The sequence below is a fragment of the Acidovorax sp. JHL-3 genome, from assembly GCF_000526295.1.
Lineage (GTDB): Bacteria > Pseudomonadota > Gammaproteobacteria > Burkholderiales > Burkholderiaceae_C > Acidovorax > Acidovorax defluvii.
Genome location: NZ_JAFU01000001.1, coordinates 2211405 through 2442090, shown reverse-complemented (window position 1 = coordinate 2442090; position 230686 = coordinate 2211405). Strand labels below are relative to the sequence as shown.

The following is a 230686-nucleotide window of genomic DNA, read 5'->3' as shown; positions in this document are numbered from 1 at the left end:
TGGCGCGCCTTCGCCCCCACGGCCGCGCACCCCACGATCGACGCACTGGCCGCCAGCGCGCCCGATCTCATCCCGGCCAGCCTGTTGCGCACCAGTGCCTACCTCACGCACCCGGTGTTCAACACCCACCACAGTGAGACCGGCATGCTGCGCTACATCCGCCAGTTGTCCGACAAAGACCTGGCGCTGGACCGCACCATGATCCCGCTGGGCAGTTGCACCATGAAGCTCAACGCCACCAGCGAGATGATCCCCATCACCTGGCCCGAGTTTGCCAACGTGCACCCCTTTGCCCCGGCCAACCAATTGCAGGGCTACAAGGAACTGGACGAGCAACTGCGCGCCTGGCTGTGCCAGGCCACGGGTTACGCCGGTATCAGCCTGCAGCCCAACGCCGGTTCCCAGGGCGAATACGCCGGCCTGCTGGCCATCAAGGCCTACCACGAAGCCCAGGGGCACAGCCACCGCAACATCTGCCTGATCCCCAGCAGCGCGCACGGCACCAACCCCGCCAGCGCCCAGATGGTGGGCATGCAGGTGGTGGTGACCCAATGCGACTCCAACGGCAACGTGGACATGGCGGACCTGCAGGCCCAGTGCGAAAAGCACAGCCAGAATCTCGCCTGCGTGATGATCACCTACCCCAGCACCCACGGCGTGTTCGAGACGCAGGTGAAAGAGCTGTGCCAGCTTGTACACAGCCATGGCGGCCGCGTGTATGTGGACGGCGCCAACATGAACGCCCTGGTGGGCGTGGCCGCGCCCGGCGAGTTTGGCGGCGACGTCAGCCACCTGAACCTGCACAAGACCTTCTGCATCCCGCACGGCGGCGGCGGCCCCGGCGTCGGTCCGGTGTGCGTGGTGGAAGACCTGGTGCCCTATCTGCCGGGCCATGCCACCGCCGGCAATGCCTCAAAAGTAGGAGCTGTCAGCGCAGCCCCGCTGGGCAATGCGGCCGTTTTGCCCATCAGCTGGATGTACATCCGCATGATGGGCGCCGAGGGCCTGCAGGCCGCCACCGAAGCAGCCATCTTGAGCGCCAACTACATCAGCGCGCGCCTCAAAGACCACTACCCCACGCTGTACGCATCCGCCAACGGCCATGTGGCGCACGAATGCATCCTGGACCTGCGCGGCCTGAAGGAAACCAGCGGCGTGATGGCCGAGGACGTGGCCAAGCGCCTCATCGACTACGGCTTCCACGCCCCCACGCTCTCCTTCCCCGTGCCCAACACGCTGATGGTGGAGCCCACCGAGAGCGAGACGCTGTTCGAGATCGACCGCTTCATCGACGCGATGATCGCCATCCGGGGTGAAATCCGCCAGATCGAATCCGGTGCTTGGCCGCAGGACAACAACCCGCTAAAGAACGCCCCCCACACCGCCGAGAGCCTGCTGGGTGCCGAGTGGAGCCGCCCGTACAGCCGCGAAGCCGCCGCCTACCCCGTGGCTGCTCTGCGCGGCAACAAATACTGGTCGCCCGTCGGCCGCGTGGACAACGTCTACGGCGACCGCAACCTGTTCTGCAGTTGCGTGCCGGTGAGCGAACTGGCGTAAAGCGCACTGATGCAGCGCTGTAATGGCGCTGCCCATTAAAGCAAAGGCCCGGTGACGGGCCTTTGTGCTTTACAGCGCATCGAGCGGGCTGAGCACGCCGCGCCCGCCCTTGTTGAGCACATGCGTATAAATCATGGTGGTGCTCACATCGGCATGGCCCAGCAGCTCTTGCACCGTGCGAATGTCGTAGCCCGCCTGCAGCAAATGCGTGGCAAATGAATGGCGCAACACATGCGGACTCACCGGCTTGTCGATCTGCGCCAGCTTGGCCGCCTCGCGCACTGCGCGTTGCACCGACTCGGGGTACACATGGTGGCGCCGCTCCAGCAAAGCGCCCGTCACAGCGTCGGGGCGCGGATCCACAGAGCGCACCGGCGACGGAAACACCCATTGCCAGGCCCAGCTGCGGTCCGCATGGGCGTACTTCACCGCCAGCGCATGCGGCAAATGCACACGGCCAAAACCCGCCTCCACATCCTTTTCGTGCAACGCCCGCGCCTTCTGCAATTGCTGCTGCAAAGGGCCGATCAGGTTTTCGGGCAACACGGTGATGCGGTCTTTATTACCTTTGCCTTCGCGAATCACAATCTCGCGCCGGGCAAACTCCACATCCTTGACGCGCAGGCGCAGCGCCTCCAGCAAACGCATACCCGTGCCATACAGCAACTGCGCAATCAGCCCGGTGGTGCCCTGCATGTGCAACAGCAAAGTGCGCACCTCGGTGGCCGTCAATACCGCCGGCAGGCGTCTGGGCGTTTTGGCCTGCACCACATCGTCCAGCCAGGGCAAATCCACACCCAGCACCTGCTTGTACAAATACAAAATCGCCGCCTTGGCCTGGTTCTGGGTTGATGCAGATACCTGGCGCTGCAACGCCAAATGTGTCAAAAATGCTTCTACCTCCGCCGCACCCATCTCTTGCGGGTGGCGCTTTCCGTGAAACAGAATAAAGCGCCGCGCCCAATCGACATAAGCCGTTTCGGTGCGAATGCTGTAATGGCGCGTGCGCAGATGATCACGCAAACGATCCAAAAGTTTGGGCGCTGGGGCGCCGCCCGGACCGGCAGACGCGGTGGGTGCAGCACGATCGGAAGACGATTTCATCCGGAAAATTTTAGGTTTGCCTAAACGGCATCACCTGGGTACTATCCCTATGTACCAATGGATACATCTTGTTTTGGCAGACCAACTTGCTTACGATGGCTGTCGTCTAAATCTAGTTAGCTTGCGAAAAACCTGCTTTATTTAGCCCCATGTTTTATTCATCGGTATTTACCTTCTCAAGCGTTTATTCGTTGGGTTTTGGGTTTCTCGCCGGGCTGCGCCTTTTGGTGCTGCGCCAGTTCTCAGCTTTTTTGCCAGCAGTGCGCCGCCTCCGTGGCGCAGTGCTTTTTCGCGGTTTGCGCTCGTCGTCAATCTGGGGCTTCCCGTTTTGGTTTCTGGGTCTAACCGGGCAGTCAAGCCGACCCGCCTTCGGCGGGCGGCTTACTTTCGTTCGTTAGCCTGCGAAAAACCCGCTTTATTTAGTCCCATGTTTTATTCACCGGCGTTTATCTTCTCAAGCGGTTATCTGCTGGGTTTTTGCCGTGTGCCGGGCTTCGCCTTTTGGCGCTGCGCCAGTTTTCAGCTTTTTTGCCAGCAGTGCGCCGCCTCCGTGGCGCAGTGCTTTTTCCCGGTTTGCGCCCGTCGTCAATCTGGGGCTTCCCGTTTTGGTTTCTGGGTCTAACCGGGCAGTCAAGCCGACCCGCCTTCGGCGGGCGGCTTACTTTCGTTCGTTAGACGATCTGGAGGGAGACATGTTCTTGCGCACCGCCTGCGCCACTCTTCTGGCGACGACTGCAAGTCTTTCGTTTGCTCAATCGCTCGCGGGACGAAACAGCCTGATTGGCGTCGTCACAGAGAGTTCGGACGCGGACAAGCTGAAGACCCAGATGACCTTTGTTGATTTGGACAAGCAGGTCGTCACCGTTGTCTGGCCTAGCGGGCATCAATACAAGATGTCCAAGACCTTTGACTCCAAAGGCATCGTGGTGCTCCAGTTCGTCGGAGAAATGACGGGGAGTACTGACACGATTCACCTCGACATTGCAAACTCGCGATTCCTGCTGGTGTCAGTCGTTGCGTCGGAGGTTCTTGGGACGCGCAATCCGTTGACCGTAAGTACCAGCCGAGGAGCGCTCAAGTGACAGTCAGCGAAGCAGCTAACCAGTCATTCCAGCGGACCGCCTACGGCGGCCGCTGAACTCAATCGTTAGTCCTACCACCCGCTTTATGCGCGCAGCCACTTGTTCCAGCGCTCAGCCCTGTTCCAAGGCCTTTCAAGCCTTTTTGGCCTCCAGCGCTTGTGTAGCAAGCGCCACCAGCTATCATTCTTGCAGCGCTGCGCCGCTTTCGTGGCCCAGCGCTTTTTCGTGGGCTGCGCCCTTGTCCAAGTCCGGCCGCTCCCTTTTGGCCTTCGGGTCTAACTCTGCGCCCAAGCGGACCCGCATTCTGCGGGCCGCTTACCTTGTCCGTTAGGCCCCAACATCGCGTGCGTGCCAAATTATGGAATTCAAACCAAGATCATTCACCAATTTTAGCGACGCCAAGACATACGCACAACTCTGCGCATTCTTGATCCGAAGGCCAGTTGAAATTTGTCGCGAAGAATATGGATGGGGAGTTATCGACCCGTTCGTAAGCATTGGGGTTCGCACCGAACTAGCTTTGCTCGCATTGATAACGGTCACGGCAGATGTCCGAGCAATCTTTGGCTACCCTGTCTGCTGGTCAGAAGTAAAGGATCTTCCTTTGCGCTGGACTAGAGAAAACTACCTGACAAACGCTCATGCTGCGCTGAATTCCATAGAGTCGAGCGTAAAGTACATTGCACAAAAAAACTATCCCCCATTATTTTTCACCAAAAAAGAATATGAACAATTAATTTCGGCTGTAAAAACCGCAGAAGAGGAAAACTCATACTACGAATCCTTGGTTGAAGACCCAAACTACCTAGAAGACCTAAAACATGCGAACCGAGCTGCATATGCGACTGAGGTGGCAGAATTTTCAGATAGTCCAGAAGAGTTTCACGCAATAATGAGCGATTATGACGAGGGACACGCATGAGGGAATTCCCACAAGACATTCAAATTTTCCTGGAACCAATCCTTGCTGAAGGGCATCAAGTTTGGCTTGTTGGCTCCCGCGCAAACAAAACCGCCCACCAGAATTCAGACTGGGATTTTATAATAATTGCCAATGAGAAATTACTAAAGGCACTATCAGGAACTCCAAATCCTGGTAATATTGATGCGCTAATAGTAACTGACGGCGATAGCTTCGTTTGTCCATGGAAAAGGCCAATTGATGGCGCAACAAAATCTGGCAGTCTTTCAACTTGGCAATGGAAAATCACATCAGAAAATTCAGCATCCTACGTCGGCTCAAAGGCAATAGATGGGTGGAATTTCGAACGCAACGAGATAGCTGTACGCATACCAAGCTCAGAACTCATGCCAGCAATTACTTACTAAATTCTGGCGTATTTATTTTGAAAAATCTCCTGACTGATTATTCAACAGGACGTCCACCCGCTTTGCGAGTCCCCGCCTGTTAACGCTGGCATTATTCGATTAGAATCACAAATTATTTAGCCCCATGTTTTATTCACTGGCGCTTACCTTTTCAATCGGTTATTTTTTGGTTTTTTGGTTTCTCGCCGGGCTTCGCCTTGAGACTTTGTGCCAGTTCAAGCGTTTTTGGGCTCTATCCCTTGTACAGCTTGCGCTAGTAGCTATCATTTTCAAGCAGTGCGTCGTTTCCGTGACGCACTGCTTTTTCGCAGTGTGCGCTTGTCGTCAATTTCGGGTTTCCCGTTGTGGTTTCTGGGTCTAACTGTGCAGTCAAGCCGACCCGGCTTCGGCGGGCGGCTTACTTTCGTTCGTTAGACATCGCCAAACGCCTATGTCACTTCGCTCGATCATCAGGTTGATTGCATTCGCTGCTTCGGTTTCTATCGGAATCGCCGGTCTATACATAATGAAAGCCGAGAACTGGGCTGGTCTTCTTGTCGGTTTTGCTTGTGTGGTGGTGGCGGCTTGCGGAGTAGTGGTGTCTGTCTTCAGAATCCCAGTCTTTGGCAAAGCGTACCCAGATAGCGGCTTCGGCGTACTCTCAGAGAGCCAGGGAAACGCCTTGGGCTCCATTTTGGTTTTCCTTCTGGGTGCCTTGGTTCTCTTCCTCGCTGCAAGAGGTGTCTACCGGGGAGTAGTGCCAGTCTTAGGGTCTGGGCCAGATGTCACGTTTGCACAGGCGCCTCTGGACTACCTGCTCTCTTGCGCAGTTTGGTTAGGTGGAGGTGCCGGTCTGGTGTGGTTGTCTTGGAAAGTCATGCCCCAACGGAAGGCAAGGGGCAGCCGCACTCGCGGTCGAGGCAAGTCAAGCGATGCCTAACAATTCGTTCAAGTCGAACCCACTTCGCGGGCCGGCTTAATTTAGGGGTTAGTCGCCCGCAAAAATCCGCATTGTTCAAGCCCTTGATTGTCCAAACGGCATTTCCCTCTCAGGCGCGGCTCAGCGCTGGGGTTGCCGTTTCTCCGGGCTTCGCCTGGTGTGCTGCGCAGGTTTACGGTCTTTTTGGCCTCTGGCGCTTTCACAGCAAGCGCTAGCAGCTATCATTTTGCAAGTATCGCGCCGCCTCAGCAACACCGGTTGCCCACCCCTGCAGGCTGGCAGCGCCCCAAGCTGCGTCGCCCTCCATCCCTGATGCCCACCCCAAAGGCCCTACCATCGGCCTATGTTTTTTTGGAGCTTTCTTCATGCGCGTTCTTTTCGCCCTGCTCACTTCGCTGATCATTGCCCCCACCGCTCTGGCGCAAGCCAAGCCGGTCACCACCGCCAGCGGCCTGGTGTTTGAATCGATCAAGGAAGGCACGGGCGATTCGCCCAAGGCCACCGACACTGTCAAGGTGCACTATCGCGGAACGCTTCTGGATGGCAAGGAGTTCGACAGCTCTTACAAGCGTGGCGAGCCCACCGAGTTTCCGCTGAACCGCGTGATCCCCTGCTGGACCGAAGGCGTGCAGCGCATGAAGCCCGGCGGCAAGGCCAAGCTGACCTGCCCACCTGGCATTGCCTATGGCGAGCGTGGCGCGGGTGGTGTGATTCCGCCCAACGCCACGCTGAATTTCGAGGTGGAGCTGGTCTCGGTGCGCCGCTGAGCATTGGCAACGCGCGGGTTGCGGCGGGCCTGCGCGGGCGTACACTCCAGCGCTCAGGCAACGGCCTTGCTGCGCAGGGGGTGCGGCACTTGCCGGCGCCCTCCGACCGCCGCCCATGAGCCTTCCAGACCTGTCCTTTCTGCACCAAGCCCAGGCGTCCCGCGACCCGGGGCAAGAAGTGCCTGGGCCCTCCTCGCCTACCCCCCAGCCCGAGCGCCGCTCGCCCCTGCGCCCCGAGGGGCCCCTCGCAGAGCTGATCTCCGAGCTGCGCAGCTACCAGGCCGAGCTGGAGGCCCAGAACAAGGTTCTGCAATACAGCCAGACGGCCGCCGAAAGCGCCTCGGAGCGCTTTGAGGCCCTGTTTGCCAGCGTGCCACTGGCCCTGATGGTGGTGGACGAGTACGACGTGGTGGTGCAGGCCAACTCGATGGCGCAGCGCTCGTTCCAGCCCACCGAGCAAGACCGCCCACTGACGGCGCTGATGCCTTTTGTCTGCGAGGACGACACCCACCGCGTGCAAGAGGCCTTCAGCGTGGCGCGCGCGCAGGGCCACAGCGAAGCCACCGAAGTGGTTTTCGTGATCGGCGAGGCAGCGCGCATCACGGGCGATCTGCACATTGCCTGCATCGAAATGTCCCAGGAGGGCGCCGCGCCGGTGCTCCAGTTTTTGTGCGCCGTGATCGACCAGGGCCCGCTGCTGGCCGAGCGCCAGACCTTGCAGCAGCGCAACGAGCAACTGCACGCCAGCGAAAAACGGCTGGAGGCCATCATCAACTCGGCGCTCGACGCCATCGTCTGCGTGGACCAGCACCAGCGCATCACCGTGTTCAACCCCACAGCGGCCGCGCTGTTCCAGTGCAGCGCCAGCGACGCGCTGGGCAGCCCGCTGGAGCGTTTTCTTCCCGATGCCGCGCAGGCGCTGGCGTTTGCGCAGCTCACCACCCAGGCGCTGCTGGGCGAAATGACGGCGCTGACCGCGAGCGGCAAGGAGCTGGCGGTAGAAGTGAGTGTGTCGTTCGAGCGCCATGCCGAGGGTGAAACCACCACCGTTTTTGCCCGCGACCTGACCGGCCGCAAGAAGGCCGAGGCGCACCGTAACGAGCTGGAAGCCCAGTTGCGGGAATCGCAAAAAATGCAGGCTGTCGGCACCATGGCCGGAGGCATTGCGCACGACTTCAACAACATTCTGGGCGCCATTCTGGGCAACGTCGAGCTGGCCAAGGCCGACTGCAGCCCCGAATCCCCTGTGCTGGAAAGCCTTCACGAGATCGACAAGGCCGGGCGGCGCGCACGCGATCTGGTGCGCCAGATTCTCACCTTCAGCCGCAACGAGCCGCCCCAGCGCACCCCCGTGAACCTGGCCGAAGTGGTGCACGACACCGAGCGCCTGCTGCGCGTGACCCTGCCTCCCGCCATCGAGCTGCACATGCATTTGTCAACGGACTTGCCGGCGTTGCTGGCCGATGCCACGCAGGTGGAGCAAGCCCTGCTGAACCTTTGCACCAACGCCGTGCATGCCATAGGCACAGAGCGCGGCATCATCCATGTAGAGGCCGCCCAGGTGCAGCCCGACCACCGCCTGTGCGAGCGGCTGGGCCTGGCACCCACCACCTATGTGGCGCTGTCGGTGCGCGACAACGGCCCGGGCATGGACGCCGCCCTGCTTGGGCGCATTTTTGAGCCTTTTTTCACCACCAAGCCCGTGGGCCAGGGCACAGGGCTGGGCCTGGCGGTGGTGCATGGCGTGATGCGCACCCATGAGGGCGCGGTAGATGTGCACAGTGCGCCAGGCCATGGGAGCCGGTTCACGCTGTATTTTCCCGTGGCCACGGACCAAGACACGGCAGCCGCCGCCCTGCCATTGCCCACGGCGCCTGCTGCGCCCGCGCCGGTGGAGCAAGCGGGCGCACAACGCAGCCACCATGTCATGTACGTGGATGACGACGAGGCACTGGTGTTTCTGGTGCAGCGCCTGCTGCGTCGCCGCGGCTACCAGGTGAGCGGGTTCACCGACCCCCACGAAGCCACTGCCGCGCTGCGCGCCGATCCGCAGCGCTATGACCTGCTGGTGACCGACTACAACATGCCCGGTTTTTGCGGCGTGGACCTGGTGCGCGAGGCCCGCCACATCCGCCCCGATCTTCCGGTGGCGCTGGCCTCCGGCTATGTCACGGCAGAAATCGAGCAGGCTGCCATGGCCGAGGGCGCCAGGGCCCTGATTCACAAACCCAACGACGTGGAAGAACTGTGCGCCACCGTGGACCGGCTGGTCAATGGCGGATCCTGACAGCCCCGTGGCGGCGCAAAGTGGCGGGATCGACTGCCTGCATGCAGACGACGACCTGCTGGTGCTGGCCAAGCCATCCGGGTTGCTGTGCGTGCCTGGGCGCGGCCCGGACAAGCAAGATTGCCTGAGCCGCCGGGCGCAACAGCAATGGCCCGAGGCCCTGGTGGTGCACCGGCTCGACCAGGCCACATCGGGCCTGGTGCTGATGGCCCGCAACCCCGAGGCGCAGCGCCGCATGGGCCGCGCTTTCGAGCTGCGCCAGGTGCACAAGCGCTATGAGGCCATTGTGGCCGGGCACATGGCAGCCCCCACCCATGGCGACTGGGCCGAAATCAACCTGCCGATTGCCGCCGACTGGGAACGCCGCCCCATGCGGGTGATCGACCCCGTGCTGGGCAAACCCAGCCTGACGCGCTGGCGCGCACTGGCGCACGATGAAAGCGCCAACACCACGCGCATCGAACTGGAGCCCGTGACCGGGCGCACGCACCAGTTGCGCGTGCACCTTGCGGCCGTGGGCCACGCCATCCTGGGCGATGCGCTCTATGCCGATGCCGTCACCCACGCACAACATTCCCGGCTGTTGCTGCATGCAGCCTGGCTGGCATTCGAGCACCCCGCTACCGGCCAGCGGATCGAGATTTCATTGCCAGCGCCTTTTTAACCCCTCTGAGTTGCATCCGCACAGGCTCTGCGGCACAGCGAGGCAACGTGAACACGCGCTTGGGCTGAAGGCTTCGCCGGGTCAGCCACCTGCACAGCACTGCACGTTATTTCGGCCCGTTGCCTTGGCCTGGTACAGCGCCTTGTCGGCCTGTTTGACCAGATCCTCAAAGGAAAGGTCGCTCCCCTGGTGCAATGTGGCCACGCCAATGCTGACGGTCACGCAGACTGTGGCCCCCTCATCGCCCACCAGCACCTGCCGTGCAGCCACCGCCTGGCGCAACGACTCGGCCAGGTGCAGCGCATCGTGCATGCCGGTTTCCGGCAGCACCAGCACGAACTCCTCGCCCCCATACCGCGCCACGGTGTCCACGCCTTGGCGCGTGCGCGCCAGGCAGGTTTGGGCCACTGCGCAAATCACGCGGTCGCCCGCCAGGTGCCCCCAACCGTCATTAACCGCCTTGAACAGGTCGATATCAACCACCATCACCGACAGCGGGTGCCCAAACCGCCGGGCACGCTTGCACTCGTTAACGCCCCATTCCATCAGGGTGCGCCGGTTGGACAGCCCGGTCAGCGAGTCATTGGCTGCCAGCAGTGCCAGCGTGGCATTGAGCTGGCTCAGCAAGGCGTTCTGCGCAGTCAACTGGCGGTTGATCTGTTCCATTTCGACTTCCCGGCGCTTGCGGTCGTCGATGTTGAACGTCACGCCAATGAAGCGCTTGCCCGGCGTGCTGCTGTTGCCATCCATGATGCGGCCGTAGTTGGCATACCAGACCCACTCGCCACCCCTGGATCGCAGCCGGAACTCGCAGCGGTATTGGGGCGTGTGGCCCGACAGGTGGTCGTCCACCGCTTTTTTCACCTTGCCAAGATCGTCTGGGTGAAACAGCCCATAGATGCCTTGCAGGTCGGAGACGATTTCCTCCTCGCTAAAGCCCAGTTCCACGAACGTCTTGGTTGCGTTGAGGGTGACCTCGCCGGTGATGAGATCGTTCTCCCACAGGTCCAGCCCGGCGGCTTCCAGGGCCAGGGCCAGCCGGTCTCTGTTGAGGTCTGCGTCATCCATGATTGATTTCAGGCCGATGGCGTGGCTGCGCCTGGGCGGCGGCCCGCAAATCCCGCAATCCATCTGAACAAGCCACCATGCCACCCTCCCAGGCCCGCATCCAGGCCCAGTTGTATCCGGTTGATACTATGCCAGCGCCGTTTCAGGTGCCCCCTATTGGAAACCCTGCCCTCTCCCGGTCGCCACAATGTCCCCCTGCGCCCCTGTGCTGCACGCCTGCCCTGTCACGCGGGCGGGTACCATGCTGGAATGCCTCAACACCTCATTGTTCTGACGGGCGCATCGCGCGGCATGGGTCTGGCCATGGCGCAACAGTTGCTGCGCCCCGGCCACGCACTGGTCTGCATCTCGCGCCACCGCAACCCTGATCTTGCCGACATGGCAACCCGTGCCAGTGCCACGCTGGAGCAATGGGAGCAAGACCTGTCGCATGGCGAGCAGGCCGCGCACACCCTGCGCAGCTGGCTCACGGCACAGGGCCCCACTGCCTTTGCCAGCGCCACGCTGATCAATAACGCCGGCGTCATCCCGCGCATTGCACCGCTGTCGGCCAGCGACCCTGCCGACCTGGCCAACGCCCTGCGCGTGGGGCTGGAGGCACCCATGCAACTGACCGCCGCCTTCCTCGGTGCAACGGACACCTGGGCCGTGCCGCGCAAGGTGCTCAACATCTCTTCGGGCCTGGGCCGCCGGGCGATGGCCTCGCAGGCGGCCTACTGTGCAGCCAAGGCGGGCATGGACCACTTCACGCGCTGCGTGGCGCTGGACGAGGCGGTCAAGCCGCACGGCGCCAAGGTATGCTCTCTCGCACCCGGTGTGATCGACACCGACATGCAGGTCCAGTTGCGCGGAGCAGACCCGACCGCCTTCCCGGATCGCCAGAATTTCGCCAACCTCAAGACGGGTGGCCAGCTCACATCGCCCACCGAGGCCGCTACCCGCGTGCTCGCCTGGCTGGAGCGTGCAGACTTCGGCACCAACCCGGTCGCCGACGTGCGCGATGCCTGACTCATATTTTTATAGCTGCTAGCGCTTTACCAGTGAGCGTTAGAGGCCAATTTCATTCATATTCCTTCATTCATCCAAGGAGAATCCCATGACCCGTGAAGTCGTCGTCGTCAGCGCAGTGCGCACCGCCATCGGCACCTTTGGCGGAAGCCTGAAAGATGTGCCGCCCACCGAGCTGGGCGCCCTCGTCGTGCGCGAATCGCTGGCGCGTGCCCATGTAGAAGGCAAGGATGTGGGCCATGTGGTGTTTGGCCATGTGGTCAACACCGAGCCCAAAGACATGTACCTGTCGCGCGTGGCCGCCATCAACGGTGGCTGCGGCGAAGGCACGCCCGCGTTCAACGTCAACCGCCTGTGCGGTTCGGGCCTGCAGGCCATCGTGAACGCCAGCCAGTCGATTTTGCTGGGCGACACCGACGTGGCCATTGGCGGCGGCGCCGAGAACATGAGCCGCGTTCCCTTTGCCAGCCTGAACATGCGCTGGGGCGCCCGCATGGGCGACACCAAGATGGTGGACATGATGATCGGCGCGCTGCACGACCCCTTCCACAACATCCACATGGGCGTGACGGCCGAGAACATCGCCGCCAAATGGGGCATCACCCGCGAAGACCAGGACCGTCTGGCCGTGGAAAGCCACAACCGCGCCGAACGCGCCACGCAAGCCGGTGTGTTCAAGGACCAGATCGTGCCCGTCACCCTCAAGAGCAAAAAGGGCGACGTGCAGTACGCCACCGACGAGCACTTCCGCCCCGGCGCCACCATGGAAGACCTGGCCAAGCTCAAGCCCGCCTTCCTCAAGGAAAACGGCACCGTGACAGCCGGCAATGCCTCGGGCATCAACGATGCCGCCGCAGCCGTGGTGCTGATGGAAGCCGGTGCCGCCAAGGCGCGCGGTGCCAAGCCGCTGGCCCGCCTGGTGGCCTACGCCCACGCGGGTGTGGACCCCAAATACATGGGCATTGGCCCCGTGCCCGCCACGCAGCTGGCACTGAAAAAGGCCGGCCTCACGGTGAACGACCTCGATGTGATCGAAGCCAACGAAGCCTTCGCCGCCCAGGCCTGCGCCGTCACGCGCGACCTGGGCTTGGATCCGGCCAAGGTCAACCCCAATGGCTCGGGCATCTCGCTGGGCCACCCCATTGGCGCAACGGGTGCGCTGATCACCGTGAAGGCCATCCATGAGCTGCAGCGCATTCAGGGCCGCTATGCGCTGGTGACCATGTGCATTGGCGGCGGCCAGGGCATTGCCGCCATTTTTGAGCGCATCTGACACCCCACCGCTTACCGGGCGGCCTGCGTGCCGCCCTTTTTCTGATTTGACGGAGTTTTTTCATGATTCGCAACCTGCTTTCCTTTACCGCGCTCGCCCTGGCCTTGGGTGCCACGGCCCATGCGCAGGCACCGGCGCCTGCTGCCGCCTTCCCCACCAAGCCCATCCGCCTGATCGTGCCTTTCCCGCCCGGCGGCGGCACCGACATCCTCTCGCGCCTGGTGGCCACCAAGCTCACCGAAAGTGCCAAGTGGACGGTGGTGGCCGACAACAAGGCAGGCGCAGGCGGCACCATCGGCATTGGTGAGGCCGTCAAGGCAGCGCCCACCGGCTACGACCTGGTGATGGGCCAAAAAGACAACCTCGTGATCGGCCCCTGGCTCTACAAGAACCTGGCCTGGGACCCCACCAAGGACCTCACCGCCGTGGCCCATGTGGCCTACACGCCCGTCATCATTGCCACCAGCGTCAACAGCAAATACAAAACCCTGGCCGATGTAGTGGCCGCCGCCAAGGCATCGCCCGGCACCATTACCTATGGCTCGCCCGGCAATGGCACGTCCATCCACCTGGCAGGCGACCTGTTCGAGAAGGCGGCGGGCATCAAGCTGAGCCACATCCCCTACAAGGGCTCCAACCCGGCACTGATGGACGCGCTGGCGGGCAATGTGGATCTGCTGGTGTCGTCCCTGCCCTCGGCCATGGGTCAGATCAAATCGGGCAAGCTGCGCCCGCTGGCCGTGACCTCGGCCAAGCGCAGCTCGTCGCTGCCCGATGTGCCCACCGTGGCCGAATCCGGCTTCAAGGGCTTTGATGTGAGCACCTGGTATGGCGTGTTCGCCCCCGCAGGCACACCCGCCAGCGTGGTCAGCACCCTCAACGCAGAAATCAACAAGCTGCTGGCCACCGCCGACATGAAGGCCGCCATCCAGGCCCAGGGCGCCGAGCCCGAATCCATGTCGCCAGCACAGTTCGGCACCCTGCTCAAGACCGACTACGCCAAGTGGAAAGGCATCGTGGAAGCCTCGGGCGCAAAGATTGAGTGACCCCCTGAGGCGCTTCGCGCCTTCCCCCTGAAGGGGGACGCACCCGGTGGACTGGCTTGGGGCATGCCTATTCCATGAAAAGTGGGTTGCGGCTGATCCGCGGCATCATCGAGAACTGAAACAAAAACGGCTCCTTTCGGAGCCGTTTTTCATGGGGAATGGCGCTCAGTCTCTCACCACCAGCACCGGGATGTGCACCACACCCAGCACGCGCTGGGTGACGCTGCCCAGCACCAGTTTTTCCAGCCCCCGGCGGCCGTGCGATCCCATCACGATCAGATCGGCGCCAGTGCTCTCCACGGCCCGCAGGATGCCGTCGTGCACCGCATGGCCTTCGCCCACCACCGAGGTGGCCTGCACACCGGCGTCGGCCATGGCTTTCTTGGCGGCATCCAGCGAACTGTTGGCTTCGGATGTGGCGGCGCTCAGGTATTGCGCCTGGCCATAGGCGAAATCGGCACCCACGCCGGTAAAGGGATAGGGATCGATCACGTACAGCGCCGTTACGGCACTGCCAAAAGTCTTGGCCAAGGCCGCAGCCTTGGATACCGCCAGCATGGACGTCTTGGAGCCGTCCACAGGAACCAGAATATGTTTGAACATGGTGCTTCTCCTCAAGTTGATCAGGCCAGGCGAAGGCCTGGAAACATGGAACCAGTGTGGCGACCCACCCGCCGTTGCGCCTTGATTCGCATCAAATCATGGTGTGTTGCCGGCCCGGTCAGTGCCGCGCTGGGCCGCTACGTCCGCCCCCTGGAAGCTTTCGCGCCGGCAGGTCACCACCAGCGTGTCGCGGTAACCGCCCGCCACCAGGGGCTGGATGGGCGTAGTCTCGTGGATCATGCGGGCGTCGTCCAGCAGTAGCAGCGACCATGGTGCACTCAGGGTAAAGCGCTGGCCGGCTGGGCCTGCAGCCTCGAAGACACGCGTTTCTCCACCCTTCACGCCCTCGCGGGCCACCAGAAACACCGCCACCAGGTCAACGCCATCGCGGTGCGCGCCCTCGGGCGTAGGGCGGCCAATGCCGTCGGTGGTGTCGATGCGAAACTGGTGCGCCTCGACAAACCAGCGCACAGGCGCATCGGCAGCGGCAAACACGGCGTCGGACACTGCGGCCAGCGCCGCCAGCAACTGCGTCCACACCGGGCGCGCCACGGTTTCGGCAGTCATGGGGGCAAACCAGCGCTCCATGCCGCCGTGCAGGGCGTTGTACTCCAGCGGCTGCCAGTGCGCCCGGTGCGGCACCTGCTCCACACGCCCGTGCGTCACCTCAAAACAGGCATGGCGACGGCGGCGGTAGCGGCCACCGTCTTTCAAAAAATCATCGGGGGGCAAATGGGCCCAGTCTGCAACCAGGGCCTGCAGATCTTGCAGGGGGCAACCAGACCACGCCGCCACATCGCCAGGTGACAGCACGGCGTAGCCGGCTTGGCGCAACTGGTCGGCCACGCCATCGGGCCCGGTGAACGGAGGGGGAAAAGTGACTTCAGCCATGCCGCAGAGCTTAACCGCCGATGCGGCGGGGCCGGGGCCCGCAGGCCCTTGCCCCGCCAAAGTCCGCAGATCAGTCGCGGTTTCCGTTGCCCTTGCCACGGCCATCACCACGCCCGTCGTGGCGGCCGCCACGGTCATGCTTGCCACCACCGCGCTGGCCATCGTCCCAGCGACGGTCGTCCCGGCGGTCATCCCGACCGCTGTAGCCGGGGCGGCCACCGTAAGAAGGCCCGCGAACGGGTTCTTTCACAAAGTACACCGGCTGGCCACACGCGTTGTAGCGCGCGCAGTGCTTGCCCCAGTTCTTGGCATGGCCCGGCGGCACGTGCAGGTAGATAGGCGAGCGCGGCACCATCACGGCCGGCCGGTGAATGATGATGGGTTCTGCATAGATCAGGGGCGGCGGCGGTGCATTGCCAATGTCGATGCGCCCATACACGCCCGGCGCCAACTGCCCTCCTACCGTGGTGTTGATGTAGGTCTGGGCATGGGTGCCTGCGGCGGCAACCAGCAGCAGCACCGTGGTGGCCCCGGACATCAGGTGACGAAGGGTGAGGTTCATGATTTACTCCTTGGGAATCGGGGAACAGGCCAGTTGTAACAAGATCAGCGGTGTTCCTCGTCGAACACCACGCCAAAGATGTAAGCAAATGGGCAGGATCGCGACATTGTTATGGCAAAAAACCGCTCTAGCCCTTTACCCATAAGCGCAAGCAGCTATTATTTTAAAAGCAGTACGCCAACGGTAAATCCCGAAACAAAGCGCCACCGGCCGGGCCTTGAAGTAGCATGGAGCCATACCGCCAGGCCCAGGAGACCGCAATGCCCCACGAACGCCGCCACTTCGTCCGCGTCAGCTTTGACGCCCGGGCCCTGCTCGCCACCCCCAACGACACGTTCAGCGTGCACGTTCAAGACCTGTCGCTCAAGGGTGCACTCATCACGGCACCCGCCCAGGCGCACCTGCAGCCCGGAATGCAGTGCCAGCTCACCCTGGCACTCACCGAAACCGGCAACCACATTGCCATGTCTACCGAAGTGGCCCATGTGGAAGGCCTGCACGCCGGCCTGCTGTGCCGCGGCATCGACCTGGACAGCGTGACCCACCTGCGCCGCCTGATCGAGCTGCAGCTGGGAGACCCGGCCCTGCTCGAACGCGACCTGGCCGAGCTGACGCATCCGGCCCCGGCGCCCTGACGCGGGTCTTTGCGGCATTGAAGGCTGCGGCGCCAGCCGAGCTGGCGCCAGGCAATCAGCCCCCGGAAGCTGCGACGTCTGGCGCTTCCTTTTCCTGCAACAAGCGCCACATCACCTTGCCGCTGCCGCTTTTGGGAAGCGCCGATACGAACTGCACGATGCGTGGCACCTTGTACACCGCCATGTTCTCGCGGCACCAGTCGATGATTTCCTGTTCGGTCGTGTGCTGGTGCGTGGGGCGCAGCACCACCACGGCCTTCACGGTTTCGCCGCGGTAGCTGTCTTTGGCGGCGATGATGCAGGCCTCTTGTACAGCGGGGTGGCGAAACATCAGCGCCTCGACCTCGGCCGGCCACACCTTGAAGCCGCTGGCGTTGATCATGCGTTTGAGGCGGTCGGTCAGGAAAAAATAGCCGTCTTCGTCCATGCGCCCCAGGTCGCCCGAGCGGAAAAAGCGCTTACCCTCGAAATCAATGAACGCCGCCTCGGTGGCCTCGGGCCGCTTCCAGTAGCCCTCGAACACCTCGGGGCCGTGGATGATGATCTCGCCCTGCTCGCCCACCGGCATTTCCTGCAGGGTGTCGGGGTCGATCACGCGCGCATCGGTGCCAATGAAAGGGATGCCCAGGCATTGCTGCTTGGGGTTGTCAGGCGGGTTGGTGTGCGATGGCGCCGCTGTCTCGGTAAGGCCATAGCCCTCGGCATAGCGCAGGCCATAGTGCTCCAGCAGGCGCTGGGCCACGGCCTGGGGCATGGCGGCGCCGCCCCCGCCAATGTAGGCCAGGCTGGAGAGGTCGTACTGCGCAAAATTGGGGCTGGCCAGCAGGTCAATGACCATGGTGGGAATGTTGGTCCACGTCGTGACCTTGTAGCGTGAGATCAGTCGCCCGGCCAGGTCGCGGTCCCACCGGGGCATCACCAGCAGCGTGGCGCCCATATAGATGGCCGCGTGCATCACGCTCACCATGCCCGTGATGTGGAACATGGGCACCACGGCCAGCGTCACGTTGTCGGCCGCTCCGTTGCCCCACAGGCTGCTGGCCACCGCGTTGTGCATGATGCTTTTGTGCAGGTGCATGCAGCCCTTGGGCAGGCCTGTGGTGCCGCTGGTGTAGGGCAACACCGCCAGATCGTTCAGGCCCACCAGCAATGCGGGCGGTGCGGCGGTGCAGGCCAGCGCATCGGCCCAGGCATGCGCCTGACCACCTTCAAGGGCAGGCAAGGCGTGGGGGGTGCAAAGCCACTCACGCCAGGTGTCGGGCGGTGCGTCGGGGCCCGCAATGTCGGCATCAAAGGCATCGGTGAACTGCGTCACCACCAGGTGCGCCAGCCGCTCGCCGGGTGCCAGCGCGTTGCTGGCCTTGGCCAGCTCGGGGGCCAGGTCGCCGGTGGTGATGGCCACCTTGGTGTCGGGGTCGGTGATGTAGTGCTTGAGCTCTTCGGCCCGGTTCATCGGGTTGACCGGCACCACTACCGCGTTGGCGCGCAAGATGGCAAAGTGCGCCATCACCAGTTGCGGGCAGTTCTGCATGCACAGCACCACGCGGTCGCCGCGCTGCACGCCCAGCTGCGCCAGCCGGGCGGCCAGCCGCTCGGCGCCCTCGGCCAGCGCACGGTAGCTCAGCGCACGGCCAAAGAACACCACCGCCGCCTTGTCGGGGTAGCGGCGGGCGTTGATGGCCAGGTTGTCCCACAGCGAGGTGGCGGGCAAGGTGATGGAATGGGGCAGCCGGCGGGGCCAGAACTTGAAGTGGGGGCGCATGAAGTGTTCCTTTGCCCGAAGCCTAGGGCGCCTGCGGCGCGGTGGCATTGGGGATGCCACTGATGCCGCGTCGCGCAGGTGACGCCAGCGTGGCCCCCTCCCCCGTCAGCTATTGACCTGCGCCCACAGCTTGTCCAGCCGTTTCACACTCACCGGCTGGGGCGTGCGCAGCTCTTGCGCGAAGAAGCTCACGCGCAGCTCTTCCAGCAGCCAGCGCAGCTCTTGCATGCGGGCGTCCACCGCACCCTTGCGCTCAGCCACCAGGCGCCAGTAGCGCTGCTCTTGTGGGCGCAGCTCGGCCAGTTTGGCGGCGTCGCGGGCGGGGTCGGCGCGGTATTTGTCGAGCCGCAGCGTGATGGCCTTGAGGTAGCGGGCGTAGTGGGCCAGTTGCGTCCACGGGGCCACGGCGATGAAGTTCTTGGGCATGAGGCGGGCCAGTTGCTGCTGGGCGTCTTGTGTGGCCTCCGGGGCGTTTTTGGTGTCCTTGATCTTGCGGGCGGCGGCGGCGTATTCGGTGAGGATGGTGGCGGCCAGGCGCGCCACTTCATTGGCGATCAGCGTGAGGCGGCCCCGGCCTTCTTCGACGCGGCGCTTGAAGGCGAACTCGTCGGTGGGCAGCGGGTCGAGCAAGAAGGCGCGGTCCAGCGCCACGTCGATGATCTGGGTGCGCAGTTCTTCTTGCGTACCCAGCGGCATATAGGCCACGGCCATTTTTTGCAGGTCGGGGATGTTCTTTTCGAGGTACTTGAGCGCATCTTTGATCTGCAGCGCGAACAGGCGGCGCAGGCCCGCGCGGTGCTTGGCTGCTGCGACCTCGGGCTCGTCGAAAACTTCGATGGTCACGGCGTCGCCGCCGTCGATGAGCGCCGGGAAGCCGATCAGCGTCTGGCCAGCCTTTTTGATCTCCATCAGCTCGGGCAGCTCGCCAAACGTCCAGGTGGTGTAGCGCTGGCCGGCAGGGGCCGATGGCGTGACGCTGGCGGGTTTCGCAGGCTGGGCGGGCGTTGCAGAGCCTTTTACTCCTGATTTGATAGCTGTCTGCGCTCTACCATCAAGCGATGGAGGCACATTTGATCCATTTTTTTCACTTTCGACCGCCCCCGCACCCAGCTTGAGCCCCGCCAGCGCCTGAAAAGCCCCACGCGCCTTGGCGCCCCACTCGGCCTTGAGCGCGCCCAGGTTGCGGCCGTGGCCGAGCTGGCGGCCATGTTCATCGACCACGCGGAAGTTCATGAACAGGTGGGGGCTGAGCATGTCGAGCTTGAAGTCTGCGCGCTTTACATCGAGCGAGGTTTCGTCGCGCACCTGCTTGAGCAGCACGTCGGTCAGGCTGCCGGTGCCAAAGCGCTCGGGCGTACCCAGCAGCTCGGCCAGCCGCTTGGCCGACTCGGGCAGCGGCACAAAGCGGCTGCGCGGGCGCTGGTGCAGGCTCTTGAGCAGGGCCTGGATCTTGTCCTTGAGCATGCCGGGCACCAGCCATTCGCAGCGCTCGTCGCTCACCTGGTTGAGCACGAACAGCGGGATGGTCACCGTGATGCCGTCACGTACATCCCCGGGTTCGTGCAGGTAGCTGGCGGCGCAGTCCACGCCGCCCAGACGCACGGTTTTGGGAAACGCGTTGGTGGTGATGCCTGCGGCCTCGTGGCGCATGAGCTCGTCGCGGGTGAGCTTGAGCAGTTCGGGTTGTTTTTTGGACTCGTCGCGGTACCAGGCCTCAAAGCTGTGGCCGCTGCACACATCCGGCGGCAGTTGCTGGTCATAGAAGGCGTAGATGAGTTCGTCGTCTACCAGCACGTCCTGGCGGCGGGACTTGTGCTCCAGCTCTTCGACCTTGGCGATGAGCTTCTGGTTGGCGGCCAGAAACGGCAGCTTGGTCTCCCAGTTGCCGCCCACCAGCGCCTCGCGGATGAACACCTCGCGCGCGGCGTGCGGGTCTACCTTGCCAAAGTTCACGCGGCGGTTGTTGTAGACCACGATGCCATACAGCGTGGCGCGCTCGAGCGCCACCACCTCGGCAGATTTTTTCTCCCAGTGCGGGTCGAGCAACTGCTTCTTGAGCAGATGGCCGCCCATCTGCTCCAGCCACTGCGGCTCGATGGCGGCAATGCCCCGGCCAAACAGGCGCGTGGTCTCGACCAGCTCCGACGCAATGATCCAGCGGCCCGGCTTTTTGGAAAGGTGTGCGCCGGGGTGTTTGTAGAACTTGATACCCCGCGCGCCCAGGTACCAGTCTTCCTCGTCACCCTTGGCACCCACGTTGCCCAGCAGACCCGCCAGCATCGACAAGTGCAGCTGCTCATAGCTCGCAGGCTGGGTGTTGATTTGCCACTTGTGCTCGGTCACCACCGTGAGCAGTTGGGTGTGGATGTCACGCCACTCGCGCAGGCGGCGGATACTGATGAAGTTCTGGCGCAGCAACTGCTCGTATTGGCGGTTGCTGAGCTTGTGGGTGGGCGCGGCCACGGCGGCCGCAGGAACGGCTTGCACGGCTTGCACGGCAGCCACCGTGCGCTGGGCCACGGGCAAAAAGGACTGGGAAGGCGCGCGCTGATTCGCCATGGCCTTCTGCGCGCGGGCTGATGGCAGGCTGGGCACACCACCGCGTGCTTCGTTGATCCATTTCCACAGCTTCAGATACCCGCTGAACTCGCTCTTGTCGTCGTCGAACTTGGCGTGCGCCTGGTCGGCCTGCTGCTGCGCCTCCATGGGGCGGTCGCGCACGTCTTGCACGCTGAGTGCACTGGCGATGACCAGCACCTCGTCGAGCGCCTTGCGGTCGCGCGCCTCGATGATCATGCGGCCCACGCGCGGGTCGAGCGGCAGGCGTGACAGCTCTGTGCCCATGGGCGTGAGTTCGTTGGCGTCGTCCACCGCGCCCAGCTCGGACAGCAGCTGATAGCCGTCGGCAATCGCGCGGCCCGAGGGCGCCTCGATGAACGGGAACTGCGTCACATCGCCCAGGTGCAGCGACTTCATGCGCAGGATGACGCCCGCCAGCGAGCTGCGCAAAATTTCGGGGTCGGTAAAGCGCGGGCGGCTGTTAAAGCTGGCCTCGTCATACAGGCGAATGCAGATGCCGTTGGCCACGCGCCCGCAGCGGCCGGCACGCTGGTTGGCTGCGGCCTGGCTGATGGGCTCGACCATCAGCTGCTCTACCTTGCTTCTAAAACTGTAGCGCTTGACGCGCGCGGTGCCTGCGTCAAGCACGTATCGAACCCCTGGCACCGTGAGCGAGGTTTCGGCCACGTTGGTGGCCAGCACGATGCGCCGGCCCGTGTGGCCGTCAAAAATGCGGTCCTGCTCGGCCTGCGACAGGCGCGCAAACAGCGGCAGCACTTCGGCGTTGCGCATGACGGGCTGGTGCGACAGGTGCTTGCGCAGGTGGTCGGCCGCCTCGCGAATCTCGCGCTCGCCGGGCAGAAAGACCAGGATGTCGCCGGCCGCATTGCCTTGCCACAGCTCGTCCACGCCATCGGCAATGGCCTCGTTCAGTCCGTAGTCGCGGCTTTCTTCAAACGGGCGGTAGCGTTGCTCGACCGGGAAGGTGCGGCCCGACACCATGATGATGGGCGCGGGAATCAGTTCGCCCCCACGCTCCCCCACTGCGTGTGGGTCGCTGCCCCCGAGGGGGCCCCGCCCGCCTTGGGGCGGCCCGGCGCCGGGCGGGCACTTGCAAAGTGCTTGGCAAACCGGTCTGCATCGATGGTGGCCGAGGTCACCACCACCTTCAAATCTGGCCGGCGCGGCAGAATCTCGCGGATGTAGCCCAGCAAAAAGTCGATGTTGAGGCTGCGCTCGTGCGCCTCGTCGATGATGATGGTGTCGTAGTTCTTGAGCAGCGGGTCGGTCTGCGTCTCGGCCAGCAAGATGCCGTCGGTCATGAGCTTGACCGAAGCATCGCGCGAGAGGCGGTCCTGAAAGCGCACCTTGAAGCCCACCACGTCGCCCAGCGTGGTTTTCAGTTCTTCGGCAATGCGCTTGGCCACGCTGCTGGCCGCAATGCGGCGCGGCTGGGTGTGGCCGATGAGCTGGCCCTTTTGCCCTGCCGGCGCGTTGCACTTGCCACGGCCCAGCGCCAGCGCAATCTTGGGCAACTGCGTGGTCTTGCCTGAGCCGGTTTCGCCGCACACGATGATGACCTGGTGCTGGCGCATGGCCTCCATGATCTCGTCGCGCCGGGCAGAGACGGGCAGGGATTCCGGAAACTCGATGTGCAGGGGAGAGGAAGCGGTGGACGCGGTCAAGGCAGAAACTTCGTAGAGAATCGCGAATTATCCCAGCCCTTGCTGTTTTCCACCCTTCCCGACCGCCCCGCCTGCACATGTCTGCCGTTTTCAACTTCACCTTCGTCCCCTGGTTCCGCTCGGTGGCGCCGTATATCCACAAATTTCGCAACCAGACGTTTGTGATCGGCCTGCCCGGCGAGGGCATTGCGGCGGGCAAGCTGCACAACATTGCGCAAGACCTGGCGCTGATCCAGGCGATGGGCGTGCGCATTGTGCTGGTGCACGGCTTTCGCCCGCAGGTGAATGAGCAGCTGGCAGCCAAGGGGCACGCTGCCAAGTATTCGCACGGCATCCGCATCACTGATTCGGTGGCGCTCGATTGCGCGCAAGAGGCTGCGGGCCAGCTGCGCTATGAAATCGAGGCCGCCTTCAGCCAGGGCCTGCCCAACACGCCCATGGCGGGGGCCACGGTGCGCGTGATTTCGGGCAACTTCTTGACCGCGCGGCCCGTGGGCATTGTGGACGGGGTGGATTTTCAGCACTCGGGCCTGGTGCGCAAGGTGGACGTGGCGGGCATCCAGCGCACGCTGGACATGGGAGCACTGGTGCTGCTGTCGCCGTTTGGCTTCTCGCCCACGGGCGAAGCTTTCAACCTGGCCATGGAAGAAGTGGCCACCAGCGTGGCCATCGAGTTGCGCGCCGACAAGCTGATTTTTCTGACCGAGGTGTCCGGCATCCGCATGCAGCCCGGCGAGCCCGCAGGCGACGACAACCCCATCGACACCGAGCTGCCCCTGGCCGCCGCGCAGGCCCTGCTGGCCACGCTGCCCACCGCGCAGCAGCCCACCGATGTGGGCTTTTACCTGCAGCACTGCGTAAAGGCCTGCAAGGGCGGCGTGGAGCGCAGCCACATCATTCCGTTTGCGCTGGACGGCTCGCTGCTGCTGGAGGTGTATGTGCACGACGGCATCGGCACCATGGTGATCGACGAAAAACTCGAAGAACTGCGTGAAGCCACCGTGGACGACGTGGGCGGCATCCTGCAACTGATCGAGCCGTTCGAGAAGGACGGCACGCTGGTCAAGCGCGACCGCACCGAGATCGAGCGTGACATCTCCAGCTACACCATCATCGAGCACGACGGCGTGATCTTTGGTTGCGCCGCGCTCTACCCCTACCCCGAGGCCAAGACGGCCGAAATGGCCGCCGTCACCGTGTCTCCGCAAAGCCAGGGCACGGGCGATGGAGAAAAGCTGCTCAAACGCATAGAGCAGCGCGCCCGCGCCATGGGGCTGGACAGCATCTTTGTGCTGACCACGCGCACCATGCACTGGTTCATCAAGCGCGGCTTCGTGGTGGTAGACCCCGACTGGCTGCCCGATGCGCGCAAGCGCAAATACAACTGGGACCGGCGCAGCCAGGTGCTGGTCAAGAAGCTCTGAACGTCTCGCGCGCAGCGACGACAGCGCGCGCCACCTGGGCAATGGCCACGTCGCGCTGCTCTGGCTGGGCGGTTGACCGCGTGAGGTAGCAGGTCACGAGCACCGGCGCACCACTGGCGGGGGGCCACAAAACCGCCACATCATTGGCCGTGCCGCTGTCGCTGGCCGTACCCGTCTTGTCACCCACCTTCCAGCCCGGCACACCCGCGCGCAAGCGCTTGTCGCCCGTGCTCGTTTGCACCAGCCAGCGCTGCAGCCAGGTGCGCGAAGCGGGCGTGAGCGCATCGCCCAACACCAGCTTGCGCATCGTCTGCAGCATGGCCAGTGGTGTGGTGGTGTCGCGCGGGTCGCCCCTGGCGGCCTCATTGAGCGTGGGCTCGGTGCGGTCCAGCCGCGTGGCGCCATCGCCCAGCGAGCGCACGAAGGCCGTGAACCCGGCCGGGCCGCCGTGGCGAGCCAGCAGCACGTTGGCGGCGGTGTTATCGCTCAGGCTCACGGTGGCAGCGCACAGCTCGCCCACCGTGAGGCCACCTCCGTCGCCCGCACGCGGGCTGCTGACGGGCGAATACGCCACCACCTCGGCCACCGGGTAGTGCACGCGGGCGTCCAGACGCTCCTTGCCCTGATCCACCAGGGCCAGCATCCAGCCCGCCAGCACCAGCTTGAAGGTGCTGGCCATGGCAAAACGTTCGTCCTGCCGCCAGCCCAGCGCCAGGCCCGAGCCCGTGTCCAGCATGGCCACGCCCAGGCGGCCCTGGGCGGCGCGCTCGATGCCGGCCAGCGCGTCGCTCCATTGGCGGGCCGTCTTGCCATGGGCTGCGCCACCCGGCCCATTGGCGATGCCTGCAGCGGCACAACCCCAGAGGGGCAGCGCAGCAACAGCCACCAAGCCCAAAGAAATCGTTCGTCTTTGCATGAGGAAATGTTGAAAAGTTGAAAGATAGCCTGAAAGACAAGGTGCTTGAGCCCCGACAGGACGAGCGCAGGCGCTGCGACCGGGGGTGGATCGGATAGTGCGGGCAATGCACACAACTGCGCGACTCGCCGAGGCGAAAAGCGACCGCTATCATCCCTCCTCCTCTTCAATGGCGCGCCTTTCGTGGACCCGGTCACCCCCCGCTATCTCACCGTTGCCCTGTACCAGTTTGTCGACCTGCCCGACTGCGCCACCTTGCGCGCGCCACTGCAGGCGCTGTGCGACGAACAGGGCGTGCGCGGCATGCTGCTGCTGGCGCCGGAGGGCATCAACGGCACCATCGCAGGCAAACCGGACGCCGTGCACGCGGTGCTCACCTGGCTGCGCAGCGACGCCCGCTTTGCGGCCCTGCAGCACAAGGAGGCGCCCACCGAACGCCAGCCGTTCTACCGCATGCGCGTGCGCCTCAAGCGCGAGATCGTCACGCTGGGCGTGCCGGGCCTCAACCCCGCGCGCAACGCGGGCACCTATGTGAAGCCCGAGGACTGGAACGCGCTCATCGACGACCCGGATGTGGTGGTGGTGGACACCCGCAACGACTACGAAGTGGGCATTGGCACGTTCGAGCGCGCGGTGAACCCGCATACCAAGAGTTTTGCAGAGTTTCCGGCCTGGGTGGCGGCGCAATCGCAACCCGGTGGCGTACTCGCTGGCAAGCCCCGTGTGGCCATGTTCTGCACGGGTGGCATCCGCTGCGAGAAGTCCACCGCATTCCTCAAATCGCAGGGTTTTGAAGAGGTATTTCACCTCGAAGGCGGCATCCTCAAGTACCTGGAAACCATGCCGGAGCAAGACAGCCGCTGGCAAGGCGACTGTTTTGTGTTTGACGAGCGGGTGTCCGTGGGCCACGGCCTGGCACCAGGCCACCACCAGCTGTGCCGGTCGTGCCGCATGCCACTGGGCGAAGCTGAGCTTGCGTCGCCCCACTATGTGCGGGGCGTGAGCTGCCCCTATTGCCATGGCACGCGCACGCCCGAACAAGAGCGCGCGCTGGCCGAGCGCCAACGCCAGATGGATCTGGCAGACCAACGGGGACAGGCGCACCTGGGCGCACGGCAACCGGGCAACCCGGCGCACCGCTCCCACACAGATGGGGGTGTAAGCAAGGACGAGTCCGCGTGAGCGCCCTGCCCGTCCTGTATTCCTTTCGCCGCTGCCCGTACGCCATGCGCGCCCGACTGGCCCTGGCCGTGAGCGGTCAGGTTTGCGAGTTACGCGAGGTGGTGCTGCGAAACAAGCCACAAGGTCTGCTGCAGGCATCGCCCAAGGCCACCGTGCCCGTGCTGGTGTTGCCCGGCGGCCAGGTGCTGGACCAAAGCCTTGCCATCATGCGTTGGGCGCTGGAGCGGCATGACCCCGGCCGCTGGCTACACCCGAGCCATGGCGCATTGGCCGACATGCTGGCGCTGATTGCCGAATGCGACGGCCCTTTCAAACATGCGCTGGACCGCTGCAAATACCCGAGCCGCTATCCCGAAGCCGATACCGCCCTGGCCAGCACACAGGCCGCGCAATGGCTGCAAGGGCTGGACGAGCGGCTGGGAGAGCATGACTTTTTGTTTGGCCGTCACGCCACACTGTCCGACATGGCCATCGCGCCTTTCGTGCGGCAGTTTGCGGGCATCAACGCCCCCTGGTGGGATGCCCAGCCCTGGCCGCATCTGCAGGCGTGGCTGGCGCAGTGGCAGGCGAGCCGCTTGTTCGAGAGCGTGATGCACAAGCTGCCTGCGTGGGTGGATGGCACGGAGGGGGTCCTGTTTCCGCACCCTGCAGCGACTTCGGCTGCCGGTGGTAGCGCTTGTAACCCGCTCTGAACTGCTGCGCCTTCGTTTTGAACCAGAACCGGGCGTGGCCGGGGGGACAAGACTTCTGCTGAGGACCCGCTGCCACCGGTCAGAGTTACCAGACAGCGGCCGTTCTTCACCCGGCCCGCGCGAGAAGCCTTCGGCTCCGATACACCCGAAAAACAAAAGGCGCTCAGAAGAGCGCCTTTCGCAAGATCCATGGCGAGCCAAGGGCATCAAGCCATCGAGTATCCCGAGCCTCCGCGACCGCCACCCTTCAAAGCCCGCACCAGCAGCACAAGCATCACGAGCCCAAAACCCACGAAGCAGATGAACGACCAGTTGGCAATCGAGCCACCCAGGAACGTCCAGTCGATCGCCGTGCAGTCACCCGAGCCTCGGAAGATCATGGGGATGGAGCGGCTGATCGGGTAGTTTTCGATCATTCCGTACAAATCACGGCCACAGGTGGCGATCTCGGGTGGGTACCACTGCAGCCAGCTCTGGCGCGCTGCGACAAAGGCGCCAAAACCCGCCATGACCAAAGCCAGCACCGCCCAAGAAATCCACCAGCCTTTTTGACCTCTAGCGCTTGCCAGGCCTGTAAAGATTGCTACACCAATGAGAGCATAACGCTGCACAATGCACATGGGGCAAGGCTCCAGGCCCACCACATGCTGCAAATACATGCCAAAAGCCAGCATGGCCACGCAGGCCACGCTGATCAGTGCCAGCACGCGGCGCGGGGCCGCAGTCAACCAATTCATTTCTTATTCCCTCATCCAATAGCAATTGCAGGGCACTGCCTGCGCAACCGGCACCGGTCGATGCCGGTCCACCGGGTGCGTCCCCCTTTAGGGGAAAGACGCACAGCGACTCAGGGGGAGTCAAATCCCGGCGGCGTGATCCAGAAAAACGCGGGCGCGGCGCGGTGTCACCACCAGCATTTCACCCTCTTTGAAACCCATCTCCTTGAACTGCTGCGCCGGAATCTGCGCTTCGATCAAGTGGTCCGGGGACGCATTGTCCGCTGGTTTGTGATCGTCGGATGGAATTAGTTCCAGCCGCGCAATCGGGCCCACCACGATGGCGCGGCTGAGTTGCGCGACGATGCCGCGGGGGCGGCCATGAATGTCCAGCCCGGCCCCGGGCGCATAGCGCTGCACGTCCAGATCGTGCGGACGTACATAGGCAAAGGCCTTGGCGTTTTGCGCCTGGCTGTGCTCGGGCGAATCCAGTTCGATGCCTTCCATATGCACCAGCCCTTCGTGCGCGCGGCCATGGAACAGGTTCACATCGCCCAGAAAGCCATAGACAAACGGACTGGCCGGGTTGTCCCACACCTGCTGGGGCGAGCCGCTTTGCTCGATACGCCCCTGGTTGATCACCACCACGCGGTCGGCCACTTCCAGTGCTTCTTCCTGGTCGTGCGTCACGAAGATGGAAGTGACATGCAGCTCGTCGTGCAGGCGGCGCAGCCAGCGGCGCAACTCCTTGCGCACCTTGGCGTCCAGCGCACCAAAAGGCTCATCGAGCAGCAGCACCTTGGGCTCCACGGCCAGCGCGCGGGCCAGGGCAATGCGCTGGCGCTGGCCGCCAGACAGTTGCGAGGGGAACCGCTCGGCCAGCCAGTCCAGCTGCACCAGCTTGAGCAGGTCGGTCACCTTCTGCTTGATCTGTGCCTCGCTCGGGCGCTCGTTGCGGGGTTTCACGCGCAGACCAAAGGCTACGTTCTCGAACACGGTCATGTGGCGAAACAGCGCGTAGTGCTGGAACACAAAGCCCACGTTGCGCTCGCGCACATGCACGTCGGTGGTGTCCTCGCCGCTGAAGTGGATGGTGCCCACATCGGCCGTCTCCAGCCCCGCGATGATGCGCAAGAGCGTGGTCTTGCCGCAGCCCGAGGGGCCGAGCAGCGCAATGAGTTCGCCAGACTGGATGTCCAGGCTCACATCGCGCAGCGCCTGGAAGTCGCCGAACTGCTTGCTGACGTTACGGATTTCAATGCTCATGTTCTGTGTTCCTTCACACGCCAGCGGGCGCGGGGCGCTCGGGCGGCAATTCGGCGGCGGCCTTTAGGGCCTGTTCGTTGCGGTGTTCGGCAATGGTTTTGATGACCAGCGTGACCAGAGCCAGCAGGGCCAACAGCGAGGCTGCGGCAAACGCGGCCACCGACTGGTATTCGTTGTAGAGAATTTCGACGTGCAGCGGGATGGTGTTGGTCTGCCCACGGATATGGCCCGACACCACCGACACCGCGCCAAACTCGCCCATGGCGCGCGCGTTGCACAAAATCACGCCATACAGCAGGCCCCACTTGATGTTGGGCAGGGTGACATACCAAAACGTCTGCCAGCCGGTGGCGCCCAGCACGATGGCGGCCTGTTCCTCGTCGTTGCCCTGCGCCTGCATCAGCGGGATCAGCTCGCGCGCGATGAACGGAAAGGTCACGAACACGGTGGCCAGCACAATGCCCGGCACGGCAAAGATGATCTTGATGTCGTGCTCTTGCAGCCACGGGCCAAACCAGCCCTGCGCGCCAAACATCAGCACGTAGACCAGGCCAGCTACGACAGGAGACACCGAGAAAGGTAAGTCCACCAGCGTTGTCAAAAACGCCTTGCCCTTGAACTCGTACTTGGCAATGCACCACGCAGCCGCCACACCAAACACCAGGTTCAGTGGCACCGCAATCAAGGCGGTAATCAGCGTGAGCTGGATGGCCGACCAGGCATCGGGCTCGCGCAGGCCTTCCAGATACGCGCCGAAACCCTTGCGCAGCGCCTCGGCAAACACCGCAGCCAGCGGCAGCACCAGGAACAGCAGCATGAACGCCAGGGCGATACCAATCAACGTGTAGCGCACCCAAGGCGCTTCGGTCGTCCCCGCCCGGGCGCGGCGAATGGTTCGGGAGTTGTTGCCGCTCATGCTGGTGCCCCCGCGTGGCGCCGCTGCCAGGCTTGCAGCGCATTGATGACGAGCAGCAGGACGAACGAGATGACCAGCATCACCGTTGCCACCGCAGTGGCGCCGGCGTAGTCGTATTGCTCCAGCTTGCCGATGATGATGAGGGGCGTGATTTCAGACACCATGGGGACGTTGCCTGCAATGAAGATGACCGAGCCGTATTCGCCCACCGCCCGCGCAAATGCCATGGCAAAGCCGGTGAGCAACGCAGGTGTAATCGAGGGCAGAATGACCTTGGTGAAAGTTTGAAAACGCGTGGCACCGAGGCAGGTGGCGGCTTCTTCGAGCTCTTTTTCAGCGTCTTCCAGCACGGGTTGCACCGTGCGCACCACAAACGGCAGGCCGATGAAGACGAGTGCGATCACGATGCCCGCAGGCTTGAACGCCAGTTGGATGCCCATGGGCTCCAAGATCTGGCCGATCCAGCCATTGCCCGCCAGCAGCGCCGTCAGCGAGATGCCGGCCACTGCGGTGGGTAGTGCAAACGGCAGGTCCACCAGCGCATCCACAATCTTTTTGCCCGGAAACTTGTAGCGCACCAGCACCCACGCAATCAGCAGGCCAAACACCAGGTTGACCAGCGCCGCGAAGAACGAGGCACCAAAAGTCAGCTGGTACGACGCCACCACGCGTGGCGAGCTGACAGCCGCCCAGAACTGGTCCCAGGTGAGCGTGAAGGTCTTGAAGATCAGTGCCGACAGGGGGATCAGCACGATGATGCTCAGATAAAACAGCGTGTAGCCCAGCGTCAGGCCAAAGCCGGGCAGCACCCGCTTGGGCGCACGCCGACCAGCCTGCGCAGAAGTCAGCAACGCCGACTGCGCAGCCGCAGAGGTCGCAGCGGTCATGGCTTATTTGGTGCTGTAAATTTTGTCGAACTGGCCGCCGTCATTGAAGTGCACCTTCTGCGCTTCGGTCAACGAACCAAAGTACTTGGCCACCGTGAACTGCTTGAGCGGTTTGAACGTGGCAGCGTGCTTTTTGAGCACGGCTTCCGAGCGGGGGCGAATTGCGTGCTTGGCCGCGATTTCCTGCGCTTCATCGGAATACAGGTAGTCGAGGTAAGCCTTGGCAAGCTGCGCCGTGCCCTTCTTGGCAACCGTGCGCTCCACCACGGCCACAGGGTTCTCGGCCACCACGCTGACCGACGGGTACACGGAATCGACCTTGCCCACGCCAAATTCGCGGTCGATCGACACCACTTCGGATTCAAACGTAATCAGCACGTCGCCAATGTTGCGCTGCAAGAAGGTGGCCGTGGCGTCGCGCCCGCCCTTGGCCAGCACGGGCACATTCTTGTAGAGCTTGGCCACAAATTCGGCGGCCTGCGCCTCGGTGCCACCCTTTTCGCGCACGGCGCCCCAGGCGGCCAGATACGCGTAGCGGCCATTACCGCCGGTCTTGGGGTTGACCACGATCACCTGCACACCGGGCTTGATGAGGTCGTCCCAGTCCTTGATGCCCTTGGGGTTGCCGTTGCGCACCAAAAACAGCATGGTCGATGTGGTGGGCGATGCGTCGTGCGGGAACTTCTTGGACCAGTCTTTCGCGACCACGCCGCTGTCGGCCAGAAACTGCACGTCGGTGGTGGTGTTCATGGTCACCACGTCGGCGGCCAGGCCATCGTTCACAGCGCGCGCCTGGGCGCTGGAGCCGGCGTGCGACTGGTCGATCTTGACGTCCTGGCCGGTGGTCTTTTTGTAGTGCGCGGCAAAGGCGGCGTTGTAGTCCTTGTAGAACTCGCGTGCCACGTCGTACGACACGTTCAGCAAGCTCTGCTGCGCCATGGATGCGCCGCTCGCGGCCAGGGCCAACGTGGCCAGGAGGGTCTTGAGTTTCAAAGAAGTCATGGTTGCGCGCCTGATCAAAAACGGTTGATGGGGCATTGTGCTGAGCCCTGCTTAAAACTCAAAAGAATATATTCTTGTTAATTAATCGAAATTGGGTATATAGAAATTTCAACCCGCAGCCCTGCTTGCGACTGGCAATGCGCCGAGCCCATCAAAATATCAAGCCAAAATACCCTCTAGCGCTTATGCAGAAAGCGCTAGCAGCTATTATTTTATGAGCACTCAAGCCCGGCGGCCTGCTGTGCCGCTGCGGCAGACACCTGCACGGTGCCGGGGGAATGCGCCACACCACGGGCCAGATCGCCTTGCAGCGACTGCAGCAGCGCCCAGCCCAGTGGCCACTCGCCGTGACCCGAGTCGATGTTGATGTGCCCGGCGTTCTGCATGTGCACGAACTCGCTGCCCCAGGCCCGCGCATAGGCGCCTGCCAGGCGGATGGGACAGAAGGGGTCGTTGCTGCTGGCCACCACGATGCTGCGACAGGGCGGCGGCGCAAAGGGCACCGGGGCAAAGTCACTCAAAACGGCGCGGCGCTCCGGGTCGGCCGGGGCCACCAGCAGCGCGCCGCACACGCGGGCCGCAGCGTCGGAGCCCATGTGGGTGGTGGCAATGCAGCCCAGGCTGTGCGCCACGATGACCACGGGGTTCGGAGCGGCCAGCACGGTTTTTTCGAGTTGCCCAACCCAGGCCAGCCGCGTGGGCGAACCCAGTCGTCCTGCACCACGCGTCGGGCATTGGGCAGGCGATCGGCCCAAAGGCTTTAGTAGCGCAAAACCCGGCATTGACACCCTGCTTCAGGTGTCCGCGTCACCGCGCTTTTGCAAGGCCTGCCGGGTTGCCTGGCTGCTGCGGCCAGGCATGGCCTCGCCCAGATAGTCCAGAAAACGCCGCACCGCTGGTGACAAGCCTCGGCGCGACGGGAAGACCGCATGCACGATGGAAGGCGCAGGCGCCCAGTCGGGCAGCACCCGCACCAGCTTGCGCGCGCGCATTTCGTCCTGGCACATGTAGTCGGGCATCCAGCAGATGCCGGTGCCCGCCATGGCGGCGATCTTGAGGGTGAGCAGGTCATCGGCCACATAGCGCGGCTGGTGCTGCACCGTCTGGTGCGCACCGCCAGGGCCAATAAGGTTCCAGGTAGAACGACCGTCGGGCGCCGACATGGCAATGCTGTCCATGCGGGCCAGGTCTTCCAGCGTCTTTGGGGTGCCCTGGCGAATCAGTTGCTCGGGGCTGGCCACCAGAATCTGGGTGGCGTGGTCCAGCCGCTTGACCACCATGCTGCCGCTGTCGTCCACCGATGGCCGCACGCGCAGCGCCACATCAATGCCCTCCTCCACCAGGTTCACCGCGCGGTTGCTCACCTGCATCTCGACCCGCACCTCGGGGAAACTGGCCAGAAACTGCGGCATCAGCTCCGCCAGCACCGTCTGCGCCAGGGTCACGGGGCAGCTCACGCGGATGGTGCCGCGCGGCGCCGTCTGCACCTGGGCCACGGTGTCGGCAGCGGCCTGGGCCGATTCGCGCATGGCCTGGCAGTGGCGCAGGTAGGCTTCGCCCACCTCGGTGAGCGCAAGCTTGCGCGTGGTGCGCTGCAACAACCGCACGCCCAGCTGCGCCTCCAGCTCGGAAACACGCCGTGACAGGCGCGATTTGGGAACGCCCAGGGCGCGCCCGGCCGCAGCAAAGCCGCCGCGCTCCACCACCTCTGCGAAATACAACATGTCGTTCAGGTCTTGCATGGCAGTCATTGTTCTATGGATGGAACAATCTATCGCAATTTTGCTGGCTTATCAACAAAACGATATCTATCGACAATTGACCCCATGGCCACATGTGGTGGCTCTCTTACAAACTTCCGGAGATCCTCATGCAACTGCTTCACATTGATTCCGCCATCACCGGTGCCCATTCCGTTTCGCGCCAGCTCACCGCGCAGATCGTGGCCGCTTACCAGGCCAACCACCCTGGCACCCAGGTGAGCTACCTGGACCTGGTGGCCGATGCCCCAGCCCACTTCACCATGGACGCGATGGCACCCCGCACCGGCCAGACCGACGGCCTGAGCGAAGTGCAAAAGCGCGAAAACGCTGTGTCCGAGCGACTGGTCAGCCAGTTTTTGGCGGCCGACGTGGTGGTGATTGGCGCCCCGTTCTACAACTTCAGCATTCCCACCCAGCTGAAGGCCTGGATTGACCGCATTGCCCAGCCGGGCCGCACCTTCCAGTACACCGCCAACGGCCCCGAAGGCCTGGCCAAGGGCAAGACGGTGATCATTGCCTCCACCCGTGGCGGCGTGTATTCGACCAGCGAAGGCGGCCAGGCGATGGAACACCAGGAAAGCTACCTGAAGGTCGTGCTGGGCTTCTTCGGCGTGACCGATGTGCGCTTTGTGCGCGCTGAAGGCGTGGCCATGGGCGACGCCGCCAAAGCCCAGGCCATGGCAGATGCTGCCCAGGCCATTCGCAGCCAGGCCGCTGCCAACCAGCCTCAGGCAACGCAAGCTGCCTGAAGCACAGGGCGCGGTTGGCGCGCCCTGTCCCGTGCAAAGCAAAAAACCCGGCATTGAGCCGGGTTTTTTGCTTTATGAATCAAAACAGGCCTTAGACCTTATGGGTAAAGCGCTAACAGCTATTATTTCAATAGCATATATCAGAAACCTGGCAGCACCGAACCCTTGAACTCCACCTCGATGAACTTGCGGATTTCTTCGGACTGGTAGGCCTTGAGCAGCTTGGCCACCCAGGGCTGGTTTTTGTCTGCCTCACGCACGGCTATCAGGTTGACATAGGGGCTTTTGGTGCTTTCAAGGGCGATGGCATCCTTCTTGGGGTTCAGGCCGGCCGACAGGGCAAAGTTGGTGTTGACGGCCGATGCGTCCAGATCGTCCAGCGAGCGCGGCAGCTGGGCTGCATCCAGCTCCACAAACTTGAGCTTCTTGGGGTTGCTCACCACATCCAGCGGCGTGGCCTTGAGGCCGGCGCCGTCTTTCAGCTTGATCAGGCCATTGTCTTGCAGCAGCAGCAATGCACGGCCGCCGTTGGTGGGGTCGTTGGGCAGGCCAAAGCGGGCGCCTTGCTTGAGCTCGTTGAGGCTCTTGACCTTCTTGGAATACAGGCCCATGGGGAAGTTGACGGTGTAGCCCACCGACACGATCTTGTAGCCCCGGTCTTTCACCTGGGCATCGAGGTAGGGCTTGTGCTGGTAGGCGTTGGCATCCAGGTCGCCCGCCGAAAGGGCAGCATTGGGCTGCACATAGTCGCTGAACTCGATCACCTGGATCTTCAGGCCGTCTTTTTCGGCCACTTTTTTCACCTGCTCAAAAATCTGGGCGTGCGGGCCAGCCGTCACACCAATCTTGAGAGGTTTGTCTTGCGCCAGTGCGCCGGGGGCAAAACCGGCGGCCAGGGCCAGGGTGAGGGCAGATTGCAACAGGGAGCGCTTGTTCACGGAGACACCTTTCGTATGGAGATACCTCGCATCTTAGGGTTAGCCCTATAAAACGCAAACAACCGTTTTCCTATTTCCTTAGCTCGATATCGAATAAAGAATCATCAGTCACCCGCGCAAGGCCACGTTGTTGAGCTTGTCCAGCCGCTCGGGCCAGCCGCCCTCGGTGGCGGACTGCAGCAGAATGCGCGTCCAGGCCACCCAGGCATCCCACTGCACCCGCTTGTCCCATGCGTTGCCCCAGGCGCTGAAGCACTGCAGCGCACTCTGGGCGGCATGCTTGGCGTCGTCGCGCCGGCCTGCCGACAGATACAGCTGCGCCAGCACCATCTGCGGCTCGCCCACCCAGGGGTTGTGGCGCACGGCCTGCTCCAGCACGGCGGTGGCCACGTCCAGCTCCACCAGCGGCTGGTCTTGCTGAATCACCGACCAATAAAGCGATGTGGCCGCCGCCTCGGACGCCACCGACAGGTGTTTGGTGCAATGGGCAAACACCGGGGGCATGGGCAGCAGCCCTTGCAGGCCCGGGTGCTGCAGCGCCTGCCCCAGCCCGGCAATCTGGTGCAACATGCGCCCCGTGGGCCGCATGGGCCCTGGCCACAGCGATGCGGCCCAGTGCACGGCCTGCGGGCGGTGCTGCACGTTGGGAAAGCGCGAGTAAATGTCGTCCTGCCAGCTGAACCACTGCTCGATGGTGTCGGCCATGCTGACGATGATGAAGGCCGCCACCTCGTAGGGCGTGAGCAGATGGCGCTGGCCGTCCTTGTCGAGCACCAGGCTGCCATCGGCCTCCAGAGCGCCACCCAGCACGCGCTGCACAAACTGCGTGCGCGACTGGGTGCAAAACAGATACACCAGGTGCTCGGCCGATTCGCCCACCAGCTCGCGCAGGCGGGCCCGCTCGCTGGCCGGGTCGAACTTGACCAGGTCCACAAAGGCGTTGCCATAAACACTGTGCAGCAGCCCCAGCAGGCGCACATCCCGCGGCTGCTGCCACAGCGTGAGCGAGCGTGCCACGCCTACCAGGTGGTGGCGAAAGGTGCCCGCCTTGTGCCAGTCCTGCCCCACGTTGCGCGCCAGCACGGTGGGCAAAACCGGGGCCAGGTCGGCGTCGTGGGCGATCCACTCGTCATCCAGCAGCGCCTGGGCGCGGGTGAAGAGTTGCTGGTCCAGGGGGTGCAATGGCAGGGTCATGGTGTTTTGTCTCCGTCGGTTGTGTCCATCCGTGAAGCGCACAGTATCGTGGCTATGCAGCTTGGCATGCCGAGGTCACTCCATCAAAGCGACCGATTTCATCTGCACCCACAGCGTGCGCCCCGGCGCTACACCCAGCGACGCGGCCGACCGTTTGGTCAAGCGCGCCAGCAGCATGGCGTCACCCACGCGCACGCGCACCAGCGCAAGGCCCGGGTGCCCGTCGTCAGCCACGGCATCGACGCAGCCGCGCAGCACGTTCTGGATGCTGCTGGTTCCGGGCTCTTCGGCCAGGCTCACGTCCCGCGCCAGCACCCGCACCCGAACGCGGCGGCCGATGGGCAGGCCGTGGTCCCGCACCCACAGGCTGCCGCCCGAAAAATCCACCCGCGCCAGATGCCAGCCGTGGTCCACCTCGCCCACCGTGCCATCGAGCACGGCGCCAGCGTCGTCCCCCAGCGTGATGGGCAGATCGATGCGGGCCAGCGTTTGCGCCAGGGGCCCGCTGGCCACCACCCGGCCGTTGTCCATCACCACCAGGGTGTCGGCCAGCCGCGCCACTTCATTGGGCGAGTGGCTGACATACAGCACAGGAATGTCCAGCTCGCCGCGCAGGCGCTCCAGGTAGGGCAGGATTTCCTGTTTGCGCTGCAGGTCGAGCGCGGCCAGCGGCTCGTCCATCAGCAGCAGGCGCGGGTTCACGGCCAGTGCCCGCGCAATGCCGACCCGCTGGCGCTCGCCACCCGACAAGGTGCCCGGTTTGCGGTCCAGCAGATGGCCAATTCCCAGCAGCGCAATCGCCTGATCAAGGCCCGCCTGCTGCGCACCCGTGGTGCGCCGCAGGCCGTAGCGCAGGTTGCCCATCACCGAAAGATGCGCAAACAGGCTGGCCTCCTGGAACACATAGCCAATGGGGCGCTGGTGCGTTGGCACCCAGCGGCCGGTGTCTTGCCACACTTCATCACCCACCATCAGGCGCCCTTGCGGTGCGCGCTCCAGGCCGGCGATGCAGCGCAGCAGCGTTGTCTTGCCCGAGCCGGAATGCCCAAACAGCGCGGTCACGCCACGCACGGGCAGGCTCAGATCCACATCGAGGGAAAAGTTGGGCCAGTCGAGCCGAAAACGTGCTTCGATGCTGCCCATGTCAGCCGCCTTTCCGGGGCTGCGGGCGCCAGGCATACAGGGCCAACAGCACCACAAAAGAGAAACCCAGCATCACCGCCGAAAGCCGGTGTGCCTGCAAATATTCGAGCGCCTCCACATGGTCGTAAATTTGCACCGAGGCCACGCGGGTGATGCCGGGCAGGTTGCCGCCAATCATCAGCACCACACCGAACTCGCCCACGGTGTGGGCGAAGGTCAAAATGGAGGCCGTCACAAAACCTGGCGCGGCCAGCGGCACCGCCACCGTAAAGAAAGCATCCAGCGGCGAGGCGCGCAACGTGGCCGCCACTTCCATCGGCCGGTCGCCCACCGCCTCGAAAGCCGTTTGCAGCGGCTGCACCATGAAGGGCAACGAATAAAACACCGAGGCAATGACCAGACCGCCAAAAGTGAAAGGCAGCGGCGCCATGTTCAGCGCCTGGGTGAGCTGCCCCACCGGGCCACTGGGCCCCATCGCCAGCAACAGATAAAAGCCCAGTACCGAAGGCGGCAACACCAGGGGCAAGGCCACCACCGCACCAATGGGCCCCTTCCAGCGTGACGGGGTGCGCGCCAGCCACCAGGCAATCGGCGTTCCCACCAGCAGCAGGATCAGGGTTACCAGGCCTGCCAGGCGCACAGTCAGCCAGATGGCTTGCAGGTCACCGTCCGTCAACATGGCGTTTGCTCCCATAACCAAACCGCAACGCACTCCTGGCCGTTGTCGTTGCCGCTGCCGCTGCCCTCACGCATACACGCACGCATGCCAGCGCCCTACTTGCCCGCGGCTTCGCCGGGCAGGACAAAGCCATAACGGGTCATCACGGCACGGGCGGCCTGGCTGCCCATGTAATCGGCAAACCGCTGGGCGAGTGCGTTGCCTTGAGCCCGCCGGGTGATGATGAACCCCTGCTCCAGCGGCGCATGCAGGTGGTCCGGGATCAGCCAGTAACCGCCCTTGCCGGCCAGCTCGGGGCTGACCGCCAGGGCCAGCGCGATGACGCCGACCTGCGCGTTGCCCGACTGCACAAACTGCGCAGCGTGGGCAATGTTCTCGCCATAGACCAGCTTGGGCTCGACCTTGTCCCACAGACCGGAGGCGCGCAGGGCTTCCTCGGCGCGCTTGCCATAGGGCGCGTGCCTGGGGTTGGCGACGGCGACGCGGGCTACTCTTGCATCGGTCAGGCTGGCCAGCGTCATCTGGCGGGCGTCCATGGCGGCACTCCACAGCACGATGCGGCCCACCGCGTAAGGCCTGACCTCAGAAGCGGCAAACCCGGCCTTGGCCAGCGCACGCGGAAAAGCGATGTCGGCAGAAAAGTACAGGTCGTAGGGCGCGCCCCGCTGGATCTGCGCGTGAAACTTGCCCGACGAGCCGTAGATGACGTCCACCTGGTCGGCGCTGTGGGCCTGCTGAAAGGTGGCGACGATCTCGTCCATGGCGAACTTCAGATCGGCAGCGGCCGCAATGGTGATCTTTCCGGCATGGGCGGAGGCCGCAAAAAGCATGGCGCCGGCCAGCAGCAAGGGGCGAAAAAAAGGCATGGCCGCAAGCATACGGCACGCACACGGGCCCACCCATGCACAGGACATGACCACCCAACAGAAACGGGCCTGTCGATCCGACCAGGTCCGTTTCAAGCAAAAACAGCCTCTAGCGCTTATACACAAAGCGCTAGTAGCTATCAATTAGCTAGCAATCAGCGATGACTCAAGCGCCGCACGGCCCAGTCGCCCAGGCTCTGGATGGCCTGCACAAAGAAGATCAGCACCACCACCACGGCCAGCATGATGTCGGGCAAAAAGCGCTGGTAGCCATAGCGAATGCCCAGGTCGCCCAGGCCGCCGCCGCCAATGGCGCCAGCCATGGCCGAGTAGCCGGTGAGGCTGACGAAGCTGATGGTCAGGCCCGCCACGATGCCGGGCAGCGCTTCGGGCAGCAGCACCTTCCACACGATCTGGCTGGTGGTGGCCCCCATCGACTGGGCGGCCTCGACCAGGCCGTTGTCCACTTCGCGCAGCGCGGTTTCCACCAGCCGCGCAATGAAGGGCGCAGCGGCCAGCGTGAGCGGCACCACGGCAGCGGCCGTGCCGATGGACGAGCCCGTAATCAACCGCGTGAACGGAATGATGGCCACCAGCAAGATGATGAACGGCGTGGAGCGCACGGCGTTCACGAGCCAACCCACGGTCTTGTTGAGCGGGCTGTTTTCCAGCACGCCGCCCCGGTCGGTCAGGCGCAAAAACACACCCAGCGGAATCCCGATCAGGCCACCCACCACGCCCGAGATGCCCACCATCACGATGGTTTCCCACAGCGAGGTGGCAAACAGCTCCAGCATCATTTCTGAAAAATTCTCGAACATCGCTCAGCCTTCCGTTGTCACTTCTTCCACCACCACACCTTCACCGCGCAACTGCGCAATGGCGGTTTGCAGCCGGGCGCCCTCGCCGCTGGCATACACGGCCAGCGAGCCAAAGGTCTGGTCCTGGATCTCGTCGATCTGGCCGTGCAGGATGGACAGGTCCAGCCCATGCTCGCGAATCAGGCGCGACAAGATGGGCTGATAAGCCCGCTCGCCCGAGTACGACAGGCGCAGCAGCTGGCCCACGCCGCCACCCTGCAACTGGCGCGACAGATGGCGCACATGGTCCAGCACGCTGGCGGGCAGCTCCTGCGGCACGATCTCATCGATCAGGCTCTTGGTGATGGCCTGTTGCGGGCGCGTGAACACATCGATCACCGGGCCCTGCTCGACGATACGGCCTGCATCGATCACGGCCACACGGTCGGCCACCTGCTTGATGACCTGCATCTGGTGCGTGATCAGCACCACCGTCAGGCCCAGTTCCTTGTTCACCTGGCGCAGCAGTGCCAGGATGGATCGCGTGGTTTCAGGGTCGAGTGCCGACGTGGCCTCGTCGCTCAGCAGCACCTTGGGACGGCTGGCCAGCGCGCGCGCAATGCCCACACGCTGCTTTTGTCCGCCCGAAATCTGCGACGGGTAACGGTCGGCCAGCGCCGACAGGCCCACCAGCTCCAGCAGCGGGTTCACACGCTCGCGAATGGCGGCCTTGTCCATGCCGGCCAGCTCCAATGGCAGCGCGGCGTTGTCGAACACCGTGCGCGAGGACAGCAGGTTGAAGTGCTGAAACACCATGCCGATATCGCGGCGCGCGGCACGCAGCTGCGCGTCATTGAGCTGCGTGAGATCGCGCCCCGCAACGATCACCTCGCCCTTGGTGGGCCGGTTGAGCAGGTTGATCACCCGCACCAGCGAACTCTTGCCCGCGCCGCTGCGCCCGATGATGCCAAACACTTCGCCCGGCGTGATGTGCAGGTCGATGCCGCGCAGGGCCTCGACCGGGCCTTGTGGGCCCGGATAAATCTGGGTGATGTCCCGTAAGTCGATCATGAAAATGAAATTGCGCCGCGAAGCCCCAAAGGCCGCCGCAGCGCAAGAAGTTGAATGAGGCCCGAACTGTAATCAAAAAGCATAACTAATCAAAATATCGAAAAATAAAGTAATAAGACCATCTGGTTATTAAGAAACCTAGCGGCGGTGGGCCCGCATCGGCCGCAGACGCATCCCGGGCACCGTTGTGTCGCGTCAGGGTCGACAGTCCCCCAAAACCAGCAACCCCAATGCCGACGCCGCCCCCCCCCCCCCCGCAAATTTCGATGCCAGTCCGTCGGACTGCCGCCTGACCACCGAAAGGGCGTTGCCAAAATGTAAAAAAACTTGCCAGGGCATGACCGATCAGTCGTCCGCCGTTACGGCGGGTTGACAAGCTGACACCTTGCGACACCTGGTAACCCGGTGCCGACAGGAACGGCGTGTAATGGAGCGACTGTGAAATCTGCGAAATCAAAGGATTGGCCATGCCCATCGCATATATCAGACAACTCGCCCTTGCGCTGGAACGCAGCAGAAACGCCGTGCGCGTAACCCATCCCTTCCAACTCGCGCTGGTTCAGTGGCTATGGTCCCGTGGCTACATAGAGGCAAAAATTTCCGCCGTGGCAGCAACTTCAAGGGCTGCGGCAGACGTACTCAGCATCACAAGGCTTGGGCGGCAGCTGATTGGCTTCCAGGCGTAGACGCGCAGGATGGCGTGGCGCATCAGCAGCACAGTGGTCATCAAACTGTCACCAGCCCAGACATAAAAAAACCTGCTACTGATTAGGTAGCAGGCTTTTCAACGCCCATGGGGCTTATCTGGTGGGACGTGCGGGGGTCGAACCCACGACAAACGGATTAAAAGTCCGCTGCTCTACCAACTGAGCTAACGTCCCCAGTTTGCAAAAGAAGTTTTATCTACTGCTGCAAAGCCTTGAATTATAGCGTGATTTTTTTGACTTGTCGGGAGCTGGTGGCCAGTTTGTCGAGCACCCATCCGGCGGCACACTGGCCAAAGGTCGCCGTAACGGCCACCACCGAGCCATAGCCATGGCAATTCAAACTTCCATCACCTTCCACCGCACAGGACGCATCAGGCGCCGCCACGGCCTCGCGGCTGAATACGCAGGTGACGCCGATCTTGCGTCCTTCACGGGGGGCTTGGTAGTGCTTGCGCAGCCGATAGCGCAACTGCGCCAGCAAGGGATCATGCGTGGTTGCGCTGAGATCATCGATATCGACCTTGTGCGCATGGCGCTTGCCCCCCGCTGCGCCCACGCTCACAAAGAGTGTCCCCGTTTCGCGGGCCCAGGCTGCCATGGCGGTCTTGGCCTTGATCTGGTCACAGGCGTCCACCACCGCATCCACCGGATCGGTAATCAGACCGGGCCAATTCTCCGGTGTGACGAAATCGTCAACGCACACCACCTTGCAAGAGGGATTGATGAGCCCAATGCGGTCCTGCATGGCCAACACCTTGGCTTGGCCTACAGTGGTGGTCAGCGCATGAATCTGTCGGTTGATGTTGGATTCGGCCACATGGTCGAGGTCGATCAGGGTGATGTGCCCAACGCCGCTGCGGGCAAGGGCCTCAGCCGCCCAGGACCCTACACCGCCAATGCCGACCACCACCACATGGGACTGCTGGATACGCTGCGCCCCTGCAACCCCATACAACCGCTCCAGACCGCCAAAACGGCGTCGCTGATCTGCGACTGACTCCGCCTCGCGCTGCTCCACCGCGATAACTGCGGGCCCGATCACTGTCGTCATTTAAGTCGCGACAACCGCTCTTTCGCCGCCACTGCAGCCTCAGACTGGGGATAGTCGCGCAACAGATCTTCCAGGGTTTTTCTGGCCGTGCGGGTTTCTTTCAGTTCAATCTGACAGTTTGCAATCGACAACGCAGCCTCGGGCGCGCGCGCGTGACCCGGTGCCTCAGACAACAACACCTTGAAGTTGCCAATGGCCTCCTTGTACTCGCGCGCAGCGTACTGTGCGTTTCCGAGCCAAAAACGGGCCGATGGCACATAGCCACTGCGAGGGTACTGGCGGACAAAACCGGCAAAAGCCGTTTTGGCGTCTGCAAATTTGCCCGCGCGGAAAACCGCCAGAGCGGCCTCAAAATCGCGTTTTTCATCAGCATCTGCCTGAAACTCCAGCCCATCCACCGTCACCTTGACCGGCTCGAACTGGCGCAAACGCTCGTCCACACCTTGAGCGATATCTTTCTGGCGTCGCTGCAGGTCTGCCACGTCACGCAGCAGCTGTTCGTTCTGGCCACGCAACTTGGCATGCTCCATGCGCAACGTTTCAATCTGGGTCTGCAGATCCAGCAATGAACGTCTTACCTGCGAATTGTCATCCCCCGATCGCTGGTTGACCTGTTGCAGCACGTCCACCCGCTGCCGCAATTCAAGAATGGCACGCCGTGCCTCGTCATCCTCAAACAGCGCGGCATGGCCGGTGGAAACAAAGGCGCATGAGAGCGTGAGCGCAAGCAGCGCCTTGGCCGTCATTGGAAACGTTGCTGCGCGCATCAACGGTAAGACAATTCAGCGCGACGATTTTGCGCGTGCACATCTTCGCTGCCGCCCTGAGCTGCCGGCTTTTCCTTGCCAAAACTCACGGCCTCCACCTGGCTATCGGAAACGCCCAGCAAGCCCAGCGAACGGCGCACGGCTTCTGCGCGCTTTTGGCCCAGGGCCAGGTTGTATTCACGGCCACCGCGCTCATCGGTGTGACCTTCCACCATGACCTTGCGGTTGGCACTGGATTTGATGAACCGCGCGTGCGCTTCGATCAATGACTGGAACTCGGGCTTGATAACGTAGCTGTCGTAATCAAAATAGACCAGACGGCTGACGCCCACCGGACCGGCCGCATCTTGTGCAGATTGCCCCATATTGAGGCCCGCCACGCCGCTTTGCCCGGCGGCGCCGGAATTGGCACCACCATTGGCACCCGTGGTGGGGATTGCGGACCTGTCTTCGACTGGAACATCGTCCAGCTTCACACCGGAACTGCAACCGGCCATGAGGGCTGCGACGGCAATGGCGAGGGAAATACGTTTGATCATCATCCAAAATTCTCCTGAGAGCTTGATATACAAAAAAGTCGAAAGGTTCACTGTTTCTGAAACGGACCCCAATCGGGTTCGCGAATGTCACCGCCCTGCCCGGCAAGCCGTGCCTTGATTTTTCCGTCCAGGGTGCTGGTCATGAGCGATTCCCGGCCCTGCTGCTGCGTTGCATAAACGATCAGGCGGCTATTCGGGGCGAAACTGGGGTTTTCATCGGCGCTGGTGTCGGTAATGGCCGAAACAGCGCCCGACGTCAGATCCATCACATGCAGCTTGAATGCACCGCCGACCCTTGATATGTAGGCCAGCCAGCGGCCGTCGGGACTGATGCTGGGCGAGATGTTGTAAGTGCCGGTAAAGGTCACTCGCTCCGCATTGCCGCCAGAGGCAGGCACCTTGTAAATCTGGGGGGCGCCGCCGCGGTCACTGACAAAGTAAATGCTTTTGCCATCGCTGGAGAACGAGGGTTCCGTGTCAATGCCGGCGCTTTGCATCAATCGACGCGGCTCGCCGCCATTGGCATCAATGGTGTAGAGCTGCGAAGAGCCGTCCCGGCTCAGGGTGACCGCCAGCGTGCGGCCATCCGGCGCCCAGGCGGGTGCGCTGTTGGAGCCGCGGAAATTAGCGATGAGCCGACGCCGACCCGTTGCCACGTCGTGCACATACACCACGGGCTTGCGCGACTCAAACGAAACGTAGGCAATTTGCCCGCCATTGGGCGACCAGGCGGGCGAAATAATGGGCTCGGGGCTGGACAAGGCAGACTGCGCGTTCTCGCCATCGGCATCTGCCACCCACAGGCTGTAACGCGTACCCGCCTTGGTGACATAAACGATGCGGGTCGAAAAAACACCACGCTCGCCGGTCAGCTTTTCGTAGATGAAGTCGGAAATGCGGTGCGCCACCAGACGCAGGTCCCCTTGGGTGACCACAAAGCTCTGCCCACCCAGGTCCTGCCCGCGCACCACATCCCACAGTCGAAAGCGCACGTCAAAACGGCCGTCCGCCAGGCGTGTCACGCTTCCGGTGGCAAGTGAATCAGCGCTTTTTTGCCGCCACAGCGCCACATCGGGACGCGAGGTTTCGTCAAGCGCGGAGCCCGACGCATCCACCGCGCGAAATTGCCCGCTGCGCTCCAGGTCGGCCTGCACAATGGCGGCGATTTTCTGGGGGGACTGGGCCTCGCCGCGAAACGGGGCGATGGCCACCGGCAGCTGGGTCAGCCCGACGCCCGTGACCTCGACGCGAAATTGCGCCAGGGCGGGCAAGGCGGGGGTGGAAATCAACGCGGCCATCAGACGGCGGCGCAAGGGTTGCGGCAATGCCGCGGAGAGTGTGGGGTGAGGAGTTCGATCAGTGGTCATTGGCAGCCAGCGGAAACCGAGCGAAAGCCGGTGGACAGCCGCCAATGTTACACACCATCGGGGCACCCCTGTGACAAACTGTGCGATGGGCCCGCAGCGAATCGTAGAATCCGGGCCACATGCACGCCACCGATACGAACGCCCAGGCCGCTGCCACCCAGCCTGCTTCGCCCCCCAACCTGCGCGCCCGGCTGGCGCGGCTCTCGACCTATTTTGGGCACCAGCGCCTCGCCTGGGTGGTTGCCGTTGTGGCAACCCTGGTGGGCGCAGCGACCGAGCCGCTCATTCCTGCCTTGCTGCAACCGCTGCTCGACCGCGGTTTCACCCAGGGCACGCTGCAGTTGTGGATGGTGCCAGTTGCCATTCTGGGCGTTTTTCTGGTGCGGGGAATTGCACAGTTCGTTGCCCAATACGCACTGGCGCGCATTGCCAACGAAGGCATGCTCGCGCTGCGGCAAGCGTTGTTTGACCGCGTGCTGGCAGCAGAAATGGCCCTTTTCAGCCGCCAGTCGGCCAGTGCGCTCTCGAACACGGTGGTGTACGAGGTACAGACGGGCTCCACCCTGCTGGTGCAGGCGTTGCTGGGCCTGTCGCGCGACGGCTTCACGCTCATCGCATTGCTGGGCTATCTGCTTTACCTGAACTGGCAGCTCACACTGATTGTGGCCGTGGTGGTGCCCGGCGTCGCCTGGATCATGAAGACGCTGTCCCGTCGCCTGTATAGCCTGACCAAAAGCAGCCAGCAGGCGACCGACGAACTGGCCTATGTGGTGGAAGAAAACGTTCTGGCGCATCGCATGGTGCGCCTGCACGGGGCGCAAGCGGGTCAGGCCGAACGCTTTGGCCGCCTGAGCCGAAGCCTGCGTCGGCTGGCCATCAAATCGACCATTGCATCGTCGTCCATGACGCCGCTCACCCAGTTGCTGGCCGCCGCCGCACTCTCGACGGTGATCTGCATCGCCCTGTGGCAAAACCGGGGAGCGGTGGACACACGGGAGGTGACGGTGGGCGGCTTTGTCGCGTTCATCACGGCAATGCTCATGCTGATTGCACCCATCCGCCGGCTGGCCGACGTGGCCAACCCGATCACACGCGGCCTGGCGGCACTGGAGCGGGGCCTGGCGCTGCTGAGCGATGCCGAGGCGGAAACGGGCGGCCTTTACACCGTAGAGCGGGCCAAAGGCGCACTCACCCTGCAGGATGTGACGGTGAGCTTTGGCCCAGAGCATGCGCCCGCCCTGGACCGTGTGAGCCTGACGGTGCAACCGGGCGAGATCGTGGCGCTGGTGGGCCCGTCAGGCGCAGGCAAGACCACCCTGGTGAACCTGCTGCCGCGTTTCGTGAGTCCCTCGTCGGGCCAGATCCTGCTGGACGGCCACCCCTTGAGCGACTGGCGCCTTGATGCCCTGCGCTCGCAATTTGCGATGGTCAGCCAGGATGTGGTGATGTTCAACGACAGCATTGCCGCCAACGTGGCCCTGGGCAGCCCCATCATCGAACAACGGGTGCACGACTGCCTTGCCGCCGCGAACCTGGCAGAACATATTGCAGCCCTGCCCCAGGGCGTCCACACCGTGGTGGGCCACAACGCCGCCCAGCTTTCGGGCGGACAACGCCAGCGTCTGGCGATTGCACGGGCGCTTTACAAGGATGCGCCCATCCTCATCCTCGATGAGGCAACCTCCGCGCTGGACACCGAGTCTGAACGCCTGGTGCAGGACGCCCTGCAGCGGCTCATGCGCGGCCGCACCACACTGGTCATCGCCCACCGCCTGTCCACCATCGAACACGCCGACCGCGTGGTGGTGATGGAGCGAGGCCGCATTGCAGAGCAAGGCACACACAGCGCTTTGCTGACCAGCGGCGGGCTCTATGCCCGCCTGCAAAACCGCCCCGCAGCCGGCTAGAAAAGACCCGAGGGCCTGCGCACCCGGTTGCCCGGGTTGCCACTTACCATTTGCCGCGGTTGGGCTGGCGGCGGCGAATCGCTGTGGCGATGACCTCTGCCGCCTCGCTGCGACTGACGCGCAGCGCAAAATCGGTGGCAGTCAGCCCCAGCTGGTTTTTCAGCGCCGGGTCGGCCCCCTCGTCCAGCAACAACTGCAAGGCTTCCCTTGTGCCGTATTGCGCCGCCATCATCAAAGGCGTAGAGCCATTGGGCGATGCCGCATCGATGTAGGCATGGTTCTCCAGCAACAAGGCCAAAATGCGCGTGTGCTCGGGCGTGGTGCCCGACGCGGCATAGTGCAGCGCCGTCCAGCCCGGTTTGTTGATATCGGCGTCGCGCGCAATCAGCGCCTTGACGGCCTCGATGTTGCCCTTGATGGCGGCCAGCATCAGCGGGCTTTCGTCCTGCGCATTGCGGGCTTCCACATTTAGCTGCCGCGCGCCCATCAGCGCCATGAAGGCATTGTGGGATTCCAGCTGCAACGCCATCGACAAACCTACCTGCCCCTTGGGGTCGCGCGTGTTGGGGTCAAAACCCCGCCGCAGCAACGCGGAAATGGCGGCCCCGTCATCGCGCCGGATGGCCGTGAAAAAGTCTTCGTAAGAGCCCGCTTGCGCCGTGGCAGTGACCGCCACCAGCACCAGGGCCAAAACGGAACGGCGTTGCAGGCTCATGCCACCACTCCTTTGAACAATGTCTCGAAATTGCGGCTGGTGGCCTGCGCCACCGCCTCCAGCGGGATACCACGGGTTTGTGCAATCTGGCGGGCCACCAGGGGCACATAGGACGGGTTGTTGGTCTTGCCCCGGTAGGGCACGGGCGCGAGGTAAGGGCTGTCGGTTTCGATCAACATGCGATCCATGGGCACAAAGGCGGCCACGTCGCGCAGATCCTGCGCACTCTTGAAGGTGACGATGCCCGAGAACGAAATGTAGTACCCCAGGTCCAGCGCGGCCCGCGCCACCTGCATCGACTCGGTAAAGCAGTGGAACACGCCACCGGCACGATTGCCCGCGCCATCTTCGCCCTCTTCGCGCAGGATGGCCAGGGTGTCATCCGAGGCGCTGCGGGTGTGGATCACCAGCGGTTTACCGCAGGCCCGTGCTGCGCGGATATGGTTGCGAAAGCGCTCACGCTGCCATTCCATATCGGCAATGCTGCGCCCGCCCTTGCGGTCTTCCATGCCGTAGTAGTCCAGGCCCGTTTCGCCAATCGCCACCACGCGGGGCAGCGCGGCGCGGTCCAGCAGGTCTTGCACCGATGGCTCGGTCACGCCCTCGTTGTCGGGGTGCACACCCACCGTGCTCCAGAAGTTGTCATGGGCCAGCGCGAGTGCATGCACATCGTCGAATTCTTCCATGGTGGTGCAGATGCACAGGGCGCGCTCGACCTGTGCCTCCTGCATGGCCTGGCGAATGGCGGGCAGCTGGCTGAGCAGTTCGGTGAAGGTGAGGTGGCAGTGCGAATCGGTAAACATGCGGTTTCAAAACAAAAAAGCCGACCCGCCAGCGCGGGTCGGCACAAGATCAGACCATGCAATCAAATGGTTTGCGTGGGACGTTCCGACCCCAGGGCCGTGCCCAGCAGCTCCTCGATCTTGGCCTTGAGCTGCCGCGATTTTTCATCTTTGGGGAACTGGATGCCAACCCCCTGTGTGCGGTTGCCCGCTGCGCGAGGGGGAGTGACCCACGCCACGCGGCCAGCCACGGGATAGCGCTGGGTGTCGTCGGGCAGGGTCAGCAGCACATACACATCGTCACCCAGCTTGTAGTCGCGCGGCGTGGGAACAAAAATGCCCCCTTCCACAAAAAAAGGAATGTAGGCCGCGTACAAGGCCGCCTTTTCCTTGATGGCCAGCTGCATGACACTGGGACGGGGCGCTGTGGATGGACTGCTCATGGTGATGGGGTCGGCTTCAGTGCCTTGAGTGTAGGGTGTTTCGCGCCTGGGCTACAAGCGCCTCCAGCATCAGGCCGGCATTGAACGGATGGTCGGCCGTGCGTGCGGCCTTGGCCAGGGCGCGCGACCAGCGCGTGAGAGCCCCCAACGGCGGCGGCTTGGGCAGGTCGCCGGACGCGAAATAGCGCGGAGCAGCGCCCACACTGGCAGCCAGCAGGTCGTGGCACAGCTTTTGAAGGGCATCGATCACCTGGGCCGGTGCCCAATCGCCCAGCGCCGCCACGTCGCCACGCGCAATGGCCTGGGGCAAAGCGGCCCACGACTGCGGACTGCGCCCCGAACGGGCCAGCACCAGCGCGTCGTCAGGCCGGCCACCTGCAGCCCGCAGATGCGCCGCTGCGGCCGCAGGCTCGACCCCCTGCGCCGCCAGCCACTGCAGCATCTCGGCCTCGGCGGGCCAGACCATGGCGTGGCCCAGGCAGCGGCTGCGGATGGTGGGAAGCAGCTGGTGCGCGGCCTCACTGGCCAGAACAAAACGCACGTCGCCCGGCGGCTCCTCCAGGGTCTTGAGGAGCGCATTGGCCGTGATGTGGTTCATCTGCTCGGCCGGATACACCAGTACCGCCTTGCCCCGCCCGCGGGCCGACGTGCGCTGCGAAAACTCCACCGCATCGCGCATGGCCTCCACGCGGATTTCGCGGCTGGGCTTGCGCTTTTTATCGTCAATGTCGGCCTGGGCTTTCTCCGACAGGGGCCAGCCCAGCGCCAGCATGTGCACCTCGGGCATCAGCACGCACAGGTCGGCATGGGTGCGTACATCGATGGCATGGCAACTGCCGCACCGGCCGCAAGCGCCCTGGGCCGTGGGGGCATCGCACAGCCATGCGCGCACCAGCTCCATGCCCAGGGCGTACTGGCCCAGCCCCGAAGGGCCTTGCAGCAGCCAGGCATGGCCGCGCTGCGCCAGCAGGCTGGCGCGCTGTGCGGCAATCCAGGGTGCGAGGGCCACGGCACTCTCGGTCATTGCGGGCCTCCCTGGCTGGCCACCATGATCGCCAGCCACCCCTTGCGCACAAATACGCTGGTGAGTTGCTGCCACACGCGATGGCGCTCCTGCGCGGCATCCAGGCGCACGAAACGCTGGGGCGCAGCAGCAGCCCGGTCGGCGTAGCCCTGGGCCACGCGGCGGAAGAACTCCACGGGCTGGGCCTCAAAACGGTCGGGAACGCGGGCACCGGCAAGGCGCTCGGCGGCAACCTCGGGGGCCAGATCAAACCACACCGTCAGATCGGGTTCACGCATCAAATCGACCTCTGGCCGAAGCCCCGTCTGCGCAAAGCGCTCCAGGGTTGATAGCACCCCAAGATCGAAGCCCCGCCCTGCCCCCTGGTAGGCAAAGGTCGCGTCGGTGAAACGGTCGCATAACACCACATCGCCACGCGCGAGCGCGGGCTCGATGACATTGCGCAGGTGATCGCGGCGGGCGGCAAAAATCAGCAGCGATTCGGTCAGCGCGTCCATGGGGTCGTTCAGCACCATCTCGCGCAGCTTCTCGGCCAGCGGAGTGCCGCCGGGCTCGCGGCTGACGGTCACGGTGCGGCCCTGTGCGCGAAAGGCTTCGGCCAGCCCCCCGATGTGCGAGGACTTGCCTGCGCCGTCGATGCCTTCAAAGGTGATGAACAGACCGGGTCGTGACATGAAAACCTTGGTTGAATCGTTGCGGGCCGGCTGGTGTGAGGCGCGCGGAAAATCCCGCGTGCCGCTCACTGCCCCCGCTGATAGCGGTTGACAGCGCGGTTGTGCTCGTCCAGCGAGGCACTGAAATGGCTGGTGCCATCGCCCTTGGCCACAAAGTACAGTGCGCGCGTGGGCTCGGGCTGCACCGCCGCCAGCAGCGATGCCTTGCCGGGCATGGCAATCGGCGTGGGCGGCAGGCCCGCGCGGGTGTAGGTGTTCCAGGGCGTGTCGGTCTGAAGATCGCGGCGGCGCAGGTTGCCGTCAAACTTCTCGCCCAGCCCGTAGATTACCGTCGGGTCGGTCTGCAGCAGCATGCCCACCCGCAGGCGGTTGGTGAACACGCCGGCAATCTGCCCACGGTCACTGGCCCGGCCGGTTTCCTTTTCGACAATGCTGGCCAAAATCAGCGCTTGCTCCGCCGATTTCAGGGGCGTGTCGGCAGCGCGCTGCGCCCAGGCGGCTTCAAGGCGGCGGTCCATGGCGTGCATGGCGCGGCGTAACAGGGCAATGTCGCTCGACCCCTTGGCATAGGCATAGGTGTCGGGGAAAAACCGCCCCTCGGGATGCATACCCGGGCGCCCAAGCTGCGCCATCAGGTCCGCATCGGTGAGCCGGGCGGAGTCGGGCTGGAGCTGGTCCTCCCTGGCCAGGGCCTGCCGCACCTGGCGCCAGTTCAAGCCTTCCACCAGCGTGAAGGCGCGCAGCGCCTCTTCGCCGCGAGCCAGCTTTTGCAGCAGGGTGACGGGGGTGGTGCCCGGCGGGATTTCGTAATTGCCAGCCTTGATGGCACGGTCTTGCCCCGAAAGGCGGAACCAGGCATACAGCAGGCGCGCATCGGTGTTGACGCCCGCAGCCACCACATCGCGGGCCACACCGCGCGCCGTGGTGCCGGGCTCGATGGCAAGCTCCAGCGCCTGCGTGCCTGCACCCGCCATGGGCAGCGGCTGGTGCAGCCACCAGTAGGCAACGCCACCCAGTGCGATCCCAACCACCACAATGAAAGCCAGTAAACGTCGCACAACCCTGCCGTCTGTATGTATGAAGCAGCGCATCATAATTCAGCGATGACTTACCCACTGAATGGCATTGCCCCCCTGTCCCATCTCGGCGTGATTCGCGTGGAAGGCGAAGACGCCGCCAAGTTTCTGCACGGCCAGCTCACCCAGGATTTCGCCTTGCTCGACCTGCAGCACGCCCGCCTGGCTGCCTTTTTGTCGGCCAAAGGCCGCATGCAGGCCAGTTTCATCGGCTTCAAGCGCAGCGAGACCGAGGTGCTGCTGGTTTGCAGCCGCGACCTGCTGGCGCCCACGCTCAAGCGCCTGTCGATGTTTGTGATGCGCGCCAAGGCCCGGCTGAGCGATGCCACGGCCGACTACGCGCTGTACGGAGTGGCCGGCGATGCTATCAATTCAGCAGCTGGTGGCACACAACCCGCATGGACAAAAGCCGATTTTGGCTTGTCAACGGTAGTGCACCTGTACCCTGCCCTCGGCCAGCCCCGTGCCTTGTGGGTAACCCCCTCTGCCGAGCCAGCCCCAGCCGGCCCGGCGCTGGATGCGGCCCTGTGGATGTGGAGCGAAGTGCAAAGCGGCGTTGCCACGCTCGCGGCGCCGTTGGTCGAAGCCTTTGTGCCGCAGATGCTCAATTACGAATCGGTGGGGGGCGTGAACTTCAAGAAGGGCTGCTACCCGGGCCAGGAAGTCGTGGCGCGCAGCCAGTTCCGCGGCACGCTCAAGCGCCGGGCCTTCATTGCGCACGCCGCGGCCGATGTGGTGGCAGGTGCCGAGGTTTTTGCGGCCAGCGACCTGGAGCAGCCTTGCGGCACCGTGGTGCAGGTGGCCCCCGCGCCCGGTGGCGGTGTGGATGCCATCGTGTCGCTGCAAATTGCCGCCGCGCAAGAAGCGCTGCAAGTGGGGGCAGCGGGTGGCGTGCCCCTCACGCTGGCCCCGTTGCCTTACCCGCTGCTCGACGATATTTGACGAGTTTGTGCAATTTGCTATGAATTAAATAGCTTATTGCGCTTGCTCTTCATTGCTTTTAATTAATAAACCGATTGAAAATCAAACCAGGAAAGCGCCGGCAGCTATTTTTTATATAGCAACAATCCGAGCGTTTTCACCCATGGTGCAGCCGCTGACCACGCGCGCCATGCCGGGACCAGCCCCACAGGATCCAACAGGCTGCGTGGTCTTGCCGCCCGCAAACCTGCCCAGTGCTGGCGCTCAGAGGGCCTTTTTGACCAGCCCGCCCTTGAACAGGTAAGGAAGCCGGGGCCCGTGCCCCTCGACGGCGCCACCCTTGTCTTCCACGCTGATGGCCAGCTCTTGCACGCCCGCCAACGCAGTGGCGGGGGCAGGCAGTTGCAGGGTTTTGTAGGTGCTGGCAATCACGCCCAGCGAGCGTGGGGGCTTGTCGCCATCCAGCGCCCACAGCTGCATGCTGTCTTCCCGCCCCTCGCGCACCTCGTTCAGGCGCTGCAGTTGCAGCACGCTGCCCTGCGTGTCGGCCGTCACCAGCAGGGCAGGCATGTGCCGGTCGTCCAGCAGCACCGACAGGTACTGCACCTGCGCCACCGCCGCCACCTTGGTCTGCAGGTGCGCGATTTGCGCCTTGAGTTGTTCGACCATGCTCGCGCTGGTTGCCCAGGCAATGAACAAAGTCACCAGCAGAAAAATCGCCAGGGCACGCCACCAGGCGCTGACCCCACGGCGGGCCGATGCAGGTGGCGTTGGGGCGATGGACGGGGTGTCGGGCATGTCGAAATCCGTTGGAGCAGCAAGGAACCGTGAGTATGCCCGCGCCCGCCGGTGGCTCGGACATCGCCGGACAGCCCCAGAGCGGCCACCAGCCCACCCGCCAGCCAGCCCTGAAACCGGCAATGCGTTTCCATGCCGCCGCGTTTCCGTGTGATGATCCCGCCAGCAACGTGAATGGATACAACATGGCCTCCCCCACCGACAGCATCAGCATGGCACTGTTCTGCGACTTTGAAAACGTCGCCCTTGGAGTGCGTGACGCCAAATACGACAAGTTCGACATCAAGCCGGTGCTCGAACGCCTGCTGCTCAAGGGCTCCATCGTCGTCAAAAAGGCCTATTGCGACTGGGATCGCTACAAGGGCTTCAAGGCCACGATGCATGAAGCCAACTTCGAGCTGATCGAGATTCCCCATGTCCGACAGTCGGGCAAAAACTCGGCCGACATCCGCCTTGTGGTGGACGCGCTGGACCTGTGCTACACCAAGTCGCACGTCAACACCTTTGTGATCATCAGCGGCGATTCAGACTTCTCCCCGCTCGTCTCCAAGCTGCGCGAAAACGCCAAGCAGGTGATCGGTGTGGGCGTCAAGCAGTCCACCTCGGACCTGCTGATTGCCAATTGCGACGAGTTCATTTTCTACGACGATCTGGTGCGTGAAAGCCAGCGCGCGCAAGCCCGGCGCCAGCCTTCCGATGCGGCACCCCAGGCCCGGCGCTCGCCCGAGGAAGAGCGCAACCGCAAGGAAGCACAAGAGTCGCGCCGTACCCAGGGCATCGAACTGGCCGTGGAGACGTTTGATGCACTGGTCTCCGAGCGCGGCGACAGCGGCAAGATCTGGGCTTCGGTGCTCAAGGAAGCCATCAAACGCCGCAAACCCGACTTCAGCGAAACCTATTACGGTTTTCGGGCCTTTGGCAACCTGCTGGAAGAAGCCCAGGAGCGCGGCTTGCTGGAGTTTGGCCGGGACGAAAAATCGGGCGCCTACGTGTTTCGCAGCCATGGCAGCAGCGGCGCCCCCCGCGCCCGGCCCGACACGGCAGGTGAAAACCCGATGACGGGCTATTTCCGCCAGAACGCCCCCCAGCCCCCGAGAGAGCCCGGCGCTGACAGCCACGGGCCACGCCAGCGCGGACGTGGCGGCCGATCCGGGCACGCAGCATCATCCGACCCGCGCGAATTGCCCCCCATGCTTCACGCCAGCGACGACGGATTGGCAGGTGAAGACCCATCGTTCAGCGCGATGCCGCGCGACAACGACGGCACTGCGGCGCTTCATGCGCCAGGCGATGCACCGATGGGTTCACCAATGAATGCGCCGGTCAGTGCACCGGTCCGTGCGCAGCTGGATGTGCCGCAAGAAAGGCCAGTGGGCGGTTATTTTCGGCAGCAGCCGCGCACGACGGAACCGCCCGCCATGGAACCGCGCACACTGGAGCGCCCAGCCCATGAGCAGCCCACCGAAGCGCCCAAACCCCTGGCGCCCGCCACATCCGCCACGTCCGCCGAACCCGCGCGCGGCCGTGCGCGCAGCCGCAAGCCGGTGACGCAACCGGTCGAGGCGGTTGCGCCTGTGGCGGCCACGGCGGCACAGGGCCCGCACGATGCACCCTCCAGCTCGGCCCGTGCCACCAGCGCAGTGCCGACAGCTTCTGCAGAAAGCGAACCCGAGTCGCCCAAAAAAGCCCCTGCCCGGCCACGCCGGCCGCGCAAGCCTGCGCAGGACACCGGGGCCGACTGACCCACAGCCAACGCAACCCCCAGCGGGCGCCACGGTCTCGGACGGTGGGGCGACGTGGGGACGTTTCAGAAGCGTCAGGCGTCTCTGGCCAGCCGCACCCCCGAAAACTGCCAGCGCGCCGTGGCCGGGAAAAAATTGCGGTAGCTGGCGCGTGCATGGCCGGCCGGCGTGGCGCACGAGCTGCCCCGCAGCACATACTGGTTCACCATGAACTTGCCGTTGTATTCGCCCACGGCACCTTCTGCGGCCCTGAAACCGGGGTATGGCGCATAGCTCGATTGCGTCCACTGCCACGCCTCACCAAACAGCTGCTCCAAGCCGACGCCCCGGGCCGCACTGGGGTGCAGCGCATCTGTGCGGGGGCCACGGCCAGCGGTGCCTGAAGCCAGCAGTGCCGTGGCGTGCTCCCACTCGGCCTCGGTGGGCAGGCGCGCACCTGCCCAGCGCGCGTAGGCGTCCGCCTCGAAATACGACAGGTGCACCACGGGCTGCCCATGGCGCAACGGGCCCAGCCCTGCCAGGGAGAACTGGTGCCATCCGGCACCGACACGCTGCCAATACAAAGGCGCCTCCAGCCCGTGGGCAACGCGCCAGTCCCAGCCTTCGGCCAGCCAATGGGCAGGATTGCGGTAACCGCCATCGTCCACAAAGGCAGCAAACTCGGCATTGGTGACAAGGCGTGATGCCAGTGCATACGGATGCAGATACACCGTGTGGCGGGGACTCTCGTTGTCAAACGCAAAGCTGTCGCCCACATGGCCTATTTCGGTAAGCCCGCCGGCAAACGCATGCCAGACCAGCGGCGGTGCGGCTTCTGCATCGGCGGCCACTGACTGCGGCGAACGGTAGGCCGGATGCATCGGGTTGCTCGACAGCAAATGCTGGATGTCGGTCACCAGCAACTCCTGGTGCTGCTGCTCGTGCTGCAAGCCCAGCTCTACCAGTGCGCACAGTGCCGCATCCTGCCCCGGCGTGGACAAAAGGTGCAGCATGCGCGCATCCACATCGGCCCGGTACGCCAGCACCTCGGCCAGCGAGGGGCGCGTGATCAGACCGCGCTGCGCCCGCGGGTGGCGGGCGCCGACACCGTTGTAATACGAGTTGAACAAGACCCTGAAGGCGGGCGCAAACGGCGCAAAACCAGGCTCGTGCGCCTCCAGCACAAAGGTTTCAAAAAACCAGGTGGTGTGGGCCAGATGCCATTTGGCCGGGCTGGCGTCGGGCATGGACTGTGCGGTGCAGTCTTCGGGTGACAGGGGCTGCACCAGCCCGGTGGTGTGGCGGCGCACTTCGGTGTAGCGGGAAATCAACAAATTCATGGCCAGGCAGCGCTTCAGCAGAGGGTTCAGGGGCGGGCGTGCACCACGGCAAACCAGCCCCGCTCGTCGGTCCATGCCTGCGCATGGGAGAAACCCGCCTGGGCCAGCATGTCGGTGAACACGGCAAGGGGGTATTTGTAGCTGTTTTCGGTGTGGATGCGCTCGCCCATGGCAAACCGGCGCTCGCCACCCGGCCAGCGCACGCAAATTGGTGCGAGCGCCTCCAGATGCATCTCGATGCGCGATGCTTGCTGGTTGAAGAACGCCCGGTGGCCCCACTGGTCTTCCACAAAATCACTGCCGATCAGGCGGTTGAGGTGCGTGAGCACGTTGCGATTGAAAGCCGCCGTCACGCCCGCTGCATCGTCGTAGGCGGCCTCCAGCACCGCCACATCCTTGGGCAGATCGATGCCGATCAGCAGGCCACCATCGCCATCCACCAGGGCGCGCATGTGCCGCAACAACTCCAGCGCCTGGGTCGGGTCAAAGTTGCCGATGGAGGAGCCCGGATAAAACACCAGGCGCCCGGCCCGTGGAATGTCGGAGGGCAGCACGACGCCCTGGGTCATGTCGCCACCCACCGCCCGCGCATCCAGCCCCGGCATGTCAGCACGCAGGCGCAGCACGGCCTCTTGCAAAAAATCGACCGAGATATCCACCCCCACAAAACAGGCGGGCCGCACCCAGGCGCACAACGCGCGGGCCTTCTCGCAGCTGCCGGCGCCCAGCTCGATCACGGTGCGCACGGCGCCCAGATGCCGGGCCATGTCGGCCGCATGCCGCTGCATCAGGGCCGTCTCGGTGCGCGTGGGGTAGTACTCGGGCAGGCGGGTGATGGCTTCGAACAATTGCGAGCCCCGCTGGTCGTAGAAGTATTTGGGTGAGATGCGCGCGGGACGCTGGCTCAGGCCGTCGGTGATGTCGCTGGGGCGGTTCAGGGGCATGGCGGTGTGCGTCGGGTGTTGGGCATGGGGTGGTGAACGATGCCACAGGCTACCCCCACTGCGTTCACCCCGGGTGACAGCCTGCAACGACGGGGCGCGCAGGATTACACCGACACGGAATCGCTCTGGACCACTTTTCATCCGGGAGAGTGCGATACGATCTCTGGCATTTTCAGGCTCTAGCCAAATACTATCAAGCGCTAGTAGCTATTATTTATATAGCGTTTTTTCAATCAATACCCAGCGCCGGCAGACCGCCGCGTCACGGCCCACCGGTGGAAACCACCAAAAAAAAAGGCCGGCGCACGCGCCAGCCCTTTTGACCTTGGGGTCTGATGGCAAGGCGCCGCTCACGCAGCGCCGTTGCATCAGAAGCGCCAGCCGAGGCCCACGCCCACCAGCACGGGGTCCACCTTGAACGTGCCCTGCTTGGCACCGCCAGCGAACACGTCGGTCTTGATGTAAACCTTCTTCACGTCGAAGTTCAGATACAGGTTTTTGGACAGGGGAATGTCCACGCCGACCTGCAGGGCACCGCCCCAGCTGTTGCGGTCGATGTCCACACCGGCGGGCAGGTTCACGTTGGAAAAGCGCGTGTAGTTGACACCGGCGCCCACATAGGGCTTGAAGCCAGGGGCGTCAAAGTGGTATTGCAACAGCAGCGAAGGCGGCAGGTGCTTGAGCGAGCCGATGCGGCCACCCAGAACGCTGGAGCTCAGGTCGTGCTTTTGCGGCACCGTGAGGATCAACTCGGCAGCCACGTTCTTGTTGAAGAAATACGAGATGTCAACTTCAGGAATCGTCTTGTTGTTGACCGACAGGCCCAGGCCCGTGCTGTCCTTGTTGGCGCTGTCCAGATGGACGGCGCGCACGCGCACAAGCCAAGGGCTCTCAGCTTGCTGCGCAAAAGCAGCGCCAGAGGTCAATGCGCACAAAACGGCTACAGCCAGCAGATTTTTTTTCATACAGAACCCAATGCGGTTAAACGGGGACGGCCCCCGTACCGCAATTGAGCCTGTTAGCAAAATGGTCAACCTTGCCTCAGGTCAAACTCTTGGTAGTTACCCGAAGACGGAGCACCCGGGCCTTCCGGGTCACTTCAGGGTCCTCAGTGCGCCTTGGCACCCTTGCGCAGCCGGGCCACCACGGTCACTACCGCCACCACCAGGCCACCGGCCACGATGCCGACCATGGCGTTCAGCAGGTTGGGAACCACCACAGCCCACAGACCACCCACCGGCCAAAGGGCCGCCGCTGCACCCGCGCCCTCCACGGCATGGTGCAGCGCTGGAACCCCATGCACCAGAATCCCGCCGCCCACCAGAAACATGGCCGCCGTGCCCGCCACCGACAGCGTCTTCATCAGCCAGGGCGCCGCGCGCACAATGCCTGCGCCCACGGCACGGGCCGCTGCGCCCGGCTTCTGGTTGAGCCACAGCCCCAGGTCATCGAGCTTGACGATGCCCGCCACCAGGCCGTAAACACCCACCGTCATGGCCAGCGCAATGCCCACGAGCACCGTCACCTGCTGCACAAACGGCGCACCTGCCACCGTGCCCAGGGTGATGGCGATGATTTCCGCCGACAGGATGAAATCGGTGCGAACGGCGCCCTTGATCTTGTCTTTTTCGAAAGCCACCAGGTCCACAGCCGGGTTGGCGTTGGCCTTCACATGGCTTTCGTGCTCGGCCTCTTTTTGGTGCGGGCTGTGCAAAAACTTGTGCGCCAGCTTCTCAAACCCCTCAAAGCACAAAAATGCGCCACCCACCATGAGCAGCGGCGTCACCGCCCAGGGCGCAAAGGCGCTGATAAGCAGCGCGGCCGGCACCAGAATCGCCTTATTCACCAGCGAACCCTTGGCCACAGCCCAGACCACCGGAATCTCGCGCTCTGCACGCACGCCCGTGACCTGCTGGGCATTGAGCGCCAGATCGTCACCCAGCACACCCGCGGTCTTTTGCGCTGCCACCTTGGTCATGACCGACACGTCATCGGCCATGGCAACGCTCTTCTTGGCAGCGACCTTGGTCATGAGGGCGACATCGTCGAGGATGGTTGCAATGTCGTCCAACAATGCGAGAAGGCTGCCAGCGGCCATGGAAATTCCTTGAAGAAGCAGGTGAAAACACGAAGTGTCGGGAGAAAAGCATGCGTCCTGCGCGCTGCGTGGCGTGCACTATAGCAACGCACCGTGGCAGCCAAGGCGTCACGCCGCCCCTGCCCCCTGCAGCGCCACGGAATGCCGTGGACGCAAAGGCCATCGACAAGGGGCGCATACTCGCAGGCTCACCCACCACTTCGGGGTCCCTGACATGGCTTCGCGCCCCCGCCATGCCAGGCTATCTCACCAAACAGGAAAGCGTCCCGATTGCGGGCGTGGACAACCTGCTCATCCGCTCGCTTCTCGATCGCCAGCAGTTTTCTGACCCTCTGGGCGTTGCAGAGCGCCTGGGCATCTCGTCTGCGACCTGGCCATTGTTCGGCCTGCTGTGGCCCTCGGGCGCCCAACTGGCGGCACGGATGGCCCTGCGCCCCTTGTGCAAAGACGAGCGGGTGCTGGAAATTGGCTGCGGCCTGGGGCTGGCCAGCCTGGTGTGCCACCGGCGCGGCGTGGATGTCACGGCCAGTGATTGCCACCCGCTGGCCAACCCGTTTTTGCTGGAGAACCTGCGGCTCAACGCCCTGCCCCCGATGAAATACCGCACCGGACAATGGGGAAGCACGCCTTTGGTCGCACAACGGGAACACCCGCACAACGCCCCCTTACTGGCAAGCGCGGTGCAGGGGCAGTTTGATCTGATCATGGGCAGCGATGTGCTGTATGAGCGCGATGTGCGCGCCACGCTGGCCAGTTTCATCGACCGCCATGCGGGCGCGGGTGCACAGATCTGGATCGTGGACCCCAACCGCGGCAACCGCTCGGCATTCAACAAGCAGATGGCGGCCCACGGCTTTGAAGTGACCGAGGAACGGCTGGACCACCCGGTGCGCGGCGATCTGCCCGCCTACAAGGGGCGCCTGCTGGTGTACCAGCGCAAGCCTTGAAATCCCCCCTGTGCCGCTTCGCGTCTTCCCCCAAGGGGACGCCACCCGTGGCCTGGCAAAGCCAGCTCCACGGTGGCACTGGTATGAGGCGCGCCGGTTGCATGGGCTGCTGCGGGTGGCGCGCAGCTCAAGGCATCACTGAAATGACTGCGCTGACGGGACCCACGCGCCCCAAAAGCAAAAAGGCCAAGCCACGAGGGCCCAGCCTTTTTGCATGGCACTGACCGCGCAAGCCGCCCGGTCAGAAAACCATCATCCCACCCACTTGCGGGCGTTGCGCCAGATGCGCATCCAGGGGCTCAGCGCACCGATATCACCACTGGTCCAGCTCATCTGCACGTTGCGGAACACGCGCTCGGGGTGCGGCATCATGGCAGTGAAGCGCCCATCGGCCGTGGTCACGGCAGTCAAACCGCCCGCGCTGCCGTTGGGGTTGAACGGATACTGCTCGGTGGCCGCGCCATGGTTGTCCACAAAACGCATGGCCGCAATGGCCTGCGCCGCGTTGCCGCGGTATTTGAAGTTGGCATAGCCCTCACCATGCGCCACGGCAATCGGCAGGCGGCTGCCGGCCATGCCTTGCAGGAACAGGCTGGGCGATTCGAGCACTTCCACCAGCGACAGGCGCGCCTCGAAACGCTCGCTCTGGTTGGTGGTGAAGCGCGGCCAGTCTTGCGCGCCGGGGATGATGTCGGCCAGCTCGGCAAACATCTGGCAGCCGTTGCACACGCCCAGGCCAAAGGTGTCAGTGCGACCAAAGAAGCCCTGGAATTGCGCTGCCAGCACGGGGTTGAAGGTAATGCTGCGCGCCCAGCCAATGCCCGCGCCCAGCGTGTCGCCATAGCTGAAGCCACCACACGCCACCACGCCCTGGAAGTCTTCGAGTTTCACGCGGCCGGTCTGCAGGTCGGTCATGTGCACGTCAAACGCCTCGAAGCCCGCTTCCGTGAAGGCGTAGGCCATTTCCACATGCGAATTCACGCCCTGCTCGCGCAAAATAGCCACTTTGGGTCGCGAGAGGTTCAGGAACGGCGCCGCCACGTCGTCCGACGCATCGAACGTGAGGTGCACCTGCATGCCGGGGTCGGTGGGCTCCCCCGCTGCGGCGTGCTCGGCGTCGGCGTTGGCGGGGTTGTCACGCTGCTGGCAGATCTTCCAGCTCACGGCATCCCACACCTGGTGCAAGTCGGCCAGCGGCGCGCTGAACACGGCCTTGGCATCGCGCCAGACCTGCAGCTCGCCCTTGCCCGCGTTGATGCTGGACGATGCCGGGCGCGTCTTGCCAATGAAATGGCTGAACTTCGACAGGCCATGCTCGCGCAGCGTCTGCATCACCTCGTTGCGTTCTGCCGTGCGCACCTGCAGCACCACGCCCAGTTCTTCATTGAACAAGGCCTTGAGCGTGAGCTCTTCGCGGCGCGCACTCACCTGCTGCGCCCAGTTCTTGGCGTCGCCGGTTTCCATGCGGCTGTCGCTGATGCCGTCGCCCTCGGTCACGAGCATGTCCACGTTCAGGGCCACGCCTACATGTCCGGCAAAGGCCATTTCGGCCACGGCGGCCAGCAGGCCACCATCGCTGCGGTCGTGGTAGGCCAGGATCTGGCCCTTGGCGCGCAGCGCGTTGACGGCGTTGACGAGGTTCACCAGGTCCTGGGGGTCGTCCACATCGGGCACCACATCGCCGCTTTGGTCGAGCGTCTGGCCCAGAATGCTGCCGCCCATGCGGCTTTGGCCCTTGCCCAGGTCCACCAGCACCAGCGTGGTGTCGTCTTCGGTGGCGTTGAGCTGGGGGGTGAGCGTGCCACGCACGTCGGCCAGCGAGGCAAAGGCACTCACGATCAGGCTGACGGGCGAGGTGACCTTTTTCTTGCCGCCGCCATCCTGCCATTGCGTGCGCATGGACAGGCTGTCCTTGCCCACGGGAATCGAGATGCCCAGCGCGGGGCACAGCTCCATGCCCACGGCCTTCACGGTGGCGTACAGGTCGGCATCCTCGCCGGGCTCGCCGCAAGCGGCCATCCAGTTGGCGGACAGCTTGACGCGCGGCAGCTCGATGGGTGCAGCCAGCAGATTGGTGATGGCCTCGGCCACCGCCATGCGGCCCGATGCCGGGGCGTTGATGGCCGCCAGCGGCGTGCGTTCGCCCATGCCCATGGCCTCGCCCGCAAAACCCTTGTAATCGGCCAGCGTCACGGCGCAATCGGCCACGGGCACCTGCCACGGGCCCACCATCTGGTCGCGGTGGCTCATGCCGCCCACGGTGCGGTCGCCAATGGTGATGAGAAAGCGCTTCGATGCCACCGTGGGGTGGGCCAGCACGTCGATCACGGCCTTTTGCAGCGGCACGCCGGTCAAGTCCATCGGTGCGAATTCACGCGTCACCGTCTTCACATCGCGGTGCATCTTGGGCGGCTTGCCCAACAGCACGTTCATGGGCATGTCCACCGGCAACTTTTGGTCGTCGGCCGTGGCTGCGGGGTCGTGCAGCACCAGCTGGCGCTCTTCGGTGGCCGTGCCGATCACGGCAAACGGGCAGCGCTCACGCTCGCAGAAGGCCTTGAACAGCGGCAGCGATTCGGGCGCAATGGCCAGCACATAGCGCTCCTGGCTCTCGTTGCTCCAGATTTCCTTGGGCGCCATGCCCGACTCTTCGAGCTGCACGGCGCGCAGATCAAAGCGCGCGCCACGGCCTGCGTCGTTGGTCAACTCGGGGAAGGCGTTGCTCAAACCGCCAGCACCCACGTCGTGAATGGCCAGGATGGGATTGGCCGCGCCCTGCGCCCAGCAATGGTTGATAACCTCTTGCGCACGGCGCTCGATCTCGGGGTTGCCGCGCTGCACCGAGTCAAAGTCGAGCTCGGCCGCGTTGGTGCCCGTGGCCATGGAGCTGGCCGCACTGCCGCCCATACCAATGCGCATGCCCGGGCCGCCCAGCTGGATCAGCAGCGAGCCTGCGGGGAATTCGATTTTTTGGGTGAGCTGCGCGTCAATCACGCCCAGGCCGCCCGCGATCATAATGGGCTTGTGGTAGCCACGGTCCACGCCGGCCACGGTCTGCTCGTACTCACGGAAGTAGCCCAGCAGGTTGGGCCGGCCGAACTCGTTGTTGAATGCGGCCCCGCCCAGCGGGCCTTCCACCATGATCTGCAAGGGGCTGGCGATGTGCTCGGGCTTGCCCAGCGTGCTGCCCCAGAGCCTGGACACCGTGAACCCGGTCATGCCCGCCTTGGGCTTGGAGCCGCGCCCGGTGGCGCCCTCGTCACGGATTTCGCCGCCCGCGCCAGTGGAGGCGCCCGGAAACGGCGAGATCGCCGTGGGGTGGTTGTGCGTTTCCACCTTCATCAGCACATGGTGGGTTGCACTACTCTTTTCATAGCTACTCGCGCTTATTACATAAACGCCAGAGGCCATTTTGGCCACAAATCGCTCGACCTGGTGGCCTTCCATGACCGACGCGTTGTCCGAATACGCCACCACGGTGTGCTGCGGCGCCAGCTGGTGCGTGTGGCGGATCATGCCGAACAGGCTCTTGTCTTGCGCAACACCGTCGATGGTGAACTGGGCATTGAAGATCTTGTGGCGGCAATGCTCGCTGTTGGCCTGGGCAAACATCATCAACTCCACATCGGTGGGGTTGCGCGCCAGGCCCGTGAAGGCGGCCACGAGGTAGTCGATTTCATCGTCGGCCAGCGCCAGGCCAAAGCGGGTGTTGGCGGCCTCCAGGGCCTTCCTGCCTTGTTCTGGGCCACCGGTCAGCACATCGACATGCTCCATGGGCGCGGGCTGCAGCTCGGTGAACAGCGCGGCAGCGGCAGCGCGGTCGGCCACAACCGATTCGGTCATGCGGTCGTGCAGCAAGGCCGCAACCTGACCCAGCTGCTCGGCGGTGAGCTCGGGCGCCTTGCCCAGCAGACCGGCCTTGAGGCTGATGCGGTATTCGGTGGTGCGCTCGACCCGGCGAATGGCCAGACCGCAGTTGCGCGCAATGTCGGTGGCCTTGGAAGCCCAGGGCGACAGCGTGCCCAGACGCGGCGTGACGATGAGGACGGTGCCGTCGCCAGGGCCCGCATACGGGTCGCCGTAGGTCAGCAAGGCGGCCAGGCGCTCAAGCTCGGGCGGCGTGGGCGCGGCGTCGGTGGCCACCAGGTGCACAAAGCGTGCCGCAATGCCACTGATCCTGGGGTGAATGGCCTCAAGGGCGGGCTGCAGTTGCTGGGCGCGAAAGGTGCTGAGGGCGTTGCCGCCCGCCAGCGTGGTCATGTGCAAGGTCACGGTAGCGGCCTGTTCGGGATGAGAGAGAGGGTAAGGCGCGCCGGGCCTCCTGCGTCACCGGGGTGGGCAGCCCCACGGGGGCGGCCGCTCCCCGGACCAATGACACAAGGGGTGCTGCAAGCGCAGCCCGCCATTTTACCGGGCATCACGCACCGCCATGCCCTTGCCCGGCAAGGCTTGAGGGGCGATGGGATAATTGCGGCATGAGTATCACCATCAAAACCGCAGAGGACATCGCCGGCATGCGCCTCGCCTGCCGACTCGCTTCTGAAGTGCTGGACTACATCGCACCGCACATCAAGCCCGGCATCACCACGCTCGAAATCGACCGCCTGGGCGCCGAATGCATGGCCGCCCAAGGCACCATTTCTGCCACCGTGGGCTACCAGCCACCGGGCTATCCGCCTTATCCGGGCTCGCTGTGCACCTCGGTCAACCATGTGGTGTGCCACGGCATCCCCAACGACAAGCCGCTCAAGAAGGGTGACATCGTCAACGTGGACGTCACCGTCATCACCAAGGATGGCTGGTATGGCGACAACAGCCGCATGTACCTGATTGGCGAGTGCTCGATCGCCGCCAAGCGCCTGTCCGCCATTACTTATGACGCCATGTGGCTGGGTATCCAGCAGGTGCGCCCCGGTGCGCACCTGGGCGACATCGGACACGCCATCCAGAAATTCACCGAAGGGCACGGCTTTTCGGTGGTGCGCGAGTTCTGCGGCCACGGCATTGGCAAGGTGTTCCACGAAGAACCCCAGGTGCTTCACTACGGCCGCCCAGGCACGCTCGAAGAGCTCAAGCCCGGCATGGTGTTCACCATCGAGCCCATGATCAACGCCGGCAGGCGCGAGATCAAGGAGTTTGGCAACGACGGCTGGACCATCGTCACCAAGGACCGCAGCCTGTCGGCGCAGTGGGAGCACACGGTGCTGGTCACCGAAACAGGCTATGAGGTGATGACGCTTTCGGCCGGCTCGCCCCCGCTGCCGTCGTTTGTGACCGCCACCACCACCTGAATCCATGTTCACGATCTGAGGCGCAGCGCCTTCAAGCACGACTCTTGCTTGCGCAGGTCATGGCCCACCGCTTTCTTCATCGCCCTTGCCCATGACCGAAATTCACGCCCTGCGGGACGCCTACCGCCACGACAAAGCGGCCCTGCTTGCCACCATGCAGGCCACCGGCGCTTCCACCCGTGGCATCCGCTTGATGCTGCGCAAGCTCTCCGCCTTGGCGGGCGGGTTGCTGCAAGCCCTGTGGCAGCGCGCCCAGCTCCCAGCCGATCTGGCCCTGGTGGCCGTGGGCGGCTTTGGGCGCGACCAGCTGTTTCCTTATTCCGACGTCGATGTGCTGCTGCTGCTGCCTGAAGGTTGCACGACCGACTCAGGGTGCGAGTTGCGCGCCCAGCTGGAGAGCTTTATTGGCAGCTGCTGGGATGCGGGCCTGGAAATCGGCTCCAGTGTGCGCACCGTGGCGGAGTGCCTGGCCGAATCGGCCCAGGATGTGACGGTGCAGACCTCGCTGCTGGAGGCCCGCCTGATTTGCGGCAATGGGGCACTGTTTGCACAGTTCCAGCAGCAATACAGCGCGCAACTGAACCCGCAGGCATTTCTGGTGGCCAAAACCCTCGAAATGCGCCAGCGGCACACCAAATACGAAAACACACCCTACGCACTCGAACCCAACTGCAAGGAATCGCCCGGAGGCCTGCGCGACCTGCAGATGATTCTGTGGGTGGCACGCGCCGCCGGCCTGGGCCGCACCTGGAAAGAACTGGCCGCCAGCGGCATGGCCACGGCGTTTGAAGTGCGCCAGATCGAGCGCAACGAGGCCCTGCTGTGCCTGGTGCGCTCCCGCCTGCATGCCATTGCCGGGCGCCACGAGGACCGGCTGGTGTTTGACTTGCAGACCGCGGTGGCCGAATCGTTTGGCTACCGGTCACAAGCGCCCGATGGCACGCGCTTAGCCCTGCGCGCCAGCGAAGCCCTGATGCGCCGCTATTACTGGGCGGCCAAGGCGGTGTCGCAGCTCAGCCAGATCCTGCTGCTCAACATCGAAGAGCGACTGAACCCATCGACCCACGAGCCGCGCCCCATCAACGCGCGCTTTTTCGAAAAAGCCGGGCTCATCGAGGTGGCCAGCGATGACCTGTACGAGCGCGATCCACACGCGATTCTGGAAACCTTCTTGCTGCACCAGACGACTTCCGGGCTCAAGGATCTTTCAGCCCGCACTCTGCGTGCGCTCTACAACGCGCGCGGCGTGATGGATGGCGCCTTCCGGCGCGACCCGGTCAACCGCGCCGCCTTCATGCGCATCCTGCAGCAACCCTCGGGCATCACGCATGCCATGCGGCTGATGAACCAGACCTCGGTGCTGGGGCGCTATCTGTGGGCGTTTCGCGGCATCGTGGGGCAGATGCAGCACGACCTGTTCCATGTGTATACGGTGGACCAGCACATCCTGATGGTGTTGCGCAACATGCGCCGCTTCTTCATGGCTGAGCACACGCACGAGTACCCGTTTTGCTCGCAGCTTGCCGCTGGCTGGGACAAACCATGGATTCTTTATGTGGCGGCCCTTTTCCACGACATCGGCAAGGGCCGCGGCGGCGACCATTCGCAGATCGGCGCCATGGAAGTGCGGCGCTTTTGCCGACAGCATGGCGTGGACCGCGAAGACGCCCGGCTCATCGAGTTCCTGGTACGCGAGCACCTCACCATGAGCACGGTGGCGCAAAAGCAGGACCTGAGTGATCCGGACGTGATTGCCGCCTTTGCCCAACGTGTCGGCAATGAGCGCAACCTCACGGCCATGTACCTGCTCACTGTGGCAGACATCCGTGGCACCAGCCCCAAGGTCTGGAACGCCTGGAAAGGCAAGCTGCTGGAAGACCTGTACCGCGCCACCCTGCGCACGCTGGGTGGCCGGGCCCCCGACGCAGCCGCCGAGATCGAGGCCCGCAAGCGCGAGGCGCTGGTGTTGCTGGCACTCAACGCCCTGCCCTTCGAGGCGCACAAGGCGCTGTGGGCAACGCTGGATGTGAGCTACTTCATGCGCCACGAGGCGGCCGATATTGCATGGCACACCCGCCACCTCTCTCGCCATGTCGGTGCACCCCAGCCCGTGGTGCGCGCGCGCCAGTCGCTCGCGGGCGAGGGACTGCAGGTGATGGTTTACGCGCCCGATCAGGCAGATCTTTTTGCCCGCATCTGCAGCTACTTTGACCGTGCCGGCTTCAGCATTCTGGATGCGCGCGTGCACACGGCCAACAACGGCCATGCGCTCGACACCTTCCAGGTGGTGGCCTCTGCCCAGCCAGGCCATTACCGCGAACTCACGCACATGGTCGAAAGCGACCTGATGCGCGCCATCGAAACCGGTGGCCCGCTGCCCGAGCCGGCCGTGCGGCGCGTGTCACGCCGCGTCAAGAGCTTTCCGGTGGCACCAAGGGTGACCTTGCGCCCCGACGAAAAAGCCCAGCGCTGGCTGCTGGGCATCTCGGCCAGCGACCGCGCCGGTTTGCTTTATCTGGTGGCGCGCGTGCTGGCACGCCACCAGCTCAGCGTGCAACTGGCCAAGGTGAGTACGCTGGGCGAACGTGTCGAAGACACCTTTCTGATCCAGGGACCCGAGCTGCAAAGCAACGCGCGGCAGATCGAGATCGAGACCGAGTTGCTGCAGGCGCTCTCGGCCTGAGCGAGTCTGAATGTGTGCCTGGGTGTCCGCCCGCCGACGCAGTGTTGGCGGGTGGGCCCAGGCATCTCCAGGCGATCACGCCGGGTGGCTGTCGCTGGCGTCGTAAGCGGTCAGCACACGGTGCGCCACCATGTCCAGAGCAGGCCGGGTGTTGCCCTGCTTGTCTGTCCAGACCCGTGGCGTAAGCCCACCGGCCAGGGCAATGGGTTCGCCCTCTCCCAGCGCCTGCAGGGCCGAGCACACAGCGGGCTCAAAACCAATCACATTCACGATCAGCGTTTCGCCATCGCCACTGGCGGCCAGCACTTTGGCCACGGCAAAGGGCTTGCCTGCCTTGTCGATGCGCTGTTCCGCCGGCCCAAAAAGCTTTCCGGCAACAAGTCCACTGATCATGAAATTTCCAATTGGGGGAATAAGAACGGTGCCAGGCAGGTTGACCCTGAACGCGTGTAAAAAAGCCCAAAGCCAATTGGCCAGGGACTTTGGGTAGTTTGCCATCCACTTGCCAACCATGGCAGGCGCGGCGGGGCTCCAACTGCGCGCACACACCCAAGGCAATACGTTGAAACAGGATTTTTGAAGTGGTCGCAGGCTTGCGGCAACGATTCCGGAAAATCAGCCCGAAACCCGCCCCAACGTGGATTCTGTCACAGATCTTCGCTCTCTTTCGCCCCCATCCAAGCCCACTTTTGTCGGGTCGGAGGGGCGCAGCGTCCAGCTGGCGAGCCGGTAAAGAGCCACGCCCGCTTCCCAAACGCCTGCCCGGTAGCCATTGCTCATCGGGTCTGGCCACAGCCACACTGAAAACGGCCACCAATCCTGGATTCAATCGCCGGGAGCAAATCGCCTGGCATTCCGCAGTAATACACTCAAGATTATTTAATATTTCATTAATATATGAATATTAAAATTATAAGTTTTGCATAAAATTAAACACAAAAATATTAACTTGTTTGCTTGACATTCATCAACACAATATATATCCGCGGAAGAAATAATAATCGAAACAGAATATCAGGTAATACTTATGTCCACACCCACACCCTCCCCTCGTCCCCAAGCCTTGAACACGCCGCAACTTGGCAAGCGCACGTTCCTGCAGGAGCTTGTGGGCATGGCCACGGCTTTTGGTTTGGCAGGTGCCGGCCACGCTGCCAGCCCTTCCGCCACCACCCAGCCCCCGCGCCGCCCTGGCATGGAGGGCAAACGCTTCGGCATGCTGGTGGACATGCGCAAGTGCATCGGCTGTCAGGCCTGCACGGTGAGCTGCTCGGTGGAAAACCTGCCACCTATCGGCCAGTTCCGCACCACGGTGCTGCAGTACGAGATCGACAAGCCCGGCGGCGCGGCACCCGCCATGGTCAGCCTGCCACGTCTGTGCAACCACTGCGACGAGCCGCCCTGCGTGCCCGTGTGTCCGGTGCAGGCCACCTTTCAGCGCACCGACGGCATCGTGCTGGTGGACAACGAGCGCTGCGTGGGCTGCGGCTATTGCGTGCAGGCCTGCCCCTACGACGCGCGCTTCATCAACCACGAGACGCAGACGGCCGACAAGTGCACCTTTTGCGAGCACCGTCTGGAAGTCGGACTGCTGCCGGCCTGCGTGGAAAGCTGCGTGGGCGGCGCGCGGGTGATCGGCGACCTGAACGACCAGGACAGCGAGATCAACCGCCGCATGGCCGAGCACAAGGATGAGATCAAGGTGCTCAAGCCCGGCATGAACACGGCGCCGCGCGTGTACTACATCGGCCTGCCCGACGAGTTCGTCAACGGCGTGGACGGTCAGGCCAGCGTGCGCCTGGTGTCCGAGCACTAACGAAGGAGCCGACCATGCAGATCATCGAACTTCTGACCCCGCATTACGAAGCCGCCTGGCTGCCTTGGGCAGTGCAGTATTTCTTTCTGGCCGGTGTGGCCACGGGTGCAGCCCTGCTTACCGCCTTGTGCAGCTGGGGCTCAACCGGCAGCTCCTTGCAGCGCCTGCTGCCGGTGGCCGTGCTGACGCTTGCCATCAGCGCCATTGCCGCGCCCGTGTCGCTGCTGGCAGACCTGCACCAGCCTGCCCGTTTTTGGCACTTCTATGCCCATTTCACGCCCTGGTCGTGGATGTCGGTGGGCGCGCTGCTGCTGCCGGTGTTTGTCATACTGTCCGTGGCCCTGTGCGCCAGCTGGTGGCTGGGCAAGACCCACTGGATGCGCCTGCTGTCTCCGCTGCTGGTGCTCTCGGCGCTGTCCATCACGGTCTATACAGGTGCCGAAATGATGGCAGTGCGCTCACGCCCGCTGTGGAACACGATGTGGGTACCGGTCAACCTGGCGCTTACCGGCTGGCTGGCCACGGTGGGCGTGGCCTTCGTGCTGGAGCGCTTCTTGCCCGCCGCGCTGCGCCCCGGTGCCGCCGCCCTGCAGTTGCTTCGCGGCTTGGGGCTGGCACTGGCCGCTGCGCTGGTGGCCGTGGCCACGGCCTGGTCGTTGACGGGGATGAACGGTGGCAGTCCGTCCTTCGACGCAGCGCTGCGCCTGTGGAACGACTTCCCCGTCTGGCGCATGACCATGGTGGGTTCTGCCATTGGCGGCGCAGCCGTGGTGGGTGCGCTGCTGCGTGGCCGCCATCGGCTGGGTGCCAGAGGCTACACGCTGGTGCTGGGCCTGGGGCTGGCTGCCAGCGCCTGGGTCTTCCGCTGGGCACTGTTCATGGGCGTGCAGGGGGTTCCGAAGTTTGGCGCAGGCCTGTACCTGTACCACATGCCATTGGGCGGCGACGGCCTCTTGGGCATGGTCGGCGTGGCCGGACTGTGCGTGGCGCTGGTGGCGCTGGCCAGCTGGGCACTGGAGCTGTTTCCCGCCCGTCAGGCCAAGGCAGTCGCCTGACGGTGATCCTTGCCTTAGATATCCATTCAAATTGGCACAAAACCCAATGCAGACAAGCGCTAGCAGCTATATAAATAATAGCATTAGATGACTGCTGCGCTGACCTGAAAGAGACTTCCCATGACCGACAAAAACCAACCTCCCGTTCCTCAACACGCTGGCAGCACTGACACCAGCCCCGAAATGAACCGCCGCCGCATGCTGCTGCGCGGCGGCGCCGTGGCCGGTGGCCTGGCTGCGTTTGCCGCCGGATACGGCGAGACGGTGGTCAAGGGAGCCAAGGGCCTGGTTACGGGCACATCCGGCACACCCACCAAAAGCGCCACACGCGGAAACGCACTGACACCAGAGTTCCGCATCGACCCCGTGACGGGCCAGCTCACCACCCAGCCTGGCCAGGTGGTCAGCCCCAGCAGCTGCCTGGGCTGCTGGACACAGTGCGGTATCCGTGTGCGTGTCGACACCGGGCACAACCAAATCCTGCGCGTCGCCGGCAACCCCTACCACCCGCTGGCCACCACGCACCATGCACCCATGGAAACGCCGGTGCGTGAGGTGTACGCCATGCTGGGCGGCGACAACGGCCTGGAAGGCCGCGCCACCAGCTGTGCGCGCGGCTCGGCCATGTTCGAGCACCAGACCGCACCGCATCGCGTGCTGCAGCCGCTCAAGCGGGTGGGCCCGCGCGGCTCGGGCCAATGGAAGACCATCGCGTTCGAGGATCTGGTCAAGGAAATCTGTGAAGGCGGCGACCTGTTCGGCGAAGGCCATGTGGACGGACTGCGGGCCATCCGCGATGTGCAAACGCTGATCGACCCCGAGAACCCCGAATACGGCCCAAAGGCCAACCAGCTACTGGTGACCGATGCCTCCAACGAAGGTCGCACGCCCTTGATCAACCGCTTTGCCCGCCAGTCTTTTGGCACCGTGAACGTGTCCAACCACGGCGCCTACTGCGGCCAGACCTACCGGGTGGGCACGGCAGCCGCCTTGGGCAACCTTGCCGGCATGCCCCACGGCAAGCCAGACTGGAAGAACTCGCGTTTCGGCCTGTTTATCGGCACCGCGCCGGCACAGGCTGGCAACCCCTTTCAGCGAATGGGACGTGAGCTGTCCGAGGCACGCTCGCGTGCACAGAACACGTACCAGTACGTGGTTGTCTCGCCCATCCTGCCCATGTCCTCCAGCCATGCGGCAGGTGACAACAACCGCTGGTTGCCCATCAAGCCCACCACCGATCTCGCTCTGGTCATGGGCATGATCCGCTGGATCATTGACAACGAGCGCTACGACGCCCGGTTCCTCAGCCAGCCCGGTCCGTCCGCCATGGCCGCCGCAGGCGAGGCCGCGTGGAGCAACGCCAGCCACCTGCTGATCAACGATGCGAAGCATCCGCGTTACGGGCAGTTCTTGCGCGGAGCGGACTTGGGGCTGCCCCTGCCCGAGCCGGTGGACGAGAAAACACCCGCCGAAGATGTGTATGTGGTGCAACTGGCCGACGGCAGCCTTGCTCCGCACACCGTGGCCCAGCCCGCTGAGCTGGTGGTGCAGCGCGACTTCACCCCGATCAAGGCAGCTGACGCCACCGAGGAGCCCGCGCCGATGGCCGTCTGCACATCGTTCGTCAAACTGCGCGAAGAAGCGCGGCGCCAGACGCTGCAGGAATACTCGGACAAGTGCGGCGTGCCGGTGAAGGACATTGAAGATCTGGCGCGCGAATTCACCAGCCACGGCAAGCAGGCCGTGGCCAACTCGCACGGCGGCACCATGAGCGGTGCAGGTTTTTACACCGCCTACGCCATCGCCATGCTGAACAACCTGATCGGCAACCTCAACGTCAAGGGCGGCTGGGTTCTTGATGCCGGCCCCTTCGGCCCCTTTGGCCCTGGCCCGCGCTACAACTTTGCGCAGTTCCCTGGCGCGGTCAAACCCACGGGTGTGGCCCTTTCACGCACGCGCTTCCCCTACGAAAAAACCAGCGAATTCAAACGCAAAAAGGAAGCCGGCCAGAACCCCTATCCCGCCAAGGCTCCGTGGTATCCCGCCCCCGGGGGCATGAGCAGCGAAATGCTGGCCGCCGGCCTGCTGGGCTACCCCTACCCGGTGAAGGCGTGGGTCAACCACATGAGCAACCCGGTGTATGCCATCTGCGGTTTCGAGAACACGCTGGTGGACGCCATCAAAGACCCGAAGAAGCTGCCGCTGTTCATCTCGGTGGACCCGTTCATCAACGAGACCTCGGCCCTGGCCGACTACATCGTGCCCGACACCGTGACCTACGAGAGCTGGGGCATCGGCGCCCCATGGGCCGACGTGGTTGCCAAGAGCTCTACCGTGCGCTGGCCCGTGGTCGAACCCGCCACCGCCAGGACCACCGACGGCAAGCCCGTGAGCTTTGAAAGCTTCGTGTTCGCTGTCGCCAAACAGCTGGGCCTTCCCGGCTTCGGCAAGAACGCCATGAGCACCAAAGAGGGCGAACCGCTGGACCTGGAGTCGTCCGAAGACTTCTACCTGCGTGGCATGTGCAACATTGCCTACCAGGCCGGCAAGCCTGTGCCCGAAGCCAGCGACGACGACGTCGCCATCACCGGCCTCACCCGCTGGATGCCCGATCTGGAAAAGCGCCTCAAACCCGAGGAAGTGCGCCGCGTTGCCATGGTGATGAGCCGCGGCGGGCGCTTCGACAAGATCGACGACGCCTGGAACGGCGAACAGGTCAATGCCGCCCACAAGTTCCCGGTGCAGCTTTGGCACGAAGGCCTGGCCAAGATGCGCCACTCGATGACGGGCGAGCGCTACGTGGGCTGCCCCACCTGGTACCCCACCCGCTTTGCCAGCGGTACGAGCATGCGCGAGCATTTCCCCGAAAGCGACTGGCCGCTCACCCTGAGCTCCTACAAATCCAACCTGATGAGCTCGATGTCGATTGCGGCCTCGCGCCTGCGCCAGGTGCACCCACACAACCCCATCAGCCTCAACAGGGACGACGCGGCCCGGCTGGGCATTGCCAACGGCGACCGCATCGAGGTCAGCACCCCCGGAGCGCGTGTGCAAGGCGTGGCACTGGTGCGTGGGGGCATTGCACAGGGGGCAGTGGCCATCGAATACGGCTACGGACACAAGCAACTGGGTGCCGTGGCCCATACCGTGGATGGCAAGCTCACCGCCCACAACCCGCAGCACGGTCAGGGCGTGAATCTGAACAGCCTGGGCTTTGCCGACCCTACGCGGCCCGCCAAGGACAACGTCTGGATTGACTGGGTGTCCGGCGCGGTGGTTCGGCAGGGGCTGCCGGTCAAAGTGCGGCGCGTGTAAGGGAGGCCGGCCAGCAGGGCCGCCTTCCTACAATGCACGCACTCCCCCACAGCCGCACTCCATGCACATTTTGATCGTCGAAGACAACACCCTGGTTGCCAGCGGCATCCAGACCGGGCTGGAACTGCATGGCTTCACCAGCGACACGGCGGCCAGCGTGGCCCAGGCCAGAGCCCACATGGCCCGCCGTGACTTTGATGCCTGCGTGCTGGACCTGGGCCTGCCCGATGGCGACGGCATCGACCTGCTGCGCCACTGGCGCGCGCAGGGGCGGGATGTGCCGGTGCTCATCCTCACCGCACGCGGCACCATCGAGGACAAGATGGCCGGTTTTCAGACGGGCACCGATGACTACCTGACCAAGCCCTTCGATCTGCAGGAGCTGGTGATGCGACTGCGCGCGTTGCTGCGCCGCGCGGGCGGGCGTGCCGGCGATCTGATGATGCTGGGCGACTGCCAGGTCAACATGGCGACGGGCGAGATCTCCCGCGAAGGCAAGCCCGTGGAGATTGCGCGCCGCGAATGGGCGCTGCTGTCGGCACTGGTGCAGGCGCGCGGGCGCGTGCTGAGCCCGGCGCAGCTGCACGACAGTCTCTATGGACTGGACCTGGACGTGGGCAGCAACACCGTCAACGTGCACGTGCACCACCTGCGCAAGAAGCTGGGTGCCGACGTGATCGACACCGTGCGCGGTCAAGGTTTTCGCCTTGGCGCCCGCTACTGCGACAGCACGACATGACGCCCCTGCCGAAAAGTCTGCGCCTGCGTTTGGTGCTGGGCCTGAGCCTCACCATGTGCCTCATCTGGGGCGGCGTGGCGGCCTGGCAATTCACCAACATGCAGCGCGAACTGCGCACCATGCTGGACGATCGGCTAATCGCCTCGGCCCGAATGGTGGCAGGCATCGTGGTGCAGTTCCAACCCATGCAACTGGCCACCACACCGCGTGCGCAAAACGATGCACTGCTCTCGGTGATAGCGCGCGATGGCGTGGCCTGCGAGGTGAGCCTGGTTCGCAGCGAGGTGGATTTTTTGCCCATCGCCAGAACCAACAATATTCCTGACATGGCGTCCGCAGGCAGCGCGGGTTTTGGCCAGATCACCAAGGGCGGAAAGCAATGGCGCACCTATGTGCTGGAGGAAAACGGCGTGCGCGTGGCCACCGCCGACCGGCTGGACATGCGCGATCATCTGGTGCAGACCTTCGTGCGCTCGCTGGTGCTGCCTTTTGCCCTGGCGCTTGTCGGCGTCCTGCTGCTCACGTGGTGGATCTGCACGCTCAGCCTGCAGCCACTGCAGCGTTTGCGCGACGAGCTGGTTGAACGCCCGCCGCAAGACCCAAGGCCCGTCAAGTCAGGCCACGACATCAAGGAAATGGCCCCGCTCGTCGACAGCCTGAACCAGCTGCTGGAGCGCATGGACGCCAGCATCGAACATGAACGCCGCTGGACCACAGATGCGGCACACGAGCTGCGCACCCCCCTCACGGCCATCAAGACCCATGTGCAAGTCGCGCAAATGGCGCTGGCCGCCAATACACCGAATGCCGCGCAGGACAGGGTGGCCAACGCATTGCGCCAGGCGGGTGAGGGCATCGACCACATGCACGCAACGCTGGAGCAGCTGCTGCAGCTGGCTCGCGTGGAAACGGCCACTGCCGGCGACACGCGCCACACAGTGGGTACCGAGATTGCGCAAGCCTTTCGACTGGCCTGCCGGCAATCCCTGCACCGCGCCAAAAACGAAGGCAGCGCAGTGCCCGCCATAACGCTGGACGCGCGCGAGGTGCCGTCCGAGCCCGCGGCCTGGGAAACCGTCCAGTTGCCCCTGGCGCCGGCGCTGCTGACCTGCGCCATCACCAACCTTGTAGACAACGCACTGCGCTACCACCGTGGCCCGACATCCGTGAGCGCCACGCTGCAATGGCACGCAGGCACCGCTGGCGACGGGCAGGTGGAAATTTGCGTGCGTGACCAGGGGCCGGGCCTCACGGCAGATGAATGCGGGCAGGCGCTGAAGCGCTTTTGGCGCAAGTCTGGCAGCGATCCGGGCAGTGGACTGGGGCTGACCATCGTGCACCGCATCGCAGAAAGTGCGGGCGGCACGCTGGCGCTGGAGCCCGGCACGCCCGGCCTGGTCGCCCGGCTGCGGCTGCCCACTTGCGCTGCAGATGCCGCCCCTGCGCATGGCATTGCACCAGGCTGAAAAGGACTGACGACCATGGAACGCATGCTGCATTTAGGCCCGCTGGTGCTGCCCTGGGCACTGCTCATCATGCTGGCCGGCTGGCAACTGGGCGTCTGGGTGCATGAACGCCTGTCCGTGCGCCGGGGCCTTGCGCCCGGCCCGCACGGCTGGCGAATGGCTCTTGTGGCGCTGCTGGCAGCGCGCCTGGGCTTTGTATTGCGCTACACCGATGAATATGTCGCTGCACCCTGGTCGATCATCAACATCCGCGACGGTGGCTGGGAACCCTGGGCCGGCCTGGGTGCCGCCCTGCTCTACTGCACCGTGTTGTGGTTGCGGCGCAGCCCCTGGCGCCGGCCTGCAACGGCAGGTCTGGTCACGTTCACTGCCGTCTGGCTGGCGGGCCTGGCGCTGCTGCACGCCACGGCCCCACCACGCGTGGCAGACCTGCCACCCTGGCACGGCGTGGCACTCGATGCGCGCACCGTCTCACTGCCAGATCTGCGCGGCCAACCCGTGGTGGTGAATCTATGGGCCAGCTGGTGCCCGCCCTGCAGGCGCGAGATGCCGGTGCTGCTGCAAGCGCGCAATGCAAAGCCACAAATCCGCTTCCTGTGGGTCAACCAGGGCGAGGCGCCCGATGTCGTCTCACGCTTTGCCACCCAGCATGGCTTGCCGCATGCCGATGTGGTGCTGGACCAAACCTCCCAACTGGGCAGCAGCCTGGGCTACAAGGCCCTGCCCACCACGCTGTTCTATGACGGCCAGGGCCGATTGGCCGCAGTGCGCGCGGGTGAGCTGTCTGCCGCAACGCTGGCAGACAACCTGGCGCTGATCTCCAGCCCCATGATTCCCATGATTCCCGCGATTCCCGCGATTCCCGCCAAATGACCACAGTGGCGTGCAAATAGCCACCCGACACCCTCATCAGAAAACCTGCTGCTCGAAGCTCGCTTGAGCTTGCAGGTACCGGGTATCAAGGGTGGTGCGGTTGGCCTTGAACCGTTCACAGGCCGCCTGCCAGTTCAATCGCACCAGGTTTTATCGCTTGTGCCCACGTCAGCGTTCTACATGCACATGCACATGCACATGCACGTGCACGTGCATTGAGCCTTGCCAGCGGCGTAGTCTTCATGCCCACGCAACACAGCTGCGATTTCGTCGTTATCAACGCATGGGCTCACGATTCAAGCTCTCCGCTTGCATTCCGCATTCCGCATCTGGCAGCGCACATGCGCTGTTGCGTCATCCCGCTCACCGTGAGCAGCGCGTGGCCCGGCGCACCTGCTTTGTGTGCCCATCCCTGGCACAAAGCAAAAAAGCCCAGAACCTTTCGGCTCTGGGCTTTTGCTATCAATGGTCGGCGTGGCGGGATTCGAACTCGCGACCCCTTGCACCCCATGCAAGTGCGCTACCTGGCTGCGCTACACGCCGACAAGACTTAAATTATATACAGAAAATTCTTCAGTTCAGGGAAAGCAGTGCACGAATTTCAAATAATTCCTGGCGCACCGCATTGCTGTCGAACAAACCGTCAAGCACATCAGTGCCCGCGCCTTGGGCGATGTCTGCGCCCGTGCGCATGGACACCAATTCCGACATCAACACCGGTGGCAGCGGCGCTTCATCGTGCGCGGAAGGCACTGGATCCTGCAAGCGATTGCGCGCCCCGCTGATGGTGAAGCCCTGGTCGTACAGCAAGTCGCGGATGCGTCGGATCATCAGCACCTCGTGGTGCTGGTAATACCGGCGGTTGCCTCGCCGTTTCATGGGCCGCAACTGGGTGAACTCCTGCTCCCAATAGCGCAGGACATGCGGCTTGACGCCACACAACTCCGCAACTTCACCAATCGTGAAGTACCGCTTGGCGGGAATGGATGGAAGCTGGGTGCCCATGGATGGTGATTCGGACGAAAAGCTGACTAGCGTACTGCAGACGCCCTGTAAACGCCAGACCGCATTGCCAATTCAGTTGCCAGTTGGATCAAAACTCACACCAAAGCCGAAGCCGAAGCTGGAACCGAAGCAGCAGACTGGATCTGCTCCTTGAGTTTGCTGCTGGCATGAAAAGTCACCACCCTGCGCGCCTGGATGGGAATGGCTTCACCGGTGCGCGGGTTTCGGCCCGGTCGCGGCGCCTTGGTCCGGATCTGGAAGTTGCCAAAACCCGAAAGCTTGACGTCCTTGCCGTCCACCAGGCGTTGCGCAATCAGGTCAAAGAAAGCGTCGATCATGTCCTTGGACTCGCGCTTGTTCAACCCGATCTGATCGAACAGGAGGTCGGCCAGTTGCGCCTTGGTCAGCGCAGGGGTTTCGATGCTTTCTACCGCAAATTCAATCACGTCGGCGCTCCCGGTTTTTCATCCAACACGCAACCGACCACCGGTGCGGGCGACCAGTTGGGCCACGACGGCCTGCACGGCCGTGTCGATCTCGGCTTCTGTCAGGGTGGCCTCGGCCCGGCCCAGTGACAGGCGCACCGCCAGACTCTTTTCGCCAGCAGCCAGTCCACCTGCGGGCGCAGATTCGCCAGCGCGCAAGGGCTTGGGCCGGTACACATCAAACAGCACGGCCGAACGCAGCATGGTGCCAGGAACGGCAGCGGTGATGGCATCCATCACCTCGGCATGCGTCACGCGCTCAGCCACCACCACGGCCAGATCGCGCTCCACCGCCTGGTGCTTGGCGACCGGCTGGAACTGCGGCACCACCCGCTGCAGCACGGCATCCAGCTCCAGCTCGAACATCACCGGCGCCTGGGGCAGGTCCCACGACTGGCGCCATTGCGGATGCAACTCGCCCACAAAGCCGATGGCACGCCCGTTCACCAGCACGCGCGCGCAGCGACCGGGATGCATGGACGGGTGCGCGCCTGGCTCGAAGGTGGGTCGCAACGGCGCCAGCAAGGCCTCCACATCGCCCTTCACATCGAAGAAGTCAATGACCTGCTCTTTGCGGCCCCACTGCAGCATGTCATTGGGACCATAGGCCAGACCCGCCACGCGCATGGGTTGGTGAAAACCTTCCACGGTGGTGTCGGTGTTGCGCACGCTGGCATCGCGCAAAAACACACGGCCCAGCTCGAACACGCGCACCCGCTCAGCCTTGCGGTCCAGGTTGAACTTCAAAACCTGTAGCAAAGAACCCAGCAAGGTAGAGCGCATAACGCTCATCTGGCTTGCAATCGGGTTGAGCAGCTTGATGGGCTGCACATTGGCGGCCAATTCATGCTCCCAGCGCTCTTCCACAAAACTGAAGTTGATCGTCTCCTGATACCCCAGACCGGCCAGAGACCGGCGCACGGCAAACGGGCTGCGCGTGGCTTCGGCTGCGAGCTTCGGCGTGATGGGTGCCAGCGGCGGCGTGGTCGGCAGGTTGTTATAGCCCACCATGCGCGCGACTTCCTCGATCAGGTCTTCCTCGATCGTGATGTCAAAGCGGAAGGTAGGCGGTGTGACCGTGAGCGTGCCTTCGCCCTGCACCACTGGCAGGCCCAGGCGCTGCAAGGCGCCAGCACATTGCTCTTGCGTCAAGGACATGCCAATGACCTTGGCGGCGCGTGCCACGCGCAGCGTGACGGGCTTGGGCACCGGCAGGTTCACTGCCTGATCGTCCATAGGGCCGCACACTGTGTCAGGCGTGCCGCAGATATCGATGACCAGTTGGGTGATGCGTTCGATGTGTTCCACCGTCAGGCTCGGGTCCACACCCCGTTCGAAGCGATGGCCGGCATCGGTCGAAAAATTGAAACGGCGCGAGCGCCCTGCCACCGCCTTGGGCCACCAGAAGGCGGCCTCGATATAGATATGCCGGGTGTCATCGGACACCGCCGTGGCATCACCGCCCATGATGCCGGCCAGCGACTCGACCTGGCTGTCATCAGCGATCACACCCACCTTGTCGTCCAGGGTGACGGTGTTGCCGTTGAGCAGCTTGAGCTGCTCGCCCGGCTTGCCCCAGCGCACATCCAGCCCGCCGTGGATCTTGTCCAGGTCAAAAATATGCGACGGGCGCCCCAACTCAAACATCACATAGTTCGAGATGTCCACCAGCGGCGACACACCGCGCTGGCCGCAACGTGACAGCCGGTCCAGCATCCACTGCGGGGTGGCTGCGCGCGTGTTCACGTTGCGCACGATACGGCCAGAAAAGCGGCCGCACAGGTCGGACGCGCTCACCTTCACGGCAAGCTTGTCGGCCAGTTGGGCACTCACCGCCGGAAACAACGGCTGCACCAAAGGCACGCCCGTGAGTGCGGACACTTCGCGTGCAATGCCATAAACACTGAGGCAGTGCGCCAGATTGGGCGTGAGCTTCAGGGTGAACAGTGTGTCGTCCAGATTCAGATGCGCACGGATGTCCTGGCCAACCGGCGCAGAGGCGTCCAGCTCCAGCAGGCCGCCATGGTCTTCCGACAGCTTGAGTTCGCGGGCCGAGCAGAGCATGCCCTGGCTTTCCACGCCGCGCAGCTTGCCCACCTTGATGAGGAACGGCTTGCCGTCGTCGCCGGGCGGCAACTCGGCGCCCACCAGCGCGCACGGCACCTTGATGCCCACACGCGCATTGGGCGCGCCACACACGATGTTGAGCAAGGCACCCTGCCCCACGTCCACTTGGCATACGCGCAGGCGGTCCGCATCGGGGTGCTGCACGGCTTCCTTGATTTCGCCCACCACAATGTTGGTAAACGGCGGCGCCACGGGTCGCAGCTCTTCAACCTCCAGGCCGGCCATGGTCAGCGTGTCGGCGAGTTCTTGGGTGGTCAGCGGGGGGTTGCAAAATTCGCGCAACCAGGACTCGGGGAATTGCATAGTGAGAAAACTCTTTGGCGTTAGCTTTTAAAAAGATAGCTGCTTGCGCTTGCCATTATTGGGTTTCAACATATAAACATATTGAAACCCAATGGATAAAGGCGCTAGCAGCTCACTTTTTTGCTTTATTGGAACTGCGACAGGAAACGGATGTCGCCGTCGAAAAACAGGCGCAGGTCGTTCACGCCATAGCGCAGCATGGTCAGGCGGTCAGGGCCCATGCCAAACGCAAAACCGATGTATTTCTCGGGGTCGAGCCCCATGTTGCGCACCACGTTGGGGTGCACCTGGCCCGAGCCGGCCACCTCCAGCCAGCGGCCGGCCAGCGGGCCCGTTTGGAACTGGATGTCGATCTCCGCGCTGGGTTCGGTGAACGGAAAGAAACTGGGCCGAAAGCGCAGCACCAGGTCGTCGCTCTCGAAGAAGGTGCGGCAAAACGCCGTGAAGATGACCTTGAGATCCTTGAAGCTCACGTTCTCGCCAACCCACAAGCCTTCGCACTGGTGGAACATGGGCGAGTGCGTGGCATCGCTGTCCACACGGTAGGTGCGGCCCGGCGCGATGACGCGGATCTCGGGCATGGATTGGCCGGCATCGAGCAGTGCGCGGTGGCGCTTGACATGCTGCACCGCGTGGCGGATCTGCATGGGACTGGTGTGGGTGCGCAGCAGGTTGGGGGCGGTGGCAATGCCGCCCTCGACATAGAAGGTGTCGTGCATGGAACGCGCGGGATGGTCTTCCGGCGTGTTCAGTGCGGTGAAGTTGAACCAGTCGGTTTCGATTTCAGGGCCTTCGGCCACATCAAAGCCCATGGAGCCGAAGATGCCCTGGATGCGCTCCAGCGTCAGCGATACCGGGTGCAGACCACCCTGCCCGCGCTGGCGGCCGGGCAGGCTTACGTCCAGCGCTTCGGCCTTGAGCTGCACCTGCAGCTCAGCGTCGGCCAGCGCCTGGCGGCGTGCGGTAAGGGCTGCCTCAATGGCCTGCTTGGCGACGTTGATGGCGGCGCCGCGGGACTTCTTTTCGTCTACCGACAGCTGCGCCATGCCCTTCATGAGCTCCGTCACGCGGCCCGACTTGCCCAGAAACTGCGCTTTTGCATTTTCCAGATCAGCGGGGGTGGCGCTTTGGGCAAACAGCTGCGTCGCGCTTTCGACCAGGGAATCCAACTCGTTCATATCGACTCTTGAAAATAAACAAGGGCTAGTGCCTTTTCAAGCTCTAGCCCTTGTTGTTATTGCGCAGGCAGCTATCAAAAAGATAGCCGCCCATCATGAACTCAAGCAGCCAGCTTGGCCTTGACTTGTTCCACGATGCTGCCAAAGGCAGCCTTGTCGTGCACGGCGAGGTCGGCCAGCATCTTGCGGTCGATCTCGATGGATGCCTTCTTCAGGCCGTTGGCGAACTGGCTGTAGGTCAGGCCCAGTTCACGTGCAGCGGCGTTGATACGGGCAATCCACAACTGGCGGAACACGCGCTTCTTGGTGCGGCGGTCACGGTAAGCATATTGCCCAGCCTTCATTACCGCCTGTTTGGCGATCCGGAAGACGTTACCGCGGCGACCACGGAAACCCTTTGCAAGGGCGAGAACTTTTTTGTGACGGGCACGGGCCGTTACACCACGTTTGACGCGAGGCATGTATGTACTCCTTGTTCGTCGTTATTAAATGCCCATGCCGGGCAGCATTTGTGCAACCGAGGCCATATTGGTCTCATGCACAGCAACCGCACCACGCAAATGGCGCTTATTCTTGGTGGTCTTCTTCGTCAAGATGTGACGCTTGAAGGCTTGACCGCGCTTGACGGTGCCACCTGGACGAACGCGGAAACGTTTTTTCGCGCTGCTCTTGGTCTTCATTTTGGGCATGTGAATGCTCCTTTTCGTTGTGCTCGTGAGGCGTTTGCAAACCGATCTGCAAACTTGTTGGCCCCGAGCCACTTTTATCGAAAGACTTTCGCCTCTCGTTCGGCAGCGCCAAAGCACCACCTTTTCGAATGCCGCGCCATTGCGGGCTCGGCACTCAAATCCTCAAATTCATTTCACATCAGGCCGCAGTGCCAGAGGCCGGAGCAGCTTCTGCAGCCGGTTTGGGCGCAGCTGGCCTCTTCTTGCCAGGAGCGATCATCATGATCATCTGGCGGCCTTCCAGCTTGGGAAACTGCTCAATCAGGATGGTGTCAGCCAACTCGTCGCGAATGCGATTGAGCAAGGCCAAACCCAGTTCCTGGTGCGTGATTTCACGACCGCGGAACCGCAGCGTGATCTTGCACTTGTCTCCATCCGCCAGAAAACGGCGAATGTTGCGCATCTTGATGTTGTAGTCGCCATCGTCCGTACCCGGACGGAATTTGACTTCCTTGATCTCGATGACCGTCTGCTTGGCCTTGGCTTCGGCAGCACGCTTTTGTTCCTGGTACTTGAACTTGCCATAGTCCATCAGGCGGCACACTGGGGGGTTCGCCGTCGCGGCGATCTCCACCAGATCCACGTCCAACTCGCCGGCCATGCGCAAGGCTTCCATCAAGCTCACAACGCCCAAAGGCTCATTCTCTGGCCCGGAAAGACGGACTTCAGGGGCCATGATTTCACGGTTCAGGCGGTGCTTGCGCTCTTCACGGTGGCGACGATCACGAAATTCAGTAGCGATGGCTATCTTCCTTGAATCAAAATGCTACAAAAATAGTAGCTAAAACCGTACCATGGGCGCACGCCAAAGCATGTTTTCCTTCAAAATCACACTTTGGAAGCGATGTCTTGGGCGATCAGCTCTGCGAACGCTTCAACGGACATCACGCCGAGATCTCGATTACCCCGGGCGCGCACTGCGACGGCTCCTGCTGCCTTCTCCTTGTCACCAGCGACGAGTATGTAAGGCAGCTTTTGCAACGAATGCTCGCGTATTTTATACGTAATCTTCTCGTTGCGCAGATCGAGCGCCACCCTAAGGTCTTGATGGGGCAGCACTTTTTGCAGTTTTGCGGCAATTTCACGACAGTAATCGCCCTGTGCGTCGGTGATGTTGAGCACTGCAACCTGCACCGGCGCCAGCCACACCGGCAAGGCCCCGGCGTGCTGCTCTATCAGGATACCGATGAAGCGCTCCAGGCTTCCCACGATGGCGCGGTGCAGCATGACGGGCCGGTGGCGGGCGCCGTCTTCCCCCACATATTCGGCGTCCAGCCGCTCGGGCATGGAGAAGTCCACTTGCATGGTGCCGCACTGCCACTGGCGCCCGATCGCGTCCTTGAGCGTGTACTCGATCTTGGGGCCGTAGAAGGCGCCGTCGCCCGGGGCGATCTCGAACTCGCAGCCCGAGGCCCGCAGGCTTTCCATCAACGCATGCTCGGCCTTGTCCCAGCTTTCGTCTGAGCCAATGCGCGCCTCGGGGCGCGTGGCCACCTTGTAAATGATGTTCTCGAAGCCGAAGTCCTTGTAAACCTTTTGCAGCAAGGCTGTGTACGCCGTGCACTCGGGCTGGATGTGCTCTTCAGTACAGAAGATGTGCCCGTCATCCTGCGTGAAGCCGCGCACACGCATGATGCCGTGCAACCCGCCCGTCGGCTCGTTGCGGTGGCACTGGCCGAACTCGCCGTAGCGCAGGGGCAGGTCGCGGTAGCTCTTGATGCCCTGCTTGAAGATCAGGATATGGCCCGGGCAGTTCATCGGCTTGAGCGCGTAGTCGCGCTTCTCGCTCTCGGTCGTGAACATGTTGTCGCGGTACTTGTCCCAGTGACCGGTTTTTTCCCAGAGCGTCTTGTCCAGAATCTGCGGACCCTTGACCTCCTGGTAGCCGTTGTCGCGGTACACGCGGCGCATGTACTGCTCCACCTCCTGCCACAGCGTCCAGCCCTTGGGGTGCCAGAACACCGTGCCAGGGGAATGTTCGTCGATGTGGAACAGGTCGAGTTCGCGGCCCAGCTTGCGGTGGTCGCGCTTCTCGGCCTCTTCCAGCATGGTCAGGTACTGCTGGAGTTCGTCCTTCGTCGCCCAGGCCGTGCCATAGACGCGCTGCAGCATCTCGTTGCGGTGGTCGCCGCGCCAGTAGGCACCCGCCACCTTCATGAGCTTGAAGAACTTGAGCTTGCCCGTGCTCGGCACGTGCGGGCCACGGCACAGGTCTTCAAAACTGCCCTCGCGGTACAGGCTCACGTCCTCGTTGCTAGGAATGCTGGCAATGATTTCGGCCTTGTAGTGCTCGCCCAGGCCTTTGAAATACTGCACGGCCTCGTCGCGCGGCAGCACGCGGCGCACGATGGGCTCGTCCTTGGCAGCCAGTTCGGTCATGCGCTTCTCGATCGCCACCAGGTCCTCCGGCGTGAAGGGGCGCTTGTAGGCAAAGTCGTAATAGAAGCCGTTCTCGATCACCGGGCCGATGGTGACCTGCGCGTCCGGGAACAGCTCTTTCACCGCATAGGCCAGCAAGTGGGCCGTGGAGTGGCGAATCACGTCCAGACCATCAGCATCCTTGGCCGTGACGATGGACAGCGGGCTGTCTGCCGTGATCTGGTGGCTGGTGTCCACCACCTTGTCGCCGATCTTGCCGGCCAAAGCGGCCTTGGCCAGGCCAGCGCCAATCGAAGCGGCCACCTCGGCCACCGTGACCGGGCCGGGAAATTCGCGCTGGGAACCATCGGGGAGCGTGATGTGAATCATGGGAGAACTCTTTCTTTTCAAGCAATGCAATGGGAGCGGGCACGCGCCAGGCCCAGAAACAAAAAAGCGCGGAACAGGTCCGCGCTATCTGGAGGAGGTGTGCAATCTCGTGCAGGCGCGAACAGCCAGCCTCAGCGGCCGGTCAACATCTCCGATGTAGTTCGCGGTGTCATAACCAGATTGCCTTTCTCGCTCTTGTGCAGTGAATTTGCTTGCATTTTAACCTTACGGCCAACAAAAAAAGCCCGAAGCATGCGCTTCGGGCTTTCTGAACGGTATTTTTGATGCGTTCTACGCCACACACAGGTGGCGCAGCGGCGCGTCAGATCAGTGGAACTGCTCTTCTTCGGTCGAACCCGTCAGGGCCTTCACGGAGGACGAACCGCCCTGGATCACGGTGGTCACGTCGTCGAAGTAGCCTGCGCCCACTTCCTGCTGGTGCGACACGAAGGTGTAACCCTTTTCGCGGGCTGCGAATTCGGGCTCCTGCACCATGTTCACGTAGTGCTTCATGCCTTCGCCGCGGGCGTAGGCGTGGGCGAACTGGAAGGTGTTGAACCAGTTGATGTGGATACCGGCCAGCGTGATGAACTGGTACTTGTAGCCCAGAGCCGACAGCTCTTCCTGGAAGGAAGCGATCTGCGAGTCGTTGAGGTTCTTCTTCCAGTTAAACGATGGCGAGCAGTTGTACGACAGCAGCTTGCCGGGGTTGGCGGCCAGCACAGCCTGGGCGAACTCACGGGCGAAGCCGATGTCGGGCACGCCGGTTTCGCACCACACCAGGTCGGCGTAGGGGGCGTAGGCAATACCACGGCTGATGGCTTGTTCCAGGCCGTTCTTGACGCGGTAGAAGCCTTCTTGCGTGCGCTCGCCGGTCAGGAAGGGCTTGTCGTTGGCATCGTGGTCAGAAGTGATCAGGTTGGCAGCTTCTGCGTCGGTGCGGGCCAGAATGATGGTGGGCACGCCCATCACGTCGGCAGCAAAACGGGCCGAGATCAGCTTTTCGCAGGCTTCTTGCGTCGGAACCAGCACCTTGCCACCCATGTGGCCGCACTTCTTCACTGCAGCCAGCTGGTCTTCGAAGTGCACGCCGGCTGCGCCAGCGGCAATCATGTTCTTCATCAGTTCGAAGGCGTTCAGCACACCACCGAAACCGGCTTCTGCGTCAGCCACGATGGGCAGGAAGTAATCGATGAATTCCTTGTCGCCGGGGTTGATGCCACGGCCCCACTGGATTTCGTCAGCGCGCTTGAAGGTGTTGTTGATGCGGCGCACCATGGTGGGCACCGAGTCGTAGGCGTACAGCGACTGGTCGGGGTACATGGTTTCCGACGTGTTGCCGTCAGCGGCAACTTGCCAACCCGACAGGTACACGGCTTCGAGGCCGGCCTTGGCCTGCTGCATGGCTTGGCCAGCAGAGATGGCGCCGAAAGCGTTGACGTAGCCCTTCTTGGCACCGCCGTTGACCTTTTCCCAGAGCTTTTCAGCACCGCGACGGGCCAGCGTGTGCTCGATGGGCAGCGAGCCGCGCAGACGCACCACGTCCGCAGCGGTGTAACCGCGCTTGACACCCTTCCAGCGGGGGTTGGTGGCCCAGTCTTTTTCCAAGGCTGCAATTTGCTGTTCGCGGGTGAGTTGTTGGCTCGGTGCTTGGGACATGTGGTGACTCCGTCGGTTGATTGAAAAAATCTCGAACAACAAAGCTGTTGTTCATGGGGTGTACTTTAAGTCTTCTATAAGACTTGCACAACCTCTTATGTCTTATAGAAGAGATAAATTTTTCTATTAAAAAACAACGAGTTGGAACGACCATTCCTCAATATAAAAAATGATTTCTCATATTGAGAAAATTTCCCGCACTGCAGCAGATCCGCAATCCCGAGATGTGAAAAACTGTTTTTGCATTGTGAAAATATGGTTTTGTGCGCCGGGGCTACTTGCCGCCGGACTCGTTGGGCACATCGGCGGGCGTTTGCACTTTAGTGTGGGTTCATTGCATACGTGAGACACAGCAACAGCGACGGGAACAGGCCGCCGCAATGCACGGCTGGGTGCATGCGCCCGCCATCGAACAGCCCTGCACCCAACCCCGCCCGGTGCGCCGGGCTGAGCACCATGGTGTAGCGGACCGAATGCAGCATGGCGGCAACACAACACTTGTTCAGCCGAGAGATGGGCGCCGTTTCGTCGGGCATGATGTGCGGCTCCCATCTTCAAGTGCCCCAGTCCAGTGAACGCCCCCAGCCGCACCATCGCCTATCTGTGCCTGGCCCTCAGCATGGCGCTGGTGGGCAGCTATGTGGCGCTGTCCAAGCCGCTGGCTGCTGCGATTCCAGTGTTTCTGCTGGCCTGGATGCGTTTTGGCATCGGAGGGCTGGCCATGGTGCACTGGCTGAAGAAGCCCGCCGATGAGCCACCACTGACACCACAGGTGCGGCGACTTCTGTTTCTGGAGTCGTTCCTCGGCAATTTCCTGTTCACCGTTTGCATGATCTATGGGGTGAGCCTGACCAGCGCGGTGTCCGCGGGCGTGATCATGGCCGCCATCCCAGCGGCTGTGGCGGTGATGAGTTGGGCCTTTCTGCGCGAGCGCGTGGCCCCACGCACCTGGGTGGCTGTGGCCTGCGCGGTGGCGGGCATTGCCCTGCTTTCGCTTTCAAAATCAGAGCACTCAGCACATACTCTACAAGCGCTAGAAGGCGAAAATACTCAAAATCTTGCGTGGCTGGGTCAGTTGCTGTTGGTGGGCGCCGTCATCTGCGAAGCGGCGTATTCGGTCATTGGCAAAAAGCTCACGGGGGCGCTCGGCCCCAAGCGCATCACCTCGCTGATCAACCTGTGGGGGTTTGCACTGTCCACCCCGCTGGGCCTCTACATGGCCTGGGGATTCGACTTTGCTGCAGTGAGCTGGAACATCTGGTTGCTGCTGGTGTTTTATGCGCTGGCCGCCTGCATGTGGACCGTCTGGCTATGGATGACGGGTCTGAAGGGCGTGCCGGCGGCGCAAGGCGGCATATTCACCGTGTTGTTGCCCATCAGTGCCGCCCTGGTGGGGGTGCTGGTGTTGGGCGAGTCGTTCTCGGGCCTGCAATTGCTGGCATTTGGCATTGCGCTGGCCAGCGTGCTGCTGGCCACCTTGCCCACGCGTGCGGCACTGCGCGTGGGTCAAAAGGCCAATTCAGGCCTGCAGTGACCCGGCACTGATCACGATACCGTCGGCGTCCGCATAGAGCCAGTCGCCGGGCTGCACCCACACACCCTGGATCTGCACCGCCACATCGCGCTGCCCTTCGTTGCGCTTTTCGGTAGGCAGGGGCATCAGGCCCAGGGCGCGAATCCCCACGGCGGCAGCGTTGAGTTCGGCCACATCCCGCACACAACCATCCACCACAACGCCCGCCCAGCCATTGCGTGCGGCGGCGGCGGCCAGGTTGCCGCCCACCAGGGCGCGCCGCAAAGACCCCCCGCCGTCCACCACCAGCACGCGGCCAAGGCCGGGGGAGTCGACCGCTGCCTTGACCAGGGTGTTGTCTTCAAAGCACTTCACCGTTGCCACGGCGCCGGCAAATGCGGCCACACCGCCGTAGCTCTGGAATACCGGAGGCAACACGCGAAACGCACCGCTGTCATCAGCTTTGTGCGCATCGCAGAAATCGCAGGTGCTGAATGCCGTGGAATGTGGGGCGGTCATGGGCCGAAAACCTTTCATGCGGGAAGTTGCAGGGATAAAGACGAACGCGCAGCGGCGTCGGCGAATTGTCGCGCAGACCCTGCAAGGCCAAGTACCCCGGCCTGAGGGCGACACGCAGAATTTGTTCTCGCGCCACCGGGGATAACCCGCGAAAAGCAATGCATTGGACGTCTCCTGCGGTCAAAGGCTGACCCATGGTGCCCTACCGCAACAAATCGAGGCAAAAAAAGCCATGGCTCACTTGGAAAGGTGTTTTTTTCCCAGTAGCATCACCTTGCCAGTGGGAAAGCCTCGTTTCGCTGGTGAAAATTTACTTCCAACAAGGACAACCCAACATGGCAACTGCAAAAAAAGCTCCGGCAAAGGCCGCTCCCGCAGCCAAGGCGCCCGCCACCAAGGCCGCCGCACCCGCCAAGAAGCGCACCCCCAATGCCGCCTTCATGAAGGCGCTGACGCCCAGCCCCGCACTGGCCGCCGTGGTGGGCTCGGCACCGCTGCCGCGCACGGAGATCATCAGCAAGCTGTGGGTCTACATCAAGGCCAACAACCTGCAGGACGCCGCCAACAAGCGCAACATCAATGCAGACGCCAAGCTCAAGGAACTGTTCGGCAAGCCGCAAGTGTCGATGTTTGAATTGGCCGGCCTGATCGGCAAGCACGTCAAGTAAGAGGCCTCTCTCTTGCTGCTACCAAAAAACCGGCTGAGCCGGTTTTTTTTCGCCTGAAAGGCCGAACAATGTTGCGCGTCAACATCAATGCAAATGAGAATGACCCGCATTTGATGTAACATAAGACAGCACGACGATGCACAGCCATGTTGATCTAGCCATTGCCTCTCGCCTGCTCTTGGCGCACCCGCGCGCCACCTGCACATCCACCTTTCGACGGAGGCCTCTTGGCTAAATCACGCCCCCTGCAGCGCAGCACTGCGCTGCGTTCGCACGCTTTTCCCGCTTCCCAACACCCCGCGCCCGCGCTTGGCATGTCCTCAGACAAGGCCTTGCTGCCCCTGGGTGCCCTGATGCTGGCCGCCTCGATGGGCGCTGCGGCCCAGGGCAGCGCCCCTGAAACCACCATGTCCACCGTGACCGTCAAGGAAACGGCAGAAATTCAGGGCAAAGACACCCTGCTCCTCAAGAAAACCACCGTAGGCAAGGGCAAGCAGGACATCAAGGACATTCCCCAGTCCGTGACGGTGTTCACCGAGAAACTGATGGCCGACCGCAACCAGGACGACTTTCGTGAAGTGCTGCGCACCACGGCGGGCGTGACCTTTCTGGCGGGCGAAACCGGCGAAGAAGATGTGCGCCTGCGCGGCTTCTCACTGGGCCAGGCCGGAGACATCTACATCGACGGCATGAAAGACGCACCGCTGATCGAGCGCGACACCTTCAATCACGACCGGGTGGAAGTACTCAAGGGCTCGGCCTCGATGCTGTTTGGCAAGGGCTCCACGGGCGGCGTGGTCAACCAGGTGAACAAGGCTCCCCTGCTGATTGACCAGCATGAGGCGGCATACACCTTCGGCACCGGCAACTCCCACCGTGCCACAGGAGACTTCAACTTCGTCACAGGCGAAAACGCAGCGTTTCGCCTGAATGCCATGGTGCAGGAAGCCGACAACTACGGCGCCAAGCAGGACAAGCGCGGCATTGCTCCCACTTTTGCCTGGGGCATCGGCACCCGTGATGAGTTCTCCATCGGGCTGTACTACCTCGAATCCAAGGGCCGCCCTACCTATAACCACCCCTGGCGCCTGTCGGCAGACGGCAAGATCAACACCACCCTGCCCGCGCGCAACTTCTACGGGCTGGAAAGCGACTACACCCATACGTCATCGCAATACGCCACGTTGGGCCATATCCACCGCTTTGATGATGGTGGCGAGCTGAACACCCGCCTGCGCTACGGCACCTACGAGCGCGACATGCTGGCCAGCACCATCGGCTTTCAGAACAGCGCCATCACGCTCGGTCAGATCAACGACAGCACCGTGCTGACGCGCTACGGTTCCAAAGGTCGCATGGGCGAAAGCGATGTGCTGCAAGTGCAAAGCGACTACAGCAACACCTTCAACTGGGGTGGCAAAAAGCACGCCGTGCTGACCGGCGTGGACTACTACGACGACGATGCGAAGCGCAACCAGAACTACGCCAACACCACCCCCCGCCCCACCACCACCGTGGGCACGCCCGACAACGGCGTGGGCGTGGCGGATGGCCGTGCACCCGTGCAATGGAACACCTTCCAGGCCCGCAACGTGGGCCTGTATTTCCAGGACACGATTTCGCTCACCGACACCCTCAAGCTTGTGGCAGGCCTGCGCTATGACGACTTCAAGGCCTCCTACCGCAACCCCAATGGCAGCCTCAGCAGCGACCGCTCCGACAGCCTTTTCAGCCCGCGCGCCGGCCTGATCTTCCAGCCTGATGCGCTGTCTTCATACTACCTGTCGTACGGCACCTCGTACAACACCTCGGGCGACACCTACCAGTTCAGTCCCGGCTTGAGCAACAGCACCGCACGTTCAGCCAACACGCCGGCCGAAAAGAGCCGCAACATCGAAATCGGTGGCAAGTTCGAACTGTTCGAGCGCCGCGCCCTGCTGGGTGTGGCCGCGTTCTACAGCGAGAAATACAACGAACGCAACACCGACCCCGACACCGCAGCCCAGCAAGAACTGCTGTCGGGCAAGCGCCACGCCGCGGGCATGGAGTTCAACCTGGCCGGACGGATGACGCCGAAATGGGAAGTTTTCTTCAACCACACCTGGATTCCTGACGCCAAGATTGACCAGAGCAACGTGGCACGAAACTCCACCGGCACAGGCGCCCAGGTGCAGGGCGATCGCCCCGGCCTCACGCCCAAGCACAGCGGCAGTTTCTGGAGCACCTATGCGGTCACGTCCAGCGTTCGGGTGGGCGCCGGCCTGACCTACCGTGGCAAGCAGAACCCCGAAGGTCAGCGCAGCTACTACGCCAGCGGTTTCAGCACCGTGGACGCCATGGTCGAATACGCGTTTGACGAGAAGACCTCGCTCAAGTTGAACGTGAGCAACCTGTTTGACCGGGTCTACGCCGATGCGCTGTACCGGGGCTTTTACACACCGGGCGCTGCACGCTCGGTTCAGGTCACACTCAAAACCCGCTTCTGATATTGACCCTGGCCCACGGCACCGCACCATGTTCTTGCACATCAAAGACGTTCTGACGCCCGAAGAAATCACCTTCTTCCGGCAAGCCCTCGGGCCACAAGCCCCGTGGATTGAAGGAGCACGCAGCGCCGGCGGCCAGGCCATTCACCAGAAGAACAACCTGCAGCTGGCGCAAGGCAGCGAGCTGTCCGCCCAGTTGCAGACCATGGTGAAGGCGGCGCTGCACCGCAACGCCCTCTTCTTCTCGGCGGCCTTGCCCCGGCGCATCTACAACCCGCTGTTCAACAACTACGGCGATGGTGCCAATTTTTACGGCAACCATGTCGACAGCGCCGTCATGCACTCCAAGGCCGACAACTGCTGGGTGCGCAGCGACCTGTCGTGCACGCTGTTTTTGACGCCGCCCGAAGACTACGATGGCGGCGAGCTGGTGATTACCGAAACGCTGGGCGAAAAACGCATCAAGCTGCCTGCGGGCGACATGATCCTGTACCCCAGCAGCACGGTACACCAGGTGTCGCCGGTCACGCGCGGGCACCGCATCAGCAGTTTTTTCTGGGTGGAAAGCATGGTGCGCGGGCTGGAGCAGCGCCAGTTGCTGTTCGACATGGACATGTCGCTGCTCAGGCTGCGCCAGGCCCATGGCGAAAAAGAGCCCTCGGTTATTGCGCTCTCGGGCACGTACCACAACCTGCTGCGCATGTGGGCCGATGTGTGAGGCGGCATCCCGCAGTGTCACACCCAACCAAAATGCTTTTATTTATATAGCACCTTGCGCTTACTGGATAAGCGCCAGGTGCTATTTTTGCTTATATGCCCCCTATTCCCGCACGGCACAAGGTTTCGCCCGAGATCGTCAACCTCGCAGACCATGAGGCGCACGCACGCCAGCATCTGGACGACAACGCCTGGGCCTACTTCAGCGGCGGTGCCGCCGACGAAATCACCCTGCGCGCCAACCGCAGCGCCTGGGAGGCCCTGCCGCTGTGGCCGCGCGTGCTGCGGCCGCTGGCGGGTGGCCACACCCGGGTCAGCCTGCTGGGCCGCACGCTGGCGCACCCGATTCTGCTGGCACCCATTGCCTTTCAGCGCCTGGCCCACCCCGACGGCGAGCTGGCCATGGCCTACGCGGCGGCGGCGCTGGGCGCGGGCGTGGTGCTCAGCACCCAGGCCAGCGTGTCGCTGGAGGCCGTTGCGCAAGCAGTGCTGCCCGACCGCGGGCGCGGCCCCCTGTGGTTTCAGCTGTATCTGCAGCACGACCGGGGCTTCACCCAGGCGCTGGTGCAGCGCGCCGAAGCCGCCGGATACGAAGCCTTGGTGCTGACCGTGGACGCCCCCACCAGCGGCGTGCGCGACCGCGAACGGCGCGCGGGCTTTCGGCTGCCTCCCGGCGTGGGCCCGGTCAACCTTGCGGGCCTGCAGGCGCACACCGCAACCGCGCTGCGCCCCGGCCAAAGCGCGCTGTTTGACGGCCTGCTGCACCAAGCCCCCACCTGGGACGACATTGCCTGGCTGCAGTCCATCACCCGCCTGCCCGTGTTGCTCAAGGGCGTGCTGCATCCGGCCGACGCGCGCCAGGCGGTGGCGGCGGGCGCGGCGGGCCTGATCGTCTCCAACCACGGCGGGCGCACGCTGGACACCGCACCCGCCACCGCCAGCGCCCTGCCGCGCGTGGTGCAGGCCGTGGGTGGCGCGCTACCGGTGGTGGTGGATGGTGGCATTCGCCGCGGCACCGATGTGCTCAAGGCCATGGCGCTGGGTGCGTCGGCGGTGCTGGTGGGGCGCCCTGCCATCTGGGGCCTGGCCAATGCCGGCGCCGCCGGTGTGGCGCATGTGCTGCGCCTCCTGCGCGACGAACTGGAGATTGCCATGGCCCTCACCGGCTGCGCCACGCTGGCCGATGCATCGCAGGCGCTGCTGAATGCAGACCTCCCCCAAGGCGGCGACCTTTAACCCCATTTCCCTGTCGGCAGTCATGATTTATTGCAAATACGATAGATTCGCATTTATAATCAATGCATCAACAACAGCCAGCCAAACTGCCTGCCGCCATGATCGTCTGTGTTTGCCGCCGAATTTCCGACCGTGAAATTGCCCGCCATGCGCGCGCAGGAATGAGTTTCGACGATATCCAGTTCGAGCTGGGCGTGGCCACCCAATGCGGATGCTGCGAAAGCTGCGCCCGCGATGTGGTGGCGCAATGCAGCGCAACAAGCCCGGTTGCCGCGCTGCACAATGAGACTGCGGTACAACCGGTTCAGCTTGCCAACTCTCTTCGGGAAAGCAAAGCATGGAACTCCTCTCTACACTCGCGGGCAGTCTGATTTTTGTCGCCGGTTCGACCTGGTGGATCTTTCGCAAGTAATCTGAACATTTTTGGGCATTGGCCCTTGTCCATCAAGCGCTGGCAGCTATCATTTTTATATGTCCCAACGAGATCGTTTTGCCCCTGTCGGGGGCGTGAGCCGCAATGCCGTGATCGTGGGTTCGGTGGTGATGCTGCATGTGGCAGGGCTTTGGGCCCTGCAATCGGGTTTGCTGCGCCGTGCGGCAGAGGTGATCGTGCCCGCAGAGTTGCTGAGCGAATTCATTGCACCACCGGCCCCCAGGGTCGCGCCGCCCGCGCCACCAACCCCTCCCGCCCCGCCGCCGCCACGGCCCGCGCCCAGGGTGCAGGCCCCGCGCCCGGCGCCGATGCCCGTGGCCATTGCCGATCCCACACCGGCCCCCAATGCCCCGGTGGGCATCACCACACCCCAACCGCCCGCGCCCCCCATCGAAGCCCCGGTGGCACCTCCGGCGCCGCCCGCACCGCCCGCGCCATCCGCACCGGCCCGCATCGACATGCCCTCCAGCGATGCCGCGTACCTCAACAACCCCAAACCCGGCTACCCGGCCATCAGCAAACGCATGGGTGAGCAGGGCAAAGTGGTGCTGCGCGTGCTGATCGGCACCGACGGACTGCCGCAGAAGGTGGAAATCAACAAATCCAGCGGCTACGACCGTCTGGACCGCCAGGCCCAGGAGGCCGTCATGCGCTGGCGCTTCGTGCCCGGCAAGCGCAACGGCGTGCCAGAGGCCATGTGGAGCCTGGTGCCCATCAATTTTGTTCTCGAATAACCGAACCACTGTTTAGGGAGTTTTCATGGAATCGCAATTTGGCATCGCCAACGTCTGGATACAAGGTGACTTTGTCACCCGCGCTGTCGCCATCCTGCTGCTGGCCATGTCACTGGCCTCGTGGATCGTCATCCTCATCAAGGCCCTGGACATCATCAAGCTCAAAAAACACGCCCGCGCGGCGCAGGATTTCTGGCACAGCGAAGACTTTGCCGCCGCCCTGACCAAGCTGGGCAACGACCCTGCGAACCCGTTTCGCCACCTGGCCCTGGAAGGCCGCGAGGCCACGGCCCACCACCGCAACACCAAGGCCCACCTGCACGACAGCCTGGACGTGAGCGACTGGGTTACCCGCTGCCTGCGCAACTGCATTGACGAGTTCACGGCACGCATCCAGTCGGGCCTGGCCATCCTGGCGTCAGTGGGCTCCACCGCGCCGTTCATCGGCCTTTTTGGCACGGTGTGGGGCATCTACCACGCCCTGCTGGCCATTGGCACCTCGGGCCAGTCCACCATCGACAAGGTGGCCGGGCCCATCGGCGAGGCACTGATCATGACGGCCCTGGGCTTGGCGGTGGCCATTCCTGCGGTGCTGGGCTACAACGCGCTGGTGCGCGGCAACAAGTCCATCCTGAACGGCCTCAACAGCTTTGCCCACGACCTGCACGCCTACTTTGTCACCGGCGCCCGCGTGAATGCAGGCGAGCCCGGCAAGGTGCTGCCCATGAAGAAAGGCAGCTGAGCCATGGCCTTCGGAACCCAAGACGATGCCGATGAGGTGATGAACGAAATCAACATGACGCCGCTGGTGGACGTCATGCTGGTGCTGCTCATCATCTTCATCATCACCGTGCCGGTGATGAAGCATTCGGTGAACGTGGACCTGCCCCGCGCCACCAACCAGCCCGAGATCATCAAGCCCGAAACCGTGCGCCTGTCGGTGGCCGCCGACGGCCAGTATTTCTGGAATGGCGCACCGGTCGCCGACGAAGAACTCTTTTCCCTCCTGCAGACCGAAGGGGCCAAAACGCCCCAGCCTGACCTGCACATCCGGGGCGACAAGGAAGTGCGCTACGAGCGCGTGGCCCAGGCCATGGCGGCGGCACAGCGTGCGGGTGTGCGCAAGATCGGCTTTGTGACCGAGCCGCAGCAGTAACCCCGGTGCCACGGGGCAGCGGCAAAGCTGCCTCCGATTCTTCGAGCGCCTGGAGGGGGTGGGCTCCCGCTTGCCCCCGCGTTGGGCATCGGTGCGCCGCAGCGCCCACCCAAGCCCACTTTCTATCGATTCTCAGCAAAAATCACTTGACTTGTAATTGCGAATCGTTATCATTAACAAACCGAATCGCAATGCACCTGAACCGCTCATGCAAGCCACTTTGACCATCGCTTCCCCCCAGTGCTCCCCTGCCTCCGGTCTGACGGCATCCCCATCCGCAACGTCCGACCTTCCCACGGCAAATGCCGCTGGCGCTGCAGCCGCTGTGGACAGCAGCACGCTTTTGCAGGGACAGAAAGCCGTGGCCATTTGCCACAACGGATCGGTGTACCGCCTGCAGGCCACCAAGCTGGGCAAGCTGATCCTGACCAAATAAACCAGGGCGCCAGCCAGCGCGATCGCCCGCGCCACCGGCATTTGGCGTCGTTTCCGTGTTTCATCGTGGGGAGACTCCCGGGCTTGTCACAAGCCCGACAGGGTCTTTTTTGCCAGCCAACGGGTTTGCCCCCGCGTAGCCAGGCCTTTTTTGCACCACGCATCCACATCGCTGGCCCCCATAAAAAAACCGGCCTGCAGACCGGTTTTATATTATTTGATGGTGTTTCAGGGCTTCAGCCCTTTATCTGAAAGCGCGTACAGCTACCAAGCAAATAGCAAACAACCTCGAATCAGAGGCCCAGTGCGGCAATGCCCGCGCGCGAAATCTGCGCATCCTCGGACGATTTCACACCGCTCACGCCCACGGCGCCCAGGCATTGCCCGTCTTTCATGATCGGCACGCCGCCTTCGAGCAGGCCATCGATGGCAGGCGCGCTCAGGAACGCCGTGCGTCCGCCGTTGACGATGTCTTCGTACACCTTGCTCTCGCGCCGGCCCAGTGCGGCCGTGTGGGCCTTGGCGGGTGCGATGTGCGACGACACTGCCGCCGCGCCATCCAGGCGCTGCAGCCACAGCAGGTGGCCACCATCGTCCACGATGGCAATGGTCACAGCCCACTGATTCTTCAGTGCTTCGGCTTCAGCGGCCGCCGCGATCTTTTTGACGTCGGCCAGTTCGAGTTCGTGTTTGGTTTTCATGGTTGCCATGCAGGGTTGAGGGGGGCTGCATTACCAGGCCCCCGGACGAAAAAGGCAAGCATAGCGGCAGCCGACAGCGTGTAAACCGCTGCCTGAGGCGAAAGAATAGTGACCTAAAGTGTTTGAAGGGGTGCGGTTATTGTTTTTCGTCAGAACATCGCCACATAGAATCCAACGGTCTGCGTCGTGCAGGCTTCTAGGAGAGACACAAGATGAATGACCAAGTCACCACCCTGGGCCACTCTGCGGGCTATGGCATCTCGCAGGAGCAGCGCCACAAGGTGCTGCGCAACACTTACTGGCTGCTTGCCCTGAGCATGCTGCCCACCGTGCTGGGCGCCTGGATTGGCGTGGCCACCGGCATCACGCAGTCGCTGAGCGGCGGTTTGGGTCTGATCGTCTTCATGGGCGGCGCCTTTGGCTTCATGTACGCCATCGAAAAGACCAAGAACTCGGCAGCAGGTGTGCCCGTGCTGTTGGCCTTCACCTTTTTCATGGGCCTGATGCTGTCACGCCTGATCGGCATGGTGCTGGGCTTCAAGAACGGCACCGATCTCATCATGACGGCCTTTGCCGGCACCGCAGGCGTGTTCTTCGTGATGGCCAGCCTGGCCAGCGTGATCAAGCGCGACCTCTCGGGCATGGGCAAGTGGCTCATGGTGGGCGCGCTGGTGCTGATGGTAGGCGCCGTGATCAACGTGTTTGTCGGCTCGTCGGCCGGCATGATGGCGATTTCTGTGGCGGCCATCGGCATCTTCAGCGCCTACATGCTGTATGACCTCAAGCAGATCCTCGATGGCGGCGAAACCAACTACATCAGCGCCACCTTGGCCCTGTACCTGGACATTTTCAACGTGTTCCAGAGCCTGCTGGCCCTGCTGGGCATCGCCGGTGGCGAACGCGACTGACAGCCCGTTGATCTTGACCACTGTCAAAAAGGCTCCTTCGGGAGCCTTTTTTCTGGGCTCTTTACCAAGGTCAAGCCTCAATTGAGCGGCGGAGGTGCCGATAATGCAAGTACATGTATCCAATCCTGCCTTCCACCACGCTGCGCCTGCTTGCTGTTTCAGCAGTTTTGCTGCTGGCAGGTTGCGAAATTCCCGGCCTGGGCCCTGACCCGCGCGTCGCTCAGCGCGATGCCGAGGCCAAAGCCATCGGCGGCGCCTGCCGCCATGCGCTGCGGGGGCTGGAAGACTGTTATACCCTCAACCCCAAGGCCGCCAAGGCCTCGGTGTTTGCCGGCTGGAAGGATATGGACGGCTACATGCGCGAGAACAAGATTGAAGGCACGCCTTCGGTGCTCGGCAAGGTGGACAAGCCGGAACGCAGCGAGCGCTCCACAGACATCGAGACCGAACCGCGCGACGCCACCAGCCGCGAGCGCAGTTAACGCACGCGGTTTGCCGGGCCCACACCCCGATCTGGAGGACGGCCTCCAGATCCCGGCCTACTAGCCCATTCGGGTCTGGGGCTCCTTAAACCCAGTCAAACCCCATCAAACCCGCTCAAACACCGCCATGCTTTCCACATGCGCCGTGTGCGGAAACATGTTGACCATGCCTGCCGCCGTGCATTGGTAGCCTGCCAGGTGCACCAGCAGCCCGGCATCGCGCGCCAGGGTGGCGGGGTTGCAACTGACATACACGATGCGCTTGGGCGGTGTCCAGCCCTCGGCACCTGCGGGCAACGGGCCAGCGCCTTCTGCCCCGATGCGCGCCTGCTCGATATCGGCCAGCGCCTTGGCCAGCGCAAAAGCGCCCTCGCGCGGCGGATCGACCAGCCATTTGTCGGCAGCACCGTCGGCCACCAACATCTCGGGGGTCATTTCGAACAGGTTGCGCGCTACAAATTCAGTAGCTGCCAGCGCTTTATAGTCGTTGGCTACAGCCTGATTCAGCACATAATTTTCGCGCGAGCGGGCCACCAGGGCCTCGCTGCCTTCGATGCCCAGCACCTCGCGCGCCTGGGTGGCCAGCGGCAGCGTGAAGTTGCCCAGGCCGCAAAACCAGTCGATCACGCGTTCGTGCGGCTGCACGTCCAGCAGGCGCAAGGCGCGGCTCACCAGCACGCGGTTGATGTGCGGGTTTACCTGCGTGAAATCGGTGGGCTTGAACGGCATGGTGATGCCGAAGTCGGGCAGCGCATAAGACAGTTGCTCGCCGCCTTCGTCGAGCAGCTTCACGGTGTCGGGGCCCTTGGGCTGCAGCCACCATTGCACGTTGTGCTCGGCCGCAAAGGCGCGCAGCCGGGCAAGGTCGCCTGCGCTCAGCGGCTCCAGGTGGCGCAGCACCAGCGCGGTCACGCTGTCGCCACAGGCCAGCTCGATCTGCGGGCAGGTGTCGCGCGCGTCCATGCCCGCAATCAGCGCGCGCAGCGGCATCAGCATGACGTCTACATGTGGCGGCAGCACGGGGCACTGCTGCATGTCGGCCACGTAGCGGCTTTTGCGCTCATGAAAACCAATCAGCACCTGGCCCTTCTTGATCACGTTGCGCACCGACAGCCGGGCACGGTAACGGTAACCCCAGGCCGGTCCTTCGATGGGGCGCAGCATGGTTTCGGCCTTGACCTTGCCCAGATGCCACAGGTTGTCTTCCAGCACCCGCTGCTTGACGGCCACCTGGGCGCCCATATGCAGGTGCTGCATCTTGCAGCCGCCGCAGGCACCGGCGTGCAGGCCGAAATGCGGGCAGCCGGGGCGTACACGTTGCGACGATTCGCGGTGGATCGCCGTCAGGCTGGCCTGCTCCCAGTTGTTCTTTTTGCGGTGGGTGTTCGCGGTGACCAGCTCGAACGGCAGGGCACCATCGATGAAGATAACCTTGCCATCGGGTTTGCGTGCAACGCCCTGGGCATCCAGGTCGAGAGACTGCACCTGCAACCAGCCGTCGGGCAGGTCGGATGCATCCTGTGTGGAAGGTTCAAACGAGGGGGATAGTTCTTTCGGTTCGCTCATCCCCCGATTGTCTCAGGCCCGGGACTGCGCTTGCCCCGGCCGTGGAGAAGCGGCCGCGTTCAACCCCGGTCTGCACGCGCAGGGCGCATGCCGCGCTGCGCCGACGCAGAGGCCAGCGGCAGCTTGTTGATGGTGAGCTCGCAGCCCTGGTCGTCCAGCGAGAAAACCAGCGTCGCGCCCGGAGCCACCCGGGGCAGGGTTTCATGGATTTCACGCGACATGTCCACCGGCGGCGAGGGCGCCCGGTAAACGATCTCCTGATTGGGGGCATACACCAGATAGCAAGCCGCTGCGGCCGACTGGCTGGCGAATGCGGCCACCAGAGCAACGGCAGCGTACGGAAATGCGGACATGGTCTTCTCCTCGATCTGGTTGAAATTACAACCCATTATGCGGCGATGGCAGCCCCCAGCCAACGCCCGCCTGGCGGCCCACCATCACCGCAGATGCAGATGGCTGCTGTGCTTGACCTCTTCCATCACCGCATAGGTGCGCGTTTCGCGCACGCCGGGCAGCTGCCACAGCACGTTGCCCGCAAACACGCGGTAGGCGTTCATGTCGGCAGCGCGGGTCTTGAGAAGGTAGTCAAACCCGCCTGCGACCAGGTGGCATTCCATGATTTCGGGGTGCACCTGCACCGCAGCCTTGAACTGGTCGAACACGTTGAGCGTGGTGCGGTCCAGCAGCACCTCCACGAACACCAGCATGCCCGCGCCCAGCTTCAGGGGGTTCAGGCGCGCCTCGTAGCCCAGGATGAAGCCATCGCGCGTCAGGCGCTGCACACGTGCCAGCACCGCGGTGGGCGACAGGGCCACGGCCTCGGCCAGCTTGAGGTTGGCAATGCGGCCGTCTTCCTGCAGGATTGACAGGATCTTGCGGTCGATGCGGTCCAGATCGGTTTCTGTTTGCATTTTTGTTAGCGATTTATTCGGCGTTAATGCCAATTTTCGAACATTTATTCGCCAATAGTCCAACGATCATCACTTTCAGCAGGCCAAACCCGCCCTTCAAGCCCGCGTTTTGCCCTCAAAACCACCGAAAGACACCGCCATGACGCAGCACACCGCCCAGCCTTCCGCTCCGTTCGCCGACTTCGCCCCCCGCACGCACCTGAGCAACCCCCTGCGCGCCGCCATCACCGCTGCCACCCGCCGCCCCGAGCCCGAGGCCCTGGCCCCGCTGCTGGGCCAGGCCCGGTTGCCTGCTGATCAAGCAGCGTCGGCCGAACAACTGGCCCTGCGCATTGCCAGGGCGCTGCGCGAGCGCAAGGCCAGCGCCGGGCGTGCGGGCATCGTGCAGGGCCTGCTGCAGGAGTTTTCGTTGTCGTCGCAAGAAGGCGTGGCGCTGATGTGCCTGGCCGAGGCGCTGCTGCGCATCCCCGACAAGGCCACGCGCGACGCGCTGATCCGCGACAAGATCAGCCACGGCCAGTGGGATGCCCACCTGGGCAAGAGCCCGTCCCTCTTCGTCAACGCCGCCACCTGGGGCCTGCTCATCACCGGCAAGCTGGTGGCCACGCACAGCGAGGGCAGCTTGGGCAACTCGCTCAGCCGCCTTACGGCCAAGGGCGGCGAGCCGCTGATCCGCAAGGGCGTAGACATGGCCATGCGCATGATGGGCGAGCAGTTTGTGACCGGCGAGACCATCGACGAAGCCCTGCGCAACGCCCGCACCATGGAAGCCGAGGGCTTTCGCTATTCGTACGACATGCTGGGCGAGGCCGCGCTGACCAGCGAAGACGCCAAGCGCTATTACGCGTCGTACGAGCAAGCCATCCACGCCATCGGCAAGGCCTCTGCCGGGCGCAGCATTTACGAAGGGCCCGGCATCTCGATCAAGCTATCGGCCCTGCACCCGCGCTACAGCCGCGCACAGTTTGGCCGCGTGATGGACGAGCTGTACCCGCTGGTGTTGCGCCTCACGTCCCTGGCCAGGCAGTACGACATTGGCCTGAACATCGACGCGGAGGAAACCGACCGCCTGGAGCTGTCGCTGGACCTGCTGGAGCGCCTGTGCCACGAACCCACCCTGGCGGGCTGGAACGGTATTGGCTTTGTCATCCAGGCCTACCAAAAGCGCTGCCCCTTTGTCATCGATTACATGGTGGACCTGGCCCGCCGCACCGAGCGGCGCCTGATGGTGCGCTTGGTGAAGGGCGCGTACTGGGACAGCGAGATCAAGCGAGCCCAGGTCGATGGCCTGGAGGACTACCCCGTGTACACGCGCAAGGTGCACACCGACATTTCGTACTTCGTCTGCGCACGCAAGCTGCTGGCCGCGCCCGAGGCTGTGTACCCCCAGTTCGCCACCCACAACGCCGAGACGGTGGCCACCATCTACCAATTGGCGGGCAGCAACTACTACGCCGGGCAATACGAGTTCCAGTGCCTGCACGGCATGGGCGAGCCACTGTATGAGCAGGTGGTGGGTGCCATCACCGCGGGCAAGCTCGGCCGCCCCTGCCGCATCTACGCCCCCGTGGGCACACACGAAACCCTGTTGGCCTACCTGGTGCGCCGCCTTCTGGAAAACGGCGCCAACACCTCGTTTGTGAACCGCATTGCCGACGAGACCATTGCGCTGGATGAACTGGTGAAGAGCCCTGTGCAGGTGGTGGACCAACAAGCCGCCGTGGAAGGCACCGCCGGACTGCCCCACCCCCGCATCGCCACGCCGCAGGGCCTGTATGGCGCGCACCGCACCAACTCGCGCGGGCTGGACCTGTCGAACGAAAACACGCTGATCGAGCTGGCCACCACCCTGCAAGCCACGGCAAGCCACGCCTGGGCGGCAGCGCCCCTAATGGCCGCAGACGTGCCCGAAGGCCCCGCCCAGCCCGTGCGCAACCCCGCCAATCACAACGACGTGGTGGGCCAGGTGCAAGAAGCCACCACCGCCGATGTGGACCAGGCCCTGGCGCACGCCCAGGCCGCCGCAGCCCCTTGGGCCGCTACACCGCCCGCTGAGCGCGCTGCCGCCCTGCTGCGCACCGCCGACCTGCTGGAAGAGCGCATGCAGCCCCTGCTGGGCCTGCTGATGCGCGAAGCCGGCAAGAGCGCCAGCAACGCCGTGGCCGAAGTGCGCGAGGCAGTGGACTTCTTGCGCTACTACGCCGCGCAGGTGCAAAGCACCTTCGACAACGCCACCCACATCCCTCTGGGCCCCGTGGCCTGCATCAGCCCCTGGAACTTCCCGCTCGCCATCTTCATGGGCCAGGTCGCCGCCGCATTGGCCGCAGGCAACCCGGTGCTGGCCAAGCCCGCCGAGCAAACCCCGCTGATCGCCGCCGAAGCCGTGCGCCTGCTGTGGCAGGCCGGTGTGCCCCGCGCCGCCGTGCAACTGCTGCCCGGCCAGGGCGAAACTGTGGGCGCCCGCCTGATTGGCGATGAGCGCGTGATGGGCGTGATGTTCACCGGCTCCACTGAAGTCGCCCGCATTCTGCAACGCACCGTGGCCGGGCGCCTGGATGCCGCAGGCCGCCCCATTCCGCTGATCGCCGAAACCGGCGGGCAGAACGCGATGATCGTGGACTCGTCGGCGCTCGCCGAGCAAGTGGTGGGCGATGCTGTGTCGTCCGCCTTTGACAGCGCAGGCCAGCGCTGCTCAGCCCTGCGCATGCTTTGCGTGCAGGAAGAAGCCGCCGACCGCGTGGTCGAGATGCTGCAAGGCGCCATGGGCGAACTGCGCGTAGGCAACCCCGGCGCACTGCGCGTAGACGTGGGGCCGGTCATCGATGCCGAAGCACAAGCTGGTATCAGCCAACACATCGAGACCTTCAAGGCCAAGGGCCACCGCGTGTTCCAGCACCCCGCTCACCGGACTGCTGCGGACGCCCAGGGCACCTTCGTACCGCCCACACTGATCGAGCTGAACCACATCGGTGAGCTGCAGCGCGAGGTCTTCGGCCCCGTGCTGCACCTGGTGCGCTACGCCCGCAACGACCTGAACCAGTTGCTCGACCAGATCAACGCCACCGGCTACGGCCTGACACAGGGCGTACACACCCGCATCGACGAAACCATTGCCCGCGTGGTGAACCGCGCGCACGCGGGCAACGTGTACGTCAACCGCAACATGGTGGGCGCCGTGGTGGGCGTGCAGCCGTTTGGTGGCGAAGGCCTGTCAGGCACGGGCCCCAAGGCGGGTGGGCCGCTGTACCTGCTGCGCCTGCTGTCACAGCGCCCCGCCGATGCGCTGGCCCGCACGTTTGCGGACGCCGACCGTGCCACACCGCCCGAGGATGCTGTGCGCAAACGCCTGCTAGCGCCGCTGGCCACCCTGCAGCAGTGGGCCCAGCTGCAAGGCAATGCAGCCTTGGCCAGCACCTGCCAGCGCTTTGCCCGGCAAACCCAAAGCGGCACCGCCCGCACCCTGCACGGTCCCACGGGCGAGCGCAATGTTTACACGCTGGCCCCGCGCGCCAGGGTGCTGTGCCTGGCGCAAAGTATTGACGACCTGCTGACGCAAACCGCCGCCGTGCTCGCCACCGGCGGCACCGCCCTGTGGCCCAACGCCCAGGCCAACCTTCGCGCCCAATTGCCCTCGCTGGTTCAGGCGCAGGTCATGCTGCAAGACAACACACTGAACGACGCCACGCTGGAGCTGGACGCCGTGCTCCACCATGGCGATGCCCCGTCGCTGCAGGCCGTATGCACCGCCCTCGCCCGCCGCGCCGGGCCCATTGTGGGCGTGACGGCACTGCAGCCCAGCGCGGTGGACATCCCGCTGGAGCGCCTGCTGATTGAGCGGGCCCTCAGCGTGAACACGGCGGCGGCCGGGGGCAATGCGAGCCTGATGACGATTGGCTGAGCGCCCGACGCAGTGCAACGATCCGAGGGACCGAAACACAACATTCAAATGAAAATAGCCTCCAGTGTTTATGGGTAAAGCGCCAACAGCTATCTATTTCATAGTATTCAAGACGAGGTTGCGAGCGGCAGATTGAGCAACAGGTTCTGCGGCTTGATGCGCACCACGCCCTCGGCGCTGGTAGCCAGCCCCAGATACACCGGCTTGCCCGCCACATCGGCCCGCATCTCGGCCGGGTTGGCAAAGGTCAGCGTGAACAGGCTCACCAGCCGCGCCATGCGCTCGGCATCCACCGGCCGGTCCTGGTACAGGTCGTTGAGGATGGCGGTGGATTCCACATCCAGCCCCACATGCCAACGCCACGCGCTGTCGGTGATCTGGTGCACGGGTTCGATCTGCACCTGCACGCCCAGCAGGTGCGCCACCCAGCGCTCCAGCACGCGCGCCAGTGCCTTGAGGCCCGAGCGGGCGCTGGTCATCTTGAAGGTCAGGCCATGGCTCAGGTCCTGCTTCAGCTCGTGGGTCAGGTCCAGCAAAAAGTGATGTCGCTCGCTGCCTTGCCAATACTGCAGGGCGTTGTCCACACCGAGCACCTGCATATCGATGTGCTGCTGCAACGCACCGCTTTCCAGCAAAAGGCGCCCGATGTCGCCCAGGCCCGCCGTCTCATTGAGCATGTCCAGCGTGGCGCGATCACCCGCGAGCATCTGACTCTCGTGGAGGGTGATGCGCTGAGGGCGGAACAGCATCTCGGCCGCCCGGGCTTCGAAGGCGTCGTTGCATTCATCGAGCAAGTTGCGCAGCAGCGCCTGCACCACGGCGTCGATGAACACTGCTGGCACGTTGACCGCCCCGCTGCGCATGAGCTGCAGGTAATAAGCCTCCAATGTGCCCGCAGCCAGGAGCCCATCGCGAAATCGCAGGAACACGGCGTAGTTTTCGCGCGCGTCGTCATCCTCCAGCGCCGCCAGCTCCTGCAACGCCACGGGCCGCAATGGCGATGTGGCCAGAGACTGGTGCAGGGCCATCTCGGCGGCGCACGATTCGGGCACCAAAGCAAGTTCGGGCCTTGCCAATACCCACTGAAAGTAGGCTTCAGTAGGCACCAGCCAGCCGCGCGCGTCGCGCGCGAGCATGAGAAAACCACAGTGGGGCCAGAAATCCGAGGGCGAGGTCATGCTGCTAAACCTCCAGCTGGTGCCAGTACGCAGGTAAAAAAAGTGTTCATCAGGTGGAGCGCAATCCCGGGATGGCACATCCTCGGGTCAGATCATTGATCGCAAATACGGACAAGAACGACATTGTGCCGATGCGCAAGCAAACCGACTGCACATGCACCCTGGAAGGAAGCGTTGCAAGGCACTCTCTGCCGACGGCAAAAAGCGAAAATCGTCAGCGGGCATGCCAGAGTGCGGGACACACGCGGCGCGGGCGCAGCTCACGTTTGCGCTAAGCCCTTTGGCAATGCAGCGCTTTCGCGCGCGCCCTCGGAGCGCAAACCAGCACCTGGCCCACACTGCGTGATGCCAGCAGTCGAAAGTGAAACGACTCTTGCCCTGCACGACGGACGGTGTTTGAGTCCGCGCAGGCACACGTCGAATCTTTATGACTCAAGTTCGAACCCGTGCTGGCGCGGCCTGCGCGCAACCGTTGCACGGCGCCACACCCGCAGAACAAGCCGAACAGCGCGTGCCAGAGCCCCATCGAGGGCCGTGCGCCAATCCTTTGCCACTGACGAGACGACCACCGGGCCAGCGCCATCCGTACGCAGCTCGATCTGGCAGCGCTTATCAAGCCCTCCACGGGGACCGTTCACGTCTACCAGCTTTACATCGACACGGGGCACCAGCGCACTCAGGCGCCGAAGCACAAAACGCACCCGGCGCTCGACGACCTCGCGCATCACGGCTGCTTCAGGATGGCGGGACTTGAAAAGTATCTGCATCAGCGTTCTCCTTGGTTGGAGCGTGCACGATAGCCAGCATCCTCAGACGGGAACAGCAGCTTTTTCCTGAAAACCATCTCTGCAAAGCCTGCTGCATGAAACGCTTTACCACCCAAAATATTTCGGTTTATCCGATGCAAGCGTCATAGAAAACCTGCTTCTTGCACTGCCGGTCTGGTTGCACATTCGAGGCTGTATCAACCACCAGGAGGCGCTTCGTGAAGCCGTCAAACCGTGCCCATTCACTACTCACCTTATTGCGCACCACCGCCCTGCGGCTGCTCCGGCAATGGTCGCAATGGCGAAGGGCATCGCGTGCTCCAGCGCTGATTCCCATTCGAATCGACTCCGTACGCCGCGAACGCCCGGGGGGCCGTCGCCGCTAGCAGGGCCGATGCCGCCACGCTGGCGTCTCACGCCCCTGCAGCCCCCCGGGGCAGGACCCGTCATTGCAACCACCAACACGCCCCTAAGGAATAACCATGCATAGCTACCCCAAAAACAGCCCCGAAGCAGCAGCCCGGGTCATTGCCCTGCTGTTGATATCGGATGGACACGTCAGCCGCTCGGAGATGGATGCCCTTTACGGACTGGGCATTGAGCGCGAACTCGGCCTTGCCCCCGGTGCCTTTGCAAGGGTACTGCGCACTTTGTGCGAAGACCTGCTGATGGGCACGCACGAGCGCCGCGTCCTCACTGGCAGCGTCAACGCGGAAACGCTCTCAGCGCTGTTGAACGATGTGTCCAATCCAGAACTGCAGGACATGGTGCTGCACTTTGCCAGTACGGCTGTTGCTGCAGACCACCACGTAGCGGCGGCAGAGGCATGGATCATGGAAGCAGCACTAGCGCAGTGGCGTTTGGGCAAAGCGCCAACCACACAGAACGCCACAGAACGGGCGCTCACGATGTGAACGGCGGCAAGCCAGCCGACGCCGTGATCGCCACGCGACCTCAGACAGTGACCATGCAGGGCCCGTGCGCACACTACACAGCATCCGCCCTGTGCGAAGCGGCCAGTATTTGGCGTACCAGCGGGTGATGCTGGCCGCGGCGCGACCAAATGGCATGCACTTCCTCGCTGATGTCGGGGCAGTCACCCAAAAGGCGTAGCCCTCGCACCAGCCCTACGTCCTGGGCGCCCAATTGGCTGACCGGGAACGCCCCGAGCCCGCGGGCCGAAAACACCGCCAGCAGCGCGCTGTCTTCAAACTCACCTACTACCCGGGGCTTCACGCCGATTTCCTGAAACCAAGTATCCAGCGTGGATCGCAGCGGCGAATGGGCTGTGGGCAACAGCACCGGCAAATCCTGCAGCGACTGCGGAAAACGGTCGCGCACAGACTTTTTGACCAGCGAAGCCGGTCCATACCACTGCAGCGCGGAGCGGGCGATACGTTCACTGGAGAGCCGCTGGTTTGGATTGCGGGGCGCAGCCTGCCCGGCCAGCACCACATCCAGCTGGTGCAATGCCAACTCGGACAGCAGTTCATCAAACTCCCCCTCGTGGCACACCAGGCGAAGATGCGGCGTGGCAAGCACCGGCTCCAGCAGCGCATGCGCCGCCAGCTTGGAGATGCCGTCAGACAAACCCACAGACAGTCGTGCGACCTGGGCACTGGCTGCCTCACGCACCTCATCGACAATGCACTGACCCAGCTGGAATATTTCTTCGGCCCGTCCATATGCCGCCTGGCCCGCCTCGGTGAGCGCCACACCGCGGCCCGATGGCTTGAGCAGTTGGTGACCCAGGGACTTTTCGAGATCCCGCACCTGCGCGCTGATGGTCTGCACGGCCATCTCCAGGCGGTCTGCGGCACGGGCAAAGCCACCCTCCTTCGCAACCATCCAGAAATAGTAGAGATGGCGGTAGTTCAACATGCAGCCCCCAGTTCGGTAAAACCGAATGGTAGGTTCGACTGGAACTGGTGTCTATCGCGATTGGCCTTGACCATACTTGGCACTTGCGATTTTGAAAGGACGACATTCGATGTTTTATGCAATCAGCTGGTTTCTCTCGTTCACGCTTATGGCCCTGTGGTCTTTGGCATGCTGGGGCATGTATACAGTAGCTGCATGGGCAGTCTCAAGCGCAGGCGTTCTGACCGGTGGCACCCACGCCATAGGCACGATATTCATACCCGAATGGCTCCGTGGTTGGATACCGCCCGAACTTGCGCGAGAGTTCGAGGCCTTGATCGCCCCCGCAGAACCAATGATCGCGGCAGCAATCGAAACAGTCCCCGCCCTGTCCGGAGCCGTCACGGTAGTGGGATGGGCCATCTGGGGCCTGGGCGCCATGACCCTCGTCGCCATGGCGATCGGAGCCCATGCCCTGATCTCTCTACTCAAGCGCCGCGGGGTCAGCGCCGGCACATCCCGCGCCGCCTTCTTGCGATGAAGCCCGCATGAGCCCCGAGCGCACTGCACCGCGACCGTGGCCCAGTCGCCCCAGGCCCGTTGTGCAGCGACACGCTTCACGCGTGCGCAGTCGCATTTTTTTCCCGTTCCGGCACGATAGATTCACCACCATGGACGCATTCGTTGCGTTCCTGCTCACAGACCTCGTTGGCACACCGGCCTGAATGTGGCTGGTGTTTATCGGCATCGTCATCGCCTTGCTGACGTTCGATCTAGGCGTGTTGCACAAGGACGACCACGAGATCAGCGTGCGAAAGAACCTTCTTCTGTCGACGGGGAAAAATCACTGCGGCGCTGCTCTTCGGTGCCTGGGTGTTGTGGTATCTGGGCGCACAAAGCGGTATGGCTTACTTCACCAGGTTCCTGATCGAAAAGTCGCTGTCGATGGACAACGTGTTCGTCATCGCGCTGAATTTTCACGTTCTTTGCCATTCCCAGACACTACCAGCACCGTGTGCTTTTCTGGGGCATTCTGGGCGTGATCGCTCTGGGCGCCACACTGGTGAGCCAATTCAGCTGGGTGCGTTACATATTCGGCATATTCTTGGTCTTTACCGGCATCAAGATGTGGGTGATTGCGGACCATGTGCCGGACATTGGGAACAACCCGATCCTCCAGTTACTCAAGTGGCACCTGCGCGTGACCGAGGGATTTCGCGGCAATGCCAAAGCCCAACCAAATCAACGACTTAGTTGGGCGTGCGTCACTTTTTCGCAAGTTAAAATTCATATAAATCAACAACTTACGTTAGAGTTTTTACTCCCACTCAATCGTCGCTGGCGGCTTGCTGCTCACGTCGTAGGTCACGCGGTTGATGCCGCGCACTTCATTGATGATGCGGCCCGACACCTTCTTGAGCAGCGCGTAGGGCAGCTCGGCCCAGTCGGCGGTCATGAAGTCGCTGGTCTGCACGGCGCGCAGGGCCACCACGTAGTCGTACGTGCGGCCATCGCCCATCACGCCCACGCTCTTGACGGGCAGGAAGACGGTGAAGGCCTGGCTGGTGAGGTCATACCAGGTCTTGCCGGTGGCTTCATCCACGAAGTTGCGCAATTCTTCGATGAAGATCGCGTCGGCGCGGCGCAGTAGATCGGCGTATTCCTTCTTCACCTCGCCCAGGATGCGCACGCCCAGGCCCGGGCCTGGGAAGGGGTGGCGGTAGACCATCTCGGGCGGCAGGCCCAGGGCCACGCCGAGTTCGCGCACTTCGTCCTTGAACAGGTCGCGCAGGGGCTCCAAAAGCTTCAGGCCCAACTGCTCGGGCAGGCCACCGACGTTGTGGTGGCTCTTGATAGTGACGGCCTTTTTACTCTTGGCGCCGCCGGATTCAATCACGTCGGGGTAGATGGTGCCCTGGGCCAGGAAGGTGGCGCCCTTGTGGCCCTCGTTGCCAGCCTTGAGCTTGGCGGCCTCGGCTTTGAACACGTCGACGAACAGGCCGCCGATGATCTTGCGCTTGGCTTCGGGTTCGCTCACACCTGCGAGCTTGCCCAGGAAGAGGTCTGCCGCGTCCACGCGGATGACCTTGGCGTGTAGCTTGCCGACAAACATGTCCATCACCATGTCGCCCTCATTCAGGCGCAGCAGGCCATGGTCCACGAAGACACAGGTGAGCTGGTCACCAATGGCGCGGTGGATCAACGCCGCTGCTACAGATGAATCGACACCGCCCGACAGGCCCAGAATCACTTCCTCATCGCCTACCTGCTGGCGAATCTGCTCCACCGCCTCGGCAATGTGGTCGCGCATGACCCAGTCTGGCGAGGTGCCGCAAATGCCGAGCACGAAGCGCTCGAGCAGCGCCTTGCCCTGCACGGTGTGCGTGACTTCGGGGTGGAACTGCACGGCATAAAAGCGGCGCTCTTCGTCGGCCATGCCGGCGATGGGGCAGCTATCGGTGCTGGCCATGAGCTTGAAGCCCGGGGGCAACTCGGTGACCTTGTCGCCGTGGCTCATCCACACGTTGAGCATGCCATGGCCTTCGGGGGTGGTGAAGTCGGCAATATCTTTAAGCAGCGCGGTGTGGCCCCGTGCGCGCACCGCGGCGAAGCCGAACTCACGCTTGTGGCCCGTTTCCACCTTGCCGCCCAGCTGCTGTGCCATGGTCTGCATGCCGTAGCAGATGCCCAGCACGGGCAGGCCCAAGTCGAACACGGCCTGGGGGGCACGGTCGGTGGTGTCTTCGGTCACGCTGGCGTGGCTGCCCGACAAAATGATGCCTTTGAGCGAGCCATCGCTGGCGTAGTCACGCACCCACTCGTCGGTCACGTCGCAAGGATGCACCTCACAGTACACATTGGCCTCGCGCACGCGGCGGGCGATGAGCTGGGTGACTTGCGAGCCGAAATCGAGGATGAGGATTTTCTGGTGTTGCATGGTGGGCGACAGGAAAAAAGACAAAGGCCCGAACACCGTTGCGTGGGTTCGGGCCTGGGGGGCTGTGGCGTCAGTCAGCGCGGTAGTTCGGCGCTTCTTTGGTGATCTGCACGTCGTGCACGTGGCTTTCGCGAATACCGGCGGTGGTGATCTCGACGAACTCGGCCTTGTTGTTCATGTCCTCGATCGTGGCGCAACCGCAGTAGCCCATGGCGGCGCGCACGCCGCCCGCCATCTGGAACACGATGGAAACCATCGAACCCTTGTAGGGCACGCGACCCTCAATGCCCTCGGGCACCAGCTTGTCGGCATTGGGGTTGCCGGTGCTCGATTCCTGGAAGTAGCGGTCGGCGCTGCCTTGCTGCATGGCGCCGATGCTGCCCATGCCGCGATAGCTTTTATAGCTGCGGCCCTGGAACAAGATCACTTCGCCGGGCGCTTCTTCGGTGCCTGCGAACATGCCGCCCATCATGATGGTGCTGGCACCTGCGGCCAAGGCCTTGGCGATGTCACCGCTGAAACGAACGCCGCCGTCGGCGATCAGCGGCACGCCCGTGCCTCGCAGTGCCGTGGCCACGTTGTCGATGGCCATGATCTGCGGCACGCCCACGCCCGCCACGATGCGGGTGGTGCATATCGAACCGGGGCCAATGCCCACCTTGACAGCGTCGGCACCAGCCTCGACCAGCGCCAGCGCGGCTGCGCCGGTGGCGATGTTGCCGCCAATCACGTCGACTTGCGGGTAGTTCTGCTTGACCCAGCGCACGCGCTCGATCACGCCCTTGCTGTGGCCGTGGGCCGTGTCCACCACGATGGCATCGACACCGGCCTTGACCAGCGCTTCCACGCGCTCTTCGGTGCCCTCGCCCACGCCCACCGCAGCGCCCACGCGCAGGCGGCCCGAGGCATCACGCGCGGCATTGGGGAAGCTGGTCTGCTTAGTGATGTCTTTCACCGTGATCAGGCCTTTGAGCTCGAAGGCATCGTTGACCACCATGATTCGCTCAAGTTTGTGCTTGTTCAGCAGTGCCTTGGCTTCGGCCGGCGTGGTGCCGTCCTTCTCGTTAACGGTGATGAGTTTCTCGCGCGGCGTCATGATCTGGTGGACCTTGACGTCGTAGCGCGTTTCAAAGCGCAGATCGCGGCTGGTGACGATACCCACCACCTTGCCACCGTCGCACACCGGGAAACCCGAAATACCCAATTGCTCCGACAACTCCAGCACCTGAAGCACGGTGTGCTCAGGGGTGATGACGACAGGATCGCGCACCACGCCCGACTCGTAGCGCTTGACCTTGGCCACATGAGCAGCCTGCTCTTGCGGTGTGAGGTTCTTGTGCACGATGCCGATGCCGCCCTCCTGGGCGATGGCGATGGCCAGCCGTGCCTCTGTCACGGTGTCCATGGCAGCGGACACCAGCGGCAGATTCAACTGGATGTTGCGGGAGAGTTTCGTCGCGAGGGACGTGTCCTTGGGCAGGACCTGGGAGTACGCTGGCACCAGCAACACATCGTCGAAGGTGAGCGCTTTTCCAAGAAGGCGCATGAGAAAGCTCCAAAAAACGGATTGTACCCGCGCGGGCTGTGGCAAAAACGCAGCCATCCAAAGCAAGTGCACTGGCGGCTCCCCAGACGCACGGCTAAACTTGTCGCCATGAAAATGCACAAGTTTTTGCTGCTGGCCTTGGCCTGCACCTGGTCGCTGGGCGCATCAGCCCAATGGCAATGGATCGACAAGGATGGCCGCAAGGTGTTCAGCGATCGCGCGCCACCGCTGGATATTCCGGAAAAAAGCATCCTGAAACAGCCTGGAGGCAACCTGGGAACGAGTGCTGCTGCGAAACCAGTTCAGCCGGCTGACTCCTCAGAGCCCGCCGCCGCAGCTACACCACCCACCCCCAAACTGCCAGCCAGCACCGCCGGCAGCGGCAAGGACAAAGAACTCGAAGAGAAAAAAGCGCAGGCAGAGGCCGCAGAGGCTGCCAAGAAAAAAGCCGAAGACGAAAAGATTGCAAAAGCCAAGGCAGACAACTGCACCCGCGCGCGCCAAGCCAAGGCCACTTTTGAATCTGGCCGCCTCATCACGCACTCCAATGCCAAGGGCGAGCGGGTGTTTCTGGACGATGCCACCCGCGCGGCAGAATCCAAGCGCATCGACGGCATCATTGCAACAGATTGCGCACGGTAATTTTGGGGTAACGGCGCTTGCGTCGCCCCCTCCGCCATCCGGCTGGAGCGCCCTTCAGTAGCCCGATTTACCGCCGGGGCGCTGCCGGGCAAACAGGCCGGTGGTGCGAGCGCCTTGGCGCGCAAAGCGTTCGCGGCGGGCCACCTTGGGGTCGACTTTCAGGGCCCGATACACCTCAACCCGGTCTCCCTGCGCAAGGCTGCTATTCATAGCCACCTGGCGCCCCCATACGCCTACAGCGTCACCCTTTCCATCTTCAGGCGGCTGCAACCCAGCGTCGCAGGCCGTCAAGGCATCGGCCACCGTGGCCCCTTCAGGCAGTTGCAACGTGTACTCTGCAGTGCCGCCCGGCCGCACACAGATCACCACTGTGATGTGAAGCAGCTGCCCGCCGTCAACCATAGACCTGCTCCGCGCGCTTAACAAACGCGTCCACCATGCTGGCGGCAATGCGGTCAAAAACAGGGCCAACCAAAGCCGCCAGCGCCGCGCTGTCAAACCCGTAGTTCAGCAACAGTTCGACCTTGCAGGCGCGCTGGCTGCCATCTGCAACGGGGTGAAAATGCCAATCCCCCTCCAGCTGTGAAAACGGCCCCTTGACCAGGTGCATCTGCACCCGCCGACCCGCCTCATGGATGTTGCGGGTGACGAACGTCTGCCGCAATCCCGCAATCGAGATGCCCACCTCGGCGGTCATGCCGGCATCGTTGCGCTCCAACACGGCCGATCGGTCGCACCAGGGCAGAAACTCGGGATATTGCTCAACCCCCGTCACGAGGGCAAACATTTCTTCGGGGGTGTACCAGATGAGGACGGATTTGTGGACGGTTTTCATGCAGACGCAGCTTTGGCACGACTGGCACATTGAATCGGCCAGGGCACCCAGAGGAAATTAGAATCACTCTTGCGAGACCCAACCATTGTAGGGAGGCCTTTTATCTCCCGGTTTGCGCCGCATCTACATCTCATGGCCAAAAAACCCGATCCCACGTCCCGCATTGCCGACAACAAGAAGGCGGCCTTCAACTACTTCTTCGAAGAGCGCCACGAGGCCGGCATGGTGCTGTATGGCTGGGAAGTCAAAGCGCTGCGCGAGGGCAAAGTCCAGCTGACCGATGGGTATGTGCTCATCCGCGAGGGTGAACTGTATCTGCTCGGTTGCCTGATCAACCCCCTCAAAACCGCGTCCACCCACGTCAACCCCGAGGCAGCGCGGACCAAGAAACTGCTGCTCAAAAAGGACGACATCAAACACCTGATCGTCAAGGTGGAGCAAAAAGGCTACACCCTGGTGCCGCTGAACCTGCACTGGAAGAACGGCTATGTGAAATGCGAGATAGCGCTAGCCAAGGGCAAGGCCGAGCATGACAAACGCGACACCATCAAGGACCGTGAAGGCAAGCGCGAGGTCGAGCGGGCGATGAAAAGCCGCAACCGGTGAGCATCCCCATGTGGAGCTGCGCGCCGCTCCCCTTCTATTGCAAAGCTGCGCTTTGCGGGAAGAGGGACGCCACCCGTGCAGCGGGGCGGCACCTGCACGGCGGCTTGGGTGTGTGAACAGCGCCCTGGTCAAGCGCCACCGGCAGGGGAAGCACTCTTTTCAGATGTCGCACTGCCCTTGAAGGGCACAGAGGGTAACCATCGTCTTCGACCCTGCATTGCGCGCTGACGTGCTGGAAGCGCTGGTGGGGCCTTTGATCAACACAAATGGGCCAGCGGGTGCGCGTGCGCCGGCCAGGGGCTGACGAAGAACGGTGCCACCATCTCGGGTGTCACGTCTTCAATGCGCGCGGGGTTCCACTTTGGCGCATGGTCCTTGTCCACGGCGAGGGCACGGATGCCTTCCACCGTCTCGCTCTGGCCGGCGCGCAAAAAAAAGCAGTGACGCACCATGTCGCGCTCCATGCGCAAATCGTCGGCCAGGCCCATGCTGCGGGCGCGGCGCACCTGCTCCAGCACCACATGCAGCATCAGCGGCGAGCGCTTGCGCAGCGTGGCAGCCGTGGCACGGGCCCAGTCGGTATCGGCCGCTTCGAGCTGGCCCACGATCTCGCGCACGGAGGTCAACGAGAAATATTGATCAATAGTGCCTCTAGCGCTTGATGCACTTGCGCTAACAGCTATTAATTTAGAAGCAACATAGTCCTTCACCGCTGCGCCATCGGCAAAGTGCCCCGATCCCAGGTTCTCCCACACCATGGCCTGCTGCTCCACGGGCAGGCAGCCATCGGCCAGACCAAACGCTACCGCATCGCCAGCACCGATGGTGTCGCCCGTCAAAGCCAGCCACTCACCGACACGGCCAGGGCAGCGGCTCAGAAAGTAGCCACCACCCACGTCAGGGAACAGGCCGATCGCCGTCTCGGGCATAGCCATCTTGGTGCGCTCGGTCACCACGCGCAGGGCCGCGCCCTGGCTGATGCCCATGCCGCCACCCATGACGATGCCGTCCATGAACGCGATGTAGGGCTTGCCGTAGTTGTGGATCAGGTGATTGAGCGCGTATTCCTCGGTGAAGAAGTCTTCGAGCAGCGGATTGCCCTGGCTGCCTGCCTGGTGCAGAAAGCGGATGTCACCGCCCGCGCAAAAGGCCCCGAACGGACCTTCCTTGTTGCTGCCACGAATCGCCACGGCCAGCACCCGTGCATCGTCTTTCCAGGCGAGCAGGATGCCCATGAGGTCCCGCACCATGCCCAGAGACAGCGCATTGAGCGCCCTGGGGCGATTCAAGGTAATGAAACCCACCTGACCTCGCACCTCGCTGAGCACTTCGCTCGGCACCTCGCCCGGCACTTGCACTTTCATCTCCGTCATTTTTGTTCCTTCCAACCTAAAAATTCGTTAAGTACCAACGCACCAATCACCAGCAGGCCACCAGTCAACACGGCCGGGCCCGGGCGCTCGCCCGCGCCACCCCATGCGAGCAAAATGCCAAAGATAACCTCCAGCAGACCCAGCAAAGCCATTTCTGGGGCCTTGAGCACACGCCCGCAGCGTACCGCCAGAACGCACGGAATGGCCAGCTGAAACAGTCCCAGCAACGCCAGCAGCAGGATATCGTGGCCCGTCGCCTGCAGCGGCAACGCCAATGGCAAGGTGGCCAGCGCTGATAGCACGGCACCCACCAGGACAGCCGGCACCAGATCCACCGCATGGCCGTGCTGCTGCGAGGATTGCACCACGGTCCAGTTTGCGGCAGCGGCCACCGGAATGCACAGGGCCACCAGCGTGCCCGCCAGCGGCAAGCCAGCCATCTGGGAGCCATACATCCACGCCATGCCCGCGCCGGCAATTCCAATGGCAATCCATGTACGCGGGGCAACCCGGTGTCCGATGAAGATGCGCGCAAAGAGGGCCGTAAGCAATGGACCAGCCGCCATGGTGACCAGCACATTGGCCACCGGCATGAGCATCATGGCCAGCATGAAGGTGGTAAACATCACGCTCCAGCACAAGCCAGAGAGCCAGAGGGCGCTACCACCGCGGCGCATGGCCGAAAACACGCCACGGCCCTGAAAGACAGGCAGCATCACCAGCAGCGAAGCGACGGTGAAAAAGCTGCGCCAGAAGGTCACTTCAAAGCTGCGCGCATGCTCAAGATGGCGCGTCACCACCCCGGCAATGGACCACAGCAACGTAACGACCAGCATCAATGCGACGGCGCGGGAATGCGTGAGTTTCATGGGAGGGAGTCGACAAAAATCGCTTCAGACGGCAAAAGGGCCACTGCACTGCAGTGGCCCTGATGGACGCAGCCAGGAGCGGTTCAAAAGCCCCTGGAGCCGGGATCAGCGACCAGCACGCTTGCGATCGCTTTCCTTGAGGTGGCGCTTACGGATGCGGATGGACTTGGGCGTGATCTCGACCAACTCGTCGTCCTCAATGAACTCCACGGCGTATTCCAGCGTGGCATCGATGGGCGGCGTGATCTTGATCGCATCTTCCTTGCCGGACACGCGGAAGTTGGTCAGCTGCTTGGTGCGCGTGGCATTCACCACCAGGTCGTTGTCACGGCTGTGGATGCCCACAATCATGCCTTCATACACGGGGTCGTTCGCCTTCACGAACATGCGGCCACGGTCATCGAGCTTGCCCAGGGCGTAGGTAAAGATTTCACCGTCGTCCATCGAGATCAGCACGCCGTTCTTGCGGCCGCCAATTTCACCCTTGTGCGGCTCGTAGCTATCGAAAATGTTGGCAATGAGACCAGAGCCACGGGTCAGGTTCAGGAACTCGTTGGTGAAACCGATCAGGCCCCGCGCTGGAATGCGGTATTCCAGGCGCACACGGCCACGACCGTCCGGCTCCATGTTGACCAGCTCGCCCTTGCGCTCACCCAGTGCCTGCATCACGCCGCCCTGGTGGGCTTCCTCGATGTCAGCAGTCACCAGCTCGATAGGCTCACACTTCTCGCCATTGATTTCCCGGAACACCACGCGTGGCTTGGAAACCGCCAGTTCATAGCCTTCACGGCGCATGTTTTCCAGCAGGATGGTCAGGTGCAGTTCGCCCCGGCCCATCACTTCGAAAATGCCTTCTTCGTCGGTTTCCTTCACGCGCAGGGCCACGTTGTGTTGCAGCTCCTTTTGCAGACGGTCCCAGATCTGGCGGCTGGTCACATACTTGCCTTCGCGACCCGCCAGCGGGCTGGTGTTCACGCAGAAGTTCATGGTCAGAGTGGGCTCGTCCACCTTGAGCATGGGCAGCGGTGCGGGGTTCAGCGGGTCGGTGATGGTCACGCCGATGCCGACGTCAGCAATGCCGTTGATCAGCACAATTTCGCCCGGGCCAGCTTCGGTAGCCTGCACACGGTCCAACCCCTGGAATGTCAGCACCTGGTTGACACGGCCCTTGATGCTCTTGCCATCGGGGCCCTCCATGACCAGCACGTCCATCATGGGCTTGATGGTGCCCTGGCTGATGCGACCCACGCCAATGCGGCCCACAAAAGTGGAGAAGTCGAGTGCGGATATCTGCAGCTGCAGCGGTGCAGCGGGATCACCCTTCTGTGCGGGCACATGCTTGAGCACCGTGTTGAAAAGGGCCGACATGTCGGGGCCCCACTGCTCACCCGGAGCGCCCTCTTCCAGCGAAGACCAGCCGTTGATACCCGAGGCATACACCACGGGGAAGTCGAGCTGCTCATCGGTGGCGCCCAGCTTGTCGAACAGGTCAAAGGCGGCATTCACCACCTTGTCGGGGTTGGCGCCGGGCTTGTCCACCTTGTTCACCACCACGATGGGCTTGAGGCCGAGGGCCAGCGCCTTCTTGGTCACGAAACGCGTCTGGGGCATGGGGCCTTCCTGCGCATCGATCAGCAGCACCACACCGTCCACCATGGACAGCGCACGTTCCACTTCACCGCCGAAGTCCGCGTGGCCGGGGGTGTCCACGATGTTGATGTGGGTGCCTTCCCAGCTTACGGCGCAGTTCTTGGCCAGAATCGTGATGCCACGCTCTTTTTCAATCGCGTTGTTGTCCATCACGGTGTCAACCACCTTTTCGTGGTCGGCAAAAGTGCCGGACTGGCGCAGCAACTGGTCGACCATGGTGGTTTTGCCATGGTCAACGTGGGCAATGATGGCGATGTTGCGGATTTGTTTAGTCATAGTTTTTCCAATGTGCCGCTGGCTTGTAGGTGCGGCGTGCCTTCCAAAATTTGTTGAATTTCCAGCGGACTCAGCAGCCTGTCGGGCACCAGTTCACCGTCCTTGATATGGCCAACGCCCAGCAAGGCCACAGGTGCCTCGCTGAAAACCGCCACGGCCTCGGCATCGGGCCAGTGCCCCCTGCGCCGCAACCCCGAAAGGAATCGAGCGGTATTGTCGCTGTCCAGCGTGACACGCGTGTGTTGCGCCAGCAACGATTCGGGCGCTTGCAGGCTGGCAAGGCGTTCGGCCTCGGGCATGGCTTCGAGCTGCGCCAGAGTGACGCAGCGCTCTACACCAAGTCCACCTGTGTCGATGCGGCGCAAGAACGTCAGGTGTGCCCCGCAGCCCAGTGCAGCGCCGATGTCTTCACCCAGGGTACGGATGTAGGTGCCTTTGCTGCAAGTAACTATTATTTTTATAGCTACCTGCGCTTTATCCGTATGGTCTAGAGTCAGCTTCAATGCATGAATGACTACATCCCGCGCATCACGCTCTACAGTGACCCCCGCGCGAGCGTACTCGTACAGCGCCTTGCCGTCCTTCTTGAGCGCGCTGTGCATGGGAGGCACCTGGCGGATGGGGCCGGAGAACTGCAATTGCACGGCCGCCAAGCGCTCAGGGGTGAGCTGGGCCGGGTCCACATCGCAGCGCTGCACCACATCACCCTCGGCATCGCCGGTGGTTGTGGTCGTGCCCAGGACTGCAATGGCTTCATAGGTTTTGGCAGCATCGAGCTGCAGCTGACTGAACTTCGTGGCAGCCCCAAAACATAGGGGCAGCACGCCAGTGGCCAGCGGATCGAGCGTGCCGGTATGGCCCGCTTTTTCGGCGCGCAAAAGCCACTTCGCCTTCTGCAAGGCGTCATTGCTCGAAAGGCCGAGCGGTTTGTCGAGCAGCAACACCCCATGCACAGGGCGCCGCTGCACCCTGGTGCGTGGCGCGTTCATGGCTAGTCTTCTTTGGCGCGCGAGGAAACAGCCTTGGCGATCAGGGCGTTCATGTCGGCCGCACGCTCGGAGGTGCGGTCAAACACAAAATGCAGCGTAGGCACCGTGTGAATGTGCAAGCGCTTGAACAGGCCGTTGCGCAGAAACCCCGCAGCCTGGTTGAGCGCCGCCTGCGTTTCCACCGGATCGCCAATGAGCAGGCTGAAAAACACCTTGGCGTGCGCGTAGTCGGGAGTTACCTCCACACCCTGCAGCGTCACCATGCCCACGCGCGGGTCTTTCAACTCGCGCGCGATCAGTTCCGTCAGATCGCGCTGAATCTGATCGGCCACCTTGAAGGCGCGATTGGGGGTGGAAGACTTCTTGGCAGCCATGGTTACAGCGTCCGCGCGATTTCCTTGATATCAAAGAATTCGAGGTGATCACCTTCCTTGATGTCGTTGTAGTTCTTGAGCTTGATACCGCACTCAAAACCTTCCTTGACTTCCTTGACATCGTCCTTGAGGCGCTTGATCGAATCGACTTCGCCCGTGTAGACCACCACGTTGTCGCGCAGCAGGCGGAACCTGGCGTTGCGGTGAACCATACCGGAGGTGATGTAAGAACCGGCAATCGTGCCGATCTTGGTTGCCACGAACACGGTCCGGATTTCGGCCGTGCCAATGATTTCCTCGCGCTGCTCCGGAGCCAGCATGCCCGACATGGCCACGCGCAACTCGTCCACGGCGTCATAAATGATGCTGTAGTAGTGCAGATCGACACCGTTGCCTTCGGCCAGCTTGCGTGCACCGGCATCGGCGCGCACATTGAAGCCAATCACGATGGCCTTGGAGGCAATCGCCAGGTTGATGTCCGACTCGCTGATGGCGCCCACTGCGGCGTAGACCAGTTGCACCTTGACCTCGTCGGTCGAGAGCTTGAGCAGCGACTGCGCCAGCGCTTCCTGCGAGCCCTGCACGTCGGCCTTGACGATGATGGGCAACATCTTCACTTCGCCCGCCGTCATGTCGGCAAACATGTTCTCCAGCTTGGCCGCTTGCTGACGCGCCAGCTTGGTATTGCGGAACTTGCCGGCACGGTAGGTCGCGACTTCGCGCGCACGGCGCTCATCGGTCAGCACCATGAAGTCGTCACCCGCCTGGGGCACTTCGGTCAGGCCTTGAATTTCGACTGGAATCGACGGTCCTGCCGTCTTGGCGGTCTTGCCGCTTTCATCCAGCATGGCGCGCACGCGGCCATAGGTCTGGCCAGCAAGCACCACGTCGCCCACCTTCAGCGTACCGGACTGCACCAGCACGGTCGCCACAGGGCCACGGCCCTTGTCCAGCTTGGCTTCGATCACCAGCCCCTTGGCCAGAGAATCGACGGGCGCCTTGAGTTCCAGCACTTCGGCTTGCAGCAGCACCTGCTCAAGCAACGTGTCGATGCCCATGCCGGTCTTGGAAGACACGGGCACGAAAGGCGAATCGCCACCGTATTCCTCGGGCACCACCTGTTCGACCACCAGTTCCTGCTTGACGCGCTCAAAGTTGGCGTCCGGCTTGTCCGCCTTGGTGATGGCCACGACGATAGGAACACCGGCCGCCTTGGCGTGCTTGATGGCTTCCTTGGTCTGTGGCATCACACCGTCATCGGCAGCCACCACCAGAATCACGATGTCAGTAGCCTGGGCACCACGGGCACGCATGGCCGTGAAGGCCTCGTGACCAGGGGTGTCGAGGAACGAGATCATGCCGCGCGGCGTCTCGACGTGGTAAGCACCAATGTGCTGCGTAATGCCACCGGCTTCGCCCGAAGCCACCTTGGCACGACGGATGTAGTCCAGCAGCGAGGTCTTGCCGTGATCGACGTGACCCATCACGGTCACGACCGGAGCGCGAGGCACAAGCACTACGTCTTGCTGCGCTGAATCCTCATCGGTGAAGGCTTCCGGATCGTCCAGTGCAGCCACGACTGCCTTATGACCCAGTTCTTCCACGATGATCATGGCAGTGTCCTGATCCAGCGGCTGGTTCATGGTGACCATCTGGCCCATCTTCATCAGCGCCTTGATGACCTCAGATGCCTTGATGGACATCTTGTGCGCCAGCTCAGCCACCGTGATGGTTTCAGGCACGTGCACTTCAAGGATGCGCGCCTCCACCGGAGCGGACTGCTGGTGGTGATCGTCACGGTGATCGCGGTTGTCGCCACGGCGGCCACGCGGGCCACCACGCCAGCTGTTGCGACCGACACCACCGCTGCTGTCGCCGCGGGTCTTGATTTCTTTTTTCTTGGCCGTGTCACCAGCCCAGCTGGAGGACAGCTTGGCCGACTTGACCTCCTTGCCAGCGGCGGCACCAGGCGCTGCAGGCGCACCCGGACGCGCGGCCACGCCGGTTCCGACTGCGGGCTTGTGCAGCGTGCCCTTTTTGGCGTCGGCCCCAGCCGCAGGCTTGGCCACCGGCTTGGGTTCTTCGGGCTTCTTGGCCACCATGACCGCCTTCTTGGGCGTGGCCATCATCGAGCGGATGGCTGCCGCCTCGGCTTCGGCCTTGCGGCGACGTGCGTCGAGGTCAGCAGCTCGGGCTGCATCTTCATCAGAGCGGGCCTTGGATTCGGCTGCGGCCTTTTCGCGGGCTTCCACCTGTGCGGCATTGCGCGCGACGGCTTCAGCAGCCTGTTCACGCGTAGCTTCTTCCTTCACGGCCGAGGCTTGTGCCTTCTTGCTGGCCTCTTGGGCGGCATAGGCGGCGGCGCGCTCTTCGGCTTCACGATCGCGCTGCTCGCGGGCTTCGCGCTCGGCCCGTTTTTCGGCCAGCTCGGTCTCCTGGCGGCGAATCAGCTCTGCCTGGCGGCGGGCTTCTTCCTCGCGGCGGGCCAGTTCGATGTCCTCGCTGGAAACAGAGGCTTCTTCCACCACGGGTTCTCTGGATTCGGCAGCAGCCTCAACGCCTTCATCGCGCTGGATAAAGGTGCGCTTCTTGCGCACTTCCACCTGGATGGTGCGCGCCTTGCCCGTGGCATCGGCTTGCTTGATTTCGCTGGTGGACTTCTTCACCAGCGTGATCTTCTTGCGATCGGCCGAAGCCGTACCGTGGCTGGCCTGCAGGTAGGCCAGCAGCTTTTGCTTGTCCGACTCGGTGAGGGCATCGGACGTGGCAGCCTTGGACACGCCCGCAGCTTTGAGCTGGTCGAGCAGGGTTTCAGGCGATTTTTTGAGTTCGGTTGCAAACTCGGCGACAGTATTACTGGACATATTTGGTTCGTGCCTCCCTGACCTTACTCTTGCCCTGCGAACCAGTGTTCGCGCGCCTTCATGATCAGGGCTTTGGCATCTTCTGCGGACTGTCCGGTCAGGTCGGTCAGTTCATCAATGGCCAGATCGGCCAGGTCGTCACGCGTATGCACACCGTTTTCTGCCAGCTTGGCAATCAGTTCGGGTGTGAGGCCTTCGAGGTCGCGCAGATCTTGCGAAACTTCTCCAACGCTTTCCTCGCGGGCGATTTCCATGGTGAGCAGCACATCCTTGGCGCGGGCACGCAGCTCGTTCACGGTATCTTCATCGAAGCTTTCGATTTCCAGCATTTCCTGCAGCGGCACATAGGCCACTTCTTCCAGGCTGTTGAAACCTTCAGCGATCAGGATGTCGGCGATTTCCTCGTCCACATCCAGCTTTTCCATGAACAGTCGACGGGCCGTATCAGACTCGTTGGCCTGTTTCTGGGCCGATTCGGCGGCGTCCATGATGTTGATCTTCCAGCCGGTCAGGTCGGACGCCAGGCGCACATTCTGGCCGCCGCGACCAATGGCGATAGCGAGGTTTTCCTCATCCACCACCACGTCCATGGCGTGCTTTTCCTCGTCCACCACGATGGACGACACGTTGGCCGGGGCCAGCGCACCAATAACGAACTGCGCCGGGTCTTCGGACCACAGCACGATGTCCACGCGCTCGCCAGCGAGTTCATTGGTGACCCCGTTCACACGGGTGCCGCGCACACCGACGCAGGTACCGATCGGATCCACGCGCTTGTCGTGGCTCAGCACGGCAATCTTGGCGCGCGACCCAGGGTCACGGGCGCAGCTCTTGATCTCCAGCAGACCTTGTTCGATCTCGGGCACTTCCTGGCGAAACAGCTCGATCATGAACTCAGGGGCCGAACGCGACAGGATGATGGGTGCGCCGCGCAGCGTCAGGTCCACTTCCATGATCATGGCGCGAACGCGGTCGCCGCTGCGAAGGTTTTCCTTGGGGATCATCTCGCTGCGGCGCAGGCGGCCTTCCACGCGACCGGATTCGACAATGATGTCGCCCTTGTCCATGCGCTTGACGGTGCCGGTAAAGATGCGTTCGCCGCGCGACATGAAGTCGTTGAGCAGCATTTCGCGCTCGGCGTCACGGATCTTCTGCAGGATGACCTGCTTGGCAGCCATGGCGCCGATACGGCCGATAGGGACCGATTCAACGCTCTCTTCGATGTATTCCCCGACTTCGATGTCCGCGATGCGCTCCTTGGCGTCCATCAGCAGCTCTTCGGCTTCGGGGTTCTGCAGACCTGCTTCGTCAGGCACTACCAGCCAGCGACGGAAAGTCTCATAGTTGCCGCTGTCGCGATCGACGGACACGCGGATGTCCACCTCGCCCTGGTACAGCTTTTTGGTAGCCTGGGCCAAGGCCGACTCCACGGCGCCCAAGACCACATCGCGCTCAACGTTCTTCTCGCGCGAAATGGCCTCAACCAACATCAACAATTCGCGATTCATGCGACGACTCTCCTGTTTCTATCACCCGCAGGCGGCAGCTGCCAACAGCACCAACCCACTCCAAACCATCCAGTGACTCAGTCTGGCACTTGACCAGCCTTCGCCCCCCGCCCCTTGAAATCCACAATGGGCGCCAACCGGGCGTCCCTTAGCTCATCAAGCGTAAACCCCAGCGCCTGCAAGGGGGCTGGTACGCGTTTCTTGCTTATTTTCTGACCAGGCTTGCCTGCGGGCTCATCGCTCCAGACGATCTGCCATCCACCCGATTCGGCCCGCTCCAGCGTGCCACGAAATTTCTTGCGGGTGGCGTTGACCTGACCCACCGCCGCAGCGCCGATAGGCGCTTTCAGCGTGAGATCAACAACCGAACCTTCAAAACGGACAAAGTCCTGCTCGTGGCGCAAGGGGCGATCAATGCCCGGCGACGAGACTTCCAGACGCTTGTATTCAACCCCATCCACTTCCAGCGCAAACTGCAGCTGGCGGGTGACTTTTTCACAGTCTTCCACGGTGACAAACCGATCAACCGCGGGCTCGGGCGCATCGACGGCAGGCTGCACCCATGGCAAGTCGATGGTGACGCGCAGCAGGCCACCCGGAGACCGTTCGATCTCCACCAGGTCGTAACCGAGACCGGTCACAATTTGTTCAACGACTTGCTGTAATGCCACGTGTTCCGTTCAATCCCGAAAAAACAAAAAACCCGATAACCCCCGGAGACTCTTCCCCGACAGCTTCGAGCTCCAAAAGCATTCGACCAAAAAAAACGGGCGGTTGGTACCCGCCCGTTTGGTCGTGAGATTCACATTATAGCGCGTAAAGCATTGATTTGCAAAGACGAATTGTGCCCCTGCTGTTGCCTGAACGCCCCTTTGGGTACAAAACAACCGCCCATGCCGCATGCGGAGCCAAGCCCATGCGCTGCATCAGAATTTTTTTATCAAAACTGCCTGTAGTGCAAGCACATTCTTGATTCGCTGCTACGACAGTGATAGCGGTTTCAACAACTCGGCCAGATCACTTTCGGTAAACAACGGTTCCTTGCGCCCCGCGTTGGCGTCATACAGGCTGCTGGCCAACTGGGCTTTGCGCTCCTGCAGCGCCAGAATGCGCTCTTCAATCGTGCCCTGCGCCACCAGCTTGATCACCCACACGCTCTGGGTCTGGCCGATCCGGTGGGCGCGGTCGGTGGCCTGGGCCTCCACGGCGGGGTTCCACCACGGGTCGTAGTGGATGACTGTGTCGGCCTGGGGCAGATTCAGCCCCACCCCGCCGGCCTTGAGGCTGATCAAGAACAACGGCACCTGCCCACTCGTGAACTGCTCGATGATCGCGTCGCGCCGCTGGCTTTGCCCCGTGAGCTTGACCCAGGGCAACTTGCGCTTCTTCAGCTCAGCCTCGATCAGGGTGAGCATGCTGGTGAACTGCGAGAACAGCAAAATGCGCCGCCCCTCGGCCAACATCTCGGGCAGCAAGGTCATGAGCTGATCCAGCTTGGCCGAAGCGTTGATCTTTTTGGCGGCATCAAGCGGCACCAGCTGCGGGTGGCAGCACACCTGGCGCAACTTGAGCAGCGCATCGAGGATGGTGATCTGCGATTTGGACAGCCCCTTGGACTGCAGGGCTTCGCGCACGGTTTTTTCCATGCCCAGGCGAATGGTTTCGTACAGATCCGCCTGCGCGCCGGTCATTTCCACCGGCATCACGGTTTCGACCTTGGGCGGCAACTCGCTGGCAACCAGCGCCTTGGTACGCCGAAGCATGAACGGCGTGATGCGCGTGCGCAACTGCACCATGCGCGCGCTGTCGCCCAGTTTCTCAATGGGGGTGCGAAACATCTCCTTGAAACGCTGCTGGCTGCCCAGAAAGCCCGGCATCAAAAAGTGAAACAGGCTCCAGATCTCGCCCAAGTGGTTTTCCATGGGCGTGCCCGACAGGCACAGCCGGTGGCGCGCCTGCAGCTGGCCCACCACCTGCGCGGCGTGTGTGCTGGCGTTCTTGATGTTTTGCGCCTCGTCGAGCACCACCAGGTGCCATTCGTGCGCCAGCCAGCGCTCGCGATCGCGTTGCAGCAGTGAATACGGAGCGATGACCAGATCGTGCTCGGCCACCGAGTCGGCTACCTCATGGCGGCCCGCACCGTGCAGCACCAGGCTGCGCAGGCCCGGGCAAAACCGCGCGGCCTCGCGCTGCCAGTTGCCCATCAGGCTCACGGGCGCAATGACGAGCGCGGGGTGCGTGAGGCGGCCCGCGTCTTTTTCGACCTGGATATGCGCCAGGGTCTGCAGCGTCTTGCCCAGGCCCATGTCGTCGGCCAACACACCGGCCAAACCATGGGCGCTCAGAAACTGCAACCAGTTCAGGCCCTGCTGCTGATAGGGCCGCAGGGTCGCCTTGACAGTGGCGGGCAGCGGCACCTCGGGCAGCGCGCTGGCGCCGTGCAACTGGGCCACCATGGCGCGCAAAGCGGCTGCGCCTTCCCACACCGCGCCATCCCCTAGCGCGGCGCTGGTGCGCACGGCCTCCATGCGCGAAAGCTTCAGGCTGTCGCCATTGAAGTCGTGGGTGCGGTCGCCCACCAGATCGAGCAGGGCAGCCATCCACGGCCGAAGGGCATCGGTGGGCAGGCGCAGAAAACCGGGGCCCGTCTGCGAAGGCAGATAGACATGCGAGGGCAAGCGGGGCAGCCCGGTTTGGGGATCCTGCGGCTGTGCTGCGGCGGCGGCAATCAGGTCGGGCAGCCAGGGCAGGATGTTGTGGCGCACGCCATTGATCTCTATGCCCAGCGACAGTGCAAACCACGGGGACGTGGCTTCGTCATCTCCCTCGGGCTGCAGCGCCACGGCCAGCGCGTCGGCGTGGGTAATCCAGCCACCCAGCGAGGCATCGAGGGTGATTTCAAAACCTGCCTCGCGCAACACCCCAAAACCGTTGTCGGCCCAGTGCATCCAGTGGTTCTGCGAGCGCTCACCGGGAATGCCGAACAGCCCGTCGTCGGTGGCCAGCAGGCCCAGTTCCATCAGGCGCTCGATGGCCCCCAGCTCGGCTTGCGCATCGCGCTGCAACAGCACCTGATCGCCGTCGGCCACTGTCACCAGCACGCTGAGTTCCTGCCCAATCCACCAGCCCACATGGCCCTGGTAGTCAAACCGCAGTTGCGCGGTGATGAGGCCCAGGTTCGGCACGTCTTGCGCCGGAACGGGCGCAAGGTGCAGGCGAGCCACGGGCTGGACACCCTGCACCCGCGTGAGCGCACCCAGCACCGGCGGCAACGGCAGCACGCCGCCCAAACGACTGGCAACCTCGGCCTGGTGCCTTTGCAGCGCCGTGGCGCTCAACGCGGGCGCCTTGAGCAACAGGGCCAGCTGCGCAGCACTGAGGCCATCGGCCTCGACCGTGCCACAGACGCCGTTGACGGCATCCAGATACAGCGGCGGGCTGTTGCTGCACAGCGTGGCCGATGTACCGGGCAGGCTGGCGCGCAAGGCCCAGGTGCTTTCGCCACCGGCGGCTGGCGGGGCCTCGCTCCATGTCCAGTGGATGGGAAGGGGGTCACCCCAGCGCAGCGCAGCCCCCACCGTGGAGCCTCCCGCATCCGCAAACAGGCTGCCGGTGCTGGCTGCCTGCTGCAGCGCCATCACCCCCACCGCGCCTTCCAGCACCGCCACCGGCCCGGCGCTGTAGGCCGAGTAATAGCCCATGCCTCGCGGCATGGCGCGCAGCAGCTGCAAAACCTGGCGATCGGCATCACTCGCGCGGTCAAACACGGCCTGCCCCGGGCCGGGCTGGGTGCGAATCTGTTTGGGTTTGGCCCAGCCGCCAGTCACCTTGGGGTAAGACACCACGGCCTCCAGCTGCATTTGCTGCGCACTGGCGCGCGGCAGCCCGACGGTGGAGACCAGGTACAGGTATTGCTCGGGCCGGTTGGGTCTGGAGCCTGACGCCGCCACAACCGGCGGGGCCGACAGACCTGCAGCGCGGTCCCAGTCCTGCAGCCAGTGCACCAGCCGCGCGTCGGCCTCGGCGCGTGCCACAGCCTCCCTGCGCTCGTGCAGCGCCTTCAGGGCATGAGCGGCTGGGGCAGGCATGGGCTCTTGCGCGGTGTTGTGCGCTTGGGCCGGGTTCTGGTGCGCAGCCTGCAGGGTCAGTGCCACTGCGTGCTTGCAATCCCCGCCCACGGGGCAGCTGCAGTCACCCGACCATAGCGTGAGCTGCCCATTGAGCGCAACGACCAGCTCTACCGACACCTCATAGGGCTCGGGCAGACTGCCTTGCACCTCGCCTTCGATGTGCCAGCAACCATTGCCCTCGGCTTCGATGTCGGTGCGCACCACGCCCGCCCTGCGGAAAAGATCCATGCCACGCGACCAGGCCCCCTTGTCACATTGGGCCTGCAACGAATTGATGTGAAACCAGGGAAAGCGTGACATAGGGAAAATATTAACAAAATATGCCTCTAGCGCTTTACTGGTAAGCGCTAGAAGCTATTAAAAAAGGAGCAACTCAACCCGATGGCAACGCAGCATCCAGAGCATCCTCTGCCCGCAACCCGGCATTGAAGTGCCCCTGCAGGTCGGCCAAGGCTGCAATGCGGCAGCTACGCACTGCGCGCCGCGCGCACCCGCTCAAACACTGCCTGCGCTTCACCGCCCGCCCCACCACCGTGCGGGGCGGCCTGCAGGCTGGCCAGCAGCCTCGCCAGCACGGGCGCCTGCGGCAGCAGCGGCCCCAGAAAGCGCGCCGTCGTGCCATCGGCAATCAGCAAGGTGGGAAAAGTTTCCACATCCAGGTCACCGGCCAGGCCTGCATCGTCTTCAATGTCCACCCACACAAAGCGCATCTGGGGGTGCGCCCTGGCCAGCTCGTCAAACAGCGGCCGATAGTCGCGACAGGTGCCGCACCAGTTGGCGCACAGGCACACCGCCCACCAGCCGCTGCCAGGGGCCACAAGGGGTGAATCGGGCAACGTGGCCGGGCTGTGCATCGGGGGGCTCTCCTTCAAGACCCGCGCCGCTCCCGGGCACGGTAAACGCCGATGGTACCCACTGCGGGTGCGTGGTTGCCCCAGGCGTTGCGCACAAAGGTGCTGACGGCCGCCACATCGTCGTCGCCCAGCACCTGCATGAAGGGCGGCATGCCGTGCGGGCGCGGGTTGCCCGCCGTGGCTGGCAGGTAGCCGCCCTGCAGCACCACACGCACCAGATTGGTGGGGTCTTGCAGCACCACGGCACGGTTGCCCGCCAGGGCCGGGAACGCGCCGGGCTTGCCCTCGCCGCTGTCGCCATGGCATTGCGCGCAGTGTTGCTCATACACCTTGGCGCCACGCTCCAGTGTGGTGGCCGAGGGCTTCCCCACTTCCGTGGTGGTGATGGCCTGCTGCGGCAGCGCGCGCAGATACACGGCTATCGCCTGGGCGTCGGCATCGCTCAGGTACTGCGTGCTTCGAAAAACCACCTCGGCCATGGGCCCGGTCACCGAGCCCTGGGGCGCCACACCGGTTTTCAGCAAGGCCACGACGTCCTCTACCGGCCACTGTGCCACGCCTGCCTCGGCGGCGGCATTGAGGGCCGGGGCATACCAGTTCTGCATGGGAATCAGCCCCCCACTGAAGGCCTGCGAATGGCTGCTGGCGCCCAGCGCGTTGCGTGGCGTGTGGCAGGCGGCGCAATGGCCCAGGCCGTTCACCAGATAGGCGCCCCGGTTCCATTGCTCCGACTGGTTGGGCTCGGCCGGTGGTGCGCCAGGCGCAAAAAACAGCGCCCGCCACACCCCCAGTGCCGCCTGCGTGTTGTAGGGAAAGCGCAGCGCATGCGGCCGGTTGGCCTGCGCCACGGCGGGCAGGCTTTGCAGATAGGCGTAGATGGCGTCCGAATCCTCGCGAGTCACCTGCGTGTAGTTGGGGTAGGGAAACGCCGGGTACAGCAGGCGCCCGTTCTTCGAGCGGCCGTTGTGCAGCGCACGCCAGAACTCTGCAGCCGTCCAGTTGCCAATGCCTGTCGCCTTGTCGGGTGTGAGGTTGGAGGAGTGGATAACGCCAAACGGCGTATCGATGCCGCGCCCGCCCGCATAGGGCGCGCCGCCCTGCACGGTGTGGCAGGCCATGCAGTTGCCCGCGCGGGCCAGGTATTCGCCGCGCGTCACCAGTTCGGGCGCGGCGGGCAGGGCCTGCGACATGGGCAGCGAATCGGCCGGCAGGGCCTCCTCGCCGCGCAGGTTGAGTGCCGCCACCACGGCAGTGCCCAGGGCCAACAAGGCCACGGTGAAGAAAAGGGTCCAGAGGATGCGTTTCATGCCAACTCCCTTAACGCGTTGCCGCATCCACAACCGGCACACCCTCGACGCCGCCACAGCGCACAGGCATGGCGCCGGCCAGCCGGTCAGCCGGCTTGCCGGTCCCGGGCACCGGTTGGGCCGCCAGCCAGGCCGATACCGCACTCACCTCCTCGGGTGAAAGCTGGCGCGCAATATCGGCCATGCAATCGGGTGCCTGCGCGCGGCGCTGACCCGTCTTCCAGGCGCCGAGCTGGCTATTGAGGTAGTCGCGCGGCAGACCCAGCAGGCCTGGAATCGACGGGTTCAAACCCGTCATCGACTGACCGTGGCATTGCACGCAGGCGGGCAACTGGCGCGCTGCATCGCCCTGCTGCACGAGCAAACGCCCCCGCTCCAGCACCTGCGGCGCCGCCTGCGCAGCCGGTGGTGGCGCATAGGGCACCTGCAGCCCGGCAAAGTGGGTGGCAATTTCGCGCAGATAGTCGTCTGTGAGGTGCTCGATGAGGTAGCCCATCTGCGGGTAACTGCGCCGCCCCTCCCGAAAATTGACCAGCTGGTTGAACAGGTAACCCGCCGGCTTGCCCGCGAGGCGCGGGAAAAATCCCTCTTGCGTGGCGCGGCCTTCCTTGCCGTGGCAGGCGGTGCAGGCCAGCACGCGCGGCCCCATGGCGCTGTCCACATTGGCGGTGGCCCCAGAAGCAGCCACGGCCGGCATGGCCGCCAGTGCACAGGCACCCAGGACAGTCGGCCACAGCAACGACAACACATAACGCAGGGGGCGGTGCAGGCAATTCGTCATGGGCAGATTCTGGCCGGAACACGATGGACTTGTGCAGGCGTGCGGCTTTGCAAGACCGCTGAATGCACCGGGCTGGCCAAGTTGTCCAAGCGCCCGGCGCCAGTCACTTCATCTTTGACGGCAGGCGAATCGTGTCGCCCGCCACCATGAACGCGCCCCAGCCCCGGTGGTGCAGCGTGCGCGGGTCCTTGCACTCCGGATCGGTCCAGGCCTTGACGACCTCCAGCACAAAGAAGTTGTAGCGGTTGACAAACCGCGTATCGACCACCTTGCACTCCAGGTTGGCATGGCACTCGGCAATCAGCGGCGCGCCCACCACCGAAGCGGGCGCTGGCGTCAGGCCAAACGCCGTGAACTTGTCCACGCTGCGGCCCGAGCTGTTGCCGCAGTCGACCACTTTTTGCGCCAACTCCAGGGTGGGGATGTTCAACACGCATTCGCGCGTGGCTTTGAGCGCCGTGAAGCTGAAATCGCGGCTGCTGACCACGCAGCCCACCAGCGGTGGCTCGAACTCCATCATGGTGTGCCACGACATCGCCATGGCGTTGATGCGGCCCTTGTGCGCCGTGCTCAGCAGCAGCGCCGGACCCGGTTCGAGCAGCCCGTAAACCTTGGACAGAGGAAACGATCGCTTGGCCATGGTGAAACCTCCTGCCGGGTGAGATTGACGGCGGCGCGAGCCGGGCTGGCGGAGAAATCATACGGGTTTGCATTCAACCGGATCACAAGGCGAGGAGCCGAAGACAGTGCTGTCGCACGGCAAGGCGACCCAACGACGGTAGCCGCTTGAAGGCAAAACCGTATCAGTGCGACTGCTCGAAATCGATGAAACCGCGCTCCACATTGGTGCTGACCAGTTTCACCCGGATCTTCGCCCCTACGTCCAGGTTGAAATCACCCGACACCAGCAGGCCCTCGGCCGGCGGCGTGAAGATGCGCACCCAGGTGGCGCTTTCGGTGCGACCGGTGACGATGGCGTCAAACTGCTTGCCGATCAGCCCCTGCATGAACAGCGCCGCCTCGGACTTGCGCACGCTGCGCTCCACCTTTTGCGCCGCGTCTTCCTGGTGGGTGCAATGCTCGGCCAGAGTGGCCAGCTCGGCCATGCCATAGGGCGCACGCTCGCCCGACAGCAGGGCCTTGACCATGCGCAGGCTGACGAGATCAGGGTAACGGCGGTTGGGCGCGGTGGAATGCGTGTAGTCGCGCACGGCTAGGCCAAAGTGGCCGATGGGCTCGCCCCGGGCATGCTCCACCACATATTCGCCCGAGCCCATCAGCTTGATGATGACCAGCGACAGGTCGGGAAAGCGCAGCGGATCGGCCTTGCGCTGGCGCGCCAGAAAGCCCTCCAGCGCACGCGAATCGGGCTCTTTGGGCAGTGCCTCGCCGTATTTGCTGGCCACTTCCACGATACGCAGCCAGCGTTCGGGCGAGCGCACCACCCGCCGCAAGGCGCTGCCGCCATGCTGCGCCAGAAACTGCGCCGTGCAGGTGTTGGTGGCAATCATGAATTCTTCAATCAGCTGGCGCGCGCGGTTTTGCTCCTGCTGGCGGATGTCCACCACACGGTCGCCGTCGAACACGGCGCGCGGCTGAAAGGTCTCCAGGTCCAGCGAGCCGGCGGCGCGCCGGCGCGCACGCATGCGCTGGGCCACCGCGTCCTGGGTGCGCAACTGCTCGTCCATGCCGGGCACAGCGCGGGCGGCCTCGGGCAGGTCCCCTTCGCCTTCGATCCACGCGGCCACCGCGTCGTAGGCCAGCTTGGCGTGGTTGCGCACGCGGGCACGGTGCACCGTGGAATGGGTGACAACGCCTTCGGCATCCACCACCATTTCGGTCACGATGGCCAGCCGATCCTCGCCCGGATTCAGCGAGGTGAGGTCGGTGGACAGGCGCTCGGGCAGCATTGAAAACACCCGCGCCGAGGTGTAAACCGACGTGGTGTTGGTGTGCGCGTGCTGGTCGATGGCCGAGTTTTTCTTGACCAGGGCGTCCACATCGGCCACCGCCACAAAGATCTTCACCGCACCGTTGCCCATGGCACCGCATGCCGTCAACTGATCGAGGTCGAGCGAATCGTCGTTGTCGATCGAGCACCAGGGCAGCGCCGTGAGGTCGCGAATGCGCGGGTCGTCGTCCTGCCCGGCGGCATCGATGGTCTGCAGCTGCTGCAGGGCGCGCGGCGGAAACTCGGGCTCCAGGCCGCGCTCCTTCATGGCGTCAATGGCAATGCGCACCAGGTCGCCGCGGTGAAATGTGTGTTGTTTGTCCATGGCTCCAATGTAAGTTGTTGCCGCAGACCTGTTACCAAAAAACCGCAAACGGGCTGTCAGCGTGACAGCACGGCGGCAGGTTTCACCGCCATGAACACCACCATGGCCGCCACCGACAACGCGGCACCCAGCCCAAAAGCCAGGCCCGGCGCCACCGCCCACAGCGCGCCGGCCATCAGCGATGCGGGCAAATACAAGCTGCCCGTGACAAAGTTATAAACGCCCACGGCCGTGGCCCGGCGCTCGGGCTCCAGGTCGGCGATGAAGGCCTTGCTTTGCGACTCTTCGATGGCATAGAACACGCCATACAGGCAAAAGATGCCCACCATTTCCCAGCGGCTGTCGGCCGCCACCAGCCACAGGTTAAGGGCCGCATACAGCGCATAGCCCAGCACCACGATGCGGCTGCGCCCTACCCTGTCGCCCAGCCGTCCCACCAGCGGTGCTGCCACCACGCAAACCACGTTGAACAGTGCATACAGCAGCACGATGTCGGTCATGCCAAAGCCCACGTCGTGGGCCTTGAGCAAAACAAAACCGAGGCTGAAATACGCCAATGCAAACACCCCCGCCGGCAGCAAAAACCGCTTGAACGGCGTGCTGAGCTGCTGCCAATTCTGGCGCACGCTCTCGCGCGCATGGGGCTGACCGCGCTGGTCGGGGATGCGCGTGAGCACCACCACGGCCACCACTGCCGGCACAAAGGCCACCAGAAACAGCAGGCTGTAAGTGCTGGCCGATTCACCCAGCGATTTGAGCAGCGCATAAGCCACCAGCGGGCCCAGCACGGCGCCCGATTTGTCCAGCGCCTTGTGCACCCCAAAGGCGTAGCCCCGCGATTCTTTGGCGGCAATCGACGACAGCCAGGCATCGCGCGGCGGGCCGCGAAAGCCCTTGCCCAGCCGCTCGACAACGCGAAAGATCGACAACCCCACGATGGACGACGACACCAGCAAGATCAGCTTGGCCAGTGTCGAAAATGCATAACCTGCCGTGGCAAACCACTTGCGCCGGCCGCTGCGGTCCGACAGCCAGCCCGCCAGGTAATTGAGCGACGAGGCCGAAAAATCCGCCATCCCCTCGATCAGCCCCAGCAGCGCGGTGGATGCGCCGGCCACCGTGGTGAAGAAAACCGCAAACACCGAGAAGATCATCTCGGAGCTCAGGTCGGTGAGAAAACTCACCAGGCCGAGCTTGAGCACATCCGGGTGCAGTTTGGCGCGGCGGGTTCGGGCGTTGGCCTCTGTGGCGGGTGATTCTGCCGTGGGCAGGCTCATGGATTTCTTCCAGGGTCGTCAACACCGCCATTGTGATGCGCACCGCAGGCCGCTCCCACCACGCACGGGAACGGCGGATTCGTCATCAGCAGCGCAGAATATTGCTATTATTTTAATAGCTTATAGCGCTTTATAGACAAGGGCTAAAGGCCATTTTTATCATTATTTTTACCAACCAACCAGATAAAAGCCTGTGGCACCATTGCCCCATCACCCCCGGCAACAACAACGGCAGGCGCCCGGCTTGTCCGTTCAATGCCCACAGCACCCGCTATTGCACAAGGCACCCACCATGACCGCAACGCCCTTCACCAACCCCGCAGCCACCTGGAACCAGCGCTATGCCGCCGAGAACCATCTTTTTGGCCAGGAACCCAACGACTACCTGCGCGCGCAGGCCCACCACCTCGCACCCGGTGGCCGCGTGCTGTGCGTGGCCGATGGTGACGGGCGCAACAGCGTCTGGCTGGCACGCCAGGGCCTGCAGGTGGATGCCTTTGACATCTCGGACGTGGGCGTAGCCAAGGCCAGGCAACTGGCGGCAAATGCCCAGGTTGCGGTGAACTACAGCGTGGCCGATTGCGACCAGTGGCCCTGGCCCACTGCCACTTATGACGCCGTGGCGGCCATCTTTGTGCAGTTTGCCGACCCCGCCATGCGCGAACGCCTGTTCGCCAATATGGTGGCTGCACTCAAGCCCGGCGGGGTGCTGGTGTTGCAGGGCTACACCCCCAGGCAACTGGAATACAAGACCGGCGGGCCACCCATCCTGTCGCACCTTTACACGCCAGAGATGATCCGGTCCGCCTTCGCGGGCCTGCAGATCATCGAGCTTCGCGACTATGAAGCGGTGCTGAACGAGGGAACCCAGCACTGTGGCCAGTCGGCGTTGCTGGGGCTGGTGGCGCGCAAGCCATAAGGCACCGCCAAAAGACGCGACGGCCATGCCCACTCCCGAAACCCAGGCGCCCCCTGCGACACCAGCGCGTCAAGGGCTGAGCGCTGCCGAGGCGGCCCGCCGCCTCGCCACCGAAGGCCCCAACCTGCTGCCGGGCAGCGCGCCCAAGTCCACGCTGGCCATCGTGCGGGACGTGGTTACCGAGCCCATGTTCCTCATGCTGCTGGCCGCTGGCAGCATCTACCTGGCGCTGGGCGACCGGGGCGAGGCGCTGTTCTTGCTGGGCTTTGTGTTTGTGGTCATCGGCATCACGCTGGCGCAAGAACGCAAGACCCAGCGCGCGCTCGAATCCCTGCGCGACCTGTCGGCCCCGCGCGCGCTGGTGATCCGCGACGGGCAGGAACAGCGCATTGCCGGGCGCGAGGTGGTGCGCGGCGATCTGCTCGTGCTGCACGAGGGCGACCGCATTGCCGCCGACGCGCTGCTGCTCGACGGCCAGCTCGAAGTGGACGAATCCCTGCTCACCGGCGAAGCCGTGCCCGTGGCCAAACTGCCCTTGGCACAAGACAGCCAGAACGCGCAGGCATCTGCCAGCGCGGGGGCCCCGGCCGCCAACGCCGGGCCGCCCCAAGCCAGGCCAGCCCCCTCGGGGGACAACGCAGCACACGAAGTGGCAAGCGTGGGGGCCCCGGCCGCCAACGCCGGGCCGCCCCAAGCCAGGCCAGCCCCCTCGGGGGGCAGCGCAGCACACGAAGTGGCAAGCGTGGGGGCCATCTACGCCAGCACCGTGGTCACGCGCGGCGTGGCGGTGGCGCAGGTGTGCGCCACCGCCGCCCACACGGCCGTGGGGCGCATTGGCGCCGACATTGCCGCCACGGTAGAGCCGCCTTCTGCGCTGCAGCAGGGCTCGCGCCGACTGGTGCGCAATCTCGGAATTGGCGCGCTGGTGCTGGCGCTGGCCCAGGTACTGCTGGGTTGGTGGTGGAACGGCCGCCCGCTGCTCGAAAGCCTGTTGTCGGGCATTGCGCTGGCCATGGCCATCCTGCCCGAGGAGATTCCGGTCATCCTGACCGTGTTTCTGGCGCTGGGAGCGTGGCGCATTTCGCACCAGAAGGTGCTGACGCGGCGCGTGACCGCTGTTGAGGCGCTGGGCGCCATCACGGTGCTGGCAGTGGACAAAACAGGCACGCTCACCATGAACCGCATGGCCGTGGCCGAGCTGACCAGCGGCGAGCAGCATTTCCGGCCCGAAAGCGCCAGTGAACTGCCCGAGCACTTTCACCTGCTGACCGAATTTGCCATGCTGGCCACGCCCGCCGACCCGTTCGACCCGATGGAAAAGGCCATCCAGCATTTTGGCCACCAGTGGCTGCAGGGCACCGAGCATGTGCACGATGGACGCGAACCCGAGTTTGAATACGCCCTCTCGGGCGAGATTCTGGCCATGACGCGCGTGTTTGCCAGCGACGAGCCCAACGTGCACCTGCTGGCCACCAAGGGCGCGCCCGAGGCCGTGGCCGACCTGTGCCACCTTGACGCCACGCAGCAGGGCGCCATCCGCCACCAAGTGGAGGCCATGGCCGAGCGCGGCCTGCGCGTGCTGGGCGTGGCGCGCGGCCGCTGGAAAGGCGCAGCCCCGGCACCCGGCCAGAGCCCGCCGTGGCCGCAAAGCCAGCACGATTTCGACTTTGATTTTCTCGGCCTGGTGGCCCTGGCCGACCCGCCGCGCACCGAGGTGCCCGCCGCACTGGCCGAGTGCCGACGTGCCGGTGTCCGCGTGATCATGATGACCGGCGACCACCCCGCCACGGCCCGCGCCATCGCCCAGCAGGTCGGCCTGTCAGACCGCCCTGACGTCATCACCGGCGCGGAGCTGGAGGCGCTGGACGATGCCGCCCTCAGCGAGCGGCTGCGCCATGTGGACCTGTGCGCGCGCCTCAAGCCCCAGCACAAGCTGCGCCTGGTGCAACTGCTGCGCGCCAGCGGGGAGGTGGTGGCCATGACCGGCGACGGCGTGAACGATGCGCCCGCCCTCAAGGCCGCCGACGTGGGCATTGCCATGGGCGAGCGCGGCACTGACGTGGCGCGCGAGGCCGCCGCGCTGGTGCTGCTGGACGACAGCTTTGCCCGCATCGTGGCTGCCATCCGCCAAGGGCGGCGCATTGACAGCAACATCCGCAAGGCCGTGCGCTTTGTGTTTGCCGTGCATGTGCCCATCATCGGGCTGGCGCTGGTGCCCACGCTGCTGCACTGGCCGGTGCTGCTGCTTCCGGTGCACATCGTGCTGCTGGAGTTGCTGATCGACCCGGCCTGCTCCATCGTCTTCGAAGCCGAGGCCGAAGACAGCGACACCATGGCACGCGCACCGCGCCCGGTCTCCGACTCGCCCTTTGCGGCCGCACCGTTGCTGTGGTCGGTGCTGCAAGGCCTGGGCCTGGCGGCAGTGCTGCTGGGCGGCCAGGCCTGGCTGGTGCACCAGGGCTGGCACTCCAACCAGGGACGCACCGTGGTGTTTGGCACGCTGGTGCTGTGCGTGCTGTTGCTGATTTTGGCCAACCGGGATCTGTCGCGCCCCGCGCTGCTGGGCGTGACCGACCCGAACCCCTGGCTTTGGCGCATTGCCGCCGCGATGGTGGTGCTGCTGGCTGCGGTGATGGGCATTGCCTGGCTGCGCCATCTGATGGGGCTGGCCTTGCCCGGCGCCCAGGGTGCCGTGGTGGCCGGTTGCCTGCTGGCGCTGTGCCTGGTGTGGCTGGAGCTGGTGCGGCTGGCGGGCCGACACCAGCGCCACACCGCCTCCGGCGCGCGTGGCACAGCCTGATTCGACGCTTCGCTGATTCGCTACCGCGTTGGCGCGCCATGCGCGCTGCGCACGGGCGGCGCAGGATGGTCCAGGTCGGGCTTGCGCCAAGGGTCCACATGGGTCATGAGGTTGAGCACCCGGTGGCGCTGCAACACGCGCTGGCGCGCCAGCACCGCAATGTCATGGCCCGCCTCGACGGTGAGGGCTGCATTCACCTCCAGATGGGCGTCCACCACAATCATGTCGCCCATCTTGCGCGTGCGCACATCGTGGACGCCGCTCACGCCAGGTGTCTCCAGCAGCGTCTGGCGAATGGCCTGCACTTCCTGTTCGTCCACCGATCGGTCCATCAGGTCGTGCAGCGCATCCCAGCCAAACTGCCAGCCCATCTTGGCCACCATGAAGCCCACGATGAGCGCGGCAATGGGGTCCAGGATGGGATAACCCGCCAGGTTGCCCGCAATGCCGATGCCCACCACCAGCGACGAAGCCGCATCCGAGCGCGCGTGCCAGGCATTGGCCACCAGCATGCTCGATTTGACGCGCTTGGCCACGGCCAGCATGTAGCGAAACAGCAGTTCTTTGCCCACCAGCGCGGCACCCGCCACCCACAGGGCGATCACATGCACTTGCGCAATGGCCTCGGGGTTCTCCAGCTTGACCACCGCCGACCACACCATGCCCACGCCCACACCCAGCAGCAGCAGGCCCAGCACCAGCGAAGCTGCCGTCTCGAAGCGGTGGTGGCCGTAAGGGTGGCCCTCGTCCGCGTCTTTTTGGGAGTGGTGGTTGGCAAAAAGCACCACGAAATCAGCCACCAGGTCGGACAGCGAGTGGATGCCGTCGGCTATCAGGCCCTGCGACTTGGCCAGCACCCCCACCACGATCTGGATGGTGGACAACACCAGGTTGACGCCCACGCTCACCCAGGTGCTGCGCGATGCGGCGGCCGAGCGCTGCGCGGGGGTGTGCTCGGAGTCTTCGGAGTCTTCGGAGTCGTCAGAAAAATCGTTGAATTTCATGGTGCGGCGTGTGGGGAGGGCTGAGAGAGCAAGGAAAACCGCCTTGGTCATCGCCTGAATGGATGCGCGCGTGTGTGGCGCTGGCGCGTATTTTGCCCGGTGCCTGCTTCCGACTGTGCAAGGGTGCGCTCGTCCAGGCGTGTCTTTGATCCGATCACCCGCCGCAAAGCCGCAGCGCATCCAGGCGACCCCAGGGCGCAAGCCGCTTGAAGGCCACTCCGTATCAATGCCGGTGCGTGTGGTGGGCATCGGGCACATGGGCATGGGTGTGCGACTGGGCCCCATGCTGGTGCCAATGGCTGTGGCTGCCCTGAGGCATCGGGGAGTGGGCGTGGTTGTGGTGCCCGTCGTCGTGCCGGTGTGCGTGTTCGTGCTCGGTGGCCTCGTGGTCATGCGGGTGCTCGTGCGTTTCGGCCAGGTGCAACACCACCCCGGCCACCATCAGCAGGCCGCCCACCACCACCAGCCCACCGGCAGTGCGGTCGCCCATGGCAAACGCCAGCACCGCGCCGATGAACGGCGCAAACGCAAACACCGAACCCGTGCGCGCCGCGCCAAACGCGCGCTGCGCCAGCAGGTAACAACGCAGGCTGAGCCCATAGCCCGTGGCCCCCACAGCCACCATGCCCCAGGCCGCCGCCGCAGTGGGCATGGGCTCGCCCAGGCCCCAGGCCAGCACCGCCGTGGCGCTGGCGCCCAGCGCCGCCTTGACCAGCACCACCTGCGCCGGGTCACGCTCGGCCAGGGCGCGCGACAAGGTGTTGTCCGCCCCCCAGGCCATCGTGGCCAGCAAAACAGCCAGCAGACCGGCCAGCTCCACGCCCCCCAGGCGCCCCTGGTCCACCACCAGCGCCACGCCCCCGGCCAGCAGCAACAGCATTGCCGCCCACACCCGCCGGTCCATGGTTTCGTGGTACAGACGCCAGGCCAGCAGCGCGGTGAAAAGCGCCTCCAGCGTCAGCATCAACGATGCGCTGCTGCCACTGGTGCGCTGCAGCCCCCAGGCCAGCGCCACCGGCCCCACCACCGCTCCCAAACCCGCCATGGCCAGCAGGCGGGACGTGTCGGCCCGTCGCAAGCGTGCCTCTTGCTGCACCGGCTTGCGCAACACCGCCCCCATGCCGGCAGCACCGGCATACAGCAACGCCGCCGTGCTGAAAGCGCCCAGGCCAGCGCCCAGGTGCTGCACCAGCGGCGTGCTGACGCCAAACAGCACCGCCGCCAGCAGCGCCAGGGCACCCCCACGCAAGGCGGGTCCGTGAACAGGCAACACAAAAACTCCTGATTTGATAGCTGATGGCGCTTATTGCAAAGGCGTCAACGCCACTTTTTTATCAAACCGTGGCGCCAGACTGCATTATTGACCCGTTCAACGCAATCAGGCCGATTCGCCCAACACGCCGCCAACAACAGCCATCGCTGCCGCGACGCAACGGCCAGCAGTCGCGGTCGCGGTCGCAGTCGCAGTCGCAGTCGCAGTCGCAGCCGGGCGTAATCCGATCATTCGGCCAGGCACAAGCGCTCCGGTGCGATAGCACTCCCCAACCGGCCGTGCACACCCCCAATTGGGTCAATTGCACGCGGGCAAGCCTGCGTCCTTGTGCAACTGGGGCAACGCAGAGGCTGCTTGGTTGCGACTTGCGCTCGTCCACCGCCTCCCAAAAGAACGGGGGCTGTGCGCAAGCAACAGCCCCCGGGGTTGACACTGAATTTTTCGCTCGTGGCGCTTTACAGAAAAGCGCTGGAAGCCATTTCGACTAGAAATCGACCGCCACCCAGCACCTCCTGCGATGCGTCAGGGGAACGTGAAGTTGGCGGTAGTGCTGCCACCAGCGGTGAGCGGGGGCAACACGGTTTGCTTGTCCGCGAACCCTGGCAGGCTGGCGCGCAGGGTATAACGGGCGGCCGCTTGCGTATCGGCAGCGAACACCAGCGGTGCGGGCGCTGCGGCATAGGCCCCCACCATCGGCGCATTGACCGGCAGCGAGAAGGCATAGGCGCCGGTGACGCTGTTCACATACGCTCCGTCGATCTCCACGGTGCCGGCCGCCGTGAGCGGCTGCATGGCGCGCACCAGGGTGTCAGCTGGTGCAGTGCCCGAAACGGTGGCGCTGGCCGAGGGTGCAAGAGCGATAGGCAAAGCCACGCTGGCCACCGGGGTCACGGTTTCTGCCACCACAGGCACGCCCGTAACCACGGCGGTAGTGCGCCCAGGGGCGGCCATGACCAGGGTGTAGTTGCCTGGCGCCACGGGCTGCAGCAGGAACTTGCCCGTGCTGTCGGGCACGGTGGCCTTGATGATGGTGCCATTGAGCTGCAGCGACACCCGGGTGGCGCCTGCCCCCAGGGCCGAGTCCACATAACCCTGCACACCGGACACATAACGTGGAATGACGGTGACCACCGGCTTGAGCAGGTACTGGCCCGACGCCCCGGCCTGCACCACCGACTTGCAGGCATCGAAGTCCAGCACGAAGTCGGCCATCTTGTTCTCGGCGATGTCGATGTTGATGTTGGTCTTCACGCCCGATTGCTGGCCGCTGGGCGTCTTCAGTGCCACTTCGCTGCCTCCGGTGGGCCATACGGCATTGGCCAGTGGCTGGCTGGTGCTGTTGTCGGCCAGCACCAGACGCATCTGGGTGTATTTGCCTGTGGGCAGCGGAATCTGCCCCAGTTCCATCAGCACGCCATTGGTCAGGCTGAGCAGGTCCACGCGCTTCGCGGGGTTCAGCACAACTTCGGACCAGCCGGCATCGGCATCACTGGCGCTGCTGCTCTGGTGCACACGCACTTTCGAGACAGTCACATGGACGGAGTCGTAGCCGCAGCTGGGCGCGTCGGTCAGCGCCAGGCGCAGCGTGCCGCTGCCCGTGCTGTCACCGCCACCGCCACAGGCAGCCAAGCCGGCCAGCAGGGCGGCGCCTATGGTGCATTTGAGACTTTGGAGAATTTTCATAGAGGACCTCTCTGGGAATGGCGCACTGTCAATGCAAAGCGCATAAATGTGAATTTTTCACACCGAGAGGTTAACTACTCCAAGACCCCGAAGCTGTAGGACACAGCCTTCAGCAGGGAAACAATCGTAACTGCGTGTGAATAAGTGCTGTAACTACCGCGCAATCCATAGTCGGCTCAAATGTGTGTCGGATTTTTTGACATTACGCCGAAGACGAAACGGAGTCAGCACTGCAAATCGTTGTCAGATATGGGAAAACTTCACAGGCACGCATATTGCACAGCCCTTCACGACTCGAGCCGTCGCACGAGTAACAGGAGTGAAAAATCATGAACACCAAAATTCTTGCGGTAACGCTCGGTATGGCAGGCCTTGCGTTTGGTGGTGGCGCATCTGCCAACGTCGTTACTTTGAACGCCGTGCCTGGCAATCTTTACCAACAGACCGTTCAAAGCCCATGCATCTTCAGCAACCCCTCTTGTACAAATGGAGGATTTGCTTCAACGGCCTTGCCCACAGGCGGCAATGTGAACGGCTACGATGCTCTTTCACCTCTTTACAGCGGCCAGACACTTCTCAACATCATTGGAGCCGGCAACTCCCTCCTGATTGGTCTTGATATCAATGAGGGTGGGCCTGCACAAACGCTGACCGCTTTCTATATGCTGTTGAACAACAGCGTCGTAGATACATTTTCGACAACCGCTACGGGCAATGTGCCAGCGGGTAATAACGGGAATGGCTACGCCGACTACCTACTCGGCAACTTTTCTTCATTTTCCGCAACCGATACGGTCCAGTTCCGCTTCGTCTTCAACAATGCGAACGATGGCACCGAAAACCTTTTCGTGATCGGTGCACCCGGTAGTACAGTTCCCGAGCCAGCCACGCTGGCACTTCTGGGCTTGGGCTTGCTGGGTGCGCACTTTGCGCGCCACCGCCGCAGCAGCTGACCAACTCGCGACTGTCGGCTCCAAGCGGAGCCTACACGGCCAATGCCGCTCAGCTAACGTTGAGCGGTTTTTTTCTGCCCAAACGATGGTAGTGACCATTCTTTACTTCGACGGCACCCACCGGATTTTTGAGACGGCAGGTCAAGCGTCGGAATTTTTGACACATGACATGGGGCCTGCATTGGCTGACAACTGAAGTGTTGCTGCTTGCACTCCACTTCAACTGCCCCCAACCCAAAGAGCATGCAGCGTTTCATTCATACCGGATCTCCTCGGCCTGAAGCACCCCCGAGATCACCTGGCTACCCCGCACAGTAACTCGCACACCGTTACGTATGCTTGTCGGGGAACCATTGATGAACACCACGTTGTTTCCCGAGGCACTGACCGGTTGTCCGTTGACAAGGAAATCCGCTATCGACTGGTAGGCTCCAACAGCACCTATCAACTCAAAGGAAGCCGGCCCCCCTGTACCAGGAACATGTCGAATGCGCGCTCGCGATGCCATCAACACACCGTCGACCATAGTTCCTGCTACCTCCAGCTTGACACCGTTACCGATACTAGCGGATGGTCCGCCGGTAATCCGCGCAGATGCGGCGTTCACTCGTACTCCGTAAAGAACGAAATCAGAACTCAAGCTGCTGAAATTCGACACGATCCCCAGCAGATTGGCGGCAAATTTGCCAACCGTCGGCAAGACATGGCCAGGCCGAATCTGTTGAGCACTGACAACACCATTGACTGGCATGGCGGTGGTGCGGACATAAACAGTCATGCCGTTTACCAGAGAAGCGCTTTCCAAGTCGCCAATGAAGAATGCAGCGCCGAAGTTAACAAGCTGCCCGTCGAGACGGAAAGTCTTGGATGAAAAATCAATTTCCTGAATGGCGCCCACAATGATCAAAGGACCGCCTGAATCCACGCGCTCAATGCGACTTGCGCGCCATCGCCCGTCTGCAACAGGCAGGGCATAGACCTGCACATTCGCCCCCCTCGGGATAGTCGACAGTGCGGTAAAGCCGTCATAAACCGTTGCCTCATCTACCGAAATTCTGCTACCCCATAGCCCGAATTCGGCCGCGACGACATCAATCGCTGTCACGGACCCTCGGAATTCGGGGACCGAAAGCACCGTGGTCGCGATGCCTGTGGTTAGGTCTGAATTAATGGTGCCACTTACCATTACCGTCATCCCCAAACGCAACGAATCCGCATCTTCGGTGCTGATCTGAGCAGCGTCAGTGGCAAATCGCACGCCGTTGACAATCACACTGCCGAAGCCATCCACAACACCAACTCCGACTGCAGAAGTGCTAATACCGGTGCCCCCGGAACCTACCCCGCCTCCACTACCAGAACCTCCCATGCCAGCAACGGAGACGCCACCACCGCCACAGGCTGCCAGCACCAGCAACAGCGTTAGCAATACGGATCGAATAAATACATTCATGAGGCTTGTCCTCGATTTCCTGTCATTGAATCAGGGGCATCCGACAGATCAACGCCTTTTTCTGTATGAATCTCTGGGGCATCCGTGGAATGTGATGAACCCCGTTCATCTTCGTAGTACGTGTAGATCCCAACGCGCATGCGCCCTACTCCTTGCCCATCACTCTGCTGAACCGCATCCGTCATCTCCCGTACGAGTCGGTGGTGAACAGCGTCCCAATGCTCGCGAGTGAGCTGATGTATGCGCTCGCAATCGCCAAGTGTCAAACCCGAAGCATAGACCGCTCGCTCGAGCATGCGAGGCTGCTCACCTAGCGTGTTGGAGACTGCTGCCTGCAAATGATCACGCACGTTGTCGCCCAAAAAGGCAAGCATGTCGCGCAGGCTGGCAGTCGGCAAAAAACTGTCCCCCAGCAAGTGAACCTCGCCCTCGGAAAGAGCGACCAGATTGAGCCTCTGCAACTCTTCCAATACGGTGCGATGGTGAACGTTGCCACGGGTGGCAAACCGCGCCAGTAATTCAAAGGAATGACCGTCCCCTGAATCCGCCAAAGGCAACTTGCGCATCGACTCGTCCTCTGCAACAACTTGCATCCAAGCGGTATAAGCCTTCGCCGCAGCTGAGCTTTCCGTTGCAGGCAAGACAGTCCGGGTATCACGCACCCGGGCTGTCACATCCTTGCGATTTAGCCCCGTGGTGGTGGACAACTGACTGAGATTGGGTTTCGCGCCACCCTTTTTGAGCCAGAGATTCCGAGCTTCATCGACAAGCAGGTCGCGCAGCACTTCTTCGAGCTGAGGATGCTTCAGACCCATTGCCAAGGCAAGACGCACCGCCGGCCGCAGGATGCGGGCAAATGCAGCTTGGGTCCAGGTAAGTCGATCTTGCATGAATGGTTGGAGTAACCGGACATTTTCCGCGAGTTTCGCAGCATGTGCCATCCCACCATGCGGTATCTCGCTCAATGGTGTGTCGCCAATCCAACAATCGTAGGAACACAGCCTCCTACCGCATGTCAGCTATTCCCTACCGGTCATCCCAACCAACCTATTGCATTAAGCTGCAACAACTTTTTTACATGTGATAAATTCACACACAAATCAATGCTGCTACTTGGCAAAGGAAAAACGGCATGGAACAAAATAAAGGGTTTACCCTTATAGAACTGATGATCACAGTGGCAGTCATCGGTATCTTGGCGGCCATTGCCTATCCGTCTTATCAGGACCAAGTGCGCAAATCACGCCGGGCCGAGGCGCAATCGGTGCTTATGAACATTGGCACGCGCCAACAACAGATGCTGCTGGACGCACGAAGCTATGCAGCAACGGCTGCTTCGCTCGGCATCACTATCCCCCCCCAAATCACTCCCCACTACACGATCGGCGTGAGCGCACCAGCCAGCACGCCGCCGTCGTTCATCGCAACGGCCACGCCACAAGGTGACCAAACCAAAGACAAGTGCGGCACGTTGGGTGTGAACCACACCGGAACAAAGACCGCAGTGAAAAACGGAAGCGCCCAGACGGGCTGCTGGTAGAGGAATGACCATGAGCACCGCCAGACGCCGCCCTGCCCTCGGTTTTACGCTCATTGAGTTGATGGTGGCGGTTGCCGTATTGGCTGTAATAGTGTCGCTAGCATCCCCCTCGTTTCGCGCCCTCCTGGAAGCACAGCGCATGCGCTCAGCCGCCTTTGACTTGATGGCCGACCTCACGCTGGCACGCAGTGAAGCACTGAAACGCGGGGAAATATCCACACCGGTCACGCTTACCAGAGACGCAAGCAACGCCACAGGCCGGTGGGAGTCGGGTTGGAGCGTTACTGTGGGAGCAGAGGTGCTCAGCAGAAAAAGCGCTGTGGGTTCAGGTGTAGCCATCAGCGGTCCGGCAACCATCACATTCGACCGCAACGGTCGGGCGTCCAACCTCACCAACGTAGCTCGGTTTGCATTCACGAGCAGCAGCGCTGCACATAACCGCTGCATCTCTATCGACCCATCGGGCCGCCCCAAAAGTTCTACCGCTGTGTGTCCAACATGACAAAACAGGTCTGCACTCAAAAGGGCGTCGCCCTGATCGAAGCACTGATCGCTATGTTGATCGTCGCTTTTGGCACGTTGGGCTTCATAGGCTTGCAGGCACGTACCAAGGTGGCCAATCTGGAGGCATATCAACGCTCGCAAGCGCTCATCTTGGTCAATGATATGGCTGAACGCATCAACCTGAATCGTGCGAGCGCGGCATCGTACGTCAGCGACGACATTGGCGCCACGCCCCCAGGCGATTGCACCGACACCTCGCTCACACCAGCACAGAAAGACCTTTGCGATTGGGCCAATGCCATCCTAGGGGCAGGAGAAAAACAAGGCAGCACTATGGTGGGAGCCATGCTGAATGCGCGCGGTTGTATTACCACCCCTTCGGCTAATTTCTACCAAGTATCGATCGCATGGCAAGGCATCCAAGCTACAAGCGCCCCGGTCGATTTGTGTGGAAAAAACGACTTCAGCAGCGAAGACATGCGACGAACCGTTTCGGTAGTGGTGCAAGTTGGTTCGCTGTTGGTAATAACGCCGGCCCCACCTGCTTCGACGCCATGAAAACCCTTCCACACGCAATGCACCAATACAAGGTGCGCCCCCGGCAGAAGGGATTTTCGCTGATCGAACTGATGGTGGGGATGACCGTCGGGCTCATTCTGGTCGCCGGGTTGGCGCTGATGTTTGCCAACTCCAGCCAATCTGGCAACGAACTGGAGAAGAGCATCCGCCAAATTGAGAACGGCCGGTATGCGGTAGAGCTGCTGCATGACGAAATCAGTCTCGCTGGCTACTATGCAGAGATTCCTCTGCATGGCATCACGTACTCCTCCCCAGAGGCTTGCGCAACCAGTGCATTAGGATTTTCATTGACCACTGTGCCAATGCCCATCATGGGCATTTCAGGTTCCGAAGTTAGCGCTACTTGTCTCATCGATCGCCTTGACAACACGCCTGCATTTGTCGTCCACCGTCTGAGCGCCGAAGGTGCACCAGTGAACCCCGCCTCGGCCGCGCTAGGCACGACCTATGTTCAAAGCTCACGCTGCAGCTCAGATGGAGTTCCATTCAAGGCGGCGGCCGCAGGTTCAGCGTCAGCCTTCGACCTCAAGGCCATGGATTGCGCGACCACCAACCCACAAGTACGCCGGTACGTGTCCCGCGTCTATTACCTGGCCAGTTGCAGCGAATGCGGTAGCGTGAGCGATGGCATACCTACGCTGAAGATGGCCGAGCTGCGTGGCACGACCATGGTGGCTGTCCCACTCGTGGAGGGTATTGAAAACATGGTGCTGGAATATGGGTTTGACACGAATGCAGACGGTCAACCCGACGTATTCCAGACGAACCTGAGCACCACAGCAGGGGCGGACAAATGGGACAACGTGGTTGCCGTCCGGCTGCACCTGCTGGCACGCACCGTTGACCGCTCCGCTGATTACAGCGACAGCGACAAAACCTATCAATTGGGTGCAGCGTCTACTGTCTCTGGGGATACCAGCGGATTTAAAAGGCGCGTATACACCAGCACCGTCCGCATCATCAACGAAGCGGGTCGTCGCGAAACTGTCCCCTATACCCCAACATCGCCATGAACGCTCCACTCACTCAGCGCGGCAGCGCCTTGGTGGTCACCTTGATATTTCTGGTGCTGATGAGCCTATTTGCCATCAGCGCCTTTAACAGCACCGGCAGCAACCTTCGCGTGGTGGGCAATACACAGGCACGACAAGAGGCCATGTCGGCCGCAGATTCTGCTTTGGAAGCCGTCATTACAGCAGTCAGTCAGGCGATGGAGAACAAACGCCTGCTTGGCCTTCCACCAGCCTTTGACCCTGTCGCCGTCTCGGCATCCCCCATCGCGGTGGATATCAACGGCGATGGAACATCCGACTACACGGTCAACCTTTCAACGCCGCAATGCTTTCGAGTCTCCGACCACACACCGATGATCGAGATTACCAAAGAGGGCCTACCTCCCAACCACCCCGAAGCATTCTGCCTCGGCGGAGGAGTTTGCCGTGATACCGACTGGAATTTCGCTGCAACGGTCACTGATGCACGAACCAACACCACCGTAACCGCCCATCAAGGTATGACCATCACCCTGCAACTCGCCGAAGCAGCCAACCACTGCACGACCTTGCCACCCTAAGCAACCAAGGAAGGAGAAAACACCATGCTCCGATTTCCCCGACTCCCATCCATCATGGCGTTGGCGATTTGCCTGCTGCCAGCACTGTCGGCCCAGGCCCAATACACCAGTGACATCGACATTTATAGTGGCAATTCGAACACGGACCCCCCAAATGTATTGATCCTCCTGGACAACACGTCCAATTGGAGCACCGCCTTCCCGAATGAAATGGCTGCGCTGAAATCCACGATTGACGGCTTGACAGCCGACAAATTCAACGTCGGTCTGATGTTATTCACCGAAACCGGCGGCACGAACAGCAACGAAGATGGTGGATATGTGCGCGCGGCGATCCGGACGATGGATAGCGAATACAAACGCAAATTCCAGGCCATGCTGGATGGATTCATCGTCAACAGGGACCAGTCGAATGGCGGCAAGGCCGGGAAGACCATGGCCGAGGCCTATTACTACTTCACCGGATCTGCCCCCAACTCCGGCAATAACAAGGTCAAGGCGGACTACACCGGCAATACATCGGGCACACCCTCGTCAACCGCTATTTACAGCAGCCCCGGCAATGCATTGGCCAGCTTTTCTGACACGCGGTATATACCACCGGGCAGCGGCGTATGCGCGCGCAATTACATCATCTACATCAGCAATGGCGCTGCTCAAGACAACGCCAACGACAACACCAATGCATCCAACCGCCTGACGGCCGCCTACGCGGCCGCCAGCATGGCCCGCCCGGCGGACATCACCGGGCTTTCGCCCAATGGCTCACAAGAAAACTTTGCCGATGAGTGGGCCCGGTTCATGCGCAACTCGCCCAGCAATATCACCACCTACACCGTGGATGTCGACAAAGTGACCAACGGACAATCTGGCCCCGGCTGGAGTGCCCTGCTCCGAAGCATGGCGCAGCAAAGCGGTGGCGAGTATTTTTCTGTCAGTTCGAGTGGGACCGAACTGGCCGACAAGCTGTCGTCGATCTTCAATCAAATTCAATCAGTGGACAGCGTCTTTTCTTCCGCGAGTCTCCCTGTCAGTACCAGTGCGCGTGGCAGTTTCGACAACCAGGTGTTCATGGGCATGTTCCGGCCTGACCGGGACTCCCATCCACGCTGGCGCGGTAACCTGAAGCAGTACCAGTTCAAATACGATCCGATTACAGACACCCTTGCCCTGGTCGGTGCCGATGGAGAGGCAGCCATTGGCGACAAAGGGTTCATCTCCACATCAGCAGTCTCGTTCTGGACTTCTACCAGTACCTTCTGGTCCAACCAACAATTGGGTACCCCCCCTTCTTCCTCTGACCGGCCAGATGGAGAAGTGGTGGAGAAAGGTGGTGTCGCGCAGTTGATTCGCACGGCCAATGCAACCACCCAGGCCAATCGCAACCTGTACACCTGTATTAGCTGCGCGCCCAAAACTGAGCTCGCGTCCGCAACAGAGGCCATATTTTCTACCGCGAACAGCGAGATAACGACCATCTCTTCCAACACTACAGAGCGTGATCAAATCATCAACTGGATTCGCGGCACCGACAACGCCAGGGATGAAAACGGCCCCGGTGGAACCACCACGATTCGCCCCAGTGTGCACGGAGACGTTCTTCACTCTCGTCCTGCAGTGGTGAACTATGGCGGAACAACAGGTGTAGTGGTTTTCTATGGCTCCAACGACGGAATGTTGCGCGCCATCAGCGGCAAGCAAAGCGGTACAGGCGCTGGCCAGGAACTCTGGGGTTTTATCCCCGAGGAGCATTTCCCCAAACTCAAGCGGTTGCGCGACAACACGCCAAAAATTCGAATCTCAACGACCAACATGCAGGCGAGTGACTTACCGACGCCGCGAGACTATTTTGTGGATGGCCCCATTGGGCTTTATCAAGAAAAAAATGCCAGTGGTGGCAACACCAAGACTCACCTGTATGTGGCCATGCGCCGTGGCGGCAGGTTTATCTATGCGTTGGATGTGACCGATCCCACTGCTCCCAAATTTCTCTGGAAGAAGTCTTATAAAGACACCAATTTCGAAAAACTGGGACAAACATGGTCAGAACCGGTAGTGGCGAAAATCAAGGGCAATACCAATCCCGTGATCATCATGGGTGCTGGTTATGACGCAGACGCTGAGGATCTTGCAACTGCGGGCACAACGACCATGGGTAACGCAGTGCTGATTCTGGACGCTTTTACCGGCACACACCTTAAAACGCTCAACACCACCCGCAGCGTGGCGGCCGACGTGAATGTTGTGGACTCTGATTCTGACGGATACGTGGATCGCGCTTATGCCGTGGACACTGGGGGCAAGATCTATCGAATTGACCTTGAAACGCCCTCATCATCAGACATATCAGTCTGGAACATTTACACACTGGCGGAATTGAGCGAGACAAGCACCACACGGAAATTTTTCTATCGCCCGGACGTGCTGCGCACCGCAAAATTCACCGCCATCATGGTCGGTTCAGGAGACCGCGAAAAACCTTTGTACACCAGCAGTAACGATGCTTTCTTCACCGTCTTTGACGAAGGAGTACCCAAGGGGACGCCAGCCAAAGCACCGACCACCATTAAAAAGTCAGAGTTGCGCGAGGTGGGCTCAACTGCACAGACCAATCCCAGTCTAGCCAAAGGGTGCTTTATTCCTTTGGCAGCGGGGGAGAAGGTTGTGAATGCATCCACCACCTTCTTGGGAACGACCTATTTTGGGACCAACCAACCTAACAACGGTTCCAACGGCCAAGCATGCACCGCCAACTTGGGCCTAGCCAAAACCTACGCAGCCCCGTTGTTCTGTAGGGCTCCAGAAAGCCAAGACCTGGAAGGCGGCGGCCTGCCCCCCAGCCCGGTGGCCGGATTTGTGACGGTCACTTACACACCGCCCGGATCAGATTCACCCATCACAACGCAAAAACCCTTTGTGATAGGTAAACCGAACCCTAAAAAGTCACCCCTGCAGGCATCCCTCCCCCCCGGCAAGCTGACTATTCCGCAACGGCGCCAATATTGGTATCAACAAAACGCACGCTGAACTGCGTTGACAAAAAAGGCTGACATGATGTCAGCCTTTTTTGTTTGCACTGCAACACCGCTCTGGCCATGAAGAGTGAACAGCGTTTAGAGTCTATGCAATCATCCGGGATTCAACACCTAACCTGTAGGCCGCCTTCTACTGCGGGTGGTGCAATAGATGTAACAACGTGCGCACAACTGGCTGCACACCCTGCTCAGCTTGGCGGAGGCACCATGGCCGCCGCCACCAGCCGCTGCGTGTAGGGGTGTTGCGGCGCATCCAGCACCTGGCTGACGCTGCCGCTCTCCAGCACCTCGCCGTCCTTCATCACCAGCACCTCGTGCGCCATGGCGCGGATCACATCCACATCGTGGGTGATGAGCAGGTAGCTCAGGCCCTTTTCCTTTTGCAGACGCTGCAACAGCGACAGCACCTGCTGCTGGATGGTGACATCAAGCGCGCTGGTGGGCTCGTCGAGCACCAGCACCTGCGGCTGCACGATGAGCGCGCGCGCAATGGCCAGGCGCTGACGCTGGCCACCCGAAAATTCGTGCGGATAGCGCGCCAGCAGGCCGGGGTACTGCGCTTCGGTCAAGCCCACCTCCAAGAGCGCCGCTTCGACACGCGCGCGCCGCTCGGCCACGCCGAGCGCGGCCTCGTGCACCTTGAGGCCCTCGCCCACGATCTCTTCGACCGTGAGGCGCGGCGAGAGCGACGAAAACGGGTCTTGGAACACCACCTGCACGCGCCGGCGCAGCTGCTGGTTGGCGGGCGTGTTGCGGGTGGCGGGCTGCTGCCAGCCCTGTCCCGCCACGGCCAGCGCGCCCCCAAACGGCAGCAGGCCCAAAATGGCCTGCGCCAGTGTGGACTTGCCCGAGCCAGATTCGCCCACCACGCCCAGCGTGCGGCCAGGTAGCAATTGGAGGTTGGCACCCTGCACTGCCACAAATTCGCCTTTTTGGAACCAGCCGCGCACACCGGGCAAGGGCGTGGGGTAGACCACGCGCACGCCCTGGGCCTGCACCACGGGCGCGGTGCCAGCGGGCGGCGCGGCCTCGGCCAAATCGCGCCGGGGCTGGCTGGCAATCAGGCGGCGGGTGTAGTCGTGTTGTGGGGCGCCAAACACATCGGGCACGCGGCCCTGCTCCACCAGCACGCCCTGCTCCATCACGGCCACGCGGTCGGCAAAGCGGCGCACCAGGTTCAGGTCGTGCGTGATGAGCAGCACGGCCATGCCGCTGCTGCGCTGCAAGTCCGCCAGCAGGTCGAGGATTTGGCCACGCAGCGTGACGTCGAGCGCCGTGGTGGGCTCGTCGGCCAGCAGCAGCGCGGGCTCGCTGGCCAGGGCCATGGCGATCATGGCGCGCTGGCGCTGGCCGCCACTGAGCTGGTGCGGAAAGCTGTTGGCACGGCGCTCGGGCTCGGGAATGCCGGTCTTTGCTAGCAATTCGATAGCTGCTTGCGCTGACTGGACGGGCGTTAGAGCCCGTTTTAGCTCCAAAACCTCGGCGATCTGCTGGCCGATGGTCATGAGCGGGTTCAGCGCCGTCATGGGCTCCTGGAACACCATGGCGATCTCGCCACCACGAATTCCGCGCATCTCGCGCTCTGATAAAGAGAGCAGATCACGCCCGCGCAGCATGGCCTGACCGCTGATTTTTGCCTCGCCCGCCAGGCGCAGCAGGCTCAAAGCGGTGATGGTCTTGCCCGAGCCGGATTCGCCCACCAGTGCGAGTTTTTCGCCCTGCGCAATGCTGAAGTTGACGCTGCGCACCACTTCTTTGGCACCAAAGCGCACGATCAGGTCACGCACCTGCAGCAGAGGCATGCTGGCCGCCGAGCCGCCGCCGGGCCGCCCCAAGGCGGCGAGAGCCCCCTTGGGGGGCAGCGAGGACACGCCAGTGCCGAGCGTGGGGGCCGTCATTTGTCTGCCTTTCGGGGGTCGAGCGCATCGCGCAGCGCGTCGCCCATGAAGGTCAGCAGCAGCAGCGTGACCACCAGCACGCCAAAGGTGGACAGCGAGATCCACCAGGCGTCGATGCTGTTCTTGCCCTGCGATAACAGTTCGCCCAGGCTCGGCGTGCCCGGCGGCACGCCCAGGCCCAGGAAGTCGAGCGACGTCAGCGCCAAAATGGCCGCGCTCATGCGGAACGGCAGGAAGGTGACCACTGGCGTCAGGCTGTTGGGCAGGATGTGGCGCCAGATGATCTGCGCATTGCCCACGCCCAGCGCGCGCGCGGCCTTCACGTAGTCGAGCTGGCGGTTGCGCAGGAATTCGGCGCGCACGTAGTCCGAGAGGCCCATCCAGCCGAACAGGCTCAGCAGAATCAGCAGCAGCGAAATGCTGGGCGCGAACACCGCGCTGAAGATGATGAGCAGGTACAGCTCGGGCATGGAGCCCCAGATTTCGATGAAGCGCTGAAAGGCCAGATCCGTCTTGCCGCCAAAAAAACCCTGGATGGCCCCCGTGAGCACGCCCAGCACCACGCCCGTCACCGTGAGCGCCAGCGCGAACAGCACACTCACGCGAAAACCGTAGATGAGCTGCGCCAGCAGGTCGCGTCCCCGGTCGTCAGTGCCCAGCCAGTTGTCCCGCGTGGGCGCCGAAGGGTTGGGCGCCTTGGCGAAGTAGTTGAGCGTGTTCGGGCCGTAAGGGTTGAGGGTGTAGAGCGCCCAGTTGGCGCCCCCCGTGATGCGCTCGCGGATAAAGGGGTCGAGGTAGTCGGCGGGTGTCTCGAAGTCGCCGCCGAAGGTCTTCTCGGGGTAGTCCTTGAGCATGGGAAAGTAGGTCTGCCCCTCGTAGCGCACGATGAGCGGTCGGTCGTTGCTGACCAGCTCGGCGCACAGGCTGACAAGCACCAGTGCACAAAAAATCAGCAGGCTCCAGTAGCCCAGGCGGTTGCGCTTGAAACGCAGCCAGGCGCGGCGGGAGGGGGAAAGCGATGCGGGCGCAACGCCCGCAGCAACCGGAGATGTGATGGAGCCCATGGCCTGCTGTCTACCCTGCATCGTGCTGCAATAGGGTCTTGCTGTACTGCAGAAACTCATCAAGGTGCTTTTCGATGATGGCGACGGTGATGGGAAGCTGCAGGCTCTGGTAGTCATGCACCGCGATGTTGCGGAACCCCACCATGCGCTGCAGGCCCTCGGCCAGGGCCGGCTCGATTCGACCGGCCCGTGCCAACAGCGCAAACACATCGCGCGCGCTTTGCGGCACCCCCAGCCGGTCACGTCGGATCAGGTGCTGGCCCATGTCCAGAGTGGCCTCGCAGGCGCGCTGGATGTTCAGGATGGCGGCATCCTGGCGGGTGAAGTTGGTGGCAAAAGTGGCCGGTTCGCTGAAATACTCTTCGCGCGCACGTTGCACGCAGCGCTCGATCCTGGCGGCCTTGTTGATCAGCACGTCATCCACCATAGACGGTTCCTCGCTCTCGGATATCGGCCAGCAAACCGGCGCGCGCCGTGTCCAGCGCGGTCTTTTCGCTCAGAATGGCGCTCTCGAACATCGCGGCCTGCGCATCCTGAGCCCACCACCGGTCGCCCTGGGTGAGGACCTGGTATTGCATCACCGTGGACGCGGCACGCAAGTCCAGCAGATCCACAGCGCAACCCGCGATGTCGGCCAGTTCACCGGCAAGCTGCCACAGCAGCGTGACGTCGGCATAGCCAGCCACCAGCACAGCCATATCCAGGTCGCTGTCCGGCCCTTCCGTGCCTTGCACGCGGCTGCCAAAGCCATACACCGCCAGCAGGCCCGGCAGCCGGGCCTGCAGTGTGCGCACGGTGCGCTCGATCACATCAGGGTTGACAGACATACGTGTCCCTCCAACAAAGGCGGCAGCATTGGCACTCGCGGCTAGGAGCCTGTCGGACTTGGGGCGTCGAAAGCGAAAATTGGCCCCAGCGAGGACAGTTTTTGCCGGATTTGCGGCCCCATAGCGGGGCTATGGGGCAAAAAGACGGTGAAAAATGGACCGCTGGGGCCAATTTGCAGTCGACGATTCCCAAGTCCGACAGGCTCCTAGGGTTTGATATCAACGGGGACTGTGTCATGCCGAAAAAGGATTGAGCACTGCAATGCCACACCCATCAAAGTCGCGCACATTGCGCGTGACCAGCGTGAGAGCGTGGACTTGGGCTGTGGCGGCGATGAACATGTCGGCCTGGCTGCGCACCTGACCGCGAGCTGCCAGCAGGCCGCGCATCTCGCCGGCGCGGCGCGCGACGGCCTCGGTCACATCGAGAACCGTGGTGCGAGCGGCAAGCCGATTGAACAGCGCCAGCGCACGCGGTCGAGGCTTTTGCGTCAAGCCGAACAGGATTTCGTCGACCGAAACGGCCGAAACCGCAAAACCTGCCGTTTGGTCCAGCGCTTCAACCCACCGCACCACGCCCGCGTGCGGCACAGGTCGCATCAGTTCGCTGATGATGTTGGTGTCTGCAAGATACACAGTTCAGCGCTCCGGCACAGAGTGCGCCTCGTCCCAGTAGTGCGGGTCGTCCACCATGGGGTTGTAGCGGTTGGAGCGCGGTGGAATTTCGATGCCGTCCTCTGCCCCCTCGGAGATTAACGTCGCACGGATGTCGGCAAACAATTCCGCCCACGTTGGCTTGGCGCGGCCCTCACGCCACTGCTTGAATTCCTCGAACTCCTCGGCGGAAATCAACACCGCCACGGGTTTGTCACGGTTGTAAATGGCTTGGGGCTCTTCGGCGGTCAGCCGCACCACTTCGGAGAACTGCTGTTTGGCGCTGGCAATGTTCCAGGTCATGATGGACCTCCAATATGGACATGTTGCCCTTTGATTATGTCCATTTTCAGAAATTCCATCAATCAAACTTCACGCGCGGGTCCACCCACACGTAGCACAGGTCGCTGATGAGCTTGGTCACCAGCCCGATCAGCGTGAACAGGTACAACGTGCCCAGCACTACGGGGTAGTCGCGCCGGATCACGCTCTCGTAGCTCAACAGGCCCAGGCCGTCGAGCGAGAACAGCGTCTCGATGAGCAGCGAGCCCGCGAAGAACGCGCCGATGAACGCCGCCGGAAAGCCCGTGATGATGGGAATGAGCGCGTTGCGGAACACATGCTTCCACAGCACCTGGCGCTCAGACAGCCCCTTGGCGCGCGCCGTCAGCACATACTGCTTGCGGATTTCTTCGAGAAAGGCATTCTTGGTCAGCATGGCCGTCACGGCGAAGCTACCCAGCACCATGGCGATGATGGGCAGTGTGATGTGCCACAGGTAGTCCACGATGCGCGCGCCCCAACTCAACTCATCCCAGTTGGACGACGTCAGCCCGCGCAGCGGAAACCACTGCAGCTGCCCGCCAAAGATGACCAGCAGCGCCACACCCAGCACAAAGCCCGGAATGGCATAGCCCACCAGGATGAGCAGCGTGGTCACCAGGTCGAAGCGCGAGCCCGCGCGCACCGCCTTGGCCACGCCCAGCGGCACGGCCACAAGGTAGCTGATGAAAAAGGTCCACAGCCCGAGGCTGATGGACACCGGCAGTTTCTCAACGACAAGCTGCCACACATCCTTGTTTTGAAAAAAGCTCTTGCCCAGGTCGAAGCGCGCGAACTGGCCCAGCATCTGCAAAAAACGCTCGTGCGCGGGCTTGTCGAAGCCGTAGAGCGTCTTGATCTGCTCCAGGCGCTTGGGGTCCACGCCCTGCGCACCCCGGTAGCTCAGCCCCCCGCCCTCGGCGCCACCGCCCGCGCCCGCACCGGCCTTGGCCTCGGCCATGTACTGCTCGACCGGGCCGCCGGGCACGAACTGGATCACCACGAAAGTCAGCAGCAGCACGCCCAGCAGGGTGGGCAGCATGAGCAGGATGCGCTTGAGGATGTAGGCCAGCATCTATCAACCTCTATGTGTAGTCGCAGGGCGGGCGGGCGCCGCGCCGGGCCGCCCCAAGCAAGGCCGGCCCCCTTGATGGGCAGCGACCGGTGCAACGGTGGAGCGTGGGGGCCACTTCACTTAGCCCACCAGGTGTCGATGACCCAGCCTTCACCACTGGAATATGGAGGCACGGTGGCAGGCTTGGCCAGGCGCCAGGCGTTGTAGGCCATGCGGTGGGTGGCAGCCGCCCACTGGGGCACCAGGTAGTGGCTGTGCGCAATCACGCGCTCCAGCGCATGGCAGGCGGGCAGCAGTTGCACCTCGGTCTTGGCCGAGGTCATGGCGGTGATGAGTGCATCGACGGCCGGGTTCTTCACACCGGCAAAATTTCCAGAATCCTCGGTGTCCGCGGCCTTGCTGCCGAACAGGTCGGCGAACTCCTGGCCCGGGTTGTGCGTTCCCTGGAAGGCCATGGAAGTGATATCAAAGTCAAACTTCTGCAGGCGCTGCTGGTACAGCGCGAAGTCCACCGAGCGAAAGCGCAGCGTGATGCCCAGCTTTTCGAGGCTGCGCATCCAGGGCGTGATGGTGCGCACGCCGCCCTCGTTGCTGTCCATGTATTCGAGCACCATGGCCTGGCCCTTCGTGTTGCGCAAGGCACCATCGCGCACTTCCCAGCCTGCTTCTTTCAGCAGTTGCTGCGCGCGGCGCAGGTTGGCGCGCAAGGATGCATCCCCATCGGTGCGCGGCGGCACGGTCATGGGGCCAAAGGCCGCAGCGGGAATGTCTTTGCGAAACGGCTCCATCAGCGCCAGTTCTTCGGGGGATGGCGTGCCGCGTGTCTCGCAGGCCGTGTTGCCAAACAGGCCGTTCACCCGCTGGTAGGCGCCATAAAACAGCTGCCGGTTCATCCACTCGTAGTCGATTGCCAGCCCCAGCGCTTCGCGCACGCGCACATCCTGCAGCAGGGGGCTGCGGGTGTTGAGCACATAGCTTTGAAATCCCGAAGGCAGCTTGTGCGCAAACTCTCCCTTGACCAGTTCGCCGGTGTTGAACTTCTTGCCATTCACCCGCCGCGCCCAGTCGCCCGCGCTGAAAAAACGCATCAGATCGAACTCGCCCGCCTTGAGGGCTTCGAGCCGCGCGGTGGCGTCCTTGTAGATCTTGACGGTGATGCGGTCAAAGTTGGCAGTGCCCTTGCGCACGTTCAGGTCCTTGGCCCAATAGCCCGGGTCGCGCACGTAGGTGATGTCCTTGCCAAAGCGCACCGGGCCGATTTTGTAGGGCCCGCTGCCGATGGGGATGTCCATCACCACCTGGTCGAAGGGCTTGGGCTGACCACCCTCCACACCCCAGTCACGGCTGAACACCGGCAGGCCGCCCACAGTGAGCGGCAGCTCGCGGTTGGGCTTGTGAAAGCGGTAGCGCACGGTGCGCTCGTCCAGCACATCCACACCGGCCACATCGATCAGCGTGGTCTTGTAGGCTGGCGATGTGAAAGGGCCCACCAGCGTGTCATAGCTGTGTTTCACGTCCTGCGCCAGCACCGGTTTGCCATGGTGAAAGCGCGCCTCGGGCCGCAGGCGGAAGGTAGCCGAAAGGCCATCAGGCGCCACCTGCACATCCTCGGCCAACAGGCCGTAGCCGGTGGCGGTTTCGTCCATCGAGCCCACCAGCAGCGAGTCGAACATCAACGCCGACAAATACGCTGGCGCACTGCCCTTGATGGTGAACGGGTTGTATTTGTCAAACGTGGACGTGCGCAGGTTGCTCACCAGCCGCAGCTCGCCACCCTTGGGGGCATCGGGGTTCACGTAGTTGAAATGTGCGAACCCGGCCGGGTAACGCGGCGCGCCCCACAGTGCATAAGCATGCGCGGCCCACGCGGGCAAAGCGCACATCCACAGCGAAAAAATCAGCCAAAACCGCATGCGACAATTCTGCACTACGTCGGCGGGGCCTTTGCGCTCACCGCGGGATATTCCCCGCAGCCGGGCTGCCCGCGCCGTTCCATCCCGCACATCACATTCCACAGGAGAACAACCATGGGTTTTCTGACCGGCAAAAAGCTGCTCATCACGGGCGTGCTGTCCAACCGCTCCATCGCCTACGGCATTGCCAGGGCCTGCCACGCACAGGGCGCCGAGCTGGCCTTCAGCTACGTGGGCGAGCGCTTCAAGGACCGCATCACCGACTTTGCCGCCGAGTTCGACTCCCAACTGATTTTTGATTGCGATGTGGGCAGCGACGAGCAGATCGAGCGCATGTTTGCCGACCTGGCCCAGGTGTGGCCCAAGTTTGACGGTTTTGTGCACAGCATCGGCTTCGCGCCGCGCGAGGCGATTGCCGGCAACTTTCTGGAAGGCCTCTCGCGCGAGGGCTTTCGCATTGCGCACGACATCAGCGCCTACAGCTTCCCGGCCATGGCCAAGGCTGCCCTGCCCTACCTGAACGACAAATCCTCGCTGCTCACCCTGAGCTACCTGGGCGCGCTGCGCTCCATCCCCAACTACAACACCATGGGCCTGGCCAAGGCCAGCCTGGAGGCCAGCGTGCGCTACCTGGCCGAGGCCGTGGGCCGCACCGAAGACGGCCGCAGCATCCGCGCCAACGGCATCAGCGCTGGCCCCATCAAGACGCTGGCGGCCAGCGGCATCAAGGACTTTGGCAAGCTGCTCTCGCGCGTGGCCGACGCCTCGCCCCTGCGCCGCAATGTGACCATTGAAGACGTGGGCAATGTGGCGGCCTTCCTGCTGTCCGACCTGGCCAGCGGCATGACGGCCGAGATCACTTACGTGGACGGCGGCTTCAGCCAGACGGCGGGCCTGTCGGCCGACCAGGTCTGAGCACCGTCGACACCGTTTTATTGGTCCAAATAGCCGCTAGCGCTTACTGATAAAGCGCCAGCAGCTACATATTCAACAGCAAAATGCACCGCAGAAGCTGCCTCGCCCTGTTGGCACTTGCTGCATTTCCAGCACTGCCCGCGCTGGCTGCAGACGCCCCGGCACTTCTGCTGGCGCAGGTGTATCGCCCCGGTCTGCCGCTGCAAGATTACTGGGTGAGCGAAAAATACGACGGCGTGCGTGGCTTCTGGGACGGCCGCACACTGCGCACCCGCGGCGGCGAGACAGTGCAGGCCCCCGCCTGGTTCACCGCTGGCTGGCCCGAGGTACCCATGGACGGAGAGCTGTGGGCCGGGCGCGGGCGCTTCAGCCACGCCCAGTCCACCACGCGCCAACAGCAGCCGGGCGACGTGGCCTGGCGCCAGATGCGCTTCATGGTGTTTGACCTGCCCGGCGACAAAGGCACGTTCGACCAACGCCTGCCCGCCCTGAACGCCCTCGTTGAAAGCCTGGGCCAGCCCTGGGTGCAGGCCGTGCCGCAACGGCGCGTGGCCAACGACGCGGCGCTCCAAGCGCTGCTGCACCGCACGGTGCGCGCCGGTGGCGAAGGGCTGATGCTGCACCGGGGCGCGTCGCTGTACCGCGCAGGCCGCAGCGACGATCTCATCAAGGTCAAGACGCACGAAGACACCGAGGCACGCGTGGTCGCCCACCTTCCCGGCAAAGGCCGCCATGCGGGACGCCTGGGCGCGCTGCTGGTGGAAACGCCCTCGGGCCAACGCTTCCGGCTGGGCGCAGGTTTCAGCGATGCCGACCGTGAACGCCCGCCGCCCGTGGGCAGCTGGGTGACCTACCGCTTTCGCGGCACCCACGACGGTGGTTTGCCGCGCTTTGCCAGCTTTGTTCGCGCAAGGGCAGATATGCCGCCCGATTCGCTATCGATAAAATAGCTGTCAACGCATAGGGTAAAAGCGCTGGCAGCTATTTTGATTTTGGAATCTTGCACTTGCCAAAAAACGCAAGGAGTTCCTATTCCTTATAGTCACCGCCCCGCCAGGGCGGTAAAAACCGCATCCGCCGCAGGCTGTGTGGCGGGTCGCGCCCACAGCAGCAAAGCGGCGCGCTGCAGCGCCTGCCCCCGTGCGCGCATCGCCGCCTCGTCCCACTGCTGCATGTCGCTGCGGTGAAACCAGGTCGTGTTGAGCAGCAAGGCGCTTTGGCCCAAAAGAGAGCGCTTGCCCAGCACCACGCCGCCCTGTCCATCCTCGCCATCGGCAAAAGGGCCATTGCTGACGCTGCTATTGAGCGCCCCAGTCAACAAGGTCAAGTTGCCGAAACCATGCAAGGCGAACTGCCGCGCCTGGCGGGCTGCATCGCTCATATCCGCAACTTGGTAGGCCGGCACCTTGTCCCAGCTTTGCGGCATCACATGCTCAACGGTCAGGTTGGTGGGCACATGCTGGCTGCCCTGCTTGGTGCCACGGGCTGCGTACTCCAGCGCACGCAGCAAGGCGCAAACCTTGCCGGGCTTGAGTTCGGCGTAAACCGGGCGCATCAGCCACTGGTCGCCAAACTGCTGATCGTCGGGCCAACACTCGCTGGTGGCAGTGGCGCCCAGCAACACCCGGCGCAGCGCCTCATGGGGCATTTCTGCCATGCAAACAGCTTGCAGTACGCGCAAGAAGAATCGGTTGTAGCCCTTGGTCGTCAGGCCGCAGACGCTGCGGCGCACCAGGTACGACGCCAGATCACCCACAGCCTGCTTGAGCTCTGCACTGCCGTCGGACAACCGTTCGCGCAGAGCCAGCACCACGGGTGTGACGGTGCCCACATCCAGCGCCTTGAGCAGGCGGGAAAATTCGGCCAGGTAGCCCGTACCCTCTGGCGAAATCAGTTCAGCAAAGTGGCTGCTACTGGTCTGGATGCGCTTGAGCTCATCTTCGAGCACACGCGGCGCCTGCAACCACCAACCCTTGAAAGCCTGAAACACATGGCTGACCAGAGTAGATTCTTGGCTACGCAGCACTGTGAAGTGGTAGAAAAACAGGTCAATGCGCGGGTGCAACAGGCGGCCCTGCTTTTCTTTTTCACGCCAGTAGCGGTTGGCGGTCACGGTGTTTTTCCCTGTGGCGACTTGGTCAAAATCACTCCAGTAGTCGGCATACAGCGCATCCACCGGCTGGCCCTGGCGTGCTGCCTCCAGGAACAGGAAATTGCGCACCAGATCAGAAGCCAGCAATGGCTCACCCCGAGCGTTCAGGGTTTCAAAAATCACCTGCGGATCATCGTCCACATCCAGTGACAGGGTCATGAGCTGCACCTGGTCGGCCAACGCCATGTACAGCGCCTGCGCACGCAAGGCGTCTGCATTGCCGGCCGCCGCGACGGGTGCAACGGTGTTGGTGTTGCGAATGGCTGCCACCAATGCATCGCCATAGCTGCGGTCTGGATCAGCGCCATCGGCTCGCGGCACGGGATCAGACAAATCCAAGCCCTGCAAATAGGCCCGGCAAGCGTGGTACAGGTACAAATAGGTTTGCACCATCAAGGGCCGCTCAATGCGATTGCGGCCATCACGCGCCGGGTAGGCCACGCAGACCTGCGCCGCCGATGCGGCTGCGTTAATTGCCTGCATCTCTTGGCGCCCGGCTTGCGTAGGCCAGACTTTGTGGTGGTCGTTGGCATCCACCAGTTAGGGGCCGGGATTGCGTACCACGGCGGCTGCCATTTGCGCTACGGTCTTCTGATCGCTGTCGTGCGCAGCATGGCGCAGAGCCAGCAGCAACAGGTGCAGCGTGGTGCTGCGCTGCTGGCCGTCAATCACCTCGTACATGGAAACACGCCCGAAAGCGTTGGGTACGGGCGTCATGACAATGGAGCCCAGAAAATGCTTGGGCAGGGGCTTCATGGCCGCTGCGGCGGCCGGGGCCAACTGCTTGCGTTCGAGCAGAGCATCCGCCTGGCTTTGAATATCCAACCACAGGGGCGCCACCTGTTTTTCCAGCGTCCAGACGTAACCGCGCTGGAAGATGGGAATTTGGTACTGGAACGGGGCGGTGAACAGGCCAATGACAGTGGTTTTGCTGGGTTGCATAAAAATTTACTCATACACGATGCCGCGCTTTGCCAGTTTTGTGCGGGTGCGCGAGGACATGCCGGCCAGGTGAAGCCAGCGGGGTGAGCGGGCGGTTCTTCCGCCGTGGCGCAAGGCCACGGGGTGATGGCAACAAGGCGTCTTTTTGCTACAAAATAATGAGCTGCTAGTGCTTATCCAATAAGCGCTAGCAGCCTATTTGACCACTATTGCGGCAACCATCAAGGGCTGCCGGAACCGTCAGACGTTGCGGCCGTAAGGGCCGTCGTCGCCCATCTGCACCATGTTCTCTGCAGTGGCGAGCGGCTTGGGCTGCTTTGCAAACTTGTCGGCCACGCAGTCGGCGTAGTAGCGCACTTGCCCGCTTTCGTCTTCCACCTCCACCAGGCCGTGGATATCGGTTTCAAAACCGGGGCACAGCTTGGCGAACTCGCGTGCGAACTTGAGGTAGTCCACGATCTTCTTGTTGAACACTTCGCCTGGAATCAGCAGCGGAATGCCCGGCGGATACGGCGTGACCAGGCCCACGGTGATGCGGCCTTCAAGGTGGTCGATCTCCACGCGCTCGGTGGTGCGGTGGGCGATGTGGGCAAACGCATCGCTGGGCTTCATGGCGGGCGTCAGATCCGAGAGGTACATCTCGGTCGTCAGGCGCGCGATGTCGTACTTTGCGTACATCTCGTGCACATGCTGGCACAGGTCTTTGAGGCCCATGCGCTCGTAGCGCTTGTGCTGCTGGCAGAACTCGGGAAGGATGCGCCACATGGGCTGGTTCTTCTCGTAGTCGTCCTTGAACTGTTGCAGCGCGGTCAGCAGCGTGTTCCAGCGGCCCTTGGTGATGCCGATGGTGAACATGATGAAGAAGCTGTACAGGCCCGTCTTTTCGACCACCACACCGTGCTCGGCAAGGTATTTGGTGACGATGGACGCCGGGATACCGGTCTTGTCGAACTTGCCGTCCAGGCTCAGACCGGGCGTGACGATGGTGGACTTGATCGGGTCGAGCATGTTGAAGCCGTCAGCCAATTGGCCAAAACCGTGCCACTTGCTGCCGGCCTTCTTGCTCTTGCTGTCGCTACGGATGATCCAGTCTTCTGCGCGGCCAATGCCTTCGTCCACCAGCTTGTCCGGGCCCCAGACCTTGAACCACCAGTCATTCTTGCCAAATTCGTGCTCGACCTGCCGCATGGCGCGGCGGAAGTCCAGCGCTTCCAGAATGCTCTCTTCCACCAGCGCGGTGCCGCCGGGCGGCTCCATCATGGCGGCCGCCACATCGCAGCTGGCGATGATGCTGTACTGAGGGCTGGTGCTGGTGTGCATCAGGTAGGCCTCGTTGAACAGGTGGCGATCGAGCTTGGTGGTCTGCGAGTCTTGCACCAGCACATGGCTGGCCTGGCTGATACCGGCCAGCAGCTTGTGGATGGACTGCGTGGCATAGGTCACCGAATGCTTGGGGCGCACGCGCTTCTTGCCCATGGCGTGGTAGCTGCCATAAAACGGGTGGAAGGCCGCGTGGGGCAACCAGGCTTCGTCAAAGTGCAGGTTGTCCACGTAGCCATCGAGCATGCTCTTGATGGTTTCGGTGTTGTAAAGCACGCCGTCGTAGGTGGACTGCGTGAGCGTGAGCACGCGCGGCTTGACCTTCTTGGCATCCACGCCCTTGAGCAGCGGGTTGGCCTTGATCTTGGCCTGGATGGCCGCAGGCTCGAACTCGCTTTGCGGGATCGGCCCGATGATGCCGAAGTGGTTGCGCGTGGGCTTCATGAACACAGGAATCGCCCCGGTCATGATGATGCTGTGCAGGATGGACTTGTGGCAGTTGCGGTCTACCACCACCACGTCGCCGGGTGCCACGGTGTGGTGCCACACCATCTTGTTCGATGTGGACGTGCCGTTGGTCACAAAGAAGCAGTGGTCGGCATTGAAGATGCGCGCGGCGTTGCGCTCGCTCTCGCCAATGGCGCCGTTGTGGTCGAGCAGCTGGCCCAGCTCTTCCACGGCATTGCACACGTCGGCGCGCAGCATGTTTTCGCCGTAGAACTGGTGGTACATCTGGCCCACCGGGCTTTTGAGGAACGCCACGCCGCCCGAGTGACCAGGGCAGTGCCAGCTGTAGGAGCCGTCTTCGGCGTAGTCGAGCAGCGCCTTGAAGAACGGGGGCTGCACGCTTTCAAGATAGCTCTTGGCCTCGCGGATGATGTGCTTGGCCACAAATTCGGGGGTGTCCTCGAACATGTGGATGAAACCATGCAGCTCCCGCAGAATGTCATTGGGCAGATGGCGGCTGGTCTTGGTTTCGCCGTGCACATAAATCGGCACTTCGGTGTTCTTGCGCCGCACTTCGCCAATGAAGCTGCGCAGGCTCAGCACGATGGGGTCGAGCCCCTCGTTCGCTGTGAACTCTTCATCGTCAATCGACAAAATGAAAGCACTGGCGCGGCTTTGCTGCTGGGCAAACTGCGACAAGTCGCCATAGCTGGTAACCCCGACCACTTCGAAGCCCTCGGCCTCGATGGCCTGTGCCAAAGCGCGAATGCCAAGGCCCGAGGTGTTCTCGGAACGATAGTCCTCATCGATGATGATGATGGGAAAGCGAAACTTCATGTGCAGCCTCCGTGCAACCGTGCCATGCCCGGCCAAATAACGAAACAGGCGCGAAGTGTAAGGAATAACCGTGGCCCGCCTTTGAAGTGCCATTCTTTTGACCCAGAATGTGGTGCACTAAAGACGAACAAAAAAAGGAGTCGGCATGGAGGAATCCACGATCTGGTGGTTGTTGGCAGGTGTGGCCGTAGTCACCGAGTTGCTGACGGGCACGTTCTACCTGCTGATGCTGGCGGTGGGGCTTGCGGCGGCAGCCTTGGCAGCGCATCTGGGACTGCCAATGACGGTGCAGATCGTTACCGCGGCCTTTGTGGGCGGCGGCGCGGTGGTGGCATGGCACCAGTTCAAAAAGAAGCGCCCTGGCGACCCCTCTGCCCGCGCTGATCGCAGCGTGAATCTGGATGTGGGCGAAACCGTCATGATCGACAGCTGGACCACCGACGGCACCGCCATCGTGAAATACCGCGGGGCCCAATGGACCGCCATTCATCGCCCGGGTGTCACGCCATCCACGGGCATGCACCGCGTGGCCGAACTGGTGGGCAGCCGCCTGCTGGTAGACCCGCTCTGAAACCACTTCTCACATCAGTCACCCGGAAAGGTTCTCATGGAAATCGCCATCGTCATCTTTGTCATTGCCGTCATCTTTATCGCGCGCTCCGTCAAGGTCGTGCCGCAACAAAACGCCTGGGTGAAAGAGCGGCTGGGCAAATATGCCGGCACGCTCACGCCGGGCCTGAACTTTCTGGTGCCATTTGTGGACAAGGTGGCTTACAAGCACAGCCTGAAAGAAATCCCGCTCGACGTGCCCAGCCAGGTCTGCATCACCCGCGACAACACCCAGCTGCAAGTGGACGGCATCCTGTACTTTCAGGTGACCGACCCCATGCGCGCCAGCTACGGCTCGTCCAACTACATCATGGCCGTCACCCAGCTGGCGCAGACCTCGCTGCGCAGTGTGATCGGCAAGCTCGAACTCGACAAAACCTTTGAAGAGCGCGACATCATCAACGCCCAAGTGGTCCAGGCCATCGACGAGGCAGCACTCAACTGGGGCGTGAAAGTACTGCGCTACGAAATCAAGGACCTGACGCCGCCAAAGGAAATCCTGCACGCCATGCAGGCCCAGATCACGGCCGAGCGTGAAAAACGTGCCCTGATTGCCGCTTCCGAGGGCCGCCGCCAGGAACAGATCAACATCGCCACCGGCGAACGCGAAGCCTTCATCGCCCGCTCCGAAGGCGAAAAGCAGGCCGTCATCAACAAGGCCGCTGGCGAAGCCGCATCCATCAAGGCCGTCGCCGAAGCCAACGCCGAAGCCATCGAACGCGTGGCAGCCGCCATCCGCCAGCCTGGCGGCGAACAGGCTGTACAGCTCAAGGTGGCCGAAAAAGCCGTGGAGGCCTATGGCAAGGTGGCTCAGGATGCCACCACCACCCTCATCGTGCCCAGCAACATGAGCGAAGTGTCAGCACTGATCGGGTCGGCCATGAAGATGGTGCAAACCCAGAAAACCAGTTGACCCTGGCCTTTTTTGAGCCAAGCGAGCCCACAGCCCCAAACATCCCTTCACCTATGGCTATAATCGAAGGCTTCGGAGAGGTGGATGAGCGGTTTAAGTCGCACGCCTGGAAAGCGTGTGTGGGCTAATCCCCACCGCGGGTTCGAATCCCGCCCTCTCCGCCATTGATACAGTAAAAACGGGCCCTCTGGGCCCGTTTTGCTTTTCGCCGATTCCACAGCGCTGCCTTGAATTTCCTACGGCGGCAGGCTCTTGGGTCAGCCAACCCTCGCTCTACCCACCCAGATTGCAACCGACCGTAACTCCGCTTCTGGATTCGCAGGTTTCGCCGTTGTCTTACAGACGGAACCGACGCGGTTTGTTGAAATCTCACCGACAAGCCATTGAGGCTCGTTGGGGGTTATTGAGGCCTCCTGATCCTTTTCTTTTGTTGAGGATTCGCGCCATGAACCGCTACCACTTTCAACCCGGTACACGCGCCATCGTGGCATTCACTGTCACGGTGGTGCTGGCCGTTGTAGCTGCCGTGCTGGGGTTGCTGCCCGATATTGCTGTGCAATCTGCCGACTCCATGACGCACCTGCCCCATCAGCTGGACCAGTTGTTGCCAACCTCTCTGTTTGAGTAGGCCTGAGCAAGCACCCTATTGTCATTGCCCACTGCCCACTGCGGCGTGCTGGGGATGTCACGGCGGTGCGGAGCGCCGCTGGGAATGCTCCCACCAACGGCACCACACCGATTACTCCTGCTTGCCGCCACGCTCGACAACGGCGATGCGCCGCCGCAGGCTGGCAACGGCCTGGGTATCCCCTGCGGCCCGCGCCCGCTCAACCTGCACCAGCAGCCAAGCCAGCAAGGGTCTGCGCCAGCCCTGTGCCGATGCTGTTGCCACCGCGATCGACAGGGTGGCAGGCGTGGCATGACCGGTTTTGAGCAAGACGCCCGCCGCGACCAGGCGCGAAAGGGGGTCCTCAATGCCGGAAAGCTGGGCCCCTGCATCTGTTTGCGAGGCCTGGGCCGCGTTGCGCTGGGCGGGGGGCAGTAGTTCCATGTCTTGCGACGTGAGCTGCCCGGCCAGATAGTCCGCGTAGGCTTTTTCGGCGGCGGGGGCATCTTGGCGCAGCGCGTCAAACCCGGCACATGGTTCAAACACCAAGCTGGCCACACGCCCGGCGCAGCGCAGCAGTTCCAGCCGGGCCAGCAAATCCAGGCGGCCCGTGCGGGCGAGGGCTTCGCGGGCGCGGTTCCATTCCAGCCGCTCGACCCGGGTGTCACCCGCAAGATAGGCGTCCTGGGCCTTTTGCGATGCCCCATGGGCGTCTATCTGCCATTCGGGGGTCGGTGGGCCGCTGGCACAGGCCGCCAGCGCCAGGCCAAGGCACAGCGCACTCCAACGGTAAACGCGCTTCGGCACTGCGGCGAGGGTGGTCATGGCAGTTGCAGCTCCGTGTTGCGGGCAAAGGGCCATTTGCGGTTGATCTCGTTGACCAGGCTTTCCACTTTGCGCAGGTTGCTTTCCACCTCGGCGCGCAGCGCGCCCAGGTCGGTAGTGGCCTCGCGTGCGTTGGCGCCAACGGCTTGCGCCTCCACCAGCACCGCGTCCACCTTTTTGAGGCTGGTGCGGGTGTCGGCCAGCAGGCCATTGAGTTGCACCACGGTCGCCCGCACCTCGGGCACCAGGGCGTCCTTGCTGCCATCCTGGCCAAAGACCTGGCGGTCGGCGCGCGCCACCATGCCATCGAGGCGGGCGAGCAAGGCATTGGTGCGGTCCAGCGTGGCCACGATCTTTTTTGCATCGGCTTCGCTGCCCATCAGCACACCCAGCGCGCCGCCCGGCCCGTTCAGCCGCGCGGCCAGTTCCTGCACCTGACCCAGGCTGGTGCCCAAGGCGGCGTCCTGGGCGGTGAGGGCATTGAGATTGCCCAGCAGTTCACGCGCTGACGACATGAGCTGGGGGATTTCGGCCGTGGCGTCGCCGCGCAGCACAGGGCGCACAGCGCCATCGGGCAAAAGCGGGTCGCTGAGCATGCCGGTGTAGGCACGGATATTGGTGCCTCCCACGAGGCCACGCACCAGCGTGAACACGCTCGACTGGCGCAGCCAGTGCGCGTCCTTGCGCGGCACGTCCACAAGAATGCGGGCATTGCCGTCGTCCGACAGCTCAATGCGCCGCACGCGGCCGATGGGGAAACCCGAGAACGTCATGTCCATGCCCACCACCACGCCTTCGGAATCGTCGGCCGTGAGCACCAGCGTTTGCGTGGGCTCAAAGGCGCCGCGCGCATACAGCAAATACAGGCCCGAGCCCACGATGAGCGCCAGGGTAAACAACAGCAGCGCCATGGCCTTGAGCTGCAGATGGGCCACCGGGCGCAGTGTTTCGACCACCGGCGTAGGTTGCGGCGAGGTGGAAGGGTTTGGGTCTGTCATGGAGCGCTGCAAGGGTTCGGTAAAGCCATCGGTATCAATAGTAGTTGCCGACGAGCGAGCCCACCTCGATCAGCAGCAGCACGGCGAACATGCGTGCGAGGCCGCCCAGCTCGGAATCGGGTGTGACGCCCTCGCCCGCGTCGTACATGCCGGCCGTGGTGGGAATCAAGGCCACGGCCAGGCTGGAAAACAGCGTCTTGAGGGCAAACACCAGCGTCACCGCGGGCGAGAACACATGGCCGAACATGCGCGTGTAGCTGGGCAGGCCAGCCAGGTTGAAGCCATACACGCTGATGTAAGCCATGATCAGCGCCACCACGCACGACAGCGCTGCCAGCGTGATGCTGGCAAACACACCGGCGACCACACGCGGTAGCAGCTCCATGCGCACGGGGTCACCGCCCTGGGCACGCAGGGCGTCAAAGTGACCCGACTGGCGCAGCAGCGCCAGCTGGGTGCCATGGGGAATGGTGCAACGCATCGCTACAAACAGCGTGGCCGTGAGCGGGATGAGTTCGAGTACCAGCACGCGAATCACCATTTCGAGCGCATAGCGCGACAGCCCATAGCTCAGCGCCGTCACCACCACGATGCGCGTGATGACCAGTGCCAGCAACGCCGCCAGCACCGTGAACCCCATCAGGATGGGCGCCGTGTCGAGGTAAATGTGGCGCGCCAGCGTGCGGCGTGCCGCCCGGGTGTAACTGGAGGGCGACAGCACCAGCACCAGCATCACCGCGCCGAGGTACACAATGCGCCCCCAGGCCAGCGCCCAGCGCCGAGCGGTGCGCCACAGGCGCTCGGGCAAGGAATATCCGGGCAGGTGGGAGAGCATGGGGGGATCATAACGTCCGCACCGCTGTGGAATTTGAACAAAATACCACTCTAGCGCTTTACTGGTAAGCGCCTACAGCTACTATTTTAGTAGCGCCAGAGAGTTTTCTCAGACAACGTCCAGGCAACCCGCCAAAATGAAGATGGTTGGCACATAAAACACACGCAAGCGCTTATCCATAAAGCGTTAGATGCTATTATTTTGATTGCGATATAGCCCCCTCTCCCTCACGGCCCGTGGTTGACACAAAGCAAGCCCGGCCTGCCCCGTGCGTGCTCCAATCCACTCCCGCCACGCCCCACCACCATGACCCGCACGACCACTGCTCCCGCTCCCGCCATGCCACCTCCCGCCGCTACCGCACCGCACACCCTCACCGAAGACGCGGTGGCGGTGTTTACCGGCGTGCTGCTGATCTCGGTGGGCGTGGCTTTTTTCACCAGCGCCGGGCTGCTGACCGGCGGCACGGCCGGGCTGGCTTTTTTGCTGCACTACGCCACGGGCATCGGCTTTGGCAAGATTTTCTTTGTGCTCAACCTGCCTTTTTACTGGCTGGCCCTGCGCAAGCTGGGGCGGGCGTTCACGATCAAGACCTTTGCCGCCGTGCTGCTGCTGTCGGTGCTGACCGAGTTGCAGACGCAGTTCCTGCAGTTCTCGCACCTGCAACCTCTGTATGCCGCCATCGCAGGCGGGTTGATCACGGGCACGGGCTTTCTGGTGCTGTTTCGCCACCGCTGCAGCTTGGGCGGCGTGGGCATTCTGGCGCTGTTTCTGCAAGACCGGTATGGCTGGCGCGCCGGCAAAGTGCAGATGGCGGTGGATTGCTGCATCGTGCTGCTGGCACTGTGGTCGGTAGAGCCCCTGCGCGTGGCCTGGTCGATTGCCGGTGCCGTGGCCCTGAATCTGGTGCTGGCCATGAACCACCGGCCCGGGCGCTACATGGCGGTGTAGTCCCGCCCATACCCATACCCATTCCCATTCACCCGGGTACTTCGCAGGCGTGGTCAAAACCCCCGTGCTTGCCCGCAGCAGTGATGGCGGCCAACCCCACGGCAAGAAGGGGCACCGCGCCACCAAGGAACCTTTTCGTGGCGGCGTCTATCATTTACCTATGCGTCGCATTCTGTCGTTGGCTTTGGTCGTCATGCTGGTCCTGAGGGGCCTCATGGGTACCGCCATGGCCGCCGGAGTGGTGCCACCGCTGCCGATTCAGTTCGTGCAGACCGTTCAAAAAGCAGCCCCAGCAACCCCCACTGCGCATGCCAGCGCCATTGCAGGGCACTCAGGGTACGCACTGCACGCAACCCTGGGCGATGACCACCATGCCACGGGGCCGGTCAACTGCCACGAAACCCCCACCAGCGAATGCGGCCCGCACGAACACAGTCCCAGTTGCGCGGACTGCGATATCTGCCACTCGGCCATGCTGGCGCCGCCCGCGCTGCCAGCGCCGCCCCTGCACCTGCGTGGCGCAGTGCGGTCTGCGGACAGCGTTCCGTTCGCCAGCGTGCAGGCCGCACGCACCATCAAACCACCCATCGCCTGATCTCCGACGCCCGAAGTGCGTCTGCCACGGCCTGAACCCGCTCCCCCGGGGCGCATCAGGCGGCAGCGCAATGTTCTGTTCGTTGTCTGGAGATCGCCATGCGCGCCCCCGATTCACTGTTTTTTTTGCTCCGGCAGACTGCACGCCTTGGGCTGCTGACGCCTTTGATTGCGCTGGCCCAAAGCCCGGCCTTCCTGCAGGATGCGGCCAACCCCGAAGCGCCGGGGGCCCCGCTCGTTCACCCTGGCATGGCGCCCTTGCCGCTGGGGAACAGCACGCCCGCCCCCAACGCCTGGCGTGAGGCCCATCAAGCAGTAGCCGCATTTCCGCGCGGCCACGCCGACATCCTGGCGTGGGAGCAGCAGTCTGCCGCAAGCCCCGCCCTCAGCCCGACGCACACACCGCCAGCGACACCGGGCGGTCAGCCGCATTCAGGCCCCGGCACCCAGCCCATGCGCCACCACATGCCAATGCACGGGGGCAAACCATGAATGCCTTCCATCGCGCGTCCCTGCTGGGCGCTGCGGCCGTGCTGGCGGGCTGCGCCAGCGTCGCACCCGACGGCTTGCGCGGCGACGTGGCCGCGCTCACGGCAGGCCGCACCGGAGGCACGGTAGCCGCCCTGCCCGCCACCGACCCTACCGCCCGCACCCAGGCGCAGCAGTCCATCAACGACTGGCTGGCCCAGCCCATCACGCAGGATGCCGCCGTGCGCATTGCACTGCTCAACAACCCCGGGCTGCACGCCCGGCTGGCCGCGCTGGGCGTAGCCGATGCCGAACGGGTGCAAGCCATCACGCTGCCCAATCCGCACCTGGCTCTGGGGCGCTTTACCAACAGCCATGAGCGCGAGATTGAGCGCACGCTGGCTTTCAGCGTGCTCGACCTCGTCACCCTGCCCTGGCGCACGGCGCGGCAGGCCGAGCGCCTGCAGATCGCCACGCTGCAAACGGCGCAAGACGTGGTCACGCTGGCCTTTGATACCCGCCGCGCCTGGCTGCGCGCCGTGGCCGCCGAGCAGGTGGCTGCAGCACACGAGCGCATGGTCGAAGCCGCCGAGGCCGGGGCCGAGCTGGCCCGCCGCATGGTGCGCGTGGGCAACTGGAGTCGCTTGCAGCAAGCGCGCGAACAGGCCGTGCTGCACGACGCCCGCGCCCAGTTGGCCCGCGCCCGCTTGGCCGCCGCCACCGAACGCGAGCAGCTCAACCGCCGCATGGGCGTGTGGGGGCTGCAAGCGCAATACCGCTTGGCAGCACCACTGCCCCCACTGCCCGCCAACGCCTTGCCTGCAGACGGCATCGAAGCCACCGCGCTGCGCGAGCGCCTTGATGTGCAAGCCGCCCGCCGCCAGCTCGACACCCAGGCCACCCGCCAAGGCTGGAGCCGCGCGGTTGCCGTGTTTGGCGATATCGGCGTGGCCTACAGCCGCAACACCACCACCGAGCGCGATGGCGGCCACCGTGATACCACGCGCGGTTGGGAGCTGGAGTTGCCCCTGCCGTTGTTCGACTGGGGCGGCGCAGCCCGCACCCGTGCGCAGGCCGAGGTAGAGCAAAGCGCCGCCCAGTTGCAAGACACCGCCGTGCGCGCCCGCGGCGAAGTGCGTGCCGCCTGGCTGACCTACCGCACCGCGCTCGACCTGGCGCGCCAGCAGCAGGGCGAGGTGGTGCCGCTGCGCCAGTTCATCAGCGACGAGACCACCTTGCGCTACAACGGCATGCTGGCCAGCGTGTGGGACATGCTGGCCGAAGCGCGCAACAGCACCCAGGCCGTGGCCCACGCCATCGAAGCGCAGCGCGACTTCTGGCTGGCCGAGACCGACCTGCAGCTTGCCCTCACAGGCACCTCACCGGGCGCCTTGCAAGGCTTGGCATCTGGTACCGCAGCCACAGCAACCCCTCAAGGCCACTGACATGAACCGCCGCAATTTCTTCTCCGGCGCGGCCACGGCTGTGGCCGCAGCTTCCGTCAGCCGCGTGGCCATGGCTGCGCTGCCCGAGCCCGCCATGCAGACCAGCGCCGACACCGCAGCGCCACTGCACCCACCCACGGGCCGCCCCTACCACCCCGTGGTCACACTCAACGGCTGGACCGCCCCCTGGCGCATGAACGCGGGCGTGAAAGAGTTCCACCTGGTGGCCGAGCCCGTGGTGCGTGAGGTGGCGCCCGGCTTCATGGTGAACATGTGGGGCTACAACGGCCAAAGCCCAGGGCCCACCATCGAAGTGGTCGAGGGCGACCGCGTGCGCATCTTCGTCACCAACCGCCTGCCCGAGCACACCACCATCCACTGGCACGGCCAGCGCCTGCCCAACGGCATGGACGGGGTGGGCGGGCTCAACCAGCCCGCGATTCCGGCTGGCAAAACCTTTGTCTATGAATTTGTGGCACGCCGCCCCGGCACCTTCATGTACCACCCCCATGCCGATGAGATGGTGCAGATGGCCATGGGCATGATGGGCCTGTGGATCACGCACCCCAAGGCCGCGCACCCGCAGATTGCCAAGGTGCAGCGCGACTACGCGTTTTTGCTCAACGCCTTTGACGTGGAGCCCGGCAGCATGACGCCCAAGGTCAACACCATGCTGGACCACAACATCTGGTGCTGGAACAGCCGCGTCTTCCCCGCCATCAGCCCGCTGGTGGCGCGCCTGGGCGAGCGCGTGCGCATCCGCGTGGGCAACCTCACCATGACCAACCATCCCATTCATATCCACGGGCACGAGTTTGAAGTGACCGGCACCGACGGCGGCCCCGTGCCCAAAAGCGCGCGCTGGCCCGAAGTGACCACCGACGTGGCCGTGGGCCAGATGCGCCAGATTGAGCTGATGGCCGACGAGCCCGGCGACTGGGCCCTGCACTGCCACAAGAGCCACCACACCATGGGCGCCATGGGGCACAGCGTGCCCACCATGATCGGGGTGGACCACCGCGGCCTGGTCGGAAAAATCCAGAAGATCGTGCCCGACTACATGGTGATGGGCGAGCGCGGCATGGCCGACATGGGCGCCATGGAGATGCCGCTGCCCGACAACACCTTCCCCATGATGACCGGCACTGGCCCCTTTGGCCCGCTGGAGATGGGCGGCATGTTCACCACCTTCAAGGTGCGCGCCAACCAGAGCGCGGGCGACTACCGCGACCCGGGCGACTTCCCGCAACCGCCGGGCACACAGGCCCATGAGTGGACGGGCGCCCCCGCCAGCACCCCACGCCCCGCGCGCACCGACACCCCCGGCGCCGCACCAGGCGCTGCCAACGCACGCAAACCCGCAGCCAGCGGCCACCAGCACTGAACAAGGATCTCCATGAACACTATCAAATTCATAGCTGCTTGCGCTTTATACATAAGCGCTGGAGCCTCTTTTGGCCATGAAAACATGCCACACCATGCCTCTGACGCCCCCGTGGCCAAGGAACAAAAAGACTGGGGCATTGCGGGCGATGCCAAGGCGGTGGGCCGCACCATCACCCTGCGCATGAGCGACGACATGCGCTTTACCCCGGCCCACATCGAGCTGCAGGAAGGCGACACCGTGCGCCTGCGCGCTGAGAACAAGGGCAAGGTGCTGCACGAGATCGTGCTGGGCACCAAGGCCGAACTCGACCAGCACGCGCAGATGATGCAGAAGTTTCCAGGCATGGAACACGACGCGCCCTACATGGCCCATGTGCGCGCAGGCCAGCGCGGCGACATCGTCTGGCACTTCAACCGGCCCGGCACCTTTGACTTTGCCTGCCTGATCCCCGGCCACTACGAGGCCGGCATGACAGGAACCATCACGGTGCGGCCGCGCAGCCGCTGACTTGCCCCTCTGTTCATCCCACTATTTACATCGAAGGACTTCACCATGTTCAAAACCGCAACTTTTGCAGCCCCCGCCGCACTCCACCACGGCCTGAGCCGACGCCATCTCCTGCTGACCGCACTGCCCTTGGCAGGCGCAGTGTTGGTTGCACCGCGCCTGGTGCGCGCCGCCACAGGCACCCCGGTGGAGGTATGGAAAGACCCCAACTGCGGCTGCTGCCACGACTGGATAGAGCACATGCAGGCCAACGGCTTCACCTTCACCATCCACGACACCGGCAACAACGCGGTGCGTGCACGCCTGGGTCTGCCGCAAAAACTGGGCTCGTGCCACACCGCGCTGGTGGGCGGCTACCTCATCGAGGGCCATGTGCCCGCCAGCGACGTGCGCGCATTGCTGCAGCAAAAGCCCAAGGCGCTGGGCCTCACGGTGCCTGGCATGCCCGTGGGATCGCCCGGCATGGACGGCGCGGTGTACGGCAACCGCCGCGATCCCTACGATGTACTGCTGGTCGCTCGCAATGGCAGCACCCGCATCTTCAAGAGCTACAACCAGAAGGCCTCGTCGTGAAACCCCTTGCCCACTCCGTTGTCGCGCTGTTGCTGGCCAGCGTGCTGGGCCCTGCTCTGGCCCAAGCCCCTGCCTCGACGAACGACCATGACAGCCACCACCCCGTCACCGCACCGGCGGCACAGGACAATTCAGGCAGGTCGTCGGCAGACCAGGATGATCTGAGCGATGGCGAAATCACCCGCTGGGACCCGCGCACCGGCAAGGTCACCCTGCGCCATGGCGAAATCAAAAACCTGGGCATGCCGCCCATGACCATGGTGTTCCGCGTGACCGACGCCAGCATGCTCGCCCCCTTCAAACCCGGCGATAAGGTGCGGTTCCGGGTGGAACAGCGCACCGGGGCCTACATCGTCACACGCATGGAAGCCGCACGCTGAAGGCACCCGGCGAGGGCGCTCTCTGAGCGTCCACAGCGCAAGCCGCTGCACCCTTGTGCAAACGGCGCGACGGTGTTGGCACAAGACCTGAGGCAGACACCCTCGGACCTGGGCGGGCACCATAATCACCGCCCATGAACGCAAGCCTTCCCCCCAGCGACGCTGGCAGCATCACCCGCGTGGCCGGCATCGAGGTGGGCCACTTCACCGACGCGCGCCGCCCCACCGGTTGCACCGTGGTCATGGCGCGCGAAGGCGCCGTGGGCGGTGTCGATGTGCGCGGCGCAGCACCGGGCACGCGCGAGACCGACCTGCTCGACCCGTGCAATCTGGTTGAAAAGGTGCACGCCATCGTGCTGGCTGGCGGCAGCGCCTGGGGGCTGGAGGCCGCCACCGGCGCCGTGCGCTGGCTGGAGGAACGCGGCGTGGGCTTTGACGTGGCGGTAGGCCGCCTGCCCATCGTGCCCGCCGCCGTGCTGTTTGACCTGCTGGTGGGCGACATGCGCATCCGCCCCGACGCCGCCGCCGGCTATGCCGCCTGTGCCGCCGCATCGCGCAATGATCCTGCCGAGGGCAATGTAGGCGCTGGCACCGGCGCCGTGGTCGGCAAGATTTTTGGCATGCAGCGGGCCATGAAGGGCGGCGTGGGCACCGCGTCCATTACCGTGGGTGGCGTCACCGTGGGCGCATTGATTGCCTGCAATGCCCTGGGTGACGTGCTCGACCCCGACACTGCCCAGGTAATTGCAGGTGCCCGCACCGAAGACGGCCTGCGATTGCTCGACACCCGCCGTGCCCTGCTGCGCGGCGAGCCTCCACAACCCTTGCTGGCCGGCACCAACACCACTATCGGCGTGGTGGCCACCGATGCCGCCATCACCAAGGTGCAGGCCCACCGCCTGGCGGTGGCCGCCCATGACGGGTTGGCGCGCAGCATCAACCCGGTGCACACCATGTCCGATGGCGACACGCTGTTCACCCTGGGCACCGGCGTTTCGGGCAAACACCCCGGCATGCTGGTGCTGACCACCATGGCGGCCGAAGCCACGGCCATTGCCACGGCCCGCGCGGTGCGGGCCGCACAGGCCCTGACCACCGCCGATGGCCTGCAACTGCCTTGCGCGGCCGATCTGGCCTGACCCGCGCCGTCGGCGCCATTCACCATAAGACCCATGCCCCAGGCTTTTCGCAACACCCTGCTCACCCTGCGCGACCTCATCGTTTCTGCCGGCCCGCTGGCCGTCCTGGCCCTGGGGCTGCTGGTGGCCGCCTACTGGTGGCTGAACCCCAATCCGCCCAACCAGGTTACGCTGGCCACCGGCCCCGCGCAAAGCGCCTACGAAGAATTTGGTAAGCGCTACCAGAAAGCCCTGGCTGCCGACGGCATCGAGGTGCTGCTGCTGCCCAGCGAGGGCTCATCGGCCAACCTGCAGTTGTTGCGCGAGGGCAAGGCCGATCTGGCCTTTGTGCAGGGCGGCACCGCAGAGCTGCAGCCGGACGACCCTGATCTCCTGGTATCGCTGGGCAGCCTTTTTGTCGAGCCGGTCTGGCTGTTCTATCGTACGGATGCCGGCCTGAAAGTGACTGACAGCGGACGGCTCGACAGTCTGCGCCAACTGCGGGGCCTGCGCGTGAACGTGGGCTCGGAAGGCAGCGGCGTGCCCACCCTGATAGACCGATTGCTCGATGCGAACCGCGTGGAGAAAGGGCAGGTGAAACTGTCCCGGCTGGAGCAGACACCCGCCACGATGGCCTTTCTGGCGGGCAAGCTGGATGCACTGGTATTTGCATCGGCGCCGGAATCCCTTATGGTGCAGATGCTGCTGCAGACCCCTGGTGTGCGCCTCATGGATTTTGCCCAGCACGAGGCCTATGGCCGCAAATTTCCGTTTCTCACCCCCGTGACCCTGCCCCGTGGCGTGGTGGATCTGGCGGGCAACGTGCCCGCGCACGATGTGCGGCTGGTGGCATCGACCACATCACTGTTGGCCCGGGAGGGCACCCACCCGGCGCTTCTGACGCTCTTTGCCCAGAACGCGCAGGCACTGCACGGCGGCGCGGGCTGGTTCAACCGTGCGCGCGAGTTTCCGAGCACCCGGCACGGTGAGTTGCCCATTGCCAAGGAAGGTGAGCGCGCCATCAACGAACCAGTGCCTCTGCTACAGCGCTATCTGCCCTTCTGGATTGCCAACCTGATCGAGCGCATGTGGCTGGTACTGGGCATCTTGCTGGCGGTGATGCTGCCGCTGTCACGGGTGGTGCCACCGATCTACCAGTTCCGGGTGCGTTCGCGGGTGTTCCGCTGGTATGGACGGCTGCGCGAGATCGAAAACGACTTTGAATCGGGCAAAGCCTCGCCACAAGACCTGCTGGTGGCGCTCGACACGCTGGAGGCCCAGGCCGAAAAAGTGAGCGTGCCGCTGTCGTATGCCGACGAGCTGTATGCCCTGCGCAACCACATTCACCTGGTCCGCAAAAAGCTTATGCGCACCTGAAGGTGCTTGCACCGCAAGGCTGGCGGACATCCCGCCCTGTGTGCTTGTCCGTGCTTGCCTTTGCAGGCGTGGTCAGCGGGCTTTGCCGGGCTTGGCAGGTGGCCAGGGCGCGTTTACCTTCGCCTCGGCGGGGCGGGCAATGGGCGCCGGCGCATCGGCTACCACGCGCAGGGCCCCGTCGGATGCCAGCTTGTTGCGCATGCGCCGCGTCATGGACTGGGTGCTGCCGTCGGCCGCCGTAAACAGAAACAGGGTTCCGTGGGGGCTGGCCCAGGTGAGCTGAGTGCGCACCGCACGGCGGTTGGTGATCAGCTCCACCCACACGCCGACCACAAATTCTGCATAAAGGTTTTCTTCCACGGGTTCGGCAGGCGCGCTGTCTGGTGGCGCGCTTTCCGAAACCTCCGCCGCCGGCACCTCACTCACAGGCACCTCACTCATCGGTTCGACAACGGGTGGTTCGGGCTCGGGCTCGGGAGCGTCTGCGACAGGGGCTGGCTTATCAAAAGCCTCCTGGTGCAGGCCCACCAGCCGCTGCATGAAACTGCTCGTCCGGGTGGGAGGGTATTGGATCGTCTTGAGCCCCGTGCGCACCGTGGTCAGAATGCCAGGGATGGCTTTGGTGAGGCGGTCAGGTTCGGCGCGCGTCAGTGCGGGCTGCGCACTCCACAGCAGCAGGGGCACAAGTGCCAGATACCCCCCGGGGTCGCCCTCCGTACCATTCAGGCCTTCGGGCTGCATCACCTGGGCCAGCGCCACCACATCTGCCCACGGGCCGGTGACGAAGTCCAGAATGTCCTGGGGCACCTGCTCCAGATCCGGCAACTTGCGGATATCGGCCGCAATCTTTTCGGCCAGCATTTCACGCTGTTCGGCCTGCAGCAGAATTTTTTCTTTGGCCTCTTGCTGGGACTTGATCTTTTGCGCCTGGGTGTCCCAGGCCGCATGCAGCGCCTTGAGCACCGTGTCAAAAGGCCCCGCATCCTGAATATCCGTGGCAGCCAGATGCTCGACCGCCTGGTTCAGCAAGCGCATGAACTGGCTGAACCCCTGCGCGCTCTCGGTGCTGAAAGCAAGACTGCGCTGGGTCAACTCATCCAGCAACCGCCGCGCCGGATGCGTCTCGTCGGTGAAGAAGCGCCCGTCATGCTGCACCAGCTGCTTGATCGCCGGTTCGAGGTTTTGCACCGCGCGTTGAACCGGGGCAAGCAGGCGCCCATCCTGCGCAATGTTGTCCATCATGCGGCCCACCACTTCGACGGCAACAGCCGGCGAATAGGCCTGGCCATCCACCGGGGGCGTGTAGGGAACCACATACGCTACCGGGGCAGCGCCCGGTCCGCGCCAGTTTGTGCCAGTTGCCGCAGGACTGCCGGACAGGCGTCCCACCAGGCGTTCGAGCTGGGCCATGTCCTGCATCGCCTCGGCGACGGCACCGGAGGGGAAATACCCACTGGGTTGGCCCGTCAGTCCCGCCTGCGCACTGGCACCACCGCCGCGCGGGTCGGACCATGCGGAGTGCAAGCTGACGGGTTGCGATACCCCTCCAGCATAGGCGCGCGCATCGAAGGCATAGGGGTCACCACCGCCTGCCAGCATCTGGCGCAGGATGCCCACGGTCAACAAGGCCTCCTCGGCTGCCGAGGAAATGGGTGCCTGCTGCGATTCACCTTGCCAGCCGGTCAATCCGCCCATGCCCCGCCCGTACGATCCAGGCATGCCGTACTCACTCACGGGGGCAGCCATGGAATGCCCACCGTAGCCGGTCGAAGAGCCCCCGCCATAGCCGGTGTTCTGGTTGGGAGCACCGTAGCCGCTGCGTCCAGCCCACCCTGAGGGCATGCCCAGCACCGCATATCCCACAGGCTCGACTCCATGCTCCCGCAGGCTGGCGGAGGCGCTCTTGTATTCCGCCACCAGCAACTGGCCCAGCACTTCGCGCATGTGCTGCATCCACAGTTGCCGCACTGGCGGCTCCACCCCGGTTTCGGCCACCACCCTCTGCAATGCGCGAATGTAGTTTTCCGGGCGCAGCGGATTGCGTTCGGGCTGCACACTGCGCAAGCCCTGTGCCGAGCTGACCAGGGTGTTGAGTTCCGTCAGCACAGCGTCGGTGGCATGCGCGGCCAGTTGCTGTGCCCGGGAAAGCTCCACCTGGTCCTGCATCTCGGTTTCGTCCATGAGGGAAAGCTCACCGAAATCCATGCCGGTGTCGTCCACCGTGCGTGCGCCTGCCTTGGAGGGCCCTTCGGCAAAAATTTCGAGCAAGGCCATCGGATAGGCCTTGGCCAGGGCGGCCTCGTGTTGGGTCAGCAACCGCAGCGCATCACCCACCAGAGAACGCCGCTGAATATCGCGGGTAGTCGACTCCTCCCCCGACAAAGCGCCCTTGGTGACTTTGACCAGTTGCACCATGAGTGCTTCGCCCGCGCGCACGGCGTTGACGACGCAGGCACGGAACACCGTTCTCGATCGGGGCGCAGTTGAAGACATGTTGGGAGGAGGAAAGAAAAGCTTCCAGTTGCAATGCTACTTGACTGCAAGCCCTCTTTGCTTACTTCAGTGCCTTGAAGCGCATGCGCTTGGGCTTGGCACCCTCTTCACCCAGGCGTCGCTTCTTGTCGGCTTCGTACTCCTGGTAGTTGCCATCAAAGAAGGTCCACTGGCTATCGCCCTCGGCAGCAAGAATGTGGGTGGCAATGCGGTCGAGGAACCAGCGATCGTGGCTGATGACCAGCACCGTGCCGGCGTACTCCAGCAGAGCGTCTTCCAGGGCGCGCAGGGTTTCCACATCCAGGTCGTTGGAGGGCTCGTCGAGCAGCAGCACATTGCCGCCCGAGATCAACGTCTTGGCAAGGTGCAGGCGACCGCGTTCACCACCCGAAAGCATGCCCACCTTCTTTTGCTGGTCGCCGCCGTTGAAGTTGAACCGACCCGCATAGGCGCGGCTGGCCATCGTGAACTTGCCGATGTTGATCATGTCCAGGCCGCCGGAGATGTCTTCCCAGACCGTTTTGTCATTGGCCAGTGCATCGCGGTGCTGGTCCACAAAGGCCATCTTCACGGTCGAGCCAATGACGACTTCACCGCTATCGGGCTTTTCCTTGCCGGCAATCAGCTTGAACAGCGTGGATTTACCGGCCCCGTTGGGGCCGATGATGCCGACGATAGCGCCGGCAGGAACGTTCATGGTCAGGTTGTCGATCAGCACACGGTCGCCAAACGATTTGGTGACGTTCTTGAACTCGATCACCTGCGTACCCAGACGGTCGGCCACAGGAATGAAGATTTCATTCGTTTCGTTGCGCCGCTGGTATTCGAAGTCGGACAGTTCCTCGAACCGTGCCAGGCGGGCCTTGCTCTTGGCCTGGCGGGCCTTGGGGTTCTGGCGCGACCATTCGAGTTCCTTCTTCAGGGCCTTGGCGCGCGATTCTTCGCCCTTTTGCTCGGATTCCAGGCGCGCCTGCTTCTGGGTGAGCCAGTCGCTGTAGTTGCCCTTGTACGGAATGCCATGGCCCCGGTCGAGTTCGAGAATCCACTCGGCCGCGTTGTCCAGGAAGTAGCGGTCGTGGGTGATGGCGACCACCGTGCCGGGATAGCGCTGCAGGAACTGCTCCAGCCAGTCCACCGATTCTGCGTCCAGGTGGTTGGTAGGCTCGTCGAGCAGCAGCATATCGGGCTTGGACAGCAGCAGGCGGCACAGCGCCACGCGGCGCTTTTCGCCCCCCGACAGCACACCTACCTTGGCGTCCCACGCGGGCAGGCGCAGCGCGTCGGCGGCGATTTCCAGCTGGTGCTCGGAGTCGGTGCCAGCAGTGGCAATGATGGCTTCAAGGCGAGCCTGCTCGGCGGCCAGCGCGTCGAAATCGGCGTCGGCATCGGCGTAGGCTGCATACACATCCTCGAGCTTGGCCTTGGCCGCGAACACCTCTCCCATGGCTTCCTCGATGCTTTCGCGCACCGTGTGGTCCGGGTTGAGCTGTGGCTCCTGGGGCAAATAGCCAATCTTGATGCCTGGCATGGCGATGGCCTCGCCTTCGATCTCCTTGTCCACGCCCGCCATGATCTTGAGCAAAGTGGACTTGCCAGAGCCATTGACCCCCAGCACACCGATCTTGGCGCCCGGGAAGAAGCTCAGGGAAATGTCTTTCAAGATCTGCCGTTTGGGCGGCACGGTCTTGCTGACACGGTTCATGGAAAATACGTATTGGGCCATTCGTTCTCTAACCTGCAAAAGTGGGCAGAAATTCTGCGTTCAAACCGCGATTATCGGCCCATGCGACAATACATGCCGTTGTGGGCTCCAGTTGCCCGCCACATCAGCAATCTGCTGGGGACAAAGGAAGAGCATCTTCCGGGCTCCCACTCTTGAACCTCATCTGCCTAAGACTGGCTCGGCAACCCACCGGTTGCCACGACAGGCCGATACCCAGCGCCCCGGACGGGTGCATTCACCGACATGAAATTTGAAGAACTGAATCTGGCTCCTGCCCTTTTGAAGGCTGTGCTCGAACAAGGCTACGAGACCCCCACGCCCATCCAGGCGCAGGCCATTCCTGCCGTGCTGGCGGGCCATGACCTTCTGGCCGGCGCACAGACCGGGACCGGCAAGACCGCCGCGTTTACCTTGCCCATGCTGCATCGCCTGTCGCAAAGCGCTGCGCCCAAGAACAAGTTTGGCGGCAAGGGCATTCGTGCCCTGGTTCTTACACCCACCCGCGAACTCGCGGCCCAGGTGGAAGAGTCGGTGCGCGAATACGGCAAATACCTCGATATCAACTCCACCGTCGTCTTCGGCGGTGTGGGCATGAACCCCCAGATCGACCGCATCAAGCGCGGCGTGGACATCCTAGTGGCCACCCCCGGCCGCCTGCTCGACCTGCAGCAGCAAGGTTTCCTGGACCTGTCGACCGTGCAGGTGCTGGTGCTCGACGAAGCCGACCGCATGCTGGACATGGGCTTCATCCACGACGTGAAGAAGGTGCTGGCCCTGGTACCCAAGGACAAGCAAAGCCTGCTGTTCTCGGCCACCTTCAGTGACGAGATCCGCGAGCTGGCCAACACCCTGCTCAAGAGCCCGCAAAGCATCCAGGTCACGCCCAGCAACACCACGGTTCAGCGCATCACGCAGGTGATCCACCCCGTCGGTCGCGGCAAGAAAAAGCAGGTGCTGCTGCACATCATCCAGCAGCACAACTGGAGCCAGGTGCTGGTGTTCACGCGCACCAAGTTCGGCGCCAACAATGTGGCCGAATTTCTGACCAAGAACGGCGTCAACGCCATGGCCCTGCATGGCAACAAGAGCCAGAGCGCCCGCACGCAGGCTCTGGCCGGCTTCAAGAGCGGTGACATCCGCGCCCTGGTCGCCACCGACATTGCAGCACGCGGCATCGACATCGACGAGTTGCCACACGTCGTCAACTACGAAATCCCCAACGTGTCGGAAGACTACGTGCACCGCATCGGCCGCACCGGCCGCGCGGGCAACAGTGGTGAAGCCGTGAGCCTGGTCTGCATGGACGAGGAAGGTTTCATGATGGACATCGAGCGGTTCACCAAGCAGCAGATTCCCGTGCAGGTGATCGAAGGATTTGGACCCGACGCGGGCGAGAAGGCAGAGCCCATTGCCATGGGCCGCCAGACCATCTGGGGCGGTGCGGGCAAACCGCCAAGCCGCGATGTCATGCAAGCGGCTGCCAAGGCGGCTCGCAGCGAAATGATGGATCGCATCCGCACCAACAAGGCTGGCCAGGGTGGCGGCGGTGGTGAACGCGGCCCGCGCCAGGCTGCTGGCGGCGGTGGCGGCGGCAATGCACCCCGCTCCGGCCGTGGCGGCGGCGGTGGTGGACAGGGCGGCGGCGCGCGTGGGGGTGCCCAGGCACCGGCACGCGGTCGTGCACGCCCACCAGCCGGTGGCGGCGGCTACGAAGGCGGTGGTGGCAACCGCTACGACGACGCACAACCTCCTCGTCCCAATGCCCACCTGGGCACGCATTCGGGCCACAGCAACCCGGGTCAGCGCAACGCAGGCCACGCGGCAGGCGGCCAACCCGACCCCATGCGCACCAGTGTGGACAGCATGGCTGGCAGCGGCCGCCGTGGCGGTGGTGGATATCGTGGCAATTCGGGAGGTGGTGGCTATGGCGGTGGCACGGGTGGCTCTGGTGGCCGGGGCAACGGGTCTCGTGGGCCGGGAGGTAATCGCGGCTCTTTTAGCCGCTGAAAACGCCCCAGGCACAGCCAGCCTTGAGGGCGCACCCATCCACATCCTGCATGCAGCGGGGCGCCGGGCGCCTGCTGCCCTCGCAAGGAATGTGGTGGTGCATGCCGTTGATTTTTCGGCGCTGCCTTCTTTGCCGCCTGTGGACGATGTCTACATCGCGCTGGGCACCACCATGGCAGCGGCGGGCGGCCAGAACGCCTTCCGTGCAATCGACTACAGCGCCGTGCTGGCCACCGCGCAGGTCGCTCGACGGGCGGGCGCCACGCGCTGCGGTGTGGTGAGCGCGATGGGCGCCGACCCGCAGTCGCGCATTTTCTACAGCCGAATCAAAGGTGAAATGGAACGGGACCTGCAGGCCCTGGGTTTCTCCACCCTGGTCATCGCACGACCTTCGGTGCTGGCAGGCAACAGACAACCGCTCCACCAGACCCCGCGCCGGGGCGAGTCCCTTTCGCTGGCGCTCCTGCAGTGGCTGCGCCCGCTCATCCCCGCCAATTACCGTGCCGTGGCTGCGCGCGATGTGGCACATGCACTGGTGCACGCTGTGCGGCATGGCCCCTCGGGTGTGCAGGTGCTGTCAGGTCGTGCGTTGCAATCCGGCTAATAGGGCCTTGGCAGGGACCGCGCGGTGTCCGCCGACACGCCGATGACTGCAGGCGCAGTTAACATCGCGCCAAGCCCGACAGTATCCCAAGCAAAGCACACCATGACCCAGCGCCACACCCTGTCTGTTTCAACCCCCGCTAAGGACGCACAGCCAGCACCACGGATTGCGCACCCTCTGCCGTGGTGCGGTTCGCTGGCCCTGGTGGCCTTGCTGCTGTCCGCATGTGCCAGCACCCCGCTGCCCCCCTGGCCCGGCGCGCCTACTGCGGCACGCTCCACAACAGCCGAGTCCATGCCCCGCGTGCAACGTGGCATCGTGGTGCCGGCGCCTCTGGGGCAGGCGCGCGACAACGTGGTGGTCACGCCACTGCAGGTCGGCGCGCCCACGCCAGCCGCCCCCGAAAGCGCTGCGGCTGCCCCCTATGGCCCGGCCGTGGCCGCTCGGTTTGCCGAACCGTCCACCCAATACAGCACACCTGGGCTCGCCCCCGAACGGCGCGGTTTCACAACCAACTCCGAACTGGGGCAATGGCTGCACAACATCGCTAATGCTGCGCCAAGGGGCCCCACGCAGGCCAGTGTTCTGCAACTGGGTGCCTCGCAGCAAGGCGAACCGATTCTGGGCCTGCTCCTGACGCGCGCCAAAGGCATGGACATGGCCAGCCTGGAGGCCAATGGCCGTTCCACGGTGGTGCTCATCGGCCAGCAGCACGGGGACGAACCCGCGGGCAGCGAAGCGCTGCTGGTGGTTGCCCGAGAACTCGCACAGGGCCTGCTTGAACCCTTGCTCGATCGCATCAACGTGGTGGTGATTCCCCGTGCCAACCCCGATGGCGCCACCAACGGCAATCGCACCACCGCCAATGGCGTGGACATGAACCGCGATCACCTGTTGCTGAACACCCCCGAAGCCCGGGCCTTGGCACGCGTGGTGCGAGATTACCGCCCCATTCTGGTTCTGGATGCGCACGAATTCACGGTGGCAGGGCGCTATCTGCAAAAGTTCAACGCCATTCAGCGCTACGACGCCCTGCTGCAATACACCACCACGGCCAACTACCACGAGTTTCTGACCAAGGCATCGCAGGAGTGGTACCACCAGCCCATGCTCGGCGCACTGCAGTCCCAGGGCATGTCGAGCGAGTGGTACTACACCACCTCGACCCAGCCTGACGACAAGCGCATATCCATGGGCGGCGTGCAACCCGACACCGGCCGCAACGTGAACGGCCTGAAAAACGCCGTCAGCCTGCTGGTCGAAACCCGTGGCGTGGGCCTGGGGCGCCTGCACATCCAGCGCCGGGTTCACACCCAGGTCACGACCATCACCAGCGCCCTGCGCAGCACCGCAGAGCGCGCAGCCGATCTGGAACAAGTGCGCTCTTATGTCGCGCGTGACACAGCCTCCAAGGCATGCAAGGGCCAGGTGGTGATAGAGGCCCAGGCCACACCCATGCAGCGGGAGCTGACCATGCTCGACCCCGACACCGGCGCAGACCGCACCCTGAAAGTGGACTGGAATTCATCGCTCGCCCTGCGGCCCGTCAAATCGCGCCCCCGGCCTTGCGGCTACTGGCTGGCAGCCCATGCCACCGCAGCGGTTGAGCGATTGCAAATGCTGGGCGTGCAGGTGTTGCGTATCGCGGAACCCGGCGCGTTGCTGGCCGACACTTACCATGAAACCGCGCGCGAAACCACCGAACGCACGGATGTGCGCGGCACCATCGCAGGTGGCTCCAGCATCATCCACACCCAGGTGACGCCGGTGCGCAGCGCCATTGATGTGCAAGCCGGCAGTTTCTATGTGCCGCTCAACCAGGGTCTGGCCCATCTGGCCGTTGCGGCCCTGGAGCCTGACACCCAAAGCAGCTATTTCGCCAACCGCCTGATTGACGAGCTGGGCAGCACGGCACGCGTCATGACTGTGCCCTCGCTGGTGTTTGAAGAATCGGACGAATAAGCCGATCATCGCGAACAGGGCATTCGCTGCGCGCTGCACACAAGTGCATCGAACAATCAAAAACAATAGCTTGTAGCGCTTGATACATAAGGGCTACAGGCCAATTTGGCTACAATTCAAGCAGATTCATGCAGCACGCCGGGAGGTGTGGCGTTGCCGCCCCGCGCGGCCGCGCGGCCCAGCACATGGCCCGCCATGGCCTGGGCCAAAGCTTCTTCGCCCATAAAAACCGTGCTGCCACACTCTTTCTCCAGGCGCACCGCCTCCTCTTCGCCGTGGCTGCGCACCACGGTTTCAATGCCGGGATTGAGCAGGCGTGCAGTGGCAATGATCTGCTGCACATTCAGCGTATCGGGCGTGGCAATGACCAGCATGTGGGCACGCGCGATGTGGGCCTGGATCAACACCGCCGGCTCCACCGCGTCGCCAAACACGGCCGCCATGCCCTGAGCCCGCAGCTTTTCGACCAGTTCACGGTTCTGCTCAGCCACCACCAGCGGGATGTTGTGCGCAGCCAGCACACTGGCCACACGCCGCCCCACGCGGCCATAGCCCACCAGCACCACCTGGCGCGCCAGATAACGCTCGTCCGTGCTGGTGGGCAACTCGGCCAGCGGGTCGTCGCGCTGCTCCAGCCGCCGCGCAAGGGCCGAGCGCGCCAGCAGCCACTTTTGCAGCGGCGCTATGGCACGAAAAACCAGCGGATTGAGCGCAATCGAAATCAGCGCTCCAGCCAGCACCAGGCTGGCGCCCTCGGGCGGCAGCAAGCCCAGCGATGCACCCAGCCCCACCAGAATGAACGAAAACTCGCCAATCTGCGCCAGGCTGGCCGACACCGTCAGCGCCGTGTGCAGCGGATACCGAAACGCCAACACCAAAGCGGCCGCCGCCAGCGATTTGCCCACAATGATGATCGCCACCACGGCCAGCACCTGCAATGGCCGCTCCCACATGACAGAGGGGTTGAACAACATCCCCACCGAGACAAAAAACAGCACGGCAAACGCATCGCGCAGCGGCAAAGACTCCTGCGCTGCCCGGTGGCTGAATTCGGATTCGCGCATCACCATGCCGGCAAAAAAGGCACCCAGCGCAAACGACACCCCAAACTGCACAGCCGATCCAAACGCAATGCCCACGGCCGCCGCCACCACGCACAACGTAAACAGCTCGCGCGAACCCGTGCGCGCCACCTGCCACAACACCCAAGGAAACACCCGCCGCCCCACCACCAGCATCAGCGCCACAAACCCGCCCACCTGCAGCAGCGTCCACCCCAACGTTTGCCAGATGCTGACCGACGTGGCTGCGGCAGCATTGCCGCCCAGCACGCCGGACAACGGCGGCAACAACACCAGCACCAGCACCATGGCCAGGTCTTCCACCACCAGCCAGCCCACCGCGATGCGGCCGGTGTAGGTATCGAGAATGCCCAGGGTTTCCAGCGCGCGCAGTAGCACCACCGTGCTGGCCACCGACAGCGCAATTCCGAACACCAAAGCCCCACCCAGACTCCACCCCCACCACGAAGCCACGGCCATGCCCAGGGCGGTAGCCACCATGATCTGCACCACTGCCCCGGGCACCGCAATCTTGCGCACCGCCAACAGATCGCCCAGCGAGAAATGCAGCCCCACCCCGAACATCAGCAGCATCACGCCAATTTCGGCCAGCTGGCTGGCCATGGCGGCATCGGCCACAAAACCGGGGGTATACGGGCCAATCACCACACCCGCCAACAGGTAGCCCACCAGCGCCGGCAGCCGCACACGCGTGGCCAGAAAACCCAACACCAGCGCCAGGCCCAGCGCGGCAGCAATGGTGTTGATGAGGTTCAGGCTGTGCGGCATGGTCCATGCGGCCAGAGTGGCCAAAGGTGGGGGAGAAGAGTTGTTATAACTGTAATCACGACTCAGCGGCAAAATGCCACCCAACCACCAGAACCCAGCCGTGCGGCGGGTATGATTCGCACCCTTGGAGTCAATCTGACTCACTGCACGCCAGGCGCTGCTCCAGGCGCCCGGCAAATCCATCTGCCCGTAGCTCAACTGGATAGAGCAATAGCCTTCTAAGCTATAGGTCGGGGGTTCGAGTCCCTCCGGGCAGGCCAAGCCTGCATTCACTGCGCCTGAACAGTTCGCTGGAAGTCGCCTGCCATTGGCAGGGGGATTTCCTCAGCCGCGCAGACGCCCCCTGAAGATGTCAATCCCGCCAGCGCGCCACTTCCTGGTGAAGGCATTGCGCGTCAAGCGCAGCATATGCACTGGGTTGCAACGTGGTTTTTATTACGAATAATTCGCGTTTGCTTTATCATCAAGATTTCCAACCTCCAAAAGATGCACTCCATGTCGAAGACCGTCAAAGCCCTGCTCACCGCCTGCGCCCTGGCCGCTGCTGCAGGTGCCGCCACCGCCCAGGAACAGGTGGTCAATCTCTACTCGGCTCGTCACTATTCCACCGATGAAGCGCTGTACACCGGCTTCACCAAGGCCACTGGCATCAAGATCAACCGGGTGGATGCGGACGATGCGGGCATTCTGGCGCGGCTGAAAGCGGAAGGAACTGCCTCCCCCGCAGACGTGATCCTGCTGGTCGATGCAGCCCGGCTTTACCGGGGAGAAATGGATGGCCTGTTCCAGCCTATCCGCTCCAAGGTGCTGGAAGACGCCATCCCCGCCAACTTGCGCAGTCTGCCGGTTGCCGACGGTGGCATTTCGTGGTTCGGCCTGTCCACCCGTGCGCGGCTGATCGTGTTCAACAAGGCCAAGGTCCAGAAAAGTGACGTGGACACCTACGAAGAGCTGGCCGATCCCAAGAACAAGGGCAAGCTGTGTATTCGTTCGGGCTCGCACCCCTACAACCTGAGTCTGTTCGGTTCTGTCACCGAGCACCTTGGCGAGCAGAAGGCCGAGGCATGGCTCAAAGGCATGGTGGCCAACCTTGCCCGCGCGCCCAAGGGTGGCGACACCGACCAGATCAAGGCCGTAGCAGCAGGCGAATGCGACATTGCCGTCACCAACAGCTACTACCTGGCACGCATGATGCGCTCCAGCAAGCCTGAAGACGTTGCCGTGGTCAACAAGGTGGGTGTGGTGTTCCCCAACCAGCAGTCCTGGGGCACCCACATGAACATTGCTGGCGGCGCCGTGGCCCGCCATGCGAAGAACCAGGCCAACGCGGTCAAGTTCCTCGAATATCTGGCCGGCGCAGAAGCGCAAAACTACTTTGCCAACGGCAACAATGAATGGCCTGCAGCGAAGGGCCTGAACATCGACAATCCGGCGCTCAAGGCCATGACGCAAGGCCAGCCCTTCAAGAGCGAAACCATTCCAATCAGCGCGGTGGGCGCCAACATCACCAAAGTGCAGCAGATGCTGGACCGGGTGGGTTTTCAGTAATCGCCCTCCTCTGCGCGCCCTGCTGCGCAGGGGTCTTGTAAAAATTCCCAGCTCTGGCTGGGCATTTTTTTGCCCGTTGAAGCCCGAATGCCTGGGTGATAATTGACGTTTACGTCAACGTCATTCACTGGAGACAGAACATGGAAATCAAGGGCAAGGTATTCATCGTGACCGGCGGCGCATCGGGCTTGGGCGAAGGCACCGCGCGCATGTTGGCCGCACAGGGTGGCACGGTAGTCATCGCCGACATGCAGACGGACAAGGGTGAACAAGTGGCCAAGGACATTGGCGGCGCATTCGTCAAATGTGATGTCAGCAACGAAGCCGACGGTCAGGTCGTGGTGGCCAAGGCCGTTTCGTTGGGCAAGCTGATGGGTCTGGTCAACTGCGCAGGCATTGCCCCTGCAGAAAAAACCGTGGGCAAGAACGGCGCCCACGCGTTGGCCGTTTTCAGCAAGACCATCACGGTAAACCTGATTGGCAGCTTCAACATGATCCGTCTGGCCGCAGAGGCCATGTGCAAGAACGACCCCGAGTCCACCGGAGAGCGCGGCGTGATGATCTCCACCGCCAGCGTGGCCGCCTATGACGGCCAGATTGGCCAGGCCGCTTATTCCGCGTCCAAGGGCGGCGTGGTGGGTATGACCTTGCCCATTGCACGCGACCTGGCCCGCAACGGTATCCGCAACATGACCATTGCACCCGGCATCTTTGGCACCCCGATGCTGTTTGGCATGCCCCAGGAAGTGCAGGACGCGCTCGCAGCCGGCGTGCCGTTCCCCAGCCGCCTTGGCACGCCGCAGGACTATGCCAAGCTGGTGCAGCACATCTTTGAAAACGACATGCTCAACGGCGAGGTGATTCGCCTGGACGGTGCCATCCGCCTGGCTCCGCGTTGAACAAGATTTTGCTATTAATTTAATAGCTATTGACGCTTACCCATCAAGCGCCAGAAGCCAATTCAACACAAACCCCGCAAACGGAAATTTGCGGGGTTTTAGTCGCACCAAGACACAAAAAAACCGCTGTAGCCTTGCGACTGCAGCGGTTTCTTATCTGGCGGAGTGGACGGGACTCGAACCCGCGACCCCCGGCGTGACAGGCCGGTATTCTAACCAACTGAACTACCACTCCTGGCAGGCAGCTTTTGCTTGCATTCTTCACGCAAGCCAAGCGCTACAACTTGGCGACCCCACGGGGATTCGAACCCCGGTACTCACCGTGAAAGGGTGATGTCCTAGGCCTCTAGACGATGGGGTCAAAACCTTGGAACTAACCGATAACTACTGACAAACCTTGGTGGAGGTAAACGGGATCGAACCGATGACCTCTTGCATGCCATGCAAGCGCTCTCCCAGCTGAGCTATACCCCCAAACCTCTTTGGCTCTCGCCAAAGAAAAACCCTTGCATATCAAAGACCTGCAAGGGCTTTTGACTGGCGGAGTGGACGGGACTCGAACCCGCGACCCCCGGCGTGACAGGCCGGTATTCTAACCAACTGAACTACCACTCCTGGCAGGCAGCTTTTGCTTGCATTCTTCACGCAAGCCAAGCGCTACAACTTGGCGACCCCACGGGGATTCGAACCCCGGTACTCACCGTGAAAGGGTGATGTCCTAGGCCTCTAGACGATGGGGTCAAAACCTTGGAACTAACCGATAACTACTGACAAACCTTGGTGGAGGTAAACGGGATCGAACCGATGACCTCTTGCATGCCATGCAAGCGCTCTCCCAGCTGAGCTATACCCCCCTTTGGCAACAACGTTCACATTGCAATCGTTGTCATCAGAGCCTTGAATTATAGACAGATTTTTAGCGGTTTCGCAAACGTGCGACAACTTTTTCACGCCCCACCAGTTCGAGCACTGCATCGACCGATGGCGTGTGGGCGGACCCCGCGGTCAGAACCCGCACGGGCATGGCCAGTTGAGGCATCTTGAGCCCATGTGTCGCCAGCACTTGCTTGAACGCCGCGCTGATGGCAGCCTTGTCCCAGTCACATGAAGCCAACGCATCAGCCAACGCATCCAAAGCAGGCGCAATGGCATCGGTCACATGCTGGGCAAGCTCTGCCTGCGCAGGGGAAACGGGTCCATAAAACACGAACGCCCAGTCTGCCAGGGCCACGGTGGTATCGCACCGGTCCTTGAACAAGGCGCAGATGCGGGGCAAACGGCCATCGGCCAAGTCTGAAGCAGCAATGCCGCGCTTCTCCAACTGGGGGGCGACGAGGGCCGCCAGTGCATCATCGGCCATGGCCTTGAGGTGCTGGGCATTCACCCAGCGCAGCTTGGCTTCGTCGAACTGCGCAGCACTGCGCCCCAGGTGGTCGAGGTTGAACCACTGCAGAAACTGCTCGCGGCTGAAGATTTCGTCATCTCCGTGGCTCCAGCCCAGGCGCGCCAGGTAGTTCACCATGGCATCGGGCAGATAGCCTTCATCGCGGTATTGCGTGACGGGTTTTGCGCCATTGCGCTTGCTCATCTTCTCGCCGAGCTCGTTGAGCACGGTGGGCAGGTGGGCATACACCGGCGGTTCCTTGCCCAGGGCGCGGAATATATTGATCTGACGCGGTGTGTTGTTCACATGGTCGTCGCCACGGATCACATGCGTGATGGCCATGTCGATATCGTCCACCACCACACAGAAGTTGTAGGTGGGCGTGCCGTCGGGGCGCGCAATCACCAGGTCGTCGAGTTCGTCGTTGCGGATCTCGATGCGGCCCTTGACCTTGTCGTCCCATGCCACCAAGCCGCCCTGCGGATTGCGAAAACGCAGCACGGGTTGCACACCTTCGGGCACCGCAGGCAACGTCTTGCCGGGCTCTGGGCGCCAGGTACCGTCATAGCGTGGCTTTTCCTTGTCGGCCATCTGCTTTTCGCGCAAGGCATCGAGTTCGGCCACGCTCATGTAGCACGGGTAGACATGTCCGGCCGCCTGCAGTTCAGCCAGCACGGCTTTGTAGCGGTCCATGCGCTGCATCTGGTAGAACGGACCTTCATCGTGATCCAGCCCCAGCCAGGCCATGCCTTCGATGATCACGTCCACTGCCGCCTGGCTGGAGCGCTCCAGATCGGTGTCCTCGATGCGCAGGATGAAATCACCCCCGGTGGCCCGCGCAAACGCCCATGGGTACAGCGCCGAGCGGATGTTGCCAAGGTGAATGAAGCCGGTAGGCGATGGCGCGAAACGGGTGCGCACGTGTACGGGGGATTGGTTTTCAGTCATGGCAGTCAGGCCGGGGCATGGGCCCGGCGTCGTTATTGGGGTCGGCAACAAGAGCGGGCTCCTTGCGAAACCCGGCCCTCGATCATCGCGCGTGGCTCTATTGCGCGTTGGGCAGTGCCAGGCGGGAGGTGTCTTCTTCACCCTCCTCCACGCCCACGCGGCCTTCGTTGAGGCGCGCAATGTCGTCCGCAGTGATGTCTCCGGTGACATACACGCCGTCGAAACACGAGGCATCAAACCCCACGATGGCCGGGTTCAGGGAACCGATGGCCCGCTTCATGCCGTCCACATCCTGGTAGATCAGCGCATCACAGCCAATGGCCTGGCGCACCTCTTCCACCGTGCGGTCGTGGGCCACCAGCTCGCTGCTGGTGGGCATGTCAATGCCGTACACATTGGGGTAGCGCACTGGCGGCGCAGCGCTGGCCAGATACACCTTGCGGGCACCGGCGTCTCGGGCCATCTGCACGATCTCGCGCGAGGTTGTGCCACGCACGATGGAATCATCGACCAGCAGCACATTGCGGCCCTTGAACTCGCTGCCAATCACATTGAGCTTCTGGCGCACGGATTTCTTGCGCACGCCCTGCCCCGGCATGATGAAGGTGCGGCCCACGTAGCGGTTCTTCACGAACCCTTCGCGGTAGGGAATGCCCAGCAGATGCGCCAGCTGGGTTGCGCTGGGACGACTCGACTCGGGGATGGGAATGATCACATCGATCTCGTTCGGCGGCACGGTGGACACCACCCGCTTGGCCAGCGCCTCGCCCAGGTTGAGCCGCGCCTGGTAGACCGAAATTCCGTCGAGCACCGAATCGGGCCGCGCCAGATAGACAAACTCGAAAATGCAGGGGTTCAGCTGCGGGTTCTCTGCACACTGGCGCGCATGCACCTTGCCGTCGAGCGTGATGAAAATGGCCTCGCCCGGGTCGATGTTGCGCTCGAAGACGTGCGACGTGCCCTCCAGCGCCACCGATTCGCTGCCCACCATCACCGTGCCATCCTGGCTGCGCCCCATGGCCAGCGGCCGGATACCGTGGGGGTCGCGGAAAGCCAGCAGACCATGCCCGGCGATCAGTGCGATGACGGCATACGAACCCTTGATGCGCTTATGCACGGCACGCACCGCCGTAAAGACGTCCTCGGGCTGCAGCGGCACGCCCCGGGTCGCGCGCTCGAGCTCATGGGCAAACACGTTGAGCAACACCTCCGAATCGCTGTCGGTGTTGGTGTGCCGGTGGTCAGTTTGAAAGAGCTCGTTGCGCAGGGACAGCGCATTGGTCAGGTTTCCGTTGTGCACCAGCACGATGCCAAACGGTGCATTCACGTAAAACGGCTGCGCCTCTTCTTCGCTGAAGGCGTTGCCGGCCGTTGGATAGCGCACCTGGCCCAACCCCGCATTGCCCGGCAAGGCCCGCATGTTGCGCGTGCGAAACACATCGCGCACCATGCCCTTGGCCTTGTGCATGAAGAATTTGCGGCCCTGCTGGGTCACGATGCCTGCGGCATCCTGGCCCCGGTGCTGCAGCAGCAGCAAGGCGTCATAAATCAGCTGATTGACGGGCGCTGCGCTGACGACGCCGACGATTCCACACATAGTTCGATTCCATCCATTTGCGGGAACAGCCCCGCGGCAATTTTTTGGCAGCGGCTTGTGGCCACCCCCCTGTCACGAAGGCAAATGCCTTCCAAATTCTTCGGGCAATGCAGGCTTGAGGCTCTTGAGCATGCCACCCAGCACCGGTGCACTGTGCGACTCCTGCCACCACGCCGCCTCATGCAAGGGCGTCAAGCCCACCACCACGGCAACCACCAGCAACAACACCACCCCCCGCACCACACCAAACACCGCCCCCAGCGTTCTATCTGCCGGACGCAAACCGATGGCATCCACCAGCTTCTTGGCCAGCCAGGCCAGAAATCCGCAGGCAAACACTGCCCCGACAAAGACCACGATGAAGCCGGCCGCATAGCGCAGTGCGCCATCGGAATCCCCCAGTGGCAACACGGCCGCCATGTCCGGGGCAAACCACTGGGCCACAAAAAATGACGCCACCCAGCCTGCTACTGACAACACCTCGAAGACCAGGCCCCGCCACGCGCCGATCGCCATCGATGCCAGCAGTACCACCGCAAAAATCCAGTCCAGCGATGCCATGGTGAGCAATGGTGAAACCGCCGGCAGTTACAGCGTCAACACCGAGGCCGACAACCCCAGTCCCTTGATGCGGCTGGCGGCCTTGTCTGCTTCGGCGCGGCTGGTCAGGGGCCCCACACGCACACGCACGCGCTTTCCGTCCTTGGTATCCACCACCTGGGTGTAGGTCTTGAGCCCAGCCCGCTCCAGCTTGGTGCGCGCCTCGCGGGCCTTGTCGGCATCGGCAAAGGCGCCTACCTGAACGATGAACCGGCCTTCCTCGGCTTGTGCACCGGCGGCGGGCTGTGCAGAGCGCCCTTCCAGCAAGGCCCGGGCCCGCGCCGACTCATCGACCGCCGCAGGCTTACGCTCGGGGACAGACGGCTTGGGCTCTGGCTTGGGTTTGGGCTCCGGCTTCGGCTCGGGCAACGCTGCGGGCTTTGGCTTGGCATCCGGCTTGGCGGTGGACTTTTCCGCTGCAGGCTCTCCCGCCGCCGGCTTGTCTGCACTGCGGCGGCTGGCCACCAGCTCCTCGCCGTCACCCAGCCCAGCCCCGGCAGCGCTGCGCTCCGGTGCCTGCGATGATGCGGCCGCTGGCGATCTGGACTGCGACACAGCGGACCGCGTTGCAGGTGAATCGTGCGTTGCGGCTGGCACGACCAGCGGCGCTACCTTGTTGCGGTCGGGGATCTCAATGGGAATATCCACCGGGATGGGGCGTGGCTGGGTATCAAACAGCAACGGAAAGCCCACCACGCCGAGCAAAACCAGCACCGCAGCGCCGATCAGACGATGCCGTGCGCGCCGGCGCATGACTTCGATGCTCTCGGCTTGGGCCGAACGGGAGCGCTTGGCCGGCTTGTCGGCCTGTTCACTCTGACCGGGCCACCGAAACTTGAAAAATGCCATGGAGTAGAGACTCGTACGGAGCTTATGCGCCCAGATGTTTGGCGTGCAGGCGGGGGATTCCGTTGATCAGCACACCACCCACCGTGTAAAACGAGCCAAAGACCACAATTCTATCAGCGGGGTCTGCCGCAGCCACCGCTGCCTGAAGGGCCTGCAAGGGGTCGGAGTGGACACTGGTGTTTACCTGCCGCAGGCCGCCCGACACCATCTGCAGCGCATTCCATTTCTGCTGCAGCACGGCGCCCTTTTCGGCGCGTGGCGTGGGCAGATCGGTGAAATACCAGTGGTCTACCAGCGGCCCCACCTTGGCCAGCATTGGGGCCAGATCCTTGTCGGCCATGGCGCCAAACACGGCGTGCGTTGCCGGGAAATAGCCCATGGCATCCAGGTTGGCCGTGAGCGCCGCCACGGAATGCGGGTTGTGCGCCACGTCCAGCACCAGTGTCGGCTGCCCCGGCACGATCTGAAAACGGCCCGGCAATTCAACCAGTGCCAGGCCATTGCGCACGGCCTGCGCCGTCACGGGCAGGCGTGTGCGCAGCGCCTCAAACGCCGCCAGCACCCCGGAGGCATTCACCAGCTGGTTGGCCCCGCGCAGCGCCGGATAGGCCAGCCCGGCATAACGCCGCCCGCGCCCGGCCCAGCTCCATTGCTGCTTGTCGCCCGAAAAATTGAAGTCGTGACCAAAGCGCCAGAGGTCGGCCCCCATTTCGCGCGCATGGTCGATCACGCTTTGCGGCGCCATCGGGTCGCTCACCACCACCGGGCGGCCCGTGCGCATGATGCCGGCCTTTTCACGCCCGATGCTTTCGCGGTCCGGCCCCAGGTATTCGGTGTGGTCGATGTCGATGCTGGTGATGATGGCGCAGTCTGCGTCGATGATGTTGGTGGCGTCCAGCCGGCCGCCCAGCCCCACCTCCAGGATGGCCACATCCAGCAGCGAATGGCTCATCAGGCGCAGGATGGCCAGCGTGGTGAATTCAAAGTACGTCAGCGAAACATCATTGCCATTGAGCGTTCTTGCGCTTTCCACCGCTTCAAAGTGCGCTATCAGATCAGAAGCATTTACAGCTTCGCCATGCACGCGGCAGCGCTCTTCAAAATGCACCAGGTGCGGCGAGGTGTACACCCCGGTGCGAAAACCGGCTTGCTCGGCCACGGCCTCCAGCATGGCGCAGGTAGAGCCCTTGCCATTGGTGCCGGCGACGGTGATCACAGGGCAGTCAAAACGCAGGCCCATGCGGGTGGCCACTTCGCGAACCCGCTCCAGGCCCATGTCGATGTTCTGCGGGTGCAGCAGCTCGCAATGGCGGAGCCAGCCTTCCAGTGTGTGAATTTTGGTTTGCATACGCGGCCAATTGTCGCTTAGCGGATGATGGCGGTCATGAAAACACCCCTCATCACTCTGTACGGAATCCCGAACTGCGACACAGTCAAAAAGGCGCGCGCCTGGCTCACTGGGCAGGGGCTTGACCACACCTTCCACGATTTCAAGAAGCAAGGCGTTCCTGCGGAGCGCCTGCCCGACTGGCTGGCCGCCGTGGGTTGGCAAAAGCTGGTGAACCGGCAGGGAACCACCTGGCGCAAGCTGGACCCCGGCGCCCAGGCGGCCGTGCAAGACGATGCCAGCGCCAGCCAGCTGATGCAGGCGCAGCCCAGCGTCATCAAGCGCCCGGTGGTGGAGTGGCGCCAGGGTGAACGCACTTCCATCACGGTGGGCTTTGATGCAGCGCAGTGGCAAGAACAGCAAGCAGCGCTTCCAGATGAATGAAAAGATGAAGGAATGAAGCGGCGACGGACCGCACCGCTCCAGCGTTCTTTACCCAGCTTTACGGTGCCGTGTCGGCAGATTGGTGCCCCGGGCCTCAACTTTTTTCGGGTCTGGTGCGTTGTGTACCGAACTGTCAGGAGTTCCCTCATGAAAAAAATCGCCCTATGGACTGCCTTGCTCGCCGTGACCACTGTCGTGTCAGCGCAGGAGCAGGGCCGCGTGCTGTCGGCCACACCCGTGGTGCAACAAGTGGGTATTCCGCAGCAGGTATGCGGCAACGAAACCGTTTACAACGGTTCGCACAACTCGGGCGCTGGCGCCTTGCTGGGCGCCATTGCCGGTGGTGCGGCAGGCAATGCCGTGGGCCATGGCAGCGGGCGCGCGGCCGCCACCGCGCTGGGCGTGATCGGTGGCGCCGTGCTGGGCAACCAGATCGAAGGCAACGGCCAGCCCCGTTACCAGAACGTGCAGCGCTGCACCACCGAAACCTATTACGAGGACCGCACCGTGGGCTACGACGTGGTGTATGAATATGCCGGGCGCCAGTACAACACCCGCACCCAGGCCGATCCGGGACCGTGGATTGCGCTCAGCGTTCAGCCCCTGGCGGGCAACAACCAGGGCAGGATCTACTCCACCCAGCCCGACCCCTACCGGCAGCAGGGCGTGTATTCGCAGTCCGGGGTGGTCACGTCCACCTATCGGACGCACCCCACGCAACCCACCTACGCCGTCCAGCCTGCCTATCCGGATCAACCCGTTTACGTGAGCCCGCCTGCGATGGTGATCGAGTACGGCTACGGTCGCCCCTCCTACCCCACCCACCGCAACCCCCACTGGCGCTGAGCAGCCTTCAGCGCATTGCGTCACCAGAGCCCCCTCGTAGGGGCTCTTTTTTTGCCCCGATGCGCCAGCAAACGCCAGCGCAACCGTGCCCCACGGCGCCCAGGCCGTGCCCCCTGCCCTAAAATCACCGGTTTCCTTCTTTCTACCCCGCGCATCCATGACCACCGAAAAAATCGACGGCGTGTCCGTCACGACCAAGGCCAGTGTTTATTTCGACGGCAAATGCGTGAGCCATGGCATCACGTTCCCCGACGGCACGAAAAAATCGGTGGGCGTGATCCTGCCCGCCACGCTGACGTTCAACACCGGCGCGCCCGAGATCATGGAATGCGTGGCTGGTTCGTGCGAGTACAAGCTTGCGGGCAGCGACGCCTGGGTGAAGTCCTCCGCCGGCGAGCAATTCAATGTGCCCGGCAACTCGAAGTTCGACATCCGCGTGACCGAGGCCTACCACTACATCTGCCACTTCGGCTGAAATTTATAGTCTTTTTGGCCTCTAGAGCTTATCCAGCAAGCGCGAGCAGCTATCATTTTTAAGAAATATTCCATGGCAACCATCCTTCAAAACCTCCCCCTCGGCCAGAAGGTCGGCATCGCGTTTTCCGGCGGCCTGGACACCAGCGCGGCCCTGCGCTGGATGAAGAACAAGGGCGCCCTGCCCTACGCCTACACGGCCAACCTGGGCCAGCCCGACGAGCCCGACTACGACGCCATCCCGCGCAAGGCCATGGAATACGGCGCAGAGCTGGCGCGCCTGATCGACTGCCGCACGCAACTGGCCCACGAAGGCATTGCAGCGCTGCAGGCCGGCGCCTTCCACATCAGCACCGCCGGCGTGACCTACTTCAACACCACGCCACTGGGCCGCGCCGTCACCGGCACCATGCTGGTGTCGGCCATGAAGGAGGACGACGTCCACATCTGGGGCGACGGTTCCACCTTCAAGGGCAACGACATCGAGCGCTTCTACCGCTACGGCCTGCTGACCAACCCCTCGCTGCGCATCTACAAGCCCTGGCTGGACCAGCAGTTCATCGATGAACTCGGCGGCCGCGCCGAGATGTCGGCCTTCATGACCCAGCAAGGCTTCGGCTACAAGATGAGCGCCGAGAAGGCCTACAGCACCGACAGCAACATGCTGGGCGCCACGCACGAAGCCAAGGACCTGGAGTTCCTCTCCAGCGGCATCCGCATCGTCAACCCCATCATGGGCGTGGCGTTCTGGAAGGACGACGTGGTCGTGAAGGTCGAGGAAGTGTCGGTCACCTTCAACGAAGGCCAGCCCGTCGCCCTCAACGGCAAGGAATACACCGACCCGGTCGAGCTGATCCTGGAGGCCAACCGCATTGGCGGCCGCCACGGCCTGGGCATGAGCGACCAGATCGAGAACCGCATCATCGAGGCCAAGAGCCGCGGCATCTACGAGGCCCCGGGTCTCGCGCTGCTGCACATCGCCTACGAGCGCCTGGTGACCGGCATCCACAACGAAGACACCATCGAGCAGTACCGCATGAACGGCCTCAAGCTCGGCCGCCTGCTCTACCAGGGCCGCTGGTTCGACCCCCAGGCCATCATGCTGCGCGAGACCGCCCAGCGCTGGGTGGCGCGCGCCATCACCGGCACCGTGACGCTGGAGCTGCGCCGTGGCAACGACTACTCGCTGCTCAACACCGAGTCGCCCAACCTGACCTACGCGCCCGAGCGCCTGTCGATGGAAAAGGTGGAAGACGCGCCCTTCTCGCCGCTCGACCGCATCGGCCAGCTCACCATGCGCAACCTCGATATCGTGGACACGCGCGCCAAGCTGATGACCTACGCCCAGTCCGGCCTGCTGACGCTGGGCCAGGGTTCGCCGCTGCCGCAACTGAGCAACGACGACAAGTAAGCCCGCACCCCGCGCGCAACAAAAAACCGCCTTCGGGCGGTTTTTTTATGGTCTTTTTGGCTTCTAGCGCTTATTCAGAAAGCGCTAACAGCTACTATTTTAATAGCACTAAAACAACCGTTCACTGGTCACCACACCACCGGCTCGGGCTCCAGCCGGATGCCAAAGCGCTCGTACACACTGGTCTGGATGGCCTTGGCAAGGGTCATGACCTCGCCGCCAGTCACGCTATCCTGGCCGTGGCCGCGGTTGACCAGCACCAGCGCCTGTTTCTCGTACACCCCGGCCTTGCCCACGCTCTTGCCTTTCCAGCCGCAGGCATCAATGAGCCAGCCTGCCGCCAGCTTGATGCTGCCATCCGGCATGGGGTAGTGCACGATCTTGGGGTCGCGGGCGATGATGTCGGTGCACTGCTCTGGCGTCACCGTGGGGTTCTTGAAGAAGCTGCCGGCGTTGCCCAACACCGCCGGGTCGGGCAGCTTGGCGCGGCGAATGTCGCACACCCAGTCAAAAATCTGCTGCGCCGTGGGCTGATCGACCCCCGCCTCAATGCGCCGCCGCTCCAGATCGAGATATCCGAGCACCGGTTTCCACGGCTTGGGCAGCCGAAAGCGCACATGGGTGATCACGGCGCGGCCTGCCAGGCCCATGCCACGCGGCATTGAGCTGCCGTCCGTCGATTCGGAAGGTGCGTGCTTGAAAACGGAGTCGCGGTAGCCAAAACCGCATTGCGCGGCATCCAGGCTGAAAGACTGGCCGGTGGCCAGATCGATGGCATCCAGCGACTCAAACCGGTCCTGCAGCTCTACGCCATACGCACCAATGTTCTGCACCGGCGACGCACCCACCGTGCCGGGGATCAGCGCCAGGTTTTCGAGCCCCGGAAATCCCTGCGCCAGTGTCCAGGCCACCGCGTCGTGCCAGACCTCGCCCGCGCCCGCCTCGACGATCCAGGCCCGATCGGTCTCTTGCACCAGGCGCAGGCCTTTGATCTCCATCTTCAGCACCACGGGTTTGACATCGCCCGTCAGGATGATGTTGCTGCCGCCGCCCAGCACCCATTTCGGCGCGGGCGCCAGTTCCGGATCGGCCAGAACGGCGTGCAAATCAGCCACGGAGCGCACGCGCACGAAGGTTTGGGCGCGTGCAACGATGCCAAAGGTGTTCCAGGGCTGCAAAGGGGCGTTTTTCTCGACTACCATTAGCCCGATTGTCGCACCGGGCCCTTTCGGCCTTGTGTGAATTGCTCCCGTTTCCCCTGAGATTGAGAACCGCCATGCCCTCTTTTGACACCATCTGTGAAGCCAACCTCGTTGAAGTGAAGAATGCGGTGGAAAACACCGTCAAGGAAATCACCACCCGCTTTGATTTCAAGGGCACCTCTGCCAGCATTGAAATCAAGGACAAGGAAATCACCATGGTGGGCGACGCCGAGTTCCAGCTCACCCAGATCGAGGACGTGCTGCGCAACAAGCTCACCAAGCGCAATGTGGACGTGCGCTTTCTCGACATGGGCGACGTGCAGAAAATGGGCGGCGACAAGGTCAAGCAGGTCATCAAGGTGCGCAACGGCATCGAGAGCGAGCTGGCCAAGAAACTGCAAAAGCTCATGAAAGAGAGCAAACTCAAGGTGCAAGCCGCCATCCAGGAGGACAAGGTGCGTGTGACGGGCGCCAAGCGCGACGACCTGCAGGCGGCCATGGCGCTGATCCGCAAGGAGATCAACGACGTGCCCCTGTCCTTCGACAATTTTCGCGACTGAACACAGGGCCTGCCCCCGTTTCGCCGCACACCCACTGCACCCTGGGGCTCCGCCATTCACCATGAAAAAGCACCTTTTTCACCCCGCCGCTGCGCTGCTGGCCGCCGCGCTGCTGGCGCCGCTGTTTGCGCGCGCTCAATCGGTGGCCCTGGGCGGCATTCTGGGCACCAAGGCGCTGCTCATCGTCAACAACGGTGCGCCCAAGGGTGTGGGGGCCGGTGAGTCCCATCAGGGAGTGAAGGTGGTCGCCGTTGGCAAGGACGAGGCCATGGTCGAAATCTCGGGTGCCCGGCGCACCCTGCATCTTGGCGAGGCCCCGGTGAGCGTGGGCAACAAGAGCGGCGGCAAGCGTGTGGTGTTGACCGCCGACAGCCGGGGGCATTTCATCAACAGCGGCACCATCAACGGCAGCGTCATGCAATACATGGTGGACACGGGCGCCTCTACCGTGGCCATCGGGCGCCCCGATGCGGAACGCATGGGCCTCAAGTACCTGAGCGGCCAGCCCGTGCGCATGAGCACCGCCAACGGCGTTGCCCAGGGCTGGCGCATGAAACTCGATTCGGTGCGCATCGGTGATGTCGAGGTGTTTGGCGTGGAAGCCATCGTCACGCCCCAGTCCATGCCCTTCGTGCTGCTGGGCAACAGCTTTCTGACCGAGTTCCAGATGACCCGCACCAACGACCAGATGGTGCTGGAAAAGCGCCACTGACCTACTGCCCATGGCTGCCCGACTTCCTCCCGGAAACCAGCGCCACGATGGCGAATATGAAGACCTTCTGAGCCTGTGGTCCGATCTGGAATCGGCGCTGTCCGTCGTGCTCTCGGCGCCGCTGCGGGTGCAGGATTTTCCGGCCAAGGTGCGCCAGATCGACCGCTGGCTGCAAGACCTGGTGGCCCACGACATCGACGCCGCGCTGTACCTGATGTTCCAGCTGGCCTCCACTTCCTCGGTGGGCTACAGCGAATCGCACGCGCTGGTGTGCGGCACCCTGTGCCACATCATGGCGCAAGAGCTACAGCTGCCTCCCCGCGAGCGCGACAGCCTGGTGCGCGCCGCCCTCACCATGAACATAGCCATGACGGCGTTGCAGGACGTGCTGGCCGGCCAGCGGGAAAAACCCACGGCAGCACAGCAGGATGCAATTCGCAATCATCCCCAGGAGAGCCAGGCACTGCTCGAACGCCTGTTCATCACCGACAACCTCTGGCTGGACGTGGTGGGCCAGCACCACGCCAGCATTTCCGACCGTGTGCCGCTAGCCAGCCAGGAGCCGCACGACCGGCTCACCCGCATCCTGGGCACCATCGACCGCTACGCCGCCATGATCAGCCCTCGCAAGTCGCGCGCTGGCCGCAGCGCCACCGATTCGGTGCGCGCCATCGTGGGCCATGAAGTCGACCAGCGCGACGAGGTGAGCTACACGCTGGTGCGCTCGGTGGGGCTGTGCCCGCCAGGCACCTTTGTGCGCCTGGACAATGGCGATACGGCCATCGTGCTGCGCCGGGGTGAAAAGGCCAACCAGCCCCTGGTGGCCAGCCTGCTCGACCGTGCCGGGGCGCACCACGCGCGGCCGGGCATCTACCAGACCGGCATGACGAACAAGCCGCGCATCCAGTCAGCACTGGCCCGCTCCGCCGTGGCGGTGGCACTCAACCACCGCACCATGGTGCGGCTGGGGGTGTATGCAGCGGCCCCGCACAACTCGGGGCTGATGGGCCTAGTGACCGTGCCCGGAGCCCTGTAAGCACCCCACCAGGGGCAGAACCAGTCAGCGCAAACGCGCGCCCGAAAAACCGGGCGCCGTGGTGCGCTAGGGCTTGTGTTGTTTGGGCGCAGGGGCTGCCTTGGACCGGCCCAGGCGGGATTCCTTGCCCTCGATCAGGCGCCCGATGTTCTCCTTGTGGCGCCAGGCCAGCAGCATAGACATCACCCCGATGGCCACGGCAATGCTGGCCTCGGCATACCAGACCACGCCGCTCACCAGCAGGTAATACACCGGCGCAAACACCGCAGCCACCAGTGAGGCCAGTGACGAATACCGGAAGAAAAAGGCCACGATGACCCAGGTGAACGCCGTGGCCAGCCCCAGCCAGCCGCTGATGCCCAGCAGCACCCCTAAAGCAGTGGCCACGCCCTTGCCGCCTTCAAAGCGAAAGAACACGGGCCACAGGTGCCCCAGAAAAGCTGCCAGCCCCACCAGCGCGATGGTGCCGTCTTCCATGCCATAGGGCTTGCCAAACCAGCGCACCAGCACCACGGGCAACCACCCTTTCACCGCGTCCAGCAGCAGGGTGACGATGGCGGCGGCCTTGGACCCTGAGCGCAGCACATTGGTGGCGCCGGGGTTCTTGCTGCCATAGGTGCGCGGGTCGTTGAGCCCCATCAGGCGCGTCACGATGACGGCAAACGACAGCGAGCCCAGCAGGTAGGCAGCCACAGTGGCCAGGACGGGGTAAACGGCGTTCAAATCAGCTCCTTGGGGTAACAACAACGCAGCGCACTGCGCCGGGGCGGCCTATTCTGCCAGCGCGCAGTGCACCGGCGTGGCACCCAGCAACTGAACGCACACCTGCGGGTCGATCTGCACCAGAAAACCGCGCCGCCCGCCATTGATGGCAATGCGCGGCAGCTCCAGCACCGATGCTTCGATGTACACCGGCATGGTCTTGCGCGTGCCAAACGGCGATGTGCCCCCCACCAGATAGCCGCTGTGGCGGTTGGCTACCTCGGGCTTGCACGGCTCGACCGATTTGGCGCCGATCTGCCGCGCCAGGTTCTTGGTGGAAACCTTGCAGTCGCCGTGCATCAGCACGATGAGCGGCTTGGCATCCTGGTCCTGCATCACCAGCGTCTTGACGACTGTGTGCTCAGGAAGCCCCAGGCTGACCGCGCTGTGCGCGGTGCCGCCGTGCTCCACATAGTCATAGGGGTGCTCGGTGAATTCCACCTGGTGGCTCTTGAGCAGTTGCGTGGCGGGGGTCTCGCTTACGTGCACGCCCTTGCCGTCCTTTTTGGCCATAATTGAATCAAAAATAATAGCTGCTTGCGCTTTATCTGTAAGCACTAGAGGCCGATTTCATCTTAAATTGCAGGATCACCCACCTGCCAGCGAATCTGGTCGATGGCCGCCAGCAATTCTGGCGAAAGCGTGGTGCCCCAGGCGCTCAGGTCTTCGTCCAGCTGCGCCAGCGAGGTCACGCCAATGATGGTGCTGGCCACGCGCCAGTTGTTGTAGCAAAAGGCCAGTGCCAGTTGCGTGGGCGTCAGGCCGTGCTCGCGCGCCAGCTGGTTGTAGCGACGCGCGGCGGCCAGCGCCTCAGGGCGGCCCCAGCGTTGTTTGCGTACCGATTCATAGCTGGCAATGCGGGCACCCTGGGGCGTGCCGGGCCCTTCAATACCGCTGGCGTCGTACTTGCCCGTCAACAGGCCAAAGCCCAGCGGCGAATACGCCAGCAGCGACACGTTCAGACGGTGGCAGGTCTCGTCCAGCGCGTTGTCGTAGCTGCGGTTGATCAGGCAATAGGGGTTCTGCACCGTGGCCACGCGCGGCAGGCCATGCTGTTCGGCCAGGCGCACGAACTCGTGCACACCGTAGGGCGTTTCGTTGGACAACCCAATGTGGCGCACCTTGCCCGCCTGGACCAGCCCGGCCAGCGCCTGCAGCTGCTCGTGGATGGGCGTCTGCGTGGTTTCCTTGGCCGGGTCGTAGTATTTGGTGCCAAAGGCCGGCACATGGCGCTCGGGCCAGTGGATCTGGTAGAGGTCGATCACATCGGTCTGCAGGCGGCGAAGGCTGCCCTCGCACGAGGCGACGATGTCTGCGGCCGTCATGCCTTTGCCTTCGCGAATCCACGGCATGCCGCGCGAGGGGCCGGCCACCTTGCTGGCCAGCACCAGCTTCTGGCGCGCCCCAGGGTGCTTGGCAAACCAGTTGCCGATGATGGTTTCGGTGGCGCCAAAGGTGGGCGCCCGGGCCGGCACGGCATACATCTCGGCCGTGTCGATGAAATTGACCCCGCGCTCCAGAGAGCGATCCAGAATGGCATGGGAATCGGCCTCGCCCACCTGCTCGCCAAAAGTCATGGTGCCCAGGCAGATGGGGGTGACATGCAGGCCGGACTGACCGAGCTGGATGGTTTTCATGCAGGCTCCCGTAAATAAGCAAGGGCATGAGTTTACGAGGACCGTGCCCCCCGCGTAGGGTGAGCCCCTGCGCACCGCGCTTGAACTGCACTGCAGTTTTCGTTTGCGCTCAGACCGTGTTTTGCGGGCGCAAAAGACTGGATATCGCAATAGACTGGCCCGCATCGTTCACCAGCCCCCCGGGTTTTCATGCATACATCCACCTCTGCCGGGCCGACCCGGTTCCATGCCTTGCTGGACCCCTGGGCCGCGCGCCAGCCGCACCAGAGTGCGCTGACCGATGCGCACCATGCCTACACCTTCGCCCAATTACAGCAGGCCAGCATGGACGCTGCCACGCAGCTGGGCAACTGGGGCGTGCGCGCTGGCGACCGGGTGCTGATCGTCGGTGAAAACTGCGCTGCGGCGGGCGTGATCGCCTTTGCACTCAGCCGCCTGGACGCCTGGGTGTGCATCGTCAACGGCCGCCTGAGCCCGCGCGAGATCGACGGCATCATCGCGCACGCCATGCCACGGCGCGTCATCTACACCACCCATGTATCGCCCGACGCGCTGCAGCATGCCCAGCGCCACGGCGCACAGGTATGCCAGTGGACTGGCATGGGCCCGCTGCATCTGGGGCCGCTGAACCAGGCCGCCGCCCCGGAGCCCTGCCATGCCGCCGCCGCCGAACAGGTGGCCGCGTTGATCTATACCTCCGGCACCTCGGGCGCCCCCAAGGGGGTCATGCTCACACACGCCAATCTCACCTTCGTGGCAGGCACGAACCTGCGGCGCGTCGGGCCGGGCGATGTGATCTATGGCGTCCTGCCCATGGCGCATGTCGTGGGTCTGTCAACCCAGTTGCTGGGCAGTCTGGCCGCCGGCGCCTCGGTAGTGCTCGAACCCCGTTTCTCGCCGGAACGCCTTGCAGCGGCACTGCGCCAGGGTGTCACGTCATTTACCGGCGTGCCCGCGATGTATGCCCGCCTGCTCGACTGGCTGCGTGACCCTGGGCACCTGCTGCAGGCGCCAACGCTGCGCGTGATCAGCGTTGCCGGATCGCCCCTCACTCCGGCGCTGAAGGCAGGGGTGGAGACGCGGCTTCAATTGCCGCTGCTCAACGGCTACGGCCTGACCGAAACCGGCCCGACCATCGCCCAGGTGCGACCCGAGGCACCACGTACCGACTGCGCGGTAGGTTTGCCGATTCCCGGGATAGAGACACGGATCGTGGATACCCGGGGCGTCGACGTGCCGCCAGGCGATGTCGGCGAACTGTGGGTGCGGGGGCCCAATGTGATGAAAGGCTACTACCGCCAGGACGAACTCACGCGCCAGGTGATCAACCATGAAGGCTGGTTCAATACCGGCGACATGGCACGCCAGGGCGATGACGGTGCACTGCACATCGCCGGACGCACCAAGGAGCTGATCATCCGCTCCGGCTTCAACGTCTATCCGCTGGAGATCGAGCAGGCGATCAACGCGTTTCCGGGCGTGGTTCAGTCTGCCGTCGTCGGGCGTACCGTGGACCACAACGAGGAGGTCATCGCCTACGTCGAGGTGCCAAGCCACCACCCCATCGACGAACAGGCCCTGCGGCACCACCTGCGCGGACAGCTGTCGCCCTACAAGCAGCCCGCAGAGATCCACATCATGGAGCAATTGCCTGCAGCGCCCACCGGCAAGCTGCTCAAGAACGTGCTCAAGCAGATGGCAGAGCAAGGCCGTGCATCGCACGCCTGAAACCGCCCCCCCCCCACTCGAAACCCCAGGAGATCCCATGGAAAGCAAAAAGGCTGTTCTGATCATCGGTGCCGGCGACGCCACCGGCGGTGCCATCGCACGGCGATTTGCACGCGAAGGCTACGTCGCCTGCGTGACGCGCCGCAGCGAAGACAAGCTCGCTCCGCTGCTGGAGCAGATCCGCAGCGAGGGCGGAGAGGCCCATGGCTTCGGCAGCGACGCCCGCAAGGAAGAAGACATGGTGGCGGTGGTGCAGAAAATCGAGGCGGAGATCGCCCCGATCGAAGCCGCCATCTTCAACATCGGCGCCAACGTGCGCTTTGGCATCACCGAGACCACGGCCCGCGTTTACTTCAAGGTCTGGGAGATGGCGTGCTTCGGCGGTTTCCTGATGGGGCGCGAAGCGGCCAAGGTCATGCTGCCACGGGGCCGGGGAACCATCATCTTCACCGGCGCCACGGCAAGCCTGCGCGGCCGCGACGGGTTCGCGGCCTTCGCCGGCGCCAAGCACGCGCTCAGGGCGCTGGCGCAGAGCATGGCGCGCGAGCTGTGGCCCAAGGGCATCCATGTGGCCCATCCGGTCGTGGATGGCGCCATCGACACGGAGTTCATCCGCTCCAATTTCCCTGAGCGCTACGCCACCAGGGACCAGGGGGGCATCATCAACCCGGATCACATCGCGGACCTGTACTGGCAGATCCACATGCAGCCGCGCGACGCCTGGACGCATGAAACCGAAATCCGCCCCTGGATGGAGCCATGGTGACGGACCCGGCAACGATCAACCCCGACAATTTTGATCATTGGAAGGAGACACCATGACCCCCACGACCGTCGAGTTCTTGTTCGACTTCGGCAGCCCCAACGCCTACCTGTGCCACAAGATCATCCCCCAGATGGCAGCAAATACCGGCGCACAGTTCGAGTACGTCCCCATCCTGCTTGGCGGGCTGTTCAAGCTCGCCAACAACCGCTCGCCGGTGGAGGCCTACGCGCACATCCCCCACAAGCTCGCCTACGAGCGCATGGAGATGCAGCGCTTCATACACAAGCACGGACTGACAGCCTTCCAGCGCAACCCCCACTTCCCCGTCAACACGCTGCACATCATGCGCGGTGCCGTGGCCGCGCAGAAGCTCCACTGCTTCGACCGCTATGTGGACACGGTGTACGCCAGCATGTGGGAGCGCGGATGCAACATGGCAGACCTGCAGGTCATCGCGGCCGAACTCGACGCCGCCGGACTGGATTCCCAGGCCATTCTGGCCACCAGCCAGGAGCCCGACGTCAAGGAACGCCTGCTGACGAACACCCAGCAGGCCCATGCGCGTGGCGCCTTTGGCAGCCCCACATTCTTCATCGGCCAGGAGATGTACTTTGGCAAAGACCGGCTGCGCGACATGGAAGAAGCCATCGTGCAGGCCACAGGCCGCTGAGCACCACCCGATTCCCCCTACAACCACAACCTATCAGGAGACAAGTCCCATGCGTTCCCGCCCCCCATTCCTCGCCGCGCTGCTGCTGTCCGCCGTGGCCGTGCTGCCCGCCGCCCATGCGCAGGACCAGTCCACCGCCTGGCCGGTACGCCCCATCAAGATCGTGATCGGTTTTGCGCCGGGCGGCTCCACCGACACGCCCATGCGCGTGCTGGCGGAATCGGCCTCCAAGCTGCTCAAGCAGCCCGTCATCATCGAAAACAAGCCCGGTGCGGGTGGCACGCTCCCGGCGGTGGCCATGCAGTCGGCACCGAACGACGGCTACACGCTCGGCATCGCCTCATTGGGCGTGTACCGCCTGCCGTACACAACCGACCTCAAATGGGACCCGGCCAAGGACCTCACCTATGTCATCGGCCTGACCGGGTATGCATTCGGCGTGGTCGTTCCATCGTCCTCGCCCATCAAGACCTGGGCCGACTACCTGGCAGCAGCCAAGGCCAAACCCGGTCAGCTGACCTATGGAACACCTGGCGTTGCGACCACCAACCACCTGACGATGGAACAGATCTCCAGAATGGCGGGCATCCAGCTGAACCACATCCCCTACAAGGGAACGGGTGAGACCATGCAGGCGCTGCTGGGTCAGCAAATCGATTCTGCAGGCGAAACCTCTGCCTGGGCGCCGCATGTCAAGGACGGGAAAATGCGTCTGCTGGTGACCTGGGGAGCCAAGCGCATGGCCAGCTTTCCGGACGTGCCCACGCTCAGGGAAGTCGGCATTCCGCTGAGCCAGACCTCGCACTGGGGCTTGATTGCGCCCAAGGGCACCGACCCGGCCGTCGTGACCCGGCTGCACAACGTGTTCAAGCAGGCCATGGAGCAGCCGGAATTCAAAAAGGCGCTCGCCCGGTACGACATGGAACCCGAATACCGCAGCTCCAAGGACTTCCACCAGTTCGCGGTGGACACCATGAAGCAGGAAAAGGAAATCCTCGACGCCCTCGGCCTGAGCCGCAAGTAAGACCTCAAACTCCATTCACCGCGCTGGCGTGGCGCGGTGACCGGTGTCACTATTTGGCGTGGTACTGGGCCTCGATGCCGCGCACCGTGGCAATCAGTCTCGGCCGGACTTCGTCCATGAACGTTTCGGCCGAAATCGACGAGGCCGCGGCGGCGGCATTCACCACCATCAGGGGCAGGCCCGAACCCAGGCGCACGGGCACCGCAATGCCATTGATTTCGCGCCGCCAATCGCCAAACGAACGCACGCAGCCGAACTCGGCGAGGTCGGCCATCGCCTGGCGAATGCCCTGTTCGACCATCGGCCAGCCCACCGGGTCGATGGTCTGGAGCCGCGCCTCCAGCGTCTGGCGCGCCCCCGCCGGCGCACCGGCCAGATAGCCACGACCGGCGGCCGTGGTGCCCAGCGGAATGTGCGAGCCGATGCCCAGCATCAGCGTGAGAATGGCCGTCTCGCTGCGGCAGTTCTCGATGTAGAACATGGACAGGTCGTCGCGGATCGCCAGCGCCACCATGGTGTCGGTCGCATTGGCGAGCTGCTGCAAAAAGGGATTGCTCACCTCCTTGACGTCCAGACGCGACAGGGTCGTGCCCCCCAGCGTCAGCGCCATCAGGCCCAGCCGGTACCGCCCCGACTCGGCGATGTGGTGCAGATAACCCAGCTTGGTCAGCGTGTAGGTCAGCCGCGTGATAGTGGATTTGGGCAAGCTGCACCGCTCCGCAAGCTCATGGTTTCCAAGCCTCTCCTCGCCCGACTTGAACGCGTGCAAGACCTCCAGGCCCCGCGCCAGCGCCGTTACGAAGTGACGGTCGTCCTTGATCGGGCCCGATCGACGGGGCGACTCCCCTGCTGGCTTGTCCACCAATGTCACGATATGCCTCCTTGGTGGCACCGATCATGCCACTGCGCAGAACAGGTGTCCGGCTTTGAGGATGCTTTTACCGTTAGATGTTCTGCATTGCAGTTTTTGAATCCCCGCCAAGGCATGCCTTCAGCATCATTCAGCACCACAATCGGTGCTTTTTGGCTCGGCCACGCCACCCGGCCTTTCCCCACCACATTCCTCTAGGAGAACCGCATGCGCACCCGTATCACCGAACTTTTGGGTATTGAACGCCCCATCATCCAGGGGGGCATGCATTACGTCGGCCTCGCCGAATTGACGTCTGCGGTGTCCAATGCCGGCGGACTGGGCATCATCACGGCGCTGACCCAGCCCACCCCCGCCGCGCTCGCAGCCGAGATCGCGCGGTGCAGGTCGATGACGGACAAGCCGTTCGGCGTCAACCTGACCTTCCTGCCCGTGCGCACACCGCCCGACTATGCCGGCTACATCCGCGCCATCATCGAAGGCGGGGTGAAAATCGTAGAAACGGCCGGGAACAATCCGCAGCAGTGGATGCCCCTGCTGAAGGAAGCGGGGATCAAGGTCATCCACAAGTGCACCGCCGTGCGGCACGCATTGAAGGCGCAGGACATTGGCTGCGATGCCGTCAGTGTGGACGGCTTCGAGTGCGGCGGCCATCCGGGCGAGGACGATGTGCCCAATTTCATTTTGCTGCCCCGCGCGGCCGAAGAGCTGAAAATTCCCTTCATCGCCTCGGGAGGCATGGCAGATGCACGCTCTCTGGTGGCCGCGCTGGCCCTGGGCGCAGATGGCATCAACATGGGCACCCGCTTCATCGCCACCCGGGAAGCCCCGGTGCACGAAAACGTCAAGCAGGCCATTCTGGCCGCGACGGAGCTGGACACCCGCCTGGTGATGCGGCCGCTGCGCAACACGGAGCGGGTCCTGGTCAACAAAGGGGTCGAGCGGCTGCTGGAAAAGGAGCGCGAGCTGGGCGCCGCCATCACATTTGCCGACATCGTGTCCGAGGTGGGCGGCGTCTATCCCAAGGTGATGCAGAACGGCGAACTGGACGCTGGCGCATGGTCCTGTGGCATGGTGGCGGGCCTGATTCACGACATCCCCACGGTACGGGAGCTGATGGACCGGATCATGAGCGAGGCGGAACACATCGTCAGCCAGCGCCTGGCCGACATATTCGCATCAGCCCCCGCGCGTTGATGGCTTCATCGCCCGGCATGGCCCGCTGTCCCGCGATTGACATGGCCTGCGCGGCGGCTGGGTAACATCGTTGCCATGTATGTCACCCGCCAGACCTCGCGCAGAGAATTCGTTGCCATCCGCCAGCTGAGCTACCACGTGCGCCTGTGGGGGCCCGAGACCTCGACCCTGCCACCCTTGGTGCTGGTGCACGGCTGGATGGACGTGGCCGCGTCCTACCAGTTCGTCGTGGAGGCCTTCGGCGAGGACTTCCTGCGCGGCCGCCGCATCATCGCGCCCGACTGGCGGGGCTTTGGCCTGACAGCCCCGCCCGTGCCCACCGATCACTACTTCTTCCCCGAATACCTGGCCGACCTCGATCAGCTACTCGACCACTACGCGCCAGGCACGCCGGTGGACTTGGTGGGTCACAGCATGGGCGGCAACGTGGTCATGTTCTATGCCGGAGCCCGGCCCGAGCGCATCCGCCGCCTTGTCAACCTCGAAGGCTTTGGCATGCCAGCCACCCAGCCCAGCCAGGCACCCGCCCGTTATGCGCAGTGGATGGACGAGATGAAGCAGCTGCAGCAGGGCGCCATGGCGCTCAAGTCGTACGACAGCGCGGCTGGCGTGGCCCAGCGCCTCATGAAGACCAACCCGCGCCTTTCGCAGGACAAGGCCGACTGGCTGGCACAGCACTGGGCCGCGCCCAATGCCAGCGGGCAGTGGAACATTCTGGGCGACCCGGCGCACAAGATCACCAGCGCGCAACTGTTTCGCCTGGACGAAGTGTTGGCGCTATACGAAGCCATCAGCGCGCCCACGCTGGCCGTGGAGGCTGGCGACGACAGCCTGGGACAGTGGTGGAAAGGCAAATACAACCTGGACGAATACCACCAGCGCCTGACCCATGTGCGCAACTGCCGCATTGCCGTGGTGCCGGACGCAGGCCACATGCTGCACCACGACCAGCCCGAGGCGGTGGCGGCACTGATCGAGCAGTTTGTGGGCGACTTTTAATCAAAATGACTGCTAGCCCTTATGCAGCAAGCGCCATAAGCTATCATTTTTGATTGTTTTAAGGCAATGACACGGCTGCCGCTACGGGTTGCTGGCCTGCCAAGGGACATTGGACGGCACAGAGCGCGTCCCATGAGAAAATCACGGGTTATTTACAGAACACCCAGGACAACACCATGGACGCAGAACGTATCAACCTCATTGGCAACACCCTCAACGACCTGGCCGTGCGAACGCAAGAGTTACGGAGGTATCTTTGACTTCGATGCCAAATTTGAACGCCTGCGCACGGTAAACGCATCGCTGGAAGACCCTTCGGTCTGGAACGATCCCAAAAAAGCCCAGGAGCTGGGCAAAGAAAAGAAATCCCTGGACGGCGTGGTGCTCACGCTCGACAAACTCACGCGTGAGCTGGCCGACAACACCGAGCTCTACGACATGAGCAAGGAAGAAGGCGACGAAGCGGGCCTGATGACCATCGAAGCCGAGACCGCCAAGCTCAAACCCGAGATCGAACAGCTCGAGTTCCGGCGCATGTTCCGCAACGAGGCCGACCCGCTCAACTGCTTTGTCGACATCCAGGCCGGCGCCGGTGGCACCGAGGCTTGCGACTGGGCCAGCATGCTGCTGCGCCAGTACCTCAAGTACGCCGAGCGCAAGGGTTTCAAGACCACGGTCGAAGAAGAAACCCCAGGCGACGTGGCGGGCATCAAGAGCGCCACGATCAAGATCGAGGGCGAATACGCCTACGGCCTGCTGCGCACCGAAACCGGCGTGCACCGCCTGGTGCGCAAGAGCCCGTTCGACAGCTCGGGCGGGCGCCACACCAGCTTTGCCAGCCTGTTTGTCTACCCCGAGATTGATGACTCGATCCAGATCGACATCAACCCCGCTGATGTGCGCACCGACACTTACCGCGCATCCGGCGCGGGCGGGCAGCACATCAACAAGACCGACTCGGCCGTGCGCCTGACGCACATGCCCACGGGCATCGTAGTGCAGTGCCAGGACGGCCGCAGCCAGCACGGCAACCGCGACATCGCCTGGCAGCGCCTGCGCTCCAAGCTCTACGACTTTGAGATGCGCAAGCGCCAGGAAGAAGCGCAAAAGCTGGAAGACACCAAGACCGATGTCGGCTGGGGCCACCAGATTCGCAGCTATGTGCTGGACAACAGCCGTATCAAGGACCTGCGCACCAACGTCGAAATCTCTGCCACCCAGAAGGTGCTGGACGGCGACCTCGACGCATTCATCGAAGCCTCCCTCAAGCAGGGCGTTTAAGGAAAACCCATGTTGCTACTGCGTGACGGCCAGGCCCAGGCGCCCGCCATTCACCGCGCCGACTACCAGGCCCCGGCCTGGTGGATCGACACCGTCGACCTGACGTTCGACCTGGACCCCGCCAAGACCCGCGTGCTCAACAAGATGCGGCTGCGCCGCAACCCGGACGTGGCGGCCCAACCGCTGCGCCTGGACGGCGAAGAGCTGAACCTGGCGCGCGTCATGGTCAACGGCGGCGGCACCTCGTTCAAGATGGATGGCAACCAGCTGGTGCTGGAAAACCTGCCCGAAGACACCGAGTCCTTCGATCTGGAGATCTTCACCACCTGCGCGCCCGCCAAGAACACGCAGCTCATGGGCCTTTATGTGAGCCAGGGCACGTTCTTCACGCAGTGCGAGGCCGAGGGCTTTCGGCGCATCACCTATTTTCTCGACCGGCCGGACGTCATGGCCAGCTACACCGTCACCCTGCGTGCCGACAAGGCACTCTACCCCGTGCTGCTGAGTAACGGCAACCTGGTGGACAGCGGTGCGCTCGACGATGGCCGTCACTTTGCCAAATGGGTTGATCCGCACAAGAAACCCTGCTACCTGTTCGCGCTGGTGGCCGGCAAGCTGGTGGCGCGAGAGCAGCTCATCAAGAGCCGCTCGGGCTCCAACCACCTGCTGCAGGTTTACGTACGCCCCGGCGACCTGGGCAAGACCGAGCACGCCATGAACTCGCTGATGTACAGCGTGGCCTGGGACGAGGCGCGCTTTGGCCTGCCGCTCGACCTGGAGCGCTTCATGATCGTCGCCACCAGCGACTTCAACATGGGCGCCATGGAGAACAAGGGCCTGAACATCTTCAACACCAAGTATGTTCTGGCCAGCGAAGCCACCGCCACCGACACCGACTTCGCCAACATCGAGAGCGTGGTCGGCCACGAGTATTTCCACAACTGGACGGGCAACCGCGTCACCTGCCGCGACTGGTTCCAGCTCAGCCTGAAAGAAGGTCTCACGGTCTTTCGCGACCAGGAATTCAGCCAGGATCTGGCCGGCAGCCCATCGGCGCGCGCCGTCAAGCGCATCGAGGACGTGCGCGTGCTGCGCACCGCCCAGTTCCCCGAGGACGCCGGCCCCATGGCCCACCCGGTGCGGCCCGACAGCTACATCGAGATCAACAACTTCTACACCGTCACCATCTACGAAAAGGGTGCCGAGGTGGTGCGCATGATGCACACGCTGGTGGGCCGCGAAGGCTTTACCAAGGGCATGAAGCTGTATTTCGAGCGCCACGACGGCCAGGCCGTGACCTGTGACGACTTCGCCAGCGCCATTGCCGACGCCAACCCCACCAGCGACCTGGCGCGCTTGCTGCCCGCGTTCAAGCACTGGTACAGCCAGGCCGGCACGCCCCATGTGCACGCCACCGGCAATTACGACGCGGCTGCCCGCACCTACACGCTCACGCTCACGCAAAGCTGCGCCCCCACGCCTGGCCAGAGCGCCAAGGAGCCGTTCGTCATTCCAGTGGAGCTGGGCCTGCTCAGCGCCAGCGGCGCCGCCCTGCCCTTGCAGATGGCGAACGAAAGCACCCCGGGCGCCGCATCGCGCACCGTGGTACTCACCGAGCCCACGCAAACGCTCACCTTCGTGCATGTGGATGCCGAGCCGGTGCCCTCGCTGCTGCGCAACTTCAGCGCCCCCGTGGTACTGGACATCGACTACACCGACGCCCAGTTGCTCACGCTGCTGGCGCACGATGCGGACGCTTTCAACCGCTGGGAAGCAGGCCAGCGCCTGGCACTGCGAATTGCTATAAATACAATAGCTGACAGCGCTTATCAGGCAAGCGCCAATGGCACTTTTGACCATAAATTTCTTGATGCCGACTTCATCGAGGCCATGCGCACCGTGCTGCGCAACCCGGCACTCGATGCGGCCTTCAAGGAGCTGGTGCTCACCCTGCCCTCCGAAACCTACATCGCAGAGCAGCTCAACGTGGTGGACCCGCAGCGCATCCATGCCGTGCGCGAAGCCATGCGTGAGCAACTGGCGCTGGCCCTGCAAGCCGACTGGGAATGGGCCTGGGAGCAAAACCAGGACACCGGTGGCTACCGCCCTGACCCGGTTTCGTCGGGCCGCCGCGCCCTAAGTGGCCTGGCGCTGCAGATGCTGTGCATTGCCGCCCGGCGCACCGGCGATGTGGTCTGGCCTGGCAAGGCCTACCAGCGCTTCAAGGTGGCGGCCAACATGACCGACCGCTTCAACGCCCTCACCGCCCTGGTCGCCAGCGGCAGCGAACTGGCAGCCCCTGCCCTGGCACGCTTTCACACGCTGTTCAAAGACGAGCCCCTGGTCATCGACAAGTGGTTTGCCCTGCAGGCGGGCGCGCCCGACCGCGGCGGTAACGTGCTTCCCGCCGTGCGCCAGCTCATGCAGCACCCGGACTTCAGCCTGAAAAACCCCAACCGCGCGCGCAGTGTGATCTTCAGCTATTGCAGTGCCAACCCCGGCGCCTTTCACCGGGCGGATGCGGCAGGCTATGTGTTCTGGAGCGACCGGGTGATCGAACTCGACGCCATCAACCCGCAAGTGGCCGCACGCCTGGCGCGCGCCCTCGACCGCTGGAAGAAGCTGGCCGAACCCTGGCGCAGTGGCGCCCGCGAGGCCATCGCCCGCGTGGCCGCTCGCCCTGACCTGAGCAACGACGTGCGCGAGGTCGTCACCCGCGCACTGGCCGAATAAGGAGAACTTTCATGGCAAACAAAATCAGCCTGACCCGCTACCTGGTCGAACAACAGCGTGTGGACGGCCTCATCCCCGGCCAACTGCGCCTGCTGCTGGAAGTGGTGGCGCGTGCCTGCAAGAGCATCAGCCACGCCGTCAACAAAGGCGCGCTGGGCGGCGTGCTCGGCAGCACCGAGAGCGAGAACGTGCAGGGCGAAATCCAGAAAAAGCTCGACATCATCGCCAACGAAGTGCTTATCGAGGCCAACGAATGGGGTGGCCACCTGGCCGGCATGGCCAGCGAGGAAATGGACGGCATCTACGTGGTGCCCAACCGCTACCCCAAGGGCGAATACCTGCTGCTGTTCGATCCCCTGGACGGCTCCAGCAACATTGACGTGAACGTGAGCATTGGCACCATTTTCAGCGTGCTCAAGATGCCCGAAGACGATCGCGGCGTGGACGAAGGCGACTTCCTGCAAAAGGGTAGCCAGCAAGTGGCCGCCGGTTACTGCGTCTACGGCCCGCAGACCACGCTGGTGCTCACCGTGGGCGACGGCGTGGCCATGTTCACCCTCGACCGCGAACAGGGCTCGTTCGTGCTGACACAGGAAAATGTGCGCATTCCCGAAGACACCAAGGAATTCGCCATCAACATGAGCAACATGCGGCACTGGGATGAGCCCGTCAAGCGCTACATCGACGAATGCCTGCAAGGCAAAGATGGCCCGCGCGGCAAGGACTTCAACATGCGCTGGATCGCCAGCATGGTGGCCGACGTGCATCGCATCATGACCCGCGGCGGCATCTTCATGTACCCCTGGGACAAGCGCGAACCCAACAAACCCGGCAAGCTGCGCCTGATGTACGAAGCCAATCCCATGGGCTGGCTCATCGAACAAGCCGGCGGCGCCGCCACCAACGGCCGCCAGCGCATCCTCGACATCCAGCCCACGCAGCTGCATGAGCGCGTCAGCGTGATCCTCGGCTCAAAAAACGAGGTGGAGCGCGTGACAAGCTACCATTCCACGCTATAATCACAGGCTTACGCCGGTGTAGCTCAGTCGGTAGAGCAGCTCATTCGTAATGAGAAGGTCGGGTGTTCGATTCATCTCTCCGGCACCAATACAGATAAAGGTTCATTGCTATCAAAATAGCAGTGAACCTTTTTTCTTTGGTGAGGTTGTAGGCAATCTGTAGGCAAGTAATTCAAATACTGCGCCATCCCAGACTCTTTGCTGGTCGGGCAAATCCTGATCGCATACCGACTGGTGCCTGCCCTTTCACTCCGGGCAAATCCGGTCTCTACCGAAACACCTCACGCAGTCGTGCCAGCAGCCCAGGCTTTCGCGGTCTCTGCTCGGTATCCCGCTTGTACCAATTCAGGTCGCGCCGTGTGTCGTCTATTGGAACTTCGGGCTTGCGACTAGGTGGACCGAAATTCCAGTGCGTCACATCCTCAACAGGCCCAGTGGGTGTGCCTTGGCGTTCTGGCTGGTTTGGCATAGAGGCTCTGAATGAGATGAGAACTTTGGGAGCGCACCGGCCCAGCGCGCCAACTGGCGCTGAAAACAGCTCCTGCTGGCCCATGAGAATTTCCCAAAGGGGCAAGGAACGCGCTGGCAAGTTGATCGACAAAGTGGCTCTGTGCAGAATTCTGAACAATCCGATCTATTTCCATGGCATTCGCCACAATGGGGTTGCTTACCCGGGCGAGCACGAAACCATCGTCACGCGCGACCAGTGAGAACTGGTCCAGTCGACGCTGGCCTCCAAACCTCATTGTGCGTCGACTATCGTCGAGCATTCCGGCGGCGCATTCAATCCCATTTGAAACATGGCTTCCTCGATTGGCGGCCAGACAGGCTTCGATGTCGCGCAGGGATTCGCGCCATGTGAGTTGAGAAAACGTCATGACGCGAAACAGGTCCGCGCACCCCAGGGTGCAAACGCCCGCGTCGCCGTTGTGCCGCTCAATGATGCGCGAGAAGGCTTTCCAAAGTACGAACTCCATAACCCTTCGGGAATAGCGTCTTGTTCATATTCATGCGCCATCCCGGATCGTATAAACCCGAAAGCATCGCAAATGAACGAAACGACATTCAAATTGTGGACACCTATGAATCCCCTGGAACCCACATCAACATTGGAGCCGCCACCAATCTATGCCAGATAAACCGGACACCACTACCAAGTCTATAACTACGATTAAAAAATGCGTTCCCGCGCGGCAGCATATTCACGCTTGAGCCGCGCGACGATTTCTGCGGTGGTCGGCAGATCGTCGATCACGGCAACGCCTTGGCCTGCGCCCCAGATGTCCTTCCACGCCTTGGCCTTGGAGCGACCGTCGGCGAAGCTCATCTTGCTCTTGTCGGCCACTGCGAGATTGTCCGGATCCAGCCCGGAGCGTTCGATGCTCTCGCGTACATAGTTGCCGTGCACGCCGGAGAACAAGTTGCTGTAGATGATGTCCGATGCGCCGGCCCGCAACAGCGATTGCTTGTATTCCTCGCTAGCATTGGCCTCGACACTGGCGATAAAACGTGTGCCCATGTAGGCGAAGTCGGCACCCATCGCCTGTGCCGCCAGGATTGCGTCACCGGTGGCGATCGAGCCCGACAGCGCCAGCAGTCCCTTGAATCGCTTGCGCACTTCACCCACCAGCGCCATCGGCGAAAGGGTGCCGGCGTGTCCGCCGGCACCTGCCGCGACCAGGATCAGACCATCGACGCCAGCTTCGAGGGCTTTCATCGCATGTCGCAGATTGATCACGTCATGAAGGATGATTCCGCCATACGCGTGCACTTCGGCGATGATCTCGGGCGCAGGCGCCCGCAGCGAGGTAATCAGGATAGGCACCTTGTGACGGATGCAGGTCGCCACGTCCTGCTCCAGTCTCACGTTGGACGTGTGCGCAATCTGGTTGACCGCGATCGGTCCGACGATTGCCCGAGGGTTGTCCCGCTGGTATGCCTGCAGCTCTTGCTTCATGCTGCTAAGCCACTCGTCCAGCAGTTCCGGTTGGCGTGCGTTGAGCGCAGGAAACGAGCCGACGATACCGGCTTTGCATTGCGCCAGCACAAGATCGGGATAACTGACGGTGAACATCGGAGAAGCAATCACTGGCAGCGACAGCTTGCGCAGCACCGGCGGTATGTGATCTGGAAGCGGGTGTTGCAAAGGCAGGATTTCAAGCATGTTTGTGCTCACCGGATTTATTGCAGCGGAATACCGATGGACTTCACCAGCTTCGTGTATGCGCCAACCTGGGTCTTGATCAGATTGCCCAGCACTTCCGGCGTGCCTGGAGTGACGGCAAAACCCATCTGCTCAATGCTTGCTGCCACAGCCGGCTTTGCCAGGGACGCCAGCACCGCCTTGTTCAACCTCTCGACAATGTCCTTGGGCATGCCAGCCGGTCCAACCACTGCCGCCCAGATCACGACCGGCAACTCGCTCATGCCGGCCTCGCGCATGACCGGCACCTCCGGCGCCAGCGGCGAACGCGTCGGCAGCAGAGTTACAAGGGTGCGCAGCTTGCCATCCTCCGCATAAGGAAGGCCGGCGCCGGTGGCGATCATGGCGTCCAGGCGGCCCGCCAGCAGATCCGTCATTGCCGGGGGCTCACCCTTGTAAGGCACATGCAGCAAGTCGATGCCGAACAAGCTCTTGATCTGTGCAAACACCAGTACCCCGGTCCCGTTGCCGCTGCCATAGCTCATTTTTCCCGGATTAGCCTTCGCATAGGCGATAAATTCGCGCATATTCTTCGCAGGAACGGATGGATTCACGTACAGGAAAAACGCATAGCGGCCGACATCGGCGATCGGGGTAAAGTCGGTAACCACGTCATACGGTGGATTCTTGCGCATCGCCGGCAGTACGGAAAAATTGCCGGACGTGACCAGCGCGATCCGGTAGCCGTCAGGCGCGGACTTCGCGATGTCCTGTGCTGCGATCTGTCCTTCGACGCCAGGCTTGTTCTCAACGACGACCGACTGGCCCAGGTTTTCCCCGACATTTTTCGCGATGATTCGTGCAAGCGAATCCGAGGTGCCGCCGGGAGGGAAAGGCACCACCATCGTGATTGGGCGCGTGGGATATTGGGCGTGGGCGCTGGCGCAGGCGGCAGCCAGTCCCAGAGCAAGAAAAAGTCGGCGTAATGGAGTGGTCATGTCTCTGGTCCTTTTTATGGTTGATGAATATGGTTGATGCATGCAGATGAGTCTTCCAGACTCGACGTAACGCTAGCGCGCCGGTACCAGGTCCATAGTCGAGGCAATGGTGCTGCGTTGCATCTGCGAACTACCGGCACCTATGGTGGTGCTGCGGGCGTCGCGGAAATGGCGCTGCATTGGGTACTCCAGGCTGTAGCCGGAAGCGCCCATGATCTGCATGCCCTGGTTGGCGAGCTTGATATAGGTTTCGGAGCCAAACAGCTTGGCCATCGACACTTCGCGCAGAGCGTCTTGCCCACGGGCCAACTTTGCCGCTGCAGAAAATGCCAGCAGGCGCGCAGCGCTGGCCTCGGTCTGCATGTCGGCCAGCAGATGTGAAATTGCCTGAAACTCGGCTATCGATTTGCCGAATTGCCTGCGCTCACGCGCATGGCTGGCGGCGAGGTCGACCACGCTCTGGCTGGCACCGGCATAACCTGCCGAGGTCAAGGCGCGTTCGCCTTGCAAGCCTGCCAGCAGGTACTCCCAGCCACGGTTCACTTCGCCCAGTATGCGGCTCTTGTGCACCCGCACGTCGCTCAGGAAAACTTCGTAGCTGCCGGCGCCACGCCGGCCGAGCATCTCCAGCTTGCAGAATTCGATCCCGGGGTGCGTGTTTTCAATCAGGAAAATCGACAGACCCTTGCGTGCCGTCACTGTGCTGTCGGTACGGGCATAGACATGCAACAGGGTGTTGTCCACGCCGGCGCCCGTGATCCACACTTTCTGCCCGTTGAGGACCCAATGGTCTCCGTCGGCCACAGCACGGGTCTGGATTGCTGCGACATCCGATCCGGCAGCCGGTTCGCTGATGCAGACGGACATGCGTATTTTTCCCTGTGCCAGTTGAGGCAGGAATTCGGTTTTCTGCTCCTCCCGGCCGCACTTGAGCAAGGTTTGCCCGGTAAACAGCGGCACTGTGTACGCAGTCGACAGGTCGTAACTCCAGGCGGCCAAGTCCTCGGCAATCAAAGCCAAGTCTTCAATGGTGCCGCCATAACCGCCGTATTCCTCGGGAATGCCGCGTCCAGCCAGGCCGAGATCGACCCACGCCTGATAGGCTTCATAAGGATAACGGCCTTCTTGGTCCATGCGATGAAGGTATTCGGGAGTGAGTATTTTCGTCATCGCCCGCTGCAGGCTGTCGCGCAGCAGGCGCTGATCTTCGTTCAATTCGTCAAAGTTCATCGCTGGGTCCCGTTCGGCGCTGTGCCGTGTCTCTGCGGTCTTAGTGCGGCAGATGTTAGGCCTGTGCGCGCGAGGCTTCAAGACTTTATGGGTCTTACGCATTCCCAAATTAGTGTTGGCGTCAAAGCCCAATGCGCCCACATACTTCGCCACTGCAAAAAGCAGATTCGAGTACAAGGCTGGCAGGCCAGCGAGGAGACACATGTTCAAGCCAGAGCTGTTCAAAGGACACCGCATACTTGTGACCGGTGGCGGTACTGGGCTGGGCCGCGAGATCGCGGCGCGACTGCTATCGCTGGGCGCTACCGTATGCATTTGCGGCCGGCGGGAAAGCGTCTTACTGGACACCGCACGAGAATTGATGGAGCAGCACGGCGGTACCGTGCAAACCGTGGTGCTTGACCTGCGCGATGCCGACGCGGTTGATCGTTGCATCAGTGAATTGTGGGAGAGCGGCCCGCTGACCGGCCTGGTCAATAATGCGGCCGGAAATTTCGTCAGCCGCACCGAGGATTTGTCGCCAGGTGGCTTTGACGCCATCGCCAATACCGTCTTGCATGGTACTTTTTATGTGACGCAGGCGGTCGGCAAGCGCTGGATCGCCCAGCAACTGAAGGGCACGGTGCTTTCGATTGTTACCACCTGGGTTCGCACCGGATCTCCCTACGTCGTCCCTTCTGCCATGTCCAAGGCCGGCATTGATGCGATGACCAAATCGCTCGCGACCGAATGGGGCTGCTACGGCATACGCCTCAACGCAATTGCCCCCGGCATTTTCCCGACTCCCGGCGCTACCGCTCGCCTGCGGCCCGGGGACAATCCGCATGATCTGGAAATTCGCGAAAACCCAATGCGCCGCCTTGGGCACATGGACGAACTCGGGAACCTGGCCGCCTTCTTGATGGCCGAGGGCTGCGCTTGGCTGAGCGGGGAAACGATTGCCATTGATGGTGCCTATAACCTTGCACGCGGCTCCTACTTCACCCAATACGCGGACTGGAGTGATGAGCAATGGGTGGCAGCGCGCAGCCGAATCAAGGCCCGCAGCGAGCAGGAAAAGTCGCTGCGCACCGTACCGTCACCCGCCGCAAAGCCCTGAGTCCGCGCCACATTCGGCACCTCCTTCAACAGAAACAGATAAGACCAGCCATGCCGAGCACGAATACCCCGATGTCCGTCAATCCGAGCCCTGCCTCTTGGCTGGAGCGGCGCGCGCACTTGCAACCTGAGCTGGAATGCATCGTGTACTGGCACGAGGCGGAGCGCGCGGAGCGGTGGACGTACGGGCAGTTGCAGAAAAGCGCGATTCGCCTGGCCGTCGAACTGGAACGGCGCGGCATCAAGGCTGGAGACCGCGTCGCTTTCCTAGATTACAACGATGCCCGTTTTGCCGTCGTCATGTTCGCGGCTGCTCGTGTCGGCGCAATTTTCGTGCCGGTCAACTTTCGGTTGAGCGCGCCGGAGGTGGTCGCGATCATCAATGACTGCGACGCTAGCATGCTGATATACGGTGATCGTTTCGAGCCCATTCGCCATGCCGTACAACAGGGCTGCGCATGTCCGCAGTTCGTACGTTCAGGGCGGGAGCAGGATGACGATTTGCAGGCAATGATGGAGGCCGTGCCGGGTGACGCGGCAACGACGCTGCGCATGGCCGGCTGGGACGAGACAGCGTGGTTGCTGTACACCTCAGGTAGCACCGGCCATCCGAAAGGCGTGATGCTCAGCCACGGTAACCTATTTTGGAACACGCTCAATATCGTTCTGCTGCAGGGCGGCTTTGCCACTGACAAGGTGCTAATTTCCGCGCCCCTATTCCATGCTGCCCCGGTCGCCACTTTTATGGACTGCTTCCTGCGTGGTGCCTGCATCCATCTTGAACGCGCATTCGACGAGAGCCAGGTGCTGCGCCGGATCGCCAATGAAAAGATTACCCTGATCGCCGGGGTGCCGGCAATGTACAAGACCATGGCAGCCCATACGGCATTCGAATCCACCGACCTCAGTTCGCTGCGCGCCGTCATCGTAGGCGGCGCGCCGGTGCCGGAAGCCCTGATCGCCGAGTATCGTCGGCGCGAGGTTGCCGTGATTCATCGTTATGGGCTTACCGAGGCCACCGTGCTGGTTGCGGCACTGTCGCCGACAGCGCCGCCGAGCAAGCAGATGAGCACCGGTCTGTCGCCACTGTTCAGCGAGTTTCGGATCCGTGCCAGCGAGGCCAAAGGTGGCTTAGAGTCTTCCGCCGCGACAGTGGCAAACGCAGGCGAGATCGGCGAAATCGAGGTTCGTGGACCCAATGTAATGCAAGGCTACTGGAAGCGCGA

205 protein-coding genes, 11 tRNA genes and 6 pseudogenes (2 of these 222 only partly in view) are annotated in these 230686 nt (G+C 63.2%); 102 read left to right on the top strand and 120 right to left on the bottom strand.

Annotated elements, in window-relative coordinates; genetic code table 11:
• Positions 1-1557, top strand: partial view of an aminomethyl-transferring glycine dehydrogenase gene (gene gcvP / locus K226_RS0111480; RefSeq protein WP_024814946.1) — the 3' portion only. The gene continues 1338 nt to the left of window position 1, outside the view; only the last 1557 of its 2895 coding nucleotides appear in the window; its start codon lies beyond the left edge, outside the window; the stop codon is at positions 1555-1557.
• 69 nt (positions 1558-1626) lie between these two features.
• Here the strand turns inward: gcvP and K226_RS0111475 are convergent, their stop codons facing one another.
• Entirely contained in the window at positions 1627-2661 is a 1035-nt protein-coding gene (locus tag K226_RS0111475; protein WP_024814945.1) for an integron integrase, read from the bottom strand.
• Positions 2662-2821: 160 nt separating this feature from the next.
• On the opposite strand from K226_RS0111475, the pseudogene K226_RS19810 reads away from it, so the two are divergent.
• The 11 genes and pseudogenes from K226_RS19810 to K226_RS0111450 form a co-directional block, all read left to right on the top strand.
• Positions 2822-3040 (top strand): annotated as a pseudogene (locus K226_RS19810) (DUF1010 domain-containing protein); the annotation flags it as partial.
• 103 nt (positions 3041-3143) lie between these two features.
• Positions 3144-3269, top strand: a pseudogene (locus tag K226_RS20265) (DUF1010 domain-containing protein); the annotation flags it as partial.
• 84 nt (positions 3270-3353) lie between these two features.
• Positions 3354-3743, top strand: coding sequence for a hypothetical protein (locus K226_RS20260; protein ID WP_024814944.1), 390 nt, complete (start codon positions 3354-3356; stop codon positions 3741-3743).
• 85 nt (positions 3744-3828) lie between these two features.
• Positions 3829-4074: a DUF1010 domain-containing protein gene (locus tag K226_RS0111465; protein WP_081739366.1), complete on the top strand. Its 246-nt coding sequence runs from the start codon at positions 3829-3831 to the stop codon at positions 4072-4074.
• 27 nt (positions 4075-4101) lie between these two features.
• Entirely contained in the window at positions 4102-4665 is a 564-nt protein-coding gene (locus tag K226_RS19800) for a hypothetical protein (RefSeq protein WP_155886512.1), read from the top strand.
• Complete coding sequence (locus K226_RS19795) at positions 4662-5072, top strand: nucleotidyltransferase domain-containing protein (RefSeq protein WP_155886511.1); 411 nt, start codon at positions 4662-4664, stop codon at positions 5070-5072. Before K226_RS19800 ends, K226_RS19795 begins: the two co-directional genes overlap by 4 nt.
• Before the next feature lie 344 nt (positions 5073-5416).
• Positions 5417-5530, top strand: a complete 114-nt coding sequence (locus tag K226_RS20405; RefSeq protein WP_304412854.1) for a DUF1010 domain-containing protein — start codon at positions 5417-5419, stop codon at positions 5528-5530.
• Positions 5531-6150: 620 nt separating this feature from the next.
• A complete protein-coding gene (locus tag K226_RS20400) occupies positions 6151-6390 on the top strand; it encodes a DUF1010 domain-containing protein (RefSeq protein WP_304412862.1) in 240 nt (79 codons plus the stop codon).
• Positions 6357-6758, top strand: coding sequence for an FKBP-type peptidyl-prolyl cis-trans isomerase (locus K226_RS0111460; protein WP_024814942.1), 402 nt, complete (start codon positions 6357-6359; stop codon positions 6756-6758). Before K226_RS20400 ends, K226_RS0111460 begins: the two co-directional genes overlap by 34 nt.
• Before the next feature lie 115 nt (positions 6759-6873).
• The gene (locus K226_RS0111455) at positions 6874-9045 is read left to right on the top strand and encodes a PAS domain-containing sensor histidine kinase (RefSeq protein ID WP_024814941.1); all 2172 of its coding nucleotides are present in this window, start codon (positions 6874-6876) and stop codon (positions 9043-9045) included.
• On the top strand, positions 9032-9709 hold the full coding sequence (locus tag K226_RS0111450; protein WP_024814940.1) for an RluA family pseudouridine synthase: 678 nt from the start codon (positions 9032-9034) through the stop codon (positions 9707-9709). Before K226_RS0111455 ends, K226_RS0111450 begins: the two co-directional genes overlap by 14 nt.
• An 81-nt stretch (positions 9710-9790) precedes the next feature.
• Here K226_RS0111450 and K226_RS0111445 read toward each other — a convergent pair whose 3' ends face one another.
• Positions 9791-10777: a sensor domain-containing diguanylate cyclase gene (locus K226_RS0111445; protein ID WP_081739419.1), complete on the bottom strand. Its 987-nt coding sequence runs from the start codon at positions 10775-10777 to the stop codon at positions 9791-9793.
• A gap of 249 nt (positions 10778-11026) precedes the next feature.
• On the opposite strand from K226_RS0111445, the gene K226_RS0111440 reads away from it, so the two are divergent.
• The 3 genes from K226_RS0111440 (at position 11027) to K226_RS0111430 (ending at position 14104) form a co-directional block, all read left to right on the top strand.
• A complete protein-coding gene (locus K226_RS0111440; RefSeq protein ID WP_024814938.1) occupies positions 11027-11785 on the top strand; it encodes an SDR family NAD(P)-dependent oxidoreductase in 759 nt (252 codons plus the stop codon).
• Positions 11786-11873: 88 nt separating this feature from the next.
• Positions 11874-13058: a beta-ketothiolase BktB gene (gene bktB / locus K226_RS0111435; RefSeq protein WP_024814937.1), complete on the top strand. Its 1185-nt coding sequence runs from the start codon at positions 11874-11876 to the stop codon at positions 13056-13058.
• Positions 13059-13120: 62 nt separating this feature from the next.
• Entirely contained in the window at positions 13121-14104 is a 984-nt protein-coding gene (locus K226_RS0111430) for a tripartite tricarboxylate transporter substrate binding protein (RefSeq protein WP_024814936.1), read from the top strand.
• Positions 14105-14269: 165 nt separating this feature from the next.
• On the opposite strand, the gene K226_RS0111425 is transcribed toward K226_RS0111430, so the two are convergent.
• The 3 genes from K226_RS0111425 to K226_RS0111415 all read right to left on the bottom strand — a co-directional run bounded on the left by K226_RS0111425 (position 14270) and on the right by K226_RS0111415 (position 16160).
• The gene (locus K226_RS0111425; protein ID WP_024814935.1) at positions 14270-14707 is read right to left on the bottom strand and encodes a universal stress protein; all 438 of its coding nucleotides are present in this window, start codon (positions 14705-14707) and stop codon (positions 14270-14272) included.
• Between the two features lie 96 nt (positions 14708-14803).
• Complete coding sequence (locus K226_RS0111420; protein ID WP_024814934.1) at positions 14804-15598, bottom strand: 2OG-Fe dioxygenase family protein; 795 nt, start codon at positions 15596-15598, stop codon at positions 14804-14806.
• Positions 15599-15668: 70 nt separating this feature from the next.
• Positions 15669-16160 (bottom strand): hypothetical protein, encoded by a 492-nt coding sequence (locus K226_RS0111415; RefSeq protein ID WP_024814933.1) that lies wholly within the window; start codon positions 16158-16160, stop codon positions 15669-15671.
• 260 nt (positions 16161-16420) lie between these two features.
• Between K226_RS0111415 and K226_RS0111410 the strand changes: the two genes are divergently transcribed.
• Positions 16421-16795, top strand: coding sequence for a PilZ domain-containing protein (locus K226_RS0111410; RefSeq protein WP_024814932.1), 375 nt, complete (start codon positions 16421-16423; stop codon positions 16793-16795).
• Between the two features lie 55 nt (positions 16796-16850).
• Here K226_RS0111410 and K226_RS0111405 read toward each other — a convergent pair whose 3' ends face one another.
• Entirely contained in the window at positions 16851-18557 is a 1707-nt protein-coding gene (locus K226_RS0111405) for a long-chain fatty acid--CoA ligase (RefSeq protein WP_024814931.1), read from the bottom strand.
• Positions 18558-18662: 105 nt separating this feature from the next.
• Positions 18663-22720 (bottom strand): annotated as a pseudogene (locus K226_RS18915) (DUF3418 domain-containing protein); the annotation flags it as partial.
• A gap of 158 nt (positions 22721-22878) precedes the next feature.
• On the opposite strand from K226_RS18915, the gene argA reads away from it, so the two are divergent.
• Positions 22879-24225: an amino-acid N-acetyltransferase gene (argA, locus tag K226_RS0111395; RefSeq protein ID WP_024814930.1), complete on the top strand. Its 1347-nt coding sequence runs from the start codon at positions 22879-22881 to the stop codon at positions 24223-24225.
• On the opposite strand, the gene bla is transcribed toward argA, so the two are convergent.
• Entirely contained in the window at positions 24212-25141 is a 930-nt protein-coding gene (gene bla / locus K226_RS0111390; RefSeq protein WP_035241016.1) for a class A beta-lactamase, read from the bottom strand. The genes argA and bla overlap by 14 nt on opposite strands.
• Before the next feature lie 183 nt (positions 25142-25324).
• Between bla and K226_RS0111385 the strand changes: the two genes are divergently transcribed.
• Together K226_RS0111385 and K226_RS0111380 are read left to right on the top strand one after the other, a co-directional pair.
• Positions 25325-26323, top strand: coding sequence for a rhodanese-related sulfurtransferase (locus K226_RS0111385; protein ID WP_024814928.1), 999 nt, complete (start codon positions 25325-25327; stop codon positions 26321-26323).
• Entirely contained in the window at positions 26320-27015 is a 696-nt protein-coding gene (locus K226_RS0111380) for a glutathione S-transferase (protein WP_024814927.1), read from the top strand. Before K226_RS0111385 ends, K226_RS0111380 begins: the two co-directional genes overlap by 4 nt.
• A 206-nt stretch (positions 27016-27221) precedes the next feature.
• Here K226_RS0111380 and K226_RS0111375 read toward each other — a convergent pair whose 3' ends face one another.
• The 7 genes and pseudogenes from K226_RS0111375 to K226_RS0111345 form a co-directional block, all read right to left on the bottom strand.
• A complete protein-coding gene (locus tag K226_RS0111375) occupies positions 27222-27752 on the bottom strand; it encodes a disulfide bond formation protein B (protein WP_024814926.1) in 531 nt (176 codons plus the stop codon).
• A gap of 120 nt (positions 27753-27872) precedes the next feature.
• Positions 27873-28997 carry a sulfate/molybdate ABC transporter ATP-binding protein gene (locus K226_RS0111370; RefSeq protein WP_024814925.1) on the bottom strand — a complete coding sequence of 375 codons (1125 nt, stop codon included), beginning with the start codon at positions 28995-28997 and terminating at the stop codon, positions 27873-27875.
• 13 nt (positions 28998-29010) lie between these two features.
• Positions 29011-29913, bottom strand: coding sequence for a sulfate ABC transporter permease subunit CysW (gene cysW / locus K226_RS0111365; RefSeq protein ID WP_024814924.1), 903 nt, complete (start codon positions 29911-29913; stop codon positions 29011-29013).
• A complete protein-coding gene (cysT, locus tag K226_RS0111360; RefSeq protein ID WP_024814923.1) occupies positions 29910-30800 on the bottom strand; it encodes a sulfate ABC transporter permease subunit CysT in 891 nt (296 codons plus the stop codon). Before cysT ends, cysW begins: the two co-directional genes overlap by 4 nt.
• 3 nt (positions 30801-30803) lie before the next feature.
• The gene (locus tag K226_RS0111355; RefSeq protein WP_024814922.1) at positions 30804-31802 is read right to left on the bottom strand and encodes a sulfate ABC transporter substrate-binding protein; all 999 of its coding nucleotides are present in this window, start codon (positions 31800-31802) and stop codon (positions 30804-30806) included.
• Positions 31803-32014: 212 nt separating this feature from the next.
• Positions 32015-32562, bottom strand: a pseudogene (locus K226_RS18910) (RBBP9/YdeN family alpha/beta hydrolase); the annotation flags it as partial.
• A 34-nt stretch (positions 32563-32596) separates the two neighbouring features.
• Complete coding sequence (locus K226_RS0111345) at positions 32597-33544, bottom strand: LysR family transcriptional regulator (protein ID WP_024814921.1); 948 nt, start codon at positions 33542-33544, stop codon at positions 32597-32599.
• A 128-nt stretch (positions 33545-33672) separates the two neighbouring features.
• On the opposite strand from K226_RS0111345, the gene K226_RS0111340 reads away from it, so the two are divergent.
• A complete protein-coding gene (locus K226_RS0111340; protein ID WP_024814920.1) occupies positions 33673-34314 on the top strand; it encodes an FMN-dependent NADH-azoreductase in 642 nt (213 codons plus the stop codon).
• Positions 34315-34454: 140 nt separating this feature from the next.
• Here K226_RS0111340 and K226_RS0111335 read toward each other — a convergent pair whose 3' ends face one another.
• From K226_RS0111335 to K226_RS0111305, 7 genes are all read right to left on the bottom strand, one after another.
• A complete protein-coding gene (locus K226_RS0111335) occupies positions 34455-35252 on the bottom strand; it encodes a MetQ/NlpA family ABC transporter substrate-binding protein (protein ID WP_024814919.1) in 798 nt (265 codons plus the stop codon).
• A 108-nt stretch (positions 35253-35360) separates the two neighbouring features.
• Positions 35361-36446 (bottom strand): DUF6817 domain-containing protein, encoded by a 1086-nt coding sequence (locus K226_RS0111330; protein WP_024814918.1) that lies wholly within the window; start codon positions 36444-36446, stop codon positions 35361-35363.
• 75 nt (positions 36447-36521) lie between these two features.
• Positions 36522-37625 (bottom strand): molybdenum ABC transporter ATP-binding protein, encoded by a 1104-nt coding sequence (gene modC, locus K226_RS0111325; protein ID WP_369795432.1) that lies wholly within the window; start codon positions 37623-37625, stop codon positions 36522-36524.
• A complete protein-coding gene (gene modB, locus K226_RS0111320; protein ID WP_024814916.1) occupies positions 37591-38268 on the bottom strand; it encodes a molybdate ABC transporter permease subunit in 678 nt (225 codons plus the stop codon). Before modB ends, modC begins: the two co-directional genes overlap by 35 nt.
• A 95-nt stretch (positions 38269-38363) precedes the next feature.
• Complete coding sequence (gene modA / locus K226_RS0111315) at positions 38364-39134, bottom strand: molybdate ABC transporter substrate-binding protein (protein WP_024814915.1); 771 nt, start codon at positions 39132-39134, stop codon at positions 38364-38366.
• Between the two features lie 155 nt (positions 39135-39289).
• Positions 39290-39955: a methionine ABC transporter permease gene (locus K226_RS0111310; protein ID WP_024814914.1), complete on the bottom strand. Its 666-nt coding sequence runs from the start codon at positions 39953-39955 to the stop codon at positions 39290-39292.
• Between the two features lie 3 nt (positions 39956-39958).
• Positions 39959-41005 carry a methionine ABC transporter ATP-binding protein gene (locus K226_RS0111305; RefSeq protein WP_024814913.1) on the bottom strand — a complete coding sequence of 349 codons (1047 nt, stop codon included), beginning with the start codon at positions 41003-41005 and terminating at the stop codon, positions 39959-39961.
• A 467-nt stretch (positions 41006-41472) separates the two neighbouring features.
• Between K226_RS0111305 and K226_RS19785 the strand changes: the two genes are divergently transcribed.
• On the top strand, positions 41473-41691 hold the full coding sequence (locus K226_RS19785) for a hypothetical protein (protein WP_155886510.1): 219 nt from the start codon (positions 41473-41475) through the stop codon (positions 41689-41691).
• Between the two features lie 119 nt (positions 41692-41810).
• On the opposite strand, the gene K226_RS0111295 is transcribed toward K226_RS19785, so the two are convergent.
• The 5 genes from K226_RS0111295 to tolB all read right to left on the bottom strand — a co-directional run bounded on the left by K226_RS0111295 (position 41811) and on the right by tolB (position 45436).
• Positions 41811-41886, bottom strand: a tRNA-Lys gene (locus K226_RS0111295).
• Positions 41887-41929: 43 nt separating this feature from the next.
• Positions 41930-42763 (bottom strand): ThiF family adenylyltransferase, encoded by an 834-nt coding sequence (locus tag K226_RS0111290; protein ID WP_024814912.1) that lies wholly within the window; start codon positions 42761-42763, stop codon positions 41930-41932.
• Positions 42760-43530, bottom strand: coding sequence for a tol-pal system protein YbgF (gene ybgF, locus K226_RS0111285; RefSeq protein WP_024814911.1), 771 nt, complete (start codon positions 43528-43530; stop codon positions 42760-42762). Before ybgF ends, K226_RS0111290 begins: the two co-directional genes overlap by 4 nt.
• Entirely contained in the window at positions 43530-44069 is a 540-nt protein-coding gene (gene pal, locus K226_RS0111280; RefSeq protein ID WP_024814910.1) for a peptidoglycan-associated lipoprotein Pal, read from the bottom strand. The genes ybgF and pal overlap by 1 nt, the downstream gene beginning before the upstream one ends.
• A gap of 47 nt (positions 44070-44116) precedes the next feature.
• Complete coding sequence (gene tolB, locus K226_RS0111275) at positions 44117-45436, bottom strand: Tol-Pal system beta propeller repeat protein TolB (RefSeq protein WP_024814909.1); 1320 nt, start codon at positions 45434-45436, stop codon at positions 44117-44119.
• Positions 45437-45555: 119 nt separating this feature from the next.
• Between tolB and msbA the strand changes: the two genes are divergently transcribed.
• Entirely contained in the window at positions 45556-47343 is a 1788-nt protein-coding gene (msbA, locus tag K226_RS0111270; protein WP_024814908.1) for a lipid A export permease/ATP-binding protein MsbA, read from the top strand.
• Between the two features lie 43 nt (positions 47344-47386).
• Here msbA and K226_RS0111265 read toward each other — a convergent pair whose 3' ends face one another.
• The 6 genes from K226_RS0111265 to mltG all read right to left on the bottom strand — a co-directional run bounded on the left by K226_RS0111265 (position 47387) and on the right by mltG (position 52039).
• Entirely contained in the window at positions 47387-48058 is a 672-nt protein-coding gene (locus K226_RS0111265) for an ankyrin repeat domain-containing protein (RefSeq protein ID WP_024814907.1), read from the bottom strand.
• Positions 48055-48861, bottom strand: coding sequence for a TatD family hydrolase (locus tag K226_RS0111260; RefSeq protein ID WP_024814906.1), 807 nt, complete (start codon positions 48859-48861; stop codon positions 48055-48057). Before K226_RS0111260 ends, K226_RS0111265 begins: the two co-directional genes overlap by 4 nt.
• Positions 48862-48923: 62 nt before the next feature.
• Entirely contained in the window at positions 48924-49283 is a 360-nt protein-coding gene (locus K226_RS0111255; RefSeq protein WP_024814905.1) for a PilZ domain-containing protein, read from the bottom strand.
• Positions 49284-49299: 16 nt separating this feature from the next.
• Positions 49300-50307: a DNA polymerase gene (locus tag K226_RS0111250; protein WP_024814904.1), complete on the bottom strand. Its 1008-nt coding sequence runs from the start codon at positions 50305-50307 to the stop codon at positions 49300-49302.
• A complete protein-coding gene (gene tmk / locus K226_RS0111245; RefSeq protein WP_024814903.1) occupies positions 50304-50981 on the bottom strand; it encodes a dTMP kinase in 678 nt (225 codons plus the stop codon). The genes K226_RS0111250 and tmk overlap by 4 nt, the downstream gene beginning before the upstream one ends.
• Before the next feature lie 65 nt (positions 50982-51046).
• Positions 51047-52039 (bottom strand): endolytic transglycosylase MltG, encoded by a 993-nt coding sequence (mltG, locus tag K226_RS0111240; RefSeq protein WP_369795431.1) that lies wholly within the window; start codon positions 52037-52039, stop codon positions 51047-51049.
• A gap of 45 nt (positions 52040-52084) precedes the next feature.
• Between mltG and K226_RS0111235 the strand changes: the two genes are divergently transcribed.
• Positions 52085-52999, top strand: a complete 915-nt coding sequence (locus K226_RS0111235) for a folate-binding protein YgfZ (protein ID WP_024814901.1) — start codon at positions 52085-52087, stop codon at positions 52997-52999.
• A gap of 243 nt (positions 53000-53242) precedes the next feature.
• Here K226_RS0111235 and K226_RS18905 read toward each other — a convergent pair whose 3' ends face one another.
• A complete protein-coding gene (locus tag K226_RS18905) occupies positions 53243-53776 on the bottom strand; it encodes an anti-sigma factor (protein WP_024814900.1) in 534 nt (177 codons plus the stop codon).
• A 185-nt stretch (positions 53777-53961) separates the two neighbouring features.
• On the opposite strand from K226_RS18905, the gene K226_RS0111225 reads away from it, so the two are divergent.
• On the top strand, positions 53962-55518 hold the full coding sequence (locus K226_RS0111225) for an NYN domain-containing protein (protein WP_024814899.1): 1557 nt from the start codon (positions 53962-53964) through the stop codon (positions 55516-55518).
• Between the two features lie 74 nt (positions 55519-55592).
• Here K226_RS0111225 and egtB read toward each other — a convergent pair whose 3' ends face one another.
• From egtB to K226_RS0111205, 4 genes are all read right to left on the bottom strand, one after another.
• Positions 55593-56837, bottom strand: a complete 1245-nt coding sequence (gene egtB / locus K226_RS0111220; protein WP_051463532.1) for an ergothioneine biosynthesis protein EgtB — start codon at positions 56835-56837, stop codon at positions 55593-55595.
• 26 nt (positions 56838-56863) lie between these two features.
• Positions 56864-57781, bottom strand: a complete 918-nt coding sequence (gene egtD, locus K226_RS0111215) for an L-histidine N(alpha)-methyltransferase (protein ID WP_024814897.1) — start codon at positions 57779-57781, stop codon at positions 56864-56866.
• Positions 57782-58149: 368 nt separating this feature from the next.
• Positions 58150-58746 (bottom strand): OmpW family protein, encoded by a 597-nt coding sequence (locus K226_RS0111210; protein WP_024814896.1) that lies wholly within the window; start codon positions 58744-58746, stop codon positions 58150-58152.
• Positions 58747-58889: 143 nt separating this feature from the next.
• The gene (locus tag K226_RS0111205) at positions 58890-59879 is read right to left on the bottom strand and encodes a DUF808 domain-containing protein (RefSeq protein ID WP_024814895.1); all 990 of its coding nucleotides are present in this window, start codon (positions 59877-59879) and stop codon (positions 58890-58892) included.
• Between the two features lie 233 nt (positions 59880-60112).
• Between K226_RS0111205 and K226_RS0111200 the strand changes: the two genes are divergently transcribed.
• Positions 60113-60826 carry a methyltransferase gene (locus K226_RS0111200; RefSeq protein ID WP_024814894.1) on the top strand — a complete coding sequence of 238 codons (714 nt, stop codon included), beginning with the start codon at positions 60113-60115 and terminating at the stop codon, positions 60824-60826.
• Positions 60827-61078: 252 nt separating this feature from the next.
• Here K226_RS0111200 and purL read toward each other — a convergent pair whose 3' ends face one another.
• A complete protein-coding gene (purL, locus tag K226_RS0111195; RefSeq protein ID WP_024814893.1) occupies positions 61079-65098 on the bottom strand; it encodes a phosphoribosylformylglycinamidine synthase in 4020 nt (1339 codons plus the stop codon).
• A 203-nt stretch (positions 65099-65301) separates the two neighbouring features.
• On the opposite strand from purL, the gene map reads away from it, so the two are divergent.
• Positions 65302-66117 (top strand): type I methionyl aminopeptidase, encoded by an 816-nt coding sequence (gene map, locus K226_RS0111190; protein WP_024814892.1) that lies wholly within the window; start codon positions 65302-65304, stop codon positions 66115-66117.
• A 91-nt stretch (positions 66118-66208) separates the two neighbouring features.
• Positions 66209-68800 carry a [protein-PII] uridylyltransferase gene (locus tag K226_RS0111185; RefSeq protein ID WP_024814891.1) on the top strand — a complete coding sequence of 864 codons (2592 nt, stop codon included), beginning with the start codon at positions 66209-66211 and terminating at the stop codon, positions 68798-68800.
• Between the two features lie 75 nt (positions 68801-68875).
• Here K226_RS0111185 and K226_RS0111180 read toward each other — a convergent pair whose 3' ends face one another.
• Positions 68876-69193 (bottom strand): single-stranded DNA-binding protein, encoded by a 318-nt coding sequence (locus K226_RS0111180; protein WP_024814890.1) that lies wholly within the window; start codon positions 69191-69193, stop codon positions 68876-68878.
• Between the two features lie 634 nt (positions 69194-69827).
• Between K226_RS0111180 and dsrO the strand changes: the two genes are divergently transcribed.
• From dsrO to K226_RS0111150, 6 genes are all read left to right on the top strand, one after another.
• Positions 69828-70616, top strand: a complete 789-nt coding sequence (gene dsrO / locus K226_RS0111175; protein ID WP_024814889.1) for a sulfate reduction electron transfer complex DsrMKJOP subunit DsrO — start codon at positions 69828-69830, stop codon at positions 70614-70616.
• Between the two features lie 14 nt (positions 70617-70630).
• Positions 70631-71671 (top strand): NrfD/PsrC family molybdoenzyme membrane anchor subunit, encoded by a 1041-nt coding sequence (nrfD, locus tag K226_RS0111170; RefSeq protein WP_024814888.1) that lies wholly within the window; start codon positions 70631-70633, stop codon positions 71669-71671.
• Positions 71672-71791: 120 nt separating this feature from the next.
• Positions 71792-74986 (top strand): tetrathionate reductase subunit A, encoded by a 3195-nt coding sequence (locus tag K226_RS0111165; protein WP_024814887.1) that lies wholly within the window; start codon positions 71792-71794, stop codon positions 74984-74986.
• A 61-nt stretch (positions 74987-75047) separates the two neighbouring features.
• Positions 75048-75725: a response regulator gene (locus tag K226_RS0111160; protein WP_024814886.1), complete on the top strand. Its 678-nt coding sequence runs from the start codon at positions 75048-75050 to the stop codon at positions 75723-75725.
• Complete coding sequence (locus tag K226_RS0111155; protein WP_051463478.1) at positions 75722-77191, top strand: ATP-binding protein; 1470 nt, start codon at positions 75722-75724, stop codon at positions 77189-77191. The genes K226_RS0111160 and K226_RS0111155 overlap by 4 nt, the downstream gene beginning before the upstream one ends.
• Positions 77192-77206: 15 nt before the next feature.
• Entirely contained in the window at positions 77207-78064 is an 858-nt protein-coding gene (locus K226_RS0111150) for a TlpA disulfide reductase family protein (RefSeq protein ID WP_024814884.1), read from the top strand.
• 466 nt (positions 78065-78530) lie between these two features.
• Here the strand turns inward: K226_RS0111150 and K226_RS0111145 are convergent.
• The 11 genes from K226_RS0111145 to K226_RS0111095 all read right to left on the bottom strand — a co-directional run bounded on the left by K226_RS0111145 (position 78531) and on the right by K226_RS0111095 (position 88833).
• Positions 78531-78607 (bottom strand) — tRNA-Pro (locus K226_RS0111145).
• Positions 78608-78637: 30 nt separating this feature from the next.
• Positions 78638-79069, bottom strand: a complete 432-nt coding sequence (locus K226_RS0111140; RefSeq protein ID WP_024814883.1) for a MerR family transcriptional regulator — start codon at positions 79067-79069, stop codon at positions 78638-78640.
• Positions 79070-79164: 95 nt separating this feature from the next.
• Positions 79165-79515: an integration host factor subunit alpha gene (locus K226_RS0111135; RefSeq protein WP_024814882.1), complete on the bottom strand. Its 351-nt coding sequence runs from the start codon at positions 79513-79515 to the stop codon at positions 79165-79167.
• Positions 79516-79533: 18 nt separating this feature from the next.
• Positions 79534-81984, bottom strand: a complete 2451-nt coding sequence (gene pheT / locus K226_RS0111130) for a phenylalanine--tRNA ligase subunit beta (protein ID WP_024814881.1) — start codon at positions 81982-81984, stop codon at positions 79534-79536.
• Between the two features lie 125 nt (positions 81985-82109).
• Positions 82110-83162 carry a phenylalanine--tRNA ligase subunit alpha gene (pheS, locus tag K226_RS0111125; protein ID WP_024814880.1) on the bottom strand — a complete coding sequence of 351 codons (1053 nt, stop codon included), beginning with the start codon at positions 83160-83162 and terminating at the stop codon, positions 82110-82112.
• A gap of 101 nt (positions 83163-83263) precedes the next feature.
• On the bottom strand, positions 83264-83623 hold the full coding sequence (gene rplT / locus K226_RS0111120) for a 50S ribosomal protein L20 (RefSeq protein ID WP_005795139.1): 360 nt from the start codon (positions 83621-83623) through the stop codon (positions 83264-83266).
• A gap of 24 nt (positions 83624-83647) precedes the next feature.
• A complete protein-coding gene (gene rpmI, locus K226_RS0111115; protein WP_024814879.1) occupies positions 83648-83851 on the bottom strand; it encodes a 50S ribosomal protein L35 in 204 nt (67 codons plus the stop codon).
• 178 nt (positions 83852-84029) lie between these two features.
• Positions 84030-84638: a translation initiation factor IF-3 gene (infC, locus tag K226_RS0111110; RefSeq protein WP_081739365.1), complete on the bottom strand. Its 609-nt coding sequence runs from the start codon at positions 84636-84638 to the stop codon at positions 84030-84032.
• An 80-nt stretch (positions 84639-84718) separates the two neighbouring features.
• Complete coding sequence (gene thrS / locus K226_RS0111105; RefSeq protein WP_024814877.1) at positions 84719-86638, bottom strand: threonine--tRNA ligase; 1920 nt, start codon at positions 86636-86638, stop codon at positions 84719-84721.
• A 327-nt stretch (positions 86639-86965) separates the two neighbouring features.
• Positions 86966-88297 carry an isocitrate lyase gene (gene aceA / locus K226_RS0111100; RefSeq protein ID WP_024814876.1) on the bottom strand — a complete coding sequence of 444 codons (1332 nt, stop codon included), beginning with the start codon at positions 88295-88297 and terminating at the stop codon, positions 86966-86968.
• A gap of 320 nt (positions 88298-88617) precedes the next feature.
• On the bottom strand, positions 88618-88833 hold the full coding sequence (locus tag K226_RS0111095) for a hypothetical protein (RefSeq protein WP_024814875.1): 216 nt from the start codon (positions 88831-88833) through the stop codon (positions 88618-88620).
• An 83-nt stretch (positions 88834-88916) separates the two neighbouring features.
• Here K226_RS0111095 and K226_RS0111090 point away from each other — a divergent pair, with 83 nt between their 5' ends.
• Positions 88917-89831: a DMT family transporter gene (locus K226_RS0111090; protein WP_238324258.1), complete on the top strand. Its 915-nt coding sequence runs from the start codon at positions 88917-88919 to the stop codon at positions 89829-89831.
• Here the strand turns inward: K226_RS0111090 and rraA are convergent.
• Entirely contained in the window at positions 89817-90329 is a 513-nt protein-coding gene (rraA, locus tag K226_RS0111085) for a ribonuclease E activity regulator RraA (RefSeq protein WP_024814873.1), read from the bottom strand. The two genes, K226_RS0111090 and rraA, sit on opposite strands and share 15 nt — an antisense overlap.
• A 335-nt stretch (positions 90330-90664) precedes the next feature.
• Between rraA and K226_RS0111080 the strand changes: the two genes are divergently transcribed.
• The 9 genes from K226_RS0111080 (at position 90665) to hemP (ending at position 98195) form a co-directional block, all read left to right on the top strand.
• On the top strand, positions 90665-90997 hold the full coding sequence (locus tag K226_RS0111080; RefSeq protein ID WP_024814872.1) for an SWIB/MDM2 domain-containing protein: 333 nt from the start codon (positions 90665-90667) through the stop codon (positions 90995-90997).
• A 314-nt stretch (positions 90998-91311) separates the two neighbouring features.
• Complete coding sequence (locus tag K226_RS0111075) at positions 91312-93483, top strand: TonB-dependent siderophore receptor (protein ID WP_051463476.1); 2172 nt, start codon at positions 91312-91314, stop codon at positions 93481-93483.
• A 28-nt stretch (positions 93484-93511) separates the two neighbouring features.
• Positions 93512-94201 carry a Fe2+-dependent dioxygenase gene (locus K226_RS0111070; RefSeq protein ID WP_024814870.1) on the top strand — a complete coding sequence of 230 codons (690 nt, stop codon included), beginning with the start codon at positions 93512-93514 and terminating at the stop codon, positions 94199-94201.
• A 95-nt stretch (positions 94202-94296) separates the two neighbouring features.
• A complete protein-coding gene (locus K226_RS0111065; protein ID WP_024814869.1) occupies positions 94297-95436 on the top strand; it encodes an alpha-hydroxy acid oxidase in 1140 nt (379 codons plus the stop codon).
• A gap of 98 nt (positions 95437-95534) precedes the next feature.
• A complete protein-coding gene (locus K226_RS19510) occupies positions 95535-95807 on the top strand; it encodes a bacterioferritin-associated ferredoxin (RefSeq protein WP_081739418.1) in 273 nt (90 codons plus the stop codon).
• Positions 95808-95907: 100 nt separating this feature from the next.
• Positions 95908-96603, top strand: coding sequence for an energy transducer TonB (locus tag K226_RS0111055; protein WP_024814867.1), 696 nt, complete (start codon positions 95908-95910; stop codon positions 96601-96603).
• Between the two features lie 25 nt (positions 96604-96628).
• Positions 96629-97345 carry a MotA/TolQ/ExbB proton channel family protein gene (locus K226_RS0111050; RefSeq protein ID WP_024814866.1) on the top strand — a complete coding sequence of 239 codons (717 nt, stop codon included), beginning with the start codon at positions 96629-96631 and terminating at the stop codon, positions 97343-97345.
• A gap of 3 nt (positions 97346-97348) precedes the next feature.
• A complete protein-coding gene (locus tag K226_RS0111045) occupies positions 97349-97759 on the top strand; it encodes a biopolymer transporter ExbD (protein WP_024814865.1) in 411 nt (136 codons plus the stop codon).
• Positions 97760-97967: 208 nt separating this feature from the next.
• On the top strand, positions 97968-98195 hold the full coding sequence (gene hemP / locus K226_RS0111040; RefSeq protein WP_024814864.1) for a hemin uptake protein HemP: 228 nt from the start codon (positions 97968-97970) through the stop codon (positions 98193-98195).
• Between the two features lie 292 nt (positions 98196-98487).
• Here hemP and K226_RS0111030 read toward each other — a convergent pair whose 3' ends face one another.
• Positions 98488-98895 (bottom strand): heme-binding protein, encoded by a 408-nt coding sequence (locus K226_RS0111030; RefSeq protein WP_024814863.1) that lies wholly within the window; start codon positions 98893-98895, stop codon positions 98488-98490.
• Between the two features lie 212 nt (positions 98896-99107).
• Here K226_RS0111030 and K226_RS0111025 point away from each other — a divergent pair, with 212 nt between their 5' ends.
• Positions 99108-99803 (top strand): Bax inhibitor-1/YccA family protein, encoded by a 696-nt coding sequence (locus tag K226_RS0111025; protein ID WP_024814862.1) that lies wholly within the window; start codon positions 99108-99110, stop codon positions 99801-99803.
• A gap of 113 nt (positions 99804-99916) precedes the next feature.
• A complete protein-coding gene (locus K226_RS0111020; protein ID WP_024814861.1) occupies positions 99917-100285 on the top strand; it encodes a hypothetical protein in 369 nt (122 codons plus the stop codon).
• A gap of 105 nt (positions 100286-100390) precedes the next feature.
• Here the strand turns inward: K226_RS0111020 and rlmD are convergent, their stop codons facing one another.
• The 3 genes from rlmD to K226_RS0111005 form a co-directional block, all read right to left on the bottom strand.
• Positions 100391-101851, bottom strand: coding sequence for a 23S rRNA (uracil(1939)-C(5))-methyltransferase RlmD (rlmD, locus tag K226_RS0111015; protein ID WP_024814860.1), 1461 nt, complete (start codon positions 101849-101851; stop codon positions 100391-100393).
• Between the two features lie 59 nt (positions 101852-101910).
• Positions 101911-102204 carry a hypothetical protein gene (locus K226_RS0111010; RefSeq protein WP_024814859.1) on the bottom strand — a complete coding sequence of 98 codons (294 nt, stop codon included), beginning with the start codon at positions 102202-102204 and terminating at the stop codon, positions 101911-101913.
• Between the two features lie 84 nt (positions 102205-102288).
• Positions 102289-102762 (bottom strand): Lrp/AsnC ligand binding domain-containing protein, encoded by a 474-nt coding sequence (locus K226_RS0111005; RefSeq protein WP_024814858.1) that lies wholly within the window; start codon positions 102760-102762, stop codon positions 102289-102291.
• A gap of 139 nt (positions 102763-102901) precedes the next feature.
• On the opposite strand from K226_RS0111005, the gene putA reads away from it, so the two are divergent.
• Positions 102902-106660 (top strand): trifunctional transcriptional regulator/proline dehydrogenase/L-glutamate gamma-semialdehyde dehydrogenase, encoded by a 3759-nt coding sequence (gene putA / locus K226_RS0111000; RefSeq protein WP_024814857.1) that lies wholly within the window; start codon positions 102902-102904, stop codon positions 106658-106660.
• Positions 106661-106767: 107 nt separating this feature from the next.
• Here the strand turns inward: putA and K226_RS0110995 are convergent, their stop codons facing one another.
• A complete protein-coding gene (locus K226_RS0110995; RefSeq protein WP_024814856.1) occupies positions 106768-107838 on the bottom strand; it encodes a DUF6352 family protein in 1071 nt (356 codons plus the stop codon).
• A 425-nt stretch (positions 107839-108263) separates the two neighbouring features.
• Entirely contained in the window at positions 108264-108605 is a 342-nt protein-coding gene (locus K226_RS0110990) for a hypothetical protein (RefSeq protein WP_024814855.1), read from the bottom strand.
• 482 nt (positions 108606-109087) lie between these two features.
• On the opposite strand from K226_RS0110990, the gene K226_RS0110985 reads away from it, so the two are divergent.
• Positions 109088-109519: a hypothetical protein gene (locus K226_RS0110985; protein ID WP_024814854.1), complete on the top strand. Its 432-nt coding sequence runs from the start codon at positions 109088-109090 to the stop codon at positions 109517-109519.
• A gap of 73 nt (positions 109520-109592) precedes the next feature.
• On the opposite strand, the gene K226_RS0110980 is transcribed toward K226_RS0110985, so the two are convergent.
• The gene (locus tag K226_RS0110980) at positions 109593-110486 is read right to left on the bottom strand and encodes a LysR family transcriptional regulator (protein WP_024814853.1); all 894 of its coding nucleotides are present in this window, start codon (positions 110484-110486) and stop codon (positions 109593-109595) included.
• Between the two features lie 109 nt (positions 110487-110595).
• Here K226_RS0110980 and K226_RS0110975 point away from each other — a divergent pair, with 109 nt between their 5' ends.
• Positions 110596-111006 (top strand): hypothetical protein, encoded by a 411-nt coding sequence (locus tag K226_RS0110975; RefSeq protein WP_024814852.1) that lies wholly within the window; start codon positions 110596-110598, stop codon positions 111004-111006.
• Between the two features lie 184 nt (positions 111007-111190).
• Positions 111191-111693: pseudogene (locus tag K226_RS19505) on the top strand (TerC family protein); the annotation flags it as partial.
• Positions 111694-111783: 90 nt separating this feature from the next.
• Here K226_RS19505 and guaA read toward each other — a convergent pair.
• Positions 111784-113403 (bottom strand): glutamine-hydrolyzing GMP synthase, encoded by a 1620-nt coding sequence (gene guaA / locus K226_RS0110970; protein ID WP_024814851.1) that lies wholly within the window; start codon positions 113401-113403, stop codon positions 111784-111786.
• A 70-nt stretch (positions 113404-113473) separates the two neighbouring features.
• Positions 113474-114949 (bottom strand): IMP dehydrogenase, encoded by a 1476-nt coding sequence (guaB, locus tag K226_RS0110965; protein WP_024814850.1) that lies wholly within the window; start codon positions 114947-114949, stop codon positions 113474-113476.
• 108 nt (positions 114950-115057) lie between these two features.
• On the opposite strand from guaB, the gene K226_RS0110960 reads away from it, so the two are divergent.
• On the top strand, positions 115058-115591 hold the full coding sequence (locus K226_RS0110960) for a DUF4124 domain-containing protein (RefSeq protein WP_024814849.1): 534 nt from the start codon (positions 115058-115060) through the stop codon (positions 115589-115591).
• A 54-nt stretch (positions 115592-115645) separates the two neighbouring features.
• Here K226_RS0110960 and K226_RS0110955 read toward each other — a convergent pair whose 3' ends face one another.
• On the bottom strand, positions 115646-115993 hold the full coding sequence (locus K226_RS0110955) for an RnfH family protein (RefSeq protein ID WP_024814848.1): 348 nt from the start codon (positions 115991-115993) through the stop codon (positions 115646-115648).
• Entirely contained in the window at positions 115986-116426 is a 441-nt protein-coding gene (locus tag K226_RS0110950) for a type II toxin-antitoxin system RatA family toxin (protein WP_024814847.1), read from the bottom strand. The genes K226_RS0110955 and K226_RS0110950 overlap by 8 nt, the downstream gene beginning before the upstream one ends.
• 132 nt (positions 116427-116558) lie before the next feature.
• Between K226_RS0110950 and smpB the strand changes: the two genes are divergently transcribed.
• The gene (gene smpB / locus K226_RS0110945; protein WP_024814846.1) at positions 116559-117032 is read left to right on the top strand and encodes an SsrA-binding protein SmpB; all 474 of its coding nucleotides are present in this window, start codon (positions 116559-116561) and stop codon (positions 117030-117032) included.
• A gap of 257 nt (positions 117033-117289) precedes the next feature.
• On the opposite strand, the gene K226_RS0110940 is transcribed toward smpB, so the two are convergent.
• The 15 genes from K226_RS0110940 to K226_RS0110870 all read right to left on the bottom strand — a co-directional run bounded on the left by K226_RS0110940 (position 117290) and on the right by K226_RS0110870 (position 137560).
• A complete protein-coding gene (locus tag K226_RS0110940) occupies positions 117290-118405 on the bottom strand; it encodes an enoyl-CoA hydratase/isomerase family protein (RefSeq protein ID WP_024814845.1) in 1116 nt (371 codons plus the stop codon).
• On the bottom strand, positions 118402-119274 hold the full coding sequence (locus K226_RS0110935; protein ID WP_024814844.1) for a DMT family transporter: 873 nt from the start codon (positions 119272-119274) through the stop codon (positions 118402-118404). The genes K226_RS0110940 and K226_RS0110935 overlap by 4 nt, the downstream gene beginning before the upstream one ends.
• 105 nt (positions 119275-119379) lie before the next feature.
• Positions 119380-121200, bottom strand: coding sequence for a translational GTPase TypA (gene typA, locus K226_RS0110930; protein ID WP_024814843.1), 1821 nt, complete (start codon positions 121198-121200; stop codon positions 119380-119382).
• Entirely contained in the window at positions 121197-122189 is a 993-nt protein-coding gene (gene truB / locus K226_RS0110925; RefSeq protein WP_024814842.1) for a tRNA pseudouridine(55) synthase TruB, read from the bottom strand. The genes typA and truB overlap by 4 nt, the downstream gene beginning before the upstream one ends.
• 2 nt (positions 122190-122191) lie before the next feature.
• Entirely contained in the window at positions 122192-122563 is a 372-nt protein-coding gene (gene rbfA, locus K226_RS0110920; RefSeq protein ID WP_024814841.1) for a 30S ribosome-binding factor RbfA, read from the bottom strand.
• Positions 122564-122565: 2 nt separating this feature from the next.
• Positions 122566-125427: a translation initiation factor IF-2 gene (gene infB / locus K226_RS0110915; RefSeq protein ID WP_024814840.1), complete on the bottom strand. Its 2862-nt coding sequence runs from the start codon at positions 125425-125427 to the stop codon at positions 122566-122568.
• 23 nt (positions 125428-125450) lie between these two features.
• Positions 125451-126935: a transcription termination factor NusA gene (nusA, locus tag K226_RS0110910; protein ID WP_024814839.1), complete on the bottom strand. Its 1485-nt coding sequence runs from the start codon at positions 126933-126935 to the stop codon at positions 125451-125453.
• Positions 126936-127012: 77 nt separating this feature from the next.
• A complete protein-coding gene (gene rimP / locus K226_RS0110905; protein WP_024814838.1) occupies positions 127013-127606 on the bottom strand; it encodes a ribosome maturation factor RimP in 594 nt (197 codons plus the stop codon).
• Positions 127607-127915: 309 nt separating this feature from the next.
• Positions 127916-131365, bottom strand: coding sequence for a DEAD/DEAH box helicase (locus tag K226_RS0110900; RefSeq protein ID WP_035241006.1), 3450 nt, complete (start codon positions 131363-131365; stop codon positions 127916-127918).
• Between the two features lie 167 nt (positions 131366-131532).
• Entirely contained in the window at positions 131533-131919 is a 387-nt protein-coding gene (locus K226_RS0110895) for a thioredoxin family protein (RefSeq protein WP_024814836.1), read from the bottom strand.
• A 14-nt stretch (positions 131920-131933) separates the two neighbouring features.
• The gene (locus K226_RS0110890) at positions 131934-133226 is read right to left on the bottom strand and encodes a cytochrome c (RefSeq protein ID WP_024814835.1); all 1293 of its coding nucleotides are present in this window, start codon (positions 133224-133226) and stop codon (positions 131934-131936) included.
• A gap of 10 nt (positions 133227-133236) precedes the next feature.
• Entirely contained in the window at positions 133237-134007 is a 771-nt protein-coding gene (locus K226_RS18900; RefSeq protein ID WP_024814834.1) for a c-type cytochrome, read from the bottom strand.
• Between the two features lie 103 nt (positions 134008-134110).
• Positions 134111-134647: a flavin reductase family protein gene (locus K226_RS0110880; RefSeq protein WP_024814833.1), complete on the bottom strand. Its 537-nt coding sequence runs from the start codon at positions 134645-134647 to the stop codon at positions 134111-134113.
• Between the two features lie 163 nt (positions 134648-134810).
• On the bottom strand, positions 134811-136283 hold the full coding sequence (locus K226_RS0110875) for an RNB domain-containing ribonuclease (RefSeq protein ID WP_024814832.1): 1473 nt from the start codon (positions 136281-136283) through the stop codon (positions 134811-134813).
• Between the two features lie 56 nt (positions 136284-136339).
• On the bottom strand, positions 136340-137560 hold the full coding sequence (locus tag K226_RS0110870) for an MFS transporter (protein ID WP_024814831.1): 1221 nt from the start codon (positions 137558-137560) through the stop codon (positions 136340-136342).
• Positions 137561-137852: 292 nt separating this feature from the next.
• Here K226_RS0110870 and K226_RS0110865 point away from each other — a divergent pair, with 292 nt between their 5' ends.
• Positions 137853-138479, top strand: a complete 627-nt coding sequence (locus tag K226_RS0110865; RefSeq protein WP_035241708.1) for a class I SAM-dependent methyltransferase — start codon at positions 137853-137855, stop codon at positions 138477-138479.
• A gap of 25 nt (positions 138480-138504) precedes the next feature.
• The gene (locus tag K226_RS0110860; RefSeq protein WP_024814829.1) at positions 138505-141279 is read left to right on the top strand and encodes a cation-translocating P-type ATPase; all 2775 of its coding nucleotides are present in this window, start codon (positions 138505-138507) and stop codon (positions 141277-141279) included.
• Positions 141280-141299: 20 nt separating this feature from the next.
• On the opposite strand, the gene K226_RS0110855 is transcribed toward K226_RS0110860, so the two are convergent.
• The 3 genes from K226_RS0110855 to K226_RS0110845 all read right to left on the bottom strand — a co-directional run bounded on the left by K226_RS0110855 (position 141300) and on the right by K226_RS0110845 (position 145239).
• A complete protein-coding gene (locus tag K226_RS0110855) occupies positions 141300-142283 on the bottom strand; it encodes a cation diffusion facilitator family transporter (RefSeq protein WP_024814828.1) in 984 nt (327 codons plus the stop codon).
• 223 nt (positions 142284-142506) lie between these two features.
• A complete protein-coding gene (locus K226_RS0110850) occupies positions 142507-143553 on the bottom strand; it encodes a DMT family transporter (protein ID WP_051463475.1) in 1047 nt (348 codons plus the stop codon).
• Positions 143554-144078: 525 nt separating this feature from the next.
• Entirely contained in the window at positions 144079-145239 is a 1161-nt protein-coding gene (locus K226_RS0110845; RefSeq protein WP_024814826.1) for a DUF4382 domain-containing protein, read from the bottom strand.
• Positions 145240-145568: 329 nt separating this feature from the next.
• Between K226_RS0110845 and K226_RS0110840 the strand changes: the two genes are divergently transcribed.
• Entirely contained in the window at positions 145569-146192 is a 624-nt protein-coding gene (locus K226_RS0110840) for a PEP-CTERM sorting domain-containing protein (RefSeq protein ID WP_081739364.1), read from the top strand.
• 253 nt (positions 146193-146445) lie between these two features.
• On the opposite strand, the gene K226_RS0110830 is transcribed toward K226_RS0110840, so the two are convergent.
• On the bottom strand, positions 146446-147645 hold the full coding sequence (locus K226_RS0110830) for a DUF5666 domain-containing protein (protein ID WP_024814824.1): 1200 nt from the start codon (positions 147643-147645) through the stop codon (positions 146446-146448).
• A complete protein-coding gene (locus K226_RS0110825; protein ID WP_024814823.1) occupies positions 147642-148535 on the bottom strand; it encodes a DUF6502 family protein in 894 nt (297 codons plus the stop codon). The genes K226_RS0110830 and K226_RS0110825 overlap by 4 nt, the downstream gene beginning before the upstream one ends.
• A gap of 242 nt (positions 148536-148777) precedes the next feature.
• On the opposite strand from K226_RS0110825, the gene K226_RS0110820 reads away from it, so the two are divergent.
• Genes K226_RS0110820 through K226_RS0110800 form a run of 6 tightly spaced genes read left to right on the top strand, consistent with a single transcriptional unit; the run spans position 148778 to position 154868 of the window.
• A complete protein-coding gene (locus tag K226_RS0110820; protein ID WP_024814822.1) occupies positions 148778-149185 on the top strand; it encodes a type IV pilin protein in 408 nt (135 codons plus the stop codon).
• A gap of 4 nt (positions 149186-149189) precedes the next feature.
• Positions 149190-149687 (top strand): GspH/FimT family pseudopilin, encoded by a 498-nt coding sequence (locus tag K226_RS19500; protein WP_369795430.1) that lies wholly within the window; start codon positions 149190-149192, stop codon positions 149685-149687.
• Complete coding sequence (gene pilV / locus K226_RS0110815) at positions 149684-150247, top strand: type IV pilus modification protein PilV (RefSeq protein WP_238324220.1); 564 nt, start codon at positions 149684-149686, stop codon at positions 150245-150247. Before K226_RS19500 ends, pilV begins: the two co-directional genes overlap by 4 nt.
• Entirely contained in the window at positions 150244-151281 is a 1038-nt protein-coding gene (locus K226_RS0110810; protein WP_238324219.1) for a PilW family protein, read from the top strand. The genes pilV and K226_RS0110810 overlap by 4 nt, the downstream gene beginning before the upstream one ends.
• A complete protein-coding gene (locus tag K226_RS0110805) occupies positions 151278-151841 on the top strand; it encodes a PilX N-terminal domain-containing pilus assembly protein (protein WP_024814819.1) in 564 nt (187 codons plus the stop codon). The genes K226_RS0110810 and K226_RS0110805 overlap by 4 nt, the downstream gene beginning before the upstream one ends.
• 24 nt (positions 151842-151865) lie before the next feature.
• On the top strand, positions 151866-154868 hold the full coding sequence (locus K226_RS0110800; RefSeq protein WP_024814818.1) for a pilus assembly protein: 3003 nt from the start codon (positions 151866-151868) through the stop codon (positions 154866-154868).
• A 196-nt stretch (positions 154869-155064) separates the two neighbouring features.
• Here K226_RS0110800 and K226_RS0110795 read toward each other — a convergent pair whose 3' ends face one another.
• The 8 genes from K226_RS0110795 to K226_RS0110760 all read right to left on the bottom strand — a co-directional run bounded on the left by K226_RS0110795 (position 155065) and on the right by K226_RS0110760 (position 162628).
• Positions 155065-156678: an ABC transporter ATP-binding protein gene (locus tag K226_RS0110795; protein WP_035241696.1), complete on the bottom strand. Its 1614-nt coding sequence runs from the start codon at positions 156676-156678 to the stop codon at positions 155065-155067.
• Positions 156679-156770: 92 nt separating this feature from the next.
• Positions 156771-157838 (bottom strand): ABC transporter permease, encoded by a 1068-nt coding sequence (locus tag K226_RS0110790; RefSeq protein WP_035241003.1) that lies wholly within the window; start codon positions 157836-157838, stop codon positions 156771-156773.
• A gap of 10 nt (positions 157839-157848) precedes the next feature.
• Positions 157849-158265 carry a DUF86 domain-containing protein gene (locus K226_RS0110785; protein ID WP_024814815.1) on the bottom strand — a complete coding sequence of 139 codons (417 nt, stop codon included), beginning with the start codon at positions 158263-158265 and terminating at the stop codon, positions 157849-157851.
• Positions 158255-158665, bottom strand: coding sequence for a nucleotidyltransferase domain-containing protein (locus K226_RS0110780; RefSeq protein WP_051463472.1), 411 nt, complete (start codon positions 158663-158665; stop codon positions 158255-158257). Before K226_RS0110780 ends, K226_RS0110785 begins: the two co-directional genes overlap by 11 nt.
• Before the next feature lie 234 nt (positions 158666-158899).
• Positions 158900-159301, bottom strand: coding sequence for a type II toxin-antitoxin system VapC family toxin (locus tag K226_RS18895; protein WP_024814813.1), 402 nt, complete (start codon positions 159299-159301; stop codon positions 158900-158902).
• A gap of 3 nt (positions 159302-159304) precedes the next feature.
• Complete coding sequence (locus tag K226_RS19325) at positions 159305-159622, bottom strand: type II toxin-antitoxin system Phd/YefM family antitoxin (protein ID WP_024814812.1); 318 nt, start codon at positions 159620-159622, stop codon at positions 159305-159307.
• A gap of 58 nt (positions 159623-159680) precedes the next feature.
• Entirely contained in the window at positions 159681-160715 is a 1035-nt protein-coding gene (locus K226_RS0110765; RefSeq protein WP_024814811.1) for a microcin C ABC transporter permease YejB, read from the bottom strand.
• Between the two features lie 116 nt (positions 160716-160831).
• Complete coding sequence (locus tag K226_RS0110760; RefSeq protein ID WP_024814810.1) at positions 160832-162628, bottom strand: extracellular solute-binding protein; 1797 nt, start codon at positions 162626-162628, stop codon at positions 160832-160834.
• Between the two features lie 114 nt (positions 162629-162742).
• Between K226_RS0110760 and fabI the strand changes: the two genes are divergently transcribed.
• Together fabI and K226_RS0110750 are read left to right on the top strand one after the other, a co-directional pair.
• A complete protein-coding gene (gene fabI / locus K226_RS0110755; protein WP_024814809.1) occupies positions 162743-163543 on the top strand; it encodes an enoyl-ACP reductase FabI in 801 nt (266 codons plus the stop codon).
• 83 nt (positions 163544-163626) lie between these two features.
• Positions 163627-164493, top strand: a complete 867-nt coding sequence (locus K226_RS0110750; protein WP_024814808.1) for a DNA ligase — start codon at positions 163627-163629, stop codon at positions 164491-164493.
• Between the two features lie 92 nt (positions 164494-164585).
• Here K226_RS0110750 and K226_RS20430 read toward each other — a convergent pair whose 3' ends face one another.
• From K226_RS20430 to K226_RS0110740, 3 genes are all read right to left on the bottom strand, one after another.
• Positions 164586-166178 carry a DUF1524 domain-containing protein gene (locus K226_RS20430; protein WP_202899884.1) on the bottom strand — a complete coding sequence of 531 codons (1593 nt, stop codon included), beginning with the start codon at positions 166176-166178 and terminating at the stop codon, positions 164586-164588.
• Positions 166179-166235: 57 nt separating this feature from the next.
• Positions 166236-166637 (bottom strand): DUF262 domain-containing protein, encoded by a 402-nt coding sequence (locus K226_RS20425; RefSeq protein WP_202899883.1) that lies wholly within the window; start codon positions 166635-166637, stop codon positions 166236-166238.
• A gap of 240 nt (positions 166638-166877) precedes the next feature.
• A complete protein-coding gene (locus K226_RS0110740; protein WP_024814807.1) occupies positions 166878-169241 on the bottom strand; it encodes an arginine/lysine/ornithine decarboxylase in 2364 nt (787 codons plus the stop codon).
• Between the two features lie 145 nt (positions 169242-169386).
• Here K226_RS0110740 and K226_RS0110735 point away from each other — a divergent pair, with 145 nt between their 5' ends.
• The 4 genes from K226_RS0110735 (at position 169387) to K226_RS0110720 (ending at position 171391) form a co-directional block, all read left to right on the top strand.
• The gene (locus K226_RS0110735; protein WP_024814806.1) at positions 169387-169812 is read left to right on the top strand and encodes an NfeD family protein; all 426 of its coding nucleotides are present in this window, start codon (positions 169387-169389) and stop codon (positions 169810-169812) included.
• A gap of 36 nt (positions 169813-169848) precedes the next feature.
• A complete protein-coding gene (locus K226_RS0110730; protein ID WP_024814805.1) occupies positions 169849-170763 on the top strand; it encodes an SPFH domain-containing protein in 915 nt (304 codons plus the stop codon).
• A 74-nt stretch (positions 170764-170837) separates the two neighbouring features.
• Positions 170838-170927: transfer RNA gene (locus tag K226_RS0110725), tRNA-Ser, on the top strand.
• A gap of 281 nt (positions 170928-171208) precedes the next feature.
• The gene (locus K226_RS0110720) at positions 171209-171391 is read left to right on the top strand and encodes a hypothetical protein (protein WP_024814804.1); all 183 of its coding nucleotides are present in this window, start codon (positions 171209-171211) and stop codon (positions 171389-171391) included.
• A 111-nt stretch (positions 171392-171502) separates the two neighbouring features.
• Here K226_RS0110720 and K226_RS0110715 read toward each other — a convergent pair whose 3' ends face one another.
• From K226_RS0110715 to K226_RS0110705, 3 genes are read right to left on the bottom strand one after another with little or no spacing between them, the layout of a single operon-like run.
• Positions 171503-172195: a hypothetical protein gene (locus tag K226_RS0110715; RefSeq protein WP_024814803.1), complete on the bottom strand. Its 693-nt coding sequence runs from the start codon at positions 172193-172195 to the stop codon at positions 171503-171505.
• The gene (locus K226_RS0110710; protein WP_024814802.1) at positions 172192-173193 is read right to left on the bottom strand and encodes an MlaD family protein; all 1002 of its coding nucleotides are present in this window, start codon (positions 173191-173193) and stop codon (positions 172192-172194) included. Before K226_RS0110710 ends, K226_RS0110715 begins: the two co-directional genes overlap by 4 nt.
• A 34-nt stretch (positions 173194-173227) precedes the next feature.
• Positions 173228-174028 carry an ABC transporter permease gene (locus K226_RS0110705; RefSeq protein WP_024814801.1) on the bottom strand — a complete coding sequence of 267 codons (801 nt, stop codon included), beginning with the start codon at positions 174026-174028 and terminating at the stop codon, positions 173228-173230.
• A gap of 306 nt (positions 174029-174334) precedes the next feature.
• On the opposite strand from K226_RS0110705, the gene K226_RS0110700 reads away from it, so the two are divergent.
• The 10 genes from K226_RS0110700 (at position 174335) to K226_RS0110655 (ending at position 182828) form a co-directional block, all read left to right on the top strand.
• Positions 174335-174979, top strand: coding sequence for a YitT family protein (locus K226_RS0110700; RefSeq protein WP_024814800.1), 645 nt, complete (start codon positions 174335-174337; stop codon positions 174977-174979).
• 160 nt (positions 174980-175139) lie between these two features.
• The gene (locus K226_RS0110695; RefSeq protein WP_162150978.1) at positions 175140-175574 is read left to right on the top strand and encodes a hypothetical protein; all 435 of its coding nucleotides are present in this window, start codon (positions 175140-175142) and stop codon (positions 175572-175574) included.
• Positions 175575-175672: 98 nt separating this feature from the next.
• Entirely contained in the window at positions 175673-176065 is a 393-nt protein-coding gene (locus K226_RS18880) for a hypothetical protein (protein WP_024814798.1), read from the top strand.
• Positions 176062-177486 carry a TolC family protein gene (locus K226_RS0110685; protein WP_024814797.1) on the top strand — a complete coding sequence of 475 codons (1425 nt, stop codon included), beginning with the start codon at positions 176062-176064 and terminating at the stop codon, positions 177484-177486. The genes K226_RS18880 and K226_RS0110685 overlap by 4 nt, the downstream gene beginning before the upstream one ends.
• Position 177487: 1 nt before the next feature.
• Complete coding sequence (locus K226_RS0110680) at positions 177488-178870, top strand: multicopper oxidase family protein (RefSeq protein ID WP_024814796.1); 1383 nt, start codon at positions 177488-177490, stop codon at positions 178868-178870.
• 12 nt (positions 178871-178882) lie between these two features.
• Positions 178883-179380: a plastocyanin/azurin family copper-binding protein gene (locus K226_RS0110675; RefSeq protein WP_024814795.1), complete on the top strand. Its 498-nt coding sequence runs from the start codon at positions 178883-178885 to the stop codon at positions 179378-179380.
• 45 nt (positions 179381-179425) lie between these two features.
• On the top strand, positions 179426-179953 hold the full coding sequence (locus K226_RS0110670; protein WP_024814794.1) for a DUF411 domain-containing protein: 528 nt from the start codon (positions 179426-179428) through the stop codon (positions 179951-179953).
• Positions 179950-180333, top strand: a complete 384-nt coding sequence (locus tag K226_RS0110665; protein WP_024814793.1) for a copper-binding protein — start codon at positions 179950-179952, stop codon at positions 180331-180333. The genes K226_RS0110670 and K226_RS0110665 overlap by 4 nt, the downstream gene beginning before the upstream one ends.
• Before the next feature lie 134 nt (positions 180334-180467).
• The gene (locus K226_RS0110660; RefSeq protein ID WP_024814792.1) at positions 180468-181472 is read left to right on the top strand and encodes a P1 family peptidase; all 1005 of its coding nucleotides are present in this window, start codon (positions 180468-180470) and stop codon (positions 181470-181472) included.
• A 33-nt stretch (positions 181473-181505) separates the two neighbouring features.
• On the top strand, positions 181506-182828 hold the full coding sequence (locus K226_RS0110655) for a TAXI family TRAP transporter solute-binding subunit (RefSeq protein ID WP_024814791.1): 1323 nt from the start codon (positions 181506-181508) through the stop codon (positions 182826-182828).
• 72 nt (positions 182829-182900) lie between these two features.
• On the opposite strand, the gene K226_RS0110650 is transcribed toward K226_RS0110655, so the two are convergent.
• Positions 182901-185321 carry a DUF1631 family protein gene (locus K226_RS0110650; protein WP_024814790.1) on the bottom strand — a complete coding sequence of 807 codons (2421 nt, stop codon included), beginning with the start codon at positions 185319-185321 and terminating at the stop codon, positions 182901-182903.
• Between the two features lie 61 nt (positions 185322-185382).
• Positions 185383-187044 carry an energy-dependent translational throttle protein EttA gene (ettA, locus tag K226_RS0110645; protein WP_024814789.1) on the bottom strand — a complete coding sequence of 554 codons (1662 nt, stop codon included), beginning with the start codon at positions 187042-187044 and terminating at the stop codon, positions 185383-185385.
• Between the two features lie 243 nt (positions 187045-187287).
• Here ettA and K226_RS0110640 point away from each other — a divergent pair, with 243 nt between their 5' ends.
• From K226_RS0110640 to K226_RS0110630, 3 genes are all read left to right on the top strand, one after another.
• On the top strand, positions 187288-189051 hold the full coding sequence (locus tag K226_RS0110640) for a DEAD/DEAH box helicase (RefSeq protein WP_024814788.1): 1764 nt from the start codon (positions 187288-187290) through the stop codon (positions 189049-189051).
• 97 nt (positions 189052-189148) lie between these two features.
• Positions 189149-189655 carry a nucleoside-diphosphate sugar epimerase gene (locus K226_RS0110635; RefSeq protein ID WP_238324218.1) on the top strand — a complete coding sequence of 169 codons (507 nt, stop codon included), beginning with the start codon at positions 189149-189151 and terminating at the stop codon, positions 189653-189655.
• A gap of 102 nt (positions 189656-189757) precedes the next feature.
• Complete coding sequence (locus K226_RS0110630; protein ID WP_024814786.1) at positions 189758-191617, top strand: M14 family metallocarboxypeptidase; 1860 nt, start codon at positions 189758-189760, stop codon at positions 191615-191617.
• A gap of 116 nt (positions 191618-191733) precedes the next feature.
• Here K226_RS0110630 and ybaL read toward each other — a convergent pair whose 3' ends face one another.
• Positions 191734-193467, bottom strand: a complete 1734-nt coding sequence (gene ybaL / locus K226_RS0110625) for a YbaL family putative K(+) efflux transporter (protein WP_024814785.1) — start codon at positions 193465-193467, stop codon at positions 191734-191736.
• 183 nt (positions 193468-193650) lie between these two features.
• Here ybaL and K226_RS0110620 point away from each other — a divergent pair.
• From K226_RS0110620 to K226_RS0110610, 3 genes are all read left to right on the top strand, one after another.
• Positions 193651-193727: transfer RNA gene (locus K226_RS0110620), tRNA-Arg, on the top strand.
• Positions 193728-193962: 235 nt separating this feature from the next.
• A complete protein-coding gene (locus K226_RS0110615) occupies positions 193963-195015 on the top strand; it encodes a Fe(3+) ABC transporter substrate-binding protein (RefSeq protein WP_024814784.1) in 1053 nt (350 codons plus the stop codon).
• A 140-nt stretch (positions 195016-195155) separates the two neighbouring features.
• Entirely contained in the window at positions 195156-195914 is a 759-nt protein-coding gene (locus K226_RS0110610; protein ID WP_024814783.1) for a 3-hydroxyacyl-CoA dehydrogenase, read from the top strand.
• 158 nt (positions 195915-196072) lie between these two features.
• Here the strand turns inward: K226_RS0110610 and K226_RS0110605 are convergent.
• The 11 genes from K226_RS0110605 to folC all read right to left on the bottom strand — a co-directional run bounded on the left by K226_RS0110605 (position 196073) and on the right by folC (position 202640).
• Positions 196073-196149: transfer RNA gene (locus K226_RS0110605), tRNA-Asp, on the bottom strand.
• Positions 196150-196199: 50 nt separating this feature from the next.
• Positions 196200-196275, bottom strand: a tRNA-Glu gene (locus tag K226_RS0110600).
• A 37-nt stretch (positions 196276-196312) separates the two neighbouring features.
• Positions 196313-196388: transfer RNA gene (locus tag K226_RS0110595), tRNA-Ala, on the bottom strand.
• Positions 196389-196452: 64 nt separating this feature from the next.
• Positions 196453-196529 (bottom strand) — tRNA-Asp (locus K226_RS0110590).
• Positions 196530-196579: 50 nt separating this feature from the next.
• Positions 196580-196655 (bottom strand) — tRNA-Glu (locus K226_RS0110585).
• 37 nt (positions 196656-196692) lie between these two features.
• Positions 196693-196768, bottom strand: a tRNA-Ala gene (locus tag K226_RS0110580).
• Between the two features lie 62 nt (positions 196769-196830).
• Entirely contained in the window at positions 196831-198246 is a 1416-nt protein-coding gene (gltX, locus tag K226_RS0110575) for a glutamate--tRNA ligase (RefSeq protein ID WP_024814782.1), read from the bottom strand.
• Between the two features lie 97 nt (positions 198247-198343).
• Entirely contained in the window at positions 198344-199843 is a 1500-nt protein-coding gene (purF, locus tag K226_RS0110570; RefSeq protein ID WP_024814781.1) for an amidophosphoribosyltransferase, read from the bottom strand.
• 72 nt (positions 199844-199915) lie between these two features.
• Complete coding sequence (locus K226_RS0110565; RefSeq protein WP_024814780.1) at positions 199916-200404, bottom strand: CvpA family protein; 489 nt, start codon at positions 200402-200404, stop codon at positions 199916-199918.
• Positions 200405-200431: 27 nt separating this feature from the next.
• Positions 200432-201292 (bottom strand): SPOR domain-containing protein, encoded by an 861-nt coding sequence (locus K226_RS0110560; RefSeq protein ID WP_024814779.1) that lies wholly within the window; start codon positions 201290-201292, stop codon positions 200432-200434.
• A 22-nt stretch (positions 201293-201314) separates the two neighbouring features.
• A complete protein-coding gene (folC, locus tag K226_RS0110555; protein ID WP_024814778.1) occupies positions 201315-202640 on the bottom strand; it encodes a bifunctional tetrahydrofolate synthase/dihydrofolate synthase in 1326 nt (441 codons plus the stop codon).
• A 24-nt stretch (positions 202641-202664) separates the two neighbouring features.
• Between folC and K226_RS0110550 the strand changes: the two genes are divergently transcribed.
• The 4 genes from K226_RS0110550 to argG all read left to right on the top strand — a co-directional run bounded on the left by K226_RS0110550 (position 202665) and on the right by argG (position 205794).
• Complete coding sequence (locus K226_RS0110550) at positions 202665-203063, top strand: ArsC family reductase (RefSeq protein WP_024814777.1); 399 nt, start codon at positions 202665-202667, stop codon at positions 203061-203063.
• A gap of 147 nt (positions 203064-203210) precedes the next feature.
• Positions 203211-203909 carry a glycine zipper 2TM domain-containing protein gene (locus K226_RS0110545; RefSeq protein WP_024814776.1) on the top strand — a complete coding sequence of 233 codons (699 nt, stop codon included), beginning with the start codon at positions 203211-203213 and terminating at the stop codon, positions 203907-203909.
• Positions 203910-204066: 157 nt separating this feature from the next.
• Complete coding sequence (locus tag K226_RS0110540; RefSeq protein WP_024814775.1) at positions 204067-204384, top strand: pyrimidine/purine nucleoside phosphorylase; 318 nt, start codon at positions 204067-204069, stop codon at positions 204382-204384.
• Between the two features lie 72 nt (positions 204385-204456).
• Positions 204457-205794, top strand: a complete 1338-nt coding sequence (gene argG / locus K226_RS0110535) for an argininosuccinate synthase (protein ID WP_024814774.1) — start codon at positions 204457-204459, stop codon at positions 205792-205794.
• Between the two features lie 128 nt (positions 205795-205922).
• Here the strand turns inward: argG and murB are convergent, their stop codons facing one another.
• Positions 205923-206996, bottom strand: coding sequence for a UDP-N-acetylmuramate dehydrogenase (murB, locus tag K226_RS0110530; RefSeq protein WP_024814773.1), 1074 nt, complete (start codon positions 206994-206996; stop codon positions 205923-205925).
• A 74-nt stretch (positions 206997-207070) separates the two neighbouring features.
• Between murB and K226_RS0110525 the strand changes: the two genes are divergently transcribed.
• From K226_RS0110525 to K226_RS0110515, 3 genes are all read left to right on the top strand, one after another.
• Positions 207071-207556 (top strand): YajQ family cyclic di-GMP-binding protein, encoded by a 486-nt coding sequence (locus K226_RS0110525; RefSeq protein ID WP_024814772.1) that lies wholly within the window; start codon positions 207071-207073, stop codon positions 207554-207556.
• Between the two features lie 61 nt (positions 207557-207617).
• Positions 207618-208268: a TIGR02281 family clan AA aspartic protease gene (locus K226_RS0110520; protein ID WP_024814771.1), complete on the top strand. Its 651-nt coding sequence runs from the start codon at positions 207618-207620 to the stop codon at positions 208266-208268.
• Between the two features lie 10 nt (positions 208269-208278).
• Positions 208279-209304 (top strand): HD-GYP domain-containing protein, encoded by a 1026-nt coding sequence (locus K226_RS0110515; protein WP_024814770.1) that lies wholly within the window; start codon positions 208279-208281, stop codon positions 209302-209304.
• Positions 209305-209370: 66 nt separating this feature from the next.
• Here the strand turns inward: K226_RS0110515 and plsY are convergent, their stop codons facing one another.
• The 3 genes from plsY to K226_RS0110500 form a co-directional block, all read right to left on the bottom strand.
• Positions 209371-210027: a glycerol-3-phosphate 1-O-acyltransferase PlsY gene (gene plsY / locus K226_RS0110510; RefSeq protein WP_024814769.1), complete on the bottom strand. Its 657-nt coding sequence runs from the start codon at positions 210025-210027 to the stop codon at positions 209371-209373.
• A 48-nt stretch (positions 210028-210075) separates the two neighbouring features.
• Positions 210076-210579 carry an aminoacyl-tRNA deacylase gene (locus K226_RS0110505; RefSeq protein WP_024814768.1) on the bottom strand — a complete coding sequence of 168 codons (504 nt, stop codon included), beginning with the start codon at positions 210577-210579 and terminating at the stop codon, positions 210076-210078.
• A 62-nt stretch (positions 210580-210641) separates the two neighbouring features.
• Entirely contained in the window at positions 210642-211703 is a 1062-nt protein-coding gene (locus K226_RS0110500) for an aldo/keto reductase (RefSeq protein WP_024814767.1), read from the bottom strand.
• 189 nt (positions 211704-211892) lie between these two features.
• Here K226_RS0110500 and K226_RS0110495 point away from each other — a divergent pair, with 189 nt between their 5' ends.
• The 4 genes from K226_RS0110495 to K226_RS0110480 are packed head-to-tail and all read left to right on the top strand — an operon-like array spanning position 211893 to position 215891.
• Positions 211893-213431 (top strand): class I adenylate-forming enzyme family protein, encoded by a 1539-nt coding sequence (locus tag K226_RS0110495; protein WP_035240999.1) that lies wholly within the window; start codon positions 211893-211895, stop codon positions 213429-213431.
• A 37-nt stretch (positions 213432-213468) separates the two neighbouring features.
• Complete coding sequence (locus K226_RS0110490) at positions 213469-214197, top strand: SDR family oxidoreductase (RefSeq protein WP_024814765.1); 729 nt, start codon at positions 213469-213471, stop codon at positions 214195-214197.
• A gap of 52 nt (positions 214198-214249) precedes the next feature.
• On the top strand, positions 214250-214867 hold the full coding sequence (locus K226_RS0110485; RefSeq protein WP_024814764.1) for a 2-hydroxychromene-2-carboxylate isomerase: 618 nt from the start codon (positions 214250-214252) through the stop codon (positions 214865-214867).
• Positions 214868-214916: 49 nt separating this feature from the next.
• Complete coding sequence (locus tag K226_RS0110480) at positions 214917-215891, top strand: tripartite tricarboxylate transporter substrate binding protein (RefSeq protein WP_024814763.1); 975 nt, start codon at positions 214917-214919, stop codon at positions 215889-215891.
• 49 nt (positions 215892-215940) lie between these two features.
• Here K226_RS0110480 and K226_RS0110475 read toward each other — a convergent pair whose 3' ends face one another.
• Positions 215941-216762 (bottom strand): IclR family transcriptional regulator, encoded by an 822-nt coding sequence (locus K226_RS0110475; protein WP_051463471.1) that lies wholly within the window; start codon positions 216760-216762, stop codon positions 215941-215943.
• A gap of 207 nt (positions 216763-216969) precedes the next feature.
• Here K226_RS0110475 and K226_RS0110470 point away from each other — a divergent pair, with 207 nt between their 5' ends.
• The 7 genes from K226_RS0110470 (at position 216970) to K226_RS20245 (ending at position 224701) form a co-directional block, all read left to right on the top strand.
• Positions 216970-217959, top strand: a complete 990-nt coding sequence (locus tag K226_RS0110470; protein ID WP_024814761.1) for a nitronate monooxygenase family protein — start codon at positions 216970-216972, stop codon at positions 217957-217959.
• Positions 217960-218034: 75 nt separating this feature from the next.
• Positions 218035-218958: an alpha/beta fold hydrolase gene (locus K226_RS0110465; protein ID WP_024814760.1), complete on the top strand. Its 924-nt coding sequence runs from the start codon at positions 218035-218037 to the stop codon at positions 218956-218958.
• 176 nt (positions 218959-219134) lie between these two features.
• A protein-coding gene (prfB, locus tag K226_RS0110460; protein ID WP_111864371.1) for a peptide chain release factor 2 occupies positions 219135-220239 on the top strand; the annotation gives its coding sequence in 2 pieces (ribosomal slippage) (positions 219135-219215 and positions 219217-220239; 1104 coding nt in all).
• 9 nt (positions 220240-220248) lie between these two features.
• The gene (gene pepN / locus K226_RS0110455) at positions 220249-222972 is read left to right on the top strand and encodes an aminopeptidase N (RefSeq protein ID WP_024814758.1); all 2724 of its coding nucleotides are present in this window, start codon (positions 220249-220251) and stop codon (positions 222970-222972) included.
• Between the two features lie 11 nt (positions 222973-222983).
• Positions 222984-223991: a class 1 fructose-bisphosphatase gene (locus tag K226_RS0110450; RefSeq protein WP_024814757.1), complete on the top strand. Its 1008-nt coding sequence runs from the start codon at positions 222984-222986 to the stop codon at positions 223989-223991.
• Positions 223992-224003: 12 nt separating this feature from the next.
• A tRNA-Thr gene (locus K226_RS0110445) sits at positions 224004-224079 on the top strand.
• A 463-nt stretch (positions 224080-224542) separates the two neighbouring features.
• Positions 224543-224701, top strand: coding sequence for a hypothetical protein (locus K226_RS20245; protein WP_238324217.1), 159 nt, complete (start codon positions 224543-224545; stop codon positions 224699-224701).
• A 38-nt stretch (positions 224702-224739) separates the two neighbouring features.
• Here K226_RS20245 and K226_RS20240 read toward each other — a convergent pair.
• The 4 genes and pseudogenes from K226_RS20240 to K226_RS0110425 all read right to left on the bottom strand — a co-directional run.
• Positions 224740-225002 (bottom strand): annotated as a pseudogene (locus tag K226_RS20240) (DUF4372 domain-containing protein); the annotation flags it as partial.
• Positions 225003-225162: 160 nt separating this feature from the next.
• Positions 225163-226155: a nitronate monooxygenase family protein gene (locus tag K226_RS0110435; protein ID WP_024814756.1), complete on the bottom strand. Its 993-nt coding sequence runs from the start codon at positions 226153-226155 to the stop codon at positions 225163-225165.
• A gap of 17 nt (positions 226156-226172) precedes the next feature.
• Positions 226173-227132: a tripartite tricarboxylate transporter substrate binding protein gene (locus K226_RS0110430; RefSeq protein ID WP_024814755.1), complete on the bottom strand. Its 960-nt coding sequence runs from the start codon at positions 227130-227132 to the stop codon at positions 226173-226175.
• 72 nt (positions 227133-227204) lie between these two features.
• Positions 227205-228539, bottom strand: coding sequence for an acyl-CoA dehydrogenase family protein (locus K226_RS0110425; protein WP_162150977.1), 1335 nt, complete (start codon positions 228537-228539; stop codon positions 227205-227207).
• 25 nt (positions 228540-228564) lie between these two features.
• On the opposite strand from K226_RS0110425, the gene K226_RS0110420 reads away from it, so the two are divergent.
• The gene (locus K226_RS0110420; protein ID WP_024814753.1) at positions 228565-229461 is read left to right on the top strand and encodes an SDR family oxidoreductase; all 897 of its coding nucleotides are present in this window, start codon (positions 228565-228567) and stop codon (positions 229459-229461) included.
• Positions 229462-229532: 71 nt separating this feature from the next.
• Positions 229533-230686 carry the 5' portion of an AMP-binding protein gene (locus K226_RS0110415; RefSeq protein ID WP_035241663.1) on the top strand. The gene runs 427 nt beyond the window's last position, so the window shows 1154 of its 1581 coding nt (coding positions 1-1154); the start codon lies at positions 229533-229535; its stop codon lies off the right edge, out of view.

Bases quoted from the DNA above. Each gene is read 5' to 3' on its own strand.
- K226_RS0111370 (WP_024814925.1), bottom strand. From the start codon at position 28,997: ATGAGCATTGAAATCCGTAACGTCAGCAAGCAGTTCGGCGACTTCCAG.
- K226_RS0110865 (WP_035241708.1), top strand. From the start codon at position 137,853: ATGACCGCAACGCCCTTCACCAACCCCGCAGCCACCTGGAACCAGCGC.
- K226_RS0110680 (WP_024814796.1), top strand. From the start codon at position 177,488: ATGAACCGCCGCAATTTCTTCTCCGGCGCGGCCACGGCTGTGGCCGCA.
- K226_RS0110845 (WP_024814826.1), bottom strand. From the start codon at position 145,239: ATGAAAATTCTCCAAAGTCTCAAATGCACCATAGGCGCCGCCCTGCTG.
- tmk (WP_024814903.1), bottom strand. From the start codon at position 50,981: ATGTCACGACCCGGTCTGTTCATCACCTTTGAAGGCATCGACGGCGCA.
- K226_RS0110430 (WP_024814755.1), bottom strand. From the start codon at position 227,132: ATGACCACTCCATTACGCCGACTTTTTCTTGCTCTGGGACTGGCTGCC.
- K226_RS0111375 (WP_024814926.1), bottom strand. From the start codon at position 27,752: ATGAATTGGTTGACTGCGGCCCCGCGCCGCGTGCTGGCACTGATCAGC.
- typA (WP_024814843.1), bottom strand. From the start codon at position 121,200: ATGACTAAACAAATCCGCAACATCGCCATCATTGCCCACGTTGACCAT.
- K226_RS0111020 (WP_024814861.1), top strand. From the start codon at position 99,917: ATGTATCCAATCCTGCCTTCCACCACGCTGCGCCTGCTTGCTGTTTCA.
- K226_RS0111140 (WP_024814883.1), bottom strand. From the start codon at position 79,069: ATGGGCACCCAGCTTCCATCCATTCCCGCCAAGCGGTACTTCACGATT.
- dsrO (WP_024814889.1), top strand. From the start codon at position 69,828: ATGTCCACACCCACACCCTCCCCTCGTCCCCAAGCCTTGAACACGCCG.
- K226_RS0110610 (WP_024814783.1), top strand. From the start codon at position 195,156: ATGGAAATCAAGGGCAAGGTATTCATCGTGACCGGCGGCGCATCGGGC.
- K226_RS0110505 (WP_024814768.1), bottom strand. From the start codon at position 210,579: ATGGCCAAAAAGGACGGCAAGGGCGTGCACGTAAGCGAGACCCCCGCC.
- nusA (WP_024814839.1), bottom strand. From the start codon at position 126,935: ATGAATCGCGAATTGTTGATGTTGGTTGAGGCCATTTCGCGCGAGAAG.
- K226_RS0111090 (WP_238324258.1), top strand. From the start codon at position 88,917: ATGGCGCTGGTGGGCAGCTATGTGGCGCTGTCCAAGCCGCTGGCTGCT.
- pepN (WP_024814758.1), top strand. From the start codon at position 220,249: ATGTTGCTACTGCGTGACGGCCAGGCCCAGGCGCCCGCCATTCACCGC.
- argA (WP_024814930.1), top strand. From the start codon at position 22,879: ATGTCTGCCGTTTTCAACTTCACCTTCGTCCCCTGGTTCCGCTCGGTG.
- K226_RS0110900 (WP_035241006.1), bottom strand. From the start codon at position 131,365: ATGTCACGCTTTCCCTGGTTTCACATCAATTCGTTGCAGGCCCAATGT.
- K226_RS0111055 (WP_024814867.1), top strand. From the start codon at position 95,908: ATGTCCCAACGAGATCGTTTTGCCCCTGTCGGGGGCGTGAGCCGCAAT.
- K226_RS19510 (WP_081739418.1), top strand. From the start codon at position 95,535: ATGATCGTCTGTGTTTGCCGCCGAATTTCCGACCGTGAAATTGCCCGC.
- K226_RS0111340 (WP_024814920.1), top strand. From the start codon at position 33,673: ATGCAACTGCTTCACATTGATTCCGCCATCACCGGTGCCCATTCCGTT.
- K226_RS0110540 (WP_024814775.1), top strand. From the start codon at position 204,067: ATGACCACCGAAAAAATCGACGGCGTGTCCGTCACGACCAAGGCCAGT.
- K226_RS0110525 (WP_024814772.1), top strand. From the start codon at position 207,071: ATGCCCTCTTTTGACACCATCTGTGAAGCCAACCTCGTTGAAGTGAAG.
- K226_RS0110880 (WP_024814833.1), bottom strand. From the start codon at position 134,647: ATGGCCAAGCGATCGTTTCCTCTGTCCAAGGTTTACGGGCTGCTCGAA.
- K226_RS0111430 (WP_024814936.1), top strand. From the start codon at position 13,121: ATGATTCGCAACCTGCTTTCCTTTACCGCGCTCGCCCTGGCCTTGGGT.
- K226_RS20430 (WP_202899884.1), bottom strand. From the start codon at position 166,178: ATGCAGGCAATTAACGCAGCCGCATCGGCGGCGCAGGTCTGCGTGGCC.
- K226_RS0110730 (WP_024814805.1), top strand. From the start codon at position 169,849: ATGGAAATCGCCATCGTCATCTTTGTCATTGCCGTCATCTTTATCGCG.
- K226_RS0110420 (WP_024814753.1), top strand. From the start codon at position 228,565: ATGTTCAAGCCAGAGCTGTTCAAAGGACACCGCATACTTGTGACCGGT.
- K226_RS0111355 (WP_024814922.1), bottom strand. From the start codon at position 31,802: ATGACTTCTTTGAAACTCAAGACCCTCCTGGCCACGTTGGCCCTGGCC.
- K226_RS20425 (WP_202899883.1), bottom strand. From the start codon at position 166,637: ATGCAACCCAGCAAAACCACTGTCATTGGCCTGTTCACCGCCCCGTTC.
- K226_RS0110825 (WP_024814823.1), bottom strand. From the start codon at position 148,535: ATGCAAGATCGACTTACCTGGACCCAAGCTGCATTTGCCCGCATCCTG.
- fabI (WP_024814809.1), top strand. From the start codon at position 162,743: ATGGGTTTTCTGACCGGCAAAAAGCTGCTCATCACGGGCGTGCTGTCC.
- K226_RS19795 (WP_155886511.1), top strand. From the start codon at position 4,662: ATGAGGGAATTCCCACAAGACATTCAAATTTTCCTGGAACCAATCCTT.
- K226_RS0110470 (WP_024814761.1), top strand. From the start codon at position 216,970: ATGCGCACCCGTATCACCGAACTTTTGGGTATTGAACGCCCCATCATC.
- pal (WP_024814910.1), bottom strand. From the start codon at position 44,069: ATGATCAAACGTATTTCCCTCGCCATTGCCGTCGCAGCCCTCATGGCC.
- rraA (WP_024814873.1), bottom strand. From the start codon at position 90,329: ATGACCGCCCCACATTCCACGGCATTCAGCACCTGCGATTTCTGCGAT.
- K226_RS0110870 (WP_024814831.1), bottom strand. From the start codon at position 137,560: ATGAGCCTGCCCACGGCAGAATCACCCGCCACAGAGGCCAACGCCCGA.
- K226_RS0110735 (WP_024814806.1), top strand. From the start codon at position 169,387: ATGGAGGAATCCACGATCTGGTGGTTGTTGGCAGGTGTGGCCGTAGTC.
- ettA (WP_024814789.1), bottom strand. From the start codon at position 187,044: ATGGCCCAATACGTATTTTCCATGAACCGTGTCAGCAAGACCGTGCCG.
- K226_RS0110740 (WP_024814807.1), bottom strand. From the start codon at position 169,241: ATGAAGTTTCGCTTTCCCATCATCATCATCGATGAGGACTATCGTTCC.
- K226_RS0110760 (WP_024814810.1), bottom strand. From the start codon at position 162,628: ATGCGGTTTTGGCTGATTTTTTCGCTGTGGATGTGCGCTTTGCCCGCG.
- K226_RS0111180 (WP_024814890.1), bottom strand. From the start codon at position 69,193: ATGATCAGTGGACTTGTTGCCGGAAAGCTTTTTGGGCCGGCGGAACAG.
- K226_RS0111235 (WP_024814901.1), top strand. From the start codon at position 52,085: ATGACTTACCCACTGAATGGCATTGCCCCCCTGTCCCATCTCGGCGTG.
- K226_RS0111030 (WP_024814863.1), bottom strand. From the start codon at position 98,895: ATGAAAACCAAACACGAACTCGAACTGGCCGACGTCAAAAAGATCGCG.
- K226_RS0111425 (WP_024814935.1), bottom strand. From the start codon at position 14,707: ATGTTCAAACATATTCTGGTTCCTGTGGACGGCTCCAAGACGTCCATG.
- pilV (WP_238324220.1), top strand. From the start codon at position 149,684: ATGACAAAACAGGTCTGCACTCAAAAGGGCGTCGCCCTGATCGAAGCA.
- K226_RS0110565 (WP_024814780.1), bottom strand. From the start codon at position 200,404: ATGGCATCGCTGGACTGGATTTTTGCGGTGGTACTGCTGGCATCGATG.
- folC (WP_024814778.1), bottom strand. From the start codon at position 202,640: ATGCAAACCAAAATTCACACACTGGAAGGCTGGCTCCGCCATTGCGAG.
- msbA (WP_024814908.1), top strand. From the start codon at position 45,556: ATGCACGCCACCGATACGAACGCCCAGGCCGCTGCCACCCAGCCTGCT.
- K226_RS19785 (WP_155886510.1), top strand. From the start codon at position 41,473: ATGCCCATCGCATATATCAGACAACTCGCCCTTGCGCTGGAACGCAGC.
- K226_RS0110805 (WP_024814819.1), top strand. From the start codon at position 151,278: ATGAACGCTCCACTCACTCAGCGCGGCAGCGCCTTGGTGGTCACCTTG.
- K226_RS0111250 (WP_024814904.1), bottom strand. From the start codon at position 50,307: ATGACCGAGAGTGCCGTGGCCCTCGCACCCTGGATTGCCGCACAGCGC.
- K226_RS0110705 (WP_024814801.1), bottom strand. From the start codon at position 174,028: ATGCTCTCCCACCTGCCCGGATATTCCTTGCCCGAGCGCCTGTGGCGC.
- K226_RS0110975 (WP_024814852.1), top strand. From the start codon at position 110,596: ATGTTTTATGCAATCAGCTGGTTTCTCTCGTTCACGCTTATGGCCCTG.
- truB (WP_024814842.1), bottom strand. From the start codon at position 122,189: ATGAACGCGCCACGCACCAGGGTGCAGCGGCGCCCTGTGCATGGGGTG.
- guaA (WP_024814851.1), bottom strand. From the start codon at position 113,403: ATGCAACACCAGAAAATCCTCATCCTCGATTTCGGCTCGCAAGTCACC.
- rbfA (WP_024814841.1), bottom strand. From the start codon at position 122,563: ATGGCTGCCAAGAAGTCTTCCACCCCCAATCGCGCCTTCAAGGTGGCC.
- K226_RS0110655 (WP_024814791.1), top strand. From the start codon at position 181,506: ATGCCCCAGGCTTTTCGCAACACCCTGCTCACCCTGCGCGACCTCATC.
- K226_RS0110615 (WP_024814784.1), top strand. From the start codon at position 193,963: ATGTCGAAGACCGTCAAAGCCCTGCTCACCGCCTGCGCCCTGGCCGCT.
- K226_RS0111460 (WP_024814942.1), top strand. From the start codon at position 6,357: ATGCGCGTTCTTTTCGCCCTGCTCACTTCGCTGATCATTGCCCCCACC.
- K226_RS0111070 (WP_024814870.1), top strand. From the start codon at position 93,512: ATGTTCTTGCACATCAAAGACGTTCTGACGCCCGAAGAAATCACCTTC.
- K226_RS0110650 (WP_024814790.1), bottom strand. From the start codon at position 185,321: ATGTCTTCAACTGCGCCCCGATCGAGAACGGTGTTCCGTGCCTGCGTC.
- infB (WP_024814840.1), bottom strand. From the start codon at position 125,427: ATGTCCAGTAATACTGTCGCCGAGTTTGCAACCGAACTCAAAAAATCG.
- K226_RS0110995 (WP_024814856.1), bottom strand. From the start codon at position 107,838: ATGACCTCGCCCTCGGATTTCTGGCCCCACTGTGGTTTTCTCATGCTC.
- rlmD (WP_024814860.1), bottom strand. From the start codon at position 101,851: ATGAGCGAACCGAAAGAACTATCCCCCTCGTTTGAACCTTCCACACAG.
- K226_RS18905 (WP_024814900.1), bottom strand. From the start codon at position 53,776: ATGCCCGACACCCCGTCCATCGCCCCAACGCCACCTGCATCGGCCCGC.
- map (WP_024814892.1), top strand. From the start codon at position 65,302: ATGAGTATCACCATCAAAACCGCAGAGGACATCGCCGGCATGCGCCTC.
- K226_RS0110860 (WP_024814829.1), top strand. From the start codon at position 138,505: ATGCCCACTCCCGAAACCCAGGCGCCCCCTGCGACACCAGCGCGTCAA.
- K226_RS0110940 (WP_024814845.1), bottom strand. From the start codon at position 118,405: ATGACGGAGATGAAAGTGCAAGTGCCGGGCGAGGTGCCGAGCGAAGTG.
- ybgF (WP_024814911.1), bottom strand. From the start codon at position 43,530: ATGCGCGCAGCAACGTTTCCAATGACGGCCAAGGCGCTGCTTGCGCTC.
- K226_RS0110630 (WP_024814786.1), top strand. From the start codon at position 189,758: ATGACCCAGCGCCACACCCTGTCTGTTTCAACCCCCGCTAAGGACGCA.
- hemP (WP_024814864.1), top strand. From the start codon at position 97,968: ATGCAAGCCACTTTGACCATCGCTTCCCCCCAGTGCTCCCCTGCCTCC.
- K226_RS0111010 (WP_024814859.1), bottom strand. From the start codon at position 102,204: ATGTCCGCATTTCCGTACGCTGCCGTTGCTCTGGTGGCCGCATTCGCC.
- K226_RS0111205 (WP_024814895.1), bottom strand. From the start codon at position 59,879: ATGGCCGCTGGCAGCCTTCTCGCATTGTTGGACGACATTGCAACCATC.
- K226_RS0111065 (WP_024814869.1), top strand. From the start codon at position 94,297: ATGCCCCCTATTCCCGCACGGCACAAGGTTTCGCCCGAGATCGTCAAC.
- K226_RS20245 (WP_238324217.1), top strand. From the start codon at position 224,543: ATGAGAATTTCCCAAAGGGGCAAGGAACGCGCTGGCAAGTTGATCGAC.
- K226_RS0110685 (WP_024814797.1), top strand. From the start codon at position 176,062: ATGAATGCCTTCCATCGCGCGTCCCTGCTGGGCGCTGCGGCCGTGCTG.
- K226_RS0110810 (WP_238324219.1), top strand. From the start codon at position 150,244: ATGAAAACCCTTCCACACGCAATGCACCAATACAAGGTGCGCCCCCGG.
- K226_RS0110960 (WP_024814849.1), top strand. From the start codon at position 115,058: ATGAAAATGCACAAGTTTTTGCTGCTGGCCTTGGCCTGCACCTGGTCG.
- K226_RS0110500 (WP_024814767.1), bottom strand. From the start codon at position 211,703: ATGAAAACCATCCAGCTCGGTCAGTCCGGCCTGCATGTCACCCCCATC.
- K226_RS0111410 (WP_024814932.1), top strand. From the start codon at position 16,421: ATGCCCCACGAACGCCGCCACTTCGTCCGCGTCAGCTTTGACGCCCGG.
- K226_RS0110935 (WP_024814844.1), bottom strand. From the start codon at position 119,274: ATGAAACTCACGCATTCCCGCGCCGTCGCATTGATGCTGGTCGTTACG.
- K226_RS0110750 (WP_024814808.1), top strand. From the start codon at position 163,627: ATGCACCGCAGAAGCTGCCTCGCCCTGTTGGCACTTGCTGCATTTCCA.
- K226_RS0111260 (WP_024814906.1), bottom strand. From the start codon at position 48,861: ATGTTTACCGATTCGCACTGCCACCTCACCTTCACCGAACTGCTCAGC.
- K226_RS0110640 (WP_024814788.1), top strand. From the start codon at position 187,288: ATGAAATTTGAAGAACTGAATCTGGCTCCTGCCCTTTTGAAGGCTGTG.
- K226_RS0110820 (WP_024814822.1), top strand. From the start codon at position 148,778: ATGGAACAAAATAAAGGGTTTACCCTTATAGAACTGATGATCACAGTG.
- aceA (WP_024814876.1), bottom strand. From the start codon at position 88,297: ATGTCCCAAGCACCGAGCCAACAACTCACCCGCGAACAGCAAATTGCA.
- putA (WP_024814857.1), top strand. From the start codon at position 102,902: ATGACGCAGCACACCGCCCAGCCTTCCGCTCCGTTCGCCGACTTCGCC.
- K226_RS0111005 (WP_024814858.1), bottom strand. From the start codon at position 102,762: ATGCAAACAGAAACCGATCTGGACCGCATCGACCGCAAGATCCTGTCA.
- K226_RS0111200 (WP_024814894.1), top strand. From the start codon at position 60,113: ATGCCAGGCTATCTCACCAAACAGGAAAGCGTCCCGATTGCGGGCGTG.
- cysW (WP_024814924.1), bottom strand. From the start codon at position 29,913: ATGAGCGGCAACAACTCCCGAACCATTCGCCGCGCCCGGGCGGGGACG.
- K226_RS0110715 (WP_024814803.1), bottom strand. From the start codon at position 172,195: ATGACCACCCTCGCCGCAGTGCCGAAGCGCGTTTACCGTTGGAGTGCG.
- K226_RS0110710 (WP_024814802.1), bottom strand. From the start codon at position 173,193: ATGACAGACCCAAACCCTTCCACCTCGCCGCAACCTACGCCGGTGGTC.
- K226_RS0111210 (WP_024814896.1), bottom strand. From the start codon at position 58,746: ATGAAAAAAAATCTGCTGGCTGTAGCCGTTTTGTGCGCATTGACCTCT.
- K226_RS0110855 (WP_024814828.1), bottom strand. From the start codon at position 142,283: ATGAAATTCAACGATTTTTCTGACGACTCCGAAGACTCCGAAGACTCC.
- K226_RS0110550 (WP_024814777.1), top strand. From the start codon at position 202,665: ATGATGGCGGTCATGAAAACACCCCTCATCACTCTGTACGGAATCCCG.
- pheT (WP_024814881.1), bottom strand. From the start codon at position 81,984: ATGCAATTCCCCGAGTCCTGGTTGCGCGAATTTTGCAACCCCCCGCTG.
- K226_RS0111310 (WP_024814914.1), bottom strand. From the start codon at position 39,955: ATGTTCGAGAATTTTTCAGAAATGATGCTGGAGCTGTTTGCCACCTCG.
- K226_RS0110985 (WP_024814854.1), top strand. From the start codon at position 109,088: ATGCATAGCTACCCCAAAAACAGCCCCGAAGCAGCAGCCCGGGTCATT.
- K226_RS0110720 (WP_024814804.1), top strand. From the start codon at position 171,209: ATGAACCGCTACCACTTTCAACCCGGTACACGCGCCATCGTGGCATTC.
- K226_RS0110545 (WP_024814776.1), top strand. From the start codon at position 203,211: ATGAAAAAAATCGCCCTATGGACTGCCTTGCTCGCCGTGACCACTGTC.
- K226_RS0111405 (WP_024814931.1), bottom strand. From the start codon at position 18,557: ATGCGCCCCCACTTCAAGTTCTGGCCCCGCCGGCTGCCCCATTCCATC.
- K226_RS0110780 (WP_051463472.1), bottom strand. From the start codon at position 158,665: ATGTCTGTCAACCCTGATGTGATCGAGCGCACCGTGCGCACACTGCAG.
- K226_RS0111255 (WP_024814905.1), bottom strand. From the start codon at position 49,283: ATGAGCAGTCCATCCACAGCGCCCCGTCCCAGTGTCATGCAGCTGGCC.
- K226_RS0110895 (WP_024814836.1), bottom strand. From the start codon at position 131,919: ATGCACAGCCCGGCCACGTTGCCCGATTCACCCCTTGTGGCCCCTGGC.
- K226_RS0110830 (WP_024814824.1), bottom strand. From the start codon at position 147,645: ATGAATGTATTTATTCGATCCGTATTGCTAACGCTGTTGCTGGTGCTG.
- K226_RS19500 (WP_369795430.1), top strand. From the start codon at position 149,190: ATGACCATGAGCACCGCCAGACGCCGCCCTGCCCTCGGTTTTACGCTC.
- K226_RS18900 (WP_024814834.1), bottom strand. From the start codon at position 134,007: ATGACGAATTGCCTGCACCGCCCCCTGCGTTATGTGTTGTCGTTGCTG.
- K226_RS0111080 (WP_024814872.1), top strand. From the start codon at position 90,665: ATGGCAACTGCAAAAAAAGCTCCGGCAAAGGCCGCTCCCGCAGCCAAG.
- guaB (WP_024814850.1), bottom strand. From the start codon at position 114,949: ATGCGCCTTCTTGGAAAAGCGCTCACCTTCGACGATGTGTTGCTGGTG.
- K226_RS0111165 (WP_024814887.1), top strand. From the start codon at position 71,792: ATGACCGACAAAAACCAACCTCCCGTTCCTCAACACGCTGGCAGCACT.
- modB (WP_024814916.1), bottom strand. From the start codon at position 38,268: ATGTTGACGGACGGTGACCTGCAAGCCATCTGGCTGACTGTGCGCCTG.
- K226_RS19325 (WP_024814812.1), bottom strand. From the start codon at position 159,622: ATGACCTGGAACATTGCCAGCGCCAAACAGCAGTTCTCCGAAGTGGTG.
- K226_RS0111445 (WP_081739419.1), bottom strand. From the start codon at position 10,777: ATGGATGACGCAGACCTCAACAGAGACCGGCTGGCCCTGGCCCTGGAA.
- thrS (WP_024814877.1), bottom strand. From the start codon at position 86,638: ATGATTCACATCACGCTCCCCGATGGTTCCCAGCGCGAATTTCCCGGC.
- K226_RS0110695 (WP_162150978.1), top strand. From the start codon at position 175,140: ATGCGTCGCATTCTGTCGTTGGCTTTGGTCGTCATGCTGGTCCTGAGG.
- K226_RS0110875 (WP_024814832.1), bottom strand. From the start codon at position 136,283: ATGGACAAACAACACACATTTCACCGCGGCGACCTGGTGCGCATTGCC.
- K226_RS0110890 (WP_024814835.1), bottom strand. From the start codon at position 133,226: ATGAAACGCATCCTCTGGACCCTTTTCTTCACCGTGGCCTTGTTGGCC.
- K226_RS0110990 (WP_024814855.1), bottom strand. From the start codon at position 108,605: ATGCAGATACTTTTCAAGTCCCGCCATCCTGAAGCAGCCGTGATGCGC.
- ybaL (WP_024814785.1), bottom strand. From the start codon at position 193,467: ATGCCGCACAGCCTGAACCTCATCAACACCATTGCTGCCGCGCTGGGC.
- K226_RS0111465 (WP_081739366.1), top strand. From the start codon at position 3,829: ATGCGCGCAGCCACTTGTTCCAGCGCTCAGCCCTGTTCCAAGGCCTTT.
- K226_RS0111420 (WP_024814934.1), bottom strand. From the start codon at position 15,598: ATGGCTGAAGTCACTTTTCCCCCTCCGTTCACCGGGCCCGATGGCGTG.
- K226_RS0111475 (WP_024814945.1), bottom strand. From the start codon at position 2,661: ATGAAATCGTCTTCCGATCGTGCTGCACCCACCGCGTCTGCCGGTCCG.
- purF (WP_024814781.1), bottom strand. From the start codon at position 199,843: ATGTGTGGAATCGTCGGCGTCGTCAGCGCAGCGCCCGTCAATCAGCTG.
- tolB (WP_024814909.1), bottom strand. From the start codon at position 45,436: ATGACCACTGATCGAACTCCTCACCCCACACTCTCCGCGGCATTGCCG.
- K226_RS0110785 (WP_024814815.1), bottom strand. From the start codon at position 158,265: ATGGTGGATGACGTGCTGATCAACAAGGCCGCCAGGATCGAGCGCTGC.
- K226_RS0110450 (WP_024814757.1), top strand. From the start codon at position 222,984: ATGGCAAACAAAATCAGCCTGACCCGCTACCTGGTCGAACAACAGCGT.
- K226_RS0110495 (WP_035240999.1), top strand. From the start codon at position 211,893: ATGCATACATCCACCTCTGCCGGGCCGACCCGGTTCCATGCCTTGCTG.
- K226_RS0110765 (WP_024814811.1), bottom strand. From the start codon at position 160,715: ATGCTGGCCTACATCCTCAAGCGCATCCTGCTCATGCTGCCCACCCTG.
- bktB (WP_024814937.1), top strand. From the start codon at position 11,874: ATGACCCGTGAAGTCGTCGTCGTCAGCGCAGTGCGCACCGCCATCGGC.
- K226_RS0110480 (WP_024814763.1), top strand. From the start codon at position 214,917: ATGCGTTCCCGCCCCCCATTCCTCGCCGCGCTGCTGCTGTCCGCCGTG.
- rpmI (WP_024814879.1), bottom strand. From the start codon at position 83,851: ATGCCCAAAATGAAGACCAAGAGCAGCGCGAAAAAACGTTTCCGCGTT.
- K226_RS0111045 (WP_024814865.1), top strand. From the start codon at position 97,349: ATGGCCTTCGGAACCCAAGACGATGCCGATGAGGTGATGAACGAAATC.
- K226_RS0110465 (WP_024814760.1), top strand. From the start codon at position 218,035: ATGTATGTCACCCGCCAGACCTCGCGCAGAGAATTCGTTGCCATCCGC.
- K226_RS0111025 (WP_024814862.1), top strand. From the start codon at position 99,108: ATGAATGACCAAGTCACCACCCTGGGCCACTCTGCGGGCTATGGCATC.
- pheS (WP_024814880.1), bottom strand. From the start codon at position 83,162: ATGAACGAGTTGGATTCCCTGGTCGAAAGCGCGACGCAGCTGTTTGCC.
- modC (WP_369795432.1), bottom strand. From the start codon at position 37,625: ATGCCTGGCGCCCGCAGCCCCGGAAAGGCGGCTGACATGGGCAGCATC.
- K226_RS0110520 (WP_024814771.1), top strand. From the start codon at position 207,618: ATGAAAAAGCACCTTTTTCACCCCGCCGCTGCGCTGCTGGCCGCCGCG.
- K226_RS0110560 (WP_024814779.1), bottom strand. From the start codon at position 201,292: ATGGCATTTTTCAAGTTTCGGTGGCCCGGTCAGAGTGAACAGGCCGAC.
- K226_RS0111450 (WP_024814940.1), top strand. From the start codon at position 9,032: ATGGCGGATCCTGACAGCCCCGTGGCGGCGCAAAGTGGCGGGATCGAC.
- gltX (WP_024814782.1), bottom strand. From the start codon at position 198,246: ATGACTGAAAACCAATCCCCCGTACACGTGCGCACCCGTTTCGCGCCA.
- K226_RS0111455 (WP_024814941.1), top strand. From the start codon at position 6,874: ATGAGCCTTCCAGACCTGTCCTTTCTGCACCAAGCCCAGGCGTCCCGC.
- K226_RS0110660 (WP_024814792.1), top strand. From the start codon at position 180,468: ATGAACGCAAGCCTTCCCCCCAGCGACGCTGGCAGCATCACCCGCGTG.
- smpB (WP_024814846.1), top strand. From the start codon at position 116,559: ATGGCCAAAAAACCCGATCCCACGTCCCGCATTGCCGACAACAAGAAG.
- K226_RS0111225 (WP_024814899.1), top strand. From the start codon at position 53,962: ATGGCCTCCCCCACCGACAGCATCAGCATGGCACTGTTCTGCGACTTT.
- K226_RS0111265 (WP_024814907.1), bottom strand. From the start codon at position 48,058: ATGAGCCTGCAACGCCGTTCCGTTTTGGCCCTGGTGCTGGTGGCGGTC.
- K226_RS0110800 (WP_024814818.1), top strand. From the start codon at position 151,866: ATGCTCCGATTTCCCCGACTCCCATCCATCATGGCGTTGGCGATTTGC.
- K226_RS19800 (WP_155886512.1), top strand. From the start codon at position 4,102: ATGGAATTCAAACCAAGATCATTCACCAATTTTAGCGACGCCAAGACA.
- K226_RS0111155 (WP_051463478.1), top strand. From the start codon at position 75,722: ATGACGCCCCTGCCGAAAAGTCTGCGCCTGCGTTTGGTGCTGGGCCTG.
- K226_RS20260 (WP_024814944.1), top strand. From the start codon at position 3,354: ATGTTCTTGCGCACCGCCTGCGCCACTCTTCTGGCGACGACTGCAAGT.
- K226_RS0110435 (WP_024814756.1), bottom strand. From the start codon at position 226,155: ATGCTTGAAATCCTGCCTTTGCAACACCCGCTTCCAGATCACATACCG.
- rplT (WP_005795139.1), bottom strand. From the start codon at position 83,623: ATGCCTCGCGTCAAACGTGGTGTAACGGCCCGTGCCCGTCACAAAAAA.
- K226_RS0111305 (WP_024814913.1), bottom strand. From the start codon at position 41,005: ATGATCGACTTACGGGACATCACCCAGATTTATCCGGGCCCACAAGGC.
- K226_RS0110840 (WP_081739364.1), top strand. From the start codon at position 145,569: ATGAACACCAAAATTCTTGCGGTAACGCTCGGTATGGCAGGCCTTGCG.
- K226_RS0111185 (WP_024814891.1), top strand. From the start codon at position 66,209: ATGACCGAAATTCACGCCCTGCGGGACGCCTACCGCCACGACAAAGCG.
- K226_RS0110950 (WP_024814847.1), bottom strand. From the start codon at position 116,426: ATGAAAACCGTCCACAAATCCGTCCTCATCTGGTACACCCCCGAAGAA.
- K226_RS0111440 (WP_024814938.1), top strand. From the start codon at position 11,027: ATGCCTCAACACCTCATTGTTCTGACGGGCGCATCGCGCGGCATGGGT.
- argG (WP_024814774.1), top strand. From the start codon at position 204,457: ATGGCAACCATCCTTCAAAACCTCCCCCTCGGCCAGAAGGTCGGCATC.
- K226_RS0111050 (WP_024814866.1), top strand. From the start codon at position 96,629: ATGGAATCGCAATTTGGCATCGCCAACGTCTGGATACAAGGTGACTTT.
- K226_RS18880 (WP_024814798.1), top strand. From the start codon at position 175,673: ATGCGCGCCCCCGATTCACTGTTTTTTTTGCTCCGGCAGACTGCACGC.
- K226_RS0111290 (WP_024814912.1), bottom strand. From the start codon at position 42,763: ATGACGACAGTGATCGGGCCCGCAGTTATCGCGGTGGAGCAGCGCGAG.
- K226_RS0111330 (WP_024814918.1), bottom strand. From the start codon at position 36,446: ATGACCCTGCCATTGCACCCCCTGGACCAGCAACTCTTCACCCGCGCC.
- K226_RS0110700 (WP_024814800.1), top strand. From the start codon at position 174,335: ATGACCCGCACGACCACTGCTCCCGCTCCCGCCATGCCACCTCCCGCC.
- egtD (WP_024814897.1), bottom strand. From the start codon at position 57,781: ATGCCCCTGAACCGCCCCAGCGACATCACCGACGGCCTGAGCCAGCGT.
- K226_RS0110675 (WP_024814795.1), top strand. From the start codon at position 178,883: ATGAACACTATCAAATTCATAGCTGCTTGCGCTTTATACATAAGCGCT.
- K226_RS0110980 (WP_024814853.1), bottom strand. From the start codon at position 110,486: ATGTTGAACTACCGCCATCTCTACTATTTCTGGATGGTTGCGAAGGAG.
- cysT (WP_024814923.1), bottom strand. From the start codon at position 30,800: ATGACCGCTGCGACCTCTGCGGCTGCGCAGTCGGCGTTGCTGACTTCT.
- K226_RS0110515 (WP_024814770.1), top strand. From the start codon at position 208,279: ATGGCTGCCCGACTTCCTCCCGGAAACCAGCGCCACGATGGCGAATAT.
- K226_RS0110670 (WP_024814794.1), top strand. From the start codon at position 179,426: ATGTTCAAAACCGCAACTTTTGCAGCCCCCGCCGCACTCCACCACGGC.
- K226_RS0111345 (WP_024814921.1), bottom strand. From the start codon at position 33,544: ATGCAAGACCTGAACGACATGTTGTATTTCGCAGAGGTGGTGGAGCGC.
- K226_RS0110490 (WP_024814765.1), top strand. From the start codon at position 213,469: ATGGAAAGCAAAAAGGCTGTTCTGATCATCGGTGCCGGCGACGCCACC.
- modA (WP_024814915.1), bottom strand. From the start codon at position 39,134: ATGCCTTTTTTTCGCCCCTTGCTGCTGGCCGGCGCCATGCTTTTTGCG.
- murB (WP_024814773.1), bottom strand. From the start codon at position 206,996: ATGGTAGTCGAGAAAAACGCCCCTTTGCAGCCCTGGAACACCTTTGGC.
- egtB (WP_051463532.1), bottom strand. From the start codon at position 56,837: ATGAATTTGTTGATTTCCCGCTACACCGAAGTGCGCCGCCACACCACC.
- bla (WP_035241016.1), bottom strand. From the start codon at position 25,141: ATGCAAAGACGAACGATTTCTTTGGGCTTGGTGGCTGTTGCTGCGCTG.
- nrfD (WP_024814888.1), top strand. From the start codon at position 70,631: ATGCAGATCATCGAACTTCTGACCCCGCATTACGAAGCCGCCTGGCTG.
- K226_RS0111075 (WP_051463476.1), top strand. From the start codon at position 91,312: ATGTCCTCAGACAAGGCCTTGCTGCCCCTGGGTGCCCTGATGCTGGCC.
- K226_RS0111160 (WP_024814886.1), top strand. From the start codon at position 75,048: ATGCACATTTTGATCGTCGAAGACAACACCCTGGTTGCCAGCGGCATC.
- K226_RS0111095 (WP_024814875.1), bottom strand. From the start codon at position 88,833: ATGCCCGACGAAACGGCGCCCATCTCTCGGCTGAACAAGTGTTGTGTT.
- K226_RS0110485 (WP_024814764.1), top strand. From the start codon at position 214,250: ATGACCCCCACGACCGTCGAGTTCTTGTTCGACTTCGGCAGCCCCAAC.
- K226_RS0110795 (WP_035241696.1), bottom strand. From the start codon at position 156,678: ATGCCTCTGCTGCAGGTGCGTGACCTGATCGTGCGCTTTGGTGCCAAA.
- K226_RS0111150 (WP_024814884.1), top strand. From the start codon at position 77,207: ATGGAACGCATGCTGCATTTAGGCCCGCTGGTGCTGCCCTGGGCACTG.
- K226_RS0111415 (WP_024814933.1), bottom strand. From the start codon at position 16,160: ATGAACCTCACCCTTCGTCACCTGATGTCCGGGGCCACCACGGTGCTG.
- K226_RS0110955 (WP_024814848.1), bottom strand. From the start codon at position 115,993: ATGGTTGACGGCGGGCAGCTGCTTCACATCACAGTGGTGATCTGTGTG.
- K226_RS0110790 (WP_035241003.1), bottom strand. From the start codon at position 157,838: ATGGGCTCCATCACATCTCCGGTTGCTGCGGGCGTTGCGCCCGCATCG.